Origin of the sequence: Amycolatopsis australiensis, from assembly GCF_900119165.1 — a bacterium.
In the GTDB taxonomy this organism is placed as follows: Bacteria; Actinomycetota; Actinomycetes; order Mycobacteriales; family Pseudonocardiaceae; genus Amycolatopsis; species Amycolatopsis australiensis.
Window position 1 is genome coordinate 1011203 of record NZ_FPJG01000006.1, and the last position, 228703, is coordinate 1239905.

Sequence of the window (228703 nt, forward strand, 5' to 3'; positions counted from 1 at the left end):
TGCTGGGGCGGTTCTCGGTCATCGACGATTCACCCGGGGCTCGGCGTACAGGGCTGCTCGTGAAGAGCAGGACATCCCGTCGAGTGTAACCGGGCACCCATCAGGACCCCTGACCTTTCGGCGCTCGTCACATCGGCCTATCCTCGACCGTGGCTCCCGTGTTCGTGCTGTGGTCCTGCACGGCTTGACGACCGGGTGGCCGGTCGGGAGCGCAGGTCAGGGAGGTCGCGGGTGTCGCGTCGCGTCGTGGGCGTCACACTGGACAACCTGGAGCACCTTCCGAAGAGCTGTCGCCGGTGTGTGTACTGGGAGCTGGCTCCGCACCTGAAGAACCAGGCCGAGGAGTTCGGCGCCACCGAGGTCGAGAAGGAAGCCTGGGTCTCGAGCGTGCTGCTCGAGTGGGGTTCCTGCGGCCGCATCGTCTACAGCGACACGCTGCCGGTCGGGTTCGTGCTGTACGCGCCGCCGAACGCCGTCCCGCGCGCGCTGGCCTTCCCGACGTCCCCGCCGAGCGCGGACGCGGTCCTGCTCACGGCGTTCCAGGTGCTCCCCGAGTTCCGCGGTGGTGGTCTCGGCCGCATGCTGGTCCAGGCCGTGGCCAAGGACCTCACCAAGCGCGGTGTCCGCGCGATCGAGGCGTTCGGCGACGCGCGTCCCGAAGAAGCCGACCCGGACGGTGGCCACAGCTGCGTGCTGCCGGCGGCGTTCCTGCAGAGCGTCGGCTTCAAGACCGTCCGGCCGCACCAGAAGTGGCCGCGCCTGCGCCTGGAGCTGCGCTCGGCGATCACCTGGAAGGAAGACGTCGAGGCGGCGCTGGAACGGCTGCTCGGCCAGGTCACCATCACCACGGCGGAACCGAGTCTCGGCCGCGCCTGACGTCTCCGCAAACGTTTGCGCCGGGCCGTGACGTGCCCGGAATGTCCGTGTGCACAACTGTGGAAGAAGCGCCGAGTTATCCACAGAGCGCTGCTAGACGCGGTGGACAAGCTGTGGATGACTGCCCCGGACCTGGGGACGACACGCTCGTCGTCCCCAGGGGTGGTGGGGCAGGTGAAGGTGAGCCGCTAGGGGTTGTGGTCGGCCCTATTCGGCCTTGGCGAGCTCGTGCGCGAGGACGTCGGCGAACGTGAACGTTCCCGTCGGCTGGTCGCCTTCGCCGAGGAGGTACAGGCGCTTGACGGCGATCAAGATCCCCTCCGCGACGATGTCGCGGAACGCCGGATCGGCCAGCTTGCGGGCGTCGTCCGGGTTGGTCAGGTAGCCGATCTCGACGCGGACCGCCGGGCAGCGGGTGCGGGTGAAGATCTCCCACGTCTTGTAGTGCGTGCGGCAGTCGAGCATGCCGGTGCGGGCCGCGACCTCGCGCTGGATGAAGCCGGCCAGCAGCTCACCGACGGTGGACGTGGTGCCGTTGCCCGTGCCGAAGTGGAAGCTCGCGATGCCCTGGGCGCGCGGCGAGCGGTTGCCGTCGCTGTGCAGGGACAGGAACAGGTCGGCGCCCGCGTCGTTCGCGAAACGGGCGCGCTCCAGCTCGGTCGGGCTGTGGTTGGGGCCGCGGGAGATCAGGGCCTCCATGCCGGTGGCCTTCATCCGGCCTTCCAGGCGGCGCGCCAGGTCCCAGGCGATGTCGGCCTCGCGCAGCCCGCCGGCGACCACGCCGAGGTCGTCACCGCCGTGGCCGGGGTCGATCACGATGCGCTTGCCGCGCAGGCGCGGACCCGCCTGGCGCACCTGCTCCTGCTCGCGCAGGAACACGGGACGCCCGCCCCGGGCCCGCGGTGAGGACAGGCGCTTCAGCTCGCGGATGGTCGCCGGGCCGCACATGCCGTCCGGCGTCAGGCGCATGTCGCGCTGGAACGTCTTGAGCGCGCGCTCGGTCTGGGGCCCGAAGTAGCCGTCGGGGCGGCCGGCGTCGAAGCCGAGCTCGGTGAGCCGCTCCTGCAGCGTGAAGACGTCGTCGCCGTGCACCGGCGAGGCGATCATGTACGACAGCGGGCGGCTGCCCAGGTGGTAGCTGGCGCCCTTGAGCGCCTGGAAGGTCGCCGGACCCACGATGCCGTCGGTGATGAGCCCACGGCGCTGCTGGAAGGCACGGACGGCGCCCTCGACGGCGACGTCGAACGTGTCGTAGTCGTCGGTACCGGTGACCGGCGGGAGCAGGTCCATCCCGGCCAGGATGGACCTGATCTCGGCGACGTCCGGACCGGCGTCACCGCGGCGGAGTACCCGCATGCACTCCTCGCTCTTCCTAAGGCACCGAGTTCGGGGGGAGCTCGGCGCGTGGCAAGAAAACCTTCGCTGGGACGGGCCCAGGTCCTCTATTGTGCCTTGCCAACTCTCGGTGACAGCGCAGGCCCAGTAGGTAGGTCAAGGGCCCGATCGTGGAGTACCCACGGTGGCTCTCGTCACGCTTGATTCACCCACACCGGTCACATTTCCCCGAACGGCGACGGACCCGGGGTCCACGAGAGGGTTCTCGCAGGCCCCGGGTCCGCCGGGAGTGGTTCGGTTCAGAGAACGTCGGCGAGGTCCGACAGCAGCGCGGCCTTCGGCTTGGCGCCCACGATCTGCTTCACCGGCTTGCCGCCCTGGAACAGGATCAGCGTCGGGATGGACATCACCTGGTAGTCACGCGGCGTGTTCGGGTTCTCGTCGATGTCGATCTTGGCGATCGTCAGCTTGTCGCCCTTCTCGGCCGCGATCTCCTCGAGCACCGGGGCGACCATCTTGCACGGGCCGCACCAGGTGGCCCAGAAGTCGACGAGGACCGGCTTCTCGCTGGTCAGGACCTCGTCGACGAACGTCGCATCGGTCACCTTCACGGTGTTGGCCATGGTTTCTCCTTACAGGGTGGTTGAACGCCAGGAAGTCAGTTGGTGCCCGCGCCGTAGCCGCCGCCGACGAGCTCGGGCGCCTCGTGCGCGTCCGCGTCGCCGTGCTCCGCGAGCCATCGTTCCGCGTCGATCGCGGCACTGCACCCCGAGCCGGCGGCGGTGATCGCCTGCCGGTAGGTGCGGTCCACCAGGTCGCCGGCCGCGAAGACGCCGTCCAGGTTCGTGTAGGACGTCTTGCCCTTCGTGACGACGTAGCCGTCCTCGTCCAGCTCGACCTGCCCCTTCACCAGCTGGCTGCGGGGGTCGTGGCCGATCGCGACGAAGAAGCCCGACACGTCCAGCGTCGACTCGGAGCCGTCCCTGGTGTCCTTCAGCTTCAGGGCCTCGACCTTGCCGTCGCCGAGCACCTCGGTGATCTGCGAGTTCAGCTTCCACTTGATCTTCTCGTTCGCGCGGGCGCGCTCGAGCATGATCTTGGACGCGCGGAACTCGTCGCGCCGGTGGACGATCGTGACGGACTTCGCGAACTTCGTCAGGAAGGTCGCCTCCTCCATCGCCGAGTCGCCACCACCGGCGACCACGATGTCGTGGTCGCGGAAGAAGAAGCCGTCACAGGTCGCACAGGCCGAGACACCGCGGCCGAGCAGCTCCTGCTCGCCCGGCACGTTCAGGTACCGCGCCGCCGCGCCCATGGCGAGGATCACGGCGCGGGCGGCGTAGCGCTTGCCGTTCGCGTGGACGTACTTGACGTCCCCGGTCAGCTCCAGCGACTCGACGTCCTCCGCGCGCAGCTCGGCGCCGAAGCGCTCGGCCTGCTTGCGCATCTCCTCCATCAGGTCCGGACCCATGATGCCGTCGCGGAACCCGGGGAAGTTCTCGACCTCGGTCGTCGTCATCAGCGCGCCGCCGAACTGCGTGCCCTCGAACACCAGCGGCTCCAGCTGGGCCCGCGCCGCGTAGACGGCAGCGGTGTATCCGGCAGGACCCGACCCGACGATGATCAGGTTCCTGATTTCTTCGGCAGCCACCCGTGACCTCCGCTCGTAGTGACCTGTACCAGGCTCAACACGATCGTAGGTGGCCGTGTTCCCGGCCGTGACAGCTGCTACTTCTCGCCGACGACCTTGTCGAACAGCACTGCCGGATTTCCCGGTCCGCAGTCCGCGCCGAAGGCCACCAACCGGAACTGGGCCAGCTTTCCGGTGGTCAGGATGACCATCACCCCGGCCTTGCCGCCGACGTTCACCGGGCGGATGCCCTCGGGCCGCACCTTCGGATCGAGCCCGGCGGCCGCGAGGCACGCGTCGAGCCTGTCCTCGCTCTGCAGCGGGCCGAAGTCGCGCACGCCGAGCCCCTTGCCGATCAGCGCCTGCGCGCCGCTGCCGTCACTGCCGACGGTCGGGCCCGACGGTGCGGGGGCCGCGACGTTCGGGGTGCCGCTCTGCTGCGACGTGTCCGGGATCGCGACCGTCACGGCGACGACCGCCGCCGCGGCCGCGGTCAGGACACCGGCGGCCCAGCCGAGCCGCTTGTTCCGCCGCCGCCGCGCCGCCGCGAGGTCCACCACCTGGGCGCCCTGCGGTGCACTCGGCTGCGTCTGATGAGGCTGCGTCTGATGAGGCTGTGTCCGTGCCGGAAAGCGGGCCGCTGCTTCGGCGGCCAGCGCCGCGTCCAGCCGGGCCGCGAACTGCGCGGGCATCGGCGGAGCGGGTGCGTCGGCGAGCGCGGCCAGGTCGGCACGCGTCGCGTCGAGCGCGTCCAGGATCGCCCTGGCCTCCGGGTCGGCGTTGACCAGCGGCCACAGCTCGGCGGCGCGGGCGTCGTCGAGCACCCCGGCGTGGAGGTCGGCGAGCACGTCGACAGACCAGGGCGGACCGACGGTCCCCCCGATCCCCCGGCTTTCGTCCGTCATCGTCCCTCCCCGCTACCCGGCCGGCGCCCGGTCCGTTTGCTTTCGTGAGTTGGGACGTTCGCAATCGCATCGGGGTTCCGCAGGTGCCCGAGAACCTTCGCGAGTTTTCCGCGGCCCCGCGCGCACCGGCTCTTGACCGTGCCTTCGGCGATCCCGAGCAGCTTCGCCGTCTCGGCGACGGAGTATCCCTCGACGTCGACCAACACGATCGGGGCACGTTGCTCTTCGGGCAGCTGGTCGAGCGCCTCGCGCACCAGGAGGCTGGTCTCGCGCTCGGCCATCGAGTCCCGCGGGGTCGCCGGCTCGTTGAACCCGGTCTCCGGCAGCGGCACGGTCGGGCGCGCCTGCCGTCGGCGGATCCGGTCGAGGCAGGCGTTCACCACGATCCGGTGCAGCCACGTCGTGACCTGCGACTCCGCGCGGAACTTGTCGGCGGCCCGGAACGCCGAGATGAACGCGTCCTGCAACGCGTCGGCCGCTTCTTCGGGGTCGCGGACCGTGCGCAACGCGACCGCCCACATGCGGTCGCGATGTCGCTGGACGAGTTCGCTGAACGCATGAGGGTCCCCCGCGGCGTGAGCCGCTATCAGATCCGCATCCGTGGGAGCTGCAGCTGTCACCCGCCAGAGCCTACTGACCCTGTCGGATCCGTCACCCCGCAGGCAGGAAGGTCAGGTCGCCGATTTCGGTCTGGTACTCGCCGTCGTCGCCACCCAGCTGGGTGATCCAGACGATGAAGTACTGGCCCTGCGTCGGCTGAGCCAGCGGGATCGTCGTGTCGCCGTCCTTGAGGTCGCCGTTGCCGACCACCTTCGTGTCGGCCAGGTCGGGGTTCTTCTCGGTCGCGGAGCGGATTTCGACCTTGGTGCCCGGCGTGCCGCCGGTGACCTTGACCTGGCTGAGGTTGATCGGGTCGGCGAAGGTGACGACCAGTCCGACGCCGGGCTTGATGGCCGGGAACTGCTGCTTGTACTGCTCGGTCTTCCACTGCGTGCCGGGGTTGCCGTCGATCGCGTTCCTCGCCCGGCCGGGGTTGTCGCCCTTGCCCTCGGGGTTGTAGACGGCCGCGGCCTGCGGCTTCACCGGATCGCCCAGCGCGGGTGACGACGGCGGCGGAGCCGGGGCGGACGACGACGACGGCGAGGGTGCCTGGCTCGACGCCGGCGGCGCGGCCACGTTGATCGTCGGGCCGCTCGCCTTGGAGTCGCCCTGGAAGACGTTGATCAGCATCAGCCCGCCCCAGGCGAGGATGACGACGGTCGCGACCACCAGCACGGTGACGCCGAGGGCGAGCTTGCGCCGCCGGGCGACGTCCTTGACCGGCTTCTTCGTCGTCCAAACCGTGCCATCGGGCTCTGCTTCTTCGCCGCCGACGGCCTTGATCAGCTGGGTGCGCTCCTCCGCCTCGGCCACCTGGTCGAGCACGCGGAGGATGGCCGCGCTGGTGCGGATGCCGCCGTTGCCGCCGTCCTCGATCGTGCGGACGGCCAGCGACGACAGGTCGGCCGGGATCGTCGGTACCAGCTGGCGCGGCGGGACGATCCGGCCCTGCGGCGACATCGGGGCCGGCGGGATCGCGGGCGGCCCGCCGGGCAGCGCCCAGCGTCCGGTGAGCAGCAGGTACAGGACCGCGCCGAGCGCCTTGACGTCGTCGCGCAGCGTCGCCTCCGGCAGCGGGCCCGGGAACGCGAGCTTCAGCGCGCCGTTCGGCGTCAGGCGAAGGCGCTGGGGGTGGTCGAGGCCGAGGACGAGCCCGTTCTGGTGGGCCTGCTCGACGGCTTCGGCCAGCGCCTGGACCATCCGCGCGGCCGCGGCGGGCGCCACCGGCCGCTGCGCGACGAGGTCGACCAGGTCACTGCCCTTGGTCCACTCCGCGACGACGACGCCGAGCAGGCCTTCGCCCGAGGTGATGCCGCTGCCGAGGGCGAGCACGTCGAGCACGCGGGCGACGCCGCCGTGGCCGAACTTGGACGCGTGCGTGGCGCGTTCGAGGGTGCGCCGGGCCAGCCGCGCGGCTTCCGGGTCGGCCGGGTCGCCGACCAGCAGCGTCAGCGCGACGTCCCGCTTCAGCTGCCCGTCCCGCGCGCGCCAGAGGTGCGCGTCGCCCCGCTCGTCCACGCCGAACTGCGCGAGGAGGCGGTAGCGGCCGTCGCCGACCACACGCCCGGGGGCGAGCGAACCGACCTGGGCCTTGCCCACGTTCGCACCCCCCGCCTGTTCGCTCCGCCTCGTGTCCACCCGCACTCTCCCGCTAGTCCCCGCACCGAGGGTACCCAGAATACGACGCGGGAGTCGTCGCCTTCCGTACCGGAATCGTTACCCGCGCTTGATCAACCGGGTGAACCTCGAAGTGGCCGGCTTCAGCTCCTCCACCTTCAGCGCCATGAGCACCCCGAACGACACGACGATGCCCACGATGCCCTGCAGGAACAGCTTCACCCACGCCCCGAGCGTCGGCCCGAACGAGCCCGGCACCAGCTTGCCCGCGACCCACGCGGCGGCCACGCCGAGCACGCTCGCGACGACCGTGAACAGGATCACGCCGATCACCCGCTTGCTGCGCAGGTTGCCCAGCGTCACCCACAGCCACACCTGGCCGAGGATCGCGCCGACGACGAACGTCAGCGCGTTGACCATCATGACCCCGAGCACGACGTTGTCCGGCGACAGCAGCACCGGGCAGAGGTACAGCAGCGGCACCTTGACCAGCGTCATCACGATCATGATCAGCGTCGGCGTGCGCGCGTCCTTCATCGCGTAGAAGACGCGCATCTGCAGCATCACCAGCGCGTACGGCAGCAGGGCGAACGCCGAGATCGCGAGGGCGTCGCCGAGCCGCTCGGCCGTGTCGATCGTGCCCTTGCCGAAGGTGAACAGCGCGATGCCGATCGAGCCGCCGACCACCGTCATCACCGCGGAGATCGGGACGAGCATCACCGTGGAGATCCGCGACGCGTACGACAGGTCGCCGATCAGCTTCTTGTGGTCGCCGTCGGCGGCCGCGCGGCTCATCCGCGGCATGATCGCCGTCAGCAGCGAGACGCCGATGACGCCGTACGGCAGTTGGAAGAGCAGCCAGGCGTTGCTGTACGCAGTCACACCACCGGGTGAACCGCTGGTCAGCACGCGCGTGTTGATCGTGTAGCCGATCTGGCTGACGGCGACGTAGCCGAGGATCCACAGCGCGAGGCCGCCGAACTCCTTCATCTGCTTGTCGATGCCCCAGCGCCACTTGAACCGGAAGCCGGACCGCAGCAGCGGGGGCACGAGCAGGAGCGCCTGGGCGACGATGCCGCCGGTGACGCCGATGCCGAGCGTCAGCACCTTCGGATCGGTGATCGAGACGTCCGTGGTGTTGATGTCACCCGGCATGATCCAGACGACGAGGATCGTGAAGATCACGACCAGGTTGTTGATCACCGGCGCCCACGCGGTGGGGCCGAACACCTGCTTGGCGTTCAGCACCGCCGAGAGCAGCGCGAACACGCCGTAGAAGAAGATCTCGGGCAGCAGCAGGTAGGCGAACGCCGTGGTCAGCGCCGGGCTGGCCTTGCCGGACGAGTCGACATAGAGACTGGTGAACGCCGGTGCGGCGAGCACCGCGACCACCGTGCCGACCAGCAGCAGCGTGAACGCCACCGTGATGAGCCGCTGGGTGTAGGCGGTGCCGCCGTCGGGGTCGTCCTGCGAGCGCACCAGCAGCGGCACCACGACGCTGGCGAGCACGCCGCCCATCAGCAGCTCGAAGATGATGTTCGGCATCGTGTTCGCGACGTTGAACGAGTCGTTCGCGACACCCTGGCCGATCGCGCCGACCAGCAGCAGCTTCCACAGGAAGCCGGTGATCCGGCTGATCAGCGACGCGATCGCCATCCGGCCGGACGCCTTCGCCAGCGACGGCGCCTTGGCGGGTGCTTCGGTGCCGGGTTCGGCCGGCTTGACCAGCGGCGTCTTGAGCGCCGGCATGACCTGGGTGGCCAGCGCGTCGTAGGGCCGCATGACGTCCGGATCGGCGACCGGCCAGCGCGAGTTCATCGGCACGCCGGGGGTGCGCGGGATGAACCGCGTGGCCTCCGGGTCGGGCGGCCGCTGGGCCTCCTCCTGCCACGGCCGGACGGGTGCCGGACGCCGCGCCCCGCGACCCCGCGGCGGCACCGGAGTACCGGGCGGCGGGGTGCCGGGAGCGGGATTGCCGGGCGGCGGGGTCAGCGGTGGCGGAGACGGCTGCGGCAGCCGCCCCTGGAGCGACGCGCCCGGCGGCCCGGCCGGAGGTGGTGGCACGGGCGGAACGGGCTGGACGCGGGTGGGAGCAGGCCCAGCGGCACGCGGCGGCTGCCCACCGCGAACGGGCGCCACGGGCGGCGGCGGTCCCTGCGGCGAGCCTTGAGGCGGGGGCCCTGGCGGCGGCCCTTGGGGCAGGGGGCCCTGCGGCGGCGGGACACGCCGGGGCGGACGCCCGTCACGGATGGGGGCGTCGTCGCGGATGGGGCGGCCGTCGCGGATGGGGCGGCCGTCGCGCAGGGGCGCGTCCTCGCGGATCGGGCGCCCATCACGGACGGGAGCGTCGTCGCGGGCCGGTCGGCCGTCGCGTACCGGAACATCGTCCCGGGCGGGGCGGCCGTCGCGGAGGGGGGCGTCGTCGCGGATGGGGCGGTCGTCGCGCAGCGGTGCCTCGTCGCGCGCCGGGCGCTGGACCGGGCCCTCGTCGGGTGCGGGGCGGCCGTCGCGCGGTGGGGCGTCGTCGCGAGGCGGGCGCTGGTCGCGGGCTCGCCTGTCCTCGCGGGCCGGGCGGCCGCCGCGCCGGGGTGGTGGGGCGTCGTCGCGGACTGGGCGGCGGTCGCGGACCGTTGCGTCGTCCGGGGCCGGCATCTGGCGGGTGTGGCCGTTGCGGGGCGGCTGGCGGTGGCCGCGCTCCGGGGGTGGTGGAGGCGGCTGCTGGCGGCGGGCCGGCTGCGGTGGCTGTGCTGCCCGTGGGGGCCCGTCACCCCGCTGCGGGGGCTGGGCGCCTTCGCGCCGAGGACGACTCGCACGCTCGGGTGGTAAGCCCGGCTCTCTCTCCAACGCGTGCCCAATCCTCGGTGCTCGTCTCCGGTGCCGCGGCCCGGTGCCGCGCACGTGCGGACCAAGGGTAATCGGGAACGGCCCGGAACACTCAAACGCCGAGACATCAGTCCACGACGGCGCGACCCGCCTTCGCGTCCTTTACCCGCCGGTAGATCCGCCGGGAGGCGAGCAGAAGGAGGGCCACACCTGCGGCGACAGTGGCGATGATGGTGATCGCGCCGTACTCCGTCGAGGTCAGCTCGAAGCGCGCGGATGACCCGAGCGGGGTATCGGACGGCGTGCGCAACGACACATCGACGCTGAACCGGCCGGCCCGCAGGGCCTCGACCGGGACGAAGTAGTTCTTGCCGCCGCCCGCCGGGAAGAACCAGCTCCTCGCCGCGTCGGAGCGCAGGCCGGTGTTGTTGCCGAGGGTGAACCGCGCGTTGATGTCGACCGGCAGGTCGTTCACCACGTACACCGGCAGCGGCGAGTTCCCGGACGCCAGCGCGATCGTCTGCCGCGGCTGCGAGATCGTCACCCGTGAGCTGATCGCCGCGATCTCGGCCTGCGCGTTCGCGGTCGCCGCGTCGGACGGCAGGCCCCGCCAGCCCGCCGACGCGCCACGCAGCTCGGCCAGCCGGACCGGCGCCACGACGTCGTCCGGTTTCACCCGCTTGGCGGGGTCGAGCTGCATCGACGACGCCAGCCCGGTGGCCTGGCCGTCCAGGTCCGACAGCGTCGAGACGACGGCCGGGTCGGCGGCCGTGCCCGGGTCCTGGCCGCCGTCGCCGACCGGGCCCGAGCCCGCCGGGTCGGCTGACAGCAGTGACGGCAGTGACGTCGGCGTGACCACGCCGGCGCCGATGAAGTCCCCGACCTGCTGCAGGTACGTCGTCAGCTCGGCGGCCGGGGCGTCCCAGCGCCGCGGCGGGGCGACCAGCAGGTGCTCCGGCTTTCCCTGGCCGGCGGGCTGGCCGAGGCCGGCGCGGAAGGCCAGGGCGCCGAGCCCGTTCTGGCTGGAGATGGCCCGCTCGGTGCCCGCGGGCACGGTGACCGAGTCGGGCACGGTCGGCACGCCGGTCATCGCCGCGGAGATCAGCGAGTCGATCGGCTGCGCGCGGACGGCGCTGCCCTGCACGGTGACCCCGCCGCCGGCCGCGGCGGGCGCCAGCTTGCCCGTGTCGGTGAGCACGGTGCGGACACCGGCCTGGCTCAGCGCCGTGAGCACGGACTCGTTCGGGGTGCCGGCGGGCCAGAGCACGCCGGTCTGCGGCGTGACGCCGGTCAGCTGCTGGATCGTGGCCGCGCCCGAGACCGCCTGGGTCACCAGCGCGGTGTCGCCGGGACGGATCTGCGACACGGTGTTCAAATCGGCGTCGGCGAACGGCAGCGTCACCGCGCACCGGCCGGTCAGCAGCGTCTTGAGCGACGCGAGCCACGTCTTCGCGGCTTCGGCGCCCTTGCCGTCGACGTTCCCGGCGTCGGTGTGCACCTGGTAGCCGTGGCTCATCGCGTCGACGGTGGCGAGCAGGTCCGGGTCGAGCGCGAAGCACATCGACCGGGCGAGGTTCGCGTCACCCTGTACGGCCGCCGTCGCGGACGTGACCAGAGCGGTCAGCCTGCCGTCGGGCCCGATCTCGGCGGCGAGCCGGTCGTCGCGCAGCACCAGCGGCTGGCCGTACGGCGCCGCGTAGACCGGCGGGACGCCGCTGGTCAGCGGCCACAGCAACGTCATGCTCGGCGCGCCCGCCGACGAGTGGCCGGCCGTCTTGCCCGGCGCCGCCAGCACCGGCATCAGCATGCTGACCGCGCCCAGCCGGGCCGGGCCGCCGAACTCGGGCGTGCCGTTGACGTTCACCAGCAGCGGGTAGACGCCCGGGCGGCCGAACAGCGCCGCCTTCGTGCCGGTCAGGCTCACCGTGACGGTCAGCGGCGCGCTCTGCCCCGGCTCCAGCACGTCCGCGATCGAGGTGAAGTCGGTCAGCGGGGTGTCCTTGATGACCGCGCCGGACAGGACGTCGTTGATCCCGCGCGAGGTCGTCTGGCGCTCCCCGACCTGCAGCCGGACCTGCGGGCGGGTGACCCTCCGGTCGCCGGTGTTCGTCACCGTGCCCGCCACGGTCAGCGCCGTCGCCGAGCCGGTGATCACGCGGGGTCCCAGCTCGGTCAGGTCGACGCGGAGCCGGGCGCCTTCCTCCGCCTGTGCCGCCGTGGCTCCGGCGAGGGCGGGGACGGCCAGGAAGAGGACGGACAGGAAGGCTGCGGCGAACCGCTTCACTCGGGGGCTCCCTCAGGGGCGTGCTCGTCTCGTCCGTGGACGTCCGGGCGCGCGAAAAGTTCCTCGATCAGCTGGCCGGCCTTCCGGACGAGCTTGCGTTCGTCGGAGTAGGCCAGCTTGGTCTCCAGCTCGGCCAGCGGGACCCAGGCCACCTCGGTGACCTCGACGTCCTCGTCGGACAGCTCGCCGCCGAGCGCTTCGAGCAGGAAGTGGTGGACGGTCTTGTGGATGCGCCGCCGTTCGGCCACGAACCAGTAGTCGATGGTGCCCAGCGGCCGCAGCACCCGCGCGGAGATGCCGGTTTCCTCCTTCACCTCGCGCACGGCCGTCTGTTCCACTGTTTCACCGTCCTCGATGTGGCCCTTGGGCAGCGACCACAGCAGTCTGCCGTGCCGGTCGAGCCGGCCGATCAGGACCGCCTGTTCGCGCTCGGGGTCCACCACGAGGCCGCCGGCCGACGTCTCGTCGACCGTGGTCAGGCGCCTGCCGCGCTGGCGCCTGCGCCGCCTCCGCGGCTTCGAGGCGCCGGGCCGGCCGGCTGATCCAGACATGCTGCGATGCTAGAGCAAACGGTTGCCCCGGTAGGCTGGCTCTCCGTGTCCTGTCCGGCGGTGCCTGTAGTAAACCGCACCCGATGCGTAGTGGGTTTTTCGTGAACGACGTGGTCGCCAAGGAGAACGCGGTGGTGGAGCTGATGCGGCTCTCCCCTCTGGCGGACGAGCTGGCCGAGAGGTTCGCCAGGGCGGGGCACCGCCTGTACCTGGTCGGCGGCAGCGTGCGTGACGCGCTGCTCGGCCGGCGCTCCGGCGACCTCGACTTCACCACGGACGCGCGCCCCGACCGGGTGCTGAAGATCGTCAGCGAGTGGGGCGACGCGGTCTGGGATGTCGGCATCGCGTTCGGCACGGTCGGCGTGACGAAGAAGGGCATGCAGCTCGAGATCACGACGTTCCGCGCGGACAGCTACGACCGCGTCGGCCGCAATCCCGAGGTCACGTTCGGCGACACCATCGAGGGCGACCTGCTGCGTCGCGACTTCACGGTCAACGCGATGGCCGTCGAGCTGGCGACCAAGACGTTCATCGACCCGCACGACGGGTTGAGCGCGCTGCGCGAGAAGGTCCTCGACACGCCCGCGACCCCGCAGGAGTCGTTCGCCGACGACCCGCTGCGGATGCTGCGGGCCGCCCGCTTCGCCGCGCAGCTGGGCTTCACGGCCGCGCCGCGAGTGGTCGACGCGATGACGTCGATGGCGGGCGAGATCGACCGGATCACCGCCGAGCGCGTCCAGGCCGAGCTGTCGAAGCTCCTGCTGGCCGACGACCCGCGGCCCGGGCTCGAGCTGCTGGTCGACACGGGGCTCGCCGACCGGGTGCTGCCCGAGGTGCCCGGGATGCGGCTGGCGATCGACGAGCACCACCAGCACAAGGACGTCTACCAGCACTCGCTGACCGTGCTGGCCCAGGCGATCGAGCTGGAGAAGACGCACGAGCCGACGTCGGAGCCGGACCTCGTCCTGCGGCTGGCGGCGCTGCTGCACGACGTCGGCAAGCCGGCGACGCGGGAGTTCCAGCCGGGCGGCGGGGTGAGCTTCCACCACCACGAGGTGGTCGGGGCGCGGATGGCCCGCAAACGTTTGCGGGCGCTGAAGTACTCGAAGGAGATCGTCGACGACGTCTCCCAGCTCGTGTTCCTCCACCTGCGGTTCCACGGCTACGGCAAGGGCGAGTGGACGGACTCGGCGGTCCGCCGGTACGTCACCGACGCCGGGCCGCTGCTGACCCGCCTGCACAAGCTGGTGCGCGCGGACTGCACCACCCGCAACCGCCGGAAGGCCGCGGCGCTGCAGGCGACCTACGACGACCTCGAGGCCCGCATCGCCGCCATCAAGGCCAAGGAGGACCTCGACCGGGTGCGGCCGGACCTCAACGGCGAGCAGATCATGGAGCTGCTGGGCATCAAGCCGGGGCCGGACGTCGGCAAGGCGTGGAAGTTCCTCAAGGAGCTGCGCCTGGACCGCGGCCCGCTGGAGCACGACGAGGCCGTCGCCGAGCTGAAGAAGTGGGCCGCCGAGCAGGGAATCGGAAACACCTGACCGGCCCACCCGTGAATTCCGCGGAACGCTGGACCGCGGGCGCGCGGATCGGTGATACTCCGAGCCTCGGCTTCACGACGTGACCAGGGGGTTGTCCGTCCGATGTCCACCGAAGCGCCCGGCTCGCCGAAACCGGCGGCCGGGGGCAGCTTCCTGGTGGCGCTGCTGCGGCAGGGCGCACCCGCGATCGCGACGGCCACCAGCGAGCTCTCGGACGAGATCGCCGACCCCACCCCGATCCACGCGCTGAAGCGCATCTCGAAGATCGCCGGGCCGATCGACCCCAGCCGTCCCGACGGCCTGCTGCTGCGCGCCACCCGCTACGTCGTGCTCATCCCGCTGGCCTACCGGCTGCTCGCCGTGCCCGGCCAGTTCGGCGTCTACGTCCTGCAGCACGGCGTGACCGGGCTGCTGCCGGTCGGGCTGTTCACGCTGCTCTCGGTCGCGCTGAACGTGGCCGGGTTCCGCTGGATGCTCCGCTCGGCGCCGTTCCGCGGGCGGGACGCGGGGAAGCTGCTGGCCGTCGACCTGCTCTTCACCGTGCTCTCGCCGCTGGTCCTCGCGCTCACCGTGCCGCCGGAGGTCTACTTCGACGCGCTCGCGGTGAGCAGTGTCCACCTGTTCGGCGAGGCCGGGTTGCTGACGCTCGCGCTCGGCGTGCCCAGCGGGCTGGTGTTCGGCCTGGCGAGCTTCCCGCTGCGGATGCTGGCGAACTGGCTGAACACCGGGCGGTTCCACGTCGGCGCCGCGTTCTCGACCTACTCGGCGTTGCTGGCCGAGCTGTTCCTGGCCACGGCCGCGCTGGTGCTGACCGGGCTCGGCACCCGGCTGGCGCTGGCGTACGGCACCCGCAACGGACGGCTCGCCGAGCGGGCCCAGCAGCACCGGATGCTGCACGACACCGTGCTGCAGACGCTCGAGGCCATGGCGTTGTCCGGCACGTCGAACGCCGAGGAACGGCTGGTCGAGATCCAGCGCCTGGCGCGGGCGCAGGCGATGGAGATCCGCCACACGATCGAGTCGGCGGCGTCCGAGCGCGCCGAGGCGGGCGCCCGGCCGCTGGGCGAGAAGCTCGCCGCGCTGGCCGCCGAGATGGCGCGCGACGGGCTGCGCGCCCAGCTCGTGGTGGCCGAGCTGGACGACGACACGCTCTCGGAGGTCCGGCAGATCGCCATCCGGGACGCCGTGCGCGAGGCCATGCGGAACACGATGAAGCATTCCGGCACCGACCGGATCGTGGTGCGGGTCGAGGAGCGCGACGGCGGCATCGCGGTGATCACCCGCGACCACGGCACCGGCTTCAGCCCGGCCGAGCACCCGGCCGGGTTCGGCATCAGCGAGTCGATCACCGCGCGGCTGGCGGAGGTCGGTGGCACTTCACTGGTCGAGTCGGGACTCGCCGGGGGCGGCACGCGGGTGACGTTGTGGGTGCCGTTCTGATATCCCCGGACCATGACCTCGATCGAGCTGCTCGCCGACGCTCTCGCCGCCTACCGCTCCGGTGACCGCGACCAGGCCGCCGAACTCGCCCGCCGGGCCGGCTCGCCGCTCGCCGGCGAACTGCGGATCTTCCTGGCCGGCGAAAGTTCCGCGCCGGTGTACGACCAGCCGGAAGCCTTCACGGCGTTCATCCGCGGCGGCGGCAACGTCGGGCTGTACCGCGCGCTGAGCGCCGCCCTCGCCGCCCGCTACGACGACGCGAAGCCGGAATCGCTGCTCGACCTGGGCTGCGGTGACGGCCTGGCGGTCGTGCCCGCTCTCGAACAGGCCACGCACGTGCCCCAGCGGATCGACCTGGTCGAGCCGTCGGGCGCGTTGCTCGACGCGGTCCGCGAGCGCGTCCCGGACGCGCAGTGCTGGCAGGCGACCGCGCAGGAGTTCCTGGCCCGCGACGACCTGGGCTGGGACTTCACGCAGTCCACGTTCGCCCTGCAGTCCATCCCGCCGGACCAGCGCGCCGACGTGCTGCGCGCGCTGCAGCCGCGCACCGGCACGCTGGTGCTGGCCGAGTTCGACGTCCCCGAGTACGTCGAGGGCTCGGCAGCGCACCTTCGCTCGCTCGTCGAGCGCTACGAGCGTGGCGTCGCCGAGTACGGCGCGGACGCCTCGCTGGTCGCGCAGGGTTTCCTGCTGCCGGTGCTGCTCGGGATCGTTTCCGGGCAGGAGCGGACGAACTGGGAGCACCCGGCCGGCGTGTGGGCCGGGCAGCTGAAGACGGCGGGCTTCACGCAGGTCGACGTCGAACCGCTCGCCGACTACTGGTGGTCGCCCGCCGTGCTCGTCACTGCCTGCTGAGCGCGCCCGTTTCGAGGTGCTGGGCGAGCGGCCGCGGCAGCAGGTAGGCGACCGCGCCGCCCGGCAGGCCGCTCCACGGCGCCGTCACGCCGGTCAGCACCCGCAGCGCGCGCTGCACCCGGTAGAGCCGCTTCTCCCGCTCGCGGTCGAAGGCCAGCGACGTCTCGACGAACCGCGAGCCTTCGGCGTGCACCAGGTTGCCCGTCTCGTTGCCGAACCGGACCACCGTCGTGCCCGGAGCGAGCACGATCAGGCGCTTGCCCCGGTAGAAGTTCAGCGGCGGTTCGCCGCGCATCGGCAGGATCGGCCAGTCGGCGGGCTGGTCGGACTCCTCCGCCGGACGCGGCGGCAGCATCAGCAGCACGCCGAGGAGGAACCGGGCCGCGTCGCCGAGCGAGTCGAACGCCACCGGCGCGTCGGACGGCGGCCGCGAAACCTCCCATCGGCCCTCGGCCCGGCGGAGCGTCCAGACGCCGTCGGCCGGTGTCTCGCCGGCCCCGATCCGGTAGGCCGCCGCCGGCACGCCGTGCTCGGCGAGCCGCTGCTGGAGCAGCTCCAGGGTCTCCGCGCCGCGCAGCTTCCGCACCGGCTCGCCGCGGGCGACCCGGGTCAGCGCGCGCTCGTCCGGCAGGTCGGCGGGTGTCTGCGCGGGCCGCGGCTGGCCGAGCACCTCCGCCTCCGCCGTCGCGCGGACGAGCTCCCCGACGAACGGCGGCCGGAAGCCGGCCGCGCGGATGTGCTCGACCAGCTCGGGCTCCGGCGGCACCCCGTACTTGCGCAGGTAGTGCGGCACTGCCGCGGGCCAGATCCAGGTGCCGTCGGTGTGGAAGGCGTTCGGCACGTCCGGCGGCGCGCCCGGCGAGCCGAAGACGTCCGGCAGCGGCGCGGGCCGGTGCAGCGCGACCGGCGCCCGGAACAGGTAGTCCAGCACGCCGCGGACCTGGTCCGGCGGCACCGGCGGCCGGTTGACCACCGGACGCTCGCCCTCGGCGTGCGAGTCCACCGGCCGCGCGTGCCGGAACACGACGTCCAGCGGGAGCCCGGCCTTCGCGGTGAGCCACGCGGGCATGTGCTTCGGCGTGCGCGCGAAGGTCGCCAGCTCCAGCTCGTAGGCCGCGGTCGACGGGCGCCCGCCGTCGTTGGGCGCCACCCGCCAGTCCGGCTCGCGGTCGGCGTCGAAGTCGAAGTCGAACTGCGACTGCGCGTCGAGCGTGAAGGTGCCCTGGAACCACGTGCCCGCCTCGGGCTGGTACATCGCCGCGCGCAGCCGCGCGAAGAGGCCGCCCAGCCGCGGTGCCGCGGGCAGCGAGACCGACACCGGGCCGTCCTCGTCGCCGACCGCGCGGACCTCGATTTCCGCGTAGTCGCCGACCTGCCGGAACTGCGCGCCGACGCGGGCCCAGCCGCCCGGCACGGTGTGCAGCAGCGTCCGGCCGATCGCGCGCAGCAGCGCGTTCTGGTCGCCGGTACCCGGCTGCGGCCGCGCCTCCGGCGCCTCGGTGAAGTCCAGCCGCGTCTGCCACAGCGCCGTGACCTGCTTGGCCGGCACAGTGACCGAGAAGTCGGTCAGGCCGAGCTGCGCGGCACGGGCGGCGTCGTCGCGGACCCAGCGCAGCGTCAGTTCCGGCCGGTCCCCCGGCGCCACCTCGAAGATTTCGTCGTCGTACTCGCAGAAGGTGCGCAGCGTGAACGTCGACGGCACCTCGCTCGCCGGCACGACCCGCGCCGGACGGCCGTCGAACTCCTTGTCGAAGCCCTCGGGTGCTTCCTCCTCCGGCAGCACCGACAGCAGCACGGTGCCGTCCGTGGTGGACCGCTGCGCCCGGAACGTCCCCTCGTTCCACGTCGCGTACAGGCCGTCCGGGCGTTCGGCCACCTCAACCCGGTAACGCACGTTTGTCCTCCCCGTCCCCAGTCACACGGAAAACCTAGTCGACCGGGTACCGGGCGAACCACCGGTCGTCACCCGGTGCGTCCGGGCCGAACTCGGCGAGCGCGTCGTCGGCGAGGCCGATGATGACGTCGCGGAGTTCCAGCTGCTGGAGCCAGCTTTCCCGGAGGGCTTCCTCGCCGTACATCGCGCCGACGAGGTTGCCGCAGACCGAGCCGGTCGAGTCGCTGTCGCCGCTGTGGTTGACCGCCGCGAGCAACGCCGAGTCGGCGTCGGAGGTGGTCAACGCGACGTACACGGACATCGACAACGCAGTCTCGCCGACGTTGCCCTGCCCCAGCGATTCGAGCTTCTCCGGCGTCGGCGGCCCCTGGTCCGCCAGCGCGAGAGCCGCGTCGAGCGCCCTGCTCTGCTCTTCGTGACCCGGGTGCTGCACCAGCTCGGCCCGCGCGGTCGCGACCGCGTCGAGCAGCGGCCTGCCGTGCAGCAGCTCGTGCACGATCACGGCGAAGCACCCGGACGACAAATACCCGCTCGGGTGACCGTGGGTGAGCGCGGCGCTCTCCGCGCCGAGCCGGAAGACCTCCGCGAGGTCGTCCGACCACAGCGCGATCGGGGCCGCGCGCATCACACCGCCGCAGCCCTTCGAGTTGTTCACCGGCCGTTCGATGGTGCCGCGGACGCCCGAGCGGCCGTACGCCTCCAGCTCGCCGAAGCAGGTCAGGCCCGGCGCGCGACGGCTGAACAGCTCCTGGTGCGTGATCAGCCAGCCGTCCGGCGCCTCGGCGGCCGACCGCGGCCCGCGGGCGCGGTCCCACGCGACGCCCTGGGTGTGCAGCCAGCGCTGGTAGGCCATCTGCAGCGAATGCACGACGTCGGCCGAGCCGGTCCGCCGCCGCTGGGCATGCGCCCGGATCAGCGCTTCGAGCGTGAACAGCGTCATCTGCGTGTCGTCGGTGATCCGGCCGACGCCGCCGTACGCGGGGATGAAGTCGGTGATGCCGTCCGGCCCCGCGATTTCGCGGATCCGGTCGATCGAGTCGAACTCCGTCTTCGCGCCCAGCGCGTCGCCGATCGCCCCGGCGAGCAGGCTGCCCCGCAGTCGCGATCGCACGTCCGGTCCTTTCGGTTTCGGGGTGAACCGGCCGCTCGGGTACCGGCGCTCCCAGCGGCCGTGTTCGGCGGTCTCCGTCTGGAGGCCGTTGCGGTTGAAGTACCAGAAGACGTCGCCGGCGACGTCGTCGAGCAGGCCGAGGTCGGGCAGCGCCGCGACCCAGGGCAGGCCGGGCACGCCGGCCCGGGCACCGACCATGGCTCCGGCCAGCGCGCCGGCGACCGGGCCGGACCGCGCGGCGAGCGTGATCGCCGCTGCCGGGTCGTAGCCGCGCTTGGCCACGGCGAACAGCGCGCGGCCGAGCACCGAGCGCACGCTGCGGCCGTCGCCGATGCTCTCCAGCTGCGTGACGTCGTCGGCGTCGCGGTCTTCGCGCAACGCCAGCACCGACGTCGCCAGGTCGCCGCCCAGCTCTTTGAGCCGCAGGTGCACCGGCAGCGCGAACACCTCACGCGTGAGCAGCGCCTGGAACAGCGAAACCAGCAGCTCGACGCCCTCGGTGACCTCCGGCCCGGCCGCGCTGCCGGTCAGCTCGCGGGCGATGTCCTTCGCGTACTGCTCGCCGTCGACGCCGTCGATCGCGACCGCACTCGCCGGGGTCGCGGCCAGCGCCGTGGCCAGCAGCGCGGAGAACTCGGCCGGCGCGGGACCCGCGTGCCGCGTCGCGACGGCCAGCCAGCCGTCGGGGTCGGGCCCGGGCAAGGTGGCCGGGACCTCGCCGGTCGGCACCGGCGGCAGGCCACGCAGCACGGCGTCGGTGTGGAACAGCAGGTGGCGTGTCAGGCCGCCCAGCGGCAGCGGGCCCGCCGGATCGGCGCCGCCGCCCAGCGCGTCGCCGATCGCGAAGCCGACGTAGGCGCCGACGATCCGGTGCCACGCGAACCGCGCGGCCAGCGTGCCGAAGGCGGAGAACTTCCCGAACGTCCACGGCACCGGCCGCGGCTGCGCGTCCTCGCCGACGTGCGCGATCAGGCCGTTCGCGCCCAGGTCGGCGGGCCATTCCGGCTGCTGGCCGGCCCGGCGCCGGACGCCGTTGCGGTACTGCCAGGCGAACCCGCGCAGGTACCGGAGGCATTCGCCGGGCGTCAGCTCGAAGTGGTAGTCGCGGGCGCGGTCGGCCGCGTACCGCAGGTGCCGGACCGGCAGGTCGGGCGGCTCGACGCCGAACTCCCCGACCAGCGCGGGCAGCGCCTCGGCGACCTCCGGCCCGGCTTCCGGCGCCGGTTCGGCCACCCCGGACCGGCGCTCGCCGGAGCCGGAGCCGGCGTCCGCCAGCTCGGCGGCCGAAAGGCTGCGCACCAGCCCGGTGCCGGGGTCGAGCGTCAGCCCGGTCGACGGCCGGCCCGCGAGCAGCTCGCGGACGGTCATCCGCCACCGCTGCGGGTACCGGCCGGGCACCTTCGCCGACGAGCTGTAGGCGATGACCTCGCGTCCGCCCGTGCTCGGTACCGGCCGTACCAGCGGCTCGCCGTCGGGTGTGGGCACCACGACTTCGCAGTCCAGCAGCGCGCCGACGAACTCGGCGCGGCTGATCCAGTTCGCGCCCAGGTAGCCCAGCAGCTTCTCGGCGTCGGTCACCGGCACGGGGAAACCGCGCCACACCGGGCCGGGCGTGTACTGCTCGTTGCCGCGGTGCCGGCCCGTCGGCTCGCCGAACAGCGTGTACTGCGTCCACCCGCGGATGGCGCGCACCGGGAGGCCGAGGCCGGGAAACGCCTTTTCGTCGAACTCCGGGTCGACGTCGGGTCGCCACTCGACGAAGCCGTCGTCGCTTTCTGTCATGCTCCCCATCCTCGGGCTAATGCCGCGGGTACCGCTCGATCCACTGGTCGCCGAGCGCGCTCAGTGCCGAGTGCCGGTCGAAGTGCCAGTAGGCGTCCGAAGCCACGTTCTCCACCAGGTAGCGCAGCTCCAGCTGGTCGACCCACTTCTGCGGCAGCCCGGGGATGCCCGTGCGCGCGCCGAGCAGGGCGCCGGCGATCGCGCCGGTGAGCGCGCTGCGGCCGGAGTGGTTGACCGCGCGCAGCAGCGCCTGTTCCGGATAGTTCTCGAAGCCCGACAACGCCGCGAAGGCGCGTCCCAGCACCGAGAGCGTCGACTGGCCGTCGCCGATCAGCTCGGGCATCCGCAGGTCGGGCAGCCCGTGCTCGCCGAAGAACGGCACGGACTGCGCGACCATCTCCGCGATCGCCGTCCACTCCGGACCCTGCTGGAACTGGTTGTCCGGGTTGAGCACCTCACGGCTGGTGTTCCAGATCGGGAAGCTGAACGCGTCCTTCGTCAGCGCGTGCTCGAACAGCCAGGTCAGGTAGGTCGCGGCCGCCAGGTCGAGCTCGGCCGGGTGGGTGACGCCCGCCAGGTCGCGCACCGCCTGCCGCGCCCCGCCGCTGAACCCGCTGCCGGGCCCAGCCATCGTCAGCGCGGCGGGCAACGCGGGGATCAGCGCGGCCGGACCGGTCATCGGCGGTGCGCCGGCGACCCCGGTCGCGAGCTGGTGGTAGGCGTTGAGCTCGGCGTCGTCGGCGTCGCGGCGGGCGTGCAGGTCCGGGACCTGCACGAGCCAGCCGTCCGGGTGCTCCAGCGGCGCGCCCTGCGTGCGCAGCCAGCGCTGCAGCGCCCCGCGGACGACGCCGGGGAAGAGCTGCTCGGCTTCGCGGGACTCCGGCTGCTCGCGGTGCGGGCTGCGGATCACGGCCTCGGTGTAGAAGAGCAGCCGCTGCGTCAGCGAGCCGATCCGGCCCGGCTGGTCGAACGCCGGGAGCAGGTCGGTGACGCCTTCGATGCCGTACTTCGCGTGGATGTCGTGCAGCGGCATCCGGTCGACCGCGGCGCCGAGAGCCTCCCCGAGCGCGAAGCCGACGTATGCGCCCGTGACGCGCTGCCAGCCGTAGCGGAAGCCGTCGAGGTCACGCTCGAAGTACTTGCCGAACGTGTCCAGCCGCGGGACCGGGCGCCCGGCGTTGTCGTAGGCCGGGGCCAGGCCGTTCGCGCGCAGGTCGTTCGGCTTGCTGCGCGGCGGCTCCGGCATGCTCAGCCGCTTCAGCCAGGACTCGCCGAGGATGGTCTTCGCGCACTCCTCGGCGGTCAGCTCGAAGCCGCGCCGCCGAGCCTTCTCGGCCGCGAGCAGCGGCGGCTTGACCGGCTCCGGCAGGCCCATCCGGGCCGCGGTTTCGGCGGCGACGCGGACCAGGTCCTCCTCGGCCTCCGGGCAGCGGCCGTGGACGTCGATGCGCGGCTCGTGCCGCGGGAAGCGCTGGACGATCTCGGCGAGCTCGGCGCTGGAAACGTCCTCGATGGTCGTCGGGCCGCCGTTGATCACCAGGTTCGGCGGGTGCTCGAACTCCGCCAGCGTCGCGACGTCGACCTTCCACCAGCCGTGCTCGCGCGAGGGCAGGTGCCGGGTCGAGCTGAACACCTTGAGCTCGTTGCGCTCCTCGGCGAAGTAGAACCGGTCGGTCTTGCCGGTCTCGAGGTCGAGCGGGACGTACACCTCGCACCGGATCAGCCCGATGAGCAGCAGCTCCCGGGTCAGCCAGCCGACGCTGGCGAACGACAGCAGCGTCTCGAGCGTGTTCTCCGGCTTCGGGTAGCCGCGGCGGATCGGACCGGCCTTGTACTCGGGGTTCTCGCGCTCTTCACCGGTCTGGTTGCCCTCGGCGTCGACCTTCACCCAGCCCGCGACGGCCTGCAGCGGCACGCCCAGCTCGCCGAGCCCGGCCTTCACGTACTCGGGGTCGACGACCTCGCGCCAGTTCTCCTGCCCGGGGAACGCCACCGGCACCGAAAGCCCGCCGGGGTGCGGGTGCGCCTGGCGCAGCTCGCCGTCCGGCTCGCGGACGACGACCGACGGCGGCGGGAAGATCTCCTTCTCCGGACGGCCTTCGTCGAGGAACGCGATGGTGTTGTAGGGCACCGACCAGCCCTCGGGGATGCGCAGCACCTTCCCGGTGTCCACCCGGAGGCCGGCGGGACCGGAGACGTCCGGGCCGTGCACCGCGCGCAGCCACTGGCTGACCTTGGCAATCGCTTCCGCCGCTTCCACCTACTCGATCCTCTCCAGGCTTCCGTCGGACTCGTGCTCGGCGATCGTCTTCGGCAGCACGAAGGCCACCGCGCCACCCGGCAGGTTCGCCCACGGAACCGTGATGCCGGTGATCACGTGCAGCGGGCGCCGGAGCCGGTAGCTCCGCCGGACCCGCTCCCGTTCCAGCGGCAGCGACGTCGTGGCGAACCGTACCTCCCCGTGGTGGACGAGGTTGCCGGGTTCCTCGCCGAAGCGCAGGACGACCGTACCCGCCACCAGCCGCGTGATGCGCTTGTTGCGGAGCAGGGTGAGGGGAGGCTCACCCGGGGCCGGGTGCACCGGCCAGTCGTCGAGCTCGCGCGCGGTTTCGAGCGGGGTTTCGTGCCCGGCGGTCATCCGGGCCGGGTGCAGCAGCAGTGCCCCGAGCAGCTGCTGGGCGGCGTCTTCGAGCCGGTCGAAGTACTTCGGCGCGCGCGGCTTCCCGCCGGCGTACGCGGCGACCTCCCAGCCGCCGGGCGTGAAGTTGAGGCACCACGTGCCGTCGGCCCGCTCCCCGACGCGGTAGGCCTCCGGCCAGACGCCGTGCTCGCCGAGCCGCTGGACCAGCACGATCAGCAGGTCGTCGTCGGTCAGCTTCGGGTCCGGCGTGGTCTCCAGCTCCGCCGCGACGTCCCCGCCGGTCTTCTTCACGTCGGCGCGGCCCGGCTTCGGCCGCGGCTTGCCCAGCAGGTCCGCCTCGGCGGTCCGGCGGACCAGCGGTTCGACGTACGGCGGCTGGAAGTGGTGGCGGCGGATGTGCGCGACCAGGTCCGGCTCCGGCGGCAGGCCCTTCTCCGCGAGCAGGTCCGGCACCGATGAAGACCAGATCCAGGTGCCGTCGGTGTGGAAGCGTTCGCCGCCTGCTTCGTGCACGACGGCTTCCCGCTCGAGGTACTGCAGCACGAGCGGGACCTCGGTGTCGGTCAGCGGCGGCCGGCCGGCGTCCGGGCCGCCGGGCTCGGCGTGCCGGAACACCACGCCGAGCGGCAGCTGCGCGCGCAGCCGCCACCAGTCGGGGATGTGCTCGTCGGCGCGCGGGAACGCGGCCAGCTCCTCCGGGTAGGCGGCCGCCGGCGGGGCGTCCGTCCACACGGGATCGTCGTCGAGCGCGAAGTCGAAGTCGAAGGTGCCGTCGGGGGCGAGGGTGAAGCGCGCCTGCAGCCAGGTGCCGCGGCCCCCGGCGTACATGCCTTGGCGCAGCTGGGTGAAGAGGCCGGCCAGCTCGTCCGTGGTCGCCACGTTGTGGCCTTCGATCTCGGCATGCGTCCCGACCTGCCGGAAGTCGACGACGGCGGGCCCGGCGGCGTCGGCCCGGTACTCGCGCACGAGCTTTCCCAGCTGCACGAGGAGGGTGCGCTGCTCGTCGGGCGAAAGGCGTTGTTCCACGTGAATCATTGCTCTGCGCGGCGGATCGGATGCTTGCGCCGGGCTTCGAACGTCGGCGGTTCGCCGGCCGCGCGGCGGGCGGCCTCGTCCTCCCACATCTTGAAGGTGCGCTTGTAGATCGACTGGACCAGCGCGACCTCCTGGGGCTCCAGCCGCCGGTTTTCCCGTTTCCGCGCCTGGGCGTACAGACCACCTACCGTCTCGTAGAGCGCGAAGATCGGCCCCTCACCGGTCAGGTGGTAGTCCCGTTCCCGCTCGGTCTCCTGGACGAACCGGTCTTCGGAGAAGGGGCCCTGGATGTCGGATTCCGTCGTGGACCAGATCACCTCGCGGATGTGGCTGTTGTCTTCCCGGAAGAACCCGGTGTCCAGGTCGAGGATGGTGCCCATGAGCCCGCCGTCCGGCGTCGAATCGACCCGGTAGGTCTGGGCGTAGTACTTGAAGAACATCGGGGTCTGGAAGGCCATCAGCCGTCCTCCTCAGGGGTGAGTCCCCGCCGCAGTGCTTCCTCGAACCGTCCGCGCACCTGCTCCACGATGGCAGCGTCGAGGGCGGCCTCTTCCGGGGAGAGCAGGCCTTCGCGGCCCTCCTTCCGGCTGAGGGTCTCGAAGTCGCGGCGGACTTCGTAGAGCGCGTGCTCGTAGTCGGCGACGTCGTCGATGCCCTTCAGGTGCAGCCGCAGCTCGGCGACGTGGCCGTTCGCCAGGCGCACCGACATCTGCAGGTCCCGGTAGCCGCTGGGCTTCGGGTCGGCGATCCGGTCGGTGAAGTCGACGATGCGCACGCCGGGGTCCTGGTGCAGCCGGTCGAGCGCGCGATAGAGGTCGGCCACCCGCTCGAACTGGATCCGCGCGCCGACGAGGTCGGTCAGCTTCGCGCCGTCGAACCCGTACTTGCGGATCTTGGCCATCGCCCGCTCGTCTTCCTTGGGTTCCAGCCGGCCCTTCACGTCACCGTCCTCACCCGCGGCACGCTCGGCGATGGCGTTCAGGGTGTCCTGGTTGGCACGCCACCTCGCGCGCTCTTCGGCGAGCCACTGCCGGCAGTAGCCTTCGTCGCCCCGGCGCTCGTCGTCGAAACTGCCCTGGAACTTGTCCTCGCGGTCGGTGGCGAAGACGGCGTCCGCCACCTCCCGGACTATCTCCGCCTGCTCCGGCGTCGGCTCGAACGGCTCCACGCCGGCCTGCTGGACGTCGTCGACCACCTGGTAGCCGCGCGTGTCGACCTCGTGGACCGCGTCCGCCAGGATCGGGATGGCCTCGGGGTGCTTGAGCAGGCTCTCGATCGTCTTCGGGTTGTCCAGCAGCGAGCGCGTCAGGTGGTCGTTGCCCGGTTCGGACATGATCCGGACCAGCTCGGGGTGCTGCCCGAGGTGCTCGCGGATGAAGTCCGCCGAGGGATGCCCGTCGAGCGCCGCGGCCACGTCTTCGCGGGCCAGCAACGCGTCGTGCGGCTGCGCGGTGCCGTAGCCGCCGTGCTCCCCGGTGCCGTGCTCGGTCTGCACGTGCTCGGTGCCCGGCGTGCCGATGTGCATCAGCTTGATGCTCTTCGGTGGCTGCGGCAGGTGCATGAGGTCGCCGGACTGCGGGTCGATGAACGCGACGCCGTCACGGGTGTGCACGACCATCGCGACGTGCCCGTACTCGACGCCGTTCGGGCCCGCGTACTTCACCGCGACCACGGCGTGGTGGTCGAGCGGCCGGTCCCGCAGCTCGCGGATGACGTCGTCGTAGCTGCCGCGCGCGGAGAACGTCTCGCCGAAGCGGCTCTCGATGTGCTCGAGCGTGCCGCGCGTGCCCATCTCGTGGAACAGGACCGGTTCGGCGGTCAGGTGGCCGCCGTGCAGCCGGTCCCAGTACGCCTCGGGACCGCGGGTGCAGTTGGACATGTACCCGTTCTCCAGCGCGCCCGGCTGGTGGAAGCCCGGGTTGACCTCACGCAGGTGCGGGTGCCGGTCCTGGACGTAGGCCGCGCGCTCGGCGGGCGTCGCCGTGTCGGCGTGGATGGCCGGTTCGGCCGGCGGGTTCGTCGCGCGCGCCAGGTGCCCGTAGTCCGGCTGCGGTTCCGGGACCACGGGCGGTTCCGGGCCGTCGTGGACGTCGTCGACGTGGGTCGGCACCGGTTCGTGGTGCGCCGGCTCGCCGAAGCCGCCGAGGCGTTCCATCAGCGCGGCCTGCCTGCGCCGTTCGAACTCGGCCGCGTTGTGGTCGTTCTCGGCGCGTCGCTCGGCCATCTTCTGCTGCGCGGCCTCGGGGTCGAGGTAGCGCGGATGGCCGGGGCCGATCTCCTCGGCCTCGATGACCCACTTGCGGCGGCCCTCCGGCGTGATCTCGAGACGCCGTTCGTGCACCAGCAGCTGCGTCCCGGGCGGCGACAGCGCCTCGCGTTCGGAGGGGTTTTCGGCGAGCTTCGAGATGTCGCGGAGGTTGTCCGAGCGGACGTGCAGCTCGACGTCGTCGCCGAACTTGCCGGCCGAGAACTCGTCGGTCTTGATGGACGCGCTGGAGAACGCGGGCTCGACGACCACCGAGCCCGGCTCGTACGGCCCCGCGACCAGCTCGGCCAGCCGCGGGTCACCGCCGACGTCGATACCGCGGACGGTCTCGCCGGACTCGCGCGGGACCTGGTTGAGGCCGTCGACGATGGCGCGCGTGTTCGCCTGCGCGAGGTCGAACCCGGGGTGGCCGGGGCCGCGGCGCAGGGCCTCGTTGACGTCGTAGGCGTATTCGCCGCGGGTGTAGCCGTGGACCGCGACGGCGCCTTCGTCGGACAGCGGCAGGCCGGCGGCGTCCCGGCGGGCGAGCGCGCGGTCGTGGATCTGCCGGTAGACGTCGTCGTCGCCGACCGCGCGGCGGATGCTTTCGTGGTCGGCCGGGGTCCCGCGGTGCTCGCCGTCGAAGAGGTAGCCCTCATCGTGCGGGACGTGCTCGGGCGCGGGGTTGAGCCGGTCGGCGATGCCTTCGTGGTGCGGCGTCGCCTCGCCACCGCCGAGCGGCATGGTGTGGATGCCGCCGGCGTCGTGCGGAAGCTCGGCGAGCCGTCCGGTGACGGGGTCGGCGAAGAGCACCCCGTGCTCGGTGTGCACGGCGGCGACCAGCCGCGACTCCCCACCGGGGGTTTCGAACGCGACGGCCGCCCGCGCCCCGACGGGACGTTCGCCGAGGTCCCGCGCGACGTCGTCGAAGCTGCCCCGGCTGTTCCACTCCCCGCTGAGCTGGTGTCCGCGCGCGGGCCCGGCGACGACGTCCTCACCGTTCATGCGCCGGTCGAAGGCGGCGATCGACTCGGCGGCGTTGGTGCGGAAGCCGTTCTCGCGGGCGCCGGGACTGTAGTAGTCGCGCGTGTTGACGGCGGCGAGTTCCGGAACGGCGTCGCGCACGAGCCGCGCGTGCTGCTGCGGCGTCTCGACGGACCCGGCGTGCAGCACGGGCGGACCGCCGGGCGTCAGCGGTTCGGCGAGCTGTGACCAGCCGCCTTCGGGCGCCCGCGTGGCCGGCACGCGCCGTTCGGGCGGCGGCGGCGCGCCGCCGGGGTCCTCGCCGAGCAGCTTGAACAGGTCACCGCTCGGCTTGAGGTGGGGGTGCTCGGCGTAGAACCTCTCGAGCTCTTCGTCGGCTTCGCGCTGGAACCGTTCCTCGTCGGCCCGCTCGGCGGCACGACGTTCCTCGATGGCGTGCCGCGCCTCGGCCTCCCCGAGGTACCGCGGATCCCCGGGCGCGATCTCCTCGGCGTGCACGATCCACTGCGGCTGGTCCCGGGCACCGGGACGGTTCTGGAAATCGGGGTGCTCGGGGTGTCCCGGGCCCATCTCGACCCCGGTGATCGCGAACTGCGACCCGGCCTTGAAGAGGACCTCGCGTTCGCGTCCGATGCTGGCCATGGACTCGATGTCCCGGCCGGTCTTGGACTCGATCCGCATCTCGACCTCACCGGCGAAGGTGGAACGCGGATGCTCCGCGTCGACCTTCGACGAGCTGAGGAAGGCGGGTTCGGTGATGTGGGCACCCTCGTGGAAGCGCCCGAGGAAGGCCTGGAGCCGCGAGGGATCCCCACGGAAGTCGATCCGCCGCGACACGGTCCCCACGTGCGGCGGCATCTCGTTGAGCCCGGAGACGAGCGCCCCGGCCTGCGGAGCGAGGTCGAGGAGTTCAGGTCCCCCGAGCCGCAGAGCCCGGTTGAGCGGCCCGACCATCTCGTGCCGCGTGTAGGCATGGACGGCGAAGGCGCCTTCGTCGGACATGCCGGGGTGGAACTGGTCGCGCTTGGCGAGCGCCTCACGCCGGACCTGCTCGTGCCGCCATTCGCCGGTCTCGGGGCTTTGCCGCCCGGAGTCCATGAAGGTGTCCTCGATCCGCCGCACCCCGGCAGGATCGGAGGTACGGAAGTGAGGATCACCGAGGTAGGGCTCGTGAACGCGCTCGCCGGCCCCCTCGGTCCCGGATCCGACCGGAGTTGGGGAGCCCTGTTCGACGGGCTCGTGCACGGGCTGGGCCGGCGGCTCGTGCACAGGTTCGGCCACAGGCGCCGGTGACTGCTCGTGCACAGGTTCGGCAGCCGGCCGCGAGGCATGTGCCGCCGGCGGCTCATGCACAGGACCGGACGGCCGCTCAGCCTGCGGACCACCGGAAACAGGCGACGGCGCAGGCCCACCGGCAGGCGGACGCTGCAGCAACCGCCGCGGATCATCAAGCGGCCCCCCACGCGGGCCGCCTCCACCGGGCTGCGCCGCCTGGCCATCAAGAGGAGTCCGCGCACCATGCAGCACCTGCGGCGGACCACCATGCGGCGGCTGCAGACCCTGCCATGCCTGCGTGCCGTGTGGCGCCGGTCCACCGGGCTGTGGGTGACCGCTGTGTGGCGGCTGGAGACCCTGCGGTGTCTGTGTGCCGTGTGGCGCCGGTCCACCGGGCTGTGGGTGACCGCTGTGTGGCGGCTGGAGACCCTGCGGTGTCTGTGTGCCGTGCGGGCCCGGCCCACCGGGTTGCGGTTGCCTGCCGTGCGGCGGCTGAAGGCCCTGTGTGCCGTGCGGGGCCGGTCCACCAGGCTGCCGGTGACCGCCGTGTGGCGGTTGCAGGCCCTGTGGTGTCTGCATGCCGTGCGGCGGTCCACCTGGCTGTGGGTGCCCGACATGCGGCGGCTGCCCACCGTGCGGTGGCTGCGTGCCGTGCGGGGTCGGCCCGCCTGGCTGCGGCTGGCTGCCGTGCGGTGGCTGCAGACCTTGCGATGGCTGCGTGCCGTGTGGGCCAGGCCCACCGGTCTGCGCGTGGCCGCCGAGCGGTGGCTGCGGGCCTTGTGGTGCCTGCGTGCCGTGTGGCGCCGGCCCAACTGGGTGCGGTTGGCCGCCGTGCGGTGGCTGCAGACCCTGCCGTGCGGGTGCCTGCCCGCCCGGTCGTGGCTGGGCGCCAAGCGGTGCCCGTGCACCGTTGGGGCCCGGCCCGCCCGGTTGCGGATGCCCACCGTGTGGCGGCTGTCCGCCGTGGAACGGCTGTCCGCCCGGTTGGGGTGGTCCCAGCGGCGGCCGCTGACCGGCCTGCGCACCTTGTGGTGCCCAGCCACCCTGTGGCTGTCCGCCATGGATCGGCTGGCCGGGGTGAGGCGCCTGTCCGCCCGGCCGTGGTTGACCCGTCGGCGGTCGCTGACCCTGTGGCCCCCATCCACCGTGCGGCTGCCCCGGCATTCGTTGCGCACCTTGCTGCGGAGCCCGTCCGCCGGGAGGCATCGGCGGCTGACCCCCGACGGCATCCGGCGCGGGTCGTGGGGTTGGCCACCGGCAGCGCCGCCGTTGGGCATTCCGGCCGGCGGTGGGGTGAAACCGCCGCCCTGCGGTGCAGGCTGCGGTGATGCGTACTGCGCCGGTGCCCCGTCCGCCGCGAACGGCTGGTTCGTGCCGCCCGTGAAGCCCGCCGCTCCGACGTTGTCCTGCGGACGGCCGCCCGTTTGCCTCCCCGGCTCCGTGCCGAAGCCCGGTGGAGCCATGCCGTAGCCACCGTGCGGTCCGCTGCCGCTCGATGTGGCCGCGGGGGCGTTTCCACCCGTCGGGGCTGGGCCGCCGGGGGAACTCGGCTGTCCGCCTCCGGCCATCGACGGTGCCGGTTCGCCCACCGGCTGACTCGGCTGGTGGGGTGCGGGGACGTCCGCGGGCTGCGGAGCCGCCGGACGGTCTGCGTGCTGTACGTGCTCCGCGCTCGGCCGGGGACCGTCGGGCTGCTCCGCCACGCTCTGCCGTGGCTCGGCCGACTGACGTTCCGGTGCCGTGCTCCGCGCCTCAGCCTCCGACGACGAACGTGGCTCCTCAGCCGCCGTGGACCGAGACTCTACGGAAGCCCCAGTTCCGGACCCCTCAGAATCTCCGGAAGTCCGGGAACCGCCAGAAGCTCCGGATTCGTGCGAGCCCCCGGATTCACCGGAGCCCTCGGAACGACCGGACCCGCCGGAGTCTCGGGATCCGCCTGAACCGCCCGGTTCTCCGGAACCCCCGGAGTCACGCGAGCCCCCGGACTCGCCAGACCCCTCAGAGCGGCTGGAGCCACGGGAGTCTCCGGGTTCACCCGAGACCCGGGAACCGCCCGAGTCCCCAGAGTCACGCGAGGCCCCGGACTCATCCGAGCCCGCGGAACGACTGGAGTCGCCGGAATGGCCGGAGCTTTCGGATCGGCCGGAGTCGCCGGAGTCATGCGAGCCCCCGGACTCGCCAGAGCCCGCGGAACGGCCGGAGTCGTCGGAACTGCCCGAGTCACGCGAGCCCCCGGACTCGCCAGAGCCCTCAGAACGGCCGGAGTCCCCAGAACCACCCGAACCCCCGGAGTCCCCATCCTCGGAACCCCCCGAAGCACCGGGCTCCCGCGGAATGTTCGCCTCGTGGATCGAGTGCAGCTGCTCTTTGGCACCCCCCACGGCCCCACCGACAGCCCCGCTGGAGGCCCCCGTCAGGAGCTGCTCCGGTGTCAACGACCCCAGATCCCCCGTGACCGCCGCCTGCCCGACCGTCTGGGCGACCCCCTCGACCGCCCCGCGCGCCCCAGCTCGGAGAGCCGCGTCCGCCACCTGGCCGCCCGCGCTGTGCGAAAGTCCTTCCGTCGCTCCGCGGCCGATCGATCCCGATGCCGCTCCCACGACTCCGCCGACCGCTCCCGAGATCGCCGAGTCCGTCGTCTTCGACCAGTCCCAGCTCTTGCGGTCGCCCTTGGCCATCTGCAGGCCCTGGATGCCCGCGTCCATGCCCAGGTTGATGGCCTCGTTCTTGAGGACCTCCATGCCGATCTTCTTGAGGCCCTGCTTCAGCAGCTTCTCCAGCAGCTCCTTCGCGACCTGCTTGAACCCCTGCTGCGCCAGCTTCTCGAGCAGCTGCCGGAACAGCATCTGCACGGTCATCCGGGTCGCCATCTGCGCCGGCGCGATGCCCGCCGTCGAGCCGCCGAACGTCACCGCTGCCGCCGCGATCATCGCCGCTATCTGGGCCGCCAGCACGATCAGCGAGATGATGATCATGTACTTCGTGTACTCGACGTCCAGTGCCGTCTGGTCGCACGAGTCGCCGAGGGCCTTCGTCGCGTCGGCCAGCTGCTTGAAGTACGCCTCGTCGCCGTCGACGAACTTCTTCCACTGCTCGACGAACGCGTCGGCGCCGTCGCCCGTCCAGTTGTCGCGGATCCCCGAAACCGCCTGGTTGCCCGTCTCCGAAGCCGGGCCGATCGCCGAAGACGCCGTGTGCCACGCGTCCCGCAGCGCGCGCAGCTTGTCCTCGTCGCCCTCCGGCCAGCTCTCCCCGACCACGATCGGCAGCAGCCACTTGACCGCGTCGGGCATCTCCATACCCACGGGTCATTGCCCCTTGCTGAGCTGCGAAGTCACGTCTTCGTCGGCACCGGAAAGGGCCTTCATCGACTTGTCGACGTTCTGCTGCATCCCGCGCAACCCCTGCACGAGGTTGGCGAAACCTTCGAGCGCGCCCTGGGAACCGGGCACGTAGTCCTTGGCGAACTCCTTGCCGGAGTCGTCGTTGCCCCAGCACTCGCCCTGGGCGTCGAGCGCGCCTTGCAACGTCTTCAGCGCGTTCTCCAGTCCGTCCGCCGCCGTGACCAGGCCGTTCGACGCGCGGAGGACCGCGTCCGGCTCCGCGGTGAAACCGCCGCCGTCCGGCATCAGTCGCCCCTCGTCATCCAGGACGACGGTGGCTCCTCGTCCTCGTCGTCACGCGGCGGGCGGACGCGCTTCGGCGCCGGCTTGGGGGCGGGCATCGGGGGCGCGGCTTCGTTGCGCAGGATCGAGCCGGTGTCCTCGAACGACTCCGGGCGCGGCGCGGGCGGCGGTTCTTCGTCCAGGAACTGCGGGATCGGCGGCACCAGCCCGGCCAGCGACGGCGCGCCCTCGACGAGGTCCGCGAGGTCGGGCAGGCCTTCGGTGATCGGCGCCATCAGGTCCGCGATCTTCTGCTTGACCTGCAGCGATCCCTGCCGCACCAGCGTCTGGACGGTGTTCGCGAGCTGCGCGGGCGTCGTGCGCTCGAACGTGTTCGGCGCGAACTCGAGCTTCGCGAGGCTGCCGCCGGCGTCGATGGTGGCGCGGACCAGCCCGTCCGGGGAACTCACCTGCGCGGTGGTTTCGGCCGCGGCGGCCTGCGCGTCACGCAGCTGCGCCGTCTGCCGCTCGAAGTTCTCCAGAAGCGTGTCCATCTGGTCTTTCATCGCGGCATTGCGTGCTTCGAGCCGTGCACGGTCGTCGCCCGCGGTGGTCACAGGTGCCCCCGGTGTCCCTCGAACCTACTAATGACTTCCCGTCACCCTAATGCCAATGGAGCAGTGTTCGTGACCGGTTCGTGGTTTTGCCTCAGCGAATCGTGCGGCGCCGCGCGAGCACGTACCCGGCTCCGCCGACCAGGTAGCAGACGGTCGCCGCGATGAGCAGGCCCGGCGCGCGGCCGTCGTCGGGCACGACCAACGCGCCCAGCGAAACCGCCGCGACCTGCGTGATGTTGAAGAGCGTGTCGTACAGCGCGAACACGCGGCCGCGGGCTTCGTCGGCGACGTCGAGCTGGATCGACGAATCGACGCAGAGCTTCAGCACCTGCCCGGCCCCGGTGATGACGAACGACGCGAGCAGCGCCAGCGGCAGGACCATCGGCAGGCCCAGCGCGGACTGTGCGATCGCCGCCAGCAGCAGCGCGCCCAGCACGGCGCGCAGCCGGCCGAACTTCCGGAGCAGCCGCGCGGTCAGCAGCCCGGCGAGCAGCAGGCCCGCCCCGGCGAGTGCGGCCATCTGGCCGAGCCCGGGCAGGCCGGCGCGGAAGACGCCGTGGTCGGTGAAGTAGTTGCGCATCAGCAGCACGGTGACCAGCAGCGACACGCCGAACGACGCCCGGTGCGCGAACAGCGCGAGGAATCCGGCCGTGACACTCGGCGCGCGCCACGCGTGCTTCGCGCCGTCCGCCAGTCCTCGTGCGACGGCCACCACCGGGTTCGGTGGCTCGTCGACCACCGACGGCCCGAGCAGGCCGCGGGTGAACCCGCGCGCGATCAACGCCGAGACGAGCGTGCCGAGGACGGCGAACGCCGTGGTGTAGCCGGATCCGACGTTGTCGCTGCCCAGCAGCGCCCGCAGCCCGATCGCGCAGCCACCGCCGACGACGGCGACCGCCGAGCCGAGGGTCGTGGCGAAGGCGTTCGCCGTCACGACGCTCTCTTCGGCGACGACGTGCGGCAGCGACGCCGAAAGCCCCGAGCCGATGAAGCGTGAGATGCCTTCCGCGGCCAGGGCCAGCGAGAACAGGCCGAGGCCGCCGAACCCGAGCCCGACCGCGGCCGACGCGGCGATGATCGCCAGGCCACGCAGGAGGTTCGCGAAGATGAGGACTTTCCGGCGGTCCCAGCGGTCCAGCAGGGCACCGGCGAACGGGCCGACGATCGAGTACGGCAGCAGCAGCGCGGCGAACCCACCGGCGATGGCCAGTGGATCGGCGGCCCGCTCGGGGTTGAACAGCACGGCCCCGGCGAGACCCGCGCGGAAGACGCCGTCGCCCCAGCTGGCGGCGAAGCGCGTGAAGAGCAGGCGGCGGAAGTCCGGGTCCTTCAGCAGCTCCCGGGGGCCTTTTCGGGCGGTCGCCGACTGGGCGCTGATCGTCACGAAGCCAGAGTAGTAGGTGGCCGGTGCACTGAGGTCGCCTCTCGGCGGCTATGCGCAGTGTGGCTCCAGCCGGACGGTATTCCACAAAGGCGGTTCTTCAGTGAGCCCGGGGGACACAACAGTGCACCGGCCAATGTTTCAAACGAGGCTGTTGAGGCGATTGTTCCCGAGCCGAAGTATTTCGCCGCGCCGGGAGTGGGATCATGGGTCGCGTGCCAGCGGACGCCGAGGTTGAACCGGGAACGCTCCTGGTCGCCGCCCCCACGATGGTCGACCCCAACTTCCGCCGGACCGTGGTGTTCGTGATCGATCACCGCCAGGAGGGCACGCTGGGCGTGGTCCTGAACCGGCCGAGCGACGTCGCCGTGCACGACGTGCTGCCCAACTGGGGCGGGCACGTCGCCGAGCCGCAGGCGGTGTTCGTCGGGGGTCCGGTCGAGAAGAAGACGGCGCTGTGCCTGGCCGCGCTGCGCACCGGCGAGACGGCGGCGAGCGTGCCGGGTGTGATCGCGGTGCGCGGGCCGGTCGCGCTGGTCGACCTGGACACCGATCCCGAGGTGCTGGTGCCGAAGGTCCGGGGCGTGCGGGTCTTCGCCGGGTACGCCGGCTGGGACTCCGGTCAGCTGGCCGGCGAGATCGAGCGGGAAGACTGGGTGATCGTGCCCGCGTTGCCGAGCGACATCCTGGCCTCGCCGAACGGCGATCTGTGGAGCCAGGTGCTACGCCGCCAGGGCGTCCCGCTCGCGCTGCTGGCCACCCACCCGGGCGACCTCCAGCGGAACTAGGCGTCTTCCTTCTTGAACACGCCGCAGCCGCCGCACGCGCAGCCGCTGCAGCCGGCGGGCGCCGCCGGAGCCGGGGTGGGCACGCTCATCGCGGCCCGGTTGCCGAGCACGCCACCGCCCATGACCAGCACCAGCATGGCGAGCACGCCCGCGAACGCGGCGGCGATCAGGCCACCGGTCGACGGCATGGCCAGCCCGGCCAGCCCGGCGAGCACGGAGATCGCGCCTCCGGCCATGGTCGGCAGGCCCGCGACGCGGTTGGCCAGCTTGAACGCCTCTTCGCTGCGCAACGCCGCTTGCGTGCGCACTCCGGTGCCGCCTTCGCGCGTCAAGCGCTCGCGGAACCCGAGGAACCCACCAAAGCCGACGAACAGACCCAGCACGATCGGAACCAGCGCGATAGCGAACACGGGTCAAGGATAAGCGTGACGTCCCGGCAACCTGCCGGATACCCTGATCGACTGTGCTACAGGCCATGTCACCGCGTGTACTGCCCACCGTCCTGGCCACAGCCCTGATCGGGGGAATTCTCGCCGCGGCTCCGGCCGAAGCGACTGAGAGTCACCAGCGGCCCGTCCGGCTGCTCGGCGAGCGGATCTTGCCGAACGCCCTGCAGTTCCAGGGCACGACGGTCGGCGGCCTGTCCAGCATCGACTACGACCCGCGGACCGGCGGCTACGCGCTGATCTGCGACGACCGGTCGGCGATCAACCCCGCCCGCTTCTACACCGCGACCTTCCCGGTGTCCGCGGACGGCGTCGGGCCGGTCACCATCACCGGCACGAAGCCGCTGCTGCGCCCGGACGGCACGCCGTACCCGCCGCTTTCGCGGAACGACCCGTCGAAGCCGCAGAACGAGCAGACGATCGACCCCGAAGAGCTGCGCGTCGACCCGTGGACCGGCGACTACTACTGGTCGCAGGAGGGCGAGCGGACCGCGACGACGTTGATCGACCCATCGATCCGCGAAGCTCGCCGCGCCGGCGAATACGTCCGCGACCTGCCGATTCCCGCCAACGAGAAGATGACGCCGACGGCAGGCCCGCGGCAGAACCTGGTACTCGAAGGCATCACCTTCACCGGGTTCGGCTCCCTGCTCGCCAGCGAGGTCGAGGGCCCGCTGCTGCAGGACGGCCCCGAGGCCACCACGACGTCCGGCGCCCTCTCGCGGATCACCCTCCAGTCGCGGTTCGGCCCAATCCTGGCGCAGTACGCCTACCCGCAGGAGCCGCTGTTCGCGTCACCGGTGCCCGCCGGCGCGTTCGCGACGACCGGCGTGTCCTCCATGCTCGCCGTCGACCAGGCCGACCCGACGAAGTTCCTCATGATGGAGCGCTCGTTCGTGACCGGCGTCGGGAACAAGGTCCGCGTCTACGAGATCGACACCAGGGGTGCGACGAATGTCCTGAATGTGAAGTCCCTCGCTGACGCGAAGCACGTCAAGCCGGTGAAGAAGCGACTGCTCTTCGACGCCGCCGGCCTCGGCTTGTCCACTGTGGACAACCTGGAGGGCATGACGTGGGGGCCGAAGCTGCCCGGTGGCGAGCGCAGCCTGATCATCGTCAGCGACAACAACTTCTCCGCGACGCAGGTCACTCAGTTCGCCGCACTGGCGGTCCCCTCCGAACGGCTTTGACCAGCAAGTTACGATGAACGCATGAACACGGCTCGGCTGCTCCTTGGCCTGCCGCGCTGACCGGGTCCGGCCCGGCCGGCGCGGCGACCCCTCATGCCCTCGCGGCTGAGGGGTCGAGTTGTTTCTGGAGTGGCTCGCGACGAAGGAAGACGTCATGACTGAGGCGACAGGGACCGACGTCCCGCCGCACCGCTACACGGCCGCACTGGCGGGTCAGATCGAGCAGCGGTGGCAGGACCACTGGGCCGACCAGGGCACCTTCCACGCGCCCAACCCCGTCGGGCCGCTCGCCGTCGAGGGGCAGCAGGTGCCCAGCGACAAGCTGTTCGTCCAGGACATGTTCCCGTACCCGTCGGGCTCCGGCCTGCACGTCGGGCACCCGCTGGGCTTCATCAGCACCGACGTCTTCGCGCGCTACCACCGGATGATCGGGCGCAACGTGCTGCACACGATGGGCTTCGACGCGTTCGGCCTGCCGGCCGAGCAGTACGCGGTCCAGACCGGGCAGCACCCACGCAAGACGACCGAGGAGAACATCCGGACCTACCTGCGCCAGATCCGGCGCCTGGGCCTGGGCCACGACGAACGCCGTCGCATCTCCACGATCGACCCCGAGTACTACCGCTGGACGCAGTGGATCTTCCTGCAGATCTTCAACTCCTGGTACGACACCGAGGCGGGCAAGGCCCGGCCGATCGCCGAGCTGGAGGCCGCGTTCGCCGACGGCTCGCGTCCGGTGCCCGGCGGCAAGGACTGGGCGTCGCTGAGCGCGTCCGAGCGGAAGAAGATCATCGACGACCACCGGCTGGTCTACATCTCCGAGGCGCCGGTCAACTGGTGCCCCGGTCTGGGCACGGTGCTGTCGAACGAGGAGGTCACCGCCGAGGGCCGCAGCGAGCGCGGCAACTTCCCGGTGTTCCGCCGCAACCTGCGGCAGTGGATGATGCGGATCACCGCGTACGCCGACCGCCTGGTCGACGACCTGGACCTGCTGGACTGGCCGGAGAAGGTCAAGTCCATGCAGCGGAACTGGATCGGCCGTTCGCACGGCGCTCGCGTCACGTTCGCCTCCGGTGACGAGGCGATCGAGGTCTTCACGACCCGGCCGGACACGCTGTTCGGCGCCACCTACATGGTGCTGGCGCCGGAGCACCCGCTGGTCGACAAGCTGGTCGCCGACGCGTGGCCCGAGGGCGTCGACGAGCGCTGGACCGGCGGTGCCGCGACGCCCGCCGAGGCGATCAAGGAGTACCGCGTCGCCGCGTCGCGCAAGTCCGAGCTGGACCGGCAGGAGAGCAAGGAGAAGACCGGCGTCTTCACCGGCGCGTACGCGACGAACCCGGTCAACGACAAGCAGATCCCGGTCTTCGTCGCCGACTACGTGCTGATGGGCTACGGCACCGGCGCGATCATGGCCGTCCCCGGCCAGGACGTCCGCGACTGGGAGTTCGCCGAGAAGTTCGGGCTGGAGATCATCCGGACCGTGCAGCCGTCGGAAGGCTTCGACGGCAAGGCGTACACGGGCGACGGACCGGCGATCAACTCGGGCTTCCTGGACGGCATGGACGTCGCCGAGGCCAAGAAGACGATCATCGACTGGCTGACCGAAAAGGGCGCCGGGACCGGGACCGTGCAGTACAAGCTGCGCGACTGGCTGTTCTCGCGCCAGCGCTACTGGGGCGAGCCGTTCCCGGTGGTCTACGACGAGAACGGTGAAGTGCACGCCATTCCGGAGTCGATGCTGCCGGTCGAGCTGCCCGAGGTCGCCGACTACTCGCCCGTGACGTTCGACCCGGAGGACCGCGACTCGACGCCGTCGTCGCCGCTGGCCCGCGCGACCGACTGGGTCGAGGTCGAACTGGACCTGGGCGACGGCCCGAAGAAGTACCGCCGCGACATCAACACGATGCCGAACTGGGCGGGTTCCTGCTGGTACCAGCTGCGCTACCTGGACCCGACCAACACCGAGACGTTCTGCGCGCCGGAAAACGAGGCGTACTGGATGGGCCCGCGCCCCGGCGAGCACGGCGCGGACGACACCGGCGGCGTCGACCTGTACGTCGGCGGGGTCGAGCACGCGGTGCTGCACCTGCTGTACTCGCGGTTCTGGCACAAGGTGCTGTACGACCTGGGCCACGTGACGTCCAAGGAGCCGTACCGGAAGCTGTTCAACCAGGGCTACATCGAGGCGTACGCGTACACGGACTCGCGCGGCGTCTACGTGCCGGCCGAGCAGGTCGAGGAGCGTGACGGCAAGTACTTCTACAACGGTGAGGAAGTCACCCAGGAGTACGGCAAGATGGGCAAGAGCCTGAAGAACGTCGTCACGCCGGACGAGATGGCCGAGAACTACGGCGCCGACACGTTCCGGTTCTACGAGATGGCGATGGGCCCGCTGGCGATGTCGCGGCCATGGGCCACCAAGGACGTCGTGGGCGCGCACCGGTTCCTGCAGCGGCTGTGGCGCCTGGTCGTCGACGAGGGGACCGGCGAGCTGCGCGTGTCCAATCAGGACGCGTCCGAGGCCGACCGGAAGGTGCTGCACAAGACCATCGCGGGCGTCCGCGAGGACTACGCCGAGATGCGGTTCAACACGGCCGGCGCGAAGCTGATCGAGCTGAACAACCACGTGACGAAGGTGTACGGCGCGGCCGCGTCGACGCCGCGCGAGCTGGCCGAGCCGCTGGTGCTGATGCTGGCGCCGCTGGCCCCGCACATGGCGGAGGAGCTGTGGCACCGGCTGGGCCACGTGGACTCGCTGGTGCAGGGCCCGTTCCCGGTCGTGGACGAGAAGTACCTGGTGGAGGACTCGGTCGAGTACCCGATCCAGGTCAACGGCAAGGTCCGTTCGCGGGTGACGGTCCCGGCCGACGCGAGCCGCGAGGCGGTCCAGGCGGCGGCCCTGGCGGACGAGAAGGTCGCGGCCATGGTCGGCGAGGGCTCGCCCCGCAAGGTGATCGTGGTGCCCGGACGGCTGGTCAACATCGTCCTCTAACACCACGGCCGAAAGCCGCCGGTGCTGTCCCGGGACATCCGATTTGATTGAACCGTCAACGAAAACGGCTCGATCAAAGGAGAACCGGGGATGACCCTCGACGGCAAAGTGGCGCTGGTGACCGGCGGCAGCCGCGGCATCGGTGCGGCCACGGCACTGCGGCTCGCCGAGGACGGCGCGGACGTCGCGCTGACGTACGTGAACAACGCCGCGCGGGCGGCCGAGGTGGTCGACAAGATCAAGAACCTCGGCCGTCGCGCGCTGGCGATCCAGGCGGATTCGGCCGACGCGGCCGCGGTCTCGGCCGCCGTCGAGGCGACCGTCGCGGAGTTCGGCCGGCTCGACGTGCTGGTGAACAACGCGGGTGTCGGGTTCGTCGGTGGTTTCACGGAGACTTCCATCGAGGACGTCGACCGGGTGCTGGCGGTGAACGTCCGCGGCGTGTTCGCGGTGACGAAGGCGGCCGCGGCGCACCTCGGCGAAGGCGGCCGCGTGATCACCATCGGCAGCTGCGTCACCGACCGCGTGCCGGGGCCGGGCATGGCGCTGTACGCGATGAGCAAGGCGGCGATGGCCGGCCTGACCAAGGCGCTGGCCCGCGAGCTGGGCCCGCGCGGCATCACGGTCAACATGGTCCACCCGGGCCCGACGGACACGGACATGAACCCGGCCGACGGCCCGTACGCGGCGGACCAGGCCGCGATGACGGCGATCGGTCGCTACGGCACGCCCGCCGAGGTGGCTTCGGCGGTGGCTTACCTGGCTTCACCGGCCGGCGCGTACGTCACGGCGGCGACACTTTCGGTGGACGGCGGCCACGCGGCCTAACCGGAGTAGAGCCCGATCTCCCGGGCGAGGTCGATGAGCATCGCCTCGAACAGCACGTCCGGTTTGGACATCGGGATCGGGTAGTTGCCGAAGACCTCGAGCGTGACGTGCCCGTAGAGCCGGGCCCAGAACTGGATCATCAGGTACGTCACGCCGAGGTCGATCTTCTCCACCGGCACGTCCTGGTCGGATTCGGCGAGCACGGCGACCAGCGATTCCTGGAACGTCTTGAGGTCGTCACGCAGCTCGTCGGGCACGCCGGCCGCCGACGGCAGCACGATGTCGTGCCGCGCCAGCACCCGCCCGGCGGCGGCGAGGAAGATTCGCCCGAACGGTTCGTCGACGCGGCTCAGCGCGCTCCCGGCCGTGGAGCCGACACCCCCGGTCGGCGACGCGAAGACGAGCGTGAACTCCTTCGTGTGGGTGAGCGCCCAGCGCCGGAAGCCCTTGCAGATGGCGAACAGCTGCAGCATCCCGTCGTCGGGCAGCTCGGCGATTTCTTCGGCGAGGTCGTCGGCCAGGTCGGCGCAGACGTCCAGCCGCAGGTTCTCGACGAGATCGTCACGGGATTCGTAGTACCGGTAGAGCGCGGGCGCGGTGATCCCCAGCTCCCGCGCGATGGCGCGCAGGGTAACCGCCTCGGGCCCCTGCTCGACGAGCAGCTTCCGGGCGGTCCGCCGGATGTCCTGTTCGGTAGCCGCACGCGCGCGACCCCTCCGCGTGGGGTGGCTCATCCGGACAGTCTAGGTGGTTACTACGACAGATCTCGCATTAACGCGGCCAAGGTAGTCACGGAAAGACGCAGCTCACCGCCGGTGTTCCGGCGCCGCACGGGCGAGGGCGCCGCCGACGCCGATCACTCGGGGGGCTACGTGATCGGCGCCGGCGACCCGATGCCCTGCCCGGCTCGCGCCGGTTGGGGCAACGTCACCACGTTTCCCGCGTGATGACGCACCTGGAGAGCGGGACCGGTCCGCGAAGTGACGGCCGGGGGACGGACATCCCCCGATCGAGTGACGGGAATCCGCTGCTCGCATGATTGTCGCACCCGGCGCCGGATAAGTTACAAAAACCTTCACTTTCGTTCACGTGCCCGTTCGCGACCTGGCCGGACGGCTTTCGTGGCACAGTTCGGGCATGAACTCCGACGTGCTCGTGCTGGGATCCGCGAACGCCGACCTCGTCGTCGCGGTGGACCGGCGGCCGGGCGGCGGCGAGACGGTCCTGGGTGGCGACACCGTGCTTTCGCCGGGCGGCAAGGGCGCCAACACGGCGGTCGCGGCGGGCCGGCTCGGGGCGGACGTCGCGCTCCTCGGCGCAGTTGGCGACGATTCCTACGGCCGACTGCTGCTCGACTCGCTGCGGGCGGCGGGTGTCGACACCGGGCTCGTCCGCACCAGCGACCGGCCGACCGGCATCGCCTACATCACCGTCACCCCGGACGGCGAGAACGCGATCATCGTCTCCCCCGGTGCCAACTCGAGCCTCGAACCCGCCGACGTCGACGCCGTCTTCGACGGGGTGGAGGTCATGGTCGCCTCGCTCGAGGTGCCGCTGCCGACCGTCGAACACGCGGTCGCACGGGCCGCCGAACACGGCGTGAAGGTGCTGCTGAACCTGTCGCCGGCGGCGAAGCTCTCCCCGCAGACGCTGGCGAAGCTCGACGTCCTGCTGGTCAACGAGCACGAAGCCGCCTGGCTGACCGGGCCAGGCGCGGATTTCCGGAAGCTCCTGGATCTCGGGCCACGGGCGGCCGTCGTCACCTTGGGCGCGGCCGGCGCGGTCGTCGTCGAAGCGGACGGAGCCGCCGAAGTCGAGTCACCGCAGGTCGAGGCGGTGGACACCACCGGCGCGGGCGACGCCTTCGCGGGCGCGCTCGCGGCGTCGATCGCCGATGGCGCCGACCTCGTCTCGGCGGCGAAGCGCGCGGTGCGCGTCGCGGCCTTCAGCGTGACGCGGCCCGGCGCGCAGCCGTCCTATCCGACCGCCGCCGACCTCGGGGAATGATCACCGGCACCGGTGTGTTGCCCCTCACATGGGCGATTCGTTCGGTTCCGCCTGGTGGCGTGGCTATGCGGCTCAGCTGAAGGCCATCGCGGACGCGCGCCGTCCCGACCGGCTCGCGATCATGCCGCTCGAGGACACGCTGCAGGCGCTGGGCAAGCAGACCGAGGTCGACGAAGGCGTCTACGACGTCCCGCTGGAGGGCATCGTCGGCACGGTCTCGCGCGCCGCGGACTTCGACCGCGAGTTCCGGCCGCTCAACCGGGCGCTGCGCGACCGCTGGGAGCGGCTCGCGCGGACCTCGGCCGACCTCCCGCCGGTGCGGCTCGTGCGTCTCTCCGAAATGTTCTTCGTCGACGACGGCCACCACCGCGTCGCCATCGCGCGCGCCCGCGGCGCCCGGACCATCACCGCGCGGGTCCGCTGGATCAGCACGGTCGCCTGCGCGTTGCGCTGCCTGACGCTCGCGGACCTGCCGTCGAAGACCGCCGAGCGGATGTTCCTCGAGCGCGTCCCGCTGCCGGACGACGTCCGCATCGGGCTGTGGCTCGACGACCCGGCGGACTGGTTCCGGCTCGCCGACTCGGCCGAGGCCTGGGGTTTCCGCCGTATGCTTGCCGGACGGCCGGTGCGCAGCCGCGACGAACTGGCCGAGGCCTGGTGGCACGAGGAGGTCCGTCCGGTGCTCGAACAGGTGCGTCGGCGAGGCTTGCGCCCGCCACCACGAGAGATCCAGACGTATCTGAGCTATGGTCTAGACCATGTCGTCTGAGTCTCTCACCGGGGTCGCCGTCAGCCCCGGCCGCGCGAGTGGTCCCGTCGTCCGCGTCGCGGAGCCGCTCGGCGAGCCCGCCGCCACGCCCGCCCCGGCCGATCCCGCCGCCGAAGCCGCCCGGATCGCGCCCGCGGCCTCCGTCGTCGCCGCGCGGCTGGAGAAGCAGGCCGAGACCGCCACCGGCGAAGCCGCGACGATCCTCGTCACGACCGCCGCGATGGCGGCCGACCCGGCACTCGCGGCGCAGGCGGAAACGCTGGTCAAGACGCAGGGCCTGCCCGCCGCGCGTGCCGTCTACCAGGCCGCCGAGGGCTTCGCCGAAGCACTGGCCGCCGCGGGCGGGTACATGGCGGAACGCGTCCGCGACGTCCGTGACGTGCGCGACCGGCTGATCGCCGAACTGCTCGGCATCGCGCCGCCGGGGGTGCCGGAACTGACGTCGCCGAGCGTGCTCGTCGCGCGTGACCTCGCGCCGGCCGACACGGCGGGGCTCGACCCGGCGAAGGTGCTGGCCCTGGTCACCGAAGAGGGCGGCCCGACGAGCCACACGGCGATCCTGGCACGGGCGCTGGGCATCCCGGCGGTCGTCGCGGTGCGCGGGCTGCTGGCGCTGGACGCCGAGGCGCTGGCGGTGGACGGCGACACCGGCACGGTCGAGGTAGCGGACCCGGCGGCCCCGATCGTCACGGCGACCGTGGCGCAGCTCGCGGAGTGGAACGGCACGGGCGCGACGTCCGACGGCCACCGCGTGAAGGTCTACGGCAACGTCGGCTCCCCGGCGGACGCGCAGGCCGCGGCCGACGCGGGCGCGGAGGGCGTCGGCCTGTTCCGCACGGAGTTCTGCTACCTGGACGCGGCGGACGAACCATCGGTGGCCGAGCAGCGCGCGGCGTACACGGCGGTGCTCGCCCCGTTCCGCGGCAAGCCGGTGATCGTGCGGACGCTGGACGCGGGCGCCGACAAGCCACTGGCGTTCTTGTCGCCGGAGGCGGAGCCGAACCCGGCGCTGGGCGTGCGCGGGCTGCGCGTGGCGTTCGACCGGCCGGAGGTGCTGGACCGCCAGCTGGAGGCCATCGCGGGCGCGGCGGAGGACTCGGGCGCGGAGGTCTCGGTGATGGCCCCGATGGTCGCGACGGTCGCGGAAGCGGCCTGGTTCGCGGACCGCGTCCGCGCGGCGGGCATCGCGCGGGCAGGCGTGATGATCGAAATCCCGGCGGCGGCGCTGAGCGCCCGCGAGATCCTCGAAGCGGTGGACTTCGTCTCGGTCGGCACGAACGACCTGGCGCAGTACACGTTCGCGGCGGACCGCCAGCTGGGCGCGGTGGCCAAGCTGAACGACCCATGGCAGCCGGGGCTCCTGCGCCTGCTGGAACTGATCGGCAAGGCGGCCAAGGAGACCGGCAAGCCGGCAGGCGTCTGCGGCGAAGCGGCGGCAGACCCGCGGCTGGCACTGGTCCTGGCGGGCCTCGGCCTGACGAGCCTGTCGATGAACGCCCCGGCCATCCGCACGGTGGGAGCAAGCCTGGCAACGGCAACGTTGGCGGAGTGCGAGGCGCTGGCGGAGGCGGTCTTGGCCACATCGGATCCGGCCGCGGCTCGGGCAGCAGCCCGCCCGTGATCGAGGGCGCAGCGGGTCAGGTGCGCGGCTGAGACAGGCTCGCCCTCGCTGAGCGGGCCGCCGCGGGTCCGCGGCGGGCCGGGCGCGCTGTTGGTCGGGCGCGCGGCGGGCCGGGCGCGCTGCTGGTCCGCGGCGGGCCGGGCGCGTTGCTGGTCGGGCGCGAGGCGGGCCGAGCGCGTTGCTGGTCGCGCGCGCCCTCCTGGCTCCGCACGCTGCCGACCCGGCTCGCTCCCGCCCAGCAGCGCGCTGCTTGCCTGGCCCGCCTCTCACCAGCGGGACTGGACCAGCAGCTGTGGTGCCGACCGGCGCCCGCCGAGAGCCACCAGTCCGCCACGCCGTCCACAGATCTCCGGGGGCGCCCCCCACTTTCAGTCTATCGATCATTACCGACCGTGCCGGTTTGTGCGAACCTGGGCGGGCGGAGTTGTCCACATTGATCGAGGGGTGTGGACAACCTGTCCTGCGTCGTGGAGGCCGCCCGCAAACGGCGGCCTCCACGACGTCCCCCGAAAATCCCGGACCGGCTGTCGATCCTGAGCGAGCCCGCTCGACGCAGGGGTGAAGCACTCCCCGTCGAGAGGACGCCGTCATGACCGTCACCGCCGAAGCGCCGGCTCCTGCCGGGGTCGTGCGGGCCACGCGCCGGGAATGGATCGGCCTCGCCGTCCTCGCCCTGCCCGCCCTGCTCGTCTCCCTCGACGTCTTCGTCCTCGTTCTCGCGTTGCCGAAGCTCGCCGCCGGGTTGCACGCCGATGGCACCCAACAGCTCTGGATCATGGACACCTACGGCTTCATGGTCGCCGGGTTCATGGTCACCATGGGGACCCTCGGCGACCGGATCGGGCGCCGGAAGCTGCTGCTCGCCGGGGCTGCCGCCTTCGGGATCGCCTCCGTCGTCGCCGCCTTCTCCACCAGTCCCGGCATGCTCATCGTCGCCCGGGGCGTGCTCGGGATCGCCGGGGCGACGCTCGCTCCTTCCACCCTCTCGCTCATCGGCACCCTCTTCCGGGACCCGCGGCAGCGCGCGCAGGCCATCGGTATCTGGGCCGGCTGCTTCACCGTCGGCGCCATCGTCGGCCCGATGGTCGGCGGCTTCCTGCTCGAGCACTTCTGGTGGGGCGCCTGCTTCCTGCTCGGCGTGCCCGCCATGGTCCTGCTCCTGGTCATCGGCCCGAAGCTGCTGCCCGAGTACCGCGACACCGAAGCCGGCCGCCTCGACCTGCCCAGCGTCGCCCTGTCGCTCGGCACCATCCTGCCCGCCGTCTACGGCGTCAAGGAATTCGCCCGCGACGGCCTCCACCCCGGTCCCGTCGTCGCCCTCGTCGTCGGTGTCACCGTCGGATACCTCTTCGTCCGGCGCCAGCGGACGCTCGACGAGCCCTTGGTCGACTTCAGCCTGCTCGCCGCGAAGGCGTTCCGGACCGCGCTCGGCGGGATGCTCCTGTTCAGCATGCTCGGCGGCACGACCATGCTCTTCGTCGCGCAGTTCTTCCAGCTCGCGCAGCACCTCTCGCCGGTCGGGGCCGCGCTGGGGCTGCTGCCCGGGATGGCCGCCTCCACCGTCAGCTTCCTCGCCGCACCCGCGCTCGCCCGCCGCGTCGAGCCGCACGGGCTGATCGCCGGTGGGGTCGCCCTCGCCGCGGCCGGCATGGTGATCCTCGTCTTCGCCGGGACCGCCGCCGGGCCGGTGTGGCCCGCACTCGGGTTCGCCGTGACGTCGCTGGGTGTCGGCCCGATGGTCGCGCTGGGCACCGACCTCGTCGTCGGTTCCGTGCCGCAGCGCAAGGCGGGCGCCGCCGCTTCGCTGGCCCAGACCGTCAACGAGTTCGGCTACGCGATCGGCCTCGCCACCGTCGGCACGCTCGGCAACGCCGTCGCCCGCGCCCACGGGTTCGCCGCCGGGCTGCACGTCGTCGCCGGGCTCGCCGCCGTCGCGTTCGCCGCCCTCGTCTGGTTCGTCGCCCGGAACCTGCGGGCCGCCTGACGGCGAAGGCCTCCCCACCCGATGCCTGGGTGGGGAGGCCTTCCTGACGCCGGGGGCAGAGGGACCCCGGCTAGCCGAACAACCCGCGCCGCGGGTGCCGGATGACCAGCGAACCGCCGTGGACGCGGCCGGTCAGCACGAACCGCGGGTGGCCCGCGCGTCCGTTGCTGCGTGTCTTGTCCTCCAGCGAGCCGAACTTGATGTCGGTGATCGCGTTGACGTCGATCGCCGCGTGCTCCGGGATGACCACCTCGACCGAACCCCACTTGGCGTCCAGCTCGATGTGCACCACCGGCGACTGCACCTGGGCCTCGGTGAAGTCGAGCTTCGTCGAGCCGTACTTGTTCCGCACCACCATCTCCGGCGGGACCACCCACGGCCCGCTGCGGACCAGCGACGAATACTTCGCGTTCAGCTCGAAGCGCTGTCCGGGCGCGTAACCGCCGTAGCCCACCGGAGGCGCGTACGCCGGTGCGGCGGCGACCGCGGCCGCCGGGTGGTACAGCCCGGCGAGGTCGGCCAGCACGGCGTTCAGCTCGCCGCGGGTCTTCGCCGCCAGCGCGCGGTCCGTGCGCTCGGTGAACTCGTCGAGGTCGATCATCCCCCGGCCGATCGCCTTCTGCAGCACCCCGACGACGTGCTCGCGCTCGTCGTCGGACACCCGGAGATCCCGCTCGCTCAACGGCCTGGTCTCGGTCACCGGTTCCGCCGCCGCGGTCTCTTCCTCGCCCATGTCCACGATGGTAGAACTGCAGCACACCAGGGAGATCGGGGGAAAACCCTGAACGGACCCGTATTCCGCGTCGCCGTCGCCGTCACGGCTGCCGTCCTGCTGGCCGGCTGCACCCGCGAACCCCCGGCGCCGCCGCCGGCTCCGCTGGCGGAACTCTCCGGCATCCAGGCGACCGGCGGCATCGGCGTCACCGCGTTGCTGCCGACCGCCGGACCCACTCTCTTCGACGCCGATCGCGGCGACGCGGCCACCCCGCCCGGCTACCCCGGCGGCGACGTCCAGCTCGATGTCGTGCGGGTTGGCAAGCACGTCGTCCTGACGGCCCGCGCCGCGGACCCCCGGAACACCGAGCCCTTCGAAATCCTCGAGTACGCCGGGCCGTCGAGCTCGCCGCGTTCCCTCGGCCGCGCCTGGTCGGTGGGGCCGGACGCCGGCGGGGAAGGCGTGTGGCTGATCCGGCAGGACGCGCCGGACGACTGCCGGCTCCAGCACGTCTCGCTCGCCGCGGGCGAGCTCGGCCGCGGTCAGCCCGCCAGCTGCCGCACCCAGGTGCGCACGGAGACCCCGCACGGCCTGCTGATCACCATCAACTCGGGTGCCGCCGAGTCGACCGACGCCCTGATCGAACCGGCGACCGGCCGCACGGTCCGGCAGGCCCCGCGCATCCTCGGCGCCGCCGGCGACTGGATGCTGCTCGACGGCCTGACCGACTTGACCCTGGTCGACCTGCGGGACAACAGCAGCAAGAAGCTCAACCGGCCCTCGATCGGCGCGGCACCCACCGTGGTGCCCTCGCGGGAAGGAGCTGTCTGGGCCGTCGACTTCGCCGACCCCGCCTACCGGGGCACCAGCACGCAGACGCGGGACATCTGGCTGCTGCGCCCGGCCGGGCCGACCTGGGACCACGCTCCCGGGATGCCGTACGTCACCGAGCACCTCAAGCGCGGCGGCGGGTTCGACTGGTCGGAAGCAGGCGACCTCGTGCTCGCCGACGGCGTCCTCGCCGCCTGGCACCCCGGCGAACCGCAGTGGCGCCTCGGTCAGGCCGCCTTGCCCGCCGGCACCTGGTGGGGCTTCACGGTCGTCCCCTGAAAGCTCACTCTTCGTCGAGGCCGTGCTCGATCGCGTACCTGGCCAGCTCGACGCGGTTGTGCAGCTGCAGCTTCCGCAGCGTCGACTGCACGTGGTTCTCCACCGTGCGGTGCGACAGCACGAGCCGCTCGGCGATCTGCCGCGCGGTCAGCCCCTTCGCGACCAGGCGCAGGACGTCGGTCTCGCGCTCGGTCAGCCGGGGCGGCTCGGCACCGGCGGCGTCCTCGCGCGACGCGTCGGCCATCCGCCGGTACTCCCCGAGCACCAGCCCGGCCAGCCCGGCGGTGAACACCGGGTCGCCGGCGGCCGTGCGGTGCACGGCGTCCACCAGCTCCGCGGCCGACGCCGACTTGACCAGGTAGCCGGACGCGCCGGCCTTCACCGCCTCCAGGACGTCCTTGTGCTCGCCGCTCGCCGACAGCACCAGCACCTTCGTCGACGGCAGCGCCGAGGTGATCTCGCGGGTGGCGTCCACGCCCGAGCTGCTGCCGAGGTTGAGGTCCATCAGCACGACGTCCGGCCGGACTGTGCGCGCGATCCGCACGGCCGCGCCGGCGTCCGGGGCGGTCGCCTTCACGTCGAAGCCGTTTTCGGTCAGGTCGCGGGCCACTCCGTCACGCCAGATCGGGTGGTCGTCGACCACCATCACCGAGATCCGCGGCTCGTTCATTTCGCACCCCTCGTGCTCGGCACCCTGACCTCCCACTCCGTGCCCCGGCCGGGCCCGGTGTCGAGGGTCGCGCTCCCGCCGAGGTCGCGCACCCTCCCCCGGATGGATTCCACCACGCCGAGGTGGCCTTCGGCCGCCGCCCGCTCGAGCACGCCGGCCGGGATGCCGGGCCCGTCGTCGCGGATGCTCACCACGACCTCGCTGCCGAGGTCCTCCAGCAGCACCCACGCGTGCGCGCCGGGTCCCGCGTGCTTCTCGACGTTCGAGAGCGCTTCGCGGGTCACAGCGACCAGCTCGTCGGTGACGTGCGCGGGCAGCTCGACGTCGTCCGCCGGGGTCGATACCTGCACCGACGACGTCGCAAGCAGCTGCAACGCGGCCCGCAGGCTCGTCGTGCCGCTGTCGTTCGGTGCCGGCGGCTCGGTCGACACCAGCGAGCGCAGGGCGATCTCCTGCTCCCCGGCGAGCCTGGCCAGCTCGGCCGCTTCACCGCCGACTTCGTTGCCGCGCTTGCGGACGCGGGCCAGCACCTGCAGCACGCTGTCGTGGATCGACCGGGCCAGCCGCTCACGCTCGGCCGTCGCCGCTTCCTTCCGCAGTGCCTGCTCCAGCCGCGCGGCCGACCGGCGGCCCATCGTCGCGGCCATGCCGACCAGCAGCCCGGCCCCGGCGAGCAGGACGCCGTCGCGGGCGACGTCGAGGTCGAACTTCTCCCGCGCCAGCCCGGTCGCGACGCCCAGGACCAGCCCGGCCAGCACACCGCCGGCCGCGCCGAACCGCGCGCCCGCGGCCACCGGCGGGACGGCCGCCCACACCGTGGTGATGAGCGGGACGCCGAGCGCGAACTGCGCGTCGCTGAGCACCCACGGCGAGGTCAGCAGCAACCCGGTCGTGAGCACCACGTCGAAGACGACCAGCCACGGCGGCCGCGTCCGCTCGCGCAGGTACAGCAGGCTGCTGACGATCGACCACCCGGCCATCACGGCGAGGACCGTCCAGGCCAGCCACTCACGCCGGTAGTGACCACTTTGGACGATGACGGTCCCGCAGGCGAACGCCCAGGTCAGCACGCGGAACGCGAGCACGCCGCGCCACATCGGCGTGACCGGGTCCGGCGTCCGCGCAGCGGTCATCGGTCTTCTTCGCCGCGCGTGGGCACCTCGGCCGTCGGCGAGCCCGGCTGGGCGTCGTTCGGCTGCGCGGCCTGGTCCTTGAGGACGTTCACCTCGGCCGGGTCCGGGGCGGTCTCGTGCAGCAGCGACCGCACGCCGGCGTTGAGCACCGCCAGCAGTGGGACGGCCAGCAGCGCGCCGGCGATCCCGGCCGCCACCAGGCCCGCGGTAATGGCGAGGACCACCGCGAGCGGGTGCAGCTTCACCGCGCGGCCCAGCAGCAGCGGCTGCAGGACGTGGCTCTCCAGCTGCATCACGCCGATCACGATGGCCAGCACGATGACCGCGCCGATGAAGCCGTTCGTCACCAGCGCGACCAGCACGGCGACGCCGCCGGTGATGACGGCGCCGATGATCGGGATGAACGCGCCGAGGAACACCAGGGTCGCCAGCGGGATGACCAGGGGTACACCCATGATCCACAGGCCGATGCCGATGCCGACGGCGTCCACCACGGCCACCGCCGCGGTCGCTCGCACGTAGCTGACCAGCGACGCGAACCCACGCCGGCCGGCGACGTCGACCCGGGTGCGCACCCGCTGCGGAACGCCGCGGACCAGGAACGTCCAGATCCCCTCGCCGCCGCTGAGGAAGAAGATCGTGATGAACAGCGTCAGCAGGAACCCGGTGAGGATCTCGCCGACGGTGCTCGCCGTGGTCAGCGCCGTCGTCGTGATCGACGCCTGGTTGTTCTGGATGAAGCTGATCGCCTGGTTGATGAAGTCCTGGATCTGCTCCTGGCGCAGGTGCGGCGCGCCGTTGATCAGCCAGTCCTTGATCTGGTTGAGGCTGTCGTTCAGCTGTTTCTGCAGCTGCGGCAGGCCGGAGGAGAACTGGGTGATGACGAACGTCAGCAGCCCGCCCAGCACCGCGAGCCCGGCGATCAGCACGATCGCCGTCGCCAGCCCGCGCGGGAACCTCACCGCCACCAGCTTCTGCACCGCCGGCGCGAGCAGCGCGGACAGCAGCAGCGCGACCGACAGCGGGATGATCACGACCGACAGGTAGCCGATCACCCAGACCACGGCGTACAGCGCGGCGATCACCACGATGAACCGCCACGCCAGCGCCGCGCTGATGCGCAGGCCCCGGGGGATCAGCCCGGTGACGTCCTCGTGCTTCGGCAGGAACGGGTCTTCACGTCGCGCGTGGCTCACCGGCTCACCGTAGCGGCTGCGGCGCCCGATTCGGCCGCTTTCCCGCTGCCGAGTCCGACACGCTCGGCGGCCAGGAACGATCACCCGGTGTCAAAGCCGGTTGCACGCTGTGTTCTTCACACGATGGGGGCATCAAGTCGTGTCGAGGATGCGCGCGGCGCCGCCGGTTTGGTTAGGTCGCTTCCGCAACGGCTTGTGGCCGGTCGATCACCGATCCGAGGAGACGCACGAGTGGCGAAGACCGCGACGAACGAGGGGCAGGGCGCCAAGCGCGCCGGCCGGCTCGTGTCGCGTGCGCTGCTCGTGTTCGGCGGCGCCGTGGCCGGCACCGCCGCCGCGTGGCTGATTTCCGGTGCCACGGCCTCGGCCGACACCGTCGAGGTGGGTACCTCCTCCGTCACTCCGGTCACCGACGCGACCGTCGGCGGCCTCGGCGACGTGAACCACGGCGTGTCCGACCTCGCCGACACCATCGACGAAGCCAACTGCCACCAGGACGCGACGACCTGGAGCGAGCCGCAGCACTGTGTCCGCATCGCCGGGCACGAGGTGTCCGGACAGGTCACCGAATCCGTCGCCGACTTCACCGACGACGCCGTCCTCGGCCCGGCGCACCGCACTCTCGGCGCGGTCGAGCACATCGTCCGCAAGCCGGAGGACACCCGCCAGGTCATCGAAGAGACCGTCACCCCCGCGCCGACGCAGGACTTCGGCCACCGGGTGTGGCAGCTGCTCGACCCGGCCGGTCGCGGCGACCTCGTCCCGCTGCCCGAGCTTCCGGGCGGCGCTCCGGCCGAGCAGGCGCCGGTGACCGCCGGTGCCGGACAGGCGGCAGGCCCGATCGCCGTCAGCACCGTCGAACTCCCCTCCGACGTGCAGGCCGCGCTGGCGATGGAGAAGAACGCTCACCTCGGCGACGGCACCGGTGCCGCGGGTCACTCCCGCGACGGGCACCGCGACCTGCCGTCCCCGCTGACTCCGGCGCAGCTTCCGGTCGCGCCGGCCGTCCCCGCCGCCCCGGGTGGCACCACGGCCCCCGGTGGACACCTCGACGGCCTCAACTTCGGCGTCCCGTTCTGGACGACCGAAGCCGTCGACAGCGCCGTCGCGGCGATGACCCGCGCCGGCCTGCGCCACACGGCGCGCACCCCGGGCGAGCAGCCCGGCGTCACTCCTGACTGAACACCTCCCTTCACGGGTCGCTGACGCGCCCGGGCCCGTCCGTAGCTGACGGCTCTGCGTCCGCGGAAAACCCGTGACACGGCGGTGCGCTTTGTCGCGCCCGCAAGAAGTCCTTCCCCCTCTGGTGCGGCTCGGACGCCATCCCCTTTTCGACGAGCGCACCTCCACAAGCCCGCAAGGGAACCCGAAATAAAGGAGAAAAACCCCATGCAGACGTGGGCAAAGCGCGGACTCCAGACCGCACTTGTCACGGGTGGGTTGCTGATGCTGGGTACCGGCATCGCTTCGGCTGACGAGAACGTCAACCCCGACACCCCTGCTTCGCCGCTCGACCTGAACGTGACGGTTCCGATCCAGGAAGCGAACAACGCGGTCGGCACCCCCTTCGGCCAGCTGGACCTGCCCGCCGGGCAGACGGAGCTGAGCGCCAAGCCGGTTACCAACGCGGCGAACGAGGCGGCCAAGCAGTTCGACGACGCCAGCCCGATCAGCCAGAGCACCCTCGGCGGTGCCACCAAGGCCGACGGCGCGGGCGCCTTCACCCCGAGCCACAACAACCTCAAGGGCAACAAGGTCACCGGCGACGTCGTCGTCCCGGTCCAGATCGTGGACAACGCGGTCGGTGTGCTCGGCGACGCGACCGTCCAGGGCGGCAACCACACCCAGACCTGGGACCACAACCAGAACATCGCGACGACCGGCAAGGACTCGAGCCTCGCGGGCAACGCGGTCGCCTTCGACTGGGCGCTGCCCGTCCAGATCGCCGGGAACGGCGGCGGTGTCGCCGGCGGCACCGGCCGCGTGACCGGTGGGTCGGCCAGCCAGAGCACCACCGAGACCGGGAACGTCGACACCAACGGCGACGGCTCCTCGCTGTCCGGCAACATCGTGGCGGGCCAGTTCGCCACCCCGGTCCAGGTGACCGGCAACGCCGCTTCGTACCTGCTCGGCAACGGGCAGAGCCACGGCTACACCGCCGACACCGTCGCGACCTCCGGTGGCTCGCTGCTGAGCTCCGGCAACAACAGCGCCGGCTCGGGCAACGTGGTCGGCGCGCCGATCGCCCTGCCGGTGAAGTTCAACTGCAACTCCGGCGCGGTGTGGGGCTCGCTGTCGAACTCCGACGGCTGCGCCACCTCCGCCGACGCGACGGCGGGCGCCAAGCGGACGGGCAGCCTCGGCATCCCGACCTACCTCGAGACGAGCGGCAACGACTCGTTCCTGTCGGGCAACGGCGGGGCGGCCTCGCTGTCCCCGATCGCGAACGTCGCGGGTGTCGCGGGCTCGTGGATCGGCAACGCCTCGGCGGGCATCCCCGACGCCGGCAGCTCGTCCAGCACCGTCGACTCGGGCGGCTTCGTCAAGACCGCCGGTGACAACTCGAGCGGGTCGGGCAACGTCCTGAACCCGTCGCTCGCGCTGCCGGTCGAGGCCTTCGGCATCGGTGGCACCTACATCGGCCAGGCGAACGCGGCGCACGACAACACGACCGACGCCAACGCGGGCAACGGCAGCTACACCAAGGGCAACGACGCCGTCCTCGGCGGCAACATCATCAACACGCAGGCCGCGGGCGCGCCCGAGGTCTTCGGCATCGGCGGCAGCCACATCGGCAACGCCTCCGGCGCGGCGACCGAGGACAAGACGGTCACCGCCGGGGCCTACGACGGCACCCAGGGCGACGACTCGTCCGGCTCGGGCAACGTCGTCCAGGTGCCGGTCGCTCTTCCGGCCGAGGTCTTCGGCGTGGGCGGCTCGTTCATCGGCCAGGGCTCCGGCTCGGCCGACGAGACCAAGGTCGTCTCCGGTGGCGGCGGTGGCAACACCCACGACGACAACGGCTTCCTGAGCTCGAACCTGGGCACCGTGCCGGCGTCGCTGCCGGTGCAGGTCGCCAACATCGGCGGCGCGTTCATCGGCCAGGGCCACGGCAAGGGCTCGACCGACACGACGTCCCACGCGGGCGGCGACGTCAAGGCCAACGGACCGGCCGGTGCCGGCGCGGGCAACATCGTCGAGGCCCCGGTCTCGCTGCCGATCCTCGCCGCGGGCAGCGGTGCCGCACTCGGCGGCATCGGCACGGGTGAGAACGACAACATCACCGACTCCTGGGCGGGCGGCGACGCCGTCACCGACGGCCGGGACGGTGCGCTGACCGGCAACATCGTGAAGGCCCCGATCGCGGGCGCCGGCACGGTCTTCGGCGACGGGATCGCCGGGGCGGCGCTGGGCCACGGCCTCGGCACCAACGACGTCGTGTCGAAGGCGGGTGGCGACGCCACCACCAACGGCAACGGCGGCAGCGTGGCCGGCAACATCATCGGCGCCGACCCGCTCGCGGTGGCGCAGGTCTTCGGTGACGCCGCCAGCGTGGCGGGTGTCGCCACCGGCACCGGCATCAACACGACGTCCGTGCAGAACGCGGGCGACGACACCACCTCGGGTGTCGAGGGCGCCATCTCCGGCAACATCCTCGACATCCCGGCCACCGCGATCGCGCAGCTGTTCGGCGACGCGGTCGCCGTCGGCGGTGTCGCGCACGCCATCGGCGACAACACGCTGACCACGCAGAACGGTGGCGACGCGGTCACCGCCGGCGACGGCTCCGCGCTGTCGGGCTACAACTTCTACCACGCGTTCGCGCTGCCGGTGCAGATCTTCGGGGTGCCCCTGGAGCTGCTCGGCGTCGCGACCGCGGACGCGGCCGACATGACCAGCATCGACGAGGACGACGACGCGATCGCGTTCCCGGCCGAAGGCTCGGAGCTGGCGGCCGACCAGCTGCCGTCGCTGACCGCGCTCCGCAGCAGCCTGCCCACCCAGGGTCTGCCGTCGCTGGGCGGCCTGACCGGCAACCTGCCGGTCGCGGGTCTGCCGACGCAGGGGCTCCCCTCGGTGGAGGGTCTGACCGGCAAGCTGCCGGTCGCGGGTCTGCCGACGCAGGGGCTCCCCTCGGTTGAGGGTGTGGCTGGCAAGCTGCCGGTCGCCGGGCTGTCGACGCAGGGTCTGCCGTCGGTTGAGGGTGTGGCTGGCAAGCTGCCGGTCGCGGGTCTGCCGACGCACGAGCTGCCCTCGGTTGAGGGTGTGGCTGGCAAGCTGCCGGTCGCCGGGCTGTCGACGCAGGAGCTCCCGTCGGTGGACGGGCTGACCAGCAAGCTGCCGGTCGCCGGGCTGCCCACCCAGGGCCTGCCCGCGCTGCCGGTCGCCGCGCCGGTCGCCACCGAGCGTGCCGACCTGCCGACCGGGGGCGGTAACCCGCTGGCCGGGCTGACCAAGCTGGCGCAGCTGCCGGCCGCGGGTGGCCTGTCCGGCGCTCCGGCGCTGCCGAAGCCGACCCTGCCCTCGCCCGCGGCGGTGCCCGCGGTGACCGGGCTGTCGGCGCTGGGTGGTGCCCTGCCGGGGCACAGCACCGAGCGTGCGGACCTGCCGGCCGCCGGCCTGCCCGCGCTGCCGGTCGCCCCGGCCCTGCCGTCGGCGTCGGCCCTGCCCGTCACCCCGGAGCTGCCGTCGGCCTCGGCTCTGCCCGCGACCCCGGCGCTGCCGGCCGCCCCGGCCCTGCCGGTGCACGCCAAGCTGCCGGTGCTGGACAGCGCCGCGCCGCAGGCCCAGGTTCCGGCGATGGCGGGCCTGGACTCCACCGGCTTCCTCGCGAAGCTGCTGGGCCTGGTGAAGCGCAAGTAGTGCGGTGAAGCCGGGCGGGTTCCGAGCCGAACCCGCCCGGCCCTCGAACCCCGCTGTCCCGGCGGCCACCGCTCCACGCGCCGCGAGGGCGACCTCGCACGGAGCGTCCCGGCCCCGGAACCGCGGACGCGGGTTCACCCGCGAACACCGAAAGGCTCTCCTTCCCTGGAGACGACGAGCCCCAGGAGCCATCCGGCTCCTGGGGCTCGCTCGCGTTTCCGGGACGTCAGGAGAACTGCAGCGACCGCTTCGCCAGTCCGTGCCAGAACCCGTCGATCACCGTGCGGCCGGACCCTTCGTCCGAGCTCGCGCCGAGGGAGACGAACAGCGGCGCGAAGTGCTCGATCCGCGGGTGGGCCAGCGTCGCCGCCGGCGCTTTGTGCTGGAAGTCGAGCAGCGCGTCGACGTCGCCGCGGCGCACCACCTCGTCGCCCCAGTGGTCGAACTCGGCCGACCACGCGGGCGGTGTGCCGTCGGTGGCGCGGGCCATGCCCCGCAGGTTGTGGGTGAAGAAGCCGCTGCCGATGATCAGCACGCCTTCGTCGCGCAGCGGCGCCAGCTTGCGGCCGAGGTCGAACAGCGCCCGCGGGTCGAGGGACGGCATGGACACCTGCAACACCGGGACGTCGGCGTCCGGGTACATCTCCACCAGCGGCACGTAGGCGCCGTGGTCGAGGCCGCGCTCCGGCGCGTCGTGCACCGGTGTTCCGGTCGAGCGCAGCAGCTTCCGCACCTTCTCCGCCAGCTCCGGCGCGCCCGGAGCCGCGTACTGCACCTGGTAGTAGCGCTCGGGGAAGCCCCAGAAGTCGTACACGAGCGGCACGGTCGTGGTGGCCGCGATGGTCAGCGGCGCTTCCTCCCAGTGCGCCGACACGACCAGGATCGCCCGCGGTTTCGGCAGGTCGGCCGACCAGGCGGCGAGCTCGCTGGTCCACGTGGCGTCGTCGGCGAGCGGCGGGGCTCCGTGGCTGAGGTAGAGGACCGGGGTGCGGGTCATCGACGGCTCCAGTGATTGAAACTTCAACTACTAGGTTACCTGACGCCGTCGTTCCCCGGGTTATTCCTCAGACGGCTTCGAGGTTGGCCGCGCACCGCTCCAGCGTGCGGATCGTCACGCGGTAGTCGTCGTCGCTGATGCCGTCGATCGCGGCGGCGCGGAAGGCCTTCACCTCCTCTTTGACGCGGGTGTGCGCGACACGCCCCGCTTCGGTGAGCTGCCCGTCTTCGGCGACCCAGCCGCGGGCGCGCAGGTCGGCGATCTTCGGGGCCATCGAGCCTTCCGCGGCGACGAAGGGCGCCATGACCGAGTCGACCTCGTCCGGCGTGCGGGCACCGTCGGCGATCGTGTTGAGTACCTGCCAGTGCCGGCGGGTCAGCGACTCCGCGTCGAGGATCCGGCCCATGGAGGATTCGAGAAGCTCGTGGAGGTGGCGAAGCCACCAGCCGAAGGGTTTCATGAGAACTCCGAACATGTCGATGAACAACTACATGTAAAAATACATGTAGTTCGGAGGTGGAGCAACCATGACCGACGCGGTGGCCGACGTCGAGCGCGCGATGATCGCGATCCGCCGCAGCCAGCAGCGGCGGGCGCTGAGCCGGATCGGCAAGGCCCGCGGCCGCGGCGCGCACGACCCGGTGCACGAACTGCTCGACGTCGTCGAAGAGCTCAGCGAACGCGGCGAGCCCAGCACGGTGACGGCCTTGAGCGCGGCGATGGGCGTCGACCAGCCCCGCGCCAGCCGGCTGGTCGCGCGCGCGGTCGAGCAAGGACTGCTCCGGCGGGAAGCCGATCAGCGCGACGGACGGCGTGCGGTGCTCGTGCCGACCGAGGCCGGCCAGCAGCACCTCGACGAGCTGCACGCCTTCCGCCGCGCGGTGTTCGCGGAGGTCATGGCGGACTGGCCGGAGGAGGACCGCGCCACCTTCGGGAGGCTGCTCACCGCGTTCGTCCGCGGGTACAGCGCCCTCGGCTAGTCGTGGGCCAGGTCCACGAAGCGGCTGTAGTGCAGCTGGTGCGCGACGGTGATCGTCGCCGTCGGGCCGGCACGGTGCTTCGCGATGATCAGGTCCGCTTCGCCCGCACGCGGGTCGTCGCGCTCCCACGCGTCGGGGCGGTTGACCAGGATGACGAGGTCGGCGTCCTGCTCCAGTGAGCCGGACTCACGCAGGTCCGACAGCATCGGGCGCTTGTCCGTGCGCTGCTCGGGACCACGGTTCAGCTGGCTGATCGCGATCACCGGGACCTCGAGCTCCTTGGCCAGCAGCTTCATCTGCCGGGAGAACTCCGAGACCTCCTGCTGCCGCGATTCGACGCGCTTGCCGGACGTCATCAGCTGCAGGTAGTCGAGCACGATGAGCTTGAGGTCGTGCCGCTGCTTCAGCCGCCGCGCCTTCGCGCGGATCTCCATCATCGTCATGTTCGGCGAGTCGTCGACGTACAGCGGCGCCTCGGACACCTCGCTCATCCGGCGGGCCAGGCGCGTCCAGTCGTCGTCGGACATCTTGCCGCCGCGCATGTCGGCGAGGCGGATCTTCGCCTCGGCCGAGAGCATGCGCATGACGATCTCGGTCCGGCTCATTTCCAGCGAGAAGATGACGCTGGTCAGGCCGTGCCGGATCGACGCCGAACGCGCGAAGTCCAGGCCCAGTGTCGACTTGCCGACACCGGGGCGGGCCGCGACGATGATCATCTGGCCGGGGTGCAGGCCGTTGGTCAGCTCGTCGAAGTCGGCGAAGCCGGTCGGGATGCCCTGCGACTGGCCGCCGCGCGAGGCGATCGCGTCGATCTCGTCCATCGTCGGCTGCAGCAGCTCTTCCAGCGCGACGTAGTCTTCGCTGGTCCGGCGCTCGGTGACGTCGTAGATGGCGGCCTGCGCGCGGTCGACGACCTCGTCGATGTTCGCGCCGTCGGAGGCCGCTGCGCCGTAGCCGTACTGCACGATCCGGGTGCCCGCCTCGACCAGCCGGCGCAGCACCGCCTTCTCCGCGACGATCTCGGCGTAGTAGCCCGCGTTCGCCGCGGTCGGCACCGTCGCGATCAGCGTGTGCAGGTAGGGGGCGCCGCCCACGCGAGCCAGCTCGCCGCGCCGCTCCAGCTCCGCCGACACCGTGATCGGGTCGGCCGGCTCGCCCCGGCCGTAGAGGTCGAGGATGCAGTCGTAGATCGCCTGGTGGGCGGGCCGGTAGAAGTCGTCGGGGCCGAGCGCTTCGATGACGTCGGCGACGGCGTCCTTGGACAGCAGCATGCCGCCGAGCACGGACTGCTCGGCCGCGATGTCCTGCGGTGGCTGGCGGTCGAACCCGCCGGAGCCGGGTTCGCTCGGACCCGGGTCGGGCTCCGCGTACATCGGACTGCGGTCGTCGGTCAGCGCCACCGCCCCGGACACCTCCTCATCGCGTCGAACACTCGTTCGAGTATGCCGGATCTTCGCTCTCGAAGCACGCGGCCCGGCCCGCGTCACCCGTCTTCCGGAGCCGCTCCCCGAATGATCGGCGACGACGTGGTTCAGTCGTCGCAGACACGCGGAGCGCCACCGTGAGTACAGGCCCGAGCGGGCACGCTAGATCCCCCGGAAGGCCGAACGCAATTCAGCTTGGGGACCCATCTGTGGACAACCTGGGGATGACTGGGGGCAACCAGTCACAGGTGCCGCGAGAGCTGTGGACAAGTTGGGGACAAGCGTGATCGCCTTCGATAAAACCGCAGGTCAGACCCTGTGAACAAGGTGTGGAGAACTTCCCGGAAACTCGTCCGGCGTGTCGCGCGAAGTCCGTTGTTCGGCGTGTCGCGGACCGTTCGGAGCCGGCGGGACGGCGCGACCTGTGGATGAATATCACGCTGGGTAGAGCGGTTACCCGGTCGGCTGAACGGCCGCCGGGTCACGCCGCGGTCAGCCTGCCCTGTGCGCTGCGTAACCGGTCAGCGAGAACGCGCTGGTCGGCCGGGGTGAAGGCGATCCGGTTCTCCCCGCGTCCCGGCACCTCTTCGGTCAGCCACCGGCCTTCCGACGTATCGATGTAGTTCACCGGCCGTTCGATCCGGTGCCGGGCGCCGCTGCGGCTGCGCGCCGCGACGTAGAGGCTGCCACTCCCCATTCGGCGTAGCGCCAGGATCCGCTTGAGCTCTTCGACCTCTTGCGAACCTTCGGCGGGTCGCCCGCTGCGGAGCACCGCGTACTCGCCTTCGTCGCCGCGGGCCGTGCCTTCGATCTGGCTCTTCGGCACCGCGATCGGCGTGCCGCGCCCAGGCGCGAGCTTCGGGATCTGGCCGAGGAAGTCGTCGAGCAGCTCGCCGGGACGCGACGACTCCAGCACCACGGCGTCCAGCTCCTCGTGCTTCGCCAGCACGAACGCCTCGCCGCCGGCGCTGCCCGCGAGCAGCCGGTAGCTGATCGGCTTGCCCTGGAACCCGCCGTCGATCCAGCCGTAGTACTCCAGCTGCGGCCGGGCGATCGCTTCGATCGTCGCGACGAACCCGGGGTGCATGCCGCGCGGGCCGAACAACCCGGCCTTGGCCAGCTCGGCGTTGACCCGCTCGTCCTCGGCGCGCTGCGCCTCTTCGCTGTACCAGGTCGGTGTCTCCGACAGCACCGTGTGCGGCTCGCCGCCCCGGCGCCGGATCAGGTTGATCAGGGTGCCGGCCGAAATGGTGACCTGCCTGTCCAGCACCGCTCTTCCCCCAGAAAGAATCGAACTCGTCTCATCACCCGGTGCACGCGGAACGGCCGGGCGCGCTCATCTTGGCACGCACCCGGCTTCCCCGCGTGCGCTACTCGCCGATGACCGGCGGCGCGGTCAGCTCGTCGGTACCGAAGATCTCGTTCGGGTCGTCGCCGAGCAGGTACTTCGACGTGCGTTCCTCGTCGCCGCCGCCCTGGCCGCGGGCACCGTGGCCCATGCCGCCCATGCCACCCATCCCGGTGGCTCCGGTGCGGCCGCCCGCCGCGCCGCCGGCGCCCATCGCGCCACCCGCGCCCATGCCGGCCCGGCCCGCGCCGGCCGCACCCGCGCCACCCGGCAGGGCGGTGCCGGTCGAGCCGCCCGGCCCGAAGCCCCCGCCGCCGACCGGGCCGAAGCCGGCCGTCGGGTCGCCGATCCCGCTCGAGCCGCCGGGCCCGAAACCGCTGCCACCGCCTCCGGGCACGGAGAAGCTCGGCGTGCCGCCGGGCCCGAAGCCCGGCACGTCCGACGGCGCGAAGCCCGACGAGTGCGTCCCGTCGCCGAAGTTCGGCGTCGGGTAGTTCCCCGGGCCGGGGATCTTCGATGGGTCATAGCTGCCGCCGGGGACCTTCCCGGGATCGAAGCTCGGCACCTTCGACGGGTCGTAGCTCCCGCCCGGGACCTTCGACGGGTCGAAGCCGCCACCGGGAGTGTTCGGCGGCTGGGCGTTGAACGACGGGACACCACCCGGCCCCGGCATGTTCACGCCGCCGGGACCCGTGCCGGTTCCGTTCCCCGTGCCGTTCCCGGTCCCGTTTCCGGTGCCCTTTCCGTCGTCGCCCGGCTTCTTCTTGCCGTCGTCGACGTTCACGTTCTCCTGCTGCCCCTTGAGCGCGGAGTACGTCGGCATCTTCTGGCCGTTGTCGTTGCTCGCCTTGAAGTACGCGTTGAAGGCGTCGACGTTGGCCTGGCCCTTGGCGTTGTAGTCGCGGATGGCCCGGTCGGTGTCGGTCGTCCACGGCGTGATCGCGTTGAGGAGGTTGTTCTTCGGCGGGTCCTTCGGGACCTCCTGCACCTTCGCGTGCACGGTGGTGAACGCGTTGTTCTGCTCGCCGAGGTACTTGTCGGAGTCGGCGAGCTTGGTGCCTGAGTCCTCCATCCACACCCGCAGCGGGTGCGCGCCCGCGTTCTGCGCCGCTTCGGCGCCGCCGCCGGTCCAGGCCGCGTCCATCTCCTTGGCGAGCGCGTCGATCGTGCTGAGCCGATCGGCGTACGCGCCCTTCAGGCGGCTCGCCGCGGCCTGGCCGTTCTGGATCGAGCCGGTGCCGGGGCCGTGGGTGATCTTGTCCCAGATGTCGTAGCAGTCGATCTTCCGCTCGCCCTGCACCGACGCGTGGTCGTCCGAATGCGTGGTCGCCATGTTGTACGCGGCGAAGCCCCCGAGCAGCACCAGTTCGAGCATCTCAGCCCTCCTTCAAGGTCTGGATCATCGCCTCGGCCGCCTTCTGCGCGTACGGGCACGGATCGGTCGCCCCCGGACCGTTGCCGATCTGCGTGAAGACCTGGACGGCCTGCGTGTCCGTCACGCCCACCAGCAGCTTGCACTGCCCCTGGGCGCGGAAGTCCTTCGTCGCCGCGTACACCGCGGGGTAGCCGGAGACGTCGGTCGGCTCCCAGTACTCGTACTGGTCCTTGCCGCCCTTGGCGTAGAGGTCGTAGATGCCGGCGAGCCCGTCGGTGTTCGGGTCGGCCGCGATGTCGATCCGGCTGCTGCGCGTCTCGTCGCCCTGGTACACCCAGGCGCAGGACGTGCCCGCGTTCGTGGACCGCGGCGTGCCGTCTTCGAGGCCGAGCGTCGAGCGCTGCGCGGGCGAGAGGACCGAGCACGGATCGGACTTCAGCTTGCCCGGGTCCAGCGGGCTGGACACCTTCGGCGCGCCGTTGCCCCCGCCGCCGTCCGCGCTGCTCGCCGAGTCCTGCGGGCTCGACGGCGCCGGGTTGGCCGTGCCGCCGGTGGTGGTGCTGCAGGCGGCGAGCGCGAGCGCGGCGAGGACCAGCCCGGGCAGAACGAGACGCCGGTTCACGCCTGCGTCCCCGCCTTCGAGATGTCGCCGGTGTGCTCCGCGTCCGCGGTCGTGAGCTTCTTCTTCGCGTCGAGCAGCGCCTGGATGTAGTTCTTCACGTACTCCTGCATCTTCTGGTTCTGCTCGAGGAACGCCTTGCCGGACGGGTTGGCGAGCTTCTCCCAGTCGCCGCTCGCGAACTCCTTGCCGGGCGCCTTGACGTCGGCCATCAGGTTGGCGTCGGCCGCGTCGTTCTGCAGGTCGGTCTGGAGGTCCTGCCACTTCTTGATGACGCCGTCGATCTTGTCGGCGTCGAACGTGAAGCCCCCTCCGCCGGACGGCGCGGACATGCTGACCTCGTTACCCATCCCCGTGCGCTCCCTTCGCGTCCCGCTCCATTGTCCTACGACGACGGCCGCGTGTCCGGGGTTCCCCGGAAAGCGTGAAGGCGGGCCGCCCACCAGGGAGCGACCCGCCTTCGCACGACTTACCGCCTTACTGCGCGGCCTTGACCTCGAGCCGCACGTCGACCTTGACGTCCGGGTGCAGCCGGGCGCCGACCGAGTGCTTGCCGACGGTCTTGATGTGGTCGCGCAGCTCGATGACGCGCTTGTCGAGCAGCGGGCCACCGGCCGCCTTGATCGCGTCGACGATCTCGCCGGCGGTGATCGAACCGAAGAGCTTCTTCGAGCCCTCGGCCGCCTTGCCGGTGAGCTGGATGGCGCCGAGGCCCTCCAGCGTCGCCTTGATCTCCTTGGCGTGGTCGAGGTCGCGGATGCGACGGCTCTCCTGCGCGCGCTGGATGGTGCGCACGTTCTTCTCCGCGCCCTTGGAGGCCACGATCGCGTAGCCCCGCGGGAGCAGGTAGTTGCGCGCGTAGCCGTCCTTGACCTCGACGATGTCGCCGGGGCCGCCGAGGTTGGCCACGTCGGTGGTGAGGATGATCTTCGCCATGTCCGTGCCCTCCCTTAGCGCGCGGTCGAGGTGTAGGGCAGCAGCGCCATCTCACGGGAGTTCTTGACCGCGATGGCGATGTCACGCTGGTGCTGGCTGCAGTTGCCGGTGACGCGGCGGGCACGGATCTTGCCGCGGTCGGAGATGTACTTCCGCAGCAGGTTGGTGTCCTTGTAGTCGATCAGTTCCGGGCGGCCCTTCTTCTCGGCCTTGCAGAACACGCAGACCTTCTTCTTGGGCTTGCGGATGGGTGGCTTGGCCACTGGTTACTCCTGGAAAGTCAAATCTGTGTGGATGTGTACGAGATCAGAACGGAGGCTCGTCGCTGAAGCCGCCACCGCCGCCACCGGCGGGCGGGGCCGAACCCCACGGGTCGTCGGCGGGCATGCCGCCGCCACCGCCACGGCTGCCGCCGCCACCGCCGCCACCGAAGTCACCGCCGCCACCGCGGCTGACCTTGTTGACCTTGGCCGTGGCGTAACGCAGCGAGGGCCCGATCTCGTCGACCTCGAGCTCGACGACGGTGCGCTTCTCGCCTTCCTTCGTCTCGAACGAGCGCTGCTTCAGGCGGCCCTGCACGACGACGCGGGCGCCGCGGGTCAGGGACTCGGCGACGTTCTCCGCCGCCTGCCGCCAGATGTTGCAGCGGAGGAACAGCGCCTCGCCGTCCTTCCACTCGCCGGACTGCCGGTCGAGGGTGCGCGGGGTGGACGCGACGGTGAAGTTCGCGACCGCCGCACCGGACGGGGTGAAGCGCAGCTCCGGGTCGGACGTCAGGTTGCCGACCACCGTGATGACGGTGTCTCCAGCCATCGGGGTTCCCCTCGGGCTCAGGCCTTGGCGGCGGGCTTGGCCGCGGCGCGCTTGACCTCGCGACGCATGACCTTGGTGCGGAGCACGGTCTCCTGCAGCGACAGCTGCCGGTCGAGCTCCTTGACCGCGTCGGCGGAGGAGTTCAGGTCCAGCAGGGCGTAGATGCCCTCGGCGTGCTTCTTGATCTCGTACGAAAGGCGGCGGCGGCCCCAGACGTCGACCTTCTCCACGGAACCGCCCGAAGTGCGGATCACGTTGAGGAAGTTGTCCAGCGTGGGGGCGACCGTGCGCTCGTCGAGCGTGGGGTCCAGGATGACCATTACCTCGTAATGGCGTGACACAACCACTCACCTCCTATGGGCTCGCGGCCACGGACTGTCCGTGGCAGGAGGGTTTGTCCAGGTAAGGCTACCTGGGGGTACCGGCAGTCCCGGCAGCCGGGGGTCAGCTCGCGCGGCGCAGGACCCAGGTGCGGACCAGGCCCGCGGTGACGCCGGCCAGGACGATCACCGCGAGCAGCATCGGCAGCTGCACGTCGTTCGACGAGCCGGAGGAAGCCAGCGACTGGGCGTTGCCCGCGTCCCGGACGCCGGCGCTCTGCCCGCTCTGGTCGCCCTGACCGGCCTGCGGCACGGAGGCGTCCCCGGGGAGGGTGCCGTTCGCCGGGTAGCGCACGCCCGGAGCGACGGCCGTGCCGGCGGTCGCGGTCGGGATGCCGCTGTAGTCCCGCATCGGCGCGGTGCCGGTGCCCGCCGCGCTGCCCGGGTTCAGGTTGGCCAGGTTGCCCGTGGCGCCGCCGGGGGCGGGGGCCGTGCCGCCCTGCGGGGTGCCGGTGCCACCGGCGCCCGCCTGCTGGCCCGGCGCGACGTAGTTCGTGGCGATGGTCGTCAGGCCGCAGTTCTTCGCGACGGTCGACGAGATCGCGGCGAGCACCTCGTTCTTCGTGCTGTCCAGCACGCCGAGGCCGTTCGCGCCGGTGAGCGCGGTGGCGACGGTGCTGCCGATCGCGGACCCGGCGATCGTGCCGCCGGCCGCGTTCGGCACCTGGCCGACCGTCAGCGCGCCCTTGCCCGCGATGGTGTCGGCGAGGGAGTTCGGCCACACCGTGGCGAGGGTCCAGAGGTGGGAGTTCACGTAGTCCTGGGCGCCCTTGCGGACCAGTTCCTTCACTGAGGTGCCCTGGATCGCGACCGTGTCGCCCATGCTGCCGCTCACCGAGCCCGCGCAGGTGCCGGCCAGCGTGGTCGCGGCCGAAGCGGTGCCCGCGGAGAGGAAGGCGCCGCCGGTGACGAAGGCGGCGATGGCGGTGGCGGTCAGTGCGCGGCGGGTGGTCTGCCAGGTGGGGATCTTCCGCACGAGCACTGTCCTCCAGGGGGTCACGGGGGCGTCGTTCCAGGCAACACCAGGATCAACGAAGGAGATACGCGAAAGATACTCGGCAGTCGGGTCAATTCGCAGCGGCCATTCGGCGGAGCACCCAGGTACGGACGAGCCCCGCGCTGACTCCGGAGAGTGCCAATACCGCGATCAGCATCGGCAAATTCGACCCGTCCGTGAAACCGTTGCTGCCGGACGGTAACGCTTCGGCGCGGCCGGCCGTCTGCACGCCGGAGTTGCCGCCCGCGTTCTGGTCGGGGCTGGTGAGGCCGTACTGCGGCGCGTACCCCGGGATCTGGCTGCCGTAGCGGATCGCCGGCGACGGCGTGAACAGCCCGGCCGTCGCGAACGGGATGCCGCTGTAATCGCGCATCGGCGCGTAGCCCGTGCCGATGGCGAACGGGAACCCGCCGAACGCGGGGCTGCCCGAGAAGCCGGGCAGCAGCGGGCTGTTCGCCTCGGGGATCGGCGTGGTACCCGCCGGGGTGCCGCCCTGAGGCGCGCCACCGGGCCCGCTCTGGGCAGGCGGGTTCTGCTGCGGGTTGCCACCGGCACCGGGGCCGGGTTGCTGCGGTGCGGGCTGCCCGCCGCCGGTCAGCGCCTTCGTGCCCTGCTGGACACCGCTGGTGACTCCTTGCACACCTTGGTTGACCGCGCTCGCTACCGGAGCGCCGACCACGGGCACTGGGGAGACGACGGTGTCGACGACGTTCACCGTGATCTTGCACAGTCCGCCCAGGAGGCCGCCGACCAGATTGGTCAGCCCGTCGGTCACGGTCTTCAGCCCGAACGGCGTCGAGATGGTGTCACCCGGCTTGGCGGTGACCGTGTCCCCGCAGTTCGCCGTGATGGTGTCGGCGGAGGCGGTGCCGGGCATGCCGAGGACAGCCGAACCGGCGAGGACGAACGCCGTCGCACCGACCGCCGTAGCCCTCCGTGTCCGATCGCGCATGCTCACCGCCCCTTGTCTCGATGTCTCTCCCCAGGACAACGACGTTAAGCCAGCACGGTGACGCCCGCTCGCTCAGAAATGTCCGGCATTCGAGTGGAAGCGGGTGTCACCGACGGTGAGTCTCAGGCGGGCTTGCGCCGGATCCAGGCCCGGACGAGTGCCGCGGCGACGATCGCCAGCGCCAGCACCGCGAGCAGCATCGGCAGCTTCGCCGGCGGCGTGACGCCCGGCAGCGCCTCCGCCGTGCCGGACTTCTGCTCGTCGACCGTCGGAACCTGCTGGCCGGGGATGATCTGCGCGATCACCGGCGCCTGCACCAGCGTGCCCGGCACCATGGCGGCGTTGGTGAAGATGCCCGAGATCGCGTCACCCGGCAGGCCCGCGTTCCCGGGTCCGGTGGTCACCGGGCCGGTGCTGTCGCCCGGCGGGTTCTGCCCCGGCGGTGTCGGGCCGGGCGGGTGGGGCGCGGGCGGGGCGGGCGGTGCCGGCGGGTTCGGGCCGGGCAGCGGCGGGAGCGGCAGCGGGGGCAGGTCACCCGCCACCCCTTGCGTGACGTCGCCGACCGTGTTCACCACGCCTTGCGCGGCCGGGCAGACGGTCTTGGCGGCCGTGTCGCCGACCACCGGCACGTCACCCACGCCGAGAGCCTTCACGGTGTCGCCCACCGGGAGCGTGAGCAGCGGAGCCGAGCCGTTCGTGTTCCTCGCGCTGGAATCGAGGCCGACGGTCAGCCGGTTGGGGGCGTTCAGCGGGGCGCCGGCGTCGAGCACGAGGCCGGTCTTCGCGTCGCGGGCCTGGCCCTTCTGCAGCGTGGCCGAGCAGTCGCCGCCGAGGGTCGGGCTGGGGTCGGCGCTCGCGACGCCCGGCAGGACCAGCGCGGCCGACGCGGCGAAAGTGAACCCCAGTGCGGTGATCCGTGCGAACTGCTTCCCCATCGATGCCCTCCGGCAGTCGGACCAATCTGGATCACGGAACGCGCTCACGGTACTCCACGAGCGTCACCAACCGGTCCGACAGGGCGAAAGAGAAGCCGGAGTAGCGTGCTCGGCATGCTGATTGGCGCCCATGTCCGTGACGACGACCCGTTGACCGCGGTCGCCGAGCGCAAAGCCGACGTCGTCCAGTTCTTCCTCTCCGACCCGCAGGGCTGGAAGGCCCCGAAGCCACACCCGCACGGCGAAGCCATCAAGGCCGACCCGGTCGAGGTGTTCATCCACTCTCCCTACCTCATCAACGTGGCTTCGCTGAACAACCGGATCCGGATCCCGTCCCGCAAGAACGTCACGCAGCACGCGGACGGCGCCGCGGCCATCGGCGCCAAGGGCCTGATCGTGCACGGCGGGCACGTCGGCGACAACGACGACGTCGAGATCGGCCTGGACAACTGGCGCAAGCTCTTCGAGCGCGAGCAGGAGAAGGGCGGCTTCAAGGTTCCGATCCTGATCGAGAACACCGCGGGCGGCGAGAACGCGATCACCCGCGACCTCGACGTCATCGCCCGGCTGTGGGACAAGGTCGGCGAGTTCGGCGCCGGGTTCTGCCTCGACACCTGCCACGCGTTCGCCGCGGGCTGGGACCTCGCCACCGCCGTCGGGAAGGTCAAGGCCATCACCGGCCGCATCGACCTGGTGCACCTCAACAACTCGCGCGACGAGTTCGGCTCGACCCGCGACCGGCACGCGAACGTCGTCGGGGGCGAAGGCACGATCGACCCCGAGGTGCTCGTCGCCGTCGCGCGCGAGGCGGGCGCGCCGGTCGTCGTCGAGACGCCGGCCGACGGCCAGGCGGCCGACATCGCCTACCTGCGCGAACAGCTGGGCTAAGCGGCCACGGTCCGGCGGCGGTGCCGGACGGCGTTCGGGACGATCACGTCCCGGGCGCCGTCGAGGAAGCCGCCCGCCGGGTCGTCGTCGCCCGCCGCCCGGACGAGGTCGGTGGCCGGCCGGTAGATCTCGCGGACCACCAGCACGCAGAGCGCGACGACGGCGAGGTCGCGGACCACGACCGTGCCGAGGAACCAGCCTTCGGGCAGGCCCTTGTGGTCGACGCCGAGGTAGTAGAACATCCGCGGCACCCAGACCACCGCGTCGATCAGCATCCAGCCCAGCAGCAGCCGCCAGCGCGGGATCGCCAGCACGGCCAGCGGCACCAGCCACAGCGAGTACTGCGGGCTCCACACCTTGTTCGTGAGCAGGAACGCGGCCACGACCAGGAACGCGAGCTGGCCGACGCGCGGCCGTCGCGGCGCCGCGAGCGCGACGTAGGCGATCCCGGCGCAGCAGGCGAGGAACAGCACGGCCACCGTGATGTTCAGGTAGGTCGGCGTCTGGTTCCGCTGGAGCACGCCGTCGAAGCCGGCCCACCCGGTCGTGTAGGAGAAGACGTTGTAGAGCGAGTCCGGGTCCATCGGCCGCAGCGCGCTCATCCGGAAGAACTCCCACCAGCCGCGCGTGGCGGTGAGGATGAACGGCGCGTTCACCGCCAGCCACGTCACGACGGTGGCGGCCGCGGTCTTCCAGAACGGCGTGAGCTTCCCCGCGCGCAGGCACAGCACGAACAGCACGCCGAGCAGGAACAGCGGGTACAGCTTCGCCGCCGCGCCCAGGCCGAGCAGCAGGCCGGCGAGCAGGGGCCGCTTGCGCGCCCAGGCGAGCAGGCCGGTCGCGGTGAACGCGGTCGCGATCGCGTCGAAGTTGGTGAACGCGTGCACCAGCACCAGCGGCGAGATCGCCACGAGCACCGCGTCCCACGGCCGCCGTTTCGTCGTCCGGCCGGTCGCCCACACGGTGACCAGCCAGGCCAGGGCCAGGAAGAACGCGGTGATGTCGAAGTACACGGCCACCGGCAGCGCGCCGGGCAACCAGCCGCTCCGGGCGATGTTCAGCCAGCCCGCCGCGAGCTTCGCGTTCGCCCACTGGAACAGGCCGGTGAGCACCGGGTACTCCATGTACCGTGTGTCGTTCTCCGCGGTCTGCGAGCTCTCCTGCCACGACGTGTAGTACGGGAAGGTGCCGGGCCGGTCGAGCCGCTCGGAGCCGTAGAGCGGCACGATGTCGGAGTAGCACATGGCGACGAACGGCCGGCCCGCGCGCCAGTCGAGCTGGGTCGTGCCACTGGAGTCCTGGTACTGCTGGATGCACGAGCCCTTGCCGAACCAGCAGAGCATCAGGGCGAGGGTGGCCAGCAGCAGGCCGACGCGCTGAGGCGACCAGAACCAGTGCCGCCCCACTGCCGCGTGCTCGCCCAGCGGGCCGCCGAGGGGTCTGGTGACCGCCGCCGCGAGCGGCTCGGTCCAGCTCGGGACGACCCGATCGGCTCGGCTCAGCGTCACGGGGCCGGTGTCCGGCTCGCGCGTGGTCTCCTCTGGCACGAGTGCGGATGTTAGCGGGGTTCGCGGTGCGTGGCGGTGAAGCCGGTGATCATGCCGGATTCGCGTAGTACGAGGCAAGGACCTCCGCCGCGGCGCCACGCAGGACGATCTCCTCGCCACCGGTGTCTTCGACGACCTCGATGCGCTGCCAGTGCGGCAGCGGCAGCAGCTCTTCCAGCCGCTCCGCGACGGCGTCGCGGTGGACGCCCGGTTCGTCCCGCACCGCGCGCCCGGCCAGCACGATCCGCTCCAGGTCGAGCACCTGGACCAGGTCGGCGAGCCCGATGCCGAGGAAGCCCGCGGCCGTGCGCGTGTCGGGCGCCCGCTTGGCCATGATCTCGACGCAGCCGCGGCGTCCGCAGGCGCAGACCGGGCCGTCGTAGGCGATGGTGGTGTGCCCGAACTCACCCGCGTTGGTGCGCGGGCCGCGGTAGAGCCGCCCGTCGATCAGCAGGCCGACGCCGATGCCGGTGCCGGCCAGCACCACCGCGGTGGCCGTCGGCTCGCCGTGTGGCCAGAGCCGGTCGAACGCCGCCGCGTTGGTGTTCTTGTCGAGCGTCACGGGCAGCCCGGTGCGCTTCTCGAGCAGGTCGCGCAGGGGGACGTCGTGCCAGCCCGGCATGTTCGTCGCGTCGCGGACCAGGCCGGCGAGGTGGTCCAGCGGGCCGACCGCGCCGAGGCCGAGGCCCAGCACGTCGAAGCCGTCGGCCAGCTCGAGCGCGGTGGCGCCGATGGCCTCGACGGCCTGCTCCGGCGTGAAGCCGACCGGGAGCGGGCCGCCCGCCGTCTCCTCGACCTCGCCGAGGAGGTTGGTGCGCACCACGTGGTACTCGTCGCGGTCGAGCCGGGCGCCGAGCGCGTGCCGGGCGCCGGCCCGGATGGTCAGCAACGTGCGGGGCTTGCCGACGGCGCCGCTGCGCTGCGGGCGCTGCTCGTCCAGCAGGCCCGCGTCGAGCAGCTCGGGCACGATCTTGGAGACGGCCTGCTGGGTGAGCCCGGTGCGGTCGGCCAGCTCGACCCGGCTGAGGCCGCCCGCGCGCAGGATGTGCGTGAGCAGCAGGGCGCGGTTGTGCTCGCGCACGGTGCGCAGGTTCACCCCGGTGTCCGCCATGGACAGGATCTTCCCATGGCTGGTCTATTAAGCAACACTGTTGTTTAATAGGGTCATGGCGGACGACTTGCGCGTGGGCATCCTCGGGTACGGCATCGGCGGCCGCGTCTTCCACGCGCCGCTGGTGGCGGCGACACCCGGGCTGACGCCGGCGCTGATCACGACGTCGAGCAACGCCGTCCAGGCGCGCACGGACTACCCGGGCGCGGAGGTCGTGCCGGACGCCGACAGTCTGTTCGAGCGGGCGGGCGAGCTCGACCTCGTCGTGGTCAGCACGCCGAACCGGACACACGTGCCGCTCGCGCTGCGGGCCATCGAGGCCGGGCTGCCGGTGGTCGTCGACAAGCCGTTCGCGCCGACCGCGCTCGAGGCCGAACAGGTCGTCGCCGCGGCGAAGGCGGCGGGCGTCGGCCTCACGGTCTTCCAGAACCGGCGGCTCGACTCCGACTTCCTCACCGTCCGGAAGGTGCTCGAGTCCGGCAAGCTCGGCGAGGTCTTCCGCTTCGAGTCCCGCTACGACCGCTGGGTGCCCAAGCCGAAGGACAACTGGCGCGAGTTCGGCGATCCCGCCGAGGCCGGCGGCCTGCTCTACGACCTGGGCGCGCACATCGTCGACCAGGCGCTGCAGCTGTTCGGCCCGGTCACGCACGTCTACGCGGAGGTCGACCGCCGCCGCGACGGCGTCCAGGTCGACGACGACGTCTTCGTCGCGCTGACCCACGCCAACGGCGTCCGGTCGCACCTGTGGTCGTCCGCGCTGGCGGGCACCCAGAACCCGCGCTTCCGGGTGCTCGGCGACCAGGCGACGTTCACCAAGTACGGCCTCGACGTGCAGGAACCGCAGATCAAGGCGGGCGTGCGGCCCGGCGACGACGGCTGGGGCGTGGAACCGGCGTCCGACGCCGGCCGGATCGGCGTCGGCAACGACGTCAAGACGGTGCCGACCGAGACCGGACGGTACGAGCAGTTCTACGCCCAGGTGCGGGACGCGCTGCGCGGCGAAGGCGAGTTCCCGGTCGATCCCGAGTCGTCGGTCGAGACGCTGCGGGTGATCGAGGCGGCGCACCGCTCCGGCGCCGAAGGAACCGTGATCAGGCTCTGAGCCTCCCCTGACTGGCCGTGACGCCGGTGTCCCCCAGCGCCGACGTCACGGCCTCCTTCGGCCGCGTTGCTGGTTCTGCAGCTCCTGCAGCCGCTGCTGGAACTGGCGGAACTGCTCCAGCTGCTGATTGCCGGGTGGCGTCTGGTCCCGCTGGTCCTGCTGCTGTTGTGGTTGCTGTGGCGGCGGCTGGATCTGCACCTGGACGCGGTCCTGCGGCGAGCTGATCGCCGCCACGCGGTCGAAGCGTTCCGCGGGCTTCCCCGAGAGGTACAGCTGCATGAACCGGTCCCAGATCGGCCCGGCGAGCGTCGAGCCGAACAGGGGCGCGCCGCCCGGGCCGCGCAGCGCCTTGTCGCCGTCGCTGCCCACCCACACCGCCGCCGACACCGAGGGCGTGTAGCCCACCATCCACGTCTGCGAGTTCGCGTTCGCCGCGGACGGGGGTTCGTCGTTCTGCGGCGTGTGCTGCTGGGTGCCGGTCTTGCCGGCGCACTCGTGGCGGGCCGGGCAGCTCAGCCGCGAGAACGGGATCACCGGCGCCAGCGCCGCGGTGACGTTCCCGGCGATCTGCGCGCTCTTCTGTGCGTCGTTGTCCGCGAAGGCGTCGGTCGAGCGGATCTTCGCCTCGTACGCGGTTTCGCCGTTCGCGTTGGTCACCTTCTGCACGAAGTGCCGGTCGCGTTGGACGCCGCCCGCCGCGAAGGTCGCGTACGCCGAAGCCATGTCGGACGGCGTCACCTGCGTGCCGCCGCCGCCGATCGAGATGTTGTTGTCGCCGGTGAACAGCTCGCTGCGGCCGCCGTTGTCCTTCGTCCGGATCCCCGCCTCCTGCGCGGCTTCCGCCACGCCCGACGGCTTCGTCACGTTGAGCACCATGTCGTAGAAGACCGTGTTCGTGGACCGCTGCATCGCCTCGGCGACCGTGCACTGCTGCGAGCAGCTGCTGCTGTCGCCCGCGTTGCGGATCGGCAGGTCGACGCCGGGGAACGTGCGCGGTGACGTGCCGTCGAACCGCGCGTCGAGGCCGCGGCCGAGCTTGAGGAACGCCGCCAGGTCGAACGGCTTCATCGACGAGCCCGGGTTGTGCGGCTCGTCGGCCCAGTCGCGCCCGGCCAGGTCTTCGCCGTTGGGGCCCTTCACGATCGCGTCGCCGCCGTAGTAGGCGAGCACGCCACCGGTCTTCGGGTCGACGGCCACCAGCGCGTCGAGGATCCGATCGTCGGTCTGCCCGGCCATCCCCTCGGCCACGGCCTGCCCGGCGGCCTGCTGCGCCTGCGGGTCGATGGTGGTGAACACCTGGAACCCGCCGGAGTAGTACTGCTTCTCGTCGATCCCTTGTGCGGCCAGCTCGGCTTTGACCTGCTTCTTGACGAACGGGTTCAGCGCGCCGGCCTGCCTGCTCTCGCGCAGCGGGATCGGCGTCGGGAACTTCGCGGCGGCGCGCTGGGCCGGCGTCAGGTAGCCGTTCTTCAGCATCCGGTCCAGCGCGGTGCTCCACCGGCTCGTGGCGACGGCCGCGTTCTCCGAGCGGCCCGGCTGCTGGATCAGCCCGGCCAGCAGCGCGGCCTGCGAGTAGTCGAGCTGCCCGACGTCCTTGCCGAAGTACGCCTGTGCCGCGGCCTGGATCCCGTACGCGCCGCGGCCGAAGTAGATGATGTTGAGGTAGGCGGTGATGATGTCCGCCTTCTCGTAGGTCTGGTTCATCTTGAACGCCTTCGCGAGCTCGACCCACTTGCGGGTCAGCGTCGGCTGGTCGTCGCCCGAGGCGTTCTTGATGTACTGCTGGGAGATCGTCGAGCCGCCGCCGGACCCGCCGGTGACCTGGTTGTAGGCCGCGCGGAGGATGCCGCCGACGTCGAAGCCGGAGTTGGTCTCGAAGGACGCGTCCTCGGTCGCGATCACGGCCTTCTTGACCACGTCCGGGATCTGGGTGGCGGCCAGGATCTGCCGGTTGCCGCCGGCGGGCACGTCCTTGCCCATCTCGGTGCCGTCGCTGTACAGGTAGGTCACGGCCTGGCCCTGCGCCTGCGCGACCGTCTCCGGCGAAGGCACGTCGACGGTGAAGTAGGTGATCAGGAACGCGATCCCGGGGACGACGAAGAACAGCCCGAACGCCACGTAGCAGACCCGGCGGACCCGCCGCCACCGGCGACGGCGCCGGGCGGGCCCGGCGACTTCGCGGACCGGCCGCCGCGGCCGCGCGGGCCGGGTCAGGATCGGCACGGTCGGCGGCTCGGTGCGGGTGCGGTCGGTGTCCACGGGCCGTCCTCCGGTGAACCACGGTGGCTGCGGGCGCAGTCCCTCTGCAGCGGGACACGGACCGCGGCCCGCCGTGGTTCACCCGGGACGGCTACGGTCCCGCGGTCTGGCTGCCGGTCGGCGTCTCCTTCGGCGTCGACGACGGCTTCGAGTGCTTCGGCGTGCTCGACGGCGGCTCGGTGCTCGGTTCGCCGTCGTGGCCGTGGTGGTTGCCGTGGTCATTGCCGTCGCCGTTGCCGTCACCGTCGCCGGTGTTCTGGTCCGGCGGGGTCGAGCCCGTCGTCGTCGCCACATCGGAAGGCGGGGGTGCGACCTCGCCGCCGATGCGGTCGACCTTGTCGAACTTCTCGCCCGGCTTGCCGGCGAGGTAGAGGGAGAGGAACTTCTGCCACATCGGGCCGGCGATGGTCGAGCCGTAGATCGGCGAGTTGCCCTTGCCGTGCAACGGCTTGTTGCCGTCGCCGCCGACCCACGCCGCCACCGAGACCGACGGCGTGTACCCGACCATCCACGTCTGCGAGTTCGCGTTCGCCGCCCAGGACGGCTCACCCGCGACCTTCGTGTGTTGCTGGGTACCGGTCTTGCCGGCGCACTCGTGCCCGTTCGGGCACTTGAGGTGCGAGAAGTCGATGACCGGCTTCAGCGCCTCGGTCACGTTCCCGGCGATCTGGCGGCTCTTGTCCGCGTCGCTGTCGAACGCGGGCTTGGCGTCGGTGGCGGCCTCGTACGCGACTTCGTTCTGCGCGTTGGTCACCTTCTGCACGAAGTGCCGGTCACGCCGCTGGCCGTTCGCCGCGAAGGTCGCGTACGCCGAGGCCATGTCCAGCGGCGTGATCTGGGTTTCACCGCCGCCGAGGGAGATGTTGTTGTCCTTGGTCGAGATGATCGACTGGCCGCCGTCCTCCTTGACCTTCACGCCCGCTTCCTTGGCGGCCTCCTTGACCGGGCCCTGGTGGGTCTGGTTGAGGACCATGTCGTAGAAGACCGTGTTCGCCGACCGCTCCATCGCCTCCGCGACGGTGCACTGCTGGGAGCAGCTGCTGCCCGGGCCGGCGTTGCGGACCACACGGCCGTCGAAGACGCGGTTGTTGGAGCCGTCGAACTTCTCGTCGAGGCCCTTGCCCATCTTGAGGAACGCCGTGAGGTCGAACGGCTTCATCGACGAGCCCGGGTTCTGCGGCGTGTTCGCCCAGTCGCGCCCGGCCTGGTCCTGGCCGTTGACCTGCACGACCGGCTTGCCGCCGTAGTAGGCGAGCACGCCGCCGGTCTTCGGGTCGACGGCGACGAGCGCGTCGAGCAGGTTCTCGTCGACCTGGTCCTTGAGCGCTTCGGTGGCGGCCTGTTCGGCAGCTTGCTGCGCCTTCGGGTCGATCGTGGTCTGCACCTGGAAACCGCCCGAGTAGTAGCGGTCCTCCGGGATGTCGTGCGCGGCCAGTTCGTCCTTCACCTGCTGGACGACGAACGCGGGCGGCGCGCCGGCCTGCTGCTTGCTGTCTTCCAGCGGGATCGGCGTCGGGAACTGCGCCGCCGCGCGGTCGGCCGCGGTGATGTAGTTGTTCTTCACCATCCGGTCCAGCGCGGTGTTCCAGCGGTCGTGCGCGACCTTGGGGTTCTCCGACCGGCCCGGCTGCTGGATCAGCCCGGCCAGCAGGGCCGCTTCGGAGAAGGTGAGGTCCTTGGCGTCCTTGTGGAAGAAGGCCTGCGACGCCGCGCCGACCCCGTACGCCCCGCGCCCGAAGTAGATGATGTTCAGGTACGCGGTGATGATGTCCTTCTTCTCGTACGTCTGGTTCATCTTGAAGGACTTGGCCAGCTCGGTCCACTTGCGCGTCAGCGTGGGCGCGTCGTTGTCGGTGGCCTTCTTGATGTACTGCTGCGAGATCGTCGAGCCGCCGCCGACCCCGCCGGTGGCCTGGTTGTACACCGCGCGCAGCAGGCCGCCGATGTCGAAGCCGGAGTTGGTCTCGAACGAGTCGTCCTCGGTCGCGATCGCCGCGTGCTTCATGACGTCGGGGATCTGCTCCGGGGTCAGCAGCACCCGGTTGCCGCCGCGCGGGACGTCCTTGCCCATCGGCGAGCCGTCGGCGTAGAGGTAGGTCACCGCCTGGCTCTGGTTCTGCGCGACCTCGGTCGGCGACGGCACGTCGACCAGGAAGTACGTGATGACGAAGGCGATCGCGGGCAGCACGAAGAAGACGCCGACGAACGCGTACGCGACCCGCCGGATGATCTTCCAGCGCCGCTTCTTGCGCTGCTCCGGCGTCAGGACCGGCTTGCCGTCGCCGTCCGGCTCGGCGTCCTCGTAGCCGGACGGCTCGTCGTAGGCGTGGTGCGTCATCAGCTCGGGCCCGCCGCTCATCGGCGGCGGCTCCGGCCGGTACCCCGCCGGCCGGCCGGGCGGCACCGGGCGGGGCGGGTGCTGGCCGTACGGACCCTGCGGTGCGGACGGCCCACGACGGCGCGGATCGGGACCCTGGCCGGGCCAGGAGCGGGATCGATCGTCGGGCACGGGCAGTCCTCCAGTGCGTGCGGGCGGCGGCGGTCGCCACCCCCTCTTGGAAGGGACGCGCGAGAAGCACGCGGGTTGCCGGAACGATCTTCCCCGAACGGTTCAGGGCCCCCCGCGCGTGCGCGGAGGGCCCTGGATGAGGACGTCTAGCCGGGTCCGGGACCCGGTGACTTGATCAAACCGCCCCCGCTGCCACCACCGAAGGTGTTGCCGGTCCCGGGGTCGAGGGTCGGCGTGCCACCCGGGCCGGGCCGGGTCGGCCGGATCCTCGTCGGCGAGGTCGTTTCCGTGTCCGAGGACTCCGGCGTCTCGGTGGACGGCGTGGTCGTCGGCGTCTCGGTGGTGCTCGGCGGCTCCGAGACCTTCGTCGGCGTCGTGGTCACCTCGTTGACGTCCTTGCCGATCGGCGGGACCTTGTCGAACTTCTCAGGCGGCTTGCCCTTGAGGTAGAGGTTCATGAAGTTCTGCCACGTCGGACCGGCGATGGTGGCACCGAAGATCGGCTTGCCCTTCGGGTCGTGCAGCGGCTTGTTGCCGTCGCCGCCGACCCAGACCGCGGCCGACACCGACGGCGTGTAGCCGACCATCCACGTCTGGGCGTTGCGGTCCTTGTACGCCGGCGGGTCGCTGTCCTTGGCCGTGTACTGCTGGGTACCGGTCTTGCCCGCGCACTCGTGCCCCGGCGGGCACTTCAGCTTCGAGTGGTCGATGACCGGGACCAGCGCCTCGGTGACGTTGCCCGCGATCTGCTGGCTCTTGGTCGCGTCGTCGTCGAACGCCGGCTTGGTCTTGATGTTGTTCTCGTCGAACTCCACCTCGTCCTGGGCGTTCGTCAGCTTCGCGACGAAGTGCTGCTCGTGGTAGGTGCCGCCGCTGGCGAACGACGCGTACGCGGCCGCCATGTCCTCCGGTGTCACGGCGGTGCCACCACCACCGAGCGAGATGTTGTTGTCGTCGGTGTAAAGGACGCTCTTGCCTTCCGGCGCGACCTTGACCCCGGCTTCCTTCGCCGCTTCCGCGACCCGCGACGGCTTCGTCACGTTCAGTACCATGTCGTAGAACACGGTGTTCGCGGAGATCTCCATCGCCTTCGCGACGGTGCAGTCCTTGCCGCAGCTGGCGCTGTCGCCCGCGTTCCGGACGACGCGGCCGCCGAGCACCCGGTTGTTGGAGCCGTCGAACGTCTCGCCGAGGCCCTTGCCCATCTTGAGGAACGCCGTGAGGTCGAACGCCTTGACCGACGAACCCGGGTTCCGCGCCTGGTTGGCGCGGTCCTGGCCGATCTGGTCCTTGCCGTTGGCGTCCTTCACGATCTCCGGCCCGCCGTAGTAGGCGATCACGCCGCCGGTCTTCGGGTTGACCGCGACCAGCGCGTTGAGCAGGTTCTCGTCGGTCTGGCCCTTCATGCCCTCTTGGGCGGCCTGCTCCGCGGCGTCCTGCGCGGCCGGGTCGATCGTGGTGTAGATCTTGGCGCCGCTGGAGAACAGCTTGTTCTCGTCGTAGCCCTTGGCCGCGAGCTCGTCCTTGATCCGCTGCTGGACCTGGTAGGTCAGCTTGCCGGAGTTCTGCTCCTTGTTGGCGTTCTTCGGGATCGGCGTCGGGAACTGGAAGCCGGCGCGTTCGTCCTGGCGCAGCCACTTGTTGGCCACCATCTGGTCGAGCACGTAGGTCCAGCGCTTCTGCGCGTACGCCTGGTTCTCCGAGCGGCCCGGGCCCTGGATCAGGCCGGCCAGCAGCGCCGCTTCGGAGGCGTTGAGGTCCTTGGCGTCCTTGTTGAAGTACGCCTTCGCGGCGGCCTGGATGCCGTTCGCGCCGCGGCCGAAGTAGACGATGTTCAGGTAGGAAGTGATGATCTCTTCCTTGGACTGCTGGTTGTTCATCTTGAACGACTTGGCCAGCTCGGTCCACTTGCGGGTCAGCGTCGGGGCGTCGTTCTGCGTCGCCTGCTTGATGTACTGCTGGGAGATGGTCGAGCCACCGCCCTGGCCGCCGGAGACCTGGTTCCAGACCGCGCGCAGGATGCCGGTGACGTCGAAGCCCGAGTTGGTCTCGAACGTCGCGTCCTCCGCCGCGTACACCGCGTGCTTGACGACCTCGGGCACCTCGCCCGGCTTGAGCAGCTGGCGGTCACCGCCCGGCGGCAGTTCCCGGCCCATCACCTGGTTGTTGGCGTCGTAGTAGGTGATCGGCTGGCTCTGCAGCGCCTTGATGCTCTCCGGCGTCGGCACGTCGACCAGGAAGTAGGTGATGACGAACGCGATCGCGGGCACGACGAAGAACAGCCCGACGAAGGCGTAGGCCACCCGCCGGATGATCTTCCACCGGCGCTTCTTGCGCTGTGCCGGCGTGAGGACCTTCTTGCCCTTTTCGTCCAGCTCGTCCTGGGGCTCGACGTCGTCGGCGAACTCGTTGAACCGCGCATCGTCGTAGCCGTCGTCGTACTGGTCGTAGCCGACGTCTTCGGTGCCGTTGTGCGCGTGGTGGGTGATCAGGTCCGGTTCCCGCTCGGGCGCGGCCGGGTCCGGACGGCGGCCCGGCGGCGGCTGGCGGAAGCCCTGCGGCGGCGAGCCGGGGGGACCCTGCTGGGGCCGCTGCCCGGGCGGCGGCACGGCCCGCCGGGGCGGCATGCCCTGCTGGCGGGGCCGCTGCGGTGGGCGCGGTGGCTCGTCACCCGGCCACTGCGGGCCGCCTTCGTCGCCGGCGGGCCACTCGGGCGCGTTGCCGCGCGGGTTGCCGCGGGGCGGCGTGCCACGCTGCGGTCGGCGGGGGGCTTCTTCGCCGGGCCACGCCGGTCCGGGGTCCTCCCCCGGCCACGGGCCTGACTGGGCACGGCGAGGTGCATCGGGCTCCTGGCCGGGCCAGGAGCGGTTGCGGTCGTCGTTCACGAATGGGCCTCCCAGACCGGCGCCCGGTGGGACGCCGTTCTGCGCTCTGCAGCGGTTGTGATCCAGCTCACCGGCCCGCGGTCCTTCGCGGACCGTCGGCCGGCTCCCCCGTGCCGAGGACATACGAGCGGACCAGGTGGTTCCAGTGGCACGCCCGGCAGACCTCGACGTCGTACACGGTGAACTCGGCGAACAGGCCGGCCATCCTGGCCAGCTCTTCGGGGGTTCTCGCCGAGCCCGCGACGTGCTTGAGTTCGTCCCCGTAGACCCAGGACACCAGGGTCATCGGGTCCTGGCGGCAGATCGGGCACGGCAGGTCACCGGCCCGGCCGTGGAACTTCGCCGCCCGCAGCAGGTACGGGCTTGCGTCACAGGCTTCGTAGCTGCCGACGCGCCCGGAGCGGACTTCGGCGAGCAGCGCACGGCGCTGCAACGCGTAGTCCACGACCTGCCGCTGGTTAATCACCAGGACAGAGTACGGGCTCTTCCTGTGTCGTCCACGCCCCCTAGCGCGAGCGGCCCGCGGACCGGCGCGGACACGCCGGACGTTCGATAACTCTCCGGTGAATTTCGCCCACTCTCGGGTGAGCACGCCCGTTAGCTTCGCCACTTCGATGTATCGGCGCGATATAGTGGCTGAGTAGGTTGGATCGAGGCGGTCCGTTCGGAGCAACGCCGGTCGTCTCGGTTTGTTCCCGAAAGGGGGTGCGGTGTGCTGGAGTTCGCGATCCTCGGTCTTCTGCACGAAGCGCCCATGCACGGGTACGTGCTGCGCAAGCGGCTGCACGAGACGCTCGGCACGTTCCGGACGTTCTCGTACGGCTCGCTGTACCCGACCCTGCGGAGGCTGCTGCGGGCCGGGTACATCGTCGAGGAGCTGGACGAAGCCGACGACCGGGCGTGGTCGCGGCGGGGACGGCGGGTCTACAAGCTCACCGCGGAGGGCAAGGAGCGCTTCGGTGAGCTGCTCGGCGACGCCGGGCCGCAGACCTGGGACGACGAGGGCTTCGGCGTGCACCTGGCCTTCTTCTCGCGGACCCCGGCCGACGTGCGGATGCGGATCCTCGAGGGCCGCCGCCGCCGCGTCGAGGAACGCCGTGAGGGTTTGCGGGCGGCGCTGGCCAGGGCCGAGGAGAAGATCGATCGCTACACCCGCGAGCTGCACCGGCTGGGACTGGAGACCAGCGAGCGGGAGGTGCGCTGGCTCAACGAGCTGATCGCGCACGAACAAGCCGAGCGGCAGGGGCCGGAAACGACCTGAGCCGCGCGGCGCGGGCCGCAGCGTCGCGGCACCAGACCTACTGACAGACGGATTGAAGGAGAAACCTCCCATGGGCGAGAACCGCCGCGTACGGGTGGCCATCGTGGGCGTCGGCAACTGCGCGGCGTCGCTGGTCCAGGGTGTCCAGTACTACCGCGACGCGGACCCGGCCACCCGCGTGCCCGGTCTGATGCACGTCGACTTCGGCGGGTACCACGTCCGCGACATCGAGTTCGTCGCCGCGTTCGACGTGGACGCCAAGAAGGTCAGCCGCGACCTGTCCGAGGCGATCTTCGCCTCGGAGAACAACACGATCAAGATCGCCGACGTGCCGCCGCTCGGCGTCACCGTCCAGCGCGGGCACACCCACGACGGGCTCGGCCGCTTCTACCGCGAGACGATCGAGGAGTCCGACGAGACCCCGGTCGACATCGTCGCCGCGCTGCGCGAGGCGCAGGCCGACGTGCTCGTGTCGTACCTGCCGGTGGGCTCCGAGGTGGCCGACAAGTTCTACGCGCAGGCCGCGATCGACGCGGGTGTGGCGTTCGTCAACGCGCTGCCGGTGTTCATCGCCTCCGACCCGGAGTGGGCGCAGAAGTTCACCGACGCCGGCGTCCCGATCGTCGGCGACGACATCAAGTCCCAGGTCGGCGCCACCATCACGCACCGTGTGCTGGCCAAGCTGTTCGAGGACCGCGGCGTCCAGCTCGACCGGACGATGCAGCTCAACGTGGGCGGGAACATGGACTTCCTGAACATGAAGGAGCTGGAGCGGCTCGAGTCGAAGAAGATCTCGAAGACCCAGTCCGTGACCTCGCAGGTCGACCGCGAGCTCGGCAAGGGCAACGTCCACATCGGACCGTCGGACTACGTGCAGTGGCTCGACGACCGCAAGTGGGCCTACGTCCGGCTCGAGGGCCGCGCGTTCGGTGACGTGCCGCTGAACCTGGAGTACAAGCTCGAGGTGTGGGACTCGCCGAACTCGGCGGGCATCATCATCGACGCCGTCCGCGCCGCGAAGATCGCGAAGGACCGCGGCATCGGCGGCCCGATCCTGTCGGCCTCCTCCTACTTCATGAAGTCGCCGCCGGAGCAGTACGACGACGCCACCGCGCGTGACGCCGTCGAGAAGTTCATCCGCGGCGAGGTCGAGCGGTAAGGACCCGGCACCGAAGAAGGCCGTCACCGCTGGTGACGGCCTTCTTCGCGTGGTGCACTAAACCGGTGGGGCGGGGCGGGCGTTGGCGGGGCGTGCGAACGAGCGTGGGCGAAAGCGCGCCGGAAGACCTGGGCGCGCCGACGTTCCACGCCCTGTTCCGGGAGTACTTCGGCCAGATGACGCGGCTGGCCCACCTGCTCGGCGCGGACGACGCGGAGAACGTCGCGCAGGAGGCCTTCGTCAAGCTCCACCAGCGCTGGGACACGTTGAGCGACCACACGCGGGTGGCCGGCTACCTCCGCACGACCGTGGTGAACATGTCGCGGTCGCGGACGCGGCACCTGCGCGTGGTCCGGCGGACCCCGCAGGAGCGGCCGCCGGACGAGCTGTCGGCCGAGGTCAGGGCGGTGGCCAACTGGGAGCACGAGCGGTTGCGCGCGGTGCTGGCGAACCTGTCCCGGCGCCAGCGCGAGGTGCTGGTGCTTCGCTACTGGCTGGACCTCAGCACGGCGGCCATCGCCGAGACGCTGGGCATCTCGCCCGGCACGGTCAAGGCGACGACTCACCACGCGATGGAGAACCTGCGCAGGCACCTGGGGCACGAGCCGGGCGGTGAGCGGTGAGCGACCTCGAACGCAAGCTGGCCGAGGCCCTGCGCGAGCAGGCGGGCGAGGTCGCGCCCGACCTCGACGCGGCGTGGGCGCAACAGCTGCGACGGCAGCACCGCCCGCGGCGCCGCCGCTGGACGGTGGTGGTCGCGCCCCTGGCCGCGGTGCTGGTGGTGCTGACCAGCGTGCTGCTGGCCACCCGGCTGAACACGGCTCCGGCCCCGCCGGCGCAGCCGGGGCACGAGCTGGTGCTCGCCAAGCCCGAGTACCAGCAGATGGCGGGCTTGCTCGTGCAGAGCGCGCCAGTCGCGCTCGTGGAGTTCGCCGGCCAGACCGACCGCTGGCGGGCGTGGGCCTTCCCGGCCCAGCGGCCGCGGGAGTCCCGCCTGCTGTTCTGCGTGGCCGCGCTGCCGGCGGACCAGCCGTTCGACCGCGCCGGCTCGCAGTTCGGGCTGTCCCCGCAGTGCGTTCCGTTCGTCCCGGCGGAGGGAACGGCCGTCTTGGCCGGGTACGCCGGCGAAACCGCCGGGCCGCTGCCGCCGGGCCAGGCGGTCTACCTGCTCAGCGCCCCGGCGAACCGGCTGCGGCTCTACGACGCGAAGGGCGGCCTGAGCCAGGGCCGGTGGGTCGGCAGGCTGGCGAACTCCTACCAGGTGTTCCTGGCCGATGTGACGCCCGGTTCCCCGCCGGTGCGCGTCGACGTCAGCTGAGCCCGAGCGCACCCGGCAGGTCGGTGATCTTCTCCACCACGGCCGCGGCCTGCTTCAGCACCTCGGGATCCGGTGGGAAGTGCGGGTTGGGCACCGCGTACACCGCCATCTTCGCCGCCAGCGCGGCTCGCAGGCCGTTCGTCGTGTCCTCGACCGCCGCGCAGTCCTCCGGCGCGACGCCGAGCAGTTCGGCCGCCCGCAGGTAGACGTCCGGTGCCGGCTTTCCCGCGCCGACCTGCTCGGACGACACCGCCGTGCCCACCGGCAGGCCGGTGACGTCGAGGAAGCCCTTGATCAGGATCACCGGTGACGAGCTGGCGATCGCCACCGGCCACTTCTGCGAAACCTGGCGCACGACGTCCACCGCGCCGGGGATCAGCGGCGGCTCGGCGGCGTACCGGGCGGCCATGCGCTTGACGACGAGCGTCGCGATTTCGGCCGGTGTCGTCCGCGCGCCGAGCTCTTCGACCAGGTAGCGGGCCCATTCCGGGGTGCTCATCCCCTGCTGGGCGCGGGTCGCCTCCGGTCGCCAGGTGCCGCCGTGCTCGGCGACGACCGCGCGCCGCACCTCGTCCCAGATCCGCTCCGAGTCCACCAGCACGCCGTCGAGGTCGAAGATCACCGCGTCCATACCCCGAGCGTAGCCTGTGAGCCGAGTTACTTAGCTAAGCTTACTAATTTTTGTTAGCCTAGCTAAGTGACTTCCCCGATCGCCGACCTCGCCCACCGGCTGCGGCCGCTGGTCTTCCGGCTGTACCACCAGGTGCGCCGCCAGACCCCGCAGCTGACGCTGACCCTCACCCAGGGCTCGGTGCTGAGCGAGCTGGTCAACGGCGGGCCACGGCGGATGAGCGCGCTGGCCGAGTTCGAGCGGGTCAAGCTGCCGTCGATGACCGACGTCGTCGGGCGGCTCGAGCGGCTCGGGCTCGCCACGCGCACGCCGGACCCCGCCGACGGCCGGGCGGTGCTCGTGGACGTCACCGACGAGGGTCGTCGCTTCTACGCCGAGATGGTCGCCGCCCGCGAGGAATTCCTCCGGGAACGGCTCATCGCGATGGACGACACCGACCGCGCTGCGATCGAAGCCGCCCTTCCGGCTCTCGCCAAGTTGCTTGTTGACACCACCAAGGAGGAACTGATCAGCGATGAGCGCTGAACACCACTCGAGCCTGCTGGACGCTGTCAAGGGCCAGCCCAAGCAGGTGTGGATCACCGCGTTCGCCGCGGTCATCGCCTTCATGGGCATCGGCCTGGTCGACCCGATCCTGCTGTCCATCGCCAAGGGCCTGAACGCCACGCCGTCCCAGGTCACCCTGCTCTTCTCGTCCTACCTCGGCGTCCAGGTCCTCGCGATGCTGGTCACCGGCGCGGCGAGCGCCAAGTTCGGCCCGAAGCGCACGGTCCTCGTCGGCCTGACGCTGATCGTCGCGGCCACCGCCCTGTGCTCGGCCGCCGGCTCGATCGAGCAGCTCGTCGGGCTGCGCGCGGTCTGGGGGCTCGGCAACGCGTTCTTCATCGCGACGGCGTTGTCGGTGATCGTCGGCGCCGCCACCGGCGGCCAAGCCGGCGCGATCCTGCTCTACGAGGCCGCCCTCGGGGTCGGCCTGTCGGTCGGCCCGCTGCTGGGCGCGCTGCTCGGCAGCATCTCGTGGCGGGGCCCGTTCCTCGGCACCGCGATCCTGATGGCCGGCGCGCTCGTGCTGTGCGCGGTCTTCCTCAAGAGCGACAAGGGTGAGACGCGGGCCCCCATCAAGCTGCTCGACCCGCTGCGCGCGCTGAAGCACACCGGCCTGCTGCGCACGTCGGTCGCGTCGGCGCTGTACACCGCCGCGTTCTTCGCCGTGCTGGCCTGGTCGCCGTTCGTCCTCGGCTGGAACGCCATCGCCGTCGGTCTCGTGTTCTGCGGCTGGGGCCTGTGCGTCGCGGTCGCCGGCGTCGCGCTGGCTCCCCGGCTGGCCGCCAAGCTGGGCGAGCGGCACGCGGCCGCGGCCGCCGTGTCCGGCTACGCCGTGCTGATGCTGGTGCTGGCCGTGCCGAGCAAGCCGGTGCTGGTGGCCGGGATCGTCGTCTCCGGTCTGGTGTCGGGCCTGCTGAACACGCTGTTCACCGGTACCGCGATGTCGATCAGCGACGCGCCGCGGCCGGTCGCCAGCGCGGGCTACAACTTCTGCCGCTGGCTCGGTGGCGCGGTCGCCGCGACGCTCGTCGGGCACGTCGCCGAGTGGTTCGGCTCGCCGCAGGCGCCGTTCATCGCCTCGGCCGTGCTGTGCGTCGTCGCGGGCGTGCTGCTCTCGCTGCGGGAGCGCCAGGCCGACCCGCACACGCTGCCGGAGGAAGCCGCGCTCGTCGGCGAAGAGTTCTGAGCATTGTCAGTACACCTGACGTTCATCTGAATGTCCGGAATGGCTGGTTTTGGGAGCTTACGGTCGGGCTCGTTCCCGAACTCCCCCTGGAGGCTCCGTGCCCGACCGTCTGCTCCCGCTGCTGCCCGTCCACGCGGGCGGCCGCTCCCCGATCACCTGTGAATACCGCTGCGGCAACGCGTGCGCCCACCCGGAGGCCAACGAATCCGGGAACGCGTACTTCGGCGACGTCGTCAAGGACATCTCCCGCCGCCGCGTCTTCAAGGCCGGAGCCGTGATGGCCGCCGCCGCGGGCGGGTTCGCCGCCCTCTCGGGCACGGCGGCGGCCGCGCCGCTCCAGAAGCCGCGGCCGCCGCGTCCGGTGCCGGGCACCGACTTCGACCCGGTTCCGCCGAACAAGCTCGACCAGGTCAGCATTCCCGCGGCCTACGACCAGCGCGTCGTCGTCCGCTGGGGCGACCCGGTCGTCCCGGGCGCGCCGAAGTTCGACTTCACCCGGCAGACGGCGGCCGCGCAGGCGAAGCAGTTCGGCTACAACAACGACTTCGTCGGCCTCATCCCGCAGGATCCACTCGGCATCACGAACCTGCTCGTGGTCAACCACGAGTACACGACCGAGGTCCACATGTTCCCGGCCGGTCAGTACGACCCGGCGAACCCGACCGAGGAGCAGGTGAAGATCGCCTGGGCGGCGCACGGCCTCTCGGTGCTGCTGACCCGCCGCGACCCGGTCCACGGCGGCCTCGAGGTGGTGCCGAGCCGGTACGGCCGCCGGATCACGCTCGACACGATCTTCGAGGTCCGCGGCCCGGCCGCCGGCTCGAAGTACCTGAAGACGTCGGCCGACCCGACCGGGCGCCGGGTCCGCGGGACGCAGAACAACTGCTCCGGCGGCGTGACGCCGTGGGGCACGGTGCTCTCCGGCGAGGAGAACTTCGACCAGTACTTCGCCAACGCCGACAAGGTCACCGACCCGGTCGCGGCGGCGCGGCTCAAGCGCTACACCGTCGGCACCGGCACGAGCACCCGGAAGTGGGAACGGTTCGACAAGCGCTGGGACGTCTCGCAGGAGCCCAACGAGCCGAACCGGTTCGGCTGGGTCGTCGAGATCGACCCGAACGACCCGGACTCGACCCCGGTGAAGCACACCGCGCTCGGCCGGTTCAAGCACGAGGCCGCGAACGTCAAGATCACCGCCGACGGCCGGGTCGCCGTCTACTCCGGGGACGACAGCCGGTTCGAGTACATCTACAAGTTCGTCTCGAAGGGCAAGTACAAGCCGGGGAACAGCGCGCACGCGCGGCGGCACAACTCGGCGCTGCTCGACGAAGGCACGCTGTACGTCGCCCGGTTCACCGGCGACAGCCCGGCCGCGGAGATCGACGGCACGGGCAAGCTCCCGGCCGACCAGGAGTTCGACGGCACCGGCGAGTGGATTCCGCTGGCCAGCGGCGACAAGTCTTTTGTGGACGGCTTCACCGCCGAAGAGGTCTACGTCTTCACCCGGCAGGCCGCCGACAAGGTCGCCGCCACGAAGATGGACCGGCCGGAGGACATCGAGCCGAACCCGGTCAACGGCCGGATCTACGCGGCGCTGACCAACAACTCCGACCGCGGCGCCGCGGGCAAGGCCGGCGCCGACGAGGTGAACCCGCGCAACGGCAACAAGAACGGGCACATCCTGGAGTGGGAGGAGGACCGCGGCGACGCGGCGTCGACCCGGTTCGCCTGGCGGCTGCTGCTGGTCTGCGGCGACCCGGCCGCGGCCGACACCTACTTCGGCGGCTTCGACAAGACCAAGGTCAGCCCGATCTCCTGCCCGGACAACGTGGCCTTCGACCGGCACGGCAACCTGTGGATCGCCACCGACGGCAACGCGCTCGGCGCGAACGACGGCCTGTTCTCGGTGCCGGTGACCGGGCCGGAGCGCGGGCAGGTCAAGCAGTTCCTCTCGGTGCCGGTCGGGGCCGAGACCTGCGGCCCGGTCGTGACCGACCACCTGGTGCTCGTCGCGGTCCAGCACCCGGGCGAGAATGCGGCGAGCTCGGCGAACCCCACGTCGCACTGGCCCGACGGCGGCACCGCGCAACCGCGGCCGTCGATCGTCGCGGTGTGGAAGAAGGGCCGCTTCGGCCTGCCCGGCCGCATCGGCGAACGCTGACGCGGCGGGTCCGCGCCGGCCGAGTTCACTCTTAAGTGGACGGCTCTCGGCCGGTGCGGGCCCGTGCGCCGCGCCATAGTCGAGAGGTGATCTTCTCGGCGCGCGCGATGGCACTGGCGGTGGTGACGGCTTCGGGAGCGGTGGTCCCGGCGGCGGCAGCCGCCGTCGGCCCGCCGCCGGCGTGCGGCGGGATCGTGGCGAACCCGAGCGTCGAGGAGACGGCGCGCAACGGCGCCCCGGACGGGTACGTCTTCACCCCGGCCGCGCCCGTCCCGCCCGGCACCCCGCCCGCGAAGGTGCCGAGGCTGGTGACCGAGCAGGCGTTCGCCGTGGACGGGAAGCGTGCCGCGGTGATCCAGACGCCCGACGGCAGGGCCAGCACCGCTTCCGAGAACGGGAAGTTCGTCCCCGGCGGCGTCTACACGCTCAGCGTGTGGACCGGCTCGTACGCGCCGGACGCCGGACCGGCGACGGGCCTGCGCTTCTACGACGTCAACGGCGCCCAGGTGCAGGAGAACAAGCTGGTCGCCGACCATGACGCCCGCGACGGGCGCCTGGTGGAGCAGGACTTCCCGCCCGTGACGGCACCGGCGAAGGCGGCGTCGGTGAAGTTCTTCGCCACGACGAGCGCCGAGCGGCTGCACTGGGACTGCGTCGACCTCCAGCTGGCCGCGTACACGGTGAAGAAGGAAGTGCAGAACCCGGCGACCGGCGCGTGGGGGCCGTTCGCGACCGTCACCGCGGGCGAGACCGCGCACTACCGCGTCACCGTGACGAACGAGGGCACGCAGGAGCTGACCGGGATCACCGTGCGGGACCCGTGGTGCACCGGGTCGTTCGAGCCGTTCGCGCTGGCCGCGGGCGCGAACCGGCAGCTGACCTGCGACCACCCGAACCTCACGGTGTCCGACAACGGGCACGTCAACACGGCGAAGGTCACCGGCGTCCACTACGACGGCGGCACGCTGGGCGACAAGACGGCGTCGGCGACGATCACCGTCCAGCCGCCGCCCGCGATCGCGAAGATCGGCGACTTCGCCTGGGCGGACCGCGACGGCGACGGCGTCCAGGACCCGGACGAGCCGGGCGTCGCGGGCGTCAAGGTGACGCTGAAGGACGGCGCGGGCGGCACGGTCGGCACGACGACCACCGACGACAAGGGCAAGTACGGCTTCGACAAGCTGAAGGACGGCACCTACCAGGTCTGCTTCGCGGTGCCGCCGGGCTTCGTCGTGACGCGCAAGGACGCGGCGCCCGACGACCGCGACTCCGACGCGGACCCGGACGGCTGCACGACACCACGCACCCTGGGCGGAAAAGCCCGCGAGGACTTCACCGTGGACGTGGGCCTGGCCACGCCGCCTCCGCCGCCGCCCGCGCCCAGTCCTACGGTGGGGGCATGACGGATCTTCCCCTGGCCCTGGTCACCGGCGCGTCCCGCGGGATCGGCAAGGCGGTGGCCCACCAGCTGGCCCCGACGCACCGCGTGCTGCTCGGCGGCCGCGACGCGGCGGCACTGGACGCGCTGGCGAAGGAGCTGCCGGGCGCGAAGCCGTGGCCGGTCGAGCTGACCGACCCGGCCGGCCTCGCGAGCGCGGTGGCGGAGATCGGCGCACTGGACGTGCTGGTCCACTCGGCGGGCGTCGCGCGGCTCGGCCGGATCGAGGACGCGCCGGCGTCGGCGTGGCGGGACAACTTCGAGGTCAACACGCTGGCGGTGGTGGAACTGACCCGCCTGCTCCTCCCGGCCCTGCGGGCGGCCCGCGGGCACGTCGTGGTGATCAACTCGGGCGCCGGCCGCACGGCGCGGCCGGGTTGGTCCCCGTACGCGGCGAGCAAGTTCGCGGTCCGCGCCTTCGCCGACGCCCTGCGCGAAGAGGAACCGGACATCAGGGTGACGTCGGTCTACCCTGGCCGCACGGACACGGAGATGCAGCAGGAGATCTTCGCCGGCGAAGGCCGCGACTACGACACCGCCCACCTGCTGAAGGCCGATTCAGTGGCGACAGCGGTGGTGACGGCGGTGTCGGCGACTCCGGACGCCCACCCGACGGAGATCATCCTCCGCCCGCGCTAGGCGCGCAGCCGGGCGGCGGTCTCGGCCACGCCGGCCTGCACCTTCGCCCGGTCCACCTTCAGCGACTCGCCGTCCGCCACGACCTGCTCGCCCGCGACCCACACGTCCCGGACCCGGCGTGAGCCCGCCGCCCACACCAGGTTCGACAGCAGCTGCGCGTCCGGGACATCCAGGCCGCACGCGAAGGCCGGGTCGTCCAGGTCGATGTGCACCAGGTCCGCCCACCGGCCCGGCTCGAGCGCACCGATGTCCTCCCGGCCCAGTGCCGCCGCGCCGCCGCGGGTGGCCAGCAGGAACACGTCGGCCGCCGTCAGCACGGTCGAATCCCCGGACGACAGCCGGGCGAACATCGCCGCCAGCTGCAGTTCCTCCCACAGGTCGATGTCGTCGTTGGAGGCCGGCCCGTCCGTGCCGAGGCCGACCGCCACCCCGGCCGCGCGCAGGTCCTTGATCCGCGCGATGCCCGAAGCCAGCTTCGCGTTCGAGCCCGGGCAGTGCGCCATGCCCACGCCCGCGGCCGCGAACAGCGCGATGTCCGCATCCGACAGGTGGATCGCGTGCGCCGCCAGCACCCGGCCGTCCAGCATGCCGAGCTTCTGCAGCAGTGCCGGCACCGAGCCGTGCTTGGCTCGCACCGCCGCGTCCTCGGCCGCCGCCTCGGCGACGTGGATCTGCACCAGGGCGCCACGGGACAGGGCCGATTCCGCCGTCGCGCGCAGCCCTTCCTCGGACAGCATGTACGCCGAGTGCGGCCCGTAACCCAGCTCGACCCGGTCGCCGGGGCCGAAGCGCAGGCCGTCCGTGTCGATCCAGCGCTCGATCGCGGCCAGCTGGGCCCGCCAGTCCAGGCCCGGCAGCTCCATCACCGGCGGAGCCACCAGCACGCGGCCACCCGTCGTGAGGACCGCGTCGACCAGCTGCTCGCCTTCGAAGTACATCTCGGCGCTGGTCGTGACGCCGTGGCGGAGCATCTCGACCGAGCCCAGCAGCATGCCGGTGCGCACGTCCTCCGGCCGCAGCTTCGCCTCGGCGGGCCAGATGATTTCGTTGAGCCACGGCAGCAGCGGCAGGTCGCCGCCCATGCCGCGCAGCAGCGTCATCGGGCTGTGCGCGTGCGTGTTGACCAGGCCGGGCAGCAGGATGCCGGTCAGGGTGGTGACCGGTGCGGCGGACCCGGGGGCGGTGGCCGCCGGTCCGCAGTAGGAAATGCGCCCATCGGCGTCGACGTCGACGACCGCGTCACGCAGAAGCGAACAGGACGGGTCGGCGGGGAGAACGACAGGGGCGTGGAAACGGCGTTGCATCTCTGGATACTACGCACCCGGAATTACGAAACGACTCCGCTCCGCCACGCCCACGCGGCGATCTCCACGCGGTTGCGCGCGCCGATCTTGCCCTGCACCGACGCCAGGTGCGTCTTCACCGTGGACAGCGACAGGAACAGCTCCGCGCCGATCTCGGTGTTCGTCAGTCCCCGCGCGGCCGCCTTGACGACGTCCAGTTCCCGCGCGGTCAGCGGTTCCGACGGCGGCGCGACCTGTGACCGAGCCGGCCCGCCGTCGAAGTGCTTGAGCAGCCGGACGGTGATCTGCGGCGACACCAGCGCGTCGCCGCGGTCCGCCGCGCGCACGGCCTCGATCAGCAGCGCCGGGCCCGCGTCCTTCAGCAGGAACCCCGACGCGCCGTTGCGCAACGCCGTGTGCACGTACTCGTCGAGGTCGAACGTCGTCACCACGACCACCTTCAGCGGGTCGGCGACGTCCGGGCCGGCCAGCTGACGGGTGACCTCCAGGCCGTCGAGGCCCGGCATGCGGATGTCGAGCAGGCAGACGTCGGGACGTAGCTCGCGGGCCTTGGCGACCGCCGCGACGCCGTCCGCGACGTCGGCGACCACCTCGATGTCGTCCTGGGCGTCCAGGATCATGCGGAAGCCCATCCGCACCATCTCCTGGTCGTCGGCGATCAGTACCCGGATCACTCGTCCCCTTCCCCGGCGGCCAGCGGCAGCCACGCTTCGACCCGCCAGCCACCGTCCGGGCCCCGCCCGGCCGACAGCCGGCCCTTCAGCAGCGCGACGCGTTCGCGCATGCCGACCAGACCGTAACCGCCCGACCCGCCGGCCGGCCGCCGCGTCGGCTCGCGCCCGTTGTCCGTCACCCGCAGGTGGAGCTCGTCATCGCGCACTTCGGCGAGGACGACCGCTTCGGTCGCGTCCGAGGCGTGCTTGCCGACGTTCGTCAGCGACTCCTGCACCACCCGCAGCGCCGAGCGGCCGACCTCGTGCGGCAGATCCGGCGGCAGGTCGAGGTGCATCGACGTCGGCACGCCGTGGTTGGCGCTTTCGACCAGCTTCCGCAGGTCGGCGCCGAGGTCGGTGGTGGCCTGCTCGCTGAACTCGCTCGACCCGGCGGGCGCGTCGCCGCGCATCGAGCGGACCAGCCGCCGCATCGCCGCGAGCGCTTCGACACCGGCGTTCTCGATCCGGCCCATGGCCTCGACCGCCACCTGCGGGTCCTTCTCGGCCATCAGCCGCGCGGCCTGGGCCTGCACGACGATGCCGGTGACGTGGTGGGCGACGACGTCGTGCAGCTCGCGGGCCAGCGCCATCCGCTCGGCGGTCTGCGCGTCGGCCACCGCGGACTGCACGACCGTCGTGCGCTCGGAGTCCCGTGACCGCAGCATCAGGCCGATCGCGATCGCGATGCCGAGCAGCAGCGCCGCCGGGACCGCCAGCGTGGAGAGGACCTGCGGGTCGGTCTGCAGGCCGCCGCGTCGGTTGGAGTTGACGATCGCGGCGAGTGCGACGACGGCGGACAGCACGCCGATCCTCGGCCAGGATTCGCTCAGCCCGCGTGCCCTCGTCAGGTTCACCACCGCGCCCACCCCGGCGGCGACCTGCACGAACGGCACCCCGCTCGGCATCGGGTAGGCGTAGCGCAGGTGCAGGAACGGCGTGATGAGCGCGGACAGCAGCAGGACGCCGGCGAGCGCGAGCATCGCGTCCGCGGGCCGTCGCGGCGACAGCACCGCCACGACCGCGGCGGCGACCGAGCAGAACAGCACCGGGAACCCGCGCGCGCCGCTGTCGTAGGTGTAGCCGAACTCGACGAGCAGCCCGATGGCGAGCACGCCCATCAGCACCCACTGGCCCATGGCCAGCTCGTTCAGCTTGCGCAGCCGCCGCTTGCTCGGCTCCGACCGCGGGCTCCGGTCCCGGGCCGCGACCGCGGGCACCAGCGCGGCGGCCAGCAGCACGACGCCGACCAGCAGCGCCTGGGTGCCCGTGCCACCGTCGATCTCGCCGACGGCCGCGTACCGGCCGAAGACCGCGACGAGACCCGCCACGACCAGGAAGCTGACCACGCAGAACGCCACGCCGCCCCGCGCCCGGCGGGCCACGTAGTAGACCATCAGCACCCCGGCCACGACCTCGGTGATGGTCACCTTCGGCAGCACGCTGGAGTACGGCGGGATGCCGAACGCGTGGATGAAGAGGGTCGAGAACACCAGGACGACGCCGCCGAGGACCCCGGCGACGGCGGCCCGCTTCTGGGCCCACAGCCCGCAGCCCGCCATCGCGAAGATGCCGGGGAGCAGCCCGAAGTCGGCGAAGCGCGGCCCGAAGTCGTCGAGTGCGGCCTGCGTCGTGTAGACGACGTCGAACAGCAGGGCGGCGACGAGGACCACCGAGGGCACGCCGATGCGCCGCACCAGGGCGGCGGCGCGGGTGTACAGCGTGTTCGGCGGGGGCGCGGCGGTCACAACGTGACGTTAGAGGATTCCCGGCCGCGCGCACCTTGGCCGAGTGGCCCGTGCCCCCTCGGCCGATCGGCCGATGCCGCACCACGCGTGACTGGCCGTCTGCCCGAAGTGGACACCCCGCCGGCTCCGCGAAGCTCGACGGCGTCAAGATCCGAACCGACAGGAGAGACGTCGTGGACCCGAGTACTCCACAGTGGACGAATGGGCCGGTGCTGTCCGGCCGCGGGCTCGTGAAGCGTTACGGCACGCAGCACGCCCTCGCCGGCATCGACATCGACATCCAGCCGCGGGACGCCGTCGCCATCGTCGGGCCCTCCGGCTCCGGCAAGACGTCGCTGCTGCACGTCCTGGCCGGCATCCTGCGGGCCGACGACGGGCAGATCTTCCTGGCCGGGCAGCGGATCGACCACCTCGGCGAGAAGAAGCGCAGCGAGCTGCGCCGCACCGAGTTCGGGTTCGTCTTCCAGTCGGGGATGCTGGTCGCCGAGCTGACGGCGGAGGAGAACGTCGCGCTGCCGTCGCTGCTCGCGGGGCTCGGGCGCAAGGAGGCCATCGAGGCCGGCCGCCAGTGGCTGTCGCGGCTCGGGCTGGCCGGCAAGGAGCGCCGCCGCCCCGGCGAGCTGTCCGGCGGCGAGGCCCAGCGCGTCGCGATCGCGCGGGCGCTGACCCACCGGCCGAAGGTGATCTTCGCCGACGAGCCGACCGGCGCGCTCGACACGCGCACCGGCCGCGAAACCATGGACGCCCTGCTCGGCGCCGCCCACGAGACGGACGCCGCGGTGCTGGTCGTGACGCACGACCGCGAGCTGGCCGAGTCGATGCCGAAGACCGTGGCGATCCGCGACGGCCTGATCGCGACGAGGCTGGCGGCGTGAACTCCCTCCAGATCGCCCTGCGGGTGCTGCGGATCGACCGGCGGACCCGGACGTCGGCGATCCTCACCGCGGTCGGGGTCGCCGTCGCGACCGGGCTGGTGCTGCTGCTGGCGACGCTGCCGTTCGCCACGCAGCACCGTGAGCAGCGCGCCCTCTGGCAGGGCGACCAGTTCTACAGCCGCGGCTCCGACGGCCCGGCCAAGCTGCTCTACTCCTCGTCGAAGGACTACTTCGACGGCCGCCAGATCATCCGGGTCGACGTCGCGCTGACGCCCGGCACGACCGCGGCCGGCATCGGGCTGCCGCCGGGCGTGCCGCAGCTGCCCGGACCAGGCGAGACCGTCGTGTCGCCCGCGCTCGGCCGGCTGCTGCAGGGCCAGCCCGCCGACCAGCTCGGCGACCGGTTCGGCAAGCCCGTCGGCGCGCTGGGCGAGGAAGGCCTGCGGTTCCCGGAGCAGCTCGTCGCGCTGACCGGGCACACACCGGACGCGATGCCGCAGAACGCCTCCCAGGTGACGGGCTTCCCGGGCGGGAAGGCACGCCCCGACGCGCTGCTCATGCTGCTGTCCTGGGTCGGGATCATCGTGCTGCTGGTGCCGAGCCTGGTGCTGGTCGCGTCGTCGGCACGGCTGACCGCGGCCCGGCGGGAGCGGCGGCTCGCCGCGATCCGGCTGGCCGGGGCGACCCCGGGGCAGGTCACGAACATGGTGGCCGCCGAGACGACGTTGTCCGCGGGCCTCGGCGCCCTGCTCGGCCTGCTGATCAGCCCGGCACTGCACGGCCTCGCGTCGTTCGTGCCGTGGGGCGGCGGCACCTGGCTCGCGGCCGACTTCGCGCTGCCGGTCGGCCTGACGGTGGCCATCGTCGTGGCGATCCCGGTGCTCGTCGTGCTGGCCGGCGTCCTCGGCCTGCGCCGCGTGCTCCGGAACCCGCTGTTCGCGACCGGCGGTCACACCAAGAAGCCGTTGCGCTGGTGGCGGCTGCTGGCGCTGCCCGCGGCCGGGCTGTTCTTCCTCGTCGCCGTGACGACGGCGAAGGACGCCGGCGGCATCGGGCTGGTCATGGCGGGCCTGTTCCTGCTGGTCGGGTCGGCCGCGATCGTCGGGCCGTGGGTGACGTCGGCGGTGGGCGGCACGTTCGTCCGGATCTGGCGGCGGCCGTCGGCGCTGCTGGCCGGCCGCCGTCTGCGGGACGACCCGAAGGGCGCCTACCGCGCCTCGGCCGGGATCGTGCTCGCCGTGTTCGCCGGGTCGATGGCGCTGACGCTGCTGCCGACCTTCGAGTCGATGGCCGGCGGGGGCCGGTCCTTCCAGGACTCCGTGCTCTACGTCGACACCGACGCCGAGCACGCGGGCAAGATCGTCGAGCAGGCCAACGCGTCGCTGCGGAAGTACGGGCAGTCCGAGAAGGCCGTCGCGGTCGGCGAGGTCTACCTGGTGCAGGGCGAGGGCAACAGCCGCACCGGCCACCGCGCGCTGGTGATGACCTGCGCCGACGCGGTCGAGCTGACCCGCTTCGGCCTCACCGCGGAGAACTGCGCGGGCGGGCCGGCCGTCTTCGGCGACTCGGCGCTCGACCTGGCCCAGTACCAGGTCGCGGCCAACTGGGAAGGGCCGGCCGTGGCGGTCAGGTCGGGGACGCGGGCGGAGGCCGTCCACCTGCCCGCCGCGGACCTGTCCACCACGTCGATCGTCGATCCGGCGGCGCTGCCGGACGGCTTCACGCCGAAGTACGTCACCGTGGTCGCGCCGACCACCGACGCCAACCGGGAGATCGTCCGGACGGCGCTGGCCGCGCCGGCCGCCGGCGAAGAGGTCGGCAGCCGCGACCAGTACCTGTTCAACCAGCAGACCGAGCTCGGCGACCTGCGCCGGGTCACGGTGATCGGGCTGCTCGCGGCGGGGATCCTGGCCGGCTGCAGTGCCGCGGTGGCGACCGCGGGCTCGGTGATGGACCGCCGCCGGACGTTCGGCGCGCTGATGGCCGCGGGCACGCCGGTGCGGGTGCTGGCCAAGGCGCTGCGGGTGGAGGCCGCGCTGCCCGCGCTGGTCGCCACCATCGGCGCGGGAATCGTCGGGGTACTGGTCGGTGTTGGGTTGTTCAGCATGGTCGACCCACGCGGCATCGTCCTGAGCCCGTGGCTGCTGGCGCCGGTCGTGCTCGGGGTCGGGGTGGCCCTGCTCGGCGCGTCGGTCTGCACGCCCGCGCTGAAGCGGGTCCAGGCCGAGCCGCTGGCCGAGGAATGAGGCGTTCGCCCCTCTGTCGGGGGAGGGGCGAGCACCGGGGGTAGTGAGCTGAAGGGGACCTTCTCCGCCGGGGATCCGGGGAGGGTCCCCTTCAGCGCTTCTCGAAGATCAGGTCGTGCGAGACGCGGCCTTCGACGTCCGCGCGCTGCTCGAACTTGGTCACCGGCCGCCACTCCGGGCGCGGGGCCCAGCCGTCGTACCGGTTCCGCAGCGCGGGTTCCGCGGAGCAGACCTCGAGCATCTGCTCGGCGTAGTTCTCCCAGTCGGTCGCCATGTGGAAGGTGCCGCCGGGCGCGAGCCGCGACGCCACGAGCGCGGCGAACGACGGCTGCACGATCCGCCGCTTGTGGTGCTTCTTCTTCGGCCACGGGTCGGGGAAGAACAGCCGGACGCCGTGCAGCGAATCCGGCGCGACGTGCTCGGTGAGCAGCACGACGGCGTCGCCGTGCAGCAGCCGCAGGTTCTCGACGCCGAGCTTTTCGGCGCGCAGCATCAGCTGGCCGAGGCCCGGGTCGTAGACCTCGACGGCGACGTAGTTCAGCTCGGGGGCCGCGGCGGCCAGCTGCGACGTCGTCTCGCCCATGCCCGAGCCGATCTCCAGCATCACCGGCGCCTCGCGGCCGAACCACCCGGTGAAGTCCAGCGGGCCCGGCGGCAGCTCACCGACCGTGCGGCCCAGCCGCGGCCAGTGCTCTTCCCACGCCCGCTGCTGCCCGACGGTCATCCGGCCACCGCGTTTGACGTAGCTGACCACGCTGCGCAGCCGTCGTCCGTCCTCGTTTTCCACGAGGAGCGAGATTACCCGGGGTTATCGGACGGCTTCGAACTCCCCGAGCCGGGACCGCAGCCCGGCCAGGCCCGCGACCGGGATCGGGTCCGGCGTCCGGCCGCTGTGCGCCGGCAGGACGTCGATCCAGCCGGGGTGCCGGTCGGTGTTCATCACCGTCGTGGGAATCGCGTGCCCCGATTTCCCGCGCTCGGACGGCATGAACTCCCAGTAGCCGGATTCGCCGTCCGCCGCCCACGGGACGAATTCCCAGCCCGGCCGTCTGCCCAGCAGTTGTGCGATGCGATCTTCGACGCGGAAACCCTGCTCCCGGGAATCGAGCTTGCCGTCCGCCATCGCCCGCAGCCACCACGGCGCGGGAATCGGCCCCGCCATCCCGGCCGACGCGCGGAACAGGGCCAGGACGCTGTCTTCGGGCGCGCGGTGCACCCAGGCCCGCCGGAGTTCGGCGGGGGTCGTCGCCGCCTTCGCGGCCTGCGGGAGCTCGATCGCCCGTGACCATTCGAGGTCCAGCATGGGTTCGAGCCGGGGGACGTCGTCTTCGACGCGAGCTCGGGGAATGGTGCCGCCCAATTCTTGCCCGGTGTCCACCGTCAAGATTCACCTCCATGGGAGCTAGACGGTTCCGGTGCTCACTACGAATATTGCCTGGTCATAGCAGTATGTCCGGTGGCTGTGAGGGAAGCCACAGCCATTTCATCTTTTCTTAACATGGATTTTTGCGGTATGAGTGCGCGATCACGCTCAGGCGTCACGCCGCGCCGTGACGAGCACGCCGGCCACGAACAGGGCAACGCAGATCGCCGCGAAGTAACCGAGGTAGCCCCACGGCCCGAGCGGTGCCGACGGCAGCTGGAGCGGGCCGGAAGCGAACCCGCCCGCGCCGACGAACACGTCGGCCGCGTGGAACGGCATCCACTGGTAGATGTGCTTGCCCGCGCCCGGGATGAAGATCACCACGCCTTCGAGCACCTGCGTCCACACGAGCACCACGGTCAGGGCGAACGCGACGCTGCGCAGAAGCAGGGCGACGCCGACGCCGGCCACCGCCGAGAGCAGGAAGACGACGCTCTGCCCGAGCACCGAGCGCCAGTCGGCGCCGGTGTGCAGCGTGAGGTCGGCGTCCGGCTGCACCAGCGTCGCCAGCCCCCAGGAGCCGAAGCCGACGACCAGCCCCAGCACGGCGGCGACCGCGCCGACCACGGCCACCTTCGCCAGCAGCGCCGGCACCCGGCTCGGCACGGCCTGGAACGTCAGCCGCATCGTGCCCCAGTTGAACTCCGACGCCGTCGCGAGCACCGCGAGCACGAGCAGCACGGTCCGGCCGTTGCCGCTCGCGAGCTGCGTGTTGCCGACGGTCGGCGGGATCTCCGGGCCGGCCAGCGCGAAGAACAGCGCGGTGAAGCCGAGCGGCGCGGCGACGGCGATGGCCAGGCACCACCACGGCGCCCGGGTGCTGAAGAGCTTGATGCGCTCGGCGCGCAGCAGGTTCGTCGCGGTCGTCATCGGGCCTCCGAGGTGGACGCGGCGGGGAACTCGACGGCTTCGCGGGTCAGATCGAGGTAGGCCTGCTCGAGCGAGCCGGTGACCGGGCTCAGCTCGTGCAGCGTCGCGCCGGCGTCGAAGGCGAGCTGCCCGATCCGGTCACTGTCCAATCCGGACACCACGAAGGCGCCGTCCGACTCGGTGAACTCGGCCCGCGCGGCGGTCAGGGCGCTCCGCAGCTCGGCGGCGTGCGGGGTGCGCACGCGCACGCCGTGTGCGCTCGTCCGCGCGACGAAGTCGTCCATCGTGCCCTGGTAGATCAGCCGCCCGCGGCCGATCACGACCAGGTCCTGCGCGGTCTGCGCCATCTCGGGCAGCAGGTGGCTGGACACGAACACCGTGCGGCCCTCGGCGGCCAGCGCGTGCAGCAGCTGCCGGATCCAGGCCATGCCCTCGGGGTCGAGGCCGTTGACCGGCTCGTCGAACAGCAGCACGCGCGGGTCGCCGAGCATCGCGGCGGCGATCCCGAGCCGCTGTTGCATGCCGAGTGAATACTGCAGGACGCGGGTCTTGGCGACGCTCGTCAGCCCGACCAGGCTGAGCACCTCCTCGACGCGGCCGGCGGGGATGCCGTTGGTCGCGGCCAGCCAGCGCAGGTGGTCGCGCCCGCTGCGGCCGGGGTGGCGCCAGGTGGCGTCCAGCATCGCGCCGACCGTCCTGAGTGGATCTTTCAGCTGCCGGTAGGGCACGCCGTCGACGAGCACCGAGCCCCCGTCGGGCGTGTCGAGGCCGAGCACCAGCCGCATGGTCGTGGACTTGCCGGCGCCGTTCGGGCCGAGGAAGCCGGTGACGCGTCCGGACCGGGCGGTGAACGTCAGCCCGTCGACCGCCGTGGTGGTGCCGTACCGCTTGGTCAGTGCGTTCGCTTCGATCATGCGCTCCCCTGTCCCGTCCTCCGGGAGCCTATCGGCAAGCGGGAATCCGGGTCGCCCCCCGACAGCGCGACCCGGATTCCCGTTCCCCTGTATCCCCTTTTCAGGCGTCCCGCTTCTTCGCGACCCCGAGCGCGACGAGCAGGAACACGATGGCGATGCCCGCGAAGTAGGCCAAGGCCCAGCCCGGGCTCAGCGGCGAGTCCGACGGCGCCGGGCCGTCGCCCGCGACGGCCGAGCCGCGCAGGAACTTGTTCGCCACGTTGAACGGCAGCCACTCGTGGATGTGGTGGCCGACCTTCGGGATCAGCTGCACCAGCTCCTCCACGGCCAAGTAGTAGATGAGCAGCAGTGCGATGGCGCCGGCGCTGTGCCGGACCAGGATCCCGAGTGCGACGGCGAGCACGGCGCTGATGGCGAACACCGGCCCGAGCCCGGCGACGTTCGTCCAGTCCTGCGCGGTGTGCAGGCCGAGGTGGTCGTTCGGCCGCATCAGCACGCCGAGGCCCCACGCGCCGAACGCGGCGAGCTCGCCGATGACCAGCGCGACCGCCGCGACGACGATCGCCTTGGCGACGAGCGCCGGCGAGCGGTGCGGCACCGCCTGGAACGTCGTGCGGATCGTGTTGAAGCGGTACTCGGTGGTCACCGCGAGTGCGGCGAGCACCATGACGACGGCGATGCCGAACTGGGAGCCGCCGAACTGGGTGGCCGAGATCGAGATCGGCTGGTCGGCCGGCGACGCGCCGGCGATGATGGCGGCGAAGCCGATGGTCAGCGCGAGCGTGATGAGCGCGCACCACCACGGCGAGCGGGTGGAGAACAGCTTGATGCGTTCGACCGCGAGCAGGTTCATGATCTTGGTTTCCCCGGTTACTTGGCGGACTCGAGCACGTGCTGCGCCTCGGCGTCGAGACCGGTGTGGTACTCGACGGAGTCGCCGGTGATCTGCATGAAGGCCTGCTCGAGCGAGCCGGTCTGCGGGCTCAGCTCGTGCAGCACGATGCGGTTGGCGGCGGCGATCTCGCCGATCTTGTCGCTGTCCATCCCGGACACGACGAGCGCACCCGCGTCCTCGACCACCCCGGCGCTGGCGCGCTGCAAGGCGTCCCGCAGCTCGGCCAGCTGCGGCGAGCGCACCTTGACCGTGTTCTCCGCGGCGCGGGCGACGAAGTCTTCGGTGGACGACTGCGAGATCAGCTGTCCCCGGCCGATCACCACGAGGTTGCTCGCGGTCAGCGCCATCTCCGACAGCAGGTGGCTCGACACGAACACGGTGCGGCCTTCTTCGGCCAGCCGGTGCATGAACTTCCGGATCCAGAGGATGCCCTCGGGGTCGAGGCCGTTCACCGGCTCGTCGAACAGCAGCACCTCGGGGTCGCCGAGCAGGGCGGCCGCGATGCCGAGCCGCTGCGACATGCCGAGCGAGAACCCGCCGGCGCGCTTGTTCGCCACGCTGGTCAGGCCGACGATCTCGAGGACCTCGTCGACGCGGGAAGCCGGGATGCGGTTGGACTTCGCCATCCACAGCAGGTGGGCGCGCGCCGAGCGGTTCGGGTGCACCCACTTCGCGTCGAGCAGGGCGCCGACGGTGCGCAGCGGCTCCTTGAGGTCGTGGTACTTCTTGCCCCCGATGGTGACCTGGCCGCCGGTCGGGTTGTCCAGGCCAAGGATCATGCGCATGGTGGTGGACTTGCCCGCCCCGTTCGGGCCGAGGAAGCCGGTGACCTGACCCGCGGCCACGGAGAACGACAGGTTGTTCACCGCCAGCGTCTTTCCGTACCGTTTGGTGAGGCCGGTTGCCTCGATCATGGCTGCTCCTCTTCCGCCCCTCGCTTGCGACGTACCCATCGTCGCGGTTCGGGGCCGTTCGCGCGTCACCCTGCAGACCGAACCGCGCCCCCTACCTGAGTAGTACCTTGCTGGCTCTTCGGCCGATGCGCGATCCGTGATGACCCTGAGCCGACCCTGATTCGACGTCATTAATGAACTGTGGTTCAATAATGACGTGGCCCGGCCGAGGAGCATCACGGACGAGCGGCTGCTGGGCGCGGCGGAGACCGTGATCGGCCGCTGCGGTCCGGGTTTCACGCTCGCGCAGGTGGCCGCGGAGGCGAACGTCTCGGTCGGCACGGTCGCGCAGCGGTTCGGCTCCAAGAGCGGCCTGCTGCAGGCGATGAGCCGCCGGGCCACGCGGCGGGCGGTCGAGCAGATGCGGGAATGCGCGGAGCGGGCGGACGACCCGGTCGACGGCCTGCGCGCCGCGGCCGTGTCGGTCTACGCGGTGCTCGGCGACGCCGAGGAGGCGGCGAACCACCTCGGCCAGCTCGGCGTGGACATCGGCGATCCGGTGCTGCGGTCGCTGCTGGGCGAGCACTTCACGGCGGTCGAAGGAGAACTGCGGCGGCTGGTGCGGGCCGCGGCTCCCGAGCTGCCGCACGCCCCGAGCGTGCCGCGCGCGGCCCGGGTGGTACTCGACGTGATCAACGGGGTGTCGATCGACTGGTCGATCCGGCCGCACGGGCGGCTGGCCGACCGGCTGGCGGAGGACGTCGACGCGGTGCTGTCCGCGTGGCGGGGACGGGAGGACGCATGAGTGAGCTGGCGAACGAATCGAATTCGACACTGAGTGAGCTGGCGAACGAATCGAATTCGACACTGAGTTTGCGGGGCAAGGTCGCCGTGGTCACCGGCGCGACGCGGGGCTGCGGCCGGGCGATCGCGGTGGAGCTGGGCCGCGCGGGCGCGACGGTGTACGTCACCGGCCGCACGACGCGCGAAACGACGTCACCGATGAAGCGCCCGGAGACGATCGAAGAGACGGGCGAGCTGGTCGAGGCGGCCGGCGGCACGGCCGTCGTGGTCCGCTGCGACTTCACGTCCGTGTCCGATGTGGACGCCTTGAAGGCGCGCGTCGAGTCCGAAGTGGACGGCATCGACATCCTGGTCGACGACGTCTGGGGCGGCGACATGTACTTCCACTTCGACGCGCCGTTCTGGGAGACGCCGCTGGAGGACGCGCTGAACCTGACGCACAACGCGCTCGACACGCACCTGATCGCGCTGCACAAGCTGCTGCCGCTGGTGGTCGCGCGTCGCGGCCTGGTCCTCGAGGTGACCGACGGCGACAACGACGACTACGTCGGCGCGGGTCTGCCGTACTACCTGGCCAAGTGCGGCATCCGCGCGCTCGGCCGGGCGCTGGGGGTGGAGCTGAAGAAGAACGGCTGCGTCGGCCTCGCGGTGACGCCGGGCTTCCTGCGCTCGGAGTCGATGCTCGACCACTTCGGGGTGACCGAGGAGAACTGGCGCGACGCGGTCGGCGAGCTCGCCCCGCACGACTTCAAGATCTCCGAGACGCCGTACCTGCTGGCCCGCGGGGTGGCGGCACTGGCGCAGGACCCGCGGGTCGCCCGCTTCGCCGGGCAGACGCTGGCGTCGTGGACGCTGATGAAGGAGTACGGCTACACCGACGTCGACGGCGACCGCCCCGACTTCGGCCGCTGGCTCACCGAGGTCCGCCACGCGGGCAAGGACCCGGCGACCACCCCGCCGGACGATTTCCGCTGAGCGTCGAGCGGCGTCAGCTCGGTTTGCGGGCGAGCAGGTAAGCCTGCGGCGTCTTTTCGTGCGGCGGCTCGGGCTCCCGGACCAGCCGGGCTTCCATGGTCAAACCGGCGGCGGTGCACAGGCCGGCCACGAAATCCAGCGGCAAGCGGTACGCGTCGAACGAAACTTCGCGGCCATAGCCCTGGGTGATCCGGCGACGCTCGTCGCCGACCTGGAACGCCGCCAGCAGCCGTCCGCCCGGGGCCAGCACGCGCGCCAGTTCGGTCACGACCGGGGCCAGCAGCTCCGGTGGCGTGTGAATCAGCGAGTACCACGCCAGCGCCCCGGCGAGGCACCCGTCGTCCAGCGCCAGGGCGTTGAGCGAGCCGACCTCGAAACGCAGGTCCGGATGCGCCCGGCGAGCCACCTCGACCATGCCGGGCGAAAGGTCGACGCCGAACACGTCCAGCCCCAGCGAGGCCAGGTGTCCCGTCACCCGTCCCGGGCCGCAGCCCAGGTCGCCGACCGGGCCGCTCCGGCCGACCAGCTCGGCGAACGTGCCGAGCATCGCCCGGTCCCACGGATTGGCGTCCAGCGCGTCCCGGTGCGCCTCGGCGTACGAGTCGGCGACGGTGTCGTAGGCCGTCCGGGTCTGGATCACGTAGTCAGGTTCGGTCACGAGCCCAGACCCTAGAGCTAGCCGAGGCCGGGACGGGCGAGGCCGGTTTCGTAGGCCAGCACCACCGCCTGCACCCGGTCCCGCAGCTCCAGCTTCGCCAGGATCCGCCCGACGTGCGTCTTCACCGTCGCTTCGGAGAGGAACAGCGCCTCGGCGATCTCCAGGTTCGACATGCCCTTGGCGATCAGCACGAGCACCTCGCGCTCGCGGTCGGTCAGCACGTCCAGCTCCGCGGTGTCGCGCAGCGGCGAGCCGCCGGCCCCGACGAACCGGTCGAGCAGCCGCCGGGTCACCGACGGCGACACGACCGCGTCGCCCGAGGCGACCGCCCGCAGCGCCGACACCAGGTGGTCGGGCTGGGTGTCCTTGAGCAGGAACCCGCTGGCCCCGCCCTGCAGGGCCGCGTAGACGTACTCGTCGAGGTCGAACGTCGTCATCACCAGCACGCGCGCGGTGCGGTCGGCGACGATCCGCTTGGTCGCCTCCACGCCGTCGAGCACCGGCATCCGGACGTCCATCAGCACGACGTCGGGGCGCAGCTCTTCGGCCAGCTTGATCGCCTGCGCGCCGTCGCCCGCCTCGCCGACGACGTCGATGTCGGCCTGCGCGCCCAGCACCATCCGGAACCCGACGCGCATCAGTTCCTGGTCGTCGACGACCACGACACGGATCACTTGTCCAACCTAACCGGCAGGGCCGCGCGGACCTGCCACCCACCACCCGGGGCCGGGCCCACTTCCAGCGTCCCGCCGTACACGTGCGCGCGCTCGCGCATGCCGATGACGCCGTTCCCGCCGGGCAGCCGCTGGTCACCGCGCGCGGTGGCCGCGGCCAGCTGCGGGACGCGGCCGCCGCCGTCGTCGGACACCAGCACCTCCACCAGGTCGCCGGTGCGGTGCACCCGCACCGCCGCGGTCGCGCCGCGCCCGGCGTGCTTGAGCGTGTTCGTCAGCGACTCCTGCACGATCCGGTAGATCCCGAGCGAGACGCCGGCCGGCAGGTCGCCCAGCTCGTCGGTCTCCAGCTCCACCGGCACGCCGGCCGCGCGCATCCGCTCGGCGAGGTCGGCGATGGCGTGCGCGTCCGGCTGCGGCACGCGCGGCTCGCCGTCGGCGTCGTCGCTGCGGAGCACGTCGAGCAGGCGACGCAGCTCGCCGAGCGCGCCGCGGCCGGTCTCGGAAATCGTTTGCAGGGCCCGGTGCGCGAGTTCGGGGTTGCTCTCGATCGCGTACGACGCGCCGTCGGCTTGCACCACCATCACGCTGACGGCGTGCGCGACGACGTCGTGCAGCTCGCGCGCGATCCGGCCGCGTTCCTCCGCCACCGCGATCCGGGTGGCCTGGTCCCGTTCGGTTTCGAGCAGGTGCAACCTGGCCTCCACTTCCACGTCGTAGGCGCGCCGGGCGCCGACGAACTCGCCGAGCGTCCAGCACAGGGCGATGCCGAACGCGAGGAACAGGATCGCGATCACCAGCTCGTCGTCCGGCGGTTCGAGCGCCAGCTGGACGGCCGAGGCGACGACGACCGCGCCGACGAAGACCAGCCCCTGACGGCGTCCGGCGTAGACGACGACCGAGTAGATGCTCATCGCCAGCCCGGCGGCGCTGCCGATGCCGAGCATCAGCGTCGCGTGCACGATGCTGACCACCAGTACGACGTAGGCCGACCACAGCGGCGACTTCCGCCGGAACACCAGCGGCGCGACCATCGCGAGGTTGACCGGCACGGCCACGTACCAGGGCGGCAGCTCCGGCAGGTCGGCCAGCTGGTCGGCGACGAACAGCAGCATGTCGACCAGGCCCAGCAGGACGGCCAGCACCGTGTCGCCCGCCATGGGGTGGGCACGCATCCAGAGGCTCAGCCGTCGCACCACACAACACTAGGTCGCGCGCTCCGGACGGCGCGTCGTTCGGCGGTACCACCTTGGGTGCGACCTTCGGATGACCGGCATGGCACGATTCACCCGGGGGTTGTCCGAACGACCGGGGAGGACTGGGGGCCGTGACGTCACCGGAGCAGGGCCGGCTCGCGGGTCCGCTGTCGATGTCGGTGGCCAACCTGTGTCACCGGCTGCAGTCGCAGGTCTCCGCGCGCACCGCGGCCGGCTTCGCCGAGGTGCTGCGCCGGCTCGGCGCGCCGCTGCAGGTGGCCGTCGCCGGCCGGATCAAGTCGGGCAAGTCCACGCTGGTCAACGCGCTGATCGGGCGCCGGGTCGCGCCGACCGACATCGGGGAGTGCACGCGGCTGGTGACCCGGTTCCAGTACGGCACGGTCGACCGCGTCGAGATCGTCTTCACCGACGGCCGCAAGCAGGTGCTGCCCTTCGCGTCGGACGGGATGATCCCGGCCGAGCTGGGCGTCGACATCGAAAAGGTGTCGCACATCGAGGCGTACCTGACCAACGCCGTCCTGCAGGGCATGACGGTGATCGACACCCCCGGCCTCGGCTCGCTCGATGCCGCTTCGGTGTCGCGCACCGAGCAGCTCCTGGGCGCCGCGAAGCACCGTAAGGACGACGAAGAAGAAGGCTCCGACGAGCTGGACGACACCTCGCGCAACGCCGTCGCGGGCGCCGAAGCCGTGCTCTACGTCGTCACCCAGGGCGTCCGCGCCGACGACCAGCAGGCCCTCGCCGCCTTCACCGCCGCGACCGCGAGCCGCGAGGCTGGCCCGGTCAACGCCATCGCGGTGCTCAACAAGGCCGACACGATCGCGCCCGAGTCCGTCGAGGGTTCCGGAGGCGACGTCTGGAAGGCCGCGACGCTGCTCGCCGAGAAGCAGGCGTCGACGTTGAAGCCGCGCGTCGCCGACGTGCTGCCGGTGATCGGGCTGATCGCCGAGTCGGCCGAGTCCGGCGGGTTCACCTCGGCGGACGCCGAAGCGCTGCGGCAGCTCGCCGCCCTCGACGACGACGTCCTGCAGACCATGCTGATCTCGGCCGACATCTTCACCAGCTGGGAGTGCGACGTCCCGGCGGGCACGCGGCTGCGGCTGCTGGAGAAACTCGACCTGTTCGGCGTCTCGCACGCCGTCGAAGCCATCCGCAAGGAACCGGAGATCACCGCGGGCGCGCTGCGGCGGTCGCTGCTCGACGCGTCCGGGCTGGAAGCGGTGCGGCAGCGGCTGGCGGTCGTGTTCGCCGCGCGGGCCGACGGCATCAAGGCGGCCGCGGCGCTCGCGTCGGTCACCGCGCTCGCGCACGCGTCGGGCGACCCGGCCGAGCGCCAGCGCGTCCACGACGCCATCGAGGTGCTGCTCGCCAAGCCGGAGGCCCACCAGCTGCGGCTGCTCGAAGCGCTGACGCTGGTCGCCTCCGGCGCGGTCGACATGCCGGAGGACCTGGTCGAAGAGGTGCTGCGGGTCGGCAGCAACGCCGACATCGGCGCGCAGCTCGGCAAGCCCGGCGCGCCGCGGGCCGAGCTGGCCGCGCACGCGCTCGAACGGGCGGGCTGGTGGCGGTCGTTCGCGTCCTTCGGCGCGACACCCGCGCAGAGCCGCGTCGCGCACGTCGTGCACCGGGCCTACTTCCTGATGTGGCAGCAGGTGCGCGAAGCCTGAGTTTGTCGCTGCTTGCCGACTTTCCCCTGGACACCCCGCCTTTCCGCGTACTGTGAAAACGTGCGCCTAGAACACACGACATCGTGGCGAGCGGGCTGGAGCAGCGAGAACGAGATCGACGTCGCGCTGTACATCCGTGACGCCCTCGCCCTGTCCGTCTCCGAGGGACAGGTGCTGCCGCCGGTCGAGCCGCGCGTCCCGGTGCACATCCCGCCGGAGGTCGATCGCGCGGGCGTCCAGGCGCAGTGGGCCGACTGGTGGGTCGACCTGCTGGCCTTCCTCCGCAACCGCGACGACCCGGACCCGCGCAGCCCGCGCGCCCGCTACGGCCGTCCCGCGCTCGCCCAGGGCTCGGCGATGCGGCAGGCGGTCGAGTTCTTCGGCCCGGCCGCGGCCCGCCACTTCGCGAACGCGCGCGGGCCCGCACTGCGCGGCGCGGGTGAACCGGTGGACGGCACGCCGTGGGCGCCCGGCTTCTACCGGCGTCAGATCGTGGCCGGCGAGCGGCTCGGCCAGCTGGTCCGCGAGGCCGAGGTGCGGCTCGGGCGGCGGGCGTACCCGTTCCGGCTGAACGTCATCGAGATCTCCGTCGCCGGCGCGATCTGGCTGCGCACGGCCGAGGACCAGCTGCTCGTCTCCTCCCGCCTCGCCGAAGACGGGCCGGGCCTGGAGGCCGTGCTCCGCGAGGTGATCGACGAGCTGGTCTGACCCGGCTTTCATAAACCGAGCACGCGGTCTAATAATAGGCGGCGTGGAGACGACCGTCGACGAGCCGTCGTGGCTGCGCACCGCGTCCTGGATCGGCTGCCCGCTGGCCGGCGGCGTGCTCGGGGCGGGTGTGTGGGCCATCGCCGCCTGGGTTTCCGAGCTGCCCGCCTTCCCCTTCCAGGGCGTGTTCAAGGTGCTCACGAAACTGCCGCAGCCGTGGGCGACGCTCGCCGCGGTCGCCGGCGGGCTGGTCCTCGGCTTCGTGTTCGCCGTGCTCTGGGCCCACGAGCGGCTGGTGGTCACGGTGTCGCCGACCCGCGTCACGCTGGTCCGCGGGGACCGGAAACGCCGGATCGAGGCCGACCTCGAAGCGGTCTACCTCGACGGGAAGGAGCTCGTCCTGCGCACCACCGACGGCCGCGAGATCGCCCGCGAAAAGACCGACCTGCGCAACCACGAGCTGGCGCCGGCCTTCGCCGAGCACGGCTACCCGTGGCACGACGAGCCGCCGGTCGAGCGATGAGGACCGTCGACCCGGCCAAGCACGCGGCCAAGCGCGCCGCGATCGTCGACGCCGCAGTCGGCTGCTTCGCCGAGAAGGGCTTCGAGCGGACGACGACGGCGGACCTCTGCCGGGCCGCGGGCATCAGCTCCGGCAGCCTCTTCCACTACTTCCCGAACAAGCGCGCGGTGTTCACGGCGATCTTCACCGGCGACGCCCGCGAAACCGCCGGACGGCTGGCCGCGGCGGCCGAGGCGGCCGATCCGCTGGCCGCGCTGCTCGACGTGGTCAACGAGCTGGCGGGTCAGGTCGCGCACCCCGCCGTCGTCCGGCTGGTCCTGGAAGCCGCGGCGCAGGCCGCCCGCGACGACGAGTTCGCCGAGCTCATCCAGCGCAACGACCGCGCCCTCCGCGACGGCCTGGCCGTGCTGGTCGAGCGGGCCGCCGAGGCCGGGCTGATCGACCCCGGGCTCACCCCGCGTGCGGCCGCGGGCTGGGTCGCCGGGCTGATCGACGCGATGATCTCGCGGGCCGGCCTCGACCCGGACCTCGATCTCGCCGCCGAGCAGGCGATCCTCCGGACGATCCTGATCCGGTTCCTGCGTCCCGTTTCGCCCGCGGCCGGCGGCTGAATGAGGTTCACTGTGGTCATGGCGTGGTTTCGCAAGGACGGAACCGACCGCGGTTCCGCCGCGTCGGACACCGATGTGCACCCCCTGCAGCAGGTAGCCGCGTCCGATCTCGAGCGTGCCCTCGCCGATCGTCAGGCACTGATCCAGATGTGCCTGTACGCGCTGGACCGGGCCCGCAGCGGCGGCGTGGTCGAACGCCTCGAAGAAGGGCTCGCCGCGATCGGCGTCAAGGCCCTGCGGCCCGACGGCGAGCGGTTCGACCCGGCCCGCCACGAAGCGGGCGGCGCCGTCCCCACCGACGACCCGGCGCTCGACGGGATCGTCGCCGAAACCGAGGTCACCGGGTTCGCCGACCACGACCGGCTGCTGCGCGCGCCCATCGTCACCGTCTACGCGAAGAGGAATTCGTGAGCGCACCGACCGCGCCGAGCCTGCCCGCGCAGGTCCAGGCGGCGCGAGACCAGCTGCTGACCCTCGTCCGCGAAGCGGACGCGGACGCCGCGAAGTGGGTCGAGCAGGTCCGGAACGCCCGGCCGAAGAAGCCGTCCGTGGTGGTGGTCGGCGAGACCAACCGCGGGAAGAGCTCGCTGGTCAACGCGCTGCTCGCGATGCCGGGACTGTCCCCTGTGGACGCCGACGTGGCCACCGCGACCTACCTCGTGTTCGACCACGCCGAGACGTGGGGCGCGCAGGCCTGCTACCCCGGCCAGCTCGCGCCGGTGCCGATCGACCTCGGCCAGCTGGTCCACTGGGTGTCGGCCGCACACGAGCTGCCGCCGGGCCAGATCCCGCCCCGGTACGTCGAGGTCTCCGGGCCCGTCCCGCTGTTGGACCGGCTTTCCCTGGTCGACACGCCCGGCGTCGGCGGGCTCGACTCGATGCACGGCGAGCTGGCCAAGGAGGCCGCGGCGGGCGCGACCGCGCTGCTGTTCGTCGTCGACGCCTCGGCGCCGTTCACCTCGACCGAGCTGCGGTTCCTGCGTGACGTCGGCGAGCGCGTCGAGACCGTGGTGTTCGCGCTGACCAAGGTGGACATGTTCCGCGGCTGGCGCGAGGTCATGGAAGCCGACCGGCAGCTGCTGCGCGAGCACGCGCCCCGCTTCGCCGACGCGGTGTTCCACCCGGTGTCGGCGCGGATGTTCGAGACCGCGGCGAAGGCGCCGAACGAGCAGATGGCCGCGATGCTGCGCGAGAAGTCCGGCGTCGCCGCCGTCCAGACGGCGCTGCAGGAACTGCTGGTCGGCCGGTCGGCGATGCTCGGCGAGGCGAACACGCTGCGTGCGCTCTCCAGTGCTCTCGGCGAGATCAAGGCGAAGCTGCAGGCCGAGAGCCGCGCGCTCTCGGCCGGCGAGGCCGAGGCCGAGCAGCTGCGCGAACGCCGTGACCAGCTGCAGGCGGAACGGCGGACGTCGACCCGCGGCTGGCAGCTCAAGCTGCGCGGCGAGATCCAGCGCACCCGCGTCGAGGTCGGCCACGAGAGCAGCAGGCAGATGCGCGACGCGCAGACCCACTTCCGCCAGCTGATCGACGCGGCCAAGCGCGACGAGCTGGCGGCGCTGCCGCAGCAGGTCGACATCGCGCTGCAGACGACGTCGCAGCGGGTCTCGATGCTGCTCTCGCAGCGGCTGAACCAGGTCACCAACGTCTCACTGGCCGAGCTGTTCTCGCCCGAAGAGCTGGACGTCATCCGCGCGCAGTTCGCCAGGGCCGGCGGCCCGCCGGTGGTGCTGCGGCCGCCGGACAAGAAACCGCCGACGGCCGAGGACAAGCTGCTCGTCTTCATGGGCATCTCGGGCGGCGTCGGTGCCGGCAAGGTCGCCGCGCTGCCGCTGGCCGGCGTCGCCATCCTCAACCCCGTCGTGCTGCCCGCGACGATCATCATCGGCCTCGGCGCCGGCTGGTGGATGGCCCGCACCCGCAAGCACGCGGCCGACAAGCAGCACATGAAGCAGTGGCTCGTCGAGGCCATCGCGGACGCCCGCTCGACGCTCGACCAGCTGGTCGCCGAGCAGCTCATCGAGGCCGAGCAGCAGCTGTCGATGGCGCTCGACGAGGCGCTGAGCCGTCGCATCGACGCGATCGAGGCCGAGCTGAAGGAAGTCGACAAGACGATCAAGATGGGCGCGCAGGAACGCGCCAAGAAGATCGCGATCGTCTCGAAGCGGCTCAAGGAGGTCAGCGAGGGCCGTGACCGGGCCGAAGCCTTCCTCGGCCGGATCCGGGCACTGCGGGACAAGACGGCCTGACCGGCGTCCGGTTGTGGAGCGGAACCGAACCGGCATACGGTGAGTCATACCCTCCGACAGCAGGTCAGAGCGCGTTACCCGGTTCAAAGGGGGAAGGTCCATGTGGGTCGACGAGAGTGGCGGCAGCGACACCGACGCCTCCAGCCCGGACGCGATGACCGTCCACGTCGACGGTCAGGAGTACCAGGCCGAGGTCAACTACGACGTGAACGATGACGGGGTGAACGACACCGCGATCGTCGAGCACGACGACGGTTCGGCCCAGGCGTTCATCGACACGAACCACGACGGCGTGGCCGATCACTACGCCGTGCTGGACTCCACCGGGCACGTCGTCGAGCAAGCCGTCTACGACGAGGCCAGCGGTGAGTGGGTCGAGACCTCCGGGGGCGGGCACGACGACTCGGGCGCGAGCGGTCACGAAGACAGCTCCGGCGGCCACATCCACGCGGACCTGCCCGACGGCGAGGTCGACGCCGGCGTCGCGACGATCGACACCGACCACGACGGGCACAACGACACGGTGATCGTCGAGACGAAGAGCGGTGGCACCATCGCCTTCACCGACAAGGACGGCGACGGCGAGGCGGACGTCGCGATCCAGACCGAAGCGGACGGCACGACCACGACGTTCGAGCACACCGGGCCCGGCCAGTGGACCGAAGTCTCCAGTGGACTGATGGACTCGGGGACCGGAAGCGACCCGGCGTCCGACGCCGCCTGGGGCGAGGCCGGCACGCAGACGCTGGAAGGCGTCGCGCGCATCGACTCCGGCACGGGACAGTGGATTTCGCCGAACTGAAGTGACTCACGTCATAGTTTGAAAGCCCGGGGCTCCAGCCTCGGGCTTTCTTCATGTCTTCAATGAAAACGAGCAGGTCACAGTCGTGACGACGGCCACCGCAAGATTTTCGCCGAATACACCGATCCAGTGACCTCTGAATCGATTCCCTTATCGTTCTTGTGAGAGAACCTACACGTCAGCTCTCGGTTACTTGCCAGTCATGCGGCTACTCTCAGGGAATCCCAAACCACGCACACCGGTTCGCCAGCCGGTGCGCGAAGCCATTCGGTCGCACGAGCTTGAGGGTCGCGCCGGAACAGCGTCGTTCCGGTGGGGGCCCTCTTTTGCGTTCTCGGAAGTCAGGAGTAGAGATGACCGCAGTCGCCATCCCCGGGCTGGACACCGCGCCGACGACGCACAGTGGCGTGCTGTCCTTCGTCCGGGAGGTCGCCGAGCTGACCACCCCGGACCGCGTGGTGTGGGTCGACGGGTCCGACGAAGAAGCCGCCCGGATCAACCAGGAGCTGGTCGAGGCCGGCACGTTCGTGCAGCTCAAGTCGAAGCCAAACTCCTTCTGGGCCACTTCCGACCCAGGCGACGTCGCTCGCGTCGAAGACCGCACCTTCATCTGTTCCGAGCGGCCCGAGGACGCCGGTCCGACCAACAACTGGATGGACCCGGCCGAGATGAAGGCCACCATGACCGAGCTGTTCCGCGGCTCGATGCGTGGCCGCACGATGTACGTCATCCCGTTCTGCATGGGCCCGCTCGGCGACGAGAATCCCAAGCTGGGTATCGAAATCACCGATTTCGCCTACGTCGTCGCTTCCATGCGCGTGATGACGCGCGCCGGCCAGGCCGCGCTGGACAAGTTCATCGCGCCCGACGGCACCGAGCGCGAATTCGTCCCCGCCCTGCACTCCGTCGGCAAGCCGCTGGAGCCGGGCGAGAAGGACGTTCCCTGGCCCTGCAACGAAACCAAGTACATTTCGCACTTCCCCGAGGAGCGCGCGATCTGGAGCTACGGCTCGGGTTACGGCGGCAACTCCTTGCTGGGCAAGAAGTGCTACTCGCTGCGCATCGCCTCGGTGATGGCCCGTGACGAGGGCTGGCTCGCCGAGCACATGCTGATCCTCAAGCTGATCTCGCCCGAGGACAAGGTGCACTACGTCGCCGCCGCGTTCCCGAGCGCCTGCGGCAAGACGAACCTCGCCATGCTGCAGCCGACCATCCCCGGCTGGCGCGCCGAGACCCTCGGCGACGACATCGCGTGGATGCGCTTCGGCGAGGACGGCCGCCTGTACGCGGTCAACCCGGAGTTCGGCTTCTTCGGCGTCGCGCCGGGCACCGACTGGCACACCAACCCGAACGCGATGCGCACGATCGAGAAGGGCAACACGGTCTTCACGAACGTCGCCCTGACCGACGACGGCGACGTGTGGTGGGAAGGCATGGAGAACAAGCCGGCCCACGCGACGTCGTGGAAGCACCAGGACTGGACGCCGGACTCCGAGGAGAAGGCGGCCCACCCGAACTCGCGCTACTGCACGCCGATGTCGCAGTGCCCGATCCTGGCGCCCGAGTGGGACGACCCGAAGGGCGTGCCGATCTCGGCGATCCTGTTCGGCGGCCGCCGCAAGACGACGGTGCCGCTGGTGAACGAGGCCCGCGACTGGCAGCACGGCGTGTTCATGGGCGCCACGATGTCGTCGGAAACCACCGCTGCCGCGGCCGGCGCGGTCGGCAACGTGCGCCGCGACCCGATGGCGATGCTGCCGTTCCTCGGCTACCACGCCGGTGACTACTTCAAGCACTGGCTGAACCTGGGCAAGAACGCCGACGCGAACAAGCTGCCGAAGATCTTCTACGTCAACTGGTTCCGCCGCGGCGACGACGGCCGGTTCCTGTGGCCGGGCTTCGGCGAGAACTCGCGCATCCTGAAGTGGGTCGTCGAGCGGGTCGAGGGCCGCGGCAACGCCGTCGAGACGCCGATCGGCTTCGTGCCGCGCGCCGAGGACCTCGACACCGAGGGCCTGACCGAGCCGATCGAGGACATCCAGGCCGCCCTCGACGTCAAGCCCGAGGAGTGGCGCGAGGAGATCCCGCTGATCGAGGAGTGGTTCGAGAAGATCGGCGACAAGGTCCCAGCGTCGCTGCGTGACGAGCTCGACGCGCTGGCTCAGCGCCTGGGCTAGTCACCCCTGAACAGAAGGGGACGGCTCCCGGCCGCATCCGGGAGCCGTCCCCTTCTTCCATTTCCGGGTAGTTTCGCGGCCATGAGACCGTTCCGGTTCGGTGTGGCGTTGGTGGCGCCCGGCTCGCGCGCCGAGTGGGTGGCGAAGTGCCGGAAAGCCGAAGACCTCGGTTACGACGTCGTCGGGGTGGTCGACCACCTCGGGCGGGTCGCGCCGGTGCCCGCGCTGCTGCTGGCCGCCGAGGCCACCGAACGCGTCCGGCTCAATACCTTCGTGCTGAACGCGAGCTTCCACAACCCGGTGCTTCTCGCCCGCGACCTCACCGGGCTCGACGAGTTCACCGGCGGCCGGCTCGAGATCGGGCTCGGCGCCGGGTACGTCCGGGCGGAGTTCGAGGCCGCCGGCATCGAGTGGGGCACGCCGGGGCAGCGATTCGCGCGGCTCGTCCGCGCGGTCAGCGAAATCGAGCGCGCGTACGAGGGCCGTCCCCGGCCGCCGCTGCTGCTCGGCGGCCGCGGTGACCGCGTGCTGGCCTTCGCCGCCGAGCACGCCGACACCATCGCCTTCACCGGCACCGCACCCGGCGCCGCCGAAGGACCGCTGGCCCTGGCCGGGCCCGCCGCGCTCGCCGAGCGCGTCGATTTCGTGAAGCGGGCGCTCGGCGGCCGTGACGCCGAGCTCAACCTGCTGATCCACTTCGTCCGGGTCACCGGTGGACGGCGGGCCGCGCTGGAAACGGCCCATCGGCTCGTGCCGCACCTGGGTGCCGGCGAGCTGGCCGAGCTGCCGACGGTGGTCGTCGGGTCGGCGCAGGAGTGCGCCGACCAGTTGCGGCGCACCCGCGAGACGCTCGGTGTCAGCTACTTCACGGTCATCGAAGAGGACCTGGAGCGCCTGGCGCCGGTGATCGACAGCCTCCACTGAGTACCTTGTCGGTATGACGGGGGATTTCCGCTTCGGCGTCAACATGACCGTGCCGGACAGCCGGGCCGCGTGGGTGGCGAAGTGCCGCCAGGTCGAGGACCTCGGCTACGACGTGCTCTCGGCCGCCGACCACCTCGGCATGGCGCCGCCGTTTCCCGCGCTGGTGCTCGCCGGCGAGGTCACCGAGCGGGTCAAGCTCAACACGTTCGTGCTCAACGCGCCGTTCTACAACCCCGTGCTGCTCGCCCGCGAGGTCACCGGCACCGACCAGTTCACCGACGGGCGCTTGGAGCTGGGCCTCGGCGCCGGCTACGTCAAGGCGGAGTTCGAGGCCGCGGGGATGCCGTTCCCGTCCGCGCGCGAGCGTGTCGACCACCTCGAGCGGACGATCCTCGAACTGAAGCGGCTGTACGCGGACCCGGAGCACAAGCCCGCGCCGGTCCGTCCCGAAGGGCCGCCGCTGCTGCTCGGCGGCCGCGGTGACCGGATCCTGACCCTCGCCGCCCAGCACGCCGACACCATCGGCTTCACCGGCACGGCCAAGACGCCGGACGGCGCCGCCCTCGCCCCGGCGACGGCCGAGGACATCGAGGAGCGCGTCAGCTTCGTCCGGTCGAAGCTCCGCGGCCGCGACGCCGAGTTCAACCTGCTCGTGCACTTCGTGAAGGTCACCGAAGACCGCAAGGCCGCGCTCGAGGAGTTCGTGGACGCCTTCCAGGGCCGGATGACCGTCGACCAGCTCGCCGAGCTGCCGACCGTGCTGACCGGCAAGCCCGCCGAGGTCGCGGAGCAGATCCGGGCGCACCGCGAGCGTTTCGGCCTGACGTACTTCACCGTCTTGGAGCACAACATGGAGCAGTTCGCGCCGGTCCTCGAGCACCTCCGGTGATCGACGCGCGGGCGATCGGTGTCCGGGCCGGCGAGCACTGGCTGTTCGACGACCTGGACTTCTCCGTCGACCCCGGCGAGTGCGCCGCGATCGTCGGGCCGAACGGAGCCGGCAAGTCGACCTTGCTGCGCTGCTTCTACGGCATGCAGAAGCCGCAGCGCGGCCGCGTGCTGGTGGACGGGAAGGCCCCGGACGAGCGGGACGTCGAGTTCCGCCGCAAGGTGTCGGTGCTGTTCGACGACTCCGACTTCTTCGCCGAGCTGACCCCGTTGCAGCACCTGGAACTGCTGTCCGGTTCGTTCGGCGTGGACCTCGGCGAGCACGAGGAGCTGCTGCGTGACGCGGGCTTGGGCGAACGCGCGCGCGTCACGGCCGGGCACTTCTCGGCGGGCCAGCGCCGCCGGCTGCTCCTGCTCGGCGTCACCGCGCGGCCGCACCGGCTGCTGCTGCTCGACGAGCCCGAGCGCGCGCTGGACACTGCGGGCAAGGAGTGGCTGACCGAGGTGATCGCCCGGTCGACGGCGGCCGGCGCGGCGGTCGTGGTGGCCACGCACCACCCGCCGCTGCTCGAAGCCGCCGACAGCGTGCTCGAACTGTTCTGATGACGCAGCGGCGCAAGGTGCCTCGGTCGAGGGCGGCGGTGGGGGCGAGGGTGGAGGCAAGAGTGGAGGCGCTGCCGCGCCGGATGCGGATCCCGGGCCGCAAGCGGTTCGGCGGGATCTTCAGCGGCGACACGGCTTCGTTCGTCTTCCTCTTCGGCTTCGGCTTCCTGTTCACGGCGTTCTTCCACGTCGACGGGTGGCGTCAGGCGGTCTACGGCTCGGCGGACGTCGACTTCCCGGCCGTGCTCGGGCTGCTCACGCTCTGCTGCGCGGTGGGCTGGCGCGGCCTGCTGCGCCGCGGGTTCGCCTGGGTCGAGCCGGCCGAGCTGACCTGGCTGGACTTCGCCCCGGCCGACCGCGGCCGCGTCGTCACACTGCGGCTGCTCGGCGCCTGGACCGGCGTCGTGGCGGTGACCGGCTACCTGACCGCGTTGATGCTCGCCGTCGGCGGGGCCGGGCTCGACCAGTGGCGGGCGGGCATCGCCGTCGTCGCCGCTTCCGCGGTGGCGGCGTTCGCGTCGGCCAGGCGGACGGCGCTGCGGTTCGAGGCGGCCGTCCCGCTGGTGCTGGCGGGTTTCGGGCTGGTCGTCGCCGCTTTCCGGCTCGGCCCGGTGACCGTCCAGTTCGCCGCCGCGGGCGTGCTCGTGGCGGCGCTGCCGCTGGCGTTGGGCGGCGAGCCGGTCTCGCGCGCGGGCCGGTCGGTGCTGGTCGCCGGGTGGGCTGGCCGGGTGCTGCGCTCGGTGGCCGTGACGTTCCTCGACCCGATGATGCTGCTGCCGCCGTCGGCGCCGGTCGGCCGGTTCTCGCTGCGCCGCCCGACGCCGCTTCGGCTCGCCGTGGCGGGCACGCTCGGCCGGTCGCGGTACGCGGGCGCGGCCGTGCTCGTCGGCGTCGCGGTCGTCGTCGCGCACATCGCGTTGCCGACCGTGCCGGGTGCGGTGCTGGTCGGCATCGGCGCGTACGTCGCGTTGACGCCGTTCGGCGCCGGGCTCGGGGAGCTGTGGCGCAACCCGGGCCGTCGCCGGTGGCTGGGCTCGGCGAACCGCGAACTCGTGCTGACCCACGGCCTGGTGCTGGCGGCGGTGGGCTTGCTGTGGGCGGCACTGCTGGCCGTGGTCACCCTCGCGGGTGGGACGTCGTTCGGCTCGGGCGCGTGGCTCGCGGTGCCGCTGTCGGTGCTGTCGATCTTGCGCACGGTCACGCGGACCGCCGTTGACTACGCGAATCCCGGTTTCGTCGACACCCCGGTCGGGCCGATGCCCGCCAACCTCACCCGGCAGCTCTTCCGCGGGCTCGACCTCCAGGTCGTCGGCATGGTGGTGCTCTCCGCCGCCGTTTGACCTACGCTCGTTGCGACGAAGGGAGCAGTCGTGGGCGGCGGACACGCACCGGGCGTCGGGCGGAGGGCGACCAGCGAGTTCCCGCCCGGCTGGAGCAACGAGCAGATCATCTCGGTGGTCAAGGACGTCGCCAACGACCCGAGCGAGGCCCGGCGGCAGCAGAAGAACGGCCGCTGGCGGTGTGCCGGCGAGCGGTTCAACGTGCACCTGATCGTGCTGGTCGAGGAGAACGGCCACGTGCACACGGCCTACCCGGTCGCGGGCCCCGGCGTGGTCCGGAACCCGGACGCCGCGCGCGACCCGGCCAACCCGACGGTCGCCGACCTCAAGGACAACCGGATCAGCTTCTTCGCCGACAGCGTGCTCACCATGCTCGGCAACCGGCTGTCCCCGGAGGACTACACCCACTACCGCACGCTGCTGTGGTCGGGCGAGTGGGAGGAGTTGGCCGACGTCCTGGCCGCGCACGCGGTCAAGGTGAACCTGCGCTTCTCGGCCGACGAGCTGTCCGACTTCGAGAAGCTGCTCAACAGCTACGAGCTGCCGGTGCCGCGCTGCGCGTTCCTCAACGACCGCGAGCACATCCTCAAGCAGCTGCGCAGCGCCGGCTAGCTCGCCGCGGGAAGCGGTGGTGACGCGGCGGGGGCGACGGCCGCGCGCAGCTCGTCGAGCGGCAGCCCGACGGCGTCCGCGATGGCCGTGACCGTGAAGAACGCCGGTGTCGGGATGCGGCCGGTCTCGATCTTCCGGAGTGTCTCCACGGAAATCCCGGCCTCGGCGGCGACGTCGGCCATGCTCCGGCCGGCCCGCGCCGCCCGCAGCGCCTGGCCGAGGCGTTCGCCCCGTTCGCGCTCTTCTTCCGTCAGCGGCACCCGCACCATGGTGCCAATAATAATACCGCGAAGCGAAGCGGCACCGTTGAGGGTGACAGTGGGCATCGGAGGAACACCAGAGTTGTCCACTGCCTGTGGACAACTCTGTGCACAGGTGTGGAAAAGCCCCGCCGAACGCCCGTTCGGCGGGGCCTCCACTACACCTTGTGGTGTCAGGCGCCCGGCGGCACCGGAAGTGGCATGCCGGGCAGGGTCTGGTCGTTCGGCACGACGCCGTCGACCAGGTAGGCCTCCACGACCTTGTCCACACCCGGATTGCCGTAGGCGTAGATGCCGTGGTCACCCTCGCCGGTGATCGTCAGCATCCGCGAGCCCTCGAACGCCTTGTGCGCGCGGCGCGCGCCCTCGATCGGCGTCGCCGGGTCGTGCTCCGACTCGACGATGAGCACCGGCGGGACCCCCTTGCCGTCGAGCACGGGCAGCGGGACCGGCGGGTGCTGCCAGAACAGGCACGGCTGGATGAACCAGCCCGCGCCGAGCAGGGGCAGCTGCTGGTCGATCAGCTTCTGCGACTGCCGGATGGCGCTGGCGGTGGAGCCGGTCCACGGACCCTCGTTGCAGGGGATCGTCCAGAACGACGCGTCGTAGGCGTCACCGTCGGCCGGGACCATCAGCGGCTGGGCGCCGGAGGTCTCGGTGCTCTTGTCGGCGGCCTTGACCTTCTGCGCGGCCGACGACTTGGCCTGCGCCGACGCGGTGCCCTGGGTCAGCGTCCGGACGCTGACCAGGTAGTCGGCCAGACCCGGGAACGAGCGCTTCGAGTAGATGTTCGACGCGATGAACGAGTCCAGGCCGTTGGCCGACACGGTCGAGCCGTCGGGCAGGGTGACCGCGCCCTGGGTCAGCGCGTACCGGACCTGCTCGTAGGTCTGGCGGGCCGCCTCGCCGGTGGTGCCGAAGTGGTAGAGCTTGTCGTACTTCGCCATCCACGGGAGGAAGTCCTGGCGCCAGCGGCGCTCGAAGCCGAGCGGCTGCCAGTCGAACGACTTCTGCCAGGTGGTGGTGAACTCCGTCGAGGAGTCGAGGACGAACCGGCCGGTCCGCGTGGGATAAGCCTGCGCGTAGTGCGCGCCCATCCAGGTGCCCGCGGAGTAGCCGACCCAGTTGATCTTGTCGCGGCCCAGCAGCACGCGCAGCAGGTCGATGTCCTTGACCGTCTGGTCGGTGTTGATCAGCGGGCCCAGCTCGCCGGACTTCTGCTGGCAGGACAGCGCCGCGTACTTCGTGGCCTGCAGGATCAGGTTCAGGTTCTGCTTGCTGCGGTCGCGCGGGTCGAGGTCGGAGCCGGTGCCGATGGCGCCGCCGCAGGTGATGTTCGTGCTCTTGCCGGTGCCGCGCGGGTCGAAGCCGATGACCTCCTGGTGCTCGCGCAGCTTCGGCTGGTTGCGCAGGCGGGCCGGGAAGTTGCGGCCGGGCGCGCCGGGGCCGCCGGGGTTGACGACGACGCTGGCGGTCGCGTCCTTGGTGGCCTTCAGCCTGCTGACCGCGATGGTCAGGTCGATCTGCGCGTTCGCCTGGTACCAGTTGCGCGGCGTCTTGAACGTCGCGCACTCCATGTCCTCGGCGCCCGCGGGCGGGGCGGTCGGCAGCTCGGCCGGGACGGCGCACTTGTGCCAGTCCAGCTTCTGGTTCGCGTACTGCGGCGGGATGTTCGTGGAGTTCAGCGGCTGCTTGCCGGCAGCCGCCTCCTGGCCTGCGAAGGCAGGCGTGAACCCGGCCAGCAGGGTGCCGGCGATGGCCGGGATCACCACCGCGTAGCGGAGTCGTGTCATACGGTTGCCCCTTGTCGGGTTTCGCGTGCGGAGTCCGGCTATTGATATCGGCCGGGTAGGGGCGGGACAACCGACCTTGGTCGGCATCGCGGACCGTGGCGATCAAATCGATATCGGACAGACGTGACGCGCCGTCACCGAGGTCTTAAGGTCAGGCGGTCGGTTACGGGAGTTAGGTGAGGTCCGATGTCGACTGTGAAGCACGACGGGAAGGTGCGCGGGTTGCGGTTCAGCCCGTGGAACCTGCTCCTGATCGTTCCGCTGCTGGTCCTGGTCACGCCACTGTTCAACGTGGACGGTCCGCGGCTGTTCGGGATGCCGTTCTTCTACTGGTTCCAGTTCCTCATGGTCGCGGTGGGCGTCCTCTCCACCTGGATCGTCTACGTCATGACCAGGGACAAGCCGACCGCTGACGCGCCGGACCGGCTGAGCGTCGACGAACTGGACGAGGGGGACGCTCGATGAGCAACCTGCAGTGGCCCGAGCTGATCATCTTCACCGTGCTGTTCGCGCTGGTGACGGTGCTCGGCTTCATGGCGTCGCGCTGGCAGCGCGGCAGCACGCTGGACCACCTCGACGAGTGGGGCCTCGGCGGGCGCAAGTTCGGCTCGTGGATCACGTGGTTCCTGCTCGGCGGTGACCTCTACACGGCGTACACGTTCGTCGCGGTGCCCGCGCTGGTGTTCAGCGCCGGCGCGCTGGGCCTCTACGCCCTCCCGTACACGATCGTCGTCTACCCGATCGTCCTCCTGCCGGCGCTGCGGATGTGGTCGGTTTCGCGGGTGCGCGGTTACGTCACGCCGGCCGACTTCGTGCGCGGCCGCTTCGGCTCGCCGACGCTGGCGCTGCTCGTCGCGATCACCGGCATCGTCGCGACCATGCCGTACATCGCGCTGCAGCTGGTCGGGCTCGAAGCCGTGCTGCGGACGATGGGCATCAACGGCGGTGGCATCGTCGGGCACCTGCCGCTGCTGGTGGCCTTCGTCATCCTGGCCTTCTACACCTACCAGTCCGGCCTGCGGGCGCCCGCGCTGATCGCGTTCGTCAAGGACATCCTGATCTACATCGTGATCCTGGTGGCGATCATCTACCTGCCCTCGAAGCTCGGCGGCTGGTCGCACATCTTCGACTCGGCCGCGCAGACGCTGGCCAAGCCGAACCCGAAGACCGGGAAGCCGTCCGGGTCGATCCTGCTCACCGCCAACAACCAGCTGCAGTACGCGACGCTGGCGCTGGGTTCGGCGCTCGCGCTGTTCCTCTACCCGCACTCGCTGACCAGCGTGCTGGCCTCGCGCGGGCGCAACGTGATCAAGCGGAACATGGTCGCGCTGCCGGCGTACTCGCTGGTGCTGGGCCTGCTGGCGCTGCTGGGCTACGTGGCGATCACCGCGGGCGTCAAGCCGCTGACCAACGCCGCGACCGGCAAGGCCGACGGCAACACGATCGTCCCGGTGCTGTTCAACAACCAGTTCTCGTCGTGGTTCGCGGGCATCGCGTTCGCCGCGATCGGCATCGGCGCCCTGGTGCCCGCCGCGATCATGTCGATCGCCGCGGCCAACCTGTGGACGCGCAACATCTACAAGGAGTACATCCGCAAGAACGCGACACCGCAGGAAGAAGCGAAGCAGGCGAAGCTGGCTTCGCTGGTCGTGAAGCTCGGCGCGGTGGCCGTGATCATCCTGATCGACCCGCAGTTCTCGATCGACCTGCAGCTCATCGGCGGCGTGCTGATCCTGCAGACGCTGCCGGCGGTGGCGCTCGCGCTGTACACGCGCTGGTTCCACCGGTGGGGCCTGATCGCCGGCTGGGTCGTCGGCATCGGCTGGGGCCTGATCATGCTGTACGGCATCCCGAACCCGGCCAACGGCAAGCAGCACTTCGGCGGTTCGGCGCTCGCGCTGGGCAACATGTCGATCTTCGGCTGGCACCCGTTCGCGGGCTCGCAGGTCCAGATCTACGTCGGGTTCGTCGCGCTGATCGCCAACCTGGTGGTCGCGGCGATCTTCACGGTGATCGCCCGGCAGCTGAAGGTGTTCAACGGCACCGACGACACGAACCCCGAGGACTACCACGTCGACGAGCACGACAAGGACCTGCGTCCCATCGGCGTCCACTAAGGACGGTCGAGGCGGGCGACCAGCGTCCGTGAGACGAGGTAGAGCACCAGGCCGTTGAGCAGGTGCCAGAGGAAGTGCGTGCCGGCCGGGACGTAGTCGCAGACGTCCCGGTCGAGCGCGCGGAGGCTCAGTGAGAGCGCGAAGACCGCCCCGGCCACGGCGAAGTGCGTCCAGTACTCGTCACGGCGGAAGGCCAAGAGCGCGGCGAACGCGAACAGCCCGAACAGCGCGGAGAGGTAGAGGCCGCCGCCCAGCACCGCCGTGACCACGGTGAGCGCGAGAAACGCGGGCGGGGCGAACCACCACCGGCGCCAGCCGAAGAACACGCGTGGGAACAACGCGGCGTACACCAGGACGAAGCCGAGGACGGCGGCCGAGTCCCCGACGGCGGCCCACCGCCTCGCGACCAGGTGGAAGACGCTGCTGGCCACGAAGACCAACCCGATGAGGACGGCGAGCAGCCGCCCGGCGCGGTTGCCCGCGGCCAGCCGCCAGACGAGCACGGCGGCCACGAGGAAGGCGAGGTTGCTGAGACTGTTGAGCGGCTCACCCCAGAGCCCGGGCGCGACGCGTTCGCAGTACCCGTCGACGTAGTCCGTCACGGGAACAGCCAACCACGGCTAGCGTGAGGGGCATGAGCGACGCGGTGAGCCGGTTCCCGATCACGGAACTCGAAGACCTGCCCGACGACCTTCGCGAGCGCGTGGGCGTGATCGCGGAGAAGTCGGGGTTCGTCCCGAACATCTTCCGCGCGCTCGGCCACCGCCCGGCCGAGCTGCGCGCGTTCCTCGACTACCACGACGCGTTGATGGAGCGGACCGAAGGCCTGAGCAAGGCCGAGCGCGAGCTGGTGGTCGTCGCGACGTCCGGCGCGAACCACTGCACGTACTGCGTGGTCGCGCACGGGGCCATCCTGCGCATCCGCGCGAAGGACCCGGAGCTGGCCGACCGCGTGTCCAGCAACCCGTGGCAGGTGGAGCTGGACGAGCGCGGTCGCGCGATCGTCGACCTCGCGCTGGCGCTCGCCCAGGACTCCGCGCTGTTCGGCGAGGGTGACCTGGAGGCCGCGCGCAACGCCGGCCTCACCGACGACGAGATCTGGGACGTCGGCGCGATCACGGCGTTGTTCGCGATGTCGAACCGGCTCGCCCACCTGACCGCGCTGCGCCCGAACCCGGAATTCTTCCTCCTCGGCCGCGTGCCGCGTTAGAACTCCTGGCGCCAGGTTTCGTCGGTCAGCTTCGGCCCCCAGGTGTCGAAGTCGTGCTCGGCGACGGGCTCGAACCCGGCCGCGCGGTAGATCTTCCGCGCCGCGGTGAGGATCGAGACCGTCGACAGCTCCATCCCGCGGTAGCCGTGCGAGCGGGCGAACTCGACGCACTCGGTGACCAGCCGCTTGCCGAGGCCGTGTCCGCGGGCCGACGGTTCGAGCAGCAGGAGCCGCAGCTTCGCGATCTCCGGGTCCTCGCTGCGGGCGCACGCGATGCTGCCGACGCGCTCACCGTCGAGTTCGGCGATCCAGAACGCCTGGCCCGGATCGTCGCGGGTCTCGACGAAGTCCGCGACGATCCGGGCGACGAGCCCTTCGAACCGGTCGTCGAAGCCGTACTCGCGGCCGTACAACGCGCCGTGTCGTTCCACCACCCAGCCGAGGTCACCCGGTCGTGGCGGCCGGAGGACGACGACCGGGTCGCGGTGGCGGCCGCCGACGACGTCGCCGATCGTGCGCATCGCGGTCAGCAGCCGCTGCTGGTCTTCGTCGGCGAAGCGGCGCAGCAGGCCGGCGATCTGCTCGGTGGACCGGCGGTTGAGCACGTCGAACGCTTCGCGGCCCGCCGCGGTCGGGCGCACGAGCTGGCGGCGGGCGTCCTCGCCGGACCGTTCGCGCGCGATCAGCCCGCGAGCCTCGAGGCGGGCGAGCAGCCTGCTGGCGTAGCCGGCGTCGAGGTCGAGGCGCTTGCGCAGGTCGGTGACTGGCAGTGGGTCCTGGTGGGCGAGCTCGAAGAGCACCCGCGCTTCCGGCAGCGAGTACTCGGCGTCCGCCGGTCCTTCGTCCAGTACGCCGATGACTCCGGTGTAGAGCCGGTTGAAGGCGCGGACCGCGGCCACGCGGTCGGCCAGCTGTGCGTCGTTCATTGACCACCTCAACAAACTCGTTGACGAAGTCAAAGAATACTGCGGACGCCGGCCGAGGCAAGGGACATCTCGGTGGGTGGACATGGGAAACCCCGTGCTGCTGCCAGGTCGGGGGTCCGCCAGCATCACGGGGTCGTAGGGGGTATCGACGCCACTTTCAGTGGCGTTACAGCCTCGGCACTTTGTGGCATAGGTCACTCGAATGGGCGACCACCACGGGGTGAAGAGGGATCAGCGCATGTAGCCCGAGCGCGCCTGCGCGATCGCGATGAGTTCCTGACGGACCGTCGCGGTCGCGGCGGTGTCGATCGCCCGGTTCAGCGCCCGGCGAGTGCGAGCCTCGGCGCGACGGGCACGGAGCTTGGCGGCGATGTTGTTCATCGGTTTCTGCATCCCCTTCGGAGGGTCTCGGTGGCTTGTGCCTCTAGTATGCACCTTTTTTCACAAGTATTCCAATGAATGTCCGGTGATGTGGCGCACTCGCCGATGAATCATCGGCTAAGTTGGGTATAGACCGGAGAGATTGAGGGTGGCGGCGGTCACGGCGAGGCAACCCGCTACGGCTCTATAGGTATATCTAGCGCCACAGCTATAAATGCTTAGCGATGCTCATAGGCCGCGAGACGACGGCAAAAGCGCAGGTCAGTCGCGTCCGAGCAGGTAGTGGCCGAAGTGCGGCACGGTGAAGGCGATCTGGCCGCGTTCGGCGGAGTAGACGAGGCCCTTCTTCATGAGGCTGTCGCGAGCCGGCGACAGCGACGACGGCTTGCGCCCGAGGAAGACGGCGACGTCGGCGGTGCCGGCGGGCTCGTCGCGGCCCTGGGTCAGCTCGGCCATCGCGAGCAGGTACTCGCGCTCGGCGGGCGTCGCGCGGTCGTAGCGGGAACCGAAGAAGCCCACGGCTAGTTCTGCCTCCGCCTCGGGGGCCGCGACCTGGACATCCTTGACGGTGATCGGGTCGGACGGCGCCGCGTCCCAGGCCGCCTTGCCGTAGGCCTGGATGAAGTACGGGTAGCCGCCGGACGCGTCGAAGAGCGCGTCGAGGGCTTCCGGCTCGATGCCGGCGTCCTCCCGCTCGATCGGCGCCAGCACGGCGTAGTCGGCGTCCTCGCGGTCGAGGCGGTCGATCCGCGCGTACCGGAACAGCCGCTCGGAGTAGGACTTGGACGCCGAGAGCACGGCGGGCACGTGCGGCAGCCCGGCCCCGACGACGACCAGCGGCGCCCCGGACTGGGACAGCTCGTGGCAGGCGGCGCACAACGCCGAGACGTCGTCGGGCTGCAAGTCCTGGATCTCGTCGATGAGCAGCGCGACCCCGGTCCCGACGTCCGCGGCCAGCTCGGCGACGTCGGTGAACAGCTCGACGAGGTCGATCTCGATGTCCCCGGAGTCGGCCCGTCCTTGCGCGGCGGGCACGTCGATGCCGGGCTGCCACCGGTCGCGGAGCTTGGCGTCGGGCTTGTTGGCCCGCAGCGCGAAGGCCTTGAGCACGCCGAGGACCTCTTCGACCCGGTCGGGCGCGCGATGCCGCACGGCGAGATCCCGGATGGCCCGGTGCAGCGCGGCGGACAGCGGCCGCCGCAGCTCGGCGTCCGGCCGCGCCTCGATCTTCCCGGCACCCCACTTGTGCCGGACGGCCATCGCGCGCAGCTCCCCGAGGAGCACGGTCTTCCCGACCCCGCGCAGCCCGGTGAGCACGAGACTGCGTTCGGGTCTCCCCCGCGCGACCCGTTCGAGGACGACCTCGAAAGCCTTGAGCTCACGTTCACGCCCGGCCAGCTCAGGCGGCCGCTGCCCGGCGCCGGGCGCGAAGGGGTTGCGGATGGGGTCCACTCTGCCAAGCTATCGACGTGTCTAGCGCGAGCCCGATATTCGGCCATAGTCGGCTAGCGCGTGTCGCCGATGTTCGACCGGATGGCCGAGCCCTGGCACAGTGACGCGATGACCGAGCGGGATTGGCGGCGCTTCGCGGTCGGCGCCGAGGTGACCGGCACGGTTTCCGCGATCCCGCGGCCGGGAGCCATCGGAATCTTCGTCGACCTGGACGGCGCGCCGGGTTTCGTCGATGTCCTGAGCCTGCCGCGGCAGGTCGGGGCGTGGCCATCGGTCGGCGTGACGACGACCTTCGAGGTGCTCACCCGCGGTCCGCGGCAAATCCGGCTGTGGCCGCTGGACCCGCGGTTCCGCTCGGGACCGTTCGGCAACGGTGTGCCGGAGCACGAGTGGCTGGCGCGCAAGGCGCGTTACCCGGAAGGCGCGGTCCTCACCGCGGAGGTGAGCGATGCCTATGTATCGGACGGCTCGTACGTCGTCCGGTACGAGGGCGGCTGGTCGTTCCTCGAAGGGGACGGCGAGCCACCGGAGGTGGGCGCCCGCGCCGACTACGAGGTGGTCCGCCACCTCGACAGAACCCGGCGCACGCTGCTCCGGCCGGCGGGTACATAGAGACGAACAGGTCTGCAGCCCTGCTCGTCCCTACCCCCAGCGCGCACTACGACGTGGCACTAGTCGCTCAGGTTCCGTTCCGCGTAGATCTTCATCGCGTCCCGGGCGAATTCCGCCGTCCGGCCTTCGAACCCGTACCGCGGCTCGTCGACATACAGCTGCCCGAGACCCGCGAAGTAGCCACGGGACACCGACGCCACCGCGGGCCGCAGCCACTCGTGCAGCCGCCGTGCGATCGCCTGGACCTCGGCGTCGTCCGGCGCCTGGCCGGCTTCCCGGGCCGCGCCGAACGCCGCCGCGATGTCCCGCTGCTCCTGCTGGTGGGCCTGCTTCTGCTCCGCCGACATCGAGTTCCACCACTCGTTGCCGCGCCGGTAGGCGTCGGCGCCCCAGCGCCGGGTGACCTCTTCCTCGTACTGCGTGTGGTCGAAGCCGTCGAAGACTTCCTCTGCCATCAGTTGTTCACCTCCCTTCAGTTTTCGGAGGGTCGTGCGGACCGCGTCGATCTGCCGTCCGATCCGCCGCCGCTCCTGTTCGAGCAGCTCCAGGTGGGTTTCGAGCGCGGCGGCGCTGTCGCGCTGCCCGTCGAGCACTTCCGCGATGGCCGGCAGTCCGAGGCCGAGCTCGCGCAGCAAGAGGATCCGCTGCAGCCGGACGAGCGCCTGCTCGTCGTAGTAGCGGTAGCCGTTGCTGCCGATCCGGCTGGGCTCCAGCAGGCCGACCGCGCCGTAGTGGCGCAGCGTCCGGCTCGTCGTCCCGGCCGAGCGGGCGATGTCCTGGATCGACCACTCCATGGCTTCGACCCTAGAAGTTGACGCCACGTCAAGGTCAAGCGCTAACTCTTTATAGTGCTTTCTAGTACTAGCTCGATATTCACCCAGAAACGCCGATGAGGATTCGAGTCCGGGCACAGCGGGCACCCAGGCGATAAGTTCGACCAGGCAGCGGCCCGTACGAGGAAGGCAACGACCGTGATACTCCGTCGAGTGGCACGTCCCCTGCTCGCCACGATCTTCGTGACCGGCGGGATCAATGCGCTGAGGCAGGCCGAGGGGCACGCGAAGGCCGCCGAGCCGTTCCTGAACGCCGCGTTCGACAAGGTCGGCGACGTGGTCCCGGAGCAGATACCCCGCGATCCGGTGACCCTCGTCCGGGTCGACGCCGCGGTCAAGATCGGCGCCGGCCTCGCCCTGGCCGCCGGCAAGGCGCCGCGGCTGGCGGCCGGGCTGCTGCTCGGCAGCCTCGTGCCGACGACCCTGGCGACGCACAGCTTCTGGACCATGAAGGACCCGGGTGAGCGCGCCCAGCAGCAGATCCAGTTCTTCAAGAACGCCGGCCTGGCCGGTGGCCTGCTGCTCGCCGTCGCGGACACGGCCGGGAAGCCGTCGGTCGGCTGGCGGGCGCGGCACGCCGCGAAGGACGTCAGCGCGAGCGCCGGGAAGCTGAGCCGCAAGGCCGAGAAGCGCGCGAACAAGCTCGCGAAGCGCGCTCAGAAGGCGCTCCCCCACTGACTGACACCAAAGGGCCGCCCCTGACCGAGGGGCGGCCCTTTCGCGTGAAAACTACTTCTCCAGGATCGCGGTGACGCCCTGGCCGCCGGCCGCGCAGATGGAGATCAGGCCGCGGCCGGACCCCTTCTCGTGCAGCAGCTTCGCCAGCGTCGCGACGATCCGGCCGCCGGTCGCGGCGAACGGGTGCCCGGCCGCCAGCGACGAGCCGTTGACGTTCAGCTTCGCCCGGTCGATCGCGCCGAGCGGCTCGTCCAGCTCCAGCTTCTCCTTCGCGAACGCCGGGTCCTCCCACGCCTTGAGCGTGGCCAGCACCTGCGACGCGAACGCCTCGTGGATCTCGTAGAAGTCGAAGTCCTGCAGCGAAAGCCCGGCCCGCGCGAGCATCCGCGGCACGGCGTAGGCGGGCGCCATGAGCAGGCCCTCGTCGCCGTGGACGTAGTCGACGGCCGCGGTCTGCGAGAACGTCAGGTACGCCTGCACCGGCAGGTTGTGCGCCTTCGCCCACTCCTCGGTGGCGAGCAGGACCGTCGACGCGCCGTCGGTCAGCGGCGTCGAGTTGCCCGCCGTCATCGTGCCGTCGGGGCCGCCGAAGGCCGGCTTGAGCTTGGCGAGCTTCTCCGCGGTCGAGTCCGGCCGCAGGTTCTGGTCGCGCGTGAGCTTGAGGAACGGCGTCACGAGGTCGTCGAAGAACCCGCGCTCGTAGGCGGCGGCGAGCTTCTGGTGGCTGCTCGCGGCCAGCTCGTCCTGCGCCTCGCGGGTGATCTCCCACGCCTTCGCGGTCAGCGCCGCGTGCTCGCCCATCGAGAGCCCGGTGCGCGGTTCCTCGTTGCGCGGGATCGCCGGGACGATGTGCCCGGGCCGGATCTTCGCGACGAGCCGGAGCCGCTCGCCCAGCGTCTTGGCCGCGTTGAGTTGGATGAGGATCTGCCGGAGGTCCTCGTTGACGGCCAGCGGCGCGTCGCTCGTCGTGTCGACGCCGCCCGCGATGGCCGAGTCGATCTGGCCGAGCGCGATCTTGTTCGCGACGTTGACGATGGCCTGCAGGCCGGTGCCGCACGCCATCTGGACGTCGGACGCGGGCGTCGCGGGCGAGAGCTTGCTGCCCAGCACGCTCTCGCGGGCCAGGTTGAAGTCCTTCGAGTGCTTGAGCACCGCGCCGGCGGCGACCTCGCCGATCACCTCGCCCTGCAGCGAGAAGCGGCTGACCAGCCCGTCGATGGCGGCGGTGAGCATGTCCTGGTTCGACGCCTTCGCGTACGGGCCGTTGGACCTCGCGAAGGGGATCCGGTTGCCCCCGATGATCGCGACCTTGCGCACGGCAGGCGCCTGCTTGGGTTGCTTCGGCTTCGGCGGCATGACTTCACCTCTCTGGTCGTGTCTCTCACACTGTAACCTACTAGCGAGTAGGTTAGACTGCGACGTGACGCAGACTGCACGGGAGGCAACCGATGGCGGACAGGTACCAGCAGTTCACGAAAACCCCGGTGGGGAAGTTCGTGGTGCCGAAGCTCGGCTTGCCCAACCCCGCCACGCTGCGCCGGTACAAGCCCGGGCAACCCGCCCTCGAGGGTCCCGCACTTCTCGGCGCCGCGCCCGGTGGCCGGCTCGAGAAGACCCTGAAGGACCAGCTGGCCGACGCGGGCATCGACGTCGTCACGACGGCCGCCGATCGGCACGCGGCCCTGGTGTTCGACGCGACGGGCATCACCGACCCGGCGCGGCTGCGGGAGGTCTACGACTTCTTCCACCCGGTGATCCGCAGCGTCGGGCCGTCCGGCCGCGTCGTCGTGTTCGGCACGCCGCCGGAGCAGCTCGAGGGCCGCGAGCGGATCGCCCAGCGTGCCCTCGAAGGATTCACTCGATCGGTCGGTAAGGAGCTGAAGCGCGGCGCGACCGCCCAGCTCGTGTACGTCGCGGACGGCGCCGAAGAGGCGACGGAGTCGACGGTGCGCTTCCTGCTCTCGGCGAAGTCGGCGTTCGTCGACGCGCAGGTCATCCGGATCGGCACCGAGGGCAAGACGGCTGTTGCCCCCGCCGACTGGGAGAAGCCCCTCGAGGGCAAGGTCGCGCTGGTCACCGGCGCGTCGCGCGGCATCGGCGCGGCGATCGCCGAGGTGCTGGCCCGCGACGGCGCCCACGTCGTCGCGCTGGACATCCCCGCGCAGGGCGGTGACCTGTCGAAGGTGGCCAACAAGATCGGCGGGTCGGCGTTGCAGCTCGACATCACCTCGCCGAGCGCTCCCGCGAAGCTCGCGGAGCACCTGAAGGAGCGTCACGGCGGCGTGGACGTCGTTGTGCACAACGCAGGCATTACCCGCGACAAGACGCTGGGGAACATGAGCGAGAGCGCGTGGGACTCGGTGATCGCGGTGAACCTGGCGTCGCAGCTGGCGGTGAACGACAAGCTCCTCGCCGACAAGGTGCTCAACGACAACGGCCGGATCATCGGCGTCTCGTCGATCGCGGGCATCGCCGGCAACGTCGGCCAGACGAACTACGCGACGTCGAAGGCCGGCGTGATCGGCATGGTGAACGACGGCGCCCCGAAGCTGGCCGCGTACGGCGGCACGATCAACGCCGTGGCGCCCGGGTTCATCGAGACGAAGATGACCGCGGCGGTCCCGCTGTTCATCCGGGAGGCCGGACGGCGGCTGTCCAGCCTCGGCCAGGGCGGCCTGCCGGTCGACGTCGCGGAGACCATCGCCTGGTACGCGAACCCGGCGTCGGCCGCGGTGAACGGCAACGTCGTCCGCGTCTGCGGCCAGGCCCTGCTGGGGGCGTGACATGGCGATCCGCGAACTCGACAGCACACCGAGCCTGGCCACGCTCTACCCGAAGGCCCTGCTCGGCGGTGTGCTGCGCAAGCCGTCCGGCGGCGAGCTGCCGGACACCGAGCTGGTGCGCACGGGTGTCGTCGTCGACTCGGCGCACCTGGTGGCGTACAACGCGGTGTGCGGCTTCCGGCTGAGCGACGAGCTGCCGGCGACGTACCCGCACATGCTCGCGTTCCCGCTGCAGATGGCGCTGATGACCGAGCCGGGGTTCCCGTTCCCGCTGCTCGGCATGGTGCACGTGGCGAACCGGATCACCCAGCACCGCGCGTTGCGGCTGGGTGAGCCGCTGACCGTGCGCGTGCGGGCGGAGAACCTGCGCCCGCACGAGAAGGGCCGCCAGTTCGACGTCGTCAGCGAAGCCTGGGCCGGGGACGACCTCGTGTGGATCGACGTGAGCACGTACCTGCGGCGCGGCCCTTCCGCGGGTGCGTCCGGACGGCGCGAGCAGCTGGCTCCGCCGACGCCGGACGCGATCTGGCGCGTCCCGGCGGACATCGGCCGGCGCTACGCGGAGGTCTCGGGCGACCGCAACCCGATCCACCTGCACCCGTTGACGGCGCGCCTGTTCGGCTTCCCGCGCGCGATCGCCCACGGGATGTGGACGAAGGCGCACGCGCTGGCGTCGTTCGAAGGACGGCTGCCGGAGGCGTTCACCGTGGACGTGAAGTTCAAGCAGCCGGTGCTGCTGCCGGCCAAGGCGGGCTTCACGTCGTGGGCGACGCCGGAGGGGTGGGCGTTCGAGCTGTGGAGCAAGTCGAAGCCGCACCTGGAAGGCACGATCAGCTCACTGTGACGGCTTCCAGACCTCGCCTTCGATGAGGTCGTTGAAGCCGAGCCAGACGAGGTTCATCAGCCACGACGCCAGGACGCCGTCGGAGATGTCGGGGTGGTCGAGAGCCCAGTCGGCGAGCGACTCGGCCCCGCCGACCAGGGACGCGGCCAGGCCCTCGCCGGAGAACTCGGCCTGCTCGCCGACGCCCTTGCGGGTGCCCGCCGACACGACGAGCGCCGCGACCAGCTGGATCGCGCGCGCCCGCATGTCGGTGATTTCCGCGGCGAACGCGCCGCCGACGGTGAGTGCCTGGCGGTGCAGCACGGTCCACGACTCGCGGTACTCGGCGACGAAGCGGTAGAAGGACCGCAGGCCGTGCCACAGCTGCATGTCCGGCGGCAGGTCGGGCTGCACGCCGGCCTGGATGGCCTCGAGCAGCCGCGTCGCCTCCCGGCGGATGCACGCGCCGAACAGGTCCTCCTTGGACCCGAGGTAGGTGTAGATCATCGGCTTCGAGACGCCGGCGACGTCGGAGATCTCGTCCATCGAGGCCGCGTGGTAGCCGTGGCGGGAAAAGACCTGGACGGCCGCGTCCAGGATCTGCCGCTCGCGCACCGCGCGCGGCAGCCGCCGGGCCCGTTCGGGCGGACGCTGATCATCCTCTGACACGCTGGACCTCCCTGTTTCTGCCCGGAGACGGTACCGGGAGCCGACCCGGCTGGGTGATTTCGGCACGCTTGCCCGCCTACCTACTCACGGGTAGCCTTACGCGTGAGTAACCGCAGAGGAGTGACGATGGCCGACAACGCCGGGATGACCAGCGCCGATCAGGTCGCGGGCCTCCGTGGGGCGGCGCTGCTGGACGCGCTGGAGCGGCTCGACCCGCTGAGCCCGGAAGCGCACGCGCTCGACGTGAACACGCTCGCGGAGGCGGTCGATCCACGCGGGCTGGGCAAGGACGACTTCCGCCGGTTCCTGGACGCGCTGTGCGCGCTGGCTTCCCGCGCCCCGGCGTTCGACCTGAGCAAGGTCGACCCCGCCCGGTTCGCGTCACTGGTGGCCTCGGCGTCGCGCGCGCAGCTGGAGAGCGTGGTCGCGGACCGGACGCTGCGCGAGCGCGTGCTGGAGGAGATCTTCGCCCGCATGGGTGCCCACATCCGCCCCGAGCGGGCCCGAGACGTGCACGCAGTGGTCCACTGGCGCCTGTCGGGCGGAGTGGGTGAGGGAGGCTACGACCGCTACGAGACGGTGATTTCGCACGGTTCGTGCACGGTGAGCCGCGAGATGCGCGAACGTCCCCGCGTCACGATCACGATCGCCCCGCCGGACTTCTTCCGCCTGATCACCCACCAGGCAACGCCGGCGGTGTTGTTCGTCACGGGCCGGATCAAGGTCAAGGGCGATCTGGCCTTCGCGGCCGGGTTGATCGGTTTCTTCGACCTCCCGCACCCCGTATAGTCCGCCGCTGTGCCCAGAAAAGCGAGGTGGCGCCTTTCCCGGACCCGCGGCATCCGCGGCGGACACGTGGTGAACGCGTTCGCCGAGAAGCTGGTCATCGGCAACCTGACGCCCGAGCAGTTCGTCCAGGTCCTGGAAACCCTCCACATGCTGGGCGAAGCGGGAGCGGGCATAGAACTGAGCTCCCTGGCGACGGACGTGCTGGTGAACGTGGTGAACCGCTGTTCCCGAGACCACCTGAAGGCCATCGCGGACCACCCGGAACTGCGCGCGGTGTTCCTGGACGAGATATTCCGCAGAATGTCGGAGCATTTCCTGTCGGAACGAGCCCGCCACGTGAGCTTCGTGGTCTCATGGCGCTTTTCGGAGGGGTCGGGAGAGGACGGCTACGACCGTTTCCAGACGGTGATAGAGGACGGAGTGTGCGTGTCAAGCCCGGAGCTGACCCGCACCCCGGACACAACGATCACCCTGTCAGTGGACGACTTCATCCGGATCGCAACGGGCAATGCAGCGGTAGCGGCAATGTTCGTAACGGGCCGGGTGAAGGTGAAGGGCGAGTACGCCCCGGCGGTGAGGTTCTCAAGCTACTTCGACATCCCCAAGCCGACAGTGGACTAGCTGTTCGAAGCGAGGTGCTGGGGGAGGGCGTCGGCGCTTTGAGTCGTCTCTTGTTTTACGGCGAGTGGCTTACTCGACTTGGTGACTTCCCACTTGTCGTTCACGGCCTTGTCCAGCGCCTGCCGGTCCAGCTTCATCCCCAGCGCCGCGGCAAGAACGTGTGCGGCCAGTCGAGGGGGGATGGCATTGCCGATCTGCTGGGATATGTCACCACCGGCCCACGGGTAGTCAATCGGAAAAGTCTGCAGCCGGCCTGCCTCGGGCAGGCTGAACCTCGGCAATTCGCGCTCGTCGTGCGTGACCAGCCGGTTTCGCGAGACTTTGCCGGTTACGGTCGCGGCAGGTTCGTCCGAGGTGCGTCGGCCGCGAGCTTTGGGGTCGCCGCCGGTGCCGTAGTTGGAGATAACCACGTAGGGAACCCCCCGGGAAACTGCCTTTCCCATGGTTTCCCATGGCAACAGGGCCAAGTCTCCCGCGTCCGCAGGACGGCCCTTGCGGTACAGCTGGTGTGTCGGCGTCGGCAAGCTTGGCTTGCGGTCTCGCCGGGCGATCAGGATGGCTCGACGCCGCGTCTGAGGCACGCCGAACATCTCGGTGTGGAGGATTCCGCAGGCCGACTTGTAGCCGACGCTTGCCAGCGCCTCACCGACGGCATGCCACACGGGCAGTACCGCAGGAACCTGCTCCAACACGATCGCGTCATAGGGGCGCCCGTCCTTCACCGCCTCCAACGCCCACCTGAGTGGCTCCAGAACCAACCCCGTCCGCTCGTCGTCGAGTCCGTCCAGGCTCTTTTTGACGTCTTCGCCCGCCGCCATGCGTTTGACGAACCCGAGCACCTGCTCCAGCGCGCGGCGCCCAGCTCCACTGCCTGCCACCGTGTAGGTCTGACAGGGCGGACCGCCTGCGAGGACAGTGGCTTTCTCGAAGTCTGCGGGCTTGTGCGCCCGGACGTCGGCGTGGTGGGTCCGCAATCCTGCCCTGGCGCGAGTGGCACAGGCGTTGTCGTCCCACTCGATCCCGTCCACGACTAGGCCCAGCCAGTGCGCGGCGACGTCCAGCCCGCCGGGGCCTGCGAAGAGATCCACCATGTGGATGGGCCCCGGCGGGGAAGCAACGGACTGTTCGGCGAGCATGCGGGGAGCTTATATCGTGTGGTCGGCCATCCGACGTAGGCGCGGTCAGCGGCCTTCCAGGACCCGTCGGATCGCCAACCCAAGCGCTCGTCCCACCGGCGGTGGTGTGGCGTTGCCCACTTGACGGTACTGATGGGTCTTGGTGCCCGAAAACTGCCAGTCTGCCGGAAAGCCTTGGAGGGTGGCTGCCTGCGCGACGGTCAGGGGAACTCCGCCCGCCTCGCCCAGTTCGGGCCGCCAATCAAAGTCCGGCCCTGGCGGCAAGTCGGCAACGGTGCGACCGTTCACACCCATCTTCGCCCACCGTTTCTTCGAGCCCGAAGGTCCCAAGTCCGGTCCACCGCGGTTCCACGAGCCGCCAACCAAGGTCGGCGCCAGGCAGTCGGCCATCCTTGCCCACTCCTCTGCTCGGGGCCAACCTCGTGATGCCATGGACTCCCGCAACAGTTCCCCTACCGACAACGGCGGCCGGCTCTGAGGCGGTGCCTCGAAGCAGTCTGGTGCGCCGTTTTTGAACGCGACTAACACACCATGTCTGCGCTCCTGCGGCACGCCGTAGTTGGACGCGTTGACGACAAGCCACTGCCAAACGTAGCCGAGGTTGTCGAGTTCCTTCTCGGCCTCCTTCCGCGCTGCGATGAACTTGTCGCTGGTCACCAGTTCCGGCATGTTCTCGATCAGAAGTGCTCGCGGCTGCACGCCCAGCACCAACAACACCGTCGCTTGGAGGAGTTCCAGTTCCAGTTCGTCTCCTCGGCGGCGGTTGTTCGCCGCGGACGCCTTCACCCGCGGCAGGCCCGCCGACAGCAGATCGACGTCGTAGACGCGCTTGTCATCCGCCGGGTCGAAATCGCGGAGGTCCATCTGCCGTACGTCCCAGGCAGGTCGGTTGAGCCGCAAGGTGTTGCAGGGCTCCGCGCGCTCCTCGATGAGGACCACGGGGTCGAAGCCCGCTTGTTCCAGGCCGAGTGCGAGGCCACCTGCGCCAGCGCACACCTCGAGCGATGTGAGACGGTTCCGAGGCCGGGAATGGCTGTTCGAATCAAACTGCGTGTTCGGCATTTCGATCCCCTCGTGCTTGATAGGTTCAGTGCGCTGTGGTTGAAACTTCTGCCGAATCGTCGTTCGCCTTCTTTGACCGGTCTCGGCGGGGAGCTTCCGCGAGCAGCACTTCGAACAGTGACACCAGTGCGTCGACGGAATCCCGGGCGACAGTGCCGTCGGCCGGGCCGTCGGGGAGGCGGTCCCACGGCACCTCAGGTACGTGTTCCGAGTCCGCGATCCAGTCACGTAGAGCGTCGTTGTCCGCCGGCTCGTCCGGCGCCAAGACGTCGAAGATCAGCGTGCTGCCCGCTGTGTTGACCGCCCTCGACAGGGCGTTGATCTGGTCCGAGGCGTTCTTGACCTGTTCGGAGGCGAGGCGCTCGACGATGCGGATGATCGCCGCCGCCGTGGGACGGTGGTCGATCACGTCCAGTCGCATCACGCTGTTCACCACGTCCTGGTAGGCGAAAGCGCTCGTCACCGGTTGGTAGTCCGCTCCGTCTCGGAACAGTTCCGCAGCCCACCACAGGCGAGCGAACGCCTGCAGGAAGTGCGATCCGCTGAACCGCGCCGCGCGGGTGAGCCCGCTCGTCCCGTGCCGCCACACGACGTAGTCCGGAGCCACGAGCATCGCGAGGTAGTTCCACAGTCGACTGTCGGCCGCCTCCGCCCGGGTCATACGCAGCGTCGCGTGCAGCCGCGGTGCCAGCCAGGCGTCGGCTCGTGCCCGGCTGTCTTCGAAGCGTTTCATGGCTTCGTCGACCAGCGCGCGGACGGGCCCGACGGACCACCGGGTCTCGTTCTCCGGCAGCATGACAGCCGCTCGACTAAGTGCTGCCCGGGGCGGGATCTCCTGGCCTGATTGAATACTCCGGCTGAGGTGCTTCGTCACGGCCGCGTCCGACAGGAGACCCAGGACGTCCGGAAAATCGACGGCGGTCGGGCTCATCAGGCGTCACCGCTTTCGTTTTGATGGACGCTTCGGACCGCCGCAGTCAGCTTCTTGGTGACTTGGCTGCGCTTGGCCGCCGCGTAGTGAATGCTGGTCTGCAGTTCCGGCCAGCCGGAACCACTTGCCCTCCGGTCGTTGATATCGAACAGGGCGTCGGTCAGCTGCCTGCCGGGCAGCACGTCCGGCAGCATCATGCGGAGAACAGGCTCACGCCAGCCGCCGGGCATGATCGGGGTTCGGTCTTCGTCGAGGTCGAGTTCGCTGATGGCCGAGTTGAACATGGCTGTCCACGCGTCCTGGGCGATCTGGCTCGACGTCATTTCGCGGAGCAGCTTTTCCATCGGAGAGCCGCCGGTGCCGTTGATGATCTCGAGCAGTCCCTCGACGCCCGTTGTGTTCAAGTAGACGGTTGGAACGTCGCCCGCGGTCTCGACGATCCACAGCGAATCCTTGAACGGCCGCAACCACTCCTCGGGTCCCTCGCGGAAGTCGACTTCCCTGATGCGGATCTCGCGTTGGCGGCGAGGGGCTGCGGACTTCAGGTCGACGTACCAGTTGTTGTCGGTCGCACCGATGAGTCGGCTCGGCACGCCGTCGACCTCGCCGACGACCGCCAGCGCGAGCGTCGCCCGATCGGTGTGTCGGTCGTGGACGAGTTCGATCGTCCCGTGCCAGTGCCCGTCTCGACCGCGGGCCAGTCGGGCGCTGCTCCGCGCGTTGGTAGCGCTTTCCGACAGGGTGGCCAAGCAGGTGACTTCGGACCAGGGGCCGTCCTCGAGCTCCTGGTCGGGGAGCACGGCCTTCAACTGGATGCGGGCAACGTCCCATTCGGCGCGGCCGGCCTGATGCAACGCGACCGTGCGCTCTGCCTTGGATATCCGGGCGTAGGGAAGGTCACGGCCGTCCATGGAGACGGACACGACCTCGAGGTCAACCGCACCGAAGAGGGTCGGGTACGGGAACACCGGCTTCACGCGGCACCTCCACGGGCTTTCTGGACGTCGATGATCAGGCGGGCGAGGTTGCTCGAGACCGGGTGGGTCGAAGGATCAGTGACACCCGAAAAGCTCGCGGATCGCACACCGGCTTCGATGAACAGGTTGTCGTTCTCCCGGCGACAGTTTTCGGCGGCGACGAGTTCCTTCCAGGCGACCGCCGGACGCCCGCCGGACCGCACGTCGAACTTGGCGACCGGGGTGAGCAGCCACGGGTCGTCGGCTTCCGGAAGCTTCAGGTCGACCGAGACGATCCAGGCACCGGTGTCGTCGACGTGCGCTCTCACGTTGCGCACGGTCGGGAACCCTTGGGTCCGGCGACCGGCGGCCGACCCGAATCCGTCCAGCTTCAGCAGCTCGCGGAGCGCTGCAGGCCCTTCGCCTCGCTGGGCGACGCGTCGTCCAACCAGTTGTCGGACTGCCGCGTCGATCTCGGCGCGGAACTCCCGGAGCCTGCGGAACGCACCTGGCGCGTACGTCGACGTCAGCTCTTCGCTATGGTCCCAACGATCGTGCTCGGGCGGTTCGGACGCCCTGAGGAACTGCTCGGCCAGCTCGACGTCGTCGCCTTCGCGACCGGTCGCATACCCGGCGAGGAGCACGGCGTGGAATCGAGTTGCCCCGAGGGGCAGCTCGCGCGGCCGCTTCGCCATGATCGTCTGCCGGTTGCCGCGCATGTAAACGACGAGGTTGACCTGATTGTCGCTGTCCTCCGCGGGCGTGACGAGCAGCACGGCGTTGTGCTCGGCTACCTTCTTTCGTGCTCCGGTTGCAACTCGCCGGGGTGGGACGACGAGTCGCACGTCAGCGCGGGCAACCTGCGTGCTCGACGTCAACTCGTCGACCGTCTCGCCGTCCAGGTACGCCTGGAAAGCACGGCTCAGCGCGGTGTGCGTCCTGCGTGGGTCGACGCGCTCCTCCTCGATGAGGACCCGACCGTTTCGCATCGTGACGACGCTCGCCTCCAGCAGCGGTCCAGCGTCCCGGCCACCGATCATCGCCGCCCAGAAGCTGTCGGCAAGCGACTTCACGAGCTTTTCGTGCATGTCTTGCAGCGACTCGGTGCCGCCCGAGGCGTCGTGCGCCCCGACGATGAGGAACGAGGTGCCGGGCTCGTCCGTGAGTCGTTCCAGATACAGGTCGCCGACCGTCTTCTCGTCGGCCCACCACGACCGGGAGACGTCCTTGCGGCCCGGCTCGGTATCGGCCTGCCCGTACCATGCGGGGCCGGCGTACGCCTCGCCGTCCACCTCGCGCCACGGCAGGTCGAGGCGTCCGATGACCCGGCGTTCGACGTGCCCTTCGTGGGGTACGGACAGGGTCGAGTTGATCAGGACGAGCGAGAAGCGGCTCGCGGCCCACAACGTGACCTTGCCGAGTCCGTACGAACCACCTGCTCGTTTACCGGATTCCTTGTGGCTGTCGAGCTGCCGCCGGACCACCGCGGCGAAACGACCGTCGTCATATTCGTCCCCCGTGAGGCCGGAGGCGTTGTAGTCATCGATCTTCAGTAGGACCAAGGACTTGTTCTTGTCGAGGTCTTCCAGGGCGGCCTGCAGGCTCCGCGAGACCTTCTGCTCGGCGGCGGCCGCCTGGGCATAGTGCTTACGGAGCGCAGGCCAGTGGACCGCGTCCAAGAACGCATCGAGCTTTTCCCCCGTAATCTCGTGAAGGGTGTAGCGCACGCGGACGGGCTTGGTGTGGTCGTACCGCTCGTCGAGCGAGTTCTGGGTTGCCTCGCGAGCCAGCATCGACAGATCGGCGTCGAAGGCGAACGCGGCCGGGTTCCCGTATTCCCGACCGCCGTCGGGGTGCGCGGCCCGGTGGTGCCACCGGAGAGGCGAGTCCGAGGTCACGTCCTTTCGGTTGTAGATCGACGCGGAGTCCGTGCCGAGAATATCCGCGATCCTCCGCTGCGTCTCCGGTCGAGGCTCCGCACGGCCGTTGATCCACGCGGAGACCGCGGCACGGGTGATCGGGATCTGCTCGGCGAGCTGCGCTTGGGTCATTTCAGCGCGGCGCAGCTGTCGCGCCAGCCAAGCCCCGAAGAGCTCCCCTTGTTGTGGGCTCATCCCGATTGCTCCTTCCGAGGCCAACGTTCTGCTAGCGTGACACAGCAGCAGGCGGTCACACTATCAGGCTTATTTTGACTTAGGAAGTACCGTCAAATTTCGATGTATTGTGGTTGGCCGGAAGTGGGTGACCGTGACCTCTGGTCCGGGCTACTTGCGCTTCAGTCGCATAGTCACCGCTTCGCGCACGCGGTCGGCGGCGACATCGACTGCCTCGTGCTCCCAGACACGAACGGCGAGCCAGCCGGCGTCGGTCAGCCGGGCGTCGGTTTCCGTGTCGCGGTGTCGGTTGCCCTCGATCTTGTCCCGCCAGAACTGGGCGTTGTTCTTCGGCCAGGTTGCGTGCTCGGGGCACCCGTGCCAGAAGCAGCCGTCGACGAAGACGGCGACCTTGGCGCCGACGAAGACGATGTCCGCCTCGCGTCGCACGTCCTTCACTGGGCGCCGGTGGACTCGGTAGCGCAGACCGGCTGCGTGGAGCGCCTTGCGCAGTGCGACCTCCACCTGCGTGTTCCGTGACTTCTGGCGGCTCATCCGGCTGCGAGTCTGCGGCGTCGTCTCAAGCGGCTTCATGCAGGCATTCTGGCGCGGACCCGCGAGTTGCCGTGTCAGCCCTCGATGATTCGGCCCTCGATCACGGTCGACTGCTGCCGCCGCGGCTCCTCCGGCGCCACGACTTCACTGTCCACTACCATCGCCGGCCCCCGCCGGCGGTTGGCGAACCGCACTGCCCGCTTCAACCACCGCCGGCGCGCCACCGCTCGTGACGACGGAAGCATCAGCAACAACCCCACGATGTCGCTGACGAAGCCCGGTATCAAGATCAACACACCGCCTAGCGCAACCAGCATCCCGTCGGTCAGTTCCTTGTCCGCCGGACGCCCTGATCGGGCCGCGGACATGAACGCCCTCATCGCCTTGCCGCCCTCGCGGCGGGCCAGCCATGAGCCGAAGAACGCGCCGGCCAGCAGGAGACCCAGCGTGCCGAGCACGCCGACGGCTGAACCCACCGCCCAGATCGCGGCGATCTCGGCGATGACGTACAGCAGGAACGCGACAGCCATACCCTCGCAACGAACGACCTGCCCGATTTGCTCCCGGCCTCAGCGCAGCAACGTCGAAATCATCGACTGCAGGCCCGTAGTCAGCCGGTCGGTCTCCCCCGTCTTCAAGACCCGCAGCACCAGGTCGCTGTGCACGAAGCCTAGCAGTAGTTGCACGATCAGATCGGCGTCCGACCCGGTGACGTCGACGCGATCAAGCCCGCGACGTGCGCGTGCCACGCCAGGTGCCGATGCCCGCCGCCGCCGCGACGCGGTCTACTGACACCTGGGAAAGGTCTTGGGTTGACAGCAGTTCTCCGTCGCGCGCAGGATCGCCCGACGGTTCCGGCCGGCGTCGGTGGACCGTGAGCCCGCGCCCCGCGCGCCGCCGAGTTGACCGCGAAGCTCGCGCCGCGCGGGCGGATCCTCGCGTACGGCCTGCTCAGCGGCGAGCTCCTCGGTCTACTCGTCGCCGATCTCGCGGGGCGCGGGCTTACGGTCATCGACTTCCGCGGGATGGACGCCTAAGCGAAGGACGTCGTGGCCGCCCGCGCCGAGGCGCTCCGCCTCGTCGCGGACGGCACGCTCACCTCCCATCGACCGGATCTGCCCCTCGCCGACGTCGCCGCCGCGCACGCGCGCGTCGAGAGCCGCGAGGGTGCTGCTCAGCTCGGCACTTCGTCCAGGTACGCGCGCGCCTGGAGGGTGAACAGCTCGGCGTAGCCCGCCTTAGCCGCCATCAGTTCCTCGTGCGTGCCGTACTCGGCGACCTTTCCGTGGTCCAGCAACAGGATCCGCTCTGCCTGCCGCACCGTTGAGAACCGGTGCGAGATGTAGAGCGTCGTGCGGCCTTCGGACAGCTGCCGCAGCCGCGCGAACAGGTCGTGCTCCGCCTGCGCGTCCAGTGCCGAGGTCGGCTCGTCCAGGATCAGGATCGGCGCCTCGCGCTGGAACGCCCTGGCCAGCGCGATCTTCTGCCACTCGCCGCCCGACAGGCTGACGCCCTGGTCGAACCAGCGGCCGAGCGGGCTGTCGTACCCCTGCGGCAGCCGCTCGATCCGCTCGTCCGCGCCCGCCCGGCGCGCCGAGTCCTCGATGTGCGGGCGGTCCTCCAGCCGCGCGAGGTCGCCGAGGCCGATGTTCTCCGCCGCCGTGCCCTGGTAGGTCACGTAGTCCTGGAACATCGCGCTGATCCGCGTGCGCAGCTCGACCGGGTCGTACTCGCGGATGTCGACGCCGTCGAGGCGGATGCGGCCGCCGGTCGGGTCGTAGAGCCGGCAGAGCAGCTTGAACAGCGTCGACTTGCCCGCGCCGTTGCGGCCCACCACCGCCACCGTCTCGCCGGGCCGGATCTCGAAGCTGACGTTGTCGAGCGCCGGCTCGTCGGCACCCGGATAGGTGAACGTCACCGAGTCGAACTCGATGTGTCCCTCGACCGTGGATGGGAAAGGGCGCGGGGACGGCGGCGCCGTGATCTCCGGCTTCGTGTCCAGGAACCGGTACAGCGTGTCGAGGTACAGGTTGTTCTCGTACATCCCCGAAAAGGCCGTGAACAGCCCGGACACCGACGTCTGCACGGACGCCGCCGCGGCCGTGTACAGCGCCAGGTCGCCGAGCGTGAGCCGCCCGCCGACCGCCTCCAGCGCGATGTACAGCGCGATCGCCGAGCCCGCGAACGTGCTCAGCAGTCCCCACGCCGTCGAGCTGATGTTGCGGTTGATCGTCAGCTTCCGCTGCCGCTCGTACGACACCAGGCCGAGCCGGCGGAACCGGTCGACGAAGTACGGGCCGAGCCCGAACAGCTTCGTCTCCTTGGCGTACGTGTCCGTCGTGACCAAAGAGGACAGGTAGTCCATCCGCCGCTTGATCGGCGACATCAGGAACGTCAGCCAGAACGCGCGCGAGCCGTACTTGGACTGCGAGATGAACGCCGGGATCGGCGCCAGCAGCGCGACCAGCGCCAGCACCGGGCTGATCGCCACGAGCAGCGCGACCATGCTGCCGAACGTGATGAGCGTCCGCACGAGCCCCAGCGCGGAGTTCATCATGGACAGCGGCCGCGTCGGCGCCTCCTGCGCGGCCTGGCGCAGCATGTCGTAGGACGTCGAGCCCTCGAAGTAGGCCAGGTGCAGCTCGCTGGCGTGGGCCATCACCTGGTGGCGGATGGTCAGCGTCATGCGCTCCTGCAGCAGCGACTGCGCGATCGACGTCAGCGCGCTGCTGATCGCGGTCGCGGCGAGCACGCCGAACTGGAACAACGCGACGTTGACGATGTCGCCCGTCGTGCCGCGATGCTGGATCGCCGCGACGACGGAGTCGAGAAGCAGCTTCGCGACGTACGCGGTCACGGTCGGCAGGAGCCCCGAGAGCAGTGTGATCAGCGCCAGCAGGATCGTCAGGACCGGGCTGGCCTGCCACGTCAGCTTCACGACCTTCGGCAGGCCCCGGACCGTGCCCGCCACGGACGTCTTCGCGCGCTTCAGCCGAGAGCGCAGGTCTTTCGGCTGGTCGTCCTGCTTCGGCTCGGGAATGTCGACCGGGCCGGTGAGCCCGCTCTCCGGCACCGTGACGGCGTGCCGCCGCCGGCCGCGCCGGGCCAGCATGAACTCCATGCCGCCCCCACCGCCCGGGATCACGGGGCCCCCACGGCGCCGTGCAGGAAGACGTCGACCACCTGGCGCGTGGTGGGCGCGTCGACGTCCGGCGCGAGCCGCCGGCCGCCGAACAGCAGCGTCAGGAACAGCGACGCCAGCTGCTCGGGCGGCAGCCGCAGGCGGTCCTTGTCCGGGACGAACAGCTCCTCGATCGCCCCGCGCATGGCGGCCATCGACTCGCGGCGCCCGCCCTTCCAGGTGCCGCGCTGGTCCTTGAGCCGTTGCTCGGGGTCGCGGTGCTTGTGCCGCCCGGACGCGTGCAGGGCGCCCATCAGCGCACCCATCCGCTCGAGGTGCGCGCCGAGCGCTTCGGCGGCCTCGACCAGCCGGTCTTCGAGCGGCTGGTCGACGGGGATTTCGGCGATGGCGTCGAGCACGTGGTCGGGCCGCAACGCCTCGGCGGTACAGGCGTCGAACAGCTCGTCCTTGTCCTTGAACGCGCGGAAGATGGTGCCCTCGCCGATGCCGGCGGCACGGGCGATCTGGCTGGTCGTGACGTTGGCGCCGTGTTCCATCAGGAGTGGCAGCACCGCGTGCACGATCATGGCGCGCCGCTGTTCGACGCTCATGCCCGGCGCTCTTCGCCGGGTTTCGGATGCTGGTGTCATGACGTCCAGTGTGCGGAGTGAGTGCTCACTCCGTCAAGCGAGTAAACTTGAGGGCCGCCCGGAAGCGGCCCTCAAGTGGAAACTCAGTACGTCATGGCCATGGCCGGGTCGGCCAGCAGGGCGCCGACGTCGGCCAGGAACTCCGAGCCCTGCTGGCCGTCGACCACGCGGTGGTCGAAGCTCAGCGACAGCTGGAGCACCTTGCGAACCTTGATTTCGCCGTCCACCACCCACGGCTGGTCCTTGATCGCGCCGAGGCACAGGATCGCGGACTCGCCCGGGTTGATGATCGGCGTGCCGGTGTCGACGCCGAACACGCCCACGTTCGTGATCGTGATCGTGCCGTTCGCCATGTCCGCCGGGGACGTCTTGCCTTCGCGGGCGGTGTCCGTCAATGCCGTCAGCGCCTGAGCCAGCTCCTTCAGCGACATCGAGTCGGCGTCACGGACCTTCGGCACGATCAGCCCGCGCGGCGTGGCCGCGGCGATCCCGAGGTGGACGTAGTCCTTGTAGACGATCTCCTGCGCTTCCTCGTCCCACACCGCGTTGACGTCCGGAGTGCGCTTCACCGCCAGGCACACGGCCTTCGCCGCGAACGTCAGCGGCGTGACCTTCACCCCGGCGAACTCGCGTGACTTCTTCAGCTTCTCGCGGAACTCCATCATCGGCGTGACGTCGATGGTCAGGAACTCCGTGACGTGCGGAGCGGTGTACGCGCTCTGCACCATCGCCGCCGCGGTCGCCTTCCGGACGCCCTTGATCGGCACGCGCCGCTCACGGGTTCCATTGTCCACAGTGGGTGCGGCGACCGGAGTCCCGTTGGCGGCGCGCTCGACGTCCTCCCGGGTGATCACGCCACCCTCGGCGCTGCCGGCCAGCGCGTGCAGGTCGACGCCGAGGTCCTTCGCCAGCTTCCGCACCGGCGGCTTCGCCAGCGGGACGTACCCACCACGCGGTGCAGCGGGAGCAGGCGCCGGAGGAGCGGCGACTGCGGCGGCCGGAGCGGGAGCAGCGCCCTTGCGGGCCCGCCGTTGCGTGACCACGGTCTTGGAGCCGTAGCCGACCAGCGGCTTCATCTCCTCTTCCTCCGCCGGAGCAGCGGCGGCGGGAGCGGCGGGCGCGGGAGCCGGAGCCGCGGCGCCGTCGGGGTCGACGTCGATGGTGAGGATCGGCGTGCCGACCTCCACCGTCTGCCCCGGCTCGACGTGCAGCTCCGTGACCACCCCGGCCCACGGGATCGGCAGCTCGACGGCCGCCTTCGCGGTCTCGATCTCGACCACGATCTGGTTGACCGTCACCTTGTCACCCGGCTTCACGTGCCAGGTGAGGATGTCGGCTTCGGTCAGCCCCTCGGCCGTGTCGGCCAGGGGGAACTGTTTGTACGTAGGCATTGCGCGGAGATCCCCCTTACCAGGCGAGCGAGCGGTCGACGGCGTGCAGTACCCGGTCGAGGTCGGGGAGGTAGTGCTCCTCGAGCTTGGCCGGCGGGTACGGCGTGTCGAACCCGGTCACCCGGAGGACGGGCGCCTCCAGCGAGTAGAAGCACTCCTGCTGGACGCGCGCGGCGATCTCCGACGTCAGCGACGACTCGGACGGCGCCTCCGACAGCGCGATCAGCCGTCCCGTCTTGCGCACCGACTCGAACACCGGGCCCAAGTCCAGCGGCGAAAGCGTGCGCAGGTCGATGACCTCGAGCGAGTGGCCTTCGCCCTCGCCCGCGGCGGCCGCGTCGAGGGCCACCTTCACCGACGGGCCGTACGCGACGATCGTCGCGGTCGTGCCTTCGCGGACCACCTGCGAGGAGAACACCTGCGCCGGCGTGCCGGCCACGTCGATCTCCGCGCGCAGCGCCCCCGAGTGGTACAGCCGCTTCGGCTCGAAGAACAGGACCGGGTCGTCCGACTTGATCGCCTGCTGAATGCCCCAGTAGGCGTCGACGGCGTTCGAAATGGACACGACCTTGAGGCCGGGGATGTGCGCGAACAGCGATTCCGGCGACTCCGAGTGGTGCTCGACCGCGCCGATCCCGCCGCCGAACGGCACCCGGATCACGACCGGCATCTTGATCTTGCCCTGCGTCCGGTAGTGCAGCTTCGCCAGCTGCGAGGAGATCTGGTCGAAGCCAGGGAAGATGAAGCCCTCGAACTGGATCTCGCACACCGGCCGGAACCCGCGCACGGCCAGGCCGACCGCGGTGCCGATGATGCCCGACTCCGCCAGCGGCGTGTCCAGCACGCGCTGCTCGCCGAAGTCCTTCTGCAGGCCGTCGGTGATCCGGAAGACGCCGCCGAGCTTGCCGACGTCCTCACCCATGATCAGGACCTTGGGGTCCTCTTCCATCGCCCGGCGCAGGCCGAGGTTGAGCGCCTTGCCGATGGTGAGTTTCTGGAGGTCGCTCATCAGTGCTCACCCGCCGATACGAAGCCGTCGAGGTAGGACAGGAACTCTTCGCGCTGCGCCTCGAGCACCGGGTTGCCCTCGGCGTAGACGTTGCTGAAGATCCTCTCGGGCGGCGGCTCCGGCATGTTGAACGTGTACTCGCGCAGGTCCGCGGCGAAGCTGTCGGCTTCGGCCTGGACGCTGTCGAAGAACGCCTGGTCGGCGTGACCATTGCGGGCCAGGTAGGCCCGGACGCGCTCGATCGGGTCCTTGAGCTTCCACTCCTCCAGCTCGTCGGAGAGCCGGTAGCGGGTGGGGTCGTCGGTGGTCGTGTGCGCGTCCATCCGGTAGGTGAACGCCTCGATCAGGACCGGGCCGTTGCCGTGGCGGCACTCGTCGAGCGCCCAGCGCGACACCGCCAGGCAGGCCAGGACGTCGTTGCCGTCGACGCGGATGCCGGGGAAGCCGTAGCCGCGGGCGCGCTGGTACAGCGGCAGGCGCGACTGGCGCTCGGTCGGCTCGGAGATCGCCCACTGGTTGTTCTGGCAGAAGAACACCAGCGGCGCGTCGTAGACGGCGGCCCAGACGAATCCTTCGTGGACGTCACCCTGCGAGGTCGCGCCGTCTCCGAAGTAGACGATGGTCGCTTCACCGTCGTCGTCGCCGACCTTGCCCTCGAATTTCTGGCCCATCGCGTAGCCGGCGGCGTTGAGCACCTGGTTGCCGATCACGATGGTGTACGGGTGGAAGCCGTGGCGCTGGTAGTCCCAGCCGCTGTGGTCGGTGCACCGGAAGATGCCCAGCAGGTCCTTCATGTCAACTCCGCGCGCGTACGCGACGCCGTGCTCGCGGTAGCTGGGGAACGCCATGTCGTTCGGCTTGAGCGCGCGGCCGGAGCCGATCTGCGCGGCCTCCTGGCCGAGCAGCGGGACCCAGATGCCCAGCTGACCCTGGCGCTGCATGGCGTTCGCTTCGCGGTCGGCCCGCCGCACCAGCACCATGTCGCGGTACAGGCCGCGCAGGGCTTCGGCGTCGATGTCCTCGACGTACTTGTCGAACTGGGGCGAGGGGACCCGTTCGCCTTCGGGGGTGAGCAGCTGAGTCAGCTCAGCGCCACCTTCGCTGGTTGCTCGCAATCCGGCGATCACCTGTTCGGGGGAGGGCTGGGCCGCGACCGCGGCCGGGCCGTCTCCAGGCTCCGGGTGCGTCCACTGTTCGGACGGCATGCGCTGTACTCCTTGGTGTCGGTGCCTCTGGCGGCCGCTTGTGGCGACCACAGCGACTGCACCGGCGGGGACCAGCGCATCGGGTCCGAAGCGCTCGGTCACCGTCGGCGTTGACGGTTCACGCCGACATCCTGGCACGAAGGTCCGCGTCTTGGTGAGTCACGGATGCTGATTTGTTGCTGAGAAATGGGGCCTGAACAGGGAAAACGCTTGGAAGCCCTAGCATCGGACCTACGAGAGTAGGGCTTCGGTCCGAGCGCTCACCAGGCGTGGCCGCGCGCACGCGGCCACGCGTGCGCGTGATTACCCGGGCGGGCGGCGCCGTTGTGACGTGCCGCACGCCGGGACGTGCGTGGCACGATGGGCCTCGTGGAGCAGAAATCCGTTCGTGAATCCGTCGTGTCGTCGTGGACCGACGACGTCGTCCCGAGCCTGTCCGGACTGGTGGCGATCCCGGCCCTGTCCCCGGCCTTCGACGCCGGCTGGGCGGACACCGGGCACCTCGCCGCCGCCGTCGAGCACGTCCGCGCGTGGATCGCCGGGCGTGACCTGCCCGGCGCGACGCTCGAAGCCGTCCAGCTCGAGGGCCGCACTCCCCTGCTGCTCGTCGACGTCCCGGCGACCCCGGGCGCGGCGGACAAGGGCACCGTCCTGATGTACGGCCACCTCGACAAGCAGCCCCCGGTCGGCGGCTGGTCCGAGGGGCTCGGCCCGTGGACGCCGGTGATCCGCGACGGCAGGCTGTACGGCCGCGGGTCGGTCGACGACGGCTACTCCGGCTACGCGGCGACGACGGCGATCGAGGCCGTCCACGCGGCCGGCGGCGAGCACGCCCGCATCGTGCTGCTCCTGGAGACCGGCGAGGAGTCCGGCAGCCCGGACCTGCCCGCCTACGTCGAGCACCTGGCCGACCGCATCGGCGAGGTGTCGCTGGTGGTCTGCCTCGACGCCGGCGGCAGCGACTACGAGCGGTTGTGGCTGGTCACGAGCCTGCGCGGGATGCTGCACCTCGACGTCACCGTGCAGCTGCTGGGCTCGGCGCAGCACTCCGGCGTGGCTTCCGGCGTCGTCGCCAGCTCGTTCCGGATCCTGCGGCACCTGCTCGAGCGGATCGAGGACAGCGCGACCGGCGAACTGCTGCTCGACGAGCTCAAGGTCGACGTCCCGGCGAACCGGCTCGCGGAGCTCAAGGCCGTCGCGCAGGACTTCCCCGACGCGCTGGTGACGGCGTTCCCGCTGGTCGAAGGCGGCCGCGTGATCACCGAGGACGCGCTGGAGCTGGCGCTCAACAACACGTGGCGCCCGACGCTGTCGGTGATCGGCGCCGACGGCTTCCCGAAGCCCGCCGACGCCGGCAACGTCCTGCGCCAGAGCACCACGCTGACGCTGAGCTTCCGGCTGCCGCCGACGGCCGACGCCGAGAAGGCGCTCGAAGCCGTGAAGCAGGCGCTGACCACGGACGTTCCGTACGGCGCGAAGGTCACGCTCGGCTCGCCGCAGGCGGAGAACGGCTGGAACGCGCCGACGGAGTCGCCGTGGCTGACCGCGGCGCTGCGCCGGGTCAGCGACGAGGTGTTCGGCCGCCCGCACCGCGCGACCGGCATGGGTGGGTCGATCCCGTTCATGGGCCTGCTGTCGCGGAAGTACCCCGAAGCGCAGTTCCTGGTCACCGGCGCCTGCGGGGCCGACTCGAACATCCACGTGCCGGACGAGTGGCTGCACCTGGACTACGCGCAGCAGGTCACGGAGGCCGTCGCGCACATCCTGGACGCCCACGCCCGCGGCTGATCGCCCGCCGGGTGGCGCACCGGCCCGGTGCGCCACCCGGCGACGCCGGCCGGGCTCCGGACAGCGTCGACGGGGTGTGAAACGTCGCCGTAACTAGACAGTGCTGGGCTTTGGTATGGATGAGTGGCAATATGCGTGCTCTCAGAACCTGAGAACTACGAGGAGTGACGACGTGGCCCGAGCAACCCAACTCAAGGCGCTTGCCCTGCTGCCTGCGTTTGCCCTGGTCGGCCTGACCGTGGCCTGTGGCGCGGGGGGAAGCGGCGCGGGCGGCGTCACCGGGAGCAACTCCGCGGCTCCCGGCGCCGGATCGGGTGACGTGGGCACGGTCGCGAAGGACGACGCGCTCGCCGCGCTGGTGCCCGCCGACGTGAAGGCCGACGGCAAGATCCTGGTCGGCCAGGACCAGAGCTACCCGCCCAACGAGTTCCAGGACGGCGGCAAGGCCACCGGCTTCGACGTCGACCTCGGCACCGCGGTCGGCCAGGTGCTCGGCGTGCAGATGGAGTTCCAGAACTCCTCGTTCGACGGCATCATCCCGGGCATCGACGCCAAGAAGTACGAAATGGGCATTTCGTCCTTCAGTATCAACGCCGACCGGCTCAAGTCGGTCGACATGATCTCCTACTACAGCGCGGGCACCTCGCTGGCCGTGCTGAAGGGCAACCCCGACGGCCTCAAGGTCGACGACCTGTGCGGCAAGAAGATCGCCGTCCAGAAGGGCACCACGCAGGTCGAGGACCTCGACAAGAAGAACGCCGCCTGCACCGGCGCCGGCAAGCCCGCCATCGAGGTCACCCAGCTGCAGGCCCAGACCGACGTCAACCTGGCCCTCACCGCCAAGCGCGTGCAGGGCGAGCTGGCCGACTCCCCGGTCATCGACTACGCGGTCAAGCAGACCAACGGCCAGCTCGAGTCGGTCGGCGCGCCGTACGACACGGCGCCGTACGGCATCGTGCTGCCGAAGAACAGCGGGGACTACGCCAAGGCCGTCCAGGGCGCGATCCAGAAGCTGATCGACAGCGGCGCGTACAAGAAGATCCTGGACAAGTGGGGTCTGAACGCCGTGGGCGCGGTCACCAAGTCGGAGATCAACCCGGCCTCCTGAGGCCGCCGAGTTAGGACTGGTTCGTGAGTTCCTCCGAAGCGCCTCCAGCCGAGGCGCCGGCCGAAGCCGAGCCCATCAAGGCCGTCCCGGTGCGCCACTACGGGCGCTGGGTGGCCGGGGTGGTCATCCTCTTCCTCGCCTTCATCGTCCTGCGCAGCGTGATCACGAACGACGCACTGCAGTGGCCGGTCGTCGGCGACTACCTGTTCGACGACCGGGTTCTGCGCGGCCTGCAGAACACCCTGATCCTGACCGTGATTTCGATGCTCATCGGGATCGTCGGCGGGATCCTGCTGGCCGTGATGCGGCTGTCGCCCAACCCGTTGACCTCGGGTGCGGCCGGCATCTACATCTGGCTGTTCCGCGGCACGCCGCTGATCACGCAGCTGGTGATCTGGAACTTCCTGGCGCTGGCCTACCCGCGCCTCGGCCTGGGCATCCCGTTCGGGCCGGAGTTCGTCAGCTGGGACACCAACCAGCTGATCACGCAGTTCAGCGCGTCGCTGCTCGGTCTCGGCCTCAACGAAGCCGCGTACATGGCCGAGATCGTGCGCGGCGGCATCCAGTCGGTCGACTCCGGCCAGCTGGAAGCGGCGAGCGCGCTCGGCATGAGCCGGACGAAGACCCTGCGGCGGATCATCCTGCCGCAGGCGATGCGGGTGATCATCCCGCCGACCGGCAACGAGACGATCTCCATGCTGAAGACGACGTCGCTGGTCGTGGCCATCGGGTACTACGAGCTGATGGTCGCGGCGCAGACCATCTACTCGCAGAACTACAAGACGGTCCCGCTGCTCATCGTGGCGGCCGCCTGGTACCTGTTCATGACGTCGGTGCTGACGCTGGTGCAGATCCAGATCGAAAAGCGCTTCGCACGCGGGACCTCGCGGAACGCGGTCCAGCGCCAGGGCTGGGCGGCGCGGATGTTCAGCCGGGGTGGAGGGAACGTCACATGACCCCCGTGGTGTCCGCGCAGCGGATCTGGAAGAGCTTCGGCAACCTCGACGTCCTCAAGGGCATCGACCTCGAGGTGCACGAGCGCGAGGTGCTCTGCCTGATCGGGCCGTCCGGCTCGGGCAAGTCGACGCTGCTTCGCTGCATCAACCACCTCGAGAAGATCGACGCCGGGCGGCTCTACGTCGACGGTGTGCTCGTCGGCTACAAGCAGCATGGCGACAAGCTGCACGAGCTGCGCGAGAAGGAGGTCGCGTTCCAGCGCAAGGACATCGGCATGGTGTTCCAGCGCTTCAACCTCTTCCCGCACATGACGGCGCTCGAAAACATCATGGAGGCGCCGATCCAGGTCCGGCGCGAGCCGAAGGCCCAGGTCCGGCAGCGGGCATTGGAGCTGCTGGAGCGCGTCGGGCTCGCCGACAAGGCGAAGAACTACCCCGCGCAGCTGTCCGGCGGGCAGCAGCAGCGCGTCGCCATCGCGCGAGCGCTGGCGATGCAGCCGAAGCTGATGCTGTTCGACGAGCCGACGTCCGCGCTGGACCCGGAGCTCGTCGGCGACGTCCTCGGCGTGATGAAGCAGCTGGCCAAGGACGGCATGACCATGGTCGTCGTCACGCACGAGATGCAGTTCGCGCGCGAGGTGGCGGACAAGGTCCTGTTCATGGACGGCGGGGTCGTCGTCGAAGAGGGCCCGCCCGACCAGGTCATCGGGAACCCGCGGGAGGAGCGGACGAAGTCGTTCCTCGCCCGGGTGCTGAACCCGAACGCGTGACGGAAACCGTCCGGATTCGCTACTTTGAAGGCGGGTGAGGGAGGGGGGCGGCGTTTTGACGACCGAAAGCGCGTTGCCCCCGCTCGACCCGTTCGCCGGGATCCCCGACCGCCGCTACGAGGTCAAGGCCTCCGACCTGCTGAAACCGGGTAACGGCGGGCTGCTGCGCTGGCGGCGGACGGCCACGAACGCCCCGATCGTCTACGTCGAGGACGCCTACATCACCGGCACGCTCGACCTGCGCGCCGCGGACCTGAAGTACCTGTTCCGGTTCGAGCGCTGCCGGTTCGAGCACCCGCCGGACGTGCGTGAGGCGAACCTGCTCGGGCTGGTCTTCCGGAAGTGCTGGCTGCCCGGGCTCAAGGCCCGCAACATGCGCAGCCGCAACGACGTCCGGCTGATCCGCAGTGTCGTGCAGGTCGACGGCGCCGACCGGGAGATCGAGGAGACCACCGTCCAGCGCGGTGACGACCGCGAACGCGGGATGCCGAACGCCGCGGTCAACCTCACCGACGCCGTGATCGAGGGGTCGATGGTGCTGACCCGCACCGTCATCTCGCACCCGCACGGCAAGGCGATCCAGGCCGACCGGCTCGTGCTGACCGGCGCGTTGCTGGCCTACCGGATGGTCGCCAACGGCGAGGTCCGGCTCCCCGGCCTGCGGACCGGCGGTAACGTCAACTTCTCCGGCGCCACGCTGAACAACCCGGACGGCTTCGCGCTCAACGGCAACGGCCTGCACATCGGCGGCAGCCTGCTGTGCGAGGTCGACAACTACGGGCCGGCCAGCCAGCGCAAGCGCTTCTCCGCCACCGGGATCATGTACCTGCCGAGCGCGACGGTGGACAGCGACATCGTGCTGCGCGAGGCGAAGCTGACGGTGTCCCAGCAGGGGCCGATCGCCGTCGACGCGTGGAAGTCCAACGACCCGTACCTGGACCCGCGGCCGGCGCTGGTCGCCGACCGGATGCGCGTCGACGGCAACGTCGAGCTGTCGGACGGCCTGCAGGCGCTCGGCACCCTGCGCATGGTCAACGCCCGCATCGGTGGCTCGCTGCGGCTGGCCGGCGCCGAAATCAGCGTCGTGCGCGGCAAGTCGCAGCCGTACTACGACCGCGCGCTGCACCTCGACGGCACCGAGATCGGCGGCGACATCGAGGCGACGAGCCTGCGGGTGCCCACCGGGCAGCTGCGCCTGGCCGACGTCACCATCGGCGGCAACTTCCTCGCCTGGAACTCGATGTTCCGCCACCCGGGCCGGGACGTGTTCTCCGCCCGCCGGTCGCGGATCGCGGGGAACTTCCAGCTCACCGACGCCACGATCCACGGCACGCTGCGGCTGCAGGGTGTCGAGGTCGGTGGCTCGATCAATCTGGCCGGGACGCGCCTGACCGAGCCCGGCATGCGCGCGACCAGCAGTTTCTCCCTCGACGTCCGGACCGGCCGGATCGGCCGCGACCTGACCCTGCGCGACAACAACGGCCGCCCGTTCGTGGCCGAGGGCGGCGTCAACCTCGACGGCGCCCAGGTCGCCCGGCGCGTCGACCTGCGTGGCTCGCAGCTGGGCTCGCTCCCGCCGTTCAAGGTCGCGCTCGACGCCGGCGACGTCACGGCGGACGAGTTCACGCTGACGCCGAACCTGCCGCCGTCCGGCCGGGTCGTGCTGCGCCGCGCGCACTGCGGGACGCTGACCGACAACGAGGAGTTCTGGGCGGCGTCCGAGGGCATCGAGCTGGAGGACTTCCGCTACGACGCGCTGAAGAACGGCATCCGCCTCGACGACGACAAGGCGCTCGACCACCGCATCGAGCTGCTGCGCAAGGCGATGCGCGGCTACCGGCCGGGCCCGTACGACCAGCTGGCCCACATGCTCCGCGCGGCCGGGAACGAGGAGCACGCCTCGACGGTGGCGCTGCGCAAGCAGCAGTTCCGGTACGAAGCGCTGGCTCGCGGCTTCAAGTTCTTCGGCCCGGGCGTCCGGCTGTGGAGCTGGCTGCAGCGGTCGATGGTCGGCTACGGCTACCGCCCGGTGCGCGCGCTCGGCTGGCTGCTCACGCTGCTGGTGCTGGGCAGCCTGTGGTTCGGCCTCGGCTCGGACGACTGCGTGCACCTGCCGGTGACGGACCAGGCGCACCAGATCATCGCGAACGGCCCGCGGTGCGTGGTCAACCAGCAGGACACCGGCCTGCAGTGGAACCCGGTCATCTACACGGCGGACCTGCTCGTGCCGATCGTCGACTTCGGCAACAAGGGCCGCTGGTACATGCACGGCGCGGACAACTGGGTGGCGGCGGGCTTCACGGCGTCCGGCTGGATCCTGGCGACCACCGTCGCGGCCGGCGTCAGCCGCATGCTGCGTCGGGAAAACTAGGTTTCTCTAGCTTTGGCCGTAGATTGCGTTAGGGACGGTTAGTCGAGAAAGCGGGACCAGAACGGGATGTACCGCGGGCCGTCCGGCGGGGCCGTGCTGATGCCGCCTGCGGCGAACTCGCGGTTGAGGTAATCCCGCAGGTCACAGCCGTAGACGATGATGTCCGTCTGGTACACCGACAGCACCGGGTAGCCCGTCGTGCCCGGCAGGCCGGGCAGGTACCGGTGCCCGCAGACCGGCACCAGCTGCGGGACGTCGGCCAGGCGGCGGCGGGCCTCGCGGACCGCGTCCTCCGGGCCGACCGGGCGGGTGCCCCAGTCCGGGAGCCAGAAACCGTGGTGCTCGACGTCGTAGAGGACGCCGTCGACCGGCCATGCCAAACGTTTGCGGAGCTGTTCGGGGTTGCCGCAGCGCCAGTCCGGCCAGCGGTCGCCGATCGGGACGCCGGCGGCCAGGAACGTGCGGTGGTCCGCGGCGAAGCGGAAGCCGAACCGGCGCTCGACGGCGTCGAGCTCGGCCTCGGTCAGCCCGGGACGCACGGGTTCCCGGAGGTTCTCCTGCAGGTGCCGCGCCTCCTCCAAGGTGAGGGCGCCGGCCGGCTGGACGGGGGTCATGAGCTGAGCCTAAGCGGCGGCTCACCTCCCCGCGCGTCCTTTTCCGCCGGTTTCAGGGGGACCCCCATGGGGTGAGTTTGTTCTCTCATCGGCTGGACTTCGGAACACCGGCTGAACACGTGTAGTTCACTTTTGCCGTGACTGCTCCTCGACCGCAGGCCCGCGTGCGCGCCCCCGAGCTGCGCGGCGACGTCTGGCTGAACACCGGTGGCCGCCCGCTGACCCTCGCCGAGCTGCGCGGCCGGATCGTCCTGCTGGACTTCTGGACCAGCGGCTGCATCAACTGCCTCCACGTCCTCGACGAGCTGCGGCCGCTCGAAGCCGAGTTCGCGGACGTCCTCGTCACGATCGGCGTCCACTCGCCGAAGTTCCTGCACGAGGGCGAGCGCGCGTCGATCGAAGCCGCCGTCCGGCGCTACGAGGTGCACCACCCCGTGGTCAACGACCCGAAGATGGACCTGTGGTCGCAGTACGCGGTCCGCGCGTGGCCGACGCTCGTGGTCGTCGACCCGGAAGGCTACGTCGTGCACGTCGCCGCGGGCGAAGGGCACGAAGAGGCGCTTCGCCGCGTCATCGCGGACCTGGTGACGAAGCACGAAGCGAAGGGGACGCTTCGCCGCGGCGGCAGTCCGTACGTGCCGGTCGAGGAGCAGGACGGAGAGCTGCGCTTCCCGAGCAAGGCCGTGGCGACCGCGGAGGGGCGCGTCCTCGTCGCGGACACCGGCCACCACGCGATCGTCGAGTTCGCTTCGGACGGCGAGACGGTCATCCGGCGCTTCGGCAGCGGCGAACGCGGCGGCCAGGACGGCCCGTTCGACATCGCGAGCTTCGCCGAGCCGTCGGGGATCGCGCTGCTGCCGTACGACGTCGCCGAGCGGGCCGGGTACCACGCCGTGGTCGCCGACACCGCCGGTCACCGGCTGCGCGGGCTCGACCTGATCACCGGCGAGGTGACGACGGTCGCCGGCACCGGCACGCAGTGGCGCAGCGGGCCGGACTCTGGCAAGGGTGTCGAGGTCGACCTGACGAGCCCGTGGGACGTCGCCTGGTACGGCCCGGCCGGTGGGGTCGTCGTCGCGATGGCGGGCAACCACACGCTGAGCGTGTTCGACCCGGTGTCCGGGTCGATTCGCCGCTTCGCCGGGACGACGGTCGAAGGCCTCCGAGACGGCGACGTCGGCGAAGCGTTCTTCGCGCAGACGTCGGGTCTCGCCGCGGACGGCGACAAGCTGTGGCTCGTCGACGCGGAGACGTCGGCGCTGCGCTGGATCGAGCCCGACGGCGAGTCGTTCACCGTGCAGACGGCGGTCGGGATCGACCTCTTCTCCTTCGGCCACACCGACGGCCCGGCCGACAAAGCGCTCCTGCAGCACCCGCTCGGCCTCGCCGTGCTGCCCGGCGACAAGATCGCGATCGCGGACACGTACAACGGCGCCGTACGCCGCTTCGACGTCTTCACCCGCGAAGTGACCACGATCGCCACCGGGCTGCTGGAGCCGCAGGGGCTGTTGTTGCACGAGGGTGAGCTGCTGGTCGTCGAGTCGGCGGCCAACCGGATCGGCCCGCTGCCGTCGACCGAGCCGACGGTCGTCACCGGCGACGCGCACGCGGTGCGCCGTCCGCCGACCGTGCTGGCGCCGGGCGAGATCGACTTGGCGGTCGTGTTCACGGCGCCGCCGGGCGAGAAGCTGGACGACCGGTTCGGCCCGTCGACGCGGCTGGAGATCAGCGCGTCACCGCCATCGCTGCTGGCGGACGGCGTCGGCGTCGGCACGGACCTGAAGCGCAAGATCCGGCTGTCGGCGGACGCCACGGAAGGGGTCCTGCAGGTGGTGGCCCAGGCGGCGAGCTGCGACGACGGCGGCGAGCACCCGGCGTGCCGCATCACCCGCCAGGACTGGGGCGTCCCGGTCCGCCTCGCCGCGGACGGGGCGCGGGAGCTGAGCCTGGTCATGGCCGGTGAACCCGCCGAGTAGCATGCGAGCCGTGTCTGACGGGCCGAAACTCGAGATCCAGATGCTGCACGACCGGGTACTCGTGCGGCTGTCCCCGGAGGAGGGCGAGCGCCGCAGCAGCGGCGGCATCGTGATCCCCGCAACGGCACAGGTCGCGCGCCGCCTCGCCTGGGGTGATGTACTGGGCGTCGGCAACAGTGTGCGCAACGTGAAGACGGGCGACCGAGTGCTCTTCAACCCGGAGGACCAGCTGGAGGTCGAAATCCAGGGCGAAGGTCACCTGGTGATGCGCGAGCGCGACATCCACGCGGTGGCCACGGAGCGAACAGAGCACGGAACGGGGCTCTACCTGTAGGTCGAGCCCCGCGGAGGGCGGGCGCGTGACAGAGGACCAGCTGCACGACCCGGCCGCTCCACGTCCGGAGGCGCCCGCTGCTCCGGCGGCTGACGGGTCCGGTGAGTGGCCGGAAGGCGAGCCGGCGCCCCCTGGGCCTGAGTCCACGGTGGAATCACCGGCGGCGGAGCCTGCTGCGGGACCGGCGCCGGAGTGGCCGCAAAGTGAACCTGCGCCCACCGGCCCGCCCGCCGCCGAGGCCGCCGGTGGGGAGCTCTTCGCCGATGATCTTCTCGGGGATCTGCTCGAGACTCCCGCCGCTGCTCCGCTGCCCGAGACTCCCGCCCGCAAGCTCCGCAAAGGCGTTGCCCGGACCATGATGGCCATCGGCATCGCGCTCGGCCTCTTCGTCATCCTCTATGCCGTCGATCTGATCGCCAGCGCCGGTGATGTTCCGCGCGGGGTGACCGTGGCCGGGATCGACGTCGGGGGGCTCACCCATGCCGAGGCCGAGGCCAAGCTGCGCCAGCAGCTCGAGCCGCGGCTTACCCGGCCCGTCGTCGTTCATGGCGGTGATGTGCAGGCCGAGCTCGTTCCCTCGCGCTCCGGGCTCGGGCTCGACTGGCCCAACACCCTCGGGCTCGCCGGGCACCAGCCGCTCAGTCCGATCACGCGGATCATGTCCTTCTTCACCAGCCGCGAGGTCGGGGTCGCGACCCGGACCGATCCCGGCCAGATCAGCCAGGCCGTGCGCGAGCTCGCCGAGGGCAAGCTGAACCACCCCGCCACCGAAGGCGCCGTCGGGTTCACGCCCGTCGCGGGCAGCGACGGGGGCGTCACGCCCTACCCCGTCCTGCCGCGGCAGGGGCAGCAGCTGACCGATCTCGCCGGCGCCGTGCGGACCGTCACCGACCACTGGCTCGACCCCGGCGGGGTCAAGCTCGCCATGGCCATCACGCCGGTGAAGGCCACCGCGGCCGGCGTGCAGGCCGCCTACCAGCAGATCGTCGTGCCCGCGGTCGCGAAGCCCGTCGTCGTGCACGGCCAGGGCAAGGACGTTCCGCTCAAGCCCGCCACCATCGCCTCCGCGTTCCAGTTCGCCGCGGTCGAGGGCGGGGCCGTCGAGGTCCGCATCGACCAGGGCAAGCTGCAGGCCGCACTGAAGGACCCGCTCGCCGGCACCGAGACCGACGGCAAGGACGCGCAGATCGTCTTCACCGGCGACCAGCCCGCCGTCGAACCGTCCGAGGACGCCCGCAAGGTCGACTGGGAGAAGACCTTCCTGCCGCTCATCGACGTGCTCAAGAAGACCGACGGCCGGGACCTGCCCGTCGTCTACAGCGCGTCCAAGCCCAGCGTGACCACCGACGCCGCCAATGCGCTCGGCATCAAGGACGTCATCGGCGAGTTCACCACCGGCGGCCTGTCCGGGCCGGCCGCGACGAACAACCGGACGCTCGCCGCCCGCGTGTCCGGCACGATCGTCAAGCCCGGCGAGACGTTCAGCCTCGGCGCCCGCTCCGGCCCGCGCACCGCCGGCAACGGCTACGTGCCCGCCCCGGTCGACGAAGACGGCACCGGCCCGGTCGTGGTCGGTGGTGGCGTCTCACAGCTGGCGTCCACTTTGTACAACGCCGGTTACCTCGCCGGCCTCGCCGACGCCGGTCACCTCGAGCACGACCACTACCTTGACCGCTACCCCGCCGCCCGCGACGCCAAGGCCATCGACGCCGGCGGCAACCCCGTCGAGCTGAAGCTGACCAACGACACCCAGACCGGCATCGCCATCCAGGCCACCGTTTCCGGCGACTCGGTCACGGTCCGGATCTGGGGCACCCGCCACTACCGCGTCGAAAGCCAGACCGGCGCGCAAACCCCCGGCGATCCCCCGCCGGTCCAGTTCGGCGGAGCCGACGGCGAAGGCTCCTGCCTGCCGGCCATCGGCTCACCCGGCTTCAGCGTCACCGACACGCGCGTGCTCTACGACATCGCGAGCGGCGCCGAGGTACGGCGGACGTCACACACGGCAACCTACGGCCCGCGTCCGACCGTTCTCTGTTGAGTTGTCAGCGAAGGACCATGCACCCCGCCTCCTCGAACTCACGCAGCCACGCCGGCTCCCGGAAGTGCTTGTTCCACCGCAGGTCCAGTTTGTCCAACTTGGACAGCTGAGCGAGCGACGCCGGTAACGTCGTCAACGCGTTCTCCCGCAGGTCGAGCTGACGCAGCTCGCTCAGCGACCCGATCGACTCCGGCAGCGCAGTCAGCTGGTTGCCGCGGAGATGCAACTCCCGCAAGGCGCCGAGAGCGCCGATCGACTCCGGCAGCGCGCTCAGCCGGTTGCGGTACAGCCGCAGCTCGCGCAGCGACGCGAACCCGGACAGATCCCGCGGCAACGCGGTCAGCCGGTTGTCCGTGCACCCCAGGTACCGCAGCTTCCCCAAGCGGCACCAGGCATCCGGGAACGAAGTCAGCCGGTTGTCGCTGACGTACAGGTACTCCGTGAGCCCGGCCAGGTCGCCCAGCTCCTCCGGCAGCGCCTCGAACCGGTTGTGCGCGAGATCCAGCGTGTGCAGCGACTTCAGCGCCGAAATGCCCGGCGGCAGCGAAGCCAGCTGGTTCGCGGCCAGGTTCAGCACCCGCAGCTCGGTCCGCGACCAGAGCGAAGCCGGCACTGATGTGAGCGAGTTGGCGTAGAGGTCGAGCTGGGTGACGCCGGGCGGAACGTCGGGAAACTCCGCCAGCCCCTGGCCGCCGAGTTCGGGTGCCGTCATGACGGCCGCCGCGTCGACGGCAGCAGCGCCCAGGTGGCCGCGTCGTCCGGAGTGGACACCTGGATCCGCAGGCCCGGCACCTCCGACACCGCCAGCTCGGTCAGCCGGAAGTTCATCCGCCCGGCCCGCGGGTGGTGCAGCCGGCGCAGCCGCGCCCGCGGCTCCGCCACCTCCTGCCGCGCCCAGAGGTCGACGAACTCCGGGCTCAGCGCCGACAGCCGGCGGATGTCCTCTTCCCAGGACGGATCGCCGACGTGCCTGCCGTACTCGGCGCGCATCCGCGCGACCATGTGCGGCACCTCTTCGTCGTAGTTCAGCAGGAACCGCCGCGCGTTCGGCTCGGTCACGCAGCACCACAGCAGGTTCTTGTGCAGGCACGGCATGCTGTGCCACTCCCAGAACAGCTCCTCCTGCGCCGAGTTCGACGCCAGCACGTCGAACCGGCCGTTGACCACCGTGGCAGGCAACGGGTCCAGCGCGCGCAGCACCTCGCGCACCGCGTCGGGCACCACCTCGGCCGACGAGGGCAGCCGCGAAGGGGTCAGCTCGGCGAGCCGGTAGAGGTGCTCCCGCTCGATGTGGTCCATCCGCAGCGTGCGGGCGACGGCGTCGAGCACCTGCGCGCTCGCGTTGATCGGCCGCCCCTGTTCCAGCCACGTGTACCAGGTGACGCCGACACCGGCGAGCAACGCCACCTCTTCGCGGCGCAACCCGCTGAGACGGCGACGTGGGCCGGGCGCGAGCCCGACCTCTGCCGGGCCGATCCGCGCCCGGCACGCCTTGAGGAACTGGCCGAGTTCCTCCCGGCGGCTGGTGTGGACCTGCGTCTGGGTCATGCGGACATGGTGCCCGAGGGGTACGACAATTTCGACGAAGGAGGTGCTGGGAGTACCAGCATCGCCAGGCTCTCTCCGCGGACGACCGGCGAACCCCAAGGTCGGACGCATGACACTGACCACTCCTGCCCCGGCCACCCCGGACCGGGCCGCCCGGCCGGACCGGCGGCCGTGGTTCATGCTGGCCGTCCTGCTGCTCGGCCAGTTCATGGCGCTGCTCGACGTCACCGTCGTGAACGTCGCCATGACCGACATCCGCACCGACCTGCACGCGTCCGGCGCCGCGCTGCAGCTCGTCGTTTCCGGCTACACCGTGGGCTACGCGATGTTGCTGATCACCGGAGCCCGGCTGGGCGAACTGTTCGGACGGCGACGGCTGTTCGTCACCGGCGTCGTCACTTTCACCGTCTGCTCGCTGCTGTGCGGGCTCGCGCCCGGCGCGGGCTTCCTGATCGTCGCGCGGATCGCGCAAGGCGCCGGGGCGGCGTTGATGATGCCGCAGGTCATCAGCGTCATCCAGGCGCAGTTCACCGGTGCCGCGCGAGCGAAGGCGCTGAGCGCGTACACCGCCGTCATTTCGGTCGCGTTCGTGGCCGGTCAGGTGCTCGGCGGCGTCCTCGTCGGCGCGGACCTGTTCGGCACGGGCTGGCGGCCGGTCTTCCTGGTCAACGTGCCGATCGGGGTGCTCGTGGCCGTTCTCGCCGTCAAGCTGCTGCCCGGCAGCGTGGCCAAGGCGGGCCGCCGGCTCGACCTCGCCGGCCTGGCGATCGCCGTGCCCGCCGTGGTGCTGGCCGTGCTGCCGCTGGTGCTCGGACACGAAACCGGCTGGCCGGCCTGGACGTTCGTGTCGATGGCGGTGGGCGCGCTGCTGGCCGTGGTGTTCGTGGTCGTCGAACGCCGGGTGGCCGACCCGCTCGTCGATCTCGCCGTGCTCAGGATCCGCGGGGTCGCGCCGGGTTTGGCGACGCTCGCAACGGGCGTCGCGTCCTACGGCGGATTCCTCTTCTGCGTGTCGCTGCACCTGCAGTCGGGCCTTGGCAAGACGGCGATGGCCGCCGGCCTGGCGATGGCGCCGGGCGGCATCGTCTTCGGCCTGTGCGGGTTCTTCTGGAACCGGCTGCCGAGGCGGGTGCACGGGTGGCTGACCCCGTGCGGTTACGTGGGATCGGCCGTCGCCTACGCGCTGCTCGGCCTGGGCAGCGACGGCGGGACGTTGTTCTTCGTCGCCCTGGTGCTGTTCGGCCTCTCGATGGGGCCGGCGTTCGGCTCCCTGATGGTGAACGCGCTGACGCACGTCCCGCTCGAGCGCGCGGCGGATGTCAGCGGCCTGCTGACCACCACGCTGCAGCTCGGCCAGGTCGTCGGCGTGGCCACGTTCGGCAGCCTGTTCCTGACGCTGGCCGCGACGTCGTCCGCGACCGCCCTCACCACGACCATGACCTGCGCCGCCGCGCTGCTGCTCGCCGGCGCAGGCCTGTCGCTCAGGCGGTAGTGCGGTTGCCGCCCTTGACCTTGGCGTAGATGGCCGACGCCGCGATGACGCCGACGACCGCCGCGACGATCTGGAAGATGTGCCGGATCCAGTCGATGCCGGACGTGTGGCGCACGCCGAACACACCGGCCAGCCAGTTGCCGATGAACGCGGCGACGATGCCGACCACGATCGTCAGCCAGATCGGGATCTTCTGGTCTCCTGGCGCGAACAGCCTGCCCAGTACGCCCAGGATCAGGCCGACGATGATCGTCGAGATGATGCCCCAAAGTCCGCCGAGCACAGTTGCCTCCTCGGATAGCCGACAGCGTCACGGTGACACCGATCCGGCCGCCGCGCCCGTCCGGACCCACGAAGGGGTGACAACGAAAAGCCCGGCCCGGTTCGCTCGGAGGCGAACCGGGCCGGGCCGGGATCCGGGGGCGTTACCTGGTGACGCCACGGCGGCCGTAGGCGCCCGCCGCGATGCTGACACCGATCGCGGCCAGCACCACCTGAGTGAGGATTTCCAGCCAGTCGATGCCGTTGGTGTCGGCGTACCCGAGACCGCGTGCGATGGCCGTGCCGATGAACGCGGCGATGATACCGATCACAATGGTCAGCCAGATCGGGATGTTCTGCTTGCCGGGGGCGACCAGACGGCCCAGCACACCGATGATCAGCCCGACGATGAGTGCGCTGACGATGCCGGCGACAGTCATCACATTCTCCTCTCCAGGATCCGCGGACCCGGCCAATCGGGTCCGTCGGACTCGGTGAGCGGAATGCCCGCCCTGTCCGGACCTGAAACACGAAAATGGCCCCTCCCCGGCGGGAAGGGGCCATTTTCGTGACCGTCAGAACGCGGCTTCGTCGATCTCCATGAGCGCGTTGTCGGCGGCCTCCACGATGGCGCGGCGCGAGGTCAGCTCGGGCAGCACGTTCTTCGCGAAGAACGAGGCCACGGCCACCTTGCCCTCGTAGAACGGGACGTCCTTGGCGGACGCGCCCGCGTCGAGCTTGGCGATGGCGACCTCGGCGTGCTTGAGCAGCTGCCAGCCGATGAGCAGGTCGCCGACCGACATCAGCAGCCGGACCGTGTGCTGGCCGACCTTGTTGATGCTCTGCGGGTCCTCCTGCGACGCGGTGAGGTAGCCGATCATCGAGCCCAGCATGCCCTGCGTGTCCTCGAGGGCCTGCTTGAGCAGCGCGCGCTCGTTCTTCAGCCGGCCGTTGCCCGCCTCCGACTCGATGAACTTCGTGATCTCACCGGCGACGAAGGCCAGCGACTGGCCCTTGTCGCGGACGATCTTGCGGAAGAAGAAGTCCAGCGACTGGATCGCCGTGGTGCCCTCGTACAGCGAGTCGATCTTCGCGTCGCGGATGTACTGCTCGATCGGGTAGTCCTGCAGGAAGCCGGAACCGCCCAGCGTCTGCAGCGACTGCACGAGCTGCTCGGTGGCGCGCTCGGAGCCGACCCCCTTGACGATCGGCAGCAGCAGGTCGTTGACGCCGTGCGCGACCTTCTGGTCACCCTCGCCGGTCCACAGCTGATCCTGGAAGGACGCCGTGTACAGGTAGACCGCGCGGAGGCCTTCGGCGTACGCCTTCTGGAGCATCAGCGAACGCCGGACGTCCGGGTGGTGCGTGATGGTGACGCGCGGCGCGGTCTTGTTCAGCATGTTCGGCAGGTCGGCGCCCTGGACGCGCTCCTTGGCGTACTCGAGGGCGTTGAGGTAACCGGTCGACAGCGTGGCGATGGCCTTGGTCCCGACCATCATCCGGGCGTACTCGATGACCTGGAACATCTGCGCGATGCCGTCGTGCACCTCGCCGAGCAGCCAGCCCTTGGCCGGGGTGCCGTGCTGGCCGAAGGTCAGCTCGCACGTCGTCGAGGCCTTGATGCCCATCTTGTGCTCGATGTTGGTGACGAAGGCGCCGTTGCGCTCGCCCAGCTCACCGGTCTCGCTGTCGAAGTGGAACTTCGGCACGAGGAACAGCGACAGGCCCTTGGTGCCCGGCTTGGTCTCGATGCCGGGACCCTCGGGACGGGCCAGCACCAGGTGCATGATGTTCTCGACCATGTCGTTCTCGGCCGAGGTGATGAACCGCTTGACGCCGTCGATGTGCCAGGAGCCGTCCTCCTGCTTGGTGGCCTTGGTACGGCCCGCGCCGACGTCCGAACCGGCGTCCGGCTCGGTCAGCACCATGGTGGCGCCCCAGCCCTTGTCGATCATGATCCGGGCCCAGCGCTTCTGCTCTTCGGTGCCGTTCTTGTCGACGATCATCGCGAAGTTCGGGCCCGCCATGTACATGAACAGCGGGGCGTTGGCGCCGAGGATCAGCTCGGAGGCCGCCCACTGGACCGTCGGGGGCAGGCCGAAGCCGCCGAGGTCGTTGGTGAGGCCGAGCCGCCACCACTCGCCCTCCATGAGCTGGCGGTAGCTCTTCTTGAACGACTCGGGGATGGTGACGCTGAAGGTCTTCGGGTCGTAGACCGGCGGGTTGCGGTCGGCGTCGGCGAAGGACTCGGCGAGCGGACCGGTGGCGAGCTTGTTCAGCTCGGCCAGCACACCGCGCGCGGTCTCCTCGTCGGACTCGGCGAGCACACCCTTGCCAAGGCGCTCCTGCACGCCGAGTACCTCGAAGAGGTTGAACTCCAGGTCTCGGACGTTGCTCTTGTAGTGGCCCATGTCGTCACTCCAATGTGTTCGGCTCCCCGGCCGGGCACATGTTCGCCTTACTCGCCGGTAACTTCAGGATATTACCTGCGGGTAACTGGAGCAAGCGGATCCGCACTTCCGAGTATCGGAAATCCTGCCGCCGTCATGGGAAAAGAAGGTCAGCGCTGCCCGGGAAGGGCGGTTGTGTCGGCGGTCACCGGAACGTGGCCGTCGTCGGCGCGGGCGACCAGGATCCCGCCGCGGAAGGCGATGGTGACCGCGTGCGTCCGATCGCGCGCGGAAAGCTTGCGCAGGATGCTCTTCACGTGCGTCCGGACCGTCTCGACGGACAGGAACAGCAGCTTCGCGATCGCGGAGTTCTCGAGCCCCTCGGCGACCAGCTGGAGCACCTGGTACTCGCGCCGGGACAGTGGCATCGGGCCGCGCGGGGCCGGCGGGCTGTCGTGGGCCAGGTCGCCCTTCGGCACCGTCGCCCGTTTCGGCCGGGCGGTGAGCGCGGCCAGCGCCGGATCGATGTACCGGCGTTCGGCGTGGGCGCGCCGGATCGCTTCGGCGAGCCGGCGTGAATCGATCGACCGCGGCACGATCGCGTGCGCGCCGGCCGCGATCGCGGCCGCGAGGTACTGCTGAGTGCGGTTCGAGTCCCGGATCAGCGTGACCAGGACCAGCGCCGGGTCGCCGGCGTTGAGCAGCTTCGTCAGGTGGCAGTTCGGATCGAGGGCCGAGTCGAGCACGACGACGTCCGGCTTGACCTGCTCGCACAGCTGCAGCGCGGCGTGGTGGCTTGCCGCCTGTCCCGCCCAGTGCAGCCCCTGGCTGCGGTGGACGAGCGCGGCGAGGCCGTCGCGGAAGATCGGGACCGGATCGACGACCGCCACGCCGAGACTGCGTCCAGGGGGTCCGATCGGTCCGCCGGGCCGGCGGGTGGGCTCGATGCCGTGCATCGTGGGCCTCCGTCTCTGCGCCGTCGCTCCTGGGGACGCCGGACGCCGCCGGCACCGTCCGGTCCCCCCTGCCGGGACCGGCCAAAAGTGACTCCTCCTGCTTGGTACGAGTCGCGATTGCGCAGCTCATGACGCCATCTCACCCTCATGGCCCAATCCGCCGGTCACAGCAAACTTTCGGTAGAAGAGGATCTTCGCGAGGCGGCTCGGCCGTGCGGGGCAGGTCGTGACGTGGCCGTCGGTGCTACTGAGGGTGGCCTGCCCTTGTTCAACGATTTCGACGACGCCGGGATGCGGCGCGCAGCACCGCGAACTCCTTCCCGAGCTCCGCCGGCGTCCAGTGGGCGTTGAGGCCGCTGGGGTTCGGCAGAACCCACACGAAGGTGTCGCCGATGCGGTGTTCCTGGCGGCCGACGCGCGCCTTCTTGAAGCCGAAGGCGGTCCGGTAGGCGGTGATCCCGACGACGGCGAGCCACCGCGGCCGGTACTCGAGCACCTTCGCGACCAGCAGTTTCCCGCCCGCACGCAACTCGTCGTCACTGAGCTCGTCGGCGCGGGCGGTGGTCCTGGCGACGACGTTGGTGATGCCGAGCCCGAGGTCGAGCAGCTGGTCCTGTTCGCTGGGCGCGTAGAGCCGCGGCGTGAACCCGCCGGCGTGCAGGGCGGGCCAGAACCGGTTGCCGGGGCGCGCGAAGTGCTGCCCGAGCGCACCGGAGTAGAGACCGGGGTTGATGCCGCAGAACAGCACGTCAAGCCCGGGCGCGATGACGTCGGGAATGGTGGCGTTGTGCGCGGCGGCCAGCTGGTCCTTCGTGGGTCGGGTGCTCACCTGCCCAGTCTCCGGCACGCTGGCGAGGTGGAGGTCACCGCGGACGGTTGTTTCGTCGACGTCTACCGCCTGCTGCCGCCGCAGGGCGAGCCGGAGATCGTGCACGCCGCGATGCCGCCGTCGGCGTCGATCCTCGAGCTGGGGTGCGGGACCGGCCGGGTCACGCACCCGCTGGCGGAGCTGGGCCACGAGGTCGTGGCGGTGGACGACTCGCCCGCGATGCTCGCGCACGTCCGTGCCGAGACGGTCTGTGCGCGCATCGAGGGGCTGGATCTCGGCCGGACGTTCGAGGCGGTGCTGCTGGCAAGTCACCTGATCAACACCCCGCGAGACGACGACCGGCGCGCGTTGCTCGCCGCCGCGCGCCGCCACCTCGCGCCTGCGGGCCGGCTGATCGTCGAGTGGCACCCGCCGGAGTGGTTCGACGGAGTCGCCTCCGGGCAGGGCGGCCGGATCGGCGAGGTGGCCGTGGAGCTGGCCGGCGTGGTCCGCGACGGCGACCTGCTGTCGGCCACCGTGCGGTATTCGGCCGGCGGACGGCGGTGGGATCAGGAGTTCACCTGCCGCCGGTTGGCGCTCGATGACGTCTTGGCCCCGGCTGACCTGGTCTTCGACGGATGGCTCACCGCGGACCGGCGCTGGTTCGCCGCCCGGGCTGGTCGCCGGGGGTAGCGGATTCGCGGGCGGACGGCGCGGGCGTGGGTCAGATCGGGAGCTTCCGACCGCCGGCCGGTTCCCGACCTTCTCCCGTCGCCGGGGGTAGCGGATTCGCCACGGACCTGCGTAATCTGTGTGATCTCCCGCACAGCGCCGTACCGAGGAGGATTTCGTGCAGCTTCCGATCGTCCTCGGGCTCGTCGCGCTGGTGCTCGCGGCCGCCGCGCTGGTGGTCATCCTCGAAGACCGGCGGGCCGCCCGGCGGGCGGCCCTGCAGCGGAAAGCCCGGCTAGCGCGGCTGGGCGAGGTGGACCCGCTCGCGCCGGGACGGCTGCACGTCGACCGGTGAACGCCGCAGCGCCAGCAGCAGCGCCCCGAACACCCAGCCGAGGCCCGCTCCGAACGTGTTGTTCATGAGGTCGTCCACGTCGAAGATCCGGTAGACGTACGGTGCCGTCCCGAAGTTCGCCGTGACCTGCGTGATCTCGATGAGCAGCGACGCCGCGAAGCCGATCAGCGTCGTGCCGGTCAGGCCGCGCCGCCACAGGGTGCGCGCGAACACCCCCAGCGGCACGAACAGCAGGACGTTCAGGCACGCCTGCTCGAACGTCTGCGTCATGAACCACTGCCACACCGGCTCGCCGTGTTTGAGCAGCTCCGTGTGGATGTCGGTGATCCACTGGAACGGGTGCAGCTGCACCGTCTGGCTCAGCCGCCGGGTGCCCGGACCGGGCAGCGGGAGGAAGACGACCGCGAGGGTCATGCAGCCGTACAGGAGCACCGCGGCGGTCGTCGCGAGGCCACGCACCCGCAGGCCGCCGTAGCGCGCAAGTTGCGTGATCAGCTGCGGCACCAGCACCACGGTCCACACCGCGAGGAAGCCGATGAACCCGTACTGCAGGGCCGTGACCTGTGCGTTCGTCATGCCATCGACGTTATGGATCTTGCCCGCCGGCGCGCTTCGGTCGAAGAGCCGGACGCGCGGGACCGGCATCGGCCAGTCGGCCGACCCGGGCACGGGCCGATCGGCCGGTGACCGAAGTCATCGCGGCCGGCCACAGACATAACCGGATGCGGCTTGCGCCCACCCGGGAATGACCACGACGCTCTGCACGTCGAAGTCTTGTGCAGGGCAACGAAAGGAACGTCCATGGCACCGGTCCGGGTCGGCATCGTCGGGCTCAGCGCGAACGGTGGCTGGGCCGCCACCGCGCACGTGCCCGCGCTGGCCGCGGTGGAGGGCTACGAGCTGCGGGCGCTGAGCGGCAGCAGCGCCGAGTCGGCGCGGGTGGCCGGGGAGAAGTACGGCGTGCCGCTGACCTTCGGTGACGCCGGCGAGCTGGCGCGGCACCCCGAGGTCGACCTGGTCGTCGTCGCCGTGAAGGTGACCGAGCACCGGGCGCTGATCGAACCCGCGCTGGCCGCGGGCAAGCCGGTGCTCAGCGAGTGGCCGCTCGGCGTGAGCCTCGCCGAAACCGAAGCGCTGGTCGAAGCCGCGAAGGGGGTCAAGACCGCGGTCGGGCTGCAGGGGCGGTCCGCGCCCGCCCTGCGCTACCTGCGGGACCTCATCAAGGACGGCTACGTCGGCCGGGTCCTCTCGACGTCGCTCATCGCGTCCGGCGCCAACTGGGGGCCGAGCGTGCGGGCCGGCCGCGACTACCAGCTGCACCCCGAGGGCGGGGCGACCATGCTGACCATCCCGTTCGCGCACACCGTCGACGCCTTCGACATGGTGCTCGGCCGGTTCACCGAGCTGTCGGCGACGATGGCGACCGTCCGGCCGCGGGTGCGTGACGAGGTCACCGGCGAGTCCGTCCCGATGACCGCGCCGGACCAGATCGCCGTCACCGGGGTGCTCACCGGCGGCGCCGTCGCGTCGCTGCACCTGCGGGGCGGGTCGTCGCCGGCCACGGACTTCCACTGGGAGATCAACGGCACCGAAGGCACCCTGGTCGTCACCGCCGCGGATCCGCTGTTCTGGATCGCGAAGCTGACGTTGCGCGGCAGCCGCACCGGCACGCTCGAGAAGCTGACCGTGCCCGCCCGCTACGAGCTGCCCCAGCTGGCCGGACGCAGCGCCGAGCCGTCGTACAACGTCGCGCACGCCTACGCGCGTCACCTCAAGGGCGACTTGCCGGACTTCGCGCACGCGCTGCGCGTGCACCGGGTGCTCGACGCCGTGCAGCGGTCCGCGGACTCCGGGACCCGGGTTCAGCCGGACGCAGAGTAACTGTTACCGACGGTTGTAGGTTCTCGGCTCCGGCCTTACGCTCGGGTCATGGACGACGTTGTCTACGACCGCGCGGGCCGGGGCGAACCGCTGGTGCTCATCCACGGCATCGGGCACCGCCGTCAAGCGTGGGCGCCGGTGTTTCCGCTGCTCACGCCGTATCGCGACGTCATCGCCGTCGACCTGCCCGGCTTCGGCGACTCGCCCGAGCCGTCACGCGGGTACGGCATCGAGCCCGCCTTGGTGATGTTCAAGGAGCTGTTCACCGACCTCGGGCTCGACCGGCCGCACGTCGCCGGCAACTCGCTCGGCGGCCTGCTGTCCCTGGTGCTCGGGCAGGCCGGGCTCGTCCGCAGCGTCACGGCGCTGTCGCCGGCTGGGCTCTGGACGCGGCGGCAGAAGCTCTGCGCGATCGCCGCGCTCAAGGCCCATCGCGCGCTGGCTCAGCGCACGCCACCGCAGGTCGTGCGCCGTCTCGCCGCCACAGCCACCGGGCGCAAGGCGCTGACCGGGATGATCGTCGGGAAGCCGGCGCTGCTGAGCCCGGACACCGTCGTCGAGGACGCCCACGCGCTCGCTACCGCGCCGGGCTTCGAGCCGACCGCCGCGCAGTCGCGGGGCGACTTCCGCTTCACCGGGCCGGTCACCGGCGTCCCGGTGACCATCGCGTGGGCCGAGCAGGACCGCATCCTCGCCCGCCCGCGCCTCGCCGACCTGCGGAAGGTCGCGCCGGACGGGACGTTCCGGCTGCTGCCCGGATGCGGGCACGTGCCGATGAACGACGACCCCGCGCTCGTCGCCGAGGTGCTGCTCACGGGAAGCCGTTAGGTGACATTCGCTTTACGTCCGTCTTTTGACCCTGGTAGCTGACCGCTTCGCGAGGCAGAATCCTCCGCCGTGCGCCCGTTCGGGGACCTTGGGCGCGAATCGGAGGAAACACACGCATGAGGCTTTCAACCCGGCTCGCGGTACTCGCCGCGGCCGCGCTGGCGACGACGGCGGTGACCACCGCACCCGCGTTCGCCGGTCAGCGCCCGGACCCCACCACCGACGTCCGGATCATCGCGTTCAACGACCTGCACGGGAACCTCGAGCCGCCGAGCGGCTCCAGCGGCCGCGTCACGCAGTCCGACGGGACCACCGTGGACGCCGGCGGTGCGGCTTACCTCGCGACGCACGTGAAGCAGCTTCGCTCGCAGGTGCGCAACTCGCTCGTGCTGTCCGCCGGGGACAACATCGGCGCGTCGCCGGTGATCTCGGCGCTGTTCCACGACGAGCCGACCATCGACTTCCTCAACCAGCTCGGCGTCGGCGCGTCCGTCGTCGGCAACCACGAGTTCGACGAGGGCTACCAGGAGCTGCAGCGCATGCAGTTCGGCGGCTGCCACCCCACCGACGGCTGCCAGTTCCAGCCGCAGTTCAAGGGCGCGAACTTCCCGTTCCTCGGGTCCAATGTGTACTTCACCAACGGCCTGCCCGCGCTGTTGCCGTTCACCGTCAAGTTCGAAGGCGGCGTGCCGATCGGCATCATCGGCGCGACCCTGAAGGACCTGCCGACGGTCGTCACGCCGGAGGCCATCAAGGGCCTGAAGTTCGGTGACGAGGTCGAGGCGATCGACCGCACCGCGAACCTGCTCGACTTCTTCGGCGTCAAGTCGCAGATCGTGCTGCTGCACCAGGGCGACAGCACCGAGGTCGAGGGCCCGAACGACTGCAAGCTGCGGCCCGGCCCGGCCGCCGCGATCGCCGCCGCGGTCACCCCGAAGGTCGACGCGATCTTCACCGGGCACAGCCACCAGCAGTACAACTGCGTGATCAACGACCCGGCGGGCCAGCCGCGGCCGGTCATCCAGGGCTCGTCGTTCGGCAGGCTGCTCTCGGTCATGGACCTGAAGATCGACCTGAAGACCCGGGACGTCGTCCGGTCGCAGACCAAGGCGCGCAACGAGATCGTCACCCGCGACGTCACGCCGGACCCGGCCGTGGCCGCGCTGGTCGCCGACGCCAAGACGAAGGCCGCGCCGATCGCGAACAAGCCGGTCGGGACCATCACCGCGGACCTGCCGGCGGCGGGCAACGCGGCCGGTGAGTCGCCGCTCGGCGACGTCATCGCCGACGCACAGCTCGCGGGCACCCAGTCGAACAACGCGGTCATCGCCATCACCAACCCGGGCGGCATCCGCGCCGACCTGACGTACAAGTCGTCGCCGAACGGCGAGGGCGACGGCGTGGTGACCTACGGCGAGGCGTTCACCGTCCAGCCGTTCTCGAACATCATGCAGACGATCACGCTGACCGGCGCGAACCTGAAGAACGTGCTGGAGCAGCAGTGGCAGGGCACGACCACGCGCATCCTGCAGATCTCGAGCTCGCTGCACTACAGCTACTCGGCGTCCGCGCCGCAGGGCTCGCGGGTCTCGAACATCACGGTCAACGGCACGCCGGTCGACCCGGCGGCGTCGTACCGCGTGTCGGTGAACAACTTCCTCGCCGCCGGCGGTGACGGCTTCACCGAGTTCACCAAGGGCACCAACCTTTCGGGTGGTCCGGTGGACCTGGACGCGCTGATCGCGTACCTGGGCACCCACCCGAACCTGGCCCCGCCGGCGGCGGACCGGATCACGCGGCTGCCGTAGTTCCCGTTTCTGCAAGACACCTGGTCGACAATGAACCCATGACGACCTGGGAAGACGTCGTACGCCTGGCCTCGGAACTGCCCGAGGTCGAGGCGTCGACCTGGTACCGCACGCCCGCGCTGAAGGTGGCGGGCAAAGGGTTCGCGCGGCTGCGCACCGAGGCCGAAGGCGGCCTGGTCGTGATGTGCGGGCTCGACGAGAAGGCCGCGTTGCTGGACTCCGGCGACGCGGCCTTCTTCACGACACCGCACTACGACGGCCATGGCTCGATCATCGTCGACCTGGAGCGCGTCGACGTCGATCAGCTGCGCGAACTGCTCGAAGAGGCGTGGCGGCTGAAGGCGCCGCCCCGGCTCACCAGGTGAGCTCGCCCTTGAGCATGCTCATCAGGATCATGTCGTGGCGCTCGCCGTCCAGCCCGACGAACGACTCGCGGTGCCGGCCCTCCTCGACGAAGCCGATCTTGCGGTAGACGTGCCGGGCGGCCTCGTTCTCGGCGACCACCCAGAGCGTGATCTGGTGCAGGCGCATGTTGTTGAAGCCGTACCGGCACATCAGCCGCAGGGCTTCGGTGCCGTAGCCGCCGCCGCGGAACTCGGCGTCGCCGATGTAGACGTCCAGCTCGGCTTCGCCCACTTCGGGAACGGCATCACGCAGGTCGATGACGCCGATGAGCTTGTCATCGGCCTTGGCCACGATGCCGAGGACGACCTTCTCGTAGGTGTTGACCGCGCGCTCCTCGCAGCGCTTGCGGACCTGGGCCAGCGACAGCGGGTGGTCGTTGGTCATCCAGCGGCCGACCTCGGGGTCGTGCAGCCATGGGTGCAGCCGGTCGGCGTCCTCCGGTTCGAGCGCCCGCAGCCGGACGAGCTCCCCCTCGAGCAGCAAGGTTCCCCCTAGTCCCGCTTGAGCAGCAGGAAGTCGTGGACGTTCAGCAGGCCGAGGACCTGCCGCACGGGTGTCGGCATCGCTCGGCGCGACTCATCATGCACGACCTCCGCGCCGTGCACGCGGTAATTACGGCGCCGGGTGATCACCGTGGCGCCGTCCGCGGCCAGGACGTTCTTCACCCAGTCGGCGTCCGGCCCGTAGGTGAGGGCGACGACGAAGCCGCCGGGCGTGCGGAAGACGTTCACCGGCGTGCGGTACTCCCGGCCGGACTTCCGTCCTTTGTGGACGATCATGCCGAAGCCGGGCGCCCAGGGGGCGACGTGCTTGTTGATCCGGTTGGTCGCGACGCGGTTGAAGCGGGCGAGTCCCTTGGGTAGCACCATGCGGACATAATATCAACGATTGATGAATTATTCTCGTGATGACCCCGGATCCCCGCCGCGGTTGACCCGATGGTGGGATATGGCGCATGTCGACCGAATGGCCGCTGCGCCAGGACCCGGAAGCGCCGGTGATCATCGCGTACGCGCTGGTTTCCGACCCTGGTTCGCTCGGGTTCGTGGTCCTGGACGACGAGGACGACTGGTTCATCAGCGACGGCACCGAGCTGTCCGACGACGTGCAGGTCAACCGCGAAAGCTTCCGCAAGATGTCGCTGCGCGAAGCCGTCGAGCTGCTGCCGGAGCTGACCGCGCTGGCGGACCTGCCGACCGGGATGGCCGCCGACTGGGACCCGGAGCGCCGCACGTGGCTGCTCTCGTCGGTGACCGGTTCCGACGACGAGGACGAGGACGTCCGGTTGCTGGCCCAGCGCCGCGCCGCGTGGCAATACGAGGGCTCGCCGGACGACGAGGCCCAGATCAGCACGGGCCTGACCGAGATCCCGACGGCACCGGACGCGCCGGCCCGAGCGGTCCGCCAGGTGGTCCGCGAACAGGACGGCACCTGGCTGTTCGTCGGCTTCGAGGTCCCGGAGGCGGAGGACTTCGAGGTCGAGGGCCTGGAACTGGAGCACGTCGCGGGGCTGTACCCGGACGTGCGCAGCGTGCTGAAGGCCGCGCCGGGCCAGGTCTACGACCGCGCGACCCCGGACTCCGAGTGGGAACTCGTCGAGGGTTGACACATCTTTCGGGGGCCCGGGGCGAAGCCGCGGTCTTCGAACGCCGCGGGATCGCGGTTCGCCGCCAGGATCGAGACGAGGATCGGGCCGCATGACCCGGCCGCCGATCTCGACGTCCTCGGTGGGGAACCGCCAGGTCGCGTTCTGCGGCGTGCGGCCGGAGCGTCTCTTCGATGACGGCGGCGCGGTGCTGCGAGTCTTCCCGCGCTCGATCGGCTTCGTCCGGGGAGACCGGTCGAGACGAGCCTGACGGTCGTCTCGTGCCCGCCGACGAGGATCAGGAAGGCCATCGACGACCTCGGTCACCAGCCGTTCCAGGGCGTCGGTGGCTTCCCGGACCTTGGAGCCGTCCGTGTCGTCGGTTGGCCGCCACCTGTTCGTCGGTCAGCGCCGCTCGGGAAGCCGAGCCGGTGCGGTGGTCGTTCGCGTAGCCAGGCGTAGGCGGGTGAGGGGTCGCGATCGAAGTCCGGACCGGACAGCTCGGCCTCTGCCATGCCGTCCACCGCGCCCGCGCGAGAATCCAGGCCACAAGTGTCCCGGAGCGGCTTCGCCCGTTCGTCCTTACAGTGAGATCCGGCGATCGGCGCCGGTCAGGACCTGTGAGGAGCTGTCATGCCCCAGTACGCCGCCATCATCTACGCCTCCGACGTCGACCCGACCCGGCCCGAAGCCGCCGAAATGATGAAGGACTACGACGAGTTCGGTGCCGGCGCCCGCGCGGTCATCCGCGGCGGTGCGGCGCTGTACCCGACGGCGACCGCGACGACGGTCCGCGTCACCGGCGGCAAGGGCGGCGACATCGTCACCAGCGACGGCCCGTACGCGGAGACCAAGGAAGCGCTGACCGGCTTCTACCTGCTCGAATGCGCCGACCTCGACGAAGCCGTCCAGGTCGCGGCGCGGATCCCGGGTGCCTGGGACGGCGCGATCGAGGTCCGGCCGGTCGTCGACTTCGGCAAGTGACCGGCGCCGGGGACGCGGTCGCGCGGCTGGTCCGGGACGAGGGCACCCGGGTACTGGCCACGCTGGTCCGCGTCACCGGCAGCGTCGACCTGGCCGAGGACGCGGTCCAGGACGCCGTCGTGCGCGCGCTCGAGACGTGGCCGCGCGACGGCGTCCCCGCCAACCCGCGCGGCTGGCTGCTGGTGGCGGCCCGGCGTCGCGCGGTCGACGTGGTCCGCCGCGAGGCGAAGCGCCTGGGGAAGGAGGCGGACGCGATGCCCGCCGTCGACCCCTGCCCGGACCCGGTCTCGGTCCGCGACGACCTGCTGCGCCTGGTCTTCACCTGCTGTCACCCCGCGTTGTCGCTGGAGGCGCAGGTCGCCTTGGCGCTTCGGACATTGGGCGGTTTGTCGACCGCGGAGGTCGCACGCGCGTTGCTGGTCCCCGAAGCGACGATGGCGAAGCGCCTGACGCGGGCGAAGCAGAAGATCGCGACGGCTCGGATCCCGTACCGGGTACCCGCGGCGGAAGAGCTGCCGGCGCGGCTGGCCGGAGTGGCGTCGACGGTGTACCTGATCTTCAACGAGGGGTACACGGGCCGCGTGTCGCTGCTTTCCGAGGGCGTCCGCCTGGCGCGCCTGCTGGTCGAGCTGATGCCGGACGAGCCGACAGCGCTCGGGTTGCTGGCGTTGGTGCTGCTGCAGGACGCCCGCCGCGCGGCGCGGTTCCTCCCGGGCGGCGAGCCGGTGCTGCTGTCGGAGCAGGACCGTTCGAAGTGGGACGCGTCGCTGATCAAGGAGGGCGTCGCACTGGTGAGCGTCGGCTTGCGCCGGACGCCGTCGATACCGAACGCGTACGTGGTGCAGGCGGCGATCGCGGCCTGCCACGACCTCGCGCCCACGTACGCCGAGACGAACTGGGACGCGGTGATCTCCTGGTACGACGTGCTGTTGACGGTCCAGGACACCCCGGTGGTCCGCCTGAACCGCGCGGCGGCGGTGGCCGAGCGGGACGGGCCGTCGGTGGCGTTGGCGCTGGTGGACGCGTTGCCGGAGCTGGCGGATTACCCGTGGTGGCATGCGTCGCGGGCGGAGTTGCTGCACCGCCTGGGTTCGCCGTCGGCCGGTGAGGCGTTGGACCGCGCGGTGGAAACCGGGCTTCCGGCGCCGCACGCCGCCCGGCTGCGAGCCCGAATTGACGGTAAATAGGCCGTGGTCGTATCGGCACCTTGGTCCTCCGCGCCCGGATGGCATTGAATGACGTCATGAACGGCATCGAAGGCCCGGAAAAGCTGGACGAGGCACTCGCCAAGCGATGGAAATCGGCGGTGGCGAACTTCGGGGTCGTCATCGTGGTCGTGACGGTCGGGCTGGCCGCGCTGCGCCTGTTGTTCGTCTCGAAGGGTGACTGGGCGGTCATCGTTTCGCTCGTTTCCGCGATGAACGTCAAAACCATTCTTCTCGGTTCCCTGCTTCCGGCCGCGCCGGCGGTTTTCGTGTTGATTACCGTGGTTTTGGCGATCTACTTCGACAACCGGGCGATGGTGGACGCGTCGAACAGGCACGAGATGGATGTCTGGAAGCTCTCGTGCGTGGTGCTCGCGATCATCCTGCTGCCGTTCTCGACGTTCGCGGCGGCCGGGTCGGCGGTGCTGATGGGCGTGCTGTGGATGTTCGCCAGGCGCTTCAAGAAACGGCGTCTGGAGAGGGCGGCGCGCTCCGCCGGGCCGGGGGACGCACCGGACGCCGTGGCCGACCGGCTGGGCTTGGTGGCGGTTCCGTTCGGGATCTTCCTGGTGGTGTTGAACATGCTCGGCTCCCCGATTTGGCTGCCGGCGGAGCTGCTCGAACTGAAGGGCCAGCCGAACCGGGTGGTGAGCGTCCTCGACTCGGCGAACGGCGACCTGGTGCTGTGGTACGACAACACGACACAGGTGGTGCGGGTCAAGCAGGCGGATGTGCTTTCCCGGCAGATCTGCGACCGCCGTGGAAGCGCACTGTGGAGCCAGTCGATGACGTTCGTCTTCAACGGTGGCCCGAAGACGCCCCCGTGTCCGTAGCCGGACGAAGAAAGCCCCAGGGAGACCTGGGGCTTTCTCGCTGAGAGCGGATGACGGGAATCGAACCCGCGTATTCAGCTTGGGAACCAGGGTGATCATGCTCGACAGTGGCCCTGACCTGCGGACGGAGCTGTCTTGCGGTACCCGCTGTTGACCTTGGTTGACCGGCCTGAATGGCACGCTAATGGCATGACCTGAGCCCCCACCCACACCTCCCCCGTCACCCCGATACGAAGCCAGCACGCGGCCGGTGCTACCGGCCGTTGTCACGATCCGGCTTCGGGGTGGCGGGTCTACCGATCTGGGAGCTTGTTGGTCAGGGCGTACATGGCGCTGGTCAGGTCGGCGGCACCCTTGAGCGTGATCGACGGGTCTTCCATGTCCCTGAGCTGGTGGAAGATGGCCAAGAGTGCCTCGGCGGTTGCCAGGCTGATCGGATCGGCCTTGCTCTTGCCTGCTCGATGGCCCGGCGTGCTGCTGCGGCGTGAGCGCCTGCTGCGGCTCGGTCAGAGGTCGACATGTCTTCGACCCTGCCAGCGGACGTGTGAACGGTAACTAGGCCGAAGAGCTGATCGCTGCCAGCGGCGGCGCGCTATGCGATCGATCGCTGCGGCAGGCCCACCCGGCGGCCGGCGGCCGGCGGAGCGGCAAGCCGTCCGTGCCGCGAGCGGGTGGGCCGCCGTACGGCAGGTGACGTGCGCGCCGCCGCTGGCGGCGCCTTGACCAGCGGGCGACCAGTGACGCTGACAAGCAGATCGCGGACCGGCTGTCCAAGCTCGTCGACCGGCACCGCAAGGGCACCACCCCGGACGACGACGAAGATCAGGACGGCCAACCCTTCCCGGTCGGCTAATGGCACATTAATGGCACGCGAGAAGTGAAGGCCCGAGATAAAGAAAGCCCCAGGTCCACAATAGACACCGTGTGACCTGAGGCTTCTCGCTGAGAGCGGATGACGGGAATCGAACCCGCGTATTCAGCTTGGGAAGCTGATGTTCTACCATTGAACTACATCCGCAGTGCGTCGTCAGCATACACGGCGTCGTGATCCCCTTGTCCAGGCCCCTCCCTCCTTGACGTCCGCGTGTCATGTGACAACACTTGTTGTCGACCTCGGAGGTGAGTGCCATGGACGAGCCCGAGCTGTTCCGGCAAGGCGGGTTCCGGCTGGCCCAGCGGCTGTTCATCGAGGGTGACATCCGGGGTGACGAACGGCAGGTCGCCCGCATCCGGGAGTTCGCGCAGGTCCAGGACAAGCTGGCCGACGACGTCGTCGCCTGGATGGCGCAGCTGCCGAAGGGGCAGGGCCGTCGGCTCTTCGAAGACGCGCTCCGGGGCGGGACTCCGGCACCCGGGCCGGTCAAGGCGTTCTTCGACCAGGTCAACGCCAAGCCGTACTGGGTCGACGACGAGCGGCTGGACCGCGGCGCCAAGGCCATCACCCGGGCCGGCCTGCTCGGCCTGTTCCCGCTCGGCGACATGTCGCTGATGGGCGGCTACCTCGCCTCACGGGCCACGAAATCCCTGGTCGGGACCGGAGAGATCGAGTACAAGGCCACCCGGCGGCTCGTCGAGACCGCCACCTGGTGGATCGACGTCACCACGCCCGGCGCGCTCAAACACGGCGAGCAGGGTTACGCCTCCGCGCTCCGGATCCGGCTCGTGCACGCCCACGTGCGCGCGGCGATGAACCGGCGTGACGACTGGGACTACGCGGCCTGGGACCGGCCCGTCAACCAAGTCCAGACCGCCGGGACGCTCCTGCTCTTCTCCCTCGTCTACGTCTTCGGCACGCAGCTGCTCGGCCTCCGCTACTCCGCGCGCGAACGCGGTGACATCCTGCACCTCTGGCGCTACATCGGCTGGCTCATGGGCGTCGACGACGAACTGCTCCCGACCGGCGAAGAGGATGCCTGGCGCCTGCTCTGGCTGCTCGCGGCCACCGAGTTCATCCCCGACGACGACTCGAAACGCCTGGCCAAGGCGCTGATCGAAGCCAACGCCGCCGTCGGGGAGGGGCGCGGGGCCGTCGGGAAGGTGCTGTCCCACGTCTCCGTCGCGGTGCACTCGTCGATCAGCAGGCTCGTGCTGGGGAAGGCCAACGCCGACTTCCTCGGCCTGCCGAACGATCCCGTCGCACAGGCCGCGATCGTCGCCGTGGCGGGCGTCAACTTCGCCGCCGAGACCGTGCGGCGGTTCATCCCCGGCGCCACGGCGCTGCAGGAACGGATCGGCGAGGCCGGGCGCCGCGGGTACGTGAAGCGGCTCGAGAAGATCTTCGCGCCCGACACGTCCTACGCGCAGCACATGCGGGTCGCCTGAGCACACCGGATAGGCTTCGGCCGTGCTGCTCAGTGACCGTGACCTCCGCAAAGAGCTCGACGCCGGCCGGCTCGGCATCGACCCCTTCGACCCCGCCATGGTCCAGCCGTCCAGCATCGACGTCCGGCTCGACCGGTTCTTCCGGGTCTTCGACAACAGCAAGTACACCCACATCGACCCGCAGCTGCAGCAGGACGAGCTGACCTCGCTGGTCGAGAAGGAGGGCGACGAGCCCTTCGTGCTGCACCCGGGCGAGTTCGTCCTCGGCTCGACGTTCGAGCTCGTCACCCTGGCCGACGACCTCGCCGGCCGCCTCGAGGGCAAGTCGTCGCTCGGCCGGCTCGGGCTGCTCACGCACTCGACCGCCGGATTCATCGACCCCGGCTTCTCCGGGCACATCACCCTCGAGCTGTCGAACGTCGCGAACCTGCCGATCACGCTCTGGCCGGGCATGAAGATCGGCCAGCTGTGCATCTTCCGGCTCTCCAGCGCCGCCGAGTTCCCGTACGGTTCGAGCGAGGCCGGGTCCCGCTACCAGGGGCAGCGCGGCCCGACCCCGAGCCGGGCGTACCAGAACTTCCACCGCGTCGACACCTGGCGCTAGGCCGCGATCTTTTCGTTCCACTCGATGTGGTGATTCCACATGAAGGCGTTCGGGTCCTCGTCGAACGGCTTCGCGAACACCCGCTTGATGAAGAAGTCACGGACGACGCGGCCGACCGGGCCGATCACCTTCTGGTCGCCGTTGCGCTTCCCGGCCGCGACCACGGCCTCGACGCGCTCGCGCCGCAGGCTCTCGTAGGTGGCGAGCGCCTGCTCGACGTCCGGCACGTCCCGCAGGCATTTGCCCAGCGTGACGGCGTCTTCGATGGCCATCGACGCGCCCTGGCCCGCCGCCGGTGACGTCGCGTGCGCCGCGTCGCCGATGATCACCATGCGGCCGCGGTGCCAGACCGGGACCCGTGGGAAGTCGTACGTCGGCCAAGCCGGGTAGAGCTCGCGCGTCGCGCGGATGATGTCGGCGGCCGGTGTCCGGTCGCGCGCCACCAGGTGCAGCAGCTCCGCGCGCAGTTTCTCGCCGGCCAGCGTGGCCAGCTCGGACGCCGTCGGCTCGGTCTTGCGGGCCGGGTTGGCGAACCACCAGACGCGGCCGTCCGGGCTGACGACGTGGCAGAAGAACACGCGCTTGCCGAACACCATGTTCAGCACGCCCGGCTCGTCCGGCAGCGTCAGTCCTTCGGCGAAGCCGCCGGTGTTGAGCAACGGCACGTACCGCGGCGCCGGCGCGTCCGGGTCGATGATCGTCCGGACCTGCGAGCGCAGGCCGTCGGCGCCGATCAGGAGGTCGCCCTCGGCGTGTGAGCCGTCCGAAAACTCGGCTCTGACCTGCGAAGACGTCTGGCTCGCGCCAATCAGCCGCTTGCCGTACTCGGCGGCGATGCCGCGCCGGGCGGCCTCGTCCCGCAGGGCGACGTAAAGGTCGGAGCGCAGCACGGTCTGGCTGACCGTGCCGTCCGGGAGCGCTCCGCCCAGCGGGAACTCCGCCAGCCGCGTGCCGTTGCCGAGGGCGATCGACATGCGCGGCGAGTCGAAGCCGGCGCTGCGGACCACGTCCTTCAGACCGAGTGGCAGCAGCGCGTCCAGGCCGTTCACCGCCAGCGTCAGGAACGCGCCGACGCCCTCGGCGCCCCGGTCGTACGCCTCGAACAGCACCGGCTCGTGGCCGGCCTCGTGCAGCGCGATGGCGGTGATCGTGCCCGCGATGCCGCCGCCGATGACCAGTGCTCGTGCCATGTCGTTCATCCCATCGAATCTCTTAAAAACTAATTCGTTCTGTCGAACTAAAGGGTGCGCTAGGCTGTGCGCCGTGTCAAGCGAGCGAGCGAAACTGGTCGAGAAAGTGCTGCTCAGGTCGCGAGAGCTGTCGACGGAGACGGTCATGTTCCACACCGCGATCTCCCAGACCCGCGGGCTGTCCGCGGTCGAGAGCAAGGTGCTGGACTATGTCGCCCGGTTCGGGCCGCAGACGCCGAAGGACCTCGCGCGGCACTCCGGCCTCGCGCCCGCGTCGGTGACGGCGATGATCGACCGGCTGGAGCGCAAGGGCATCGTCAACCGGGAGCCGCACCCGGAGGACCGGCGCCGCGTGCTCATCGCGCTGGACAAGGAGGCTCTCGCGAGCGGCGTGCACCTGTGGGACCACCTCGTCAAGCGCATGCACGAGCTGTGCGAGCGCTACTCCGACGACGAGCTCCGCACGGTGATCGGCTTCATCGAGGCGGCCGCCGCGCTGACCCACGAGTCGACGGCGAAGCTGACCGGCGCCACGGACGGGTGAGAACTGCGGCGTAAACCCCACTTTCGTGCCAGGCTCCGGGACGTCGTCTCGGCCTCGGAGGTGGCTGTTGCCCGAAAGACCGCTGCGCTTGGTTCTGTTGCCCGCACTGGTCTTCCTGGCCTCGGTCGTGGCGCCGGTGGCGCGCGCGGCCGCGGCCGTCCCGTTCACGGTCGGCTACGACGATGTCGTCTACGGCGACTTCCTGTACGCGGGCAACGGCGTCCTGCGCTGCCCCGTCGACGCCGACCACGCGCCGGTCAAGGGGCCCGTGGGCACGCCAACGGCGTGCGCGAACAGCGCGGACCGCAAGGACACCCTGGGCAACGACGACTTCTTCATGCAGTGGGCGGACGTCGACGGCGATCCGGGCACGTTCGACTCGGCCGGCGCGTCGGTGAGCATCCCGCCGGGCGCGCGGGTCGTCTTCGCGCGGCTGAACTGGGCCGGCAGCACGGCACCCTGCGGTGTCGCGCCGCCCGGGACACCGGCGGCGCAGAACGTCCGGCTCTCGGTGGGCAGCGTGGAACCCGTCGACGTCGCGCCTTCCGCGTTCGCCGAGGACGGCCAGTACTACGCCGCGCACGCCGACGTGACCGCCCGGTTCGCGGGCGCGCCGACCGGGAGCCCGCTCGACGTGACGGTCGGCAACGTCTGGGCTCCCCGGGGTTTCGGCTGTGTGGGCGGCTGGTCGATCGCGCTGGTTTACGCGTACCCGCAGCGCAATCCGGATTTCGCGCCGAACAAGCGCAAGATCGTCGTCTACGACGGGCACGTGCGGCAGACCGCCGGCGCCCCGCCCGCGGAAACGGCGATCACCGGCTTCCGCGCGACGGCCGCCGACGCGCACATCGGCGTCACGGCCTACGACGGCGACTGGGGCGGCTCCGGCGACCGGTTCCTGGTCGACGGCACCCCGGCCGCCGAGCCCGCGACCGGCGGAACGTCGAACTTCTTCATCTCCAACGCCGACAACGCCGCCGCGCCGCGGGTGAAGAACAACTTCAGCGTGGACGCGAAGGCGTTCAACATCGACAGCATCCCAGCGGGCGCGACGAGCGCGAAGCTCGCCTTCGTCACCAGCGGCGACGACTACCTCGCGCAGAACATGGCGTTCTCGGTGCCGGTGCCCGAGCTGCAGCTCGCGATGCGCGCGAAGCAGCCGAAGGCGCACGCCGGTGACCCGGTCACGTTCGCCGTCGCGGTGACGAACCCCGGCAGCGTCGCCGCGTCCGGTGTGCAGGTGGCCGACGAGACGTTTCCCGCGTGCGCCAAGCAGATCGGCACGCTCGCACCGGCCCAGACCGTCACCTACGACTGCACGGCCATCGCGATGGCTGACGACTTCACGAACACGGCGAAGGTGACGGGCACGAGCGCGCTCGGAGACGCGCTCGACGGCGTCGCGGCCGTGGCGGTCGACGTCCTGCACCCGGCGCTGGGCATGACGAAGACGGCCGACAAGGTTGCCTACCGCGCCGGTGACGCGGCGGTGTTCACGATCAATGTCACGAACACCGGCGACACGAGCCTCGCCGACCTGCGGGTCAGCGACCCGAAGACACCGTCGTGCGCGCTGGCCGGAAGTCTTGCTCCGGGCGAAAGCCGCACCCGGACGTGCGCGGCTCAGGCCCCGATCGCCGACGGAGTCAACACGGCGAGCGCGGTGGCCACCGACGAGCTGGGCAAGCAGGTCACGGCGACCGCCGACGCGCCGGCGCCGACGATCGCGCCCGCGATCGAGGTCACCAAGACCGCGGACCCGCCGGTGGTCCACGCGGGCGACGCCGTCTCGTTCACGGTCACGGTGAAGAACACCGGCGACAGCCCACTGGCACCGGTCAAGGTCACCGACGACACGACGACATCGTGCTCGCGCACGTTCGACGGCCTTGCCGCGGGCGCAACGCGGAGTTACTCGTGCACGGCGAACCCACCGTCGACGACCACCTCGCACGCGACGGCCACAGGCGCCGACCTGTCGGGCCGCCCGGTGACGGCGACCGCGTCGGCGACGGTCACGGTGATCACGCCGGTGCTGACGCTGACGAAGAACGCGGCGCCGGCCATCGTGCGCGCAGGCGACCCGGTCACGTACACGATCACGGTCGCCAACGCCGGTGACGCGCCGCTGACGGAAGTCGCGGTCACGGACGACCGGACTCCGGCGTGCACCAGGACGATCGGCGCGCTGCCACCGCAGGGCGGGCAGACGTACACGTGCACGGCACCGGCCCCGCCGGACGACTTCACCAACACGGCGGCCGCGTCGGGCAAGGACGAGCTGGGCCGCACGGTGAAGGTCACGGTCGACGCGGTGGTGGACGTGATCCACCCGGCGGTGGCCCTGTCGGCCCAGGCATCACCGGCAGCGGTCCGCGAAGGCGACCGCGTGACGTGGACGATCACGGCAACCAACACGGGTGACGTGCCACTGGCCGACGCGGCGGTAGCGGACGACCAGGTCCCGGCCTGCGCGAAGCCCCTCGGCACGCTCGCGCCCCAGGGCAGCACGACGTACACGTGCACGACGGTGGCGGGCGCCACGGGCTTGACGAACAGGCCGACGGTGACGGGCGTGGACCCGACGGCCCGCCCGGTGACGGCCAGCACAGAGGCGACCTTCGCCGTGCAGCACCCAGCGGTGGCAGTCACGGCGCAGTTGCAGGGAGGCCCGTTCCGCGAGGGCGACGCTGTGCCGCTGCGCGTGGAGGTGCGCAACACGGGTGACGTGCCGTTGACGGGTGTCCGGGTCACGGACTCGACCGCCAGTGCACCGCAGGCTCCGGCCACACAGGGTCCGGCCGCCGAGGGTTCGGCTGCGTGGGCACCAGCTGCCGAGGGTTCGGCTGCGCGGGCACCGGCCGCCGAGGGCCCGGCCGCGCGGGCACCAGCTGCCGAGGGCCCGGCCGCGTGGGCACCAGCTGCCGAGGGCCCGGCCGCGCAGGTGCCAGCCATGCCTGCGCAGGCTCCCGGCACGCCAGCCACCCACACCGCGCACCCCGGCTCCGGGCCGCAGGCGCGGGCCACCGGCTGTGCCCAGGTCCTCGATGGCGCCCTCGACCCCGGCGGCACCCGGGTCTACGCCTGCGCCGTCACCGCCCCGGCCGACGACGTCACCGTGGCCGTTCAGGTCACCGGCATCCCGCCGACCGGCCCCGCCGTGGCCGCCGCTGCCACCGCGACCGTCGACGTCATCCATCCGGCCATCGCGATCAGCAGGACTGTCGACCCGACCATGGTCCGTCCTGGCGATACCGTCACCTCGGCCATCACGGTCACCAACACCGGCGACAGCCCGCTCCGCGATGTCTCCGTAGCCGACCAGCTCGCCCCGGCCTGCACCAAAGCCCTTGGCACGCTGGAACCGCAGGCAACGCAGACCTACACCTGCGCCCAAACCGCCGGGAACACCGACTTCACCGCCACCGCGCGCGTCACCGGTACCGACGCCACGAACCGTCCCGTGACCGCCACCGCCGGCCGACCGGTCGATGTCATCCACCCGGCGGTCACCATCGCCGACGACGCCACGCCCGCACAGGTCCGGCAAGGCGACACCGTCACATTCACCCTCGTCGTCGCGAACACCGGCGATGTCCCGCTCACCGACGTGTCCATTGCGGACAGTCGCACTCCGGCGTGCGCTCAGTCCATCGGCACCCTCCCTCCCGGCGCTCTCCAACGCCGCTCCTGCAAGGTAAACGCCGGCACCGACAATTTCGTGAGCTCGGCCACCGTAACCGGAACCGATCCGACGAAACGCCAGGTCAGCGCCACCGACGACGCGGCGTACACCGTCCTGCACCCCGGGCTCTCGATCACGCAGCACACCAACGGCCCCTACCGCCAAGGCGACACCGTGACGTTCACGGTCACCGTCACGAACACCGGCGACGGGCCGCTGACCGCCGTCACCGTCACGGACAACCAAGCCCCGAGCTGCGCAAAGACGTTCGACAAGCTGGAAGCCGGCGCCATGCAGAAATACGACTGCGCCATGACGGCACCCCAGGACGACGTCACGACCACCGTCGAAGCCCGCGCCACGGCTCCGGTCGGGCCGCCGGTCAGCGCGCAGGACACCGCGGCCGTCGACGTCATCCATCCCGGCCTGAAGATCACGAAAACGGCTGAACCGAGCATCGCCCGCCCGGGTGACGAGATCACGTTCACGATCACCGTTCGCAACACCGGCGACGTTCCGCTCAGCGAAGTGTCTATTGTGGACAAGGACTCCTGCGTGAAGAAGCTCGGCACGCTCGAACCCGCAGCCCGGCAGGTCTACACCTGCGCCGCCAAGGCGCCGAGCGACGACTTCACCGCCGCCGCGAACGTAACAGGAATGGACCCGACCGGTCGCCCAGCGCAATCGAAAGCCGAAGTGAAAATCGACGTCGTCCACCCCGAGATCGCGTTGATGAAGGACGCCACCCCGTACGAAGTCCGCGAAGGCGACACGGTTACCTTCGCCGTTCTCATCAAGAATATCGGCGACGTCCCGCTGACCGCCGTCTCGGTCGTGGACGATCACACGCCGTCGTGTGCGCACGCCGTGCCGGAGCTCGCGGCCGACGCCGAATTCTCCTATACCTGCACGACCGTCGCCGGGAAACAGGGGTTCTCGGGCAAGGCGACCGTCACCGGCCAGGATCCGACGGGGCGCCCGGTGTCGGCGTCCGGTGAGGCTGCCTTCATCGTCCGAAGCGGCTGAATGGAGTAACGCGCAAGCGTCCGATTGCCGCGGAATTCTTACTGGTCGGCGATGAGCCGTGCCGGAGAAATGTGCCCAGGGTTCTCGCTGTAATCGTTCCGTGATACGTTCCTGCGCCGTGTCCCCCATTGGTGAACGTGCTCGCGTGGTGATGGTGTCACTCAGTGTGCTGCTCGGCGTCTTTTCCGCCGCTACCGGCACCTGGATGGCCTCGGCGGAAGGAAACACCGCCCAGCTCGGCGCCGCGGCGCTGGTGCTGCCCGACGAGCGCGCCGGATCCGGTGGCGGCAGCGGCACCGACGTGGCCGGCCGTCAGGTCCAGACCACGACGCGGCCGACGACCGAAGCGCCGGCGCCGACGACGTCCAGCGCGACCCCGACCCCCACCGAGACCAGCGAAACCACGCGGCCGACGACGTCCGAAGCCGCTGCCCCGCCGCCGAGCACCAAGGCCGCGGCCCGCGTCGCGCCCTCGACGGCCGCGCAGGTCATCGCGCTGGTCAACGACGAGCGCGCGAACGCCGGCTGCAAGCCGCTGGAGGAGGAGTCGCACCTGACGGAGGCCGCACAGGACTACAGCGACGACATGTCCGCGCGAAACTTCTTCTCCCACACCAACCCCGAGGGCGTGACCTTCGACCAGCGCATCAAGAACGCCGGCTACGCGAAGCCGGGCGCGGAGAACATCGCCAAGGGGCAGACGTCCGCGCAGCAGGTCATGGACGCCTGGATGAACTCCGAGGGCCACCGCGCGAACATCCTTAACTGCTCGCTCACCAAGATCGGCGTCGGCGTCACGACGAAGGGCTGGTACTGGGTCCAGGACTTCGGTTACTGAGCCCTACTGAGCCCCGGGAACCTGCTTGTTCCAGCGCTCGGCGATGTCGCCGTAACGCGCCAGTACCGTCGCCCGCAGCTCCGGATCGGTGCGCGGCACGGGCTCGATGAACACCTCGGTGACGTCGTTGAACTTCTCGGTCAGCTCGCCGGCCAGCCGGACGCAGGTGCGTTCGAGGTCGGCGGCGCCGAGGGCGTCGTCGAAGTCGACGCGCGTGCACACCAGGACCTGGTCGGTGCCCATCAGCATGGTCTGCAGGTCGACGACGGCCTCGATCTCCGGCGCCGAAGAGAGGTGGTCGCGGACGCCGCGGACGATCTGCGGGTCGGCCTGGCGCCCGATGAGCAGGCCGCGGTTCGTCCGCCCGAGCAGGTAGGCGACGTAGGCCAGCAGCAGGCCGATGGCGATCGACGCGGCGCCGTCCCACACCTCCGACCCGGTGAGCTGGTGCAGCCCGATGCCGCCGAACGCGAGCAGCAGGCCGACGAGCGCGGCCGAGTCCTCGAAGAGCACGGTCTTGGGCGTCGGGTCGTCGATCAGCCGGAGATATGTCCAAAAGGACCGGTTTTCGGCCTTCGAGTCACGGCGGACCTGGCGCAGCGACTGCAGCCACGACGTGCCTTCGAGGCAGAACGCGACGGCCAGCACGATGTAGCTGAGGACCGACGTGCTCTGGGCCTCGCCGTGCCCCAGCACCGTCGAAATGCCTTCGTAGAGCGCGAACATCGAGCCCGACGCGAAGATCGAGACGGCGGCGAGCAGCGACCAGAAGTAGCGTTCCTTGCCGTAGCCGAAGGGGTGCAGGCGATCGGCCGGGCGTGACGAACGTTTCAACGCGGTCAGCAGCAGCACCTCGGTGAACGTGTCGGCCACCGAGTGCGCCGCTTCGGACAGCATCGCGCCCGAGCCGCTGATGATGCCCGCGATGAGCTTCATCACGGCGATCGCGAGGTTCACGCTGCCGGCGAGCAGCACGGTCAGAGTGCTTTCGCCACCGGGCTTTTCGGGTTCGTCGCTCACTCTGGTGAGCGTAATGCTCAGAGGCGGCGCAGGCCGTGCAGAACGCGTTCCATGAGCGCCAGCGCCGGACGGCCTTCGGTGCTCACGCGCGTGTCGTGGATCGTGACGAGGCCCTGTTCGGCCATGTCGTCGAGCAGCACCCGGACGACGCCGAGCGGCACGCTGAGCGTGGCCGCGACCTCGGCGACGGACCGCGGCTGGTGGCACAGCGATCGCACCGAACGGAACTCGCCGGTGAGCCGGGCGCCGTTCCACTGCGCGCCGGCGCGGGTCGAGACGAGGGCCTCGATCGCCAGGTGCCGCCGCGACTGCGTCCGGCCGCGCGTCAGGACGTACGGGCGCACGAGCGTTCGCTGCGTGGGCACGTGCCCGGCGGGCTGGGGTTCTTCGACGGGCGGGGTGTTGCGGAGGGCGTGCCGCCCGGTGGTCCGCCGGTCCTCGCCCATCCTCGCAGCCCCCTGATTCCGTGATCGCCGAAGTCGTCTCGCTGGCGGCGGTGGCGGCGAGGGAAAGGCCAGGATACGCACGATCCGGTGGTTTTTGGGGAAGGTTTGTTCTTGGCTCGATGGGCCATTTCGGTGATTATTGTGAACAACATTCGGGAAATCGATTACCGTGACAAAGTCCCAGCTCGTGGCCGTCACGGCGAAACGACGAACGGCCCGGCCGCGACGGTGTCGTGGCCGGGCCGTTCGCCGGATCGGGTCAGTTCTCGTCGGACAGCGACGGCGCCCCGAGCGGCACCGGCTTTGCTTCCGGCTTGCGCTTGACCGCCTCGAGCAGCATCTGCGCGACGTCGACGATCTCGACCTTCTCGCTCGCCGTGCCGTCGCTCTGCCGCGCGGTGAGGCCGTCGTTCAGCATCACCTTGCAGAACGGGCAGCCCGTCGCGATCTTCGACGGCGCGGTGCCGAGCGCCTCGTCGACGCGCTCGATGTTGATCCGCTTGCCGATCTTCTCTTCCATCCACATCCGCGCGCCGCCCGCGCCGCAGCACATCGACTTGTCGCCGTGCCGCGGCATTTCGCGCAGCTGCGCGCCCGTCGCGCCGACCAGCTCGCGCGGCGCCTCGTACACCTTGTTGTGGCGGCCGAGGTAGCACGGGTCGTGGTAGGTGACGTCCTGCGCGACCGGCGCCACCGGCACCAGCTGCTTCTCCCGCACCAGGCGGTTCAGCAGCTGCGTGTGGTGCACGACGTCGAACTGGCCGCCCAGCTCCGGGTACTCGTTGGCGAGGGTGTTGAAGCAGTGGGCGCAGGTCACGACGACCTTGCGGGCCTTGCGTTCGCGGCCCTCGAACACCGAGTTCAGGACCTCGACGTTCTGCTGGGCGAGCATCTGGAACAGGAACTCGTTGCCCGCGCGGCGGGCCGGGTCACCGGTGCAGGACTCCTCCGAGCCGAGCACGGTGTACTTGACGCCGGCCATGTGCAGCAGCTCCGCGACCGCGCGCGTCGTCTTCTTCGCGCGGTCCTCGAACGCGCCGGCGCAGCCGACCCAGAACAGGTACTCGGCGTCGCCGAGGTCGCCGTCGAACACCGGGACCTCGAAGTCGAGGTCCTCGGTCCAGGCCAGCCGGTCCTTGGCGTTCTGGCCCCACGGGTTGCCCTTGTTCTCCAGGTTCTTGAACATGCCGTTCAGCTCGCTGGGGAACGACGACTCGATCATCACCTGGTAGCGGCGCATGTCGACGATGTGGTCGACGTGCTCGATGTCCACCGGGCACTGCTCGACGCAGGCGCCGCAGCTGGTGCAGGACCAGAGGACGTCGGGGTCGATGACGCCGCCGTCATCGCCGACCAGCGCCTTCTGGGACTCGGCGATCGCGAGGACGTCGATGCCCGCGTACATGTTGTCGCCGCTGAGACCCACTTCGTCCCCGGCCATGTCGCGCTTGCCGCCGGCCATGAGGTACGGCGCCTTCGCGTAGGCGTGGTCACGCAGCTGCGTGATGACCAGCTTCGGCGACAGCGGCTTGCCCGTGTTCCACGCGGGGCACTGCTCCTGGCAGCGGCCGCATTCGGTGCACGTCGAGAAGTCCAGCCAGCCCTTCCAGGTGAAGTCCTCGATCTTGCCGACACCGAAGGTGTCCTCGTCCGGGTCGGCCTCCTCGAGGTCGAGGACCTTGCCGCCGCTCATCATCGGCTTGAGGGCGCCGAGTGCGACGCCACCGTCGTCCTCGCGCTTGAAGTAGATGTTGAAGAACGCGCTGAACCGGTGCCACGCGACACCCATGGTCATCGTGCGGGCGACGACGATCAGCCAGACCGTGGCGCTCATCAGCTTGACGAACGCGAACACCGTGACCAGGTTCGGGCTGGCCGGCAGCAGTTCGCCGAGCGGGTTCGAGACGAACGCGGCCCAGGTCGGCGTCTCGTGCGCGCCGAGCGCGGCCTTCGCGGCGCGGACGCCGATGATGCCGATGCCTTCGATGAGCACGACGGCCTCGACGAAGTACGCCCACTTGAAGTTGGAGCCCGCGAAGCGGCTCTGGCGGTCGGCGCGGCGCGGGTGGTTGCGCTGGCGGATCGCGATCAGCACCAGGACGCCGACGATCGTGCCGAGCCCGAGCAGCTCCATGAGCAGCTGGAACGGCGGGAAGTCGTCGAGGATCGGCCAGCCCCAGTGCGGGACGAAGACCTCGCCGTACGCCTCGAACAGGGCCAGCGAGCCCAGGAGGAAGCCCCACATGACCAGCCAGTGGGCCGGTCCGACGCTGCGCTTGCGGTTCATCCGCGTGTGCGCGGCGAACTCCTTGACCAGCGTCTTGAACCGCGGCCAGAACGGGCCGTTGCGGGTCGAGTCGGGCTGCCCGAGACGGATGATGCGCACGAAGCGCGCGATCGTCGCGGCGAACATCCCCCAGGCGACGACGCCGAGGACGACGGAGATGCCGCCCAGCGTCAGTTGTAGAGCGCCCATCGTTCGGGTGCCTTTCGTCCGGATGATTCGTGGTGGGTTAGCCGGCAGACTAATGCTTCCTACCGATGAGTAACCCGTTGAGTGGCCCTAAGTCCCACCGATGTGGTGTACGTCGCTCTTTGTTTTGGGACGATCGTTCAGGTAGTTTTCACCCTATGGGTGCGTACCTTCTCCTCGCGCTGGCGATCGCCGCCGAGGTCTCCGCGACGGTCTCGCTGAAGCTCTCGGAGGGCTTCTCGAAGCTCGGACCGTCGATCGTCGTGGTCGTGGGGTACGCCGTCGCGTTCGTCGCGCTGTCGTACGTGCTGAAGATGGGGTTGCCGATCGGCGTCGCGTACGCGATCTGGGCCGCGGCCGGCGTCGCCCTGGTCGCGATCGTCGGCGTCGTGTTCCTCAAGGAGCCGATCAACGCGGCGATGATCGCCGGGATGGCGCTGGTCATCGGCGGCGTGGTGCTGATCGAACTCGGGAGCGCGTCGTCGTGAAACTGCAGGTCGACGGGCGTAAGGCGCGCGGCGAGAAGCGGCGCGCGGAGATCATCGAAGCGACCCTGCGCGTCATCGAGCGCGACGGCGTCGCGGGCGTGACGCACCGGACGGTCGCGGCCGAGGCAGGCGTCCCGACGACGTCCACGACCTACCACTTCTCGTCGCTGGACGACCTGCTCATCGCCACGCTCATCTCGTGCGCCCGCGACATGGCCACCGAGGTCTACTGGATGATCGACCGCGCCCGGTCCCGTGGTTCCCGCGGCGCCGAAGAGGTCGCTGGCCTGCTCGCGGAGGCGTTGGGGCCGCGGCGCGGGCGCACGATGGCGGAGTACGAGCTGTACCTGCTGGCGGCGCGGAAGCCGGAGCTGCGCCCGGCCGCGCGTCGCTGGCTCGACGTCCTGACGTCGATGGTCCGCCACGACGACGAAGTGGCGTTCCGGGTGTTCCTCGCGGGCATCGACGGGCTGCTGATCCAGGGCCTGATCGACGACGAGCCGCCGTCGGCGGAAGAGCTGCGTCCGGTGGTGGACTACCTGCTGAAACCGCGTTGACCGGCTGGTTAGCGTCGGGGCATGCGGATCTTCGGTGAGTACGAGCTGGACGACGACCGGGCACGGCTGGACCTCGACGTGGTGTGGCAGTTCCTCTCGACCGAGGCGTACTGGGGCCGCTGGCGCACGCGTGCGCAGGTCGAGGCCGCCATCGACGGGTCATGGCGGGTCGTCGGTGCCTACCGCGGCGGCTCGATGACCGGATTCGCCCGTGCCTTCTCCGACGGCGTCTCGTCCGCCTACCTGGCCGACGTGTTCGTCGTCGCCTCCGCGCGCGGCAGCGGCCTCGGCAAGGAGATCGTGCGCGAGATGATCGACAACGGCCCCGGCGCCGGCTTCCGCTGGATGCTGCACACCGCCGACGCGCACGGGCTGTACCGGCAGTTCGGCTTCGCCGAGCACACCAAGGGCCGTTACCTGGAACGCGAGGGCGTCAACACGGAAAGCCTGCGCTGAAGGACGTAGTAGAGCGCGCCGGGGACCGCCAGCCCGATCAGCCACGAGACGTCCGCGCCACCCAGCAGCGGCGCCATCGGGCCGACGAAGACCCCCTCGACGTTCGAGAACGGGATCTGCACCGCGATGCCGGCGAAGTACGCGATCAACGCGGGCGCGGCCCAGCGTCCGTAGCGGCCGTTGGGGTCGTACACGGCTTCGAGGTCGTAGGACTCCTTGCGCACCAGGTAGAAGTCGACCAGGTTGATCGAGCTCCACGGCGTCAGGAAGTACAGCAGGAAGTCCAGGAACAGGATGAAGTTCCCGAGGAACTCCCCGCGCCCGAGCACCGCGATGACACCGCCGAGCACGCCGACGACGGCGATGTACGCGACGCGTGCCTGCTGGGAGAGCGCGGCTTTCCGGCTGAACGCGGTGAGCGCCGTCGCGACGGTCATGTAGCCGCCGTAGATGTTCAGCACGTTCACCGTGAACTTGCCGAGCGCGATCGCCAGCAGCAGCGGGACGAGGAGGGCCTCGCCGCCGAGCCCGACGACGTACGCGACTTCGTGGCCCTTGAACGCCTTCCCGGCCACGGCGTACGCCAGCGCGCCGAACGACATCGCCCACGTGGCGCCGAGAACGGTGCCGCCGTAAGTCCACCAGAAAGTGGCGCGGACCGACGTGCTCGACGGCAGGTAGCGCGACGTGTCGGCGACGTACGGGCCGAACGTCAGCTGCCAGGACGCTGTCAGGGAGAGCGCGAGCAGGAACTTCGGGAAGTCGAGGACCGGGGCGTGCAGGACGGTGCCGAGGTCGTGGCCGCCGACCAGGCGGATCGTGAGGTAGACGAAGACGACCACGCTCAGCGCGGACGCCACCCAGCCGAAGCGGTGGATGAGCCGGTACCCCACGATCGCGATGAGCGCGGACGCGGCGGCGTACACGCAGATCGCGGCGTCGGTCGGCAGGCCGGTGATCTGCGCGACGGCCTGCCCGCCCAGCACGTTCCCGCTGGCGAAGTACCCGAGGTACATCACGACGACGAGCACCAGCGGGAGGATCGCGCCGTACACGCCGAACTGCGCGCGCGACTGGATCATCTGCGGAATGCCCAGCTTCGGCCCCTGGGCGGCGTGCAGGGCCATGGGGATGCCGCCGAGGACGTTCCCGCACAGGACGGCGACCAGCGCCCACAGCGGGTGCACGCCGACGAGCACGGTCAGCGCCCCGGTGACGGCCGACGTGATCTGCATGTTCGCCGCGAACCAGAGCGTGAAGAGGCTGCGCGGGTGGCCGTGCCGTTCGGTTTCCGGGACCGGGTCGATGGACCTGCGTTCGAGCGCTGCCGCCACGGGCTACCTCCACTGCGTTGTGCCTGGAGGTATTAACCGCGCCGGCGGGCGCCGGTCCTAGATCGGCGGACGCGATTCTGTCTGGTATTCCAGACGACCGTACCCGGTGAACCCCAGCCGCCGGTACAGCGCTTCGGCGGCCGTGTTGTGGTCGGCCACGCGCAGGGTCACCCGCCGGTCTTGCGCCCAGCTCAGGACCGCCCGGACCAGCGCCTCGCCGACGCCTCGGCCGCGGGCGTGCGGAGCCACCCACAACGTGCCCAGTTCGACTTCGCCGTCGCGCGGGAAGCCGGTCGCCATCCCGACGGCGCGTCCGTCGAGGTCGGCGACGACGTTGAAGGAGTTCGCGAGACGATCTCGCCAACGGCGTTCGGGGGCGTCGTGCCAGTCGGCGAGGGTCGCGGTGAACGCGCTCGGCGCGTCGCGCAGCGCGGCCAGGCGCAGGTCACGCCACTCGGCCCAGTCGTCGGGGCCGACGATCCGGATCACCGGGCCAGGCTAGCCGGGCCCGGCGCCGTTGGCGATCCGCAGCGGCGCCGGCCCGCCCGAACTTCAGCCCTTGTTCTCGTAAACCGGCGTGATCACCGCGCGCGCCAGCGTGTGGCCGAACATGTTGAAGCCGAGGAACGCCGGGGTCGCGTCCTCCGGCACCTCCAGCTTGTCGACGTCCAGCGCGTGCACGGCGAAGTAGTACCGGTGCGGGCCGTGGCCGGGCGGGGGCGCCGCGCCGAGGAACTGCTTGACCCCGCCGTCGCCCTTCAACGTCACCGCGCCCTCCGGGAGGCCGGAGCCGTCGCCCGCGCCGGAGGCCAGCTCCGTCACCGAGGCCGGGATGTTGAACACGGCCCAGTGCCAGAACCCGCTGCCGGTCGGGGCGTCCGGGTCGTAGCACGTCACCGCGAAGCTCTTAGTTTCCGCCGGGAAGCCCTCCCACGCCAGGTGCGGCGAACGGTCCTCGCCGCCGGCGCCGAAGATGCCGGAGAGGTGGGGCGTGGCCAGGGTTTCGCCGTCGGCGACGTCGTTGCTGCGCAGGGTGAACGACGGCACTTCGGGCAGGGATTCGTACGGACCGGGTGCTTGCGGCATGGATCCTCCTGATCACGAAACGGGAGCCTGGCGCCAGGTTAGGCCCCCGGCCCGCCCCCCGCGTGTCAGGGACGGATCTCAGGGTCTTTCGGGGGGATACCCCCATGTACCGGCCCCGCACCCGGCCATAACGTTCTTCACGCAGAGGAAACATCACTGAGGGGACCAACGACCATGGCGCGCCCGCTACTGGCACTGGGTGGCATCGTCCTGATCGGCGTCGGCCTGGCGACCGCGTTCGGCTGGGGCTGGGGATCGGACTTCGAGAACACGAAGACCCTTTCGGAGACCATCCGGAGCGTGAAGCTGGAAGGCGACTCGGGTTCGGTGAAGATCCGCACCGGCTCGGGACCGGCGAAAGTGCGCGAAAAGGTGAACTATCACTGGCGGAGCAAGCCGGGTGACACGTTCTACCGCGTCGACGGCGACCAGCTCGTGCTGACCGACTGCGGGAACAACTGCTCGGTCGACTTCGAGGTGGTCGTGCCGTCCGGCGTCCCGGTGACCGGCCGGATGGACTCCGGCGGCCTGGACGTCGCCGGCGTGGCGAGCGTGGACGTCGAGGCGGACTCCGGCCACGCCCGCATCGAGGACGTCGCCGGCCTGGTGAAGCTGCGGCTGCAGAGCGGCGGGATCGACCTGCGGGACGTCGGCGCGGTCCAGCTGCACGCCGATTCCGGCGGCATCAAGGGCATCGGCGTGCGCGGTCCCGTCGACGTGACGTCCGAGAGCGGCAGCGTCGAGTTCACGCTGACGGAGGCGAACGACGTCAAGGTGCGGGCCGACAGCGGCAGCGTCGACGTCGAGGTGCCGGGCGGTCCGTACCGCGTCGTCGGCGGCAGCGACAGCGGGCACCGCTCGATCGACGTCCCGACCGACGGTTCCGCGCCGCACACGCTCGACCTCTCGACCGAGAGCGGCAGCGTCACGGTCCGCGCGGCCTGACCTTTCTCACTACGGATTCCTTACTACGGGGGCGTTTTCACCATGGGCAAGATCGAACGACGCGTGCTGGCGGCCGCGTTGCTGGGGGCCGTCGCGATGTTCGGCGTAGTCGGGTTCACGCGGGGCGAGGAGCCCGCGGCGCCGGCGCTGGGGGTGCCGGTCGCCGCGGAGTCCCACTTTCGAGTGACATCGTCGGCCGGTGTCCCCGCGGAAGTCGTTGTGCAGCAAGGAAACCCGGATTTCTTCCTCTCCTCCTGGACCGGCCGCCGCTCCTGATTTGTCGGTGGTCGCTGTTAGGAAGGAAGCACGCCGAAGGACGGCGTGCAGGGGAGGGAATCGGATCATGGACGTGCGCCGGGTCGTCGCGGTCGTCGCGGTCGTCGCGGCGGTCGTGGTCATGGCGGCGGTACCGGCCGTCGCCGCGGCGTCGCCGGTGGCCTGGCGGCCGTGCGGGACACCGCAGGAGCCGTCGGCCGAGTGCGCGACGGTCGAGGTGCCGATCGACCGCGGGCGGCCGGAGCTGGGCGCCGCGCGGCTCGCGCTGGCGCGGCTGCCCGCGCTCGATCCGGCCCACCGGTTCGGCTCGCTGCTGGTGAACCCGGGCGGACCGGGCGGCTCCGGCGTCGGGTTCGTGCAGTTCGGCGGCCTGGCCTCGCCGGACCTCGCGCGACTGCGGCAGCGGTTCGACATCGTGGGCTTCGACCCACGCGGCGACTGGTTCAGCACGCCCCGCATCACGTGCGACCCGGCGACGCTGTTCGATCCGGCGCTCGACCGGTTCCCGTCGTCGCGGGCGGGCTTCGACGCCCTGGTGGCGCACAACCGGAAGGCGGGCGAAGACTGCCTGTCCCGCACTGGTCCGCTGCTGGCGAACGCGGACACGCAGAGCGCGGCGGAGGACATCGAGACGATCCGGGCGGCGCTGGGCGAGCCGAAGATCTCGTGGCTGGGGCTCTCGTACGGCACCGAGCTGGGCGCGGTGTACGCGTCGAAACACCCGGACCGGGTACGCACGATGGTCCTGGACGGCGCGGTCGACCATGCCCGGCCGCTGCGCCAGGCGATCCTCGAGGAAGCGGCGGCAACCGAAGACGCGCTGGTCCGGTTCGCGAACTGGTGCCGCGGCTCGGCGGAGTGCGCGTTGCACGGCCACGACGTCCTCGGCTTCTACGACGACGTCGTGGCCCGCGCCGCCCGCGGGACGGTGTGGGCGAGTGACCTGGGCCGCCCGGCAACGGCCGACGAGATCTCGGCCGGCGTCTACAACCACCTCTACATCCGTGAGGAGTGGCCGGCACTGGCCAAGGCGCTGGCCGCGGCGGGCGGCGAGTTCCCGGACGCCCGCAAGCTGACCGAGCGGAACCAGTTCCTGACCCCCATCTACGGGGCGTACCGGGCGATCGGCTGCCACGACTTCCCGTCGCCGTTCACCGGGCCGGCGGACATGGGCGTGATGGCCGGGCTGCTGCGGGCGGTGGCGCCGCACAGCTGGCGGTACTCGGAGTACTGGGACTTCACGAGCGGCTGCACGGGCTGGCCGATCCCGGCGAAGAACCCACCCCAGCCCCACCCGGTCCGCGGGGCTCCACCGATCCTCGTGGTCGGCGGCGCCCACGACCCGGCAACCCCGCTGGCCTGGGCCCGCGGCCTGGCGGCAAGCATCGAGGGCGCGGCGCTGCTGACCCGCATGGATGACGGCCACACGGGCCTGTTCAACTCGCCGTGCGCCCGGGTGGCGGAGGTGAGTTATCTGGTGACCGGGGTGCCTCCGGGGCAGGGGATGGTCTGCCGGTGAGTGGTCTACCGGGCCAGAGGCCGCAGGGCTGAGGCCCAAGGCGGGGCCAGGGCCAGGGGAGCCAGGGCGAAGGCCGGGGGGTGAGGCCCGGCCAGGGGGCGGGGCCGGGGCTGAGCCGGGAAGGGGCCGGGGGTGAGGCCCGGCCAGGGGCGGGCCGGGGCTGAGCCGGGACAGGGGCCGGGGCTGAGCCGGGACAGGGGCCGGGGGTGAGGCCCGGCCAGGGGCGCGGCCGGGGCTGAGCCGGGACAGGGGCCGGAGGCGAGATCAGCGCCAGGGCGGGGCCAGGGCCAGGTGTGGGGTGGCCTGCGGGTAATCAGCCCACGCCGGGCGGCGAGGCACCCCGGTGGTCCGGTTCGCGGCGATGCCGGCGGCCAGAACCCCGCCGAGCCACCGGCGACGCCGCGACCAGGCCATACCCGCCCGTGAGCGGGGTCACACCCGGTCGGGGCGCCCCGGCGGCGGACCCGGGAACAAGAACCCGTATCGCCTCGTTAGGCTGGGTACGAAGGTTGAGCGCAGTCGACTCAAGTCCTGCTTGACGAGGTGCGTGAAGGCCGGATAGAACTTGCCAGAGCCCCGCTCAAGGTGGGGACGAACGTGCAGGTCACGATCAGAGCAGGCTTACACAGGAGGAAAGCACCATGGCGCGAGCGGTCGGCATCGACCTCGGCACGACCAACTCGGTCGTCGCCGTCCTTGAGGGCGGCGAGCCGACGGTCATCGCCAACTCGGAAGGCTCCCGGACCACCCCGTCGATCGTCGCCTTCGCCAAGAACGGCGAAGTGCTGACCGGTCAGCCGGCGAAGAACCAGGCCGTGACGAACGTCGACCGGACGATCCGGTCCGTGAAGCGGCACATCGGTACCGACTGGAAGACCGAGATCGACGGCAAGGCCTACACCCCGCAGGAGATCAGCGCGCGCGTGCTGATGAAGCTCAAGCGCGACGCCGAGGCGTACCTGGGCGAGGAGATCACCGACGCGGTGATCACCGTCCCGGCGTACTTCGAGGACGCGCAGCGGCAGGCCACCAAGGAGGCCGGGCAGATCGCCGGCCTGAACGTCCTCCGCATCGTCAACGAGCCGACCGCCGCCGCCCTGGCGTACGGCCTCGACAAGGGCGAGAAGGAGCAGACCATCCTGGTCTTCGACCTCGGTGGCGGCACCTTCGACGTCTCGCTGCTGGAGATCGGCGAGGGCGTCGTCGAGGTCCGCGCGACCTCCGGTGACAACCACCTCGGTGGTGACGACTGGGACGAGCGCATCGTCAAGTGGCTGGTCGACAAGTTCAAGGCCGCGAACGGCATCGACCTGACCAAGGACAAGATGGCGCTGCAGCGCATCCGCGAGGCGGCGGAGAAGGCCAAGATCGAGCTGTCCAGCTCGAACTCGGCCAGCATCAACCTGCCGTACATCACCGTGGACGCGGACAAGAACCCGCTGTTCCTCGACGAGACGCTCTCGCGCGCCGAGTTCCAGAAGATCACCTCGGACCTGCTCGACCGGACCAAGGCGCCGTTCAACAACGTCATCCGGGACGCGGGCATCTCCGTCGGCGACATCGACCACGTCGTGCTCGTCGGTGGTTCCACCCGCATGCCGGCCGTCGCCGAGCTGGTCAAGGAGCTGACCGGCGGCCGCGAGCCGAACAAGGGCGTGAACCCGGACGAGGTCGTCGCGGTCGGCGCGGCCCTGCAGGCCGGTGTCCTGAAGGGCGAGGTCAAGGACGTCCTGCTGCTGGACGTGACCCCGCTGTCGCTGGGCATCGAGACCAAGGGTGGCGTGTTCACCAAGCTCATCGAGCGCAACACCACGATCCCGACCAAGCGCTCGGAGATCTTCTCCACCGCGGACGACAACCAGCCGTCGGTGCAGATCCAGGTGTTCCAGGGTGAGCGTGAGATCGCCGCGCACAACAAGAAGCTCGGCATGTTCGAGCTGACCGGTCTTCCGCCGGCTCCGCGTGGCGTGCCGCAGATCGAGGTCACCTTCGACATCGACGCGAACGGCATCGTGCACGTGACCGCGAAGGACCTGGGCACGAACAAGGAACAGTCGATGACCATCACCGGTGGCTCCGCGCTGCCGAAGGAGGACATCGAGCGGATGGTCAAGGACGCCGAGGCGCACGCCGAGGAGGACCGCAAGCGCCGCGAGGAGGCGGAGACCCGCAACCAGGCGGAGACGCTGGTCTACCAGACCGAGAAGTTCCTCAAGGACAACGACGACAAGCTGCCCGACGACCTCAAGGGCAAGGTCAAGTCCGCCATCGACGAGGCCAACGAGGCGCTCAAGGGCACGGACTCGACCAAGATCCGCGAGTCGATCGAGAAGCTGAACGCCGCTTCGCAGGAGCTGGGCACCGCGCTGTACGCGAACGCGAACGCTGACGCGGCGGCCGGTGCGGCCGGCGCTTCGGGCGCGGCCGGCGGCGACGCCGGTGCGGCCGGTGGCCAGGCCAAGGCCGATGACGTGGTGGACGCCGAGATCGTCGAAGAGGACGAGAAGAAGTGACCCACAGCTACGACGAATCCGAGAACCAGGGCCGCGGCCCCGAGGAGCCGGTGGTCGTGCGGGATCGGCGGCGGGTGGACCCCCAGACCGGGCAGGTCCGCCCGTCCGGCCCGGCCCACGCCGCGCCGGAGCCGGAGGAGGCGCCCGTGGAGCACGCGGGTCCCTCGCTCGGGGAGTCCATTGTGGACGAGTCGGTGTCGGTCGTCTCTGACGTCGAGAAGGAGCTGGCTGAGCGCACCGCCGACCTCCAGCGCCTGCAGGCGGAGTACGCCAACTACCGCAAGCGGGTCGAGCGTGACCGCGAGGCGGTCGTGCTCGGCGCGAAGGCGACCGTGGTGAACGACCTGCTGCCGCTGCTCGACGACCTCGAGCGGGCCGAGCAGCACGGCGACCTCACCGGCGCGTTCAAGGCGGTCGCCGACAAGCTCGTCAGCGGCCTGCAGCGGGCGGGCCTCGAGTCGTTCGGCACCGAAGGCGAGGCCTTCGACCCGAGCGTGCACGAGGCCGTGCAGCACAACACCTCGCCGGACGTGGCGGGTCCGACGGTCACCGTGGTCATGCGCCGCGGCTACCGGTTCGGTGACCGGGTGCTGCGGGCGGCGCTGGTCGGGGTCACCGACCACGAGCCCGCGGGCCCGGCCGAGCACCCGCCCGTCGGTGGCGAGCTGCCACTCGACGGCGGACCCGATGAGCAGCAGCAGTAAGCAGTATCCGGTTCAAGTGGGAGGAGGAGACGCCCGATGAGTGCACGGGAATGGATCGGTAAGGACTTCTACCGTGAACTGGGCGTCTCCTCCGACGCCACCGCGGACGAAATCAAGAAGGCCTACCGCAAGCTGGCCAAGGAGAACCACCCGGACGCCAACGCCGGCAACGCGCAGGCCGAGCAGAAGTTCAAAGCGGTTTCCGAGGCCTACGGCGTGCTGTCCGACCCCGCCAAGCGCAAGGAGTACGACGAAGCGCGGCGGCTGTTCGGCGGCGGGGGCGGGTTCAACTTCCCCGGCGGCGGCGGTGCCGGCGGCTTCGACGTGGGCGACATCTTCGGCCAGGCCGGCGCCGGTCAGGCGGGCGGTTTCGGCGGGCTCGGCGACATCCTGGGCGGGCTGTTCGGCCGTGGCCGGGCGTCGGCGGGCGCGACGGCGAACCGGCCGCAGCGCGGCGCCGACGTCGAGACGGACGTCCGGATCGACTTCACCGAGGCGGTCAAGGGCGCGACCCTGCCGCTGCGGCTGTCGAGCCCGGCGACCTGCGCCACGTGCGGCGGCAACGGTGCCCGGCCGGGCACGTCGCCGCGGACCTGCCCGACCTGTGCCGGGGCGGGGCTGGTCAGCCGCAGCCAGGGCGCGTTCGCCTTCTCGGAGCCGTGCCGCGACTGCCGCGGCCGCGGCACGATCATCGATGACCCGTGCCCGGAGTGCGGCGGCGAAGGCGTGAGCACCCGGACCCGCACGCTGACTGTGCGGATCCCGCCGGGCGTCGACGACGACCAGCGGATCAGGCTGGCCGGCCAGGGCGAGCCCGGCCGGGGCGGCGCGCAGGCGGGCGACCTGTACGTCCGGGTGCACGTGGCCCCGCACGCGCTGTTCGGGCGCAAGGGGCTCGACCTGACGATCACCGTTCCGGTGGACTTCACCGAGCTGGCGCTCGGCACCACGATCACGGTGCCGACGCTCGAAGGCAAGGTCTCGCTCAAGGTGCCGCCGGGCACCGCGAGCGGACGGGTGCTGCGCGTGCGCGGCAAGGGCATCGCCAAACGCGACGGTTCGCAGGGTGACCTGCTCGTCACCCTCCAGGCGGCGATTCCCGCCAAACTGGACGGCAAGGCGCGCGAAGCACTGCAGGCGTACGCCGAGGCGATGGCCGGGCACGACCCCCGGCCCGAGATCACCGAGCTGCTGCAAGGTAGGTGAGAAGGATGTTGGGCGGGATGCCCCCGGAAGGCGACGAGGAAACCCCCGTGTTCGTCATCTCGGTAGCGGCGCAGCTGGCCGGGATGCACGCGCAGACGTTGCGCACCTACGACCGGCAGGGCCTGGTGTCCCCGGGCCGCACCGCCGGTGGCGGGCGGCGCTACTCGATGCGGGACATCGCGCTGCTGCGCGAGGTCCAGCGCCTCTCGCAGGAGGACGGCGTCAACCTGGCCGGCATCAAGCGCATCATCGAGCTGGAGAACCAGGTCGACGCGCTGCGGGCCCGGGTCAGCGAGCTGACCGAGGAACTCGCCGCGGCGTACGCGGCGGCCGAGCAGGCCGCGGCGGCGGCGCACGCGTCCTACCGCCGGGACCTGGTGCCGCTCAACCAGCAGACGGCGATGGTGGTCTGGCGCCCCAAGCGCCGCTGACCCAGCCAAGCGACGAAGGCCTCCCCGGGCGACCGGGGAGGCCTTCGCGCGTCAGAGCTCCAGCCGCGGCCAGGCGGCGAGGTCGTCCAGCATCCGGCGGTCGTGCGTCGCGACGACCACCGCGGCCGGCGTGGTGAGCAGGGCTTCGGTCAGCTCGTCGACGAGCACTGCCGACAGGTGGTTGGTCGGCTCGTCGAAGATCAGCACGTCCGGCCGCGTCGCCAGCCGCAGGGCCAGGTCGAGCCGCCGCTGCTGGCCCTGGGACATGCGCCCGACTGGAGTCCTCAGTGCCTCGGTTTCGAGGAGCCCCATGCCGGAAAGCGGAAGCGCGGCACGTTCGAACAGCTGACGAGCGGTGAGGTGCTCCGGCCACGCCGGGACTTCCTGGCCGATCAACGCCACCCGCGCGCCGGGCCGGTGCCGGACCGCGCCGCTCGTCGGCGTGAGCTGACCCGCGAGGACCGACAGCAGCGTCGACTTTCCCGCGCCGTTCGGTCCGGTGACGAGCAGCCGGTCGCCGTGGTCGAGTGCGAGCGTCACCGGACCGTCAAGGCGCCCTTCGACGCGGACACCGGTCACGCGCACCAACCCCGTGCGCGTGCGGGTGCCGAGGTCGGGCCAGCGCAACGACATCGGCGGCTCCGGCACGGTCACGCGGTGCGCCTCCAGCGCCGCGCGTTCCCGGTTGAGCGCCTGGACGACACCGGGAGCGCGGGTCTGGCGCTGGTGCCGCCCGGTGCCCTTGTCCGGTCGCCAGCCGGTGCTGAGCCGGTCGCGGGCCTGCGCCACCGCGACCGTGAGCTGCCGGTGCGTGTCCTGCTGTTCCTCGAATTCCTGCACCCAGCGCTCGCGGTCGCGGCGACGGCCGTCCTGCCAGGCGTCGTAGCCACCGGCATACCGGCGCGGGCGGCCGTCCTGGCTGGGATCGAGGTCGAGGAACTCGTTCGCGACGTCGGCCAGCAGGGCACGGTCGTGGCTGACCAGCACGACGCCGCCGTCGTGGGCACGCAGGCGAGCGGTGAGGAAGGCCAGGCCGTCGGCGTCGAGGTGGTTGCCGGGTTCGTCGAGCAGCAGGAAGTCGTGCCGGGCGCCGAGCAGGCAGGCCAGACGGACGCGGTAGCGCTGCCCGACCGAGAGCGTGTCCAGTTCGCGGGTCCGGTGGGTGCAGGCGTCGAGGGCTTCAAGGGCGACGTCGACGCGGCGTTCGGCGTCCCAGGCGTCGAGGCGCGTGGCCACGTCGAGTGCGGCGGCGTAACGATCTTCGGCGCCTTCGGCCGCGAAGTCCGCTGCTGCCGCTTCGAGTTCTCGCAGTGCGTTGTGGGCTTCGCGCAGGGCTTCGGTGGTGAGCGTGCCGACGGTCTCGCCGGACCGGAAGGGCAGCGCCTGCCGGGCGAGGCCGATCGTGCCCGTCCGGTGGACGGTGCCGTGGTCGGGCGCCCGCAGCCCGGCGAGGACGTGCAGCAGCGTGGTCTTGCCGCGCCCGTTCTCACCGACGATCGCCAGCCGCGAACGGGCGGAAACGGTGACGCTCACGTCGTGCAGGACGCGGCGGGAGCCGAGCGTGACGCCGACGCTTTCCGCGCGCAGGTGGGCGTGTTCGGTCGCAAGGGGGTTCAAAGGATGCTCCGCAGCTCTGGAGGGAGCCGGGCAGCACGAGAGCGGCCGCCCGGCACGGGCCGGAACGGCGGGCAGGGAAAGAAATCGGTGCGCCGCCGTCAGCGGCGGTTCCGCAACCTCATGAAGACGGGACGCGAGTACATGATCGCGAGGCTAACGCGCCCCGCACGCCGCGGCGAGCGAATATCGGCGCGTGCGGGAACTCGGGTGCGCAGCAGACCGCGAGTGGCCCCTCCCGGCCACTCGCGGTCCGCGCCGCGGGATGTCACGCCTTGAAGTTCAGCAGCTGCTTGACCTCCGCCGTCCGGGACTCGATCACGCGCCGCGCCAGGTCGCGGGCCTGGGTGTTCACCCCGCCCGCCGGGCCGTTCTCCGTCTGGGCCAGCTCCACCGCGCCCTGCTGCTGGCCCGTCAGCACGTCCAGGAACTTGCGCGTGAACTCGGCGTCCGGTGCCTTCCGCAGATCCCCGACCAGATCCGGCGACGTCATCTTCATGCCGCCGTGGCCCGCGTGGACCTGGGGGTTCATGTCCATCGTCTCGGGCTGTCCCCACGCTCGGAGCCAGCCCCGCATGTCCTCGGTCTCGGTCCGCTGAGTCGACTCGATCGCCGCGGCCAGGACCTTCAGCTCGCCCGGCACCTGGCGGTCCGCGGCCAGCCGGACGATCTCGATCCCCTGCTCGTTCTGGGGAACCAGCATCTGCAGGAACATCACGTCGGCCGCGTTGTACGCGGGTGGGGCCGCCGTCGCGCCGCAGCCGGCCAGCAGCAGCGCGACGACGGCCAGCAGCACTCTCATTGACGCTGCCACAGCGCCGGCGTGTTCGGCGGCTCCCAGCCCGCGATGGCCGTGTGCGGCTGGATGCAGCGGTAGCTCACGCCGTTGTACGTCACGACGTCACCCACCTGGTACGCCGTGCCGGCCGTCCACGTGCCGCTCGACGGCGGCGTCGACGTGGTGGGCGGCGCCGTCGTCGTGGTGGTCGGCGGCCGCGTCGTGGTCGTGGTGGGCGGCGGCGTGGTCGGGCCACCGCCGCCGATCTGGAGGTCGACGCAACTGTAGAACGCGTTGGCCGTGTCGGAGATGTTCCAGATCGCGAGGACCTTCACCCGGCCCGAGTAGCCCGCCAGGTTCACCGTGTGCGAGACGGTCGACGGCGGCTGCTGGTTGTTGCCGGGGATGTTCGCGACGCGCGTGTTGCCGATGTAGTACTCGTAGTTCGCGGTGGCGTGCCGGGCGGTGAACACCCAGTTGAACGTCACCGTCGTGCCCACGGACTTCGCGGGCCACGGCTTCGACTCGTCCGACAGCTCCGCGAAGCGGGAGTTGCCGCCGTCGCAGCTTCGCAGCCCCTTGGGGCCTTCGACGCTCTGGGGCTCATAGACGATGTCACCGCAGTCCGGCACCTTCCCGGCCGCGCAGTTGGCCTGCCGGCTGGGCGGGTCCGAGACGTATCCGTGGGCGCTCGCGACGGTGGCGGGGAGGACGACGACCAGCACCGGGGCGAGCAGGACACCGGCGGCGGCCGCGACGAATTTTCTGTTCCAGGTCATTTCGGCTCCTCGAGGGGGAACAGCGTCGTTCCGGGGAGGCGAACGAGCACATCCGGGCGGATGTGGTCTAGACCATAAGGAGAATCGGGCACAACGGTCAACGAACTACCGCCGTTCGGTGAATCCGCTGCTCCGCTCGGCTCAGTGCGAAGGTCGGGCCGGTTCCTGCAGGTGTTCGCCGAAGAACGACGTCACTCGGCGCCACGCGTCTTCGGACGCTTCGTGGTGATAGGTGAATCCGACGACCTTGAGCAGCAGGTTCAGCGGCGGCGCGACCTCGATCTTGTTGGCGAACCCGTGGCTGGCGCCCGGATACTCCTTGACGTCGTGCGGGATCTCGCGCTCGGTGAGCGCCGCTTCGAGCTTCGCCGCCGCGCCGCGCAGCGAGAAGTCCTTCTTCCCGAAGCTCGCGACGATCGGGCACGCGTCGTCGAGCACGGAAAGGTTCTTCGGCAGCTGGCCGTAGTAGGGCGCGGACGCCTCGAAGCCACGTGCCGCCGCCACGAGCGCGAAGCCGCCACCCATGCAGAACCCGGCGATGCCGATTCGGCCCGTGCAGTCTTCGCGGCCGGCCAGCAGCGTGCGGGCCGCCTCGATGTCGTCGAACGTGCGGCCCTGGTTGGCGAACATGTCCGAGAACACCCGGCGTACGCAGTGGCGCATGCCCCCACGCGCGTACAGGTCCGGGCTGAGCGCGAGGAAGCCCTCGGCGGCGAAGCGGTCGGTGATGTTCTTCGTGTCCTGGCTCAGCCCGAACGCGTCGTGGATGAGCACGACGCCCGGGTGCGGCCCCGCGCCCGCGGGCTCCGCCAGGTAGCCGCCGATGGTGCCGTCCGGAACCGGAATGGTCATCTCCATATCGGCGAAGATAGCGAGAAAGCCGTCGCCGCGCGTGGCCCGCTGAGAGTTCCTCAGTCGAGGGTGAACGGGTCGTAGGCGACGCGTTCCAGCTCGACGCCGTGCGCCAGCAGCTTCGCGATGGTCGCCTGGATCATCGGCGGCGACCCGGACACGAGCACGTCGTGGTCGCGCCACACCCCACGCTGGGTCACGGCGTGGGCGAGCGTGCCGCGGTCACCGCCCGCCAGCGCGCCCTCCTCGGTGACCGGGGTGACCGTCAGCCACGGCGCCGTCGCGGCGAACCGGCGCAGGTCGTCGTACGCGTACAGGTCTTCCGGTCTTCGGCCGCCGAAGAACAGGTGCACCGGCGGGTTCCGCTTCCAGCGCGCGAGGTCGTCGAGGATGGCCAGCATCGGCGTGATCCCGGTGCCGCCGGCGATCATCAGCAGCCGCCGCTTGGTGGTCGTCGGCCGCACGTTCAGCACGCCCATCGACGGCCCGAGGCGCCAGACGTCGCCCGGTCTCGTGTGGTTGACGATGCTGCCGCTCACCCAGCCGCCGGGCACCGCACGCACGTGGAAGACCAGCTCGCCGTCGCCGCGCGGCGCGTTCGCCGGCGAGAAGTACCGCCACAGCCGCGGCCGCTGCGGCACCTCCACGCTGACGTACCCGCCCGCGCGGTACGGCAGGAGGCCCTCGGTGCGCACCTTGACCAGCGCGACGTCGCGGGTGAGCTTGCGGTGCTCCAGCACGGTCGCGGCCCACCACGCCGGACCGGTCTCGGCCTGCGCGGCCGCGCGCATGGTCTTCGCGATGAGCCCGTACGCCGTCTGCCACGCGGATTCCACCTCGTAGGTCCACTTTTCCTTGAGGAACCGCTTGAGCGCCGCCAGCAGCGCGACGCCGACGGCGTCGTAATGGCGCGAGACGACGGCGAACTTGCGGTGGTCACGGCCGAGCTGGCTGAGGAACGTCACGAGCTCGTCGGGCCGGTCGACCATCTGGACGACGTACACGAGCGCGCGCAGCAACCGGCTCCGCTGGTTCGCCATGCTCGCCGGGAACAGGTCACGGCAATCCGGCGCGACCGCGAACAACGCGCCGTAGAAGTATTGCGCCAGTTCATCGGCTTTCGGCTCGACCGCCGCGAAGCTTTCACGGATCAGCCTGACCAGTTCACGGCCTTTCACGACCGAAACGGGAACGGTCGGCAGCGGCGCGGAGATCTTCAGGGAGTCGGCACTCATCGGGAACGGTAATCTCCAGTCCTGGCAAGGGTTTTCGGCGCTGTGCCCGCGGCATCGCACCGGCGGTGCCGCCCCCGAGGGTTCCCGACCTTAGGCGCATTCCCGTGCAGATGCGCGTGATTCCGCGCGTTCCCGCTCGATCGGAGCAATTTCGACACGCCGCGTCAACCCGATCTGGCGGTGCGTGAAATTGATCAGCCGACGCGATTTGCGGATGTTGTCGCTGAACTGACCGGAATCCCGCTCAGTCGATCGTGAACGGGTCGTACTGGATCTGGTCCAGCGCGCTGCCCGCCACGAGCATGCGCGACACCGTCGCGCGGATCATCGCCGGCGAGCCGGACACCAGGATGTCGTGCCCCGGCCAGGCCCCGTACCGCGTGACCGCCTCGGCCAGCGTGCCCTGCTCGTACCCGGGGACGTCGCCGCCGCGCTCCACCACCGGCGTGACGGTCAGCCACGGGTTGGTGGAGGCGAGCGCGCGCAGCTCGTCGAGGTCGTACAGGTCTTCGCGGCTCGGGCCGCCGTAGAACAGGTACGTCTTCGGGTTCTCGCCCCAGAGGGCGAGGTGGTCGAGGATCGCGCGCAGCGGCGCGACGCCCGTTCCGCCCGCGACCATGAGCACACCGCGTGACGTCTCACGGTCCACTGTCATCCGGCCGAGTGGCGGGCCGAGCCGCCAGACGTCGCCGGGCTGGGTGTGGCTGACGATGGCGCGGGACACCCAGCCGCCGTCGATCGCGCGGACGTGGAACTCGATGCCGCCGTCCTCGCGCGGCGCGTTCGCCGGCGAGAGGTAGCGCCACAGCCGCGGCCGCTGCGGGACTTCGACGCTGACGTACTGGCCCGGCAGGTAGGGCACCGGCTGGTCGGGCAGCAGCCGGACCAGCGCGAGGTCCCAGGTCAGCCGCCGGTGCTCGACGACGGTGGCCTGCCACGACGGCGGGTTCGTGTCGGCCGCGGCCGCGTCCTGCATGGCACGGGCGACGATGGTGAACGCCTCCGCCCAGGCGCGTTCGACCTCGGGGGTCCATTCCGGGCCGAGGTGGTTCTTCAGCGACGCCAGCAGCGCGGTGCCGACGGCTTCGTAGTGCCGCGGCACCACGCCGAACTTGCGGTGGTCGCGGCCGAGCTGGCGCAGGAACGGCGCGAGGTCGTCGGGCCGGTCCACCATCTGCACGATGTGCACCAGCGCGCGCACCAGCCTGCCGCGCTGGATCTCCATGTTGATCGGGAAGAAGTCACGCGTGGTCGGCGCGAGGGTGAACAGCATCCCGTAGAAGAACTGCGAGATCTCCGCGATGTAGGGCTCCGACTTCGCCCAGCTGTCCCGGATGAGCCGGACCATCGCGGCGACGGCCGCGGGCGCTTCACGCGGGGCCGAGGACCTGGGGAGCGGGCTGACCGAGTCGGCTGTCATGGGCGGGAGTTCGCTGCTGGGGGGCGGGTGGACGGGGACACGCGGTCAGGCACCGCCGGGCCGGGCGCGGGGACGGCGGTGCCGCGTCCGCCCGTCTCCTGGGTCCATCTGCTCCCCCTCGTCACTCGTCCGTGCCACGTGCACGGCCCGTCCGCAGGGTAGCCGCCGGGCGGCCTTTTGCCCGCATTGTTGCTCCGACCGGGTGTACTGCCGGGTGATGGCGTGGGCGACCTCACCGGACCGATCCTTGCTGGCGCAAGCGATGGCTCATAAACTTGTATTACACAAGTAATAGTCTCGAGGGGTTCCGGGTGGCGGAGCCCCGGTGCAGCACAGCTGTGGCAGGAGGTCCCGATGGGCTCCGACGACACCGACGACGACGTCCGGGTCGAGCTCATGCGCGAGCTGAAGACCGCGTCGCAGCTCCAGCACGCCTGGATCATGCAGGCCTGGCAGGAGCAGCCGGGGCTGCACCCGGCGGCCGCGATGCTGCTGTCGGACCTGGCGAAGAACGGCGAAGCGCGGCCGTCCGAGCTGGCGAAACGCCGGTTCGTCGACCTTTCGGTGGTCAGCAGGCAGATCACGCAGCTGTCCGCCGCCGGGCTGGTCGACCGCCGTCCCGCGCCCGAAGACGGCCGGGCGTCGCTGGTGAGCGTGTCCGAGAAGGGCCGCGCCGAACTCGCCCGCTGGCGGGCCAACTACCTCGAATTCATGGAGCAGGCGCTCGGCGGCTGGGACGACGAGCGCGTCACCGACCTCACCGCGCGGCTGGCCGAGATGAACGCCGACCTCCGCCGCGCCTTGGGTAGCGCGGCCTGCTTCGCCGGGTCCAAGTGACGCACGCGCCCAGGTGATCCGGCGCGGGCGGAGTACCACCCGCAGTGGCATTTTCGCGCGCGGGAATGTCTCCGTTCGGGCCTGACTCGGTGCCGTTTTCCGGGGTTACCGTCGGAAGGTGACGCGTAGCCGGGTCGCACTGCTGTGCGCGCTGGGGATCGACAACTTCGGCTCAGGTCTGTTCCTCCCGTTGGCGCTGGTCTACGTGACGCAGGTGGTCGGCGTGCCGCTCGCGATGGCGGGCACGGCCGTCACGCTCGGCACGGTCGGCGGGCTCGTGGTGCCGCCGTTGGCCGGACGGCTCGTGGACCGCGTCGGGCCGCGGGTCGTGGTGATCGCCGCGCAGCTGCTGCAGGCCGCCGGCGCGGGCGCCTACCTGCTCGCCGGCAGCGCGGGCCCGGTCGTGGCCGCCGCGGTCCTGCTCGCCACCGGGCAGCAGCTGTTCTACAGCTCCCTGTTCGTGCTCATCGCCGACGTCGCGGGCGACGTCCCGAAGGACCGGCCGTTCGCCGAGGCGGGCATGGTCCGGGCCGGCTGCTTCGGGCTGGGCGGTCTCGCGGCGGCCACCCTGCTGACCTGGCTCGGCACGTCCGGGTACCGGATCGCGCTGGCCGTCGACGCGGTGACGTTCTTCGTCGCGGCCCTGATCCTCGCTTTCTTCGTGCCGCTCGCCCGGCCGCACAAGCAGCACGGCGAGCGGCCGGCGCGCGTGCTGCGCGACCGGCCGTATCTCGCGTTGATCCTCTTCAGCGGCCTCTTCGGGCTCTCGCTCGACTTCTTCCTGATCGGCACGCCGGTGTTCGTGCTCGACCGGCTGCACGGCCCGGTCTGGCTGCCCGGCGCGATCCTCGCCCTGCTCACCGTGCTGACGAGTGTCGGCGGCACGCTGGCGCTGCGGCTCACCGCGCGGCTGACCCGGATCGCGGCGATGCGGGCCGGCTCGGCGTTGTTCGCCGCGTGGTGCGCGGTCAGCCTCGGCGTGCTGCTCGTGCCCGACGGCTGGCGCGTCGTGTACCTGCTGGTCTCGACGCTGGTGTTCGCCGCCGGTGACCTGGTCTTCGGCCCGCGGTCGGGTGCGCTGGCCGAAGCCGCGGCACCGCCGGTCGCCCGCGGCCGTTATCTCGCCGCGTACCAATACGCGTTCACGGTGGCGCAGGTCCTCGCGCCCGCCGTGGTCGCGTTGTTCTCGGTCGCCGACTGGTTACCCTGGGTGCTGGTCGGGACGTGTGCGGGACTCGCCGTGGCCGGGCTCGGGATGCTGGGCTCCCGGTTGCCGGCGAGCGCCGTCGCACCCGGTCAGAGTTGAGCGGAACAGACTCAAGTTTTCGTGCGTTGAGGATAGTGATGGGTCACGGTCAGGCCTGTCACCTGGACTTTCCGATGTACCGAGCATGAGGTGAGGGATGGACGCTTTCAACCCGACCACGAAGACCCAGCAGGCGATCTCGTCCGCGGCGCAGGCGGCCACCATGGCCGGCAACCCGCACGTGTCGGCCGCCCACCTGCTGGGCGCCCTGCTGGCGCAGGGTGAGGGGCTGACCGCACCGCTGCTGACCGCGGTCGGGACCGACCCGGAGGTGGTGCACAAGGAGCTGGAGCCGCTCATCGCGGCCCTGCCGTCCGCGACCGGCGCGACGGTGTCGAGCCCGCAGTTCGACACCTTCGCCGTGAAGTCGCTGACGCGCGCGCAGAAGCTCGCCACCGAGCTGGGCGACGAGTACGTCTCGACCGAGCACCTGCTCGTCGGGCTCGCGACCGAGGGCGGGCAGGTCGCCGACCTGCTCAAGCGCCACGGCGCCACCCCGGACGCGCTGCAGGAGGCGTTCGCCAAGGTCCGCGGCTCCGCGCGGATCACCAGTCCCGACCCGGAGAGCACGTTCAAGGCGCTCGAGAAGTACGGCGTCGACCTGACCGAGCGCGCCCGCGCCGGCGAGCTCGACCCGGTCATCGGCCGGGACACCGAGATCCGCCGCGTCGTGCAGGTGCTGTCGCGGCGCACGAAGAACAACCCGGTCCTGATCGGCGAGCCGGGCGTCGGCAAGACGGCCATCGTCGAAGGTCTCGCCCAGCGCATCGTCGCCGGTGACGTGCCCGAGTCGCTGCGCGGCAAGCGCGTCGTCGCCCTCGACCTCGGGTCGATGGTGGCCGGCGCGAAGTACCGCGGCGAGTTCGAGGAGCGGCTGAAGGCCGTGCTCAAGGAGATCACCGACTCCGCGGGCGAGGTCATCACCTTCATCGACGAGCTGCACACCATCGTCGGTGCCGGCGCGACCGGCGAGGGCGCGATGGACGCGGGCAACATGATCAAGCCGATGCTCGCCCGCGGTGAGCTGCGGATGGTCGGCGCGACCACGCTCGACGAGTACCGCCAGCACATCGAGAAGGACGCGGCCCTGGAGCGGCGCTTCCAGCAGGTGCTCGTCGGCGAGCCGTCGCCGGAGGACACCATCGCGATCCTGCGCGGGCTGAAGGAGCGCTACGAGGTCCACCACGGTGTCCGGATCACGGACGCCGCCCTGGTCGCCGCCGCCACGCTCTCCGACCGCTACATCACCGCGCGTTTCCTGCCCGACAAGGCCATCGACCTGGTCGACGAGGCCGCGTCGAAGCTGCGCATGGAGATCGACTCGCGGCCGGTGGAGATCGACGAGGTCGAGCGGGCCGTGCGCCGCATGGAGATCGAGGAGATGGCGCTCGCCAAGGAGGAGGACTCCGCGTCGAAGGAGCGTCTCGCCGCGTTGCGCGCCGAACTGGCCGAGAAGCGGGAAGAGCTGACGGCGCTGACCGCGCGCTGGCAGAACGAGAAGGGCTCGATCGAGCGCGTCCGCGAGCTGAAGGAGCAGCTGGAGCAGCTGCGCGGCGAGGAGGAGCGTGCCGAGCGCGACGGCGACCTCGGCAAGGCCGCCGAGCTGCGCTACGGCCGGATCCCCGCGCTGGAGAAGGAGCTCGAGGCCGCGACCGCGGCGAGCGAGGCCAGCCAGCAGCAGGTCATGCTCAAGGAGGAGGTCGGCGCGGACGACGTCGCGGACGTGGTCAGCGCGTGGACCGGCATCCCGGCCGGCCGGCTGCTGGAAGGCGAGACCGGCAAGCTGCTCCGGATGGAGGAGGAGCTGACCAAGCGGGTCATCGGGCAGGCCGAAGCGGTGCAGGTCGTCTCGGACGCGGTGCGCCGCAGCCGGGCCGGCGTCGCCGACCCCGATCGCCCGACCGGCTCGTTCCTGTTCCTCGGCCCGACCGGCGTCGGCAAGACCGAGCTGGCCAAGGCACTGGCCGAGTTCCTGTTCGACGACGAGCGCGCGATGCAGCGCATCGACATGAGCGAGTACGCCGAGAAGCACTCGGTGGCCCGCCTGGTCGGTGCCCCGCCGGGCTACGTCGGCTACGACCAGGGCGGCCAGCTCACCGAGGCCGTCCGGCGCCGCCCGTACTCGGTGGTGCTGCTGGACGAGGTCGAGAAGGCCCACCCGGACGTCTTCGACGTGCTGCTGCAGGTCCTCGACGACGGGCGGCTGACCGACGGCCAGGGCCGGACGGTGGACTTCCGGAACACCATCCTGATCCTGACCTCGAACCTCGGCTCGCAGGCCATCGCCGACCCGTCGCTCGACGAGCGGCAGCGGCGCGACGCGGTGCTGCAGGTGGTGCAGCGGCAGTTCAAGCCGGAGTTCCTCAACCGGCTCGACGACATCGTCGTGTTCCACTCGCTCGGCACCGAGCAGCTGACGTCCATTGTGGACATCCAGGTGGCCCGGCTGGCGAAGCGGCTGGCCCAGCGCCGGCTGCACCTGGAGGTCACCGACGGCGCCCGCGAGTGGCTCGCGCTGAACGGCTTCGACCCGATCTACGGCGCCCGCCCGCTGCGGCGGCTGGTCCAGTCGGCGATCGGCGACAAGCTGGCGAAGGAGCTGCTGTCGGGCGAGGTCCGGGACGGCGACACGGTCCGGGTCGACATCCCGGACCTGGAAGCCGGCGACACGCTGACGGTCACTCGCGTCTGAAGCCCGTGAAGGCCACCTCGACGTCGCTCGAGGTGGCCTTCACTGCGTCCACAGTGGTGGTTCGTGGCGATTTGTCGACCCGGGAGCGGGCAAAATGCTCCGAACGGGCCCGGCGACACGGGTACCGGCGATCATCTCTTCGGCGTAGCAGGCGATACCCTGGCGCTCGTGGGTATTCCGGCGTGGATCTGGTTCGTCATCGCGGCCGTCGCCCTGGTGGCGGGGCTGGGGCTGCTCGCCGCCGACCGGGCGAAGGAGGGCTCGCGCAACCGCGAGCGAATGCGCTGGGCACAGCTGCGCGGCTGGCAGTTCGTCGAGGAGGACGCGCGGCTGCCGCAGCAGTGGTCCGGCGGGGCGATCGGCTACTTCGGCGCGGACGCGGCCGTGAACGTGGTCGCGGGCTCGACGTTCACCTCCGACGGCCGCCGTCCGGTGTTCATCTTCGACATCGAGTCGGAGGGGCAGATCCCGGCGGTGGTCGTGGCCGTGCGGTGCAACAAGAAGCACCGGATCCCGATCGAGATGTGGCTGTCGAGCGTGCCGTTCCAGCGCGCGGACATGCCGGAGATGCTGGGCCCGATCGGCTCGCGCTACGCGTTCGCGGACGACGCGGACGGTGCCCGCACGGTGATCACCCAGGAACTGGTGGACGCGGCGGACCAGCTCGGCGGCGACGTCGGCGTGGCCTGGCTGGAGAACGAGTGGGTCCTGGCGAGCGTGGTCCCGACGGCGGGCCCGTCCCGCCTGGAGCGCCTGCTGCGCGACCTGGGCGAGATCGCGGACATCGTGGACCCGTTCGACGAGGACTACGACGCGGGCCGCCACCAGGCGAGCGCCCCGATCCCCTCGGTCGGCGGCACCCCACCGGCCCCCGCGGCCGGAACGCCGGTCCAGCAGCCGCCCGCCGAGCCGCCGGCGGCGCAGGACTAGAAGCCGAGTACCGGCCGGTCCAGTGCACCGGCGGAGAACGACGGGGTGAGGGTGCCGCGCACCGTGGTCGCGCCGCCCTGGATGTGGAAGATGTGGTCGGCACCCAGGTCGCCGCTGATCGAGCCTGCGGTCAGGCTCTGTGATGTCTGCACCAGGCCCGTCGCCGGGCCCAGCTGGCCGCCCAGCTCGTGGTGCTGCCCGATGTCGAGGACGCCGGACAGCTGGCCCGACGCGTGCTGCTCGGACGCCGTGCCCAGCGCGCCGGCCTGGCCGAGGTCGACGGCCTGCCCGGACGCCCGGCGCGCTGAGATGGCCCCGGCCAGGTCGCCGGTGAAGGCGCCGCGCAGGCCCGTGTCCACCTGCTCCGCGTTCTCGCTCAGCACGTCGACGCCGTTGCCCAGCCACACCGCGTGATGCGTGCTGCGGCCCACGCCAAGGCGCTCGCCGCTCGTCGCGGCCGCCTCCGTGAATTCCGAGGCGATGCGGGCGTCGCCGAGTTGCTTCGTGACGACGTCGCGGCGGGTTGCCGACAGCGTGTCGGCGCTCTGGTCCAGCCTGCTCGATTGGCGGTGGTCGACCGGGAGCTCGATGCGGTCGAGCGGCAGGGTGATGTCGGACTGGGCCGCGAACGCCGTCGCCGGTGCCGCGAACAGGAGGGCCACCGGCGCCGCGCCGGCCGCGACCTTGGGCAGGTAGCCGCTCTTGCGCCTGCTGTGCTTACCCATGCGCGGGACCATAACCCGGCCGCGAATCGGCTGCACCCGGAGCCCCTGACCAGCGGGTATCGTTCACCCACATGACCACCGCCGACTTCTTTGCCGGGGCCCCGGGGCGAAGCCCCGGACGTCACACCGCCGTGATCACCGGAGCCACCGCGGGCATCGGCGCGCAGTTCGCGCGCACGCTCGCCGCCGAGAATTACGACCTCGTGCTCGTCGCCCGCGACACCGCGCGGCTGGAGGCGTATGCCGTTGAGCTGCGGGAATCCCACGGCGTGGGCGTCGAAGTGCTGCCGGCCGATCTGTCCGAAGTGGACGGACGAGCGGCGGTCGAGCAGCGGCTCGCCGCCGGGCCGGTCGACCTGCTGGTCAACAACGCCGGGTTCGGGCTGAACGGCGACTTCTGGACCATCCCGCCGGACGCGCTGCAGCGCCAGCTCGACGTCAACGTCACCGCGGTGCTGCGGCTGACCAGGGCCGTGCTGCCCGGCATGATCGAGCGCGGGCACGGCGACATCATCCAGGTCAGCAGCGTCGCCGGGTTCTTCAGCGGCCGCGGTTCGACCTACACGGCCAGCAAGAACTGGGTCACGTCGTTCACCGAAGGGATCGCCGCCTCGCTGCCGAAGGGCGTCCGGATGATGGCGCTCTGCCCCGGGTTCACCGCGACCGAGTTCCACGAACGGGCCGGCATCGGCAAACCCGGCCCGAAATTCGCCTGGCTGGGTGTCGAACAGGTGGTCAACGAGGCGCTCGCGGACCTGCGCCGCGGCAAGGTGATCTCCGTGCCGAGCCTGCAGTACAAGGCCGTCGTCGCGATCGGCGGGCTGCTGCCGCGCGCGGTGCTGCGCCGGATCGGCGGCGGCTTCGGCGGCAAGGGCCGCACCTGAGTAGGGCTGTCCCCACCGTGAAGACGCGCGTGCGCACCAGGGTGGAAGCCGGCCGGTCTCAATAGCGTTTTCCCCATGACGACTGAGGCGGTGCGGCTGGAAGCCGTGCGCAAGGAGTACGGCGGCGTGGTCGCGCTGGACGGGGTCTCGATCTCGTTCCCGCGTGGCGGGTTCACGGCGGTGATGGGCCCGTCGGGTTCGGGCAAGAGCACGTTCCTGCACTGCGCGGCGGGCCTCGACCGGCCGACGTCGGGCCGGGTCGTGCTCGACGGCCAGGACCTCGCCGGCAAGAGCGAGACGTACCTGACGAAGCTGCGGCGCGACCGTGTCGGCTTCGTCTTCCAGGCGTTCAACCTGCTCCCGGCGCTGACGGTCGAGCAGAACGTCGTGCTGCCGCTGCAGCTGGCCGGCAAGCGCCCGGACAAGCGGCTCGTGGCGCGGATCCTGGCGCACGTCGGCCTCGACGGCCGGCGCAAGCACCTGCCCGGGCAGCTTTCCGGCGGTCAGCAGCAGCGCGTCGCGATCGCGCGGGCCCTGGTCACGGACCCGGCCGTGCTGTTCGCCGACGAGCCGACCGGCGCCCTCGACACGCGCACGGCCGCCGACGTGCTGGGTCTGCTGCGCGACTCGGTCCGGTCGTCCGGCCAGACGGTGCTCATGGTGACGCACGACCCGGTCGCCGCCTCCTACGCCGACCAGGTCGTCTTCCTGGCCGACGGCCGGATCGCCGGACGGCTGGCCCACCCGACCGCCGAGGCCGTCGCCGAGCGGATGACCCACCTGGGCGCGTGGGACCGGATGGCGGTGCGGGCCTGATGTGGAAGCTCGCGCTCCGGACGCTGCGCCTGCGCAAGGGCGGCTTCCTGGCGACGTTCGTCGCCGTGTTCTTCGGCGCGCTGATCGTTTCGGCGTGCGGTGGCCTGATGGAGACCGGCATCCGGTCCGAGACGCCGGTCCAGCGGCTGGCCGCGGCCCCGACCGTCGTCGGCGGGCAGCAGACGCTCAAGCTGCCGGAGGACGACCCGGCGACGCTGGACCCCGAGGACAAGCACAAGTTCGAGAACGCGACGCTGCCCGAGCGCGTCCGGCTCGACGCGGGACTGGCCGATCGGCTGCGCGCGGTCCCCGGCGTGACCGAGGTCGTCGGCGAAGTCACCTTCCCGGCACAGGCCGGCGCCACGTCGGCGCTGGGTCACGCGTGGGATTCCGCCGTGCTGACGCCGTACGCGTTGAAGGGCGAAGCGCCGAAGCCGGGCGAAGTGGTCGTCGACGCCGGCCTGGGGGTCGCCGTCGGCACCACATTGCCCGTGGCCGCGCACGGCACCGTCGGCCAGTACCGCGTCTCGGGTATCGCCGAAGCGCCGCAGGCCATGCGGGACGCCGCGGTGTTCTTCGCGCCGTCGGACGCGGAAAGGCTGTCCGGGCACCCGGGCCGGTTCGACACCATCGGCGTCTTCGGCGGTGACGCGGCCGCGGTGTCGGCGGTCGTCGGGAACGCCGGGGTCGTGACGACCGGCGTCGACCGCGGCGCGCTCGAGTTCCCGGAGGTGAACAAGAGCGGTGAGGACCTGATCGTGCTGGCCGCCGTGTCGGGTGGGCTGTCGGCGATGGTCATGGTGTTCGTCGTCGCCGGCACGCTCACGCTGTCGACGCAGCAGCGTCAGCGCGAGCTCGCGCTGCTGCGCGCGATCGGCACCACGCCGCGCCAGCTGCGGCGGATGGTTCTCGGCGAGGCGCTCGTGGTCGGGCTCCTGGCGGTCGCCGCCGCGGTCGCGCTCGGCCCGGTGCTCGGGAACTGGCTGTTCGGCAGGCTGGTGGACAACCACGTCGTCCCGGACGTCCTGCGGTTCGAGCAGGGCTGGCTGCCGGCGACGGTCGCCGCGGGCGCGTCGCTGCTGGCTGTCGTGGCCGCGTCCTTCGTCGCGGGACGGCGTGCGGCGAAGGTCCGCCCGACCGAGGCCCTCGCCGAAGCCGCCGTCGAACGGCGCTGGCTGACGCCGATCCGGCTGATCACCGCGATCCTGTGCTTCGCAGGCGGGACGGCGCTGGCCATCGTGACGGTCGCCGTGATGACGGGCCCGGTCGCGGCCAGCACGGCGGGCCCGGCGGTGATGCTGTGGGCGTTCGGGCTGGCGGCGATCAGCCCCGGCGTCACGAAGGTGACGGCGATGCTGCTGCGCTGGCCGGTGCAGGCCATCACCGGCGTCAACGGCCGGATCGCGCTGCGCAACACGCGCGTCGGCGCGATCCGGACGGCGGGCGCGGTCACCCCGATCATGCTCGCGGTCGGCATCGCGACCGCCAACATCTACCTGCAGACCACGCAGGAAGCCGTCTCGAACCAGGCCTACACCGAGGACCTGCGCGCGGACGCGGTCGTCGCCGGGCCGGGCGGGCTCGACCCGGCGGTGGTGAGCCGGGTGCGGGCGCTCCCGGGCGTCGAGAGCGCGTCGGAGTACGTCACGAGCACGGTGTTCATCGAGACACCGTTCGACTCGAACCAGGACAAGGACGGCTGGCCCGCGCTCGGCGTCAGCGAGCTGACCGGCAACGCCGCCGAGGTGCCGGAGACGCTCGGCCGCCACGTCGGCGACACGCTGTCGCTGCGGCTCGGCGACGGCACGCCGGTCGACGTGCGGGTGGCCGCCGTCGTGGCCCAGCGTCCCGGGTTCGAACGGCTCGTGCTGCCCGCCGGGCTCCTGGCGCCCCACACGACGCTCGGGCTCGCGCCGCAGCTGCTGGTGCGCGCCGCGGACGGCGTCGGCACGGCAACGCTGACTTCGCGGCTTCGCGAAGCGACAGCCGGATCGCCGGTCCAGGTCGGCGATCGTGCCGCGCTGATCGCCGCGCACGCGAAGGGCAACGAAGTCGGCGCCTGGGTCAACTACCTGCTCGTCGGGATGATCATCGCGTACACGGTGATCTCCGTGGTGAACACGCTCGTGATGGCCACCGCCAAGCGGCGCCGCGAGTTCGGGCTGCAGCGGCTCAGCGGGTTCACCCGCGGGCAGGTGCTGCGGATGGCGGGCATCGAGGGCGGGCTGATCGCGGCCATCGCGGTCTTGCTCGGGTCGCTGGTCGCGGCCGGGTCGATCGTCCCGTTCTGCCTGGTGGTGCGTGGCTCGGTGCTGCCGTCGGGGCCGGCCGCGATCTACCTGGTGGTGCTCGCGATCGCCGTCGTGCTCTCGCTCGCCGCGATCCTCGTCCCGGCCTGGGCCGCGACGCGCGGGCGTGCGGTCGACGCCACATCCATCGGAGAGTGAGCGCGCTCGTGTGTAAGACTCTCGGCCGTGGCGAACCCCGGGTTGGATCAAGCGGCGAAACTCGAACTGGCCAGGCTGGTCACCGATCTTTCCGTGGTGCACGGAAAGGTGACGCTGGCGTCCGGCAAGGAAGCCGACTACTACATCGACCTCCGGCGCGCGACGCTGCACCACGCGGCGGCGCCGCTGATCGGCAAGCTGCTGCGCCAGCTCACCGCGGACTGGGACTACGTGGCGGCCGGCGGCCTGACCCTCGGCGCCGACCCGGTCGCGCTGGCGATGCTGCACTCGGCGGCGTCCGACGGGGTGGTGCTGGACGCGTTCGTCGTCCGCAAGTCCACCAAGGAGCACGGCATGCAGCGCCGCATCGAGGGCATGGAGGTCCGGGGGCAGCGCGTGCTGGCGGTCGAGGACACCTCCACGACGGGCGGCAGCGTGCTGACGGCGGTCGAAGCCCTGCGTGAGGCGGGCGCGGACGTCGTGGGCGTGGCGACCGTCGTCGACCGCGACACCGGGGCGCGGGAGGCCGTGGAGAAGGAAGGCCTCGAGTACCGGTACATCCTCGGCAAGGACGACCTCGGCCTCGACTGATTGGCCGCGGTGACGCAGGTCACCGACAATCGGCCCGTGACGTTTCCCGTGCGCCGGTGTCCTCCTGCCGAGGAGGTGCCGTGACGACGACCAGCGCGGAGCCCGGTACACCGCTCGACGACGCGACCCTCGTGGCCCGCGCGCGCGACGGCGACGTCCGGGCCTACGAGCAGCTCGTGCTGCGCTACCAGGGCCCGATGTTCCGGCTGGCGGCGAAGCTGCTCGGCCACCGCGGCGACGCCGAGGACGTCGTGCAGGAGGTGTTCCTCAACGCCTGGCGCAAGCTCGGCCAGCTCGGCGAGGACGCCGCGTTCGCCGGCTGGCTCTACCGGGCGACGACGAACCGCTGCCTCAACGCGATCCGCTCGCGCAGGCCACGGGCCGACGTCGACCTGGACACGGCCGAGTCGCCGCGGGCCGACCTCCAGCCGGAGCGGGCCGCCCAGGTGAACGGCCAGCTCGCGGCACTGAACGCGGCGCTGGCGGAGCTGACGCCCGAGCAGCGGGCGTGCTGGCTGTTGCGCGAGGTGCACGGCCGGTCGTACGAAGAGATCGGCGAGGTGGTCGGCGCGAACGCGACCGCGGTCCGCGGCCGGATCGCCCGCGCCAGGGCACAGCTGGCGGAGGTGATGAAGCCGTGGCGATGACGGAGTACGAGCTGCCCTGCGAACGCGACGTCGAGCAGGTGTGGGAGCGGCTCGACGCGGTCGGCGCCGGGCTGGCCGACGAGCACGAGCTGACCTGCCCGCACTGCCGGGCGGCGCGCGAGAGCCTGCTGGCGCTGCGCGAGGCCACTGCCGAACTGGCGGCCGAGGAGGACGCGCCGTCGCCGGACCTGCTCGGCCGGATCATGTCGGCCGTGCGGGCCGAGGTGCGACGTGGCTCGATGGTGCCGCTGCCGAGCCCGGAACCGGGGCTCGTCGAGATCAGCGAACAGGCCGTGGCGGCCGTGCTGCGGTACGCGGCGGATACCGTCGACGGCGTCCGGGCGCGGCGCTGCCGGGTGCGCACGGACGCCGAAGGAGCCGTCGAAGTCACGCTGACGCTGGCGGTGAGTGTCCGGACCGCCACCGGCGGGGAGGCGTTGTCGCTCGTGCGGCAGCGGGTGACGGCGGCGGCCGCGGCCCGGGTGGGCCTGACGCTGGCGAAGCTCGACCTGCTGGTGGACGACGTGTACGGGGAGCCGGAATGAACGCGGAGTACGTCATCGAGGACCCGGTGATCGCCGGCGTGGCGGCCCGGGCGGCGATCGGGACACCGGGCGTGGTGCGGCTCGAGCCGGGCCTGCGCGGCCTCGTGACGGGGTGGACCCGCGCGGCCCGGCAGCGCTGGCAGGGCCTCGACCCGGCCCCGGCGGACGGCGTCCGGGTCCGCACGGCGGACGGCCGGGTGACGGTCCGGATCGACCTGGTGACGGCGGCGGCCGACCAGGCCGCGGCGGTGGGCCGGGCCGTGCAGCGCGCGGTCGGCCGGTCCGTGACCGAGCAGACGGGCGTGGTCGTCGACGAGGTTTCGGTGTCGATCATGGACATCGAGCCCCGGTGACGGCCGCCGAAGCCGCGGAGAAGATCGTCGGCGCGCTGGAGTCGGTGGACGGCCTGCGCCCGGCGACGTGGCCGGTGGAGCGCACGGCCGCCGCGGTGGACCTGTCGCCGGAAGTGGTCCGGATCCGCCTGATCGCCACCCGGCTGCCCATCCCGCCGCTGCTGGACCGGGCCACCGAGGTGGTGCGGCCGGTGCTGGCCGGGACGGAGTGGGCGAACGCCCGGCTGCGGCTCGTGGTCACGGATCTGGACGGTGCCGCGTTCGCCTGAACCGGGCGTACCGTCACTGGATATGGACGAGCCGTCGAAGCCCAGCGAGCCAGCGGAGCGGCCGGAGCACCGGCCGCCGTGGAAGAAGCCGCCCGAGCAGTACCCGCACGAGGAACCCACCCAGTACCCCGCGAAGCGGCCGCCGGAGTTCCCACCGGGCGTGACTCCGCCGTCACCGCCACGGTGAACGCGTTGCTCCGCTGGGTTAAACATCACACAGCTGGGCACTCTTCAGGGCGGCCGGATTCGCGCAGCGGAGTAAAGTCGCTGGTAGGGGGTTCGGTGAAGGGGGCGGGTGATGGCGAAGTTCCTGGCCGACGTGACGGTGACGCTGCACATCCTGGCCCTGCTCTTCATCGGGCTCGGTGGATTCCTGGCCTGGCGCTGGCCGAAGGTCGTGTTCGTCCACATCTTCTTCGCCGTCTGGGGCGTGCTGGTCAATGTCACGCCGATCCCGTGCCCGCTGACCGCGCTCGAGAACTACTTCCGCCACCAGCAGGGCCTCGGTGACCTGCCCGGCGGCTTCAACGCGTACTACTTCTACGACACGTTGTTCCCGCGGTCTTTCCTGCCCGTGATCGCGGTCTTCGCGCTGACGCTGCTGGTGCTGTCCTACGTCGGCGCGTACCAGCGCTGGCGCCACCGCGACCACGCCCACGCGCACGCCGCCCACCTCGGCTGAGCGACAATCGGGGGGTGAGCACATCCCCCGACGCCGGCCCCACCGAGTGGGTGAGCCGCGAAGAGGTCGGCGTCGGCCCCTGGCCGGGCGAGTGGCCGTCGGACGAGCGGTACGACCCGGAGCTGCTGCGGGACGGCGACCGCCGCAACGTCGTCGACGCCTACCGCTACTGGCGCCGCGAGGCGATCGTGTCCGATGTGGACCGCCGGCGGCACCCGTTCCACGTCGCGATCGAGAACTTCCAGCACGACCACAACATCGGCACGGTGGTCCGCACGGCGAACGCGTTCGCGGCGGCCGAGGTGCACATCGTCGGCCGCCGCCGCTGGAACCGCCGCGGCGCCATGGTCACCGACCGCTACCAGCACCTGCGCCACCACGACGACGTCGGCGGCCTGGCCGAATTCGCCGCGGCGCGGGGCCTCGCGATCGTCGCGGTCGACAACACGCCGGGATCCCGGCCGGTCGAGACGGCCGAGATCCCGCGCGAGTGCGTGCTGCTGTTCGGTCAGGAAGGCCCCGGATTGTCCCGGCAGGCGCAGGACGCGGCGTCACTCGTGGTGTCGATCGCCCAGTTCGGCACGACCCGGTCGATCAACGCGGGTGTCGCCGCCGGGATCGTCATGCACGCCTGGATCCGGCAGCACGCCGACCTCAGCACGGCCTGGTAGTCACAGGCCCCAGCCCCAGCGCAGCTGCGCCACCCCCGACGCGTTGTTGATCGCCAGCCCGCTGCCGCTCTGCCGCGTGATCGAGTAGGTGTCGCCCGAGCGCAGGCCGGGCCAGTAGACGACGCCCATCTGCCGCGACCGCGCCAAGTCCGTGGTGGCGGCGAAGTACGCGGTGAAGTTGTTGCCGTCCTGGTGCCCGGCCGAGTAGTCGAGCCCGGTCGTCATCGGGGCGCCGGCCTCGTCGATGATCGTGCGTGAGGAGTACGAGCCGAGCCGGTTGCTGAGGTTGGTGGTCCAGGCCGAGCGGGTGGTGTCCGAAGCCCAGAAGCCGTAGAAGTGCAGGGACAGCAGCGTCCCGCTCAACGCGCCCGCCGCGCCGACACCGGTGACGTTGTCGTTGTAGCCGGTGCCGCTGATCAGGACGCGGCCGCGCGGGATGTTCGAGTGCCGGGAAAGCCACGTCGAGCACAGCGACACCCACGCGTTCAGGCTGTAGCCGAAGGGCTCGTTCATCGGCTCGAAGTAGACGTTGCCGTTGCCGCCGTAGTCGCCGGTGACCTTGTCCCACATGGCGTTCCACGCGGTCATGTCGTCGACGAAACCGTCCTTGTTGGCTTCCCAGTACCCGAAGATGACCTTCATGCCGTGGGCCAGTGCCGAGTCGGCAGCGCCCTTGTAGCGCGCCCACCAGTCCGAGTTGACGCTCTGCGGGTTGATCGGCAGGCGCACGGTGTTCGCGCCCAGCTGCTGCTGGAAGCCGGTGAGGATGCCGTCCGCCTTGGCCCGGATGACGTCGTAGCTGTCCCCGGCGGTGAGGCCGGTCGGGATGACCCAGCCGTCGACGTAGTTGTCGCGGGCGTCCGCCCAGTTGACGCCGCGGAAGGCGTTCGTGGC

General features: G+C 71.0%; 210 protein-coding genes, 1 tRNA gene and 1 pseudogene (2 of these 212 cut by a window edge). 104 read left to right on the forward strand and 108 right to left on the reverse strand.

Translation table 11 applies throughout. From position 1 onward, the window contains the following. Window positions 1-22 carry the 5' end (the start) of an aminotransferase-like domain-containing protein gene (locus BT341_RS06085; protein WP_072475334.1) on the reverse strand. It extends 1298 nt beyond the left edge of the window, so the window shows 22 of its 1320 coding nt (coding positions 1-22); it begins with the start codon at window positions 20-22; the stop codon falls past the left edge of the window. Window positions 23-231: 209 nt separating this feature from the next. Between BT341_RS06085 and BT341_RS06090 the strand changes: the two genes are divergently transcribed. Next, complete coding sequence (locus BT341_RS06090; protein ID WP_026468783.1) at window positions 232-876, forward strand: GNAT family N-acetyltransferase; 645 nt, start codon at window positions 232-234, stop codon at window positions 874-876. A gap of 207 nt (window positions 877-1083) precedes the next feature. On the opposite strand, the gene BT341_RS06095 is transcribed toward BT341_RS06090, so the two are convergent. The 7 genes from BT341_RS06095 to murJ form a co-directional block, all read right to left on the reverse strand. Continuing rightward, a complete protein-coding gene (locus tag BT341_RS06095) occupies window positions 1084-2232 on the reverse strand; it encodes an N-acetylmuramoyl-L-alanine amidase (protein ID WP_072475335.1) in 1149 nt (382 codons plus the stop codon). Between the two features lie 278 nt (window positions 2233-2510). After that, a complete protein-coding gene (trxA, locus tag BT341_RS06100; RefSeq protein WP_072475336.1) occupies window positions 2511-2834 on the reverse strand; it encodes a thioredoxin in 324 nt (107 codons plus the stop codon). A gap of 35 nt (window positions 2835-2869) precedes the next feature. Beyond that, window positions 2870-3862, reverse strand: coding sequence for a thioredoxin-disulfide reductase (gene trxB, locus BT341_RS06105; protein WP_072475337.1), 993 nt, complete (start codon window positions 3860-3862; stop codon window positions 2870-2872). 77 nt (window positions 3863-3939) lie between these two features. Further along, window positions 3940-4746, reverse strand: a complete 807-nt coding sequence (locus tag BT341_RS06110; protein WP_072475338.1) for a hypothetical protein — start codon at window positions 4744-4746, stop codon at window positions 3940-3942. Continuing rightward, entirely contained in the window at window positions 4743-5366 is a 624-nt protein-coding gene (gene sigM / locus BT341_RS06115; protein ID WP_072475339.1) for an RNA polymerase sigma factor SigM, read from the reverse strand. Before sigM ends, BT341_RS06110 begins: the two co-directional genes overlap by 4 nt. Before the next feature lie 31 nt (window positions 5367-5397). Beyond that, window positions 5398-6984 (reverse strand): protein kinase family protein, encoded by a 1587-nt coding sequence (locus BT341_RS06120; RefSeq protein WP_072475340.1) that lies wholly within the window; start codon window positions 6982-6984, stop codon window positions 5398-5400. Window positions 6985-7062: 78 nt separating this feature from the next. After that, window positions 7063-8781: a murein biosynthesis integral membrane protein MurJ gene (gene murJ / locus BT341_RS06125; RefSeq protein WP_245805300.1), complete on the reverse strand. Its 1719-nt coding sequence runs from the start codon at window positions 8779-8781 to the stop codon at window positions 7063-7065. Between the two features lie 375 nt (window positions 8782-9156). Here murJ and BT341_RS06130 point away from each other — a divergent pair, with 375 nt between their 5' ends. Beyond that, window positions 9157-9789 (forward strand): hypothetical protein, encoded by a 633-nt coding sequence (locus BT341_RS06130; RefSeq protein WP_072475341.1) that lies wholly within the window; start codon window positions 9157-9159, stop codon window positions 9787-9789. 124 nt (window positions 9790-9913) lie between these two features. On the opposite strand, the gene BT341_RS06135 is transcribed toward BT341_RS06130, so the two are convergent. Continuing rightward, window positions 9914-12070, reverse strand: a complete 2157-nt coding sequence (locus BT341_RS06135) for a DUF6049 family protein (RefSeq protein WP_072475342.1) — start codon at window positions 12068-12070, stop codon at window positions 9914-9916. Continuing rightward, window positions 12067-12621, reverse strand: a complete 555-nt coding sequence (locus BT341_RS06140; RefSeq protein ID WP_072475343.1) for an NUDIX hydrolase — start codon at window positions 12619-12621, stop codon at window positions 12067-12069. Before BT341_RS06140 ends, BT341_RS06135 begins: the two co-directional genes overlap by 4 nt. Window positions 12622-12722: 101 nt before the next feature. On the opposite strand from BT341_RS06140, the gene BT341_RS06145 reads away from it, so the two are divergent. The 3 genes from BT341_RS06145 (at window position 12723) to BT341_RS06155 (ending at window position 16460) form a co-directional block, all read left to right on the forward strand. Beyond that, window positions 12723-14165 (forward strand): CCA tRNA nucleotidyltransferase, encoded by a 1443-nt coding sequence (locus BT341_RS06145; RefSeq protein ID WP_072475344.1) that lies wholly within the window; start codon window positions 12723-12725, stop codon window positions 14163-14165. A 102-nt stretch (window positions 14166-14267) separates the two neighbouring features. Then, window positions 14268-15605: a sensor histidine kinase gene (locus BT341_RS06150; protein ID WP_072475345.1), complete on the forward strand. Its 1338-nt coding sequence runs from the start codon at window positions 14268-14270 to the stop codon at window positions 15603-15605. Between the two features lie 12 nt (window positions 15606-15617). Further along, window positions 15618-16460 carry a class I SAM-dependent methyltransferase gene (locus BT341_RS06155; RefSeq protein ID WP_072475346.1) on the forward strand — a complete coding sequence of 281 codons (843 nt, stop codon included), beginning with the start codon at window positions 15618-15620 and terminating at the stop codon, window positions 16458-16460. Here the strand turns inward: BT341_RS06155 and BT341_RS06160 are convergent. From BT341_RS06160 to BT341_RS06205, 10 genes and pseudogenes are all read right to left on the reverse strand, one after another. Then, window positions 16447-18354, reverse strand: a complete 1908-nt coding sequence (locus BT341_RS06160; protein ID WP_143168490.1) for a TNT domain-containing protein — start codon at window positions 18352-18354, stop codon at window positions 16447-16449. The two genes, BT341_RS06155 and BT341_RS06160, sit on opposite strands and share 14 nt — an antisense overlap. A 34-nt stretch (window positions 18355-18388) precedes the next feature. Continuing rightward, complete coding sequence (locus BT341_RS46285; RefSeq protein WP_084742772.1) at window positions 18389-21247, reverse strand: ADP-ribosylglycohydrolase family protein; 2859 nt, start codon at window positions 21245-21247, stop codon at window positions 18389-18391. Window positions 21248-21263: 16 nt separating this feature from the next. Continuing rightward, window positions 21264-23507: an ADP-ribosylglycohydrolase family protein gene (locus tag BT341_RS06170; protein WP_072475348.1), complete on the reverse strand. Its 2244-nt coding sequence runs from the start codon at window positions 23505-23507 to the stop codon at window positions 21264-21266. After that, a complete protein-coding gene (locus BT341_RS06175) occupies window positions 23508-24923 on the reverse strand; it encodes a TNT domain-containing protein (RefSeq protein WP_177328750.1) in 1416 nt (471 codons plus the stop codon). Next, window positions 24920-25381, reverse strand: coding sequence for a hypothetical protein (locus BT341_RS06180; RefSeq protein ID WP_072475350.1), 462 nt, complete (start codon window positions 25379-25381; stop codon window positions 24920-24922). The genes BT341_RS06175 and BT341_RS06180 overlap by 4 nt, the downstream gene beginning before the upstream one ends. Next, the gene (locus BT341_RS06185; protein WP_245804896.1) at window positions 25381-29274 is read right to left on the reverse strand and encodes a toxin glutamine deamidase domain-containing protein; all 3894 of its coding nucleotides are present in this window, start codon (window positions 29272-29274) and stop codon (window positions 25381-25383) included. Before BT341_RS06185 ends, BT341_RS06180 begins: the two co-directional genes overlap by 1 nt. Window positions 29275-32294: 3020 nt before the next feature. Continuing rightward, window positions 32295-32726: pseudogene (locus BT341_RS48075) on the reverse strand (WXG100 family type VII secretion target); the annotation flags it as partial. A gap of 9 nt (window positions 32727-32735) precedes the next feature. Then, on the reverse strand, window positions 32736-33056 hold the full coding sequence (locus tag BT341_RS06195) for a WXG100 family type VII secretion target (protein ID WP_072475352.1): 321 nt from the start codon (window positions 33054-33056) through the stop codon (window positions 32736-32738). Further along, window positions 33056-33598 (reverse strand): YbaB/EbfC family nucleoid-associated protein, encoded by a 543-nt coding sequence (locus tag BT341_RS06200; protein ID WP_084743179.1) that lies wholly within the window; start codon window positions 33596-33598, stop codon window positions 33056-33058. The genes BT341_RS06195 and BT341_RS06200 overlap by 1 nt, the downstream gene beginning before the upstream one ends. 142 nt (window positions 33599-33740) lie before the next feature. Next, on the reverse strand, window positions 33741-35033 hold the full coding sequence (locus BT341_RS06205; RefSeq protein ID WP_072475354.1) for an MFS transporter: 1293 nt from the start codon (window positions 35031-35033) through the stop codon (window positions 33741-33743). 203 nt (window positions 35034-35236) lie between these two features. Here BT341_RS06205 and BT341_RS06210 point away from each other — a divergent pair, with 203 nt between their 5' ends. Further along, a complete protein-coding gene (locus BT341_RS06210; protein WP_072475355.1) occupies window positions 35237-35818 on the forward strand; it encodes a YqgE/AlgH family protein in 582 nt (193 codons plus the stop codon). Here the strand turns inward: BT341_RS06210 and BT341_RS06215 are convergent. Continuing rightward, window positions 35815-36228 (reverse strand): SdpI family protein, encoded by a 414-nt coding sequence (locus BT341_RS06215; RefSeq protein WP_072475356.1) that lies wholly within the window; start codon window positions 36226-36228, stop codon window positions 35815-35817. The two genes, BT341_RS06210 and BT341_RS06215, sit on opposite strands and share 4 nt — an antisense overlap. Before the next feature lie 65 nt (window positions 36229-36293). On the opposite strand from BT341_RS06215, the gene BT341_RS06220 reads away from it, so the two are divergent. The 3 genes from BT341_RS06220 (at window position 36294) to BT341_RS06230 (ending at window position 41277) form a co-directional block, all read left to right on the forward strand. Next, window positions 36294-37454, forward strand: a complete 1161-nt coding sequence (locus tag BT341_RS06220; RefSeq protein WP_072475357.1) for an esterase-like activity of phytase family protein — start codon at window positions 36294-36296, stop codon at window positions 37452-37454. 154 nt (window positions 37455-37608) lie between these two features. Next, window positions 37609-40449 carry a leucine--tRNA ligase gene (gene leuS / locus BT341_RS06225; protein ID WP_072475358.1) on the forward strand — a complete coding sequence of 947 codons (2841 nt, stop codon included), beginning with the start codon at window positions 37609-37611 and terminating at the stop codon, window positions 40447-40449. Between the two features lie 90 nt (window positions 40450-40539). After that, window positions 40540-41277 (forward strand): 3-oxoacyl-ACP reductase family protein, encoded by a 738-nt coding sequence (locus BT341_RS06230; RefSeq protein WP_072475359.1) that lies wholly within the window; start codon window positions 40540-40542, stop codon window positions 41275-41277. On the opposite strand, the gene BT341_RS06235 is transcribed toward BT341_RS06230, so the two are convergent. Beyond that, on the reverse strand, window positions 41274-42011 hold the full coding sequence (locus tag BT341_RS06235; protein ID WP_072475360.1) for a TetR/AcrR family transcriptional regulator: 738 nt from the start codon (window positions 42009-42011) through the stop codon (window positions 41274-41276). The two genes, BT341_RS06230 and BT341_RS06235, sit on opposite strands and share 4 nt — an antisense overlap. 403 nt (window positions 42012-42414) lie before the next feature. On the opposite strand from BT341_RS06235, the gene BT341_RS06240 reads away from it, so the two are divergent. The 4 genes from BT341_RS06240 (at window position 42415) to BT341_RS06255 (ending at window position 47658) form a co-directional block, all read left to right on the forward strand. Then, on the forward strand, window positions 42415-43284 hold the full coding sequence (locus tag BT341_RS06240) for a ribokinase (RefSeq protein ID WP_072475361.1): 870 nt from the start codon (window positions 42415-42417) through the stop codon (window positions 43282-43284). A gap of 28 nt (window positions 43285-43312) precedes the next feature. Further along, window positions 43313-44053, forward strand: a complete 741-nt coding sequence (locus tag BT341_RS06245; RefSeq protein ID WP_072475362.1) for a hypothetical protein — start codon at window positions 43313-43315, stop codon at window positions 44051-44053. Then, window positions 44043-45674, forward strand: coding sequence for a phosphoenolpyruvate--protein phosphotransferase (ptsP, locus tag BT341_RS06250; protein WP_072475363.1), 1632 nt, complete (start codon window positions 44043-44045; stop codon window positions 45672-45674). Before BT341_RS06245 ends, ptsP begins: the two co-directional genes overlap by 11 nt. A 589-nt stretch (window positions 45675-46263) precedes the next feature. Beyond that, window positions 46264-47658, forward strand: a complete 1395-nt coding sequence (locus tag BT341_RS06255; protein ID WP_072475364.1) for an MFS transporter — start codon at window positions 46264-46266, stop codon at window positions 47656-47658. 70 nt (window positions 47659-47728) lie between these two features. On the opposite strand, the gene BT341_RS06260 is transcribed toward BT341_RS06255, so the two are convergent. After that, entirely contained in the window at window positions 47729-48391 is a 663-nt protein-coding gene (locus tag BT341_RS06260; protein WP_072475365.1) for a DUF1707 SHOCT-like domain-containing protein, read from the reverse strand. Window positions 48392-48586: 195 nt separating this feature from the next. Between BT341_RS06260 and BT341_RS06265 the strand changes: the two genes are divergently transcribed. Further along, window positions 48587-49483 carry a hypothetical protein gene (locus BT341_RS06265; protein WP_245804897.1) on the forward strand — a complete coding sequence of 299 codons (897 nt, stop codon included), beginning with the start codon at window positions 48587-48589 and terminating at the stop codon, window positions 49481-49483. 4 nt (window positions 49484-49487) lie between these two features. Here the strand turns inward: BT341_RS06265 and BT341_RS06270 are convergent, their stop codons facing one another. Genes BT341_RS06270 through BT341_RS06280 form a run of 3 tightly spaced genes read right to left on the reverse strand, consistent with a single transcriptional unit; the run spans window position 49488 to window position 52482 of the window. Then, on the reverse strand, window positions 49488-50153 hold the full coding sequence (locus BT341_RS06270) for a response regulator (RefSeq protein WP_072475366.1): 666 nt from the start codon (window positions 50151-50153) through the stop codon (window positions 49488-49490). Continuing rightward, a complete protein-coding gene (gene macS, locus BT341_RS06275) occupies window positions 50150-51286 on the reverse strand; it encodes a MacS family sensor histidine kinase (protein ID WP_072475367.1) in 1137 nt (378 codons plus the stop codon). The genes BT341_RS06270 and macS overlap by 4 nt, the downstream gene beginning before the upstream one ends. Continuing rightward, a complete protein-coding gene (locus BT341_RS06280) occupies window positions 51283-52482 on the reverse strand; it encodes an AI-2E family transporter (RefSeq protein ID WP_072475368.1) in 1200 nt (399 codons plus the stop codon). The genes macS and BT341_RS06280 overlap by 4 nt, the downstream gene beginning before the upstream one ends. A gap of 231 nt (window positions 52483-52713) precedes the next feature. Between BT341_RS06280 and BT341_RS06285 the strand changes: the two genes are divergently transcribed. Then, complete coding sequence (locus tag BT341_RS06285) at window positions 52714-53664, forward strand: hypothetical protein (protein WP_072475369.1); 951 nt, start codon at window positions 52714-52716, stop codon at window positions 53662-53664. A gap of 207 nt (window positions 53665-53871) precedes the next feature. After that, window positions 53872-57345 carry a beta strand repeat-containing protein gene (locus BT341_RS06290; protein WP_245804898.1) on the forward strand — a complete coding sequence of 1158 codons (3474 nt, stop codon included), beginning with the start codon at window positions 53872-53874 and terminating at the stop codon, window positions 57343-57345. Between the two features lie 226 nt (window positions 57346-57571). Here BT341_RS06290 and BT341_RS06295 read toward each other — a convergent pair whose 3' ends face one another. Both BT341_RS06295 and BT341_RS06300 read right to left on the reverse strand, forming a co-directional pair. Next, window positions 57572-58342 carry a dioxygenase family protein gene (locus BT341_RS06295; RefSeq protein ID WP_072475371.1) on the reverse strand — a complete coding sequence of 257 codons (771 nt, stop codon included), beginning with the start codon at window positions 58340-58342 and terminating at the stop codon, window positions 57572-57574. A 67-nt stretch (window positions 58343-58409) separates the two neighbouring features. Next, window positions 58410-58802, reverse strand: a complete 393-nt coding sequence (locus BT341_RS06300) for a helix-turn-helix domain-containing protein (protein ID WP_072481807.1) — start codon at window positions 58800-58802, stop codon at window positions 58410-58412. Window positions 58803-58869: 67 nt separating this feature from the next. Here BT341_RS06300 and BT341_RS06305 point away from each other — a divergent pair, with 67 nt between their 5' ends. Beyond that, window positions 58870-59322 (forward strand): MarR family winged helix-turn-helix transcriptional regulator, encoded by a 453-nt coding sequence (locus BT341_RS06305; protein WP_072475372.1) that lies wholly within the window; start codon window positions 58870-58872, stop codon window positions 59320-59322. Here BT341_RS06305 and dnaB read toward each other — a convergent pair. The 12 genes from dnaB to BT341_RS06365 form a co-directional block, all read right to left on the reverse strand. Further along, the gene (gene dnaB / locus BT341_RS06310) at window positions 59319-60722 is read right to left on the reverse strand and encodes a replicative DNA helicase (RefSeq protein WP_072475373.1); all 1404 of its coding nucleotides are present in this window, start codon (window positions 60720-60722) and stop codon (window positions 59319-59321) included. The genes BT341_RS06305 and dnaB overlap by 4 nt on opposite strands. A 505-nt stretch (window positions 60723-61227) precedes the next feature. After that, entirely contained in the window at window positions 61228-62016 is a 789-nt protein-coding gene (locus tag BT341_RS06315) for an ESX secretion-associated protein EspG (protein ID WP_072475374.1), read from the reverse strand. A gap of 100 nt (window positions 62017-62116) precedes the next feature. Beyond that, complete coding sequence (locus BT341_RS06320; RefSeq protein ID WP_072475375.1) at window positions 62117-63469, reverse strand: hypothetical protein; 1353 nt, start codon at window positions 63467-63469, stop codon at window positions 62117-62119. Window position 63470: 1 nt separating this feature from the next. After that, the gene (locus BT341_RS06325) at window positions 63471-64091 is read right to left on the reverse strand and encodes a DUF3558 domain-containing protein (RefSeq protein ID WP_072475376.1); all 621 of its coding nucleotides are present in this window, start codon (window positions 64089-64091) and stop codon (window positions 63471-63473) included. Then, a complete protein-coding gene (locus BT341_RS06330; protein ID WP_072475377.1) occupies window positions 64088-64438 on the reverse strand; it encodes a hypothetical protein in 351 nt (116 codons plus the stop codon). The genes BT341_RS06325 and BT341_RS06330 overlap by 4 nt, the downstream gene beginning before the upstream one ends. A 127-nt stretch (window positions 64439-64565) precedes the next feature. Beyond that, entirely contained in the window at window positions 64566-65024 is a 459-nt protein-coding gene (rplI, locus tag BT341_RS06335) for a 50S ribosomal protein L9 (RefSeq protein ID WP_072475378.1), read from the reverse strand. 14 nt (window positions 65025-65038) lie between these two features. Then, window positions 65039-65287: a 30S ribosomal protein S18 gene (gene rpsR / locus BT341_RS06340; RefSeq protein WP_003098744.1), complete on the reverse strand. Its 249-nt coding sequence runs from the start codon at window positions 65285-65287 to the stop codon at window positions 65039-65041. Window positions 65288-65330: 43 nt separating this feature from the next. Next, complete coding sequence (locus BT341_RS06345) at window positions 65331-65837, reverse strand: single-stranded DNA-binding protein (protein ID WP_072475379.1); 507 nt, start codon at window positions 65835-65837, stop codon at window positions 65331-65333. Between the two features lie 17 nt (window positions 65838-65854). Beyond that, window positions 65855-66178, reverse strand: a complete 324-nt coding sequence (gene rpsF, locus BT341_RS06350; RefSeq protein WP_177328751.1) for a 30S ribosomal protein S6 — start codon at window positions 66176-66178, stop codon at window positions 65855-65857. 103 nt (window positions 66179-66281) lie between these two features. Beyond that, window positions 66282-67199, reverse strand: coding sequence for a hypothetical protein (locus BT341_RS06355; RefSeq protein WP_072475381.1), 918 nt, complete (start codon window positions 67197-67199; stop codon window positions 66282-66284). A gap of 85 nt (window positions 67200-67284) precedes the next feature. Beyond that, window positions 67285-68166 (reverse strand): hypothetical protein, encoded by an 882-nt coding sequence (locus BT341_RS06360; RefSeq protein WP_072475382.1) that lies wholly within the window; start codon window positions 68164-68166, stop codon window positions 67285-67287. 122 nt (window positions 68167-68288) lie between these two features. After that, a complete protein-coding gene (locus BT341_RS06365) occupies window positions 68289-69101 on the reverse strand; it encodes a hypothetical protein (RefSeq protein ID WP_072475383.1) in 813 nt (270 codons plus the stop codon). A gap of 114 nt (window positions 69102-69215) precedes the next feature. Between BT341_RS06365 and BT341_RS06370 the strand changes: the two genes are divergently transcribed. Next, complete coding sequence (locus BT341_RS06370) at window positions 69216-69989, forward strand: deoxyribonuclease IV (RefSeq protein WP_072481808.1); 774 nt, start codon at window positions 69216-69218, stop codon at window positions 69987-69989. On the opposite strand, the gene BT341_RS06375 is transcribed toward BT341_RS06370, so the two are convergent. Then, window positions 69986-71536 carry a glycosyltransferase family 87 protein gene (locus tag BT341_RS06375; RefSeq protein WP_072475384.1) on the reverse strand — a complete coding sequence of 517 codons (1551 nt, stop codon included), beginning with the start codon at window positions 71534-71536 and terminating at the stop codon, window positions 69986-69988. The two genes, BT341_RS06370 and BT341_RS06375, sit on opposite strands and share 4 nt — an antisense overlap. Window positions 71537-71585: 49 nt before the next feature. Then, window positions 71586-72647, reverse strand: a complete 1062-nt coding sequence (locus BT341_RS06380) for an ROK family transcriptional regulator (RefSeq protein ID WP_072475385.1) — start codon at window positions 72645-72647, stop codon at window positions 71586-71588. A 55-nt stretch (window positions 72648-72702) separates the two neighbouring features. On the opposite strand from BT341_RS06380, the gene BT341_RS06385 reads away from it, so the two are divergent. Beyond that, window positions 72703-73749 (forward strand): Gfo/Idh/MocA family oxidoreductase, encoded by a 1047-nt coding sequence (locus BT341_RS06385; protein ID WP_072475386.1) that lies wholly within the window; start codon window positions 72703-72705, stop codon window positions 73747-73749. 45 nt (window positions 73750-73794) lie between these two features. On the opposite strand, the gene BT341_RS06390 is transcribed toward BT341_RS06385, so the two are convergent. From BT341_RS06390 to BT341_RS06405, 4 genes are all read right to left on the reverse strand, one after another. Next, the gene (locus tag BT341_RS06390) at window positions 73795-76008 is read right to left on the reverse strand and encodes a transglycosylase domain-containing protein (RefSeq protein WP_425426313.1); all 2214 of its coding nucleotides are present in this window, start codon (window positions 76006-76008) and stop codon (window positions 73795-73797) included. Window positions 76009-76099: 91 nt separating this feature from the next. Next, window positions 76100-78367: a transglycosylase domain-containing protein gene (locus tag BT341_RS06395; RefSeq protein WP_072475387.1), complete on the reverse strand. Its 2268-nt coding sequence runs from the start codon at window positions 78365-78367 to the stop codon at window positions 76100-76102. A gap of 296 nt (window positions 78368-78663) precedes the next feature. Beyond that, entirely contained in the window at window positions 78664-81402 is a 2739-nt protein-coding gene (locus tag BT341_RS06400; RefSeq protein ID WP_072475388.1) for a transglycosylase domain-containing protein, read from the reverse strand. A gap of 67 nt (window positions 81403-81469) precedes the next feature. Continuing rightward, window positions 81470-81868, reverse strand: coding sequence for a DUF5318 domain-containing protein (locus BT341_RS06405; protein ID WP_072475389.1), 399 nt, complete (start codon window positions 81866-81868; stop codon window positions 81470-81472). A gap of 246 nt (window positions 81869-82114) precedes the next feature. Between BT341_RS06405 and BT341_RS06410 the strand changes: the two genes are divergently transcribed. From BT341_RS06410 to BT341_RS06425, 4 genes are all read left to right on the forward strand, one after another. Continuing rightward, complete coding sequence (locus BT341_RS06410) at window positions 82115-82663, forward strand: PadR family transcriptional regulator (RefSeq protein ID WP_072475390.1); 549 nt, start codon at window positions 82115-82117, stop codon at window positions 82661-82663. 70 nt (window positions 82664-82733) lie between these two features. After that, complete coding sequence (locus BT341_RS06415) at window positions 82734-83822, forward strand: inositol-3-phosphate synthase (protein WP_072475391.1); 1089 nt, start codon at window positions 82734-82736, stop codon at window positions 83820-83822. 92 nt (window positions 83823-83914) lie between these two features. Further along, complete coding sequence (locus BT341_RS06420; protein WP_245804899.1) at window positions 83915-84445, forward strand: RNA polymerase sigma factor; 531 nt, start codon at window positions 83915-83917, stop codon at window positions 84443-84445. After that, the gene (locus tag BT341_RS06425) at window positions 84442-85140 is read left to right on the forward strand and encodes a hypothetical protein (protein WP_072475393.1); all 699 of its coding nucleotides are present in this window, start codon (window positions 84442-84444) and stop codon (window positions 85138-85140) included. The genes BT341_RS06420 and BT341_RS06425 overlap by 4 nt, the downstream gene beginning before the upstream one ends. Here BT341_RS06425 and BT341_RS06430 read toward each other — a convergent pair. Then, complete coding sequence (locus tag BT341_RS06430; RefSeq protein WP_072475394.1) at window positions 85133-85771, reverse strand: HAD family hydrolase; 639 nt, start codon at window positions 85769-85771, stop codon at window positions 85133-85135. The genes BT341_RS06425 and BT341_RS06430 overlap by 8 nt on opposite strands. Before the next feature lie 66 nt (window positions 85772-85837). Here BT341_RS06430 and BT341_RS06435 point away from each other — a divergent pair, with 66 nt between their 5' ends. From BT341_RS06435 to BT341_RS06455, 5 genes are all read left to right on the forward strand, one after another. After that, window positions 85838-86296, forward strand: coding sequence for a MarR family winged helix-turn-helix transcriptional regulator (locus tag BT341_RS06435; RefSeq protein ID WP_072475395.1), 459 nt, complete (start codon window positions 85838-85840; stop codon window positions 86294-86296). After that, entirely contained in the window at window positions 86286-87503 is a 1218-nt protein-coding gene (locus BT341_RS06440) for an MFS transporter (RefSeq protein ID WP_072475396.1), read from the forward strand. The genes BT341_RS06435 and BT341_RS06440 overlap by 11 nt, the downstream gene beginning before the upstream one ends. Before the next feature lie 97 nt (window positions 87504-87600). After that, on the forward strand, window positions 87601-89664 hold the full coding sequence (locus tag BT341_RS06445; protein WP_072475397.1) for a PhoX family protein: 2064 nt from the start codon (window positions 87601-87603) through the stop codon (window positions 89662-89664). An 86-nt stretch (window positions 89665-89750) separates the two neighbouring features. Continuing rightward, window positions 89751-91067 carry a DUF7850 domain-containing protein gene (locus tag BT341_RS06450; RefSeq protein ID WP_084742776.1) on the forward strand — a complete coding sequence of 439 codons (1317 nt, stop codon included), beginning with the start codon at window positions 89751-89753 and terminating at the stop codon, window positions 91065-91067. Then, window positions 91064-91741, forward strand: a complete 678-nt coding sequence (locus BT341_RS06455) for an SDR family oxidoreductase (protein WP_072475398.1) — start codon at window positions 91064-91066, stop codon at window positions 91739-91741. Before BT341_RS06450 ends, BT341_RS06455 begins: the two co-directional genes overlap by 4 nt. On the opposite strand, the gene BT341_RS06460 is transcribed toward BT341_RS06455, so the two are convergent. Genes BT341_RS06460 through BT341_RS06470 form a run of 3 tightly spaced genes read right to left on the reverse strand, consistent with a single transcriptional unit; the run spans window position 91738 to window position 95503 of the window. Beyond that, on the reverse strand, window positions 91738-93045 hold the full coding sequence (locus tag BT341_RS06460; RefSeq protein WP_072475399.1) for an amidohydrolase family protein: 1308 nt from the start codon (window positions 93043-93045) through the stop codon (window positions 91738-91740). The genes BT341_RS06455 and BT341_RS06460 overlap by 4 nt on opposite strands. Before the next feature lie 23 nt (window positions 93046-93068). Next, complete coding sequence (locus tag BT341_RS06465) at window positions 93069-93719, reverse strand: response regulator (protein WP_072475400.1); 651 nt, start codon at window positions 93717-93719, stop codon at window positions 93069-93071. Then, the gene (locus tag BT341_RS06470) at window positions 93716-95503 is read right to left on the reverse strand and encodes a sensor histidine kinase (RefSeq protein ID WP_072475401.1); all 1788 of its coding nucleotides are present in this window, start codon (window positions 95501-95503) and stop codon (window positions 93716-93718) included. The genes BT341_RS06465 and BT341_RS06470 overlap by 4 nt, the downstream gene beginning before the upstream one ends. Window positions 95504-95676: 173 nt before the next feature. Here BT341_RS06470 and BT341_RS06475 point away from each other — a divergent pair, with 173 nt between their 5' ends. Both BT341_RS06475 and BT341_RS06480 read left to right on the forward strand, forming a co-directional pair. Then, window positions 95677-96378, forward strand: coding sequence for an ABC transporter ATP-binding protein (locus BT341_RS06475; RefSeq protein WP_072475402.1), 702 nt, complete (start codon window positions 95677-95679; stop codon window positions 96376-96378). Then, on the forward strand, window positions 96375-98624 hold the full coding sequence (locus BT341_RS06480) for an FtsX-like permease family protein (RefSeq protein ID WP_072475403.1): 2250 nt from the start codon (window positions 96375-96377) through the stop codon (window positions 98622-98624). The genes BT341_RS06475 and BT341_RS06480 overlap by 4 nt, the downstream gene beginning before the upstream one ends. A gap of 91 nt (window positions 98625-98715) precedes the next feature. Here BT341_RS06480 and trmB read toward each other — a convergent pair whose 3' ends face one another. The 6 genes from trmB to BT341_RS06510 form a co-directional block, all read right to left on the reverse strand. Next, the gene (trmB, locus tag BT341_RS06485; protein WP_425426463.1) at window positions 98716-99348 is read right to left on the reverse strand and encodes a tRNA (guanosine(46)-N7)-methyltransferase TrmB; all 633 of its coding nucleotides are present in this window, start codon (window positions 99346-99348) and stop codon (window positions 98716-98718) included. 84 nt (window positions 99349-99432) lie between these two features. Then, complete coding sequence (locus BT341_RS06490; RefSeq protein ID WP_177329042.1) at window positions 99433-99984, reverse strand: hypothetical protein; 552 nt, start codon at window positions 99982-99984, stop codon at window positions 99433-99435. A 171-nt stretch (window positions 99985-100155) separates the two neighbouring features. After that, complete coding sequence (locus tag BT341_RS06495; protein ID WP_072475406.1) at window positions 100156-100917, reverse strand: hypothetical protein; 762 nt, start codon at window positions 100915-100917, stop codon at window positions 100156-100158. Next, complete coding sequence (locus BT341_RS06500; RefSeq protein ID WP_072475407.1) at window positions 100914-101831, reverse strand: ABC transporter ATP-binding protein; 918 nt, start codon at window positions 101829-101831, stop codon at window positions 100914-100916. The genes BT341_RS06495 and BT341_RS06500 overlap by 4 nt, the downstream gene beginning before the upstream one ends. 100 nt (window positions 101832-101931) lie before the next feature. After that, on the reverse strand, window positions 101932-102684 hold the full coding sequence (locus BT341_RS06505) for an ABC transporter permease (protein ID WP_072475408.1): 753 nt from the start codon (window positions 102682-102684) through the stop codon (window positions 101932-101934). Between the two features lie 17 nt (window positions 102685-102701). After that, the gene (locus tag BT341_RS06510) at window positions 102702-103640 is read right to left on the reverse strand and encodes an ABC transporter ATP-binding protein (RefSeq protein ID WP_072475409.1); all 939 of its coding nucleotides are present in this window, start codon (window positions 103638-103640) and stop codon (window positions 102702-102704) included. 196 nt (window positions 103641-103836) lie between these two features. On the opposite strand from BT341_RS06510, the gene BT341_RS06515 reads away from it, so the two are divergent. Both BT341_RS06515 and BT341_RS06520 read left to right on the forward strand, forming a co-directional pair. Further along, a complete protein-coding gene (locus BT341_RS06515; protein WP_072475410.1) occupies window positions 103837-104424 on the forward strand; it encodes a TetR/AcrR family transcriptional regulator in 588 nt (195 codons plus the stop codon). Between the two features lie 68 nt (window positions 104425-104492). After that, window positions 104493-105398: an SDR family NAD(P)-dependent oxidoreductase gene (locus BT341_RS06520; protein ID WP_177329043.1), complete on the forward strand. Its 906-nt coding sequence runs from the start codon at window positions 104493-104495 to the stop codon at window positions 105396-105398. A gap of 13 nt (window positions 105399-105411) precedes the next feature. Here BT341_RS06520 and BT341_RS06525 read toward each other — a convergent pair whose 3' ends face one another. From BT341_RS06525 to BT341_RS06535, 3 genes are read right to left on the reverse strand one after another with little or no spacing between them, the layout of a single operon-like run. Next, window positions 105412-106056 carry a class I SAM-dependent DNA methyltransferase gene (locus tag BT341_RS06525; protein WP_072475411.1) on the reverse strand — a complete coding sequence of 215 codons (645 nt, stop codon included), beginning with the start codon at window positions 106054-106056 and terminating at the stop codon, window positions 105412-105414. Window positions 106057-106073: 17 nt separating this feature from the next. Next, a complete protein-coding gene (locus BT341_RS06530; RefSeq protein WP_072475412.1) occupies window positions 106074-106730 on the reverse strand; it encodes a response regulator in 657 nt (218 codons plus the stop codon). Next, window positions 106727-107905 (reverse strand): sensor histidine kinase, encoded by a 1179-nt coding sequence (locus tag BT341_RS06535; RefSeq protein ID WP_425426464.1) that lies wholly within the window; start codon window positions 107903-107905, stop codon window positions 106727-106729. Before BT341_RS06535 ends, BT341_RS06530 begins: the two co-directional genes overlap by 4 nt. A 194-nt stretch (window positions 107906-108099) precedes the next feature. On the opposite strand from BT341_RS06535, the gene BT341_RS06540 reads away from it, so the two are divergent. The 13 genes from BT341_RS06540 to BT341_RS06600 all read left to right on the forward strand — a co-directional run bounded on the left by BT341_RS06540 (window position 108100) and on the right by BT341_RS06600 (window position 121048). Next, the gene (locus BT341_RS06540; RefSeq protein ID WP_177329044.1) at window positions 108100-109614 is read left to right on the forward strand and encodes a dynamin family protein; all 1515 of its coding nucleotides are present in this window, start codon (window positions 108100-108102) and stop codon (window positions 109612-109614) included. Window positions 109615-109674: 60 nt separating this feature from the next. Then, window positions 109675-110322, forward strand: coding sequence for a hypothetical protein (locus tag BT341_RS06545; RefSeq protein WP_072475415.1), 648 nt, complete (start codon window positions 109675-109677; stop codon window positions 110320-110322). A 43-nt stretch (window positions 110323-110365) separates the two neighbouring features. After that, the gene (locus BT341_RS06550) at window positions 110366-110845 is read left to right on the forward strand and encodes a YqeB family protein (RefSeq protein WP_072475416.1); all 480 of its coding nucleotides are present in this window, start codon (window positions 110366-110368) and stop codon (window positions 110843-110845) included. Further along, window positions 110842-111456 (forward strand): TetR/AcrR family transcriptional regulator, encoded by a 615-nt coding sequence (locus tag BT341_RS06555; protein ID WP_072475417.1) that lies wholly within the window; start codon window positions 110842-110844, stop codon window positions 111454-111456. The genes BT341_RS06550 and BT341_RS06555 overlap by 4 nt, the downstream gene beginning before the upstream one ends. 18 nt (window positions 111457-111474) lie before the next feature. Next, entirely contained in the window at window positions 111475-111867 is a 393-nt protein-coding gene (locus BT341_RS06560; protein WP_072475418.1) for a nucleotide exchange factor GrpE, read from the forward strand. Beyond that, window positions 111864-113702, forward strand: coding sequence for a dynamin family protein (locus tag BT341_RS06565; protein ID WP_072475419.1), 1839 nt, complete (start codon window positions 111864-111866; stop codon window positions 113700-113702). Before BT341_RS06560 ends, BT341_RS06565 begins: the two co-directional genes overlap by 4 nt. Window positions 113703-113802: 100 nt before the next feature. Further along, a complete protein-coding gene (locus tag BT341_RS06570; RefSeq protein ID WP_072475420.1) occupies window positions 113803-114504 on the forward strand; it encodes a hypothetical protein in 702 nt (233 codons plus the stop codon). A gap of 353 nt (window positions 114505-114857) precedes the next feature. Further along, a complete protein-coding gene (locus BT341_RS06575) occupies window positions 114858-116681 on the forward strand; it encodes a phosphoenolpyruvate carboxykinase (GTP) (RefSeq protein ID WP_072475421.1) in 1824 nt (607 codons plus the stop codon). Between the two features lie 81 nt (window positions 116682-116762). Then, window positions 116763-117605 (forward strand): TIGR03621 family F420-dependent LLM class oxidoreductase, encoded by an 843-nt coding sequence (locus BT341_RS06580; protein WP_072475422.1) that lies wholly within the window; start codon window positions 116763-116765, stop codon window positions 117603-117605. Window positions 117606-117618: 13 nt separating this feature from the next. After that, window positions 117619-118494 (forward strand): LLM class F420-dependent oxidoreductase, encoded by an 876-nt coding sequence (locus tag BT341_RS06585; protein WP_072475423.1) that lies wholly within the window; start codon window positions 117619-117621, stop codon window positions 118492-118494. After that, complete coding sequence (locus BT341_RS06590) at window positions 118491-119096, forward strand: ABC transporter ATP-binding protein (RefSeq protein ID WP_072475424.1); 606 nt, start codon at window positions 118491-118493, stop codon at window positions 119094-119096. The genes BT341_RS06585 and BT341_RS06590 overlap by 4 nt, the downstream gene beginning before the upstream one ends. 83 nt (window positions 119097-119179) lie before the next feature. Next, a complete protein-coding gene (locus tag BT341_RS06595) occupies window positions 119180-120436 on the forward strand; it encodes a hypothetical protein (protein ID WP_072481811.1) in 1257 nt (418 codons plus the stop codon). A gap of 30 nt (window positions 120437-120466) precedes the next feature. Continuing rightward, a complete protein-coding gene (locus BT341_RS06600) occupies window positions 120467-121048 on the forward strand; it encodes an EndoU domain-containing protein (RefSeq protein WP_072475425.1) in 582 nt (193 codons plus the stop codon). On the opposite strand, the gene BT341_RS06605 is transcribed toward BT341_RS06600, so the two are convergent. Beyond that, a complete protein-coding gene (locus BT341_RS06605) occupies window positions 121045-121317 on the reverse strand; it encodes a helix-turn-helix domain-containing protein (RefSeq protein WP_072475426.1) in 273 nt (90 codons plus the stop codon). The two genes, BT341_RS06600 and BT341_RS06605, sit on opposite strands and share 4 nt — an antisense overlap. Before the next feature lie 164 nt (window positions 121318-121481). Next, entirely contained in the window at window positions 121482-123101 is a 1620-nt protein-coding gene (locus BT341_RS06610) for an alpha/beta hydrolase (protein ID WP_072475427.1), read from the reverse strand. 186 nt (window positions 123102-123287) lie between these two features. Here BT341_RS06610 and BT341_RS06615 point away from each other — a divergent pair, with 186 nt between their 5' ends. After that, complete coding sequence (locus BT341_RS06615; protein ID WP_072475428.1) at window positions 123288-123566, forward strand: DUF3311 domain-containing protein; 279 nt, start codon at window positions 123288-123290, stop codon at window positions 123564-123566. Continuing rightward, window positions 123563-125218 (forward strand): monocarboxylate uptake permease MctP, encoded by a 1656-nt coding sequence (gene mctP, locus BT341_RS06620; protein WP_072475429.1) that lies wholly within the window; start codon window positions 123563-123565, stop codon window positions 125216-125218. The genes BT341_RS06615 and mctP overlap by 4 nt, the downstream gene beginning before the upstream one ends. Here the strand turns inward: mctP and BT341_RS06625 are convergent. After that, window positions 125215-125820: a hypothetical protein gene (locus tag BT341_RS06625; RefSeq protein WP_072475430.1), complete on the reverse strand. Its 606-nt coding sequence runs from the start codon at window positions 125818-125820 to the stop codon at window positions 125215-125217. The two genes, mctP and BT341_RS06625, sit on opposite strands and share 4 nt — an antisense overlap. A gap of 32 nt (window positions 125821-125852) precedes the next feature. On the opposite strand from BT341_RS06625, the gene BT341_RS06630 reads away from it, so the two are divergent. After that, complete coding sequence (locus BT341_RS06630) at window positions 125853-126428, forward strand: peroxidase-related enzyme (protein ID WP_072475431.1); 576 nt, start codon at window positions 125853-125855, stop codon at window positions 126426-126428. Here the strand turns inward: BT341_RS06630 and BT341_RS06635 are convergent. From BT341_RS06635 to BT341_RS06640, 3 genes are all read right to left on the reverse strand, one after another. Continuing rightward, a complete protein-coding gene (locus BT341_RS06635) occupies window positions 126425-127354 on the reverse strand; it encodes a bifunctional helix-turn-helix transcriptional regulator/GNAT family N-acetyltransferase (RefSeq protein WP_072475432.1) in 930 nt (309 codons plus the stop codon). The two genes, BT341_RS06630 and BT341_RS06635, sit on opposite strands and share 4 nt — an antisense overlap. A gap of 231 nt (window positions 127355-127585) precedes the next feature. Continuing rightward, window positions 127586-127735, reverse strand: coding sequence for a hypothetical protein (locus BT341_RS45190; RefSeq protein ID WP_167344411.1), 150 nt, complete (start codon window positions 127733-127735; stop codon window positions 127586-127588). A 261-nt stretch (window positions 127736-127996) separates the two neighbouring features. Then, window positions 127997-129187, reverse strand: coding sequence for an ATP-binding protein (locus BT341_RS06640; protein WP_072475433.1), 1191 nt, complete (start codon window positions 129185-129187; stop codon window positions 127997-127999). A gap of 108 nt (window positions 129188-129295) precedes the next feature. Here BT341_RS06640 and BT341_RS06645 point away from each other — a divergent pair, with 108 nt between their 5' ends. Next, window positions 129296-129799 carry a hypothetical protein gene (locus BT341_RS06645; protein WP_072481812.1) on the forward strand — a complete coding sequence of 168 codons (504 nt, stop codon included), beginning with the start codon at window positions 129296-129298 and terminating at the stop codon, window positions 129797-129799. A gap of 59 nt (window positions 129800-129858) precedes the next feature. Here BT341_RS06645 and BT341_RS06650 read toward each other — a convergent pair whose 3' ends face one another. Continuing rightward, window positions 129859-130593: a MerR family transcriptional regulator gene (locus BT341_RS06650; RefSeq protein WP_072475434.1), complete on the reverse strand. Its 735-nt coding sequence runs from the start codon at window positions 130591-130593 to the stop codon at window positions 129859-129861. A gap of 177 nt (window positions 130594-130770) precedes the next feature. Between BT341_RS06650 and BT341_RS06655 the strand changes: the two genes are divergently transcribed. Next, the gene (locus tag BT341_RS06655) at window positions 130771-131310 is read left to right on the forward strand and encodes a DoxX family membrane protein (RefSeq protein WP_072475435.1); all 540 of its coding nucleotides are present in this window, start codon (window positions 130771-130773) and stop codon (window positions 131308-131310) included. A 51-nt stretch (window positions 131311-131361) separates the two neighbouring features. On the opposite strand, the gene BT341_RS06660 is transcribed toward BT341_RS06655, so the two are convergent. Then, on the reverse strand, window positions 131362-132666 hold the full coding sequence (locus tag BT341_RS06660) for an acetyl-CoA C-acetyltransferase (protein ID WP_143168493.1): 1305 nt from the start codon (window positions 132664-132666) through the stop codon (window positions 131362-131364). A gap of 92 nt (window positions 132667-132758) precedes the next feature. Between BT341_RS06660 and BT341_RS06665 the strand changes: the two genes are divergently transcribed. Both BT341_RS06665 and BT341_RS06670 read left to right on the forward strand, forming a co-directional pair. Beyond that, window positions 132759-134093 carry a 3-oxoacyl-ACP reductase gene (locus tag BT341_RS06665; protein ID WP_072475436.1) on the forward strand — a complete coding sequence of 445 codons (1335 nt, stop codon included), beginning with the start codon at window positions 132759-132761 and terminating at the stop codon, window positions 134091-134093. Window position 134094: 1 nt separating this feature from the next. Further along, the gene (locus BT341_RS06670; protein ID WP_072475437.1) at window positions 134095-134937 is read left to right on the forward strand and encodes a MaoC/PaaZ C-terminal domain-containing protein; all 843 of its coding nucleotides are present in this window, start codon (window positions 134095-134097) and stop codon (window positions 134935-134937) included. On the opposite strand, the gene BT341_RS06675 is transcribed toward BT341_RS06670, so the two are convergent. Beyond that, on the reverse strand, window positions 134929-135585 hold the full coding sequence (locus tag BT341_RS06675) for a TetR/AcrR family transcriptional regulator (RefSeq protein WP_072475438.1): 657 nt from the start codon (window positions 135583-135585) through the stop codon (window positions 134929-134931). The genes BT341_RS06670 and BT341_RS06675 overlap by 9 nt on opposite strands. Window positions 135586-135711: 126 nt before the next feature. Between BT341_RS06675 and BT341_RS06680 the strand changes: the two genes are divergently transcribed. Beyond that, window positions 135712-136374: an SCP2 sterol-binding domain-containing protein gene (locus BT341_RS06680; protein ID WP_177328752.1), complete on the forward strand. Its 663-nt coding sequence runs from the start codon at window positions 135712-135714 to the stop codon at window positions 136372-136374. 69 nt (window positions 136375-136443) lie between these two features. Continuing rightward, on the forward strand, window positions 136444-136995 hold the full coding sequence (locus BT341_RS06685) for an SCP2 sterol-binding domain-containing protein (protein WP_072475440.1): 552 nt from the start codon (window positions 136444-136446) through the stop codon (window positions 136993-136995). Here the strand turns inward: BT341_RS06685 and BT341_RS06690 are convergent. The 13 genes from BT341_RS06690 to pdhA all read right to left on the reverse strand — a co-directional run bounded on the left by BT341_RS06690 (window position 136992) and on the right by pdhA (window position 151104). Continuing rightward, window positions 136992-138131 (reverse strand): DNA cytosine methyltransferase, encoded by a 1140-nt coding sequence (locus BT341_RS06690; protein ID WP_072475441.1) that lies wholly within the window; start codon window positions 138129-138131, stop codon window positions 136992-136994. The genes BT341_RS06685 and BT341_RS06690 overlap by 4 nt on opposite strands. Window positions 138132-138176: 45 nt before the next feature. Beyond that, window positions 138177-139193: a DNA cytosine methyltransferase gene (locus BT341_RS06695; protein WP_072475442.1), complete on the reverse strand. Its 1017-nt coding sequence runs from the start codon at window positions 139191-139193 to the stop codon at window positions 138177-138179. Window positions 139194-139218: 25 nt separating this feature from the next. Next, window positions 139219-140124 (reverse strand): DUF6339 family protein, encoded by a 906-nt coding sequence (locus BT341_RS06700; RefSeq protein ID WP_072475443.1) that lies wholly within the window; start codon window positions 140122-140124, stop codon window positions 139219-139221. Beyond that, a complete protein-coding gene (locus tag BT341_RS06705) occupies window positions 140124-141101 on the reverse strand; it encodes a hypothetical protein (RefSeq protein WP_072475444.1) in 978 nt (325 codons plus the stop codon). The genes BT341_RS06700 and BT341_RS06705 overlap by 1 nt, the downstream gene beginning before the upstream one ends. After that, window positions 141098-143194 carry a helix-turn-helix transcriptional regulator gene (locus BT341_RS06710; RefSeq protein ID WP_072475445.1) on the reverse strand — a complete coding sequence of 699 codons (2097 nt, stop codon included), beginning with the start codon at window positions 143192-143194 and terminating at the stop codon, window positions 141098-141100. Before BT341_RS06710 ends, BT341_RS06705 begins: the two co-directional genes overlap by 4 nt. Before the next feature lie 150 nt (window positions 143195-143344). Then, the gene (locus tag BT341_RS06715; RefSeq protein WP_072475446.1) at window positions 143345-143767 is read right to left on the reverse strand and encodes a very short patch repair endonuclease; all 423 of its coding nucleotides are present in this window, start codon (window positions 143765-143767) and stop codon (window positions 143345-143347) included. A gap of 35 nt (window positions 143768-143802) precedes the next feature. Then, window positions 143803-144258, reverse strand: a complete 456-nt coding sequence (locus BT341_RS06720; RefSeq protein ID WP_072475447.1) for an FxsA family protein — start codon at window positions 144256-144258, stop codon at window positions 143803-143805. A 39-nt stretch (window positions 144259-144297) separates the two neighbouring features. After that, window positions 144298-144477 carry a hypothetical protein gene (locus BT341_RS43440; RefSeq protein ID WP_245804900.1) on the reverse strand — a complete coding sequence of 60 codons (180 nt, stop codon included), beginning with the start codon at window positions 144475-144477 and terminating at the stop codon, window positions 144298-144300. Between the two features lie 425 nt (window positions 144478-144902). Next, complete coding sequence (locus tag BT341_RS06730; protein WP_072475448.1) at window positions 144903-146849, reverse strand: ABC transporter ATP-binding protein; 1947 nt, start codon at window positions 146847-146849, stop codon at window positions 144903-144905. 20 nt (window positions 146850-146869) lie between these two features. Next, complete coding sequence (locus tag BT341_RS06735) at window positions 146870-147460, reverse strand: TetR/AcrR family transcriptional regulator (RefSeq protein WP_072475449.1); 591 nt, start codon at window positions 147458-147460, stop codon at window positions 146870-146872. Window positions 147461-147582: 122 nt separating this feature from the next. After that, a complete protein-coding gene (locus BT341_RS06740) occupies window positions 147583-148890 on the reverse strand; it encodes a dihydrolipoamide acetyltransferase family protein (RefSeq protein WP_072475450.1) in 1308 nt (435 codons plus the stop codon). A 16-nt stretch (window positions 148891-148906) separates the two neighbouring features. After that, complete coding sequence (locus BT341_RS06745; RefSeq protein ID WP_072475451.1) at window positions 148907-149899, reverse strand: alpha-ketoacid dehydrogenase subunit beta; 993 nt, start codon at window positions 149897-149899, stop codon at window positions 148907-148909. Then, window positions 149899-151104: a pyruvate dehydrogenase (acetyl-transferring) E1 component subunit alpha gene (gene pdhA / locus BT341_RS06750; RefSeq protein ID WP_072475452.1), complete on the reverse strand. Its 1206-nt coding sequence runs from the start codon at window positions 151102-151104 to the stop codon at window positions 149899-149901. The genes BT341_RS06745 and pdhA overlap by 1 nt, the downstream gene beginning before the upstream one ends. 369 nt (window positions 151105-151473) lie before the next feature. On the opposite strand from pdhA, the gene BT341_RS06755 reads away from it, so the two are divergent. The 5 genes from BT341_RS06755 (at window position 151474) to BT341_RS06775 (ending at window position 158097) form a co-directional block, all read left to right on the forward strand. Continuing rightward, the gene (locus BT341_RS06755) at window positions 151474-152892 is read left to right on the forward strand and encodes a M20/M25/M40 family metallo-hydrolase (RefSeq protein WP_072481814.1); all 1419 of its coding nucleotides are present in this window, start codon (window positions 151474-151476) and stop codon (window positions 152890-152892) included. A gap of 172 nt (window positions 152893-153064) precedes the next feature. Next, window positions 153065-154000 carry an ABC transporter substrate-binding protein gene (locus tag BT341_RS06760; protein WP_177328753.1) on the forward strand — a complete coding sequence of 312 codons (936 nt, stop codon included), beginning with the start codon at window positions 153065-153067 and terminating at the stop codon, window positions 153998-154000. A 23-nt stretch (window positions 154001-154023) separates the two neighbouring features. Further along, window positions 154024-154956 carry an amino acid ABC transporter permease gene (locus BT341_RS06765; protein WP_072475453.1) on the forward strand — a complete coding sequence of 311 codons (933 nt, stop codon included), beginning with the start codon at window positions 154024-154026 and terminating at the stop codon, window positions 154954-154956. Continuing rightward, on the forward strand, window positions 154953-155726 hold the full coding sequence (locus tag BT341_RS06770) for an amino acid ABC transporter ATP-binding protein (protein WP_072475454.1): 774 nt from the start codon (window positions 154953-154955) through the stop codon (window positions 155724-155726). The genes BT341_RS06765 and BT341_RS06770 overlap by 4 nt, the downstream gene beginning before the upstream one ends. Before the next feature lie 55 nt (window positions 155727-155781). Then, entirely contained in the window at window positions 155782-158097 is a 2316-nt protein-coding gene (locus BT341_RS06775) for an oxidoreductase (RefSeq protein ID WP_072475455.1), read from the forward strand. A gap of 38 nt (window positions 158098-158135) precedes the next feature. Here the strand turns inward: BT341_RS06775 and BT341_RS06780 are convergent, their stop codons facing one another. Continuing rightward, window positions 158136-158711: an SMI1/KNR4 family protein gene (locus BT341_RS06780; protein WP_072475456.1), complete on the reverse strand. Its 576-nt coding sequence runs from the start codon at window positions 158709-158711 to the stop codon at window positions 158136-158138. 164 nt (window positions 158712-158875) lie between these two features. Between BT341_RS06780 and BT341_RS06785 the strand changes: the two genes are divergently transcribed. From BT341_RS06785 to BT341_RS06795, 3 genes are all read left to right on the forward strand, one after another. After that, a complete protein-coding gene (locus BT341_RS06785) occupies window positions 158876-160687 on the forward strand; it encodes an NHL domain-containing thioredoxin family protein (protein ID WP_072475457.1) in 1812 nt (603 codons plus the stop codon). Between the two features lies 1 nt (window position 160688). Next, the gene (locus BT341_RS06790; RefSeq protein ID WP_072475458.1) at window positions 160689-161021 is read left to right on the forward strand and encodes a GroES family chaperonin; all 333 of its coding nucleotides are present in this window, start codon (window positions 160689-160691) and stop codon (window positions 161019-161021) included. Between the two features lie 148 nt (window positions 161022-161169). Continuing rightward, entirely contained in the window at window positions 161170-163062 is a 1893-nt protein-coding gene (locus tag BT341_RS06795; RefSeq protein ID WP_425426319.1) for a VanW family protein, read from the forward strand. A 4-nt stretch (window positions 163063-163066) separates the two neighbouring features. Here the strand turns inward: BT341_RS06795 and BT341_RS06800 are convergent, their stop codons facing one another. Further along, complete coding sequence (locus BT341_RS06800; RefSeq protein ID WP_072475459.1) at window positions 163067-163774, reverse strand: leucine-rich repeat domain-containing protein; 708 nt, start codon at window positions 163772-163774, stop codon at window positions 163067-163069. Next, window positions 163771-164610, reverse strand: a complete 840-nt coding sequence (locus tag BT341_RS06805; protein WP_072475460.1) for a helix-turn-helix transcriptional regulator — start codon at window positions 164608-164610, stop codon at window positions 163771-163773. Before BT341_RS06805 ends, BT341_RS06800 begins: the two co-directional genes overlap by 4 nt. 109 nt (window positions 164611-164719) lie before the next feature. On the opposite strand from BT341_RS06805, the gene BT341_RS06810 reads away from it, so the two are divergent. Beyond that, window positions 164720-166102, forward strand: coding sequence for an MFS transporter (locus BT341_RS06810; RefSeq protein WP_072475461.1), 1383 nt, complete (start codon window positions 164720-164722; stop codon window positions 166100-166102). Here BT341_RS06810 and BT341_RS06815 read toward each other — a convergent pair. From BT341_RS06815 to mug, 5 genes are all read right to left on the reverse strand, one after another. Then, window positions 166092-166385 (reverse strand): GlsB/YeaQ/YmgE family stress response membrane protein, encoded by a 294-nt coding sequence (locus BT341_RS06815; RefSeq protein ID WP_072475462.1) that lies wholly within the window; start codon window positions 166383-166385, stop codon window positions 166092-166094. The two genes, BT341_RS06810 and BT341_RS06815, sit on opposite strands and share 11 nt — an antisense overlap. A 142-nt stretch (window positions 166386-166527) precedes the next feature. Beyond that, a complete protein-coding gene (locus BT341_RS06820) occupies window positions 166528-166803 on the reverse strand; it encodes a GlsB/YeaQ/YmgE family stress response membrane protein (RefSeq protein WP_072475463.1) in 276 nt (91 codons plus the stop codon). A gap of 135 nt (window positions 166804-166938) precedes the next feature. Next, window positions 166939-168774, reverse strand: coding sequence for an acyl-CoA dehydrogenase (locus BT341_RS06825; RefSeq protein ID WP_072475464.1), 1836 nt, complete (start codon window positions 168772-168774; stop codon window positions 166939-166941). A 149-nt stretch (window positions 168775-168923) separates the two neighbouring features. Continuing rightward, on the reverse strand, window positions 168924-169709 hold the full coding sequence (locus BT341_RS06830) for a response regulator transcription factor (RefSeq protein ID WP_072475465.1): 786 nt from the start codon (window positions 169707-169709) through the stop codon (window positions 168924-168926). 268 nt (window positions 169710-169977) lie between these two features. Continuing rightward, window positions 169978-170538, reverse strand: a complete 561-nt coding sequence (gene mug / locus BT341_RS06835; RefSeq protein WP_072475466.1) for a G/U mismatch-specific DNA glycosylase — start codon at window positions 170536-170538, stop codon at window positions 169978-169980. A 27-nt stretch (window positions 170539-170565) separates the two neighbouring features. Here mug and BT341_RS06840 point away from each other — a divergent pair, with 27 nt between their 5' ends. After that, window positions 170566-171210 (forward strand): class I SAM-dependent methyltransferase, encoded by a 645-nt coding sequence (locus BT341_RS06840; protein WP_072475467.1) that lies wholly within the window; start codon window positions 170566-170568, stop codon window positions 171208-171210. A gap of 157 nt (window positions 171211-171367) precedes the next feature. After that, window positions 171368-171544, forward strand: a complete 177-nt coding sequence (locus BT341_RS45195) for a hypothetical protein (RefSeq protein ID WP_177328754.1) — start codon at window positions 171368-171370, stop codon at window positions 171542-171544. On the opposite strand, the gene BT341_RS06845 is transcribed toward BT341_RS45195, so the two are convergent. After that, on the reverse strand, window positions 171485-172120 hold the full coding sequence (locus BT341_RS06845; protein WP_072481817.1) for a VanZ family protein: 636 nt from the start codon (window positions 172118-172120) through the stop codon (window positions 171485-171487). The two genes, BT341_RS45195 and BT341_RS06845, sit on opposite strands and share 60 nt — an antisense overlap. Before the next feature lie 225 nt (window positions 172121-172345). Between BT341_RS06845 and BT341_RS06850 the strand changes: the two genes are divergently transcribed. The 4 genes from BT341_RS06850 to BT341_RS06865 all read left to right on the forward strand — a co-directional run bounded on the left by BT341_RS06850 (window position 172346) and on the right by BT341_RS06865 (window position 176426). Continuing rightward, window positions 172346-173425: a Gfo/Idh/MocA family protein gene (locus BT341_RS06850; RefSeq protein ID WP_072475468.1), complete on the forward strand. Its 1080-nt coding sequence runs from the start codon at window positions 172346-172348 to the stop codon at window positions 173423-173425. A 48-nt stretch (window positions 173426-173473) separates the two neighbouring features. Continuing rightward, window positions 173474-174253: an alpha/beta fold hydrolase gene (locus BT341_RS06855; protein ID WP_072475469.1), complete on the forward strand. Its 780-nt coding sequence runs from the start codon at window positions 173474-173476 to the stop codon at window positions 174251-174253. A gap of 116 nt (window positions 174254-174369) precedes the next feature. After that, the gene (locus tag BT341_RS06860) at window positions 174370-176061 is read left to right on the forward strand and encodes a bifunctional metallophosphatase/5'-nucleotidase (RefSeq protein ID WP_072475470.1); all 1692 of its coding nucleotides are present in this window, start codon (window positions 174370-174372) and stop codon (window positions 176059-176061) included. Between the two features lie 38 nt (window positions 176062-176099). Then, the gene (locus BT341_RS06865; protein ID WP_072475471.1) at window positions 176100-176426 is read left to right on the forward strand and encodes an MmcQ/YjbR family DNA-binding protein; all 327 of its coding nucleotides are present in this window, start codon (window positions 176100-176102) and stop codon (window positions 176424-176426) included. On the opposite strand, the gene BT341_RS06870 is transcribed toward BT341_RS06865, so the two are convergent. Beyond that, window positions 176416-176949 (reverse strand): GNAT family N-acetyltransferase, encoded by a 534-nt coding sequence (locus BT341_RS06870; RefSeq protein WP_084742782.1) that lies wholly within the window; start codon window positions 176947-176949, stop codon window positions 176416-176418. The two genes, BT341_RS06865 and BT341_RS06870, sit on opposite strands and share 11 nt — an antisense overlap. An 8-nt stretch (window positions 176950-176957) precedes the next feature. Then, the gene (locus tag BT341_RS06875; protein ID WP_072475472.1) at window positions 176958-177335 is read right to left on the reverse strand and encodes a nitroreductase family deazaflavin-dependent oxidoreductase; all 378 of its coding nucleotides are present in this window, start codon (window positions 177333-177335) and stop codon (window positions 176958-176960) included. Window positions 177336-177421: 86 nt separating this feature from the next. Here BT341_RS06875 and BT341_RS06880 point away from each other — a divergent pair, with 86 nt between their 5' ends. From BT341_RS06880 to BT341_RS06895, 5 genes are all read left to right on the forward strand, one after another. After that, complete coding sequence (locus tag BT341_RS06880; RefSeq protein WP_072475473.1) at window positions 177422-178072, forward strand: hypothetical protein; 651 nt, start codon at window positions 177422-177424, stop codon at window positions 178070-178072. A gap of 91 nt (window positions 178073-178163) precedes the next feature. Then, a complete protein-coding gene (locus BT341_RS45200; RefSeq protein WP_177328755.1) occupies window positions 178164-178322 on the forward strand; it encodes a hypothetical protein in 159 nt (52 codons plus the stop codon). A 362-nt stretch (window positions 178323-178684) separates the two neighbouring features. After that, window positions 178685-179035 (forward strand): YciI family protein, encoded by a 351-nt coding sequence (locus BT341_RS06885; RefSeq protein ID WP_072475474.1) that lies wholly within the window; start codon window positions 178685-178687, stop codon window positions 179033-179035. Continuing rightward, window positions 179032-180222 (forward strand): RNA polymerase sigma factor, encoded by a 1191-nt coding sequence (locus tag BT341_RS06890; protein ID WP_072475475.1) that lies wholly within the window; start codon window positions 179032-179034, stop codon window positions 180220-180222. The genes BT341_RS06885 and BT341_RS06890 overlap by 4 nt, the downstream gene beginning before the upstream one ends. Window positions 180223-180278: 56 nt before the next feature. Next, window positions 180279-181073, forward strand: a complete 795-nt coding sequence (locus BT341_RS06895; RefSeq protein WP_072475476.1) for a hypothetical protein — start codon at window positions 180279-180281, stop codon at window positions 181071-181073. Between the two features lie 947 nt (window positions 181074-182020). Here the strand turns inward: BT341_RS06895 and BT341_RS06900 are convergent. Beyond that, window positions 182021-182091 (reverse strand) — tRNA-Gly (locus tag BT341_RS06900). 110 nt (window positions 182092-182201) lie between these two features. Between BT341_RS06900 and BT341_RS06905 the strand changes: the two genes are divergently transcribed. Both BT341_RS06905 and dcd read left to right on the forward strand, forming a co-directional pair. Beyond that, window positions 182202-183395: an oxygenase MpaB family protein gene (locus tag BT341_RS06905; RefSeq protein ID WP_072475477.1), complete on the forward strand. Its 1194-nt coding sequence runs from the start codon at window positions 182202-182204 to the stop codon at window positions 183393-183395. A 22-nt stretch (window positions 183396-183417) separates the two neighbouring features. Continuing rightward, complete coding sequence (gene dcd, locus BT341_RS06910) at window positions 183418-183999, forward strand: dCTP deaminase (protein ID WP_072475478.1); 582 nt, start codon at window positions 183418-183420, stop codon at window positions 183997-183999. Here the strand turns inward: dcd and BT341_RS06915 are convergent. Continuing rightward, window positions 183996-185189 carry an FAD-dependent oxidoreductase gene (locus BT341_RS06915; protein WP_072481819.1) on the reverse strand — a complete coding sequence of 398 codons (1194 nt, stop codon included), beginning with the start codon at window positions 185187-185189 and terminating at the stop codon, window positions 183996-183998. The genes dcd and BT341_RS06915 overlap by 4 nt on opposite strands. A gap of 73 nt (window positions 185190-185262) precedes the next feature. Here BT341_RS06915 and BT341_RS06920 point away from each other — a divergent pair, with 73 nt between their 5' ends. The 3 genes from BT341_RS06920 (at window position 185263) to BT341_RS06930 (ending at window position 191282) form a co-directional block, all read left to right on the forward strand. After that, window positions 185263-185733 carry a MarR family winged helix-turn-helix transcriptional regulator gene (locus BT341_RS06920; RefSeq protein WP_072475479.1) on the forward strand — a complete coding sequence of 157 codons (471 nt, stop codon included), beginning with the start codon at window positions 185263-185265 and terminating at the stop codon, window positions 185731-185733. A 97-nt stretch (window positions 185734-185830) separates the two neighbouring features. After that, a complete protein-coding gene (locus tag BT341_RS06925; RefSeq protein ID WP_072475480.1) occupies window positions 185831-190444 on the forward strand; it encodes a DUF7507 domain-containing protein in 4614 nt (1537 codons plus the stop codon). Window positions 190445-190589: 145 nt separating this feature from the next. Beyond that, window positions 190590-191282: a CAP domain-containing protein gene (locus BT341_RS06930; RefSeq protein WP_072475481.1), complete on the forward strand. Its 693-nt coding sequence runs from the start codon at window positions 190590-190592 to the stop codon at window positions 191280-191282. A 3-nt stretch (window positions 191283-191285) separates the two neighbouring features. On the opposite strand, the gene BT341_RS06935 is transcribed toward BT341_RS06930, so the two are convergent. The 3 genes from BT341_RS06935 to BT341_RS06945 all read right to left on the reverse strand — a co-directional run bounded on the left by BT341_RS06935 (window position 191286) and on the right by BT341_RS06945 (window position 195224). After that, window positions 191286-192302 (reverse strand): cation diffusion facilitator family transporter, encoded by a 1017-nt coding sequence (locus tag BT341_RS06935; protein ID WP_072475482.1) that lies wholly within the window; start codon window positions 192300-192302, stop codon window positions 191286-191288. Between the two features lie 17 nt (window positions 192303-192319). Further along, window positions 192320-192748 (reverse strand): DUF742 domain-containing protein, encoded by a 429-nt coding sequence (locus BT341_RS06940; protein WP_072475483.1) that lies wholly within the window; start codon window positions 192746-192748, stop codon window positions 192320-192322. A 259-nt stretch (window positions 192749-193007) separates the two neighbouring features. Further along, window positions 193008-195224 (reverse strand): (Fe-S)-binding protein, encoded by a 2217-nt coding sequence (locus BT341_RS06945; protein WP_072475484.1) that lies wholly within the window; start codon window positions 195222-195224, stop codon window positions 193008-193010. Window positions 195225-195379: 155 nt separating this feature from the next. On the opposite strand from BT341_RS06945, the gene BT341_RS06950 reads away from it, so the two are divergent. From BT341_RS06950 to BT341_RS06960, 3 genes are read left to right on the forward strand one after another with little or no spacing between them, the layout of a single operon-like run. Continuing rightward, window positions 195380-195709, forward strand: coding sequence for a DMT family transporter (locus tag BT341_RS06950; RefSeq protein WP_072475485.1), 330 nt, complete (start codon window positions 195380-195382; stop codon window positions 195707-195709). Further along, window positions 195706-196266, forward strand: coding sequence for a TetR/AcrR family transcriptional regulator (locus tag BT341_RS06955; RefSeq protein ID WP_072475486.1), 561 nt, complete (start codon window positions 195706-195708; stop codon window positions 196264-196266). The genes BT341_RS06950 and BT341_RS06955 overlap by 4 nt, the downstream gene beginning before the upstream one ends. A 21-nt stretch (window positions 196267-196287) precedes the next feature. Continuing rightward, window positions 196288-196722: a GNAT family N-acetyltransferase gene (locus tag BT341_RS06960; RefSeq protein WP_072475487.1), complete on the forward strand. Its 435-nt coding sequence runs from the start codon at window positions 196288-196290 to the stop codon at window positions 196720-196722. Here the strand turns inward: BT341_RS06960 and BT341_RS06965 are convergent. From BT341_RS06965 to BT341_RS06975, 3 genes are all read right to left on the reverse strand, one after another. Further along, window positions 196680-198056 (reverse strand): purine-cytosine permease family protein, encoded by a 1377-nt coding sequence (locus tag BT341_RS06965; protein ID WP_072475488.1) that lies wholly within the window; start codon window positions 198054-198056, stop codon window positions 196680-196682. The two genes, BT341_RS06960 and BT341_RS06965, sit on opposite strands and share 43 nt — an antisense overlap. A gap of 57 nt (window positions 198057-198113) precedes the next feature. Then, window positions 198114-198545, reverse strand: a complete 432-nt coding sequence (locus BT341_RS06970; protein WP_072475489.1) for a GNAT family N-acetyltransferase — start codon at window positions 198543-198545, stop codon at window positions 198114-198116. 63 nt (window positions 198546-198608) lie between these two features. Next, complete coding sequence (locus tag BT341_RS06975) at window positions 198609-199142, reverse strand: YbhB/YbcL family Raf kinase inhibitor-like protein (protein WP_072475490.1); 534 nt, start codon at window positions 199140-199142, stop codon at window positions 198609-198611. A gap of 174 nt (window positions 199143-199316) precedes the next feature. On the opposite strand from BT341_RS06975, the gene BT341_RS06980 reads away from it, so the two are divergent. The 7 genes from BT341_RS06980 (at window position 199317) to BT341_RS07010 (ending at window position 206736) form a co-directional block, all read left to right on the forward strand. Continuing rightward, on the forward strand, window positions 199317-200087 hold the full coding sequence (locus tag BT341_RS06980; RefSeq protein WP_072475491.1) for a DUF4097 family beta strand repeat-containing protein: 771 nt from the start codon (window positions 199317-199319) through the stop codon (window positions 200085-200087). Window positions 200088-200129: 42 nt separating this feature from the next. After that, entirely contained in the window at window positions 200130-200363 is a 234-nt protein-coding gene (locus BT341_RS06985; RefSeq protein WP_143168496.1) for a hypothetical protein, read from the forward strand. A 67-nt stretch (window positions 200364-200430) separates the two neighbouring features. Beyond that, window positions 200431-201882: an alpha/beta hydrolase gene (locus BT341_RS06990; RefSeq protein ID WP_072475493.1), complete on the forward strand. Its 1452-nt coding sequence runs from the start codon at window positions 200431-200433 to the stop codon at window positions 201880-201882. 641 nt (window positions 201883-202523) lie between these two features. Then, window positions 202524-204395, forward strand: coding sequence for a molecular chaperone DnaK (gene dnaK / locus BT341_RS06995; protein WP_072475494.1), 1872 nt, complete (start codon window positions 202524-202526; stop codon window positions 204393-204395). Continuing rightward, window positions 204392-205099, forward strand: a complete 708-nt coding sequence (grpE, locus tag BT341_RS07000) for a nucleotide exchange factor GrpE (protein ID WP_072475495.1) — start codon at window positions 204392-204394, stop codon at window positions 205097-205099. The genes dnaK and grpE overlap by 4 nt, the downstream gene beginning before the upstream one ends. 36 nt (window positions 205100-205135) lie before the next feature. Beyond that, the gene (gene dnaJ / locus BT341_RS07005) at window positions 205136-206305 is read left to right on the forward strand and encodes a molecular chaperone DnaJ (RefSeq protein ID WP_072475496.1); all 1170 of its coding nucleotides are present in this window, start codon (window positions 205136-205138) and stop codon (window positions 206303-206305) included. 5 nt (window positions 206306-206310) lie between these two features. Then, entirely contained in the window at window positions 206311-206736 is a 426-nt protein-coding gene (locus BT341_RS07010; RefSeq protein WP_072475497.1) for a heat shock protein transcriptional repressor HspR, read from the forward strand. Between the two features lie 51 nt (window positions 206737-206787). Here BT341_RS07010 and BT341_RS07015 read toward each other — a convergent pair whose 3' ends face one another. The 6 genes from BT341_RS07015 to BT341_RS07040 form a co-directional block, all read right to left on the reverse strand. Then, on the reverse strand, window positions 206788-208353 hold the full coding sequence (locus BT341_RS07015) for an ATP-binding cassette domain-containing protein (RefSeq protein WP_072475498.1): 1566 nt from the start codon (window positions 208351-208353) through the stop codon (window positions 206788-206790). 265 nt (window positions 208354-208618) lie between these two features. Beyond that, window positions 208619-209152, reverse strand: coding sequence for a DUF305 domain-containing protein (locus BT341_RS07020; RefSeq protein ID WP_072475499.1), 534 nt, complete (start codon window positions 209150-209152; stop codon window positions 208619-208621). Beyond that, on the reverse strand, window positions 209149-209907 hold the full coding sequence (locus BT341_RS07025; protein WP_072475500.1) for a lytic polysaccharide monooxygenase: 759 nt from the start codon (window positions 209905-209907) through the stop codon (window positions 209149-209151). Before BT341_RS07025 ends, BT341_RS07020 begins: the two co-directional genes overlap by 4 nt. Before the next feature lie 141 nt (window positions 209908-210048). Further along, complete coding sequence (locus tag BT341_RS07030) at window positions 210049-210765, reverse strand: dienelactone hydrolase family protein (RefSeq protein ID WP_072475501.1); 717 nt, start codon at window positions 210763-210765, stop codon at window positions 210049-210051. A gap of 53 nt (window positions 210766-210818) precedes the next feature. Further along, window positions 210819-211922 carry a globin domain-containing protein gene (locus tag BT341_RS07035; protein ID WP_072481820.1) on the reverse strand — a complete coding sequence of 368 codons (1104 nt, stop codon included), beginning with the start codon at window positions 211920-211922 and terminating at the stop codon, window positions 210819-210821. A 316-nt stretch (window positions 211923-212238) separates the two neighbouring features. Further along, complete coding sequence (locus BT341_RS07040; protein ID WP_177328757.1) at window positions 212239-213414, reverse strand: globin domain-containing protein; 1176 nt, start codon at window positions 213412-213414, stop codon at window positions 212239-212241. A gap of 354 nt (window positions 213415-213768) precedes the next feature. On the opposite strand from BT341_RS07040, the gene BT341_RS07045 reads away from it, so the two are divergent. From BT341_RS07045 to BT341_RS07060, 4 genes are all read left to right on the forward strand, one after another. Further along, a complete protein-coding gene (locus BT341_RS07045) occupies window positions 213769-214251 on the forward strand; it encodes a MarR family winged helix-turn-helix transcriptional regulator (protein ID WP_072475502.1) in 483 nt (160 codons plus the stop codon). Window positions 214252-214369: 118 nt separating this feature from the next. Beyond that, on the forward strand, window positions 214370-215557 hold the full coding sequence (locus BT341_RS07050; protein WP_072475503.1) for an MFS transporter: 1188 nt from the start codon (window positions 214370-214372) through the stop codon (window positions 215555-215557). A gap of 97 nt (window positions 215558-215654) precedes the next feature. Beyond that, window positions 215655-218249, forward strand: a complete 2595-nt coding sequence (clpB, locus tag BT341_RS07055; RefSeq protein WP_072475504.1) for an ATP-dependent chaperone ClpB — start codon at window positions 215655-215657, stop codon at window positions 218247-218249. A gap of 168 nt (window positions 218250-218417) precedes the next feature. Continuing rightward, window positions 218418-219179, forward strand: a complete 762-nt coding sequence (locus tag BT341_RS07060; RefSeq protein WP_072475505.1) for a type III secretion system chaperone family protein — start codon at window positions 218418-218420, stop codon at window positions 219177-219179. Here BT341_RS07060 and BT341_RS07065 read toward each other — a convergent pair. After that, a complete protein-coding gene (locus BT341_RS07065; protein ID WP_072481822.1) occupies window positions 219176-219904 on the reverse strand; it encodes a hypothetical protein in 729 nt (242 codons plus the stop codon). The genes BT341_RS07060 and BT341_RS07065 overlap by 4 nt on opposite strands. A gap of 71 nt (window positions 219905-219975) precedes the next feature. On the opposite strand from BT341_RS07065, the gene BT341_RS07070 reads away from it, so the two are divergent. The 11 genes from BT341_RS07070 (at window position 219976) to BT341_RS07115 (ending at window position 227809) form a co-directional block, all read left to right on the forward strand. Next, the gene (locus BT341_RS07070; protein WP_072475506.1) at window positions 219976-220788 is read left to right on the forward strand and encodes an SDR family NAD(P)-dependent oxidoreductase; all 813 of its coding nucleotides are present in this window, start codon (window positions 219976-219978) and stop codon (window positions 220786-220788) included. Window positions 220789-220863: 75 nt separating this feature from the next. Continuing rightward, window positions 220864-221604, forward strand: coding sequence for an ABC transporter ATP-binding protein (locus BT341_RS07075; RefSeq protein WP_072475507.1), 741 nt, complete (start codon window positions 220864-220866; stop codon window positions 221602-221604). Further along, complete coding sequence (locus BT341_RS07080) at window positions 221604-224051, forward strand: ABC transporter permease (RefSeq protein WP_072481823.1); 2448 nt, start codon at window positions 221604-221606, stop codon at window positions 224049-224051. Before BT341_RS07075 ends, BT341_RS07080 begins: the two co-directional genes overlap by 1 nt. Window positions 224052-224078: 27 nt before the next feature. Continuing rightward, window positions 224079-224642 (forward strand): orotate phosphoribosyltransferase, encoded by a 564-nt coding sequence (pyrE, locus tag BT341_RS07085; RefSeq protein WP_072475508.1) that lies wholly within the window; start codon window positions 224079-224081, stop codon window positions 224640-224642. Window positions 224643-224722: 80 nt separating this feature from the next. Further along, window positions 224723-225289, forward strand: coding sequence for an RNA polymerase sigma factor (locus tag BT341_RS07090; RefSeq protein WP_072475509.1), 567 nt, complete (start codon window positions 224723-224725; stop codon window positions 225287-225289). Continuing rightward, window positions 225286-225834, forward strand: coding sequence for an Asp23/Gls24 family envelope stress response protein (locus tag BT341_RS07095; RefSeq protein ID WP_177329046.1), 549 nt, complete (start codon window positions 225286-225288; stop codon window positions 225832-225834). The genes BT341_RS07090 and BT341_RS07095 overlap by 4 nt, the downstream gene beginning before the upstream one ends. Continuing rightward, on the forward strand, window positions 225831-226187 hold the full coding sequence (locus BT341_RS07100; protein ID WP_072475511.1) for an Asp23/Gls24 family envelope stress response protein: 357 nt from the start codon (window positions 225831-225833) through the stop codon (window positions 226185-226187). Before BT341_RS07095 ends, BT341_RS07100 begins: the two co-directional genes overlap by 4 nt. Then, complete coding sequence (locus BT341_RS07105; protein ID WP_072475512.1) at window positions 226184-226456, forward strand: hypothetical protein; 273 nt, start codon at window positions 226184-226186, stop codon at window positions 226454-226456. Before BT341_RS07100 ends, BT341_RS07105 begins: the two co-directional genes overlap by 4 nt. A 22-nt stretch (window positions 226457-226478) precedes the next feature. Next, window positions 226479-226643 (forward strand): hypothetical protein, encoded by a 165-nt coding sequence (locus tag BT341_RS45205; RefSeq protein ID WP_177328758.1) that lies wholly within the window; start codon window positions 226479-226481, stop codon window positions 226641-226643. A 111-nt stretch (window positions 226644-226754) separates the two neighbouring features. Beyond that, window positions 226755-227138 carry a DUF2784 domain-containing protein gene (locus BT341_RS07110; protein ID WP_072475513.1) on the forward strand — a complete coding sequence of 128 codons (384 nt, stop codon included), beginning with the start codon at window positions 226755-226757 and terminating at the stop codon, window positions 227136-227138. 14 nt (window positions 227139-227152) lie between these two features. After that, the gene (locus BT341_RS07115) at window positions 227153-227809 is read left to right on the forward strand and encodes a TrmH family RNA methyltransferase (protein ID WP_072475514.1); all 657 of its coding nucleotides are present in this window, start codon (window positions 227153-227155) and stop codon (window positions 227807-227809) included. Here the strand turns inward: BT341_RS07115 and BT341_RS07120 are convergent, their stop codons facing one another. After that, window positions 227810-228703, reverse strand: the 3' portion of a protein-coding gene (locus BT341_RS07120) for a cellulase family glycosylhydrolase (RefSeq protein WP_072475515.1). The gene runs 75 nt beyond the window's last position; the window shows 894 of its 969 coding nt (coding positions 76-969); its start codon lies beyond the right edge, outside the window; it ends in the stop codon at window positions 227810-227812.

What these genes read in the sequence shown, in the direction of transcription:
- BT341_RS06095 (WP_072475335.1), bottom strand. Translation starts at nt 2,232, where the DNA reads ATGCGGGTACTCCGCCGCGGTGACGCCGGTCCGGACGTCGCCGAGATC.
- trxA (WP_072475336.1), bottom strand. Translation starts at nt 2,834, where the DNA reads ATGGCCAACACCGTGAAGGTGACCGATGCGACGTTCGTCGACGAGGTC.
- BT341_RS06110 (WP_072475338.1), bottom strand. Translation starts at nt 4,746, where the DNA reads ATGACGGACGAAAGCCGGGGGATCGGGGGGACCGTCGGTCCGCCCTGG.
- murJ (WP_245805300.1), bottom strand. Translation starts at nt 8,781, where the DNA reads ATGAACTCGCGCTGGCCGGTCGCCGATCCGGACGTCATGCGGCCCTAC.
- BT341_RS06140 (WP_072475343.1), bottom strand. Translation starts at nt 12,621, where the DNA reads ATGTCTGGATCAGCCGGCCGGCCCGGCGCCTCGAAGCCGCGGAGGCGG.
- BT341_RS06150 (WP_072475345.1), top strand. Translation starts at nt 14,268, where the DNA reads ATGTCCACCGAAGCGCCCGGCTCGCCGAAACCGGCGGCCGGGGGCAGC.
- BT341_RS06155 (WP_072475346.1), top strand. Translation starts at nt 15,618, where the DNA reads ATGACCTCGATCGAGCTGCTCGCCGACGCTCTCGCCGCCTACCGCTCC.
- BT341_RS46285 (WP_084742772.1), bottom strand. Translation starts at nt 21,247, where the DNA reads ATGACAGAAAGCGACGACGGCTTCGTCGAGTGGCGACCCGACGTCGAC.
- BT341_RS06175 (WP_177328750.1), bottom strand. Translation starts at nt 24,923, where the DNA reads ATGATTCACGTGGAACAACGCCTTTCGCCCGACGAGCAGCGCACCCTC.
- BT341_RS06180 (WP_072475350.1), bottom strand. Translation starts at nt 25,381, where the DNA reads ATGGCCTTCCAGACCCCGATGTTCTTCAAGTACTACGCCCAGACCTAC.
- BT341_RS06195 (WP_072475352.1), bottom strand. Translation starts at nt 33,056, where the DNA reads ATGCCGGACGGCGGCGGTTTCACCGCGGAGCCGGACGCGGTCCTCCGC.
- BT341_RS06200 (WP_084743179.1), bottom strand. Translation starts at nt 33,598, where the DNA reads ATGAAAGACCAGATGGACACGCTTCTGGAGAACTTCGAGCGGCAGACG.
- BT341_RS06210 (WP_072475355.1), top strand. Translation starts at nt 35,237, where the DNA reads ATGGGTCGCGTGCCAGCGGACGCCGAGGTTGAACCGGGAACGCTCCTG.
- BT341_RS06220 (WP_072475357.1), top strand. Translation starts at nt 36,294, where the DNA reads ATGTCACCGCGTGTACTGCCCACCGTCCTGGCCACAGCCCTGATCGGG.
- leuS (WP_072475358.1), top strand. Translation starts at nt 37,609, where the DNA reads ATGACTGAGGCGACAGGGACCGACGTCCCGCCGCACCGCTACACGGCC.
- BT341_RS06230 (WP_072475359.1), top strand. Translation starts at nt 40,540, where the DNA reads ATGACCCTCGACGGCAAAGTGGCGCTGGTGACCGGCGGCAGCCGCGGC.
- BT341_RS06235 (WP_072475360.1), bottom strand. Translation starts at nt 42,011, where the DNA reads ATGAGCCACCCCACGCGGAGGGGTCGCGCGCGTGCGGCTACCGAACAG.
- BT341_RS06240 (WP_072475361.1), top strand. Translation starts at nt 42,415, where the DNA reads ATGAACTCCGACGTGCTCGTGCTGGGATCCGCGAACGCCGACCTCGTC.
- BT341_RS06245 (WP_072475362.1), top strand. Translation starts at nt 43,313, where the DNA reads ATGGGCGATTCGTTCGGTTCCGCCTGGTGGCGTGGCTATGCGGCTCAG.
- ptsP (WP_072475363.1), top strand. Translation starts at nt 44,043, where the DNA reads ATGTCGTCTGAGTCTCTCACCGGGGTCGCCGTCAGCCCCGGCCGCGCG.
- BT341_RS06255 (WP_072475364.1), top strand. Translation starts at nt 46,264, where the DNA reads ATGACCGTCACCGCCGAAGCGCCGGCTCCTGCCGGGGTCGTGCGGGCC.
- BT341_RS06260 (WP_072475365.1), bottom strand. Translation starts at nt 48,391, where the DNA reads ATGGGCGAGGAAGAGACCGCGGCGGCGGAACCGGTGACCGAGACCAGG.
- BT341_RS06270 (WP_072475366.1), bottom strand. Translation starts at nt 50,153, where the DNA reads ATGAACGAGCCGCGGATCTCGGTGATGGTGGTCGACGACCACCCGATC.
- macS (WP_072475367.1), bottom strand. Translation starts at nt 51,286, where the DNA reads ATGACCGCTGCGCGGACGCCGGACCCGGTCACGCCGATGTGGCGCGGC.
- BT341_RS06290 (WP_245804898.1), top strand. Translation starts at nt 53,872, where the DNA reads ATGCAGACGTGGGCAAAGCGCGGACTCCAGACCGCACTTGTCACGGGT.
- BT341_RS06295 (WP_072475371.1), bottom strand. Translation starts at nt 58,342, where the DNA reads ATGACCCGCACCCCGGTCCTCTACCTCAGCCACGGAGCCCCGCCGCTC.
- BT341_RS06300 (WP_072481807.1), bottom strand. Translation starts at nt 58,802, where the DNA reads ATGAAACCCTTCGGCTGGTGGCTTCGCCACCTCCACGAGCTTCTCGAA.
- BT341_RS06305 (WP_072475372.1), top strand. Translation starts at nt 58,870, where the DNA reads ATGACCGACGCGGTGGCCGACGTCGAGCGCGCGATGATCGCGATCCGC.
- BT341_RS06320 (WP_072475375.1), bottom strand. Translation starts at nt 63,469, where the DNA reads ATGCTCGAACTGGTGCTGCTCGGGGGCTTCGCCGCGTACAACATGGCG.
- BT341_RS06330 (WP_072475377.1), bottom strand. Translation starts at nt 64,438, where the DNA reads ATGGGTAACGAGGTCAGCATGTCCGCGCCGTCCGGCGGAGGGGGCTTC.
- rplI (WP_072475378.1), bottom strand. Translation starts at nt 65,024, where the DNA reads ATGGCGAAGATCATCCTCACCACCGACGTGGCCAACCTCGGCGGCCCC.
- BT341_RS06345 (WP_072475379.1), bottom strand. Translation starts at nt 65,837, where the DNA reads ATGGCTGGAGACACCGTCATCACGGTGGTCGGCAACCTGACGTCCGAC.
- BT341_RS06360 (WP_072475382.1), bottom strand. Translation starts at nt 68,166, where the DNA reads ATGCGCGATCGGACACGGAGGGCTACGGCGGTCGGTGCGACGGCGTTC.
- BT341_RS06365 (WP_072475383.1), bottom strand. Translation starts at nt 69,101, where the DNA reads ATGGGGAAGCAGTTCGCACGGATCACCGCACTGGGGTTCACTTTCGCC.
- BT341_RS06370 (WP_072481808.1), top strand. Translation starts at nt 69,216, where the DNA reads ATGCTGATTGGCGCCCATGTCCGTGACGACGACCCGTTGACCGCGGTC.
- BT341_RS06380 (WP_072475385.1), bottom strand. Translation starts at nt 72,647, where the DNA reads ATGGCGGACACCGGGGTGAACCTGCGCACCGTGCGCGAGCACAACCGC.
- BT341_RS06385 (WP_072475386.1), top strand. Translation starts at nt 72,703, where the DNA reads ATGGCGGACGACTTGCGCGTGGGCATCCTCGGGTACGGCATCGGCGGC.
- BT341_RS06395 (WP_072475387.1), bottom strand. Translation starts at nt 78,367, where the DNA reads ATGAGCGGCGGGCCCGAGCTGATGACGCACCACGCCTACGACGAGCCG.
- BT341_RS06415 (WP_072475391.1), top strand. Translation starts at nt 82,734, where the DNA reads ATGGGCGAGAACCGCCGCGTACGGGTGGCCATCGTGGGCGTCGGCAAC.
- BT341_RS06430 (WP_072475394.1), bottom strand. Translation starts at nt 85,771, where the DNA reads ATGGACGCGGTGATCTTCGACCTCGACGGCGTGCTGGTGGACTCGGAG.
- BT341_RS06440 (WP_072475396.1), top strand. Translation starts at nt 86,286, where the DNA reads ATGAGCGCTGAACACCACTCGAGCCTGCTGGACGCTGTCAAGGGCCAG.
- BT341_RS06455 (WP_072475398.1), top strand. Translation starts at nt 91,064, where the DNA reads ATGACGGATCTTCCCCTGGCCCTGGTCACCGGCGCGTCCCGCGGGATC.
- BT341_RS06460 (WP_072475399.1), bottom strand. Translation starts at nt 93,045, where the DNA reads ATGCAACGCCGTTTCCACGCCCCTGTCGTTCTCCCCGCCGACCCGTCC.
- trmB (WP_425426463.1), bottom strand. Translation starts at nt 99,348, where the DNA reads ATGACCGTCGGGCAGCAGCGGGCGTGGGAAGAGCACTGGCCGCGGCTG.
- BT341_RS06495 (WP_072475406.1), bottom strand. Translation starts at nt 100,917, where the DNA reads ATGACGACCGCGACGAACCTGCTGCGCGCCGAGCGCATCAAGCTCTTC.
- BT341_RS06500 (WP_072475407.1), bottom strand. Translation starts at nt 101,831, where the DNA reads ATGATCGAAGCGAACGCACTGACCAAGCGGTACGGCACCACCACGGCG.
- BT341_RS06505 (WP_072475408.1), bottom strand. Translation starts at nt 102,684, where the DNA reads ATGAACCTGCTCGCGGTCGAACGCATCAAGCTGTTCTCCACCCGCTCG.
- BT341_RS06510 (WP_072475409.1), bottom strand. Translation starts at nt 103,640, where the DNA reads ATGATCGAGGCAACCGGCCTCACCAAACGGTACGGAAAGACGCTGGCG.
- BT341_RS06535 (WP_425426464.1), bottom strand. Translation starts at nt 107,905, where the DNA reads ATGCGTGCCCACCCCATGGCGGGCGACACGGTGCTGGCCGTCCTGCTG.
- BT341_RS06540 (WP_177329044.1), top strand. Translation starts at nt 108,100, where the DNA reads ATGTCGGTGGCCAACCTGTGTCACCGGCTGCAGTCGCAGGTCTCCGCG.
- BT341_RS06555 (WP_072475417.1), top strand. Translation starts at nt 110,842, where the DNA reads ATGAGGACCGTCGACCCGGCCAAGCACGCGGCCAAGCGCGCCGCGATC.
- BT341_RS06560 (WP_072475418.1), top strand. Translation starts at nt 111,475, where the DNA reads ATGGCGTGGTTTCGCAAGGACGGAACCGACCGCGGTTCCGCCGCGTCG.
- BT341_RS06570 (WP_072475420.1), top strand. Translation starts at nt 113,803, where the DNA reads ATGTGGGTCGACGAGAGTGGCGGCAGCGACACCGACGCCTCCAGCCCG.
- BT341_RS06575 (WP_072475421.1), top strand. Translation starts at nt 114,858, where the DNA reads ATGACCGCAGTCGCCATCCCCGGGCTGGACACCGCGCCGACGACGCAC.
- BT341_RS06580 (WP_072475422.1), top strand. Translation starts at nt 116,763, where the DNA reads ATGAGACCGTTCCGGTTCGGTGTGGCGTTGGTGGCGCCCGGCTCGCGC.
- BT341_RS06585 (WP_072475423.1), top strand. Translation starts at nt 117,619, where the DNA reads ATGACGGGGGATTTCCGCTTCGGCGTCAACATGACCGTGCCGGACAGC.
- BT341_RS06595 (WP_072481811.1), top strand. Translation starts at nt 119,180, where the DNA reads ATGCGGATCCCGGGCCGCAAGCGGTTCGGCGGGATCTTCAGCGGCGAC.
- BT341_RS06605 (WP_072475426.1), bottom strand. Translation starts at nt 121,317, where the DNA reads ATGGTGCGGGTGCCGCTGACGGAAGAAGAGCGCGAACGGGGCGAACGC.
- BT341_RS06610 (WP_072475427.1), bottom strand. Translation starts at nt 123,101, where the DNA reads ATGACACGACTCCGCTACGCGGTGGTGATCCCGGCCATCGCCGGCACC.
- BT341_RS06615 (WP_072475428.1), top strand. Translation starts at nt 123,288, where the DNA reads ATGTCGACTGTGAAGCACGACGGGAAGGTGCGCGGGTTGCGGTTCAGC.
- mctP (WP_072475429.1), top strand. Translation starts at nt 123,563, where the DNA reads ATGAGCAACCTGCAGTGGCCCGAGCTGATCATCTTCACCGTGCTGTTC.
- BT341_RS06630 (WP_072475431.1), top strand. Translation starts at nt 125,853, where the DNA reads ATGAGCGACGCGGTGAGCCGGTTCCCGATCACGGAACTCGAAGACCTG.
- BT341_RS06635 (WP_072475432.1), bottom strand. Translation starts at nt 127,354, where the DNA reads ATGAACGACGCACAGCTGGCCGACCGCGTGGCCGCGGTCCGCGCCTTC.
- BT341_RS45190 (WP_167344411.1), bottom strand. Translation starts at nt 127,735, where the DNA reads ATGAACAACATCGCCGCCAAGCTCCGTGCCCGTCGCGCCGAGGCTCGC.
- BT341_RS06645 (WP_072481812.1), top strand. Translation starts at nt 129,296, where the DNA reads ATGACCGAGCGGGATTGGCGGCGCTTCGCGGTCGGCGCCGAGGTGACC.
- BT341_RS06650 (WP_072475434.1), bottom strand. Translation starts at nt 130,593, where the DNA reads ATGGAGTGGTCGATCCAGGACATCGCCCGCTCGGCCGGGACGACGAGC.
- BT341_RS06660 (WP_143168493.1), bottom strand. Translation starts at nt 132,666, where the DNA reads ATGCCGCCGAAGCCGAAGCAACCCAAGCAGGCGCCTGCCGTGCGCAAG.
- BT341_RS06665 (WP_072475436.1), top strand. Translation starts at nt 132,759, where the DNA reads ATGGCGGACAGGTACCAGCAGTTCACGAAAACCCCGGTGGGGAAGTTC.
- BT341_RS06670 (WP_072475437.1), top strand. Translation starts at nt 134,095, where the DNA reads ATGGCGATCCGCGAACTCGACAGCACACCGAGCCTGGCCACGCTCTAC.
- BT341_RS06680 (WP_177328752.1), top strand. Translation starts at nt 135,712, where the DNA reads ATGGCCGACAACGCCGGGATGACCAGCGCCGATCAGGTCGCGGGCCTC.
- BT341_RS06690 (WP_072475441.1), bottom strand. Translation starts at nt 138,131, where the DNA reads ATGCTCGCCGAACAGTCCGTTGCTTCCCCGCCGGGGCCCATCCACATG.
- BT341_RS06695 (WP_072475442.1), bottom strand. Translation starts at nt 139,193, where the DNA reads ATGCCGAACACGCAGTTTGATTCGAACAGCCATTCCCGGCCTCGGAAC.
- BT341_RS06700 (WP_072475443.1), bottom strand. Translation starts at nt 140,124, where the DNA reads ATGAGCCCGACCGCCGTCGATTTTCCGGACGTCCTGGGTCTCCTGTCG.
- BT341_RS06710 (WP_072475445.1), bottom strand. Translation starts at nt 143,194, where the DNA reads ATGAGCCCACAACAAGGGGAGCTCTTCGGGGCTTGGCTGGCGCGACAG.
- BT341_RS06715 (WP_072475446.1), bottom strand. Translation starts at nt 143,767, where the DNA reads ATGAAGCCGCTTGAGACGACGCCGCAGACTCGCAGCCGGATGAGCCGC.
- BT341_RS06720 (WP_072475447.1), bottom strand. Translation starts at nt 144,258, where the DNA reads ATGGCTGTCGCGTTCCTGCTGTACGTCATCGCCGAGATCGCCGCGATC.
- BT341_RS06730 (WP_072475448.1), bottom strand. Translation starts at nt 146,849, where the DNA reads ATGGAGTTCATGCTGGCCCGGCGCGGCCGGCGGCGGCACGCCGTCACG.
- BT341_RS06735 (WP_072475449.1), bottom strand. Translation starts at nt 147,460, where the DNA reads ATGAGCGTCGAACAGCGGCGCGCCATGATCGTGCACGCGGTGCTGCCA.
- BT341_RS06740 (WP_072475450.1), bottom strand. Translation starts at nt 148,890, where the DNA reads ATGCCTACGTACAAACAGTTCCCCCTGGCCGACACGGCCGAGGGGCTG.
- BT341_RS06745 (WP_072475451.1), bottom strand. Translation starts at nt 149,899, where the DNA reads ATGAGCGACCTCCAGAAACTCACCATCGGCAAGGCGCTCAACCTCGGC.
- pdhA (WP_072475452.1), bottom strand. Translation starts at nt 151,104, where the DNA reads ATGCCGTCCGAACAGTGGACGCACCCGGAGCCTGGAGACGGCCCGGCC.
- BT341_RS06770 (WP_072475454.1), top strand. Translation starts at nt 154,953, where the DNA reads ATGACCCCCGTGGTGTCCGCGCAGCGGATCTGGAAGAGCTTCGGCAAC.
- BT341_RS06780 (WP_072475456.1), bottom strand. Translation starts at nt 158,711, where the DNA reads ATGACCCCCGTCCAGCCGGCCGGCGCCCTCACCTTGGAGGAGGCGCGG.
- BT341_RS06790 (WP_072475458.1), top strand. Translation starts at nt 160,689, where the DNA reads ATGCGAGCCGTGTCTGACGGGCCGAAACTCGAGATCCAGATGCTGCAC.
- BT341_RS06800 (WP_072475459.1), bottom strand. Translation starts at nt 163,774, where the DNA reads ATGACGGCACCCGAACTCGGCGGCCAGGGGCTGGCGGAGTTTCCCGAC.
- BT341_RS06805 (WP_072475460.1), bottom strand. Translation starts at nt 164,610, where the DNA reads ATGACCCAGACGCAGGTCCACACCAGCCGCCGGGAGGAACTCGGCCAG.
- BT341_RS06810 (WP_072475461.1), top strand. Translation starts at nt 164,720, where the DNA reads ATGACACTGACCACTCCTGCCCCGGCCACCCCGGACCGGGCCGCCCGG.
- BT341_RS06820 (WP_072475463.1), bottom strand. Translation starts at nt 166,803, where the DNA reads ATGACTGTCGCCGGCATCGTCAGCGCACTCATCGTCGGGCTGATCATC.
- BT341_RS06825 (WP_072475464.1), bottom strand. Translation starts at nt 168,774, where the DNA reads ATGGGCCACTACAAGAGCAACGTCCGAGACCTGGAGTTCAACCTCTTC.
- BT341_RS06830 (WP_072475465.1), bottom strand. Translation starts at nt 169,709, where the DNA reads ATGCACGGCATCGAGCCCACCCGCCGGCCCGGCGGACCGATCGGACCC.
- BT341_RS06845 (WP_072481817.1), bottom strand. Translation starts at nt 172,120, where the DNA reads ATGACGAACGCACAGGTCACGGCCCTGCAGTACGGGTTCATCGGCTTC.
- BT341_RS06850 (WP_072475468.1), top strand. Translation starts at nt 172,346, where the DNA reads ATGGCACCGGTCCGGGTCGGCATCGTCGGGCTCAGCGCGAACGGTGGC.
- BT341_RS06855 (WP_072475469.1), top strand. Translation starts at nt 173,474, where the DNA reads ATGGACGACGTTGTCTACGACCGCGCGGGCCGGGGCGAACCGCTGGTG.
- BT341_RS06860 (WP_072475470.1), top strand. Translation starts at nt 174,370, where the DNA reads ATGAGGCTTTCAACCCGGCTCGCGGTACTCGCCGCGGCCGCGCTGGCG.
- BT341_RS06865 (WP_072475471.1), top strand. Translation starts at nt 176,100, where the DNA reads ATGACGACCTGGGAAGACGTCGTACGCCTGGCCTCGGAACTGCCCGAG.
- BT341_RS06875 (WP_072475472.1), bottom strand. Translation starts at nt 177,335, where the DNA reads ATGGTGCTACCCAAGGGACTCGCCCGCTTCAACCGCGTCGCGACCAAC.
- BT341_RS06880 (WP_072475473.1), top strand. Translation starts at nt 177,422, where the DNA reads ATGTCGACCGAATGGCCGCTGCGCCAGGACCCGGAAGCGCCGGTGATC.
- BT341_RS45200 (WP_177328755.1), top strand. Translation starts at nt 178,164, where the DNA reads ATGACCCGGCCGCCGATCTCGACGTCCTCGGTGGGGAACCGCCAGGTC.
- BT341_RS06885 (WP_072475474.1), top strand. Translation starts at nt 178,685, where the DNA reads ATGCCCCAGTACGCCGCCATCATCTACGCCTCCGACGTCGACCCGACC.
- BT341_RS06895 (WP_072475476.1), top strand. Translation starts at nt 180,279, where the DNA reads ATGAACGGCATCGAAGGCCCGGAAAAGCTGGACGAGGCACTCGCCAAG.
- BT341_RS06905 (WP_072475477.1), top strand. Translation starts at nt 182,202, where the DNA reads ATGGACGAGCCCGAGCTGTTCCGGCAAGGCGGGTTCCGGCTGGCCCAG.
- BT341_RS06915 (WP_072481819.1), bottom strand. Translation starts at nt 185,189, where the DNA reads ATGGCACGAGCACTGGTCATCGGCGGCGGCATCGCGGGCACGATCACC.
- BT341_RS06940 (WP_072475483.1), bottom strand. Translation starts at nt 192,748, where the DNA reads ATGGGCGAGGACCGGCGGACCACCGGGCGGCACGCCCTCCGCAACACC.
- BT341_RS06945 (WP_072475484.1), bottom strand. Translation starts at nt 195,224, where the DNA reads ATGGGCGCTCTACAACTGACGCTGGGCGGCATCTCCGTCGTCCTCGGC.
- BT341_RS06950 (WP_072475485.1), top strand. Translation starts at nt 195,380, where the DNA reads ATGGGTGCGTACCTTCTCCTCGCGCTGGCGATCGCCGCCGAGGTCTCC.
- BT341_RS06960 (WP_072475487.1), top strand. Translation starts at nt 196,288, where the DNA reads ATGCGGATCTTCGGTGAGTACGAGCTGGACGACGACCGGGCACGGCTG.
- BT341_RS06975 (WP_072475490.1), bottom strand. Translation starts at nt 199,142, where the DNA reads ATGCCGCAAGCACCCGGTCCGTACGAATCCCTGCCCGAAGTGCCGTCG.
- BT341_RS06980 (WP_072475491.1), top strand. Translation starts at nt 199,317, where the DNA reads ATGGCGCGCCCGCTACTGGCACTGGGTGGCATCGTCCTGATCGGCGTC.
- BT341_RS06985 (WP_143168496.1), top strand. Translation starts at nt 200,130, where the DNA reads ATGGGCAAGATCGAACGACGCGTGCTGGCGGCCGCGTTGCTGGGGGCC.
- BT341_RS06990 (WP_072475493.1), top strand. Translation starts at nt 200,431, where the DNA reads ATGGACGTGCGCCGGGTCGTCGCGGTCGTCGCGGTCGTCGCGGCGGTC.
- dnaK (WP_072475494.1), top strand. Translation starts at nt 202,524, where the DNA reads ATGGCGCGAGCGGTCGGCATCGACCTCGGCACGACCAACTCGGTCGTC.
- dnaJ (WP_072475496.1), top strand. Translation starts at nt 205,136, where the DNA reads ATGAGTGCACGGGAATGGATCGGTAAGGACTTCTACCGTGAACTGGGC.
- BT341_RS07010 (WP_072475497.1), top strand. Translation starts at nt 206,311, where the DNA reads ATGTTGGGCGGGATGCCCCCGGAAGGCGACGAGGAAACCCCCGTGTTC.
- BT341_RS07020 (WP_072475499.1), bottom strand. Translation starts at nt 209,152, where the DNA reads ATGAGAGTGCTGCTGGCCGTCGTCGCGCTGCTGCTGGCCGGCTGCGGC.
- BT341_RS07025 (WP_072475500.1), bottom strand. Translation starts at nt 209,907, where the DNA reads ATGACCTGGAACAGAAAATTCGTCGCGGCCGCCGCCGGTGTCCTGCTC.
- BT341_RS07030 (WP_072475501.1), bottom strand. Translation starts at nt 210,765, where the DNA reads ATGGAGATGACCATTCCGGTTCCGGACGGCACCATCGGCGGCTACCTG.
- BT341_RS07040 (WP_177328757.1), bottom strand. Translation starts at nt 213,414, where the DNA reads ATGACAGCCGACTCGGTCAGCCCGCTCCCCAGGTCCTCGGCCCCGCGT.
- BT341_RS07045 (WP_072475502.1), top strand. Translation starts at nt 213,769, where the DNA reads ATGGGCTCCGACGACACCGACGACGACGTCCGGGTCGAGCTCATGCGC.
- clpB (WP_072475504.1), top strand. Translation starts at nt 215,655, where the DNA reads ATGGACGCTTTCAACCCGACCACGAAGACCCAGCAGGCGATCTCGTCC.
- BT341_RS07065 (WP_072481822.1), bottom strand. Translation starts at nt 219,904, where the DNA reads ATGGGTAAGCACAGCAGGCGCAAGAGCGGCTACCTGCCCAAGGTCGCG.
- BT341_RS07070 (WP_072475506.1), top strand. Translation starts at nt 219,976, where the DNA reads ATGACCACCGCCGACTTCTTTGCCGGGGCCCCGGGGCGAAGCCCCGGA.
- BT341_RS07075 (WP_072475507.1), top strand. Translation starts at nt 220,864, where the DNA reads ATGACGACTGAGGCGGTGCGGCTGGAAGCCGTGCGCAAGGAGTACGGC.
- BT341_RS07080 (WP_072481823.1), top strand. Translation starts at nt 221,604, where the DNA reads ATGTGGAAGCTCGCGCTCCGGACGCTGCGCCTGCGCAAGGGCGGCTTC.
- BT341_RS07095 (WP_177329046.1), top strand. Translation starts at nt 225,286, where the DNA reads ATGACGGAGTACGAGCTGCCCTGCGAACGCGACGTCGAGCAGGTGTGG.
- BT341_RS07100 (WP_072475511.1), top strand. Translation starts at nt 225,831, where the DNA reads ATGAACGCGGAGTACGTCATCGAGGACCCGGTGATCGCCGGCGTGGCG.
- BT341_RS45205 (WP_177328758.1), top strand. Translation starts at nt 226,479, where the DNA reads ATGGACGAGCCGTCGAAGCCCAGCGAGCCAGCGGAGCGGCCGGAGCAC.
- BT341_RS07110 (WP_072475513.1), top strand. Translation starts at nt 226,755, where the DNA reads ATGGCGAAGTTCCTGGCCGACGTGACGGTGACGCTGCACATCCTGGCC.